Here is a 230,686-nt window from a genome sequence, read left to right as displayed (position 1 = left end):
AGTTGCTCCTTCCTGGCGCTATTTGGCTACATCTACTGGCAAACCGCGGTCTACTTGACGTCCGAAGCAGACGCGGCATTGCATCGCCAGGTGGACAACCGCAGCCGGCAAACGCCGGTGTTGCTGGAGGAAGAGATCCGCAGGCACAAGATCCAGGACGTCGAAGCACGCTTGCCTCACACCCTGTTCGATGAACAGGGCAAATTCATTGCCGGTGCAATACGTATACTGCCGCCCTTCCAGGCCTTCGACAAGCCAGAGGAGTTTCGCTGGGAGACGCCCAACGGCAGTAATCGGCCGATACGTTTCATGGTTCATCGACTCGACAACAATAGAATCCTGCTCGTCGCTCAGGACATGCACGACATTCGCGAATTCGACGAACTGTTGGTCAATGCCATGATTTCCGGCGGCAGCCTGCTGCTGTTGGTGGGGCTGGTCGGTGCAGTCCTCCTCGGCCACTCGGCGCGGCGTCGGCTGGACACGCTCAGTACTTCGATCAAAGGCATTATCGAGGGCGATCTCAGCGGTCGTCTGCCGACACGCGGCAACCACGATGACATCGACCGGATCGCACACGTGGTCAACGGCATGCTGGACGAACTTGAGCGCCTGATGAGCGAAGTCAAAGGTGTCTGTGACGATATCGCCCATGACCTGCGCACCCCGTTGACTCGACTGATTGCAGGACTTGAGCGCGCACAGCGCAGAGGCCTGCGGGAAGACGAGTACGCCGAAACCATCGACGCGGCGATTTCCGAAGCGCGCGGCCTGATGCAGACCTTTCGGGCTCTGCTGCGAATTTCGGAAATCGAGGGCAGCGCCCGACGCAGCAGTTTCTCGGAAGTAGACCTCAATCAAATAGGTGCTGACGCGGCGGAGTTTTTCGAACCGCTTGCCGAGGAACGCGGTATCACCCTCAGTTTCACACCTGCCAATACGCCAGCACTGCGCTCCGGAGACGCACAGTTATTGTTCGACGCTGCCTGCAACCTGCTGGATAACGCCGTCAAATTCGCCCCGGACAACGGATGCATTCAAGTGGCCGTCATTGTGGCGCCCGAGGGCCCCGGTCTGCGAGTCAGCGATAACGGCCCAGGCATTGAACCGGCCGAGCGCGAGGCGGTATTTCGACGGCTGTACCGCTCAGAATCGAGCCGCCACACTCCAGGCAATGGTTTGGGTCTGAGCATGGTTGCTGCAGTGGCACGCCTGCATGATATGACGCTCACCGTGTGCGACGCCGAACCGGGCTGTCGGATGGATCTGATGAGCGTTCGCACGGTCTGAGATCGCCAGTCTCGCGGCCAACTTGGCTTAATCAAGCCAAGTTGGTCAGCGGATGATTTCTTAACATTGATGGGCGTGCGCACGATCAATTCGAACGGGCGGCATCGTCAGGTGATGCTTTCTGATTGGTGGCAACGGCAGTTGCAGACCCAGACTGTTGGGACGTTGTCATAGCGGATGCTCGTGCAGCCTCCATCCTGGCCATGACGGTGTCGCCTCCGCCTTCTGCCATCGCGGCTACAGAGGCACTCATCAACGTCACGATCAAAAAAGCCTTTAGGGTGTTCATGGAAAATCTCCAGTATTGAGTTCAGCCAACACACTGTGTGCTGGCTTGAACTCATCCTGAAGCCATCGGCCTTTCACCCTGTTCCCCGCAAAATGAATTTTTTGACAGGTGTATTCTCCCGACAGTCCGGCAGAAGACAACCTTCAATTGATATCAAAACCGCATGAATTTGATGAGTAATCAGCGTTTGTCGCGCTGATTATCACGTCTTACCCTGACGCACAGAACCATGAAGGCGAGTGTCTCACGAGCCGTTCATCTGGCCCTGAATCTGGAGTTGATCATGCCTCTTACTGCCGATGCCAATGGCGTCTATCCCATCGCCCCAACGCCCTTTTTCGATAACGGCGACATCGATAAATCCTCGATAGACCGGATGGTCGATTTCTACCTGGAGTGCGGCTCGACCGGCATGACGGTATTGGGCCAATTGGGCGAAGCGCCGAAACTGGAATACTCCGAATCGCTGGATATCGCCAGCCAGGTTATCCAGCGTGCCCAGAAGCTTCCCGTAATTGTCGGTGTGTCTGCTCCAGGATTTGCTTCGATGCGCGCGCTGACGCACGAAGTGATGGATCGCGGCGCTGCCGGGGTAATGATCGCGCCGCCAAACACGCTGCGGACCGATGACCAAATCGTCAACTATTACCATCAGGCTGTGGACGCCATTGGTGGAGACGTCCCTTTCGTATTGCAGGACTATCCACTGACCTTCTCGGTGCAGATGTCACCGACCGTCATTCGACGCATTGTTACGGAGCTGCCTTCATGCGTAATGCTCAAACATGAAGATTGGCCGGGGCTCGAAAAAATTTCCACTCTGCGCAACTTCGAAGCGCAAGGCACCCTGCGTCACATATCCATCATGGTGGGTAATAACGGCTTGTTTTTAGAGTACGAACTTGCCCGCGGCGCCGACGGTGCAAATACCGGATATGCCTTCCCCGATATGCTTTGCGATGTGGTGCGAATGACTAAAGCGGGCCAGATTGAAGAAGCCCATGACTTGTTCGATGCCCACCTGCCGTTGCTTCGTTATGAGCAACAGCCAGGAGTCGGCTTGGCCGTTCGCAAGTACGTGTTGATGAAACGTGGAATCTTGACGTCCGCTGCACAACGCAAACCTGCAGCACCGATGTCGGAGAAGGCGCGTGTTGAAGTCGACAATTTGCTAAAACGCCTTGCCCGTCACGATCGTCGAGCTGACGTCTGAACATTGCCTGAGCCTGGCTGGCTAGCTCGGTGTTGGCCCGGTTTGGGCAAACCGCTTGATCAATGAGCCATCGTCAGGTCTGAGATGAGGCAAGCACAACTTGGCGGTTTCGATCAGGGCATTTATTTGCCCTGTGCGAACGGAAGCCTTGCTCGACAGCAACCCGACACGACGATTGAAGCCATCGAGAGGGAGCAAGTACTTGTTGAGGGATAACCCCTCAGGCCAGGGCCCTGTCCAATCAGGCACCAGTGAAACACCCAGGCCTTCGTTAACGAACAGGCTGATGGCGCTGAGTGACTCTAGTTCATAACGCTCAACCGGCTGGATGCCCGCCTGACGGAGGTAGCTGTCGGCGTGCTTGCCCCCCCATAGATTTCGGTCATATCGAATAAGAGGTTCAACCGCGAGCGTTTCGTGAGGATGGTTTACCTCCATTGAAGAGGGTGTCAGCAGAATCAAGGGTTCCTCTACCCAAGTATGCCACTGGCACGTTTTAGGGATCTCGAATTGCGGCTCAATCATGACAGCGGCATCAAGATCACCATCACACACGCTGCGATACAGAGCCCCGGAAAACGCGGGTTGGATGAATATTTTGGCTTGAGGGTTGGAGTGGGTAAATCGAGCCAGGATAGGGGGTAACAAACCGGTGATCGCACTGAACGTTGCCCCCAACCGTAGCTGGCCGGTCATACCAGGACTGGTGGCGAGTTCTCGCAGATCGTTGATCTCTCTAAGGACCGTATTGGCACGACTGAAAACCCTGTAGCCGGCTTCCGTCGCCACCACAGTGCGCCCCGCCCGGTGCAGTAAGGGTGTGCCGAATTCACTTTCGAGTGCGCGGATCCTGAGACCTATGGCGGCAGCGGTCAGATTCAAATGGCGGGCAGCTTCAGCGATTGAGCCGTGCTCGATCACCGCAACAAAGCTTTCGAGAAATTGAGATTCCATGATGGCCTCCTATGAGCGGCGCGCGAATTGTCGATTATTGTAAGTTGGCGCTCGGAGTATCCGTCATAGCAGCCCCTATAACGTTGAATATAACTCAACGTATCGTGCAATAAAGCTAAACGGAAGCTCATCTAGCTCGGTGTACCATTAAAACACTCCACGATTACTTGGACCGTATCGGCCGTTTTGGTCATACCCACCGCCATGCTTGCGGCCCGGCAACCAGCCGAAGCTCGCCGCTTCGATTAGGAAGTTCTCTAATGAAAATGCAAGACCTTGCGGGAAAAATTGCTGTGATTACAGGCGCTTCCAGCGGTATAGGAGCGGCCACAGTGAAACTGCTGGTGGATGAGGGCGTGCATGTGATCATGGTCGCTCGTCGAGCAGAACGTCTTGCGGCATTGGCTCAGCGCTTGGGCGACAAGGTTACCGTCATGCAAGCCGACGTGACCGATCAGGCCGAGGTCAAGGCCCTGTTTGCTGCGATTAGTGAGCGATTCGGCGGCCTCGATTTGCTTTTCAACAACGCCGGCCTCGGCGTCAGCGCGAAATTCGAACAGAGCACCGCCGCTGACTGGAAAAGCATGATCGACGTGAACATCCATGGCGTACTCAATTGCACTCAAGAAGCCATACCCCTTCTGCGAGGGCGGCCTGGGGCAATGATCTGTTCGGTTTCAAGCGTAGGGGGTCGATACGGCGTCGAGAACTGGTCGGTCTACAGCGCGACCAAATACGCCGTGATTGGGTTCCACGATGCCTTGCGTAAAGAACTGGGCCCGGATCGGATTCGGGTCACGGTCATCGAACCGGGAGCGGTGTGGACCGAGTTCGGTGAGAACGTGAGTGAGGCGTTACAAAATCGCCGCGAACAGTTGGATGCATTGAAGTCAGAAGACGTTGCCCAGGCGCTGGTCTACGCCTTTGCACAGCCAGCTAATGTGCTAATCGAGGAAATTCTGATGCGCCCGGTTTTGCAGGTGGCTCCCTGATTTCAATAAAGGGAATGGGTTGATGAGGACTGCTGGAAAACGTCGAGCATGCCCTTCGCGATGAGCATACGAATGTAGCGGTCAACTAATCCCGGACACGACGTCGATGCTGTTCACTTAAACGCAACACTGAACCTGTGGCGAGGGAGCTTGCTCCCTCGCCACAGGTTTTTTCGTTCGTCTCGAGATTTTCCTAAGTGAACAGCATTGCGGACACGAACGGCACTACCACTCGCCGAACTACTTCCCCCCTACGGATACTTCCCAGACCAGCACCGAGTCTTTTTACGATAAAAACAGGCGAAATAACGGCCCATGGTTGTGCGCAACGGACTTTTTCGCACCACAAATGGGATTCCAGAGCAGTTGTTCATAAAAGCTCAACAAGCATTGAAAAAGCATGGTTTGCGACACGTGTAACCCGATGCTGAAATGACCCTCGATTCGAATCGCGCTCGTCTGGTTACCCACCTTGACTATAGGAAGAACTTGCTATGACCGCACCCATCGTCTCCGCGAGGTTAAGTCCCGAGCTCTCTAGAAAGATCGTTTGGCGGTTGGCTCCAATGCTGATGTTGATGTACGTCATCAATCAGCTGGACAGAGCAAACGTCGGTTATGCGTCGCTGACGATGAACCAGGAAATCGGCATTACCATGGCCCAATACGGCCTCGGCACGAGCCTGTTCTTTCTGGGTTACATTCTCTTCGAAGTGCCCAGCAACCTTTGTCTCCATCGCTTTGGCGCCCGCATGTGGATGATGCGGATCATGGTGACCTGGGGATTGATCAGCGCCGCGTCTTGCCTGATTCAGAATGCAACCTGGCTCTACGTCGCACGTTTCGCTTTAGGCGCCGCAGAAGCAGGCTTTTTCCCCGGTGTCGTTTATTTCCTGACCCTGTGGTTACCCACCCGTGACCGTGTTTGGCTGATGTCACTGTTCGTCATGGCAATCCCGATTACCGGCATGCTGGGTGCACCGATATCCACTTGGGTGATGCAGGAAGTGTCGCTGTTCGGCATGAGCGGCTGGCGTAGCATGATTCTGCTCGAAGCACTGCCAGCGATCATCATGGGAATTGTGGTCTTTGTACTGTTGCCAGACAGTCCCGAGAAAAGCACCTGGTTGTCTCCCGCCGAAAAGGATGAAGTCAAGCAGGCGCTGGAGTTAGAGCGCAAAGAGGTTCCTGTGGCTGGAGGCTCAACCCTCGCCGAGGTTCTGCGTAATCCAAAAATCTGGGCTCTTGGCCTGGTCTACTTTGGCATCAATGCAACGATCATCAGCCTCCTGTACTTCCTCCCGCAAGTCGTCAAAGGGTTTGAGGCGAGCTTCAACGTCAAATACAGCATCTTTGAGGTGGGCCAGATCACGGCCATCCCCTTTACGGCGTCGATCATCGCGATGGCGTTCTATGGCCGCTACGTACGCAAACGCCCGTTCAGTGTCGCGTTCGTATCTGCCCCCATGATCATTAGCGCCTTGGCGCTTGCCAGCGCCTTGTACATGAGTTCCCCCATCCAGACGATGGTTGCCTTTTCGATTGGCGCCACCGGTTGCTTCTGCAGCATCAGTACGTTCTGGCAATTGCCGTCTCGCCTCCTGTCTGACCGGGGCGCCGCTGCTGGCATTGCTTTGGTCACGAGTGTGGGTGTTGCATCAGGGATGTTCGTGGGCTGGTTCATCGGCGCGGTGAAAGACGCTACCGGTTCCTACAACCTCGCGATGCTGGTCGTTGCAGGATTCATGACGCTCAGTGCCATCCTCGTGCTGTGCCTGGAAGCGCAGCGCCGCGTGAACCTCTCCCCCCTGAAAAGCTGATTTTCAATTAGAAACGCGGCGTGTTGCGCCGCAACTGCCCTTAGGTACCAAAATGACCAACCAAGCAGACATGTACATTCCCAAACCACTCGGGGGCGCCCTGCCAATCCCCGAAGCTTTTGCAAGTCATCAGCAGGAGCGAGAACACCGTAAGCGAACGCTTGCAGCGGCCTTCAGAGTGTTCGGGAAGCTGGGGCTTGCCGAGGGCATTGCCGGGCATATCACCGTCAGGGATCCAGAGTTTCACGATCATCTCTGGGTGAACCCCTACGCGGTTCACTTTTCTAAAGTCCGTCCGGAACATTTGATCCGCATTACGGAAGCTGGCGAGGTCGTGGAAGGCGACGGGCCAATCAACGCGGCGGCGGTGGCCATTCACTGTGGCATTCACAGTACATGCCCATCCGTCGTTGCCGCAGTACATACGCATTCGGTCTATGGCCGGGCGTTCTCGGCACTGCGTCAACCCCTGCTACCGCTAAACCAGGAGTCATGTGCGTATTTCGAGAATCAGGTGCTTTTTCAGGGCGATGTGGTCGTGCTCTCTGGAGATGAAGGTACGCGCATCGGCCGCGCGCTGGGCACCAGCAAGAGTGCGATCATGCTGAATCATGGCCTGTTAACCGTTGGAAGCTCTGTTGAAGCGGCAGCCTACCGATTCATTGCTATGGAGCGCTGCTGTCAGATCCAGCTCCTCGCCCAAGCTGCCGGAACGGTGCACGCGCTACCGGACGAAGAGGCTCGCCAGGTGAAGTCGCAACTTGGATCTGACTATGTAGCCTGGCTCGGCTTTCGAGGATTGATGGATGTGCACCTGGAGGATTAGCGGCGCAAGCGGTTCTGTGCTGCGTCCTGCTGATATTCAGCCACGGTGTCCAGTAACCAAGCCTCAAATAACAGAAAGGCTTTGTTAAGTGCAGTGTGATCCGGATAGGCGCAATAAATGAAATCGGGACTTGGAAGGGTAACCGGATGAGCTTGAATCAATCGTCCCTGCTGAAGTTCTCTCCAAATGAGCGAGCGTGGAAGCAAGGCGACACCGAGCGACTCGAGTGCGGCGTTAATGGCCATGACGTACATCTCGAATCGATGGTCGGGGACAGTAGTTTCCTCCGAGTGAGCAAGCCCTACGGTCAGGCACCAGTCATGCCACGCGTCGGGGATGTCTCGCAGGCTGATTCTGGGCAATTGGTCGATTTCATCGAGCGAGAGTTCACCCTTCCCTCCCATCAATCCTGGGGCACATACCAGCATCAAGTCATCGTCATTGAGCAAGCAACGCCCTTGCATGCCCGGCCACAGCGAGCGCCCGAAATAAAGGGCGGCATCAAAGTTGGAGTTGTTGAAAAAGTAGGGCTGATCGCGCCCCATCAGATGCAAGCGGATGTAAGGGTACAGCCGGTAGAAACCGCTAAGTTTAGGTATCAACCATTGGGCGCTGAAGCTGACCCCAATCGCAATATCAAGACTGATCTCCCGGCTTTGGCGCACCAGCTCCACGGTATCGCGCCGCAGATGCTCAAGATGAATGCGAACCCGTGCCGCATACCGTGCACCCGGGTCGGTAAGTATTACGCGCTGGCGTTCTCGTCGGAAGAGCGTTACCCCGAACAAGGTTTCCAGTTCATGGATGCTTCGGCTGATGGCGCCGCAGCTAAGCGACAATTCATCCGCCGCTTTCGCAAAACTCTGGTGCCGTGCCGCAGCCTCAAACGCCTGAAGTGCACCCAGGCTCGGAATTCCGTTACGCACGTCTGCCCCCTATTGATTCACGGTACTTGTCATCTATACAGCCCAGCCGAGAACGCCTTTGAGACACGTTTTGTCTGGGTCAATGCTAACTAATATCGACGGCCTTGAGAGGAACAACATGCCTTCATTTCGCGACCTGCCAACTTCATCGCTTATAGCCGAAGCCTCTGCCTGGAGACGCGATTTTCACGCTCATCCAGAGCTTGCATACGCGGAACACCGTACCAGCGAAAGAGTCGCCCAGCTACTGGAAAGCTTTGGCCTCAGCGTGACCCGTGGGCTTGGTGGGACGGGACTCGTAGCGACACTCCAACGAGGATCAGGGCCTGCAATTGGTTTGCGTGCCGATATGGATGCCCTGCCCATGCAGGAAAAAAGTGATCATGCCTACGCGTCTACCCATGAAGGCTGCATGCATGCTTGTGGCCACGACGGCCACACCTCCATGTTGCTCGCCACCGCCAAGCATCTCTGTGAATCCGATGATTTTACTGGCTGCGTTCACTTCATCTTCCAGCCCGCCGAGGAAACAGGTGGTGGTGCACGCAAGATGATTGAAGATGGTCTTTTCGAGCGATTCCCGATGTTGGCGGTTTATGGGTTGCACAACTGGCCAGGTATCGCCCAAGGTTCGGTTAGCGTGAACCCGGGCGCGATGATGGCATCGCAGGACACCTTCGAAATTCTCATCCAGGGTTCCGGTGCACACGCGGCAATGCCGGAAAAAGGAATCGACCCGATCACCGTTGCCAGCCAGCTTGTGTCCTCTCTGCAAACCATTGTGTCGAGACGGATATCGCCGCTGGATTCGGCCGTACTCAGCGTCACCGTGATTGAAGCCGGCAGCGCCTACAACATCATTCCTCACACCGCGACCCTCAAAGGTACAGTGCGTTGTCTTGATCAAGCGGTGCGTAACCGTATCCAGAAAATGATCACGGCCATGGTCGAAACGTTACCGGTAGCTTTCGGCGCTTCGGGCACTGTTGAGTATCGCGAAGGCTATCCGGTCACCCAAAATGATCCGGCTTGCGCCCGGCGCGTGCGGGAGGTCGCAGTGCAGGTTCTAGGTGATGAGAATGTGCTGTGGGACGCAAAAGCCTCAATGGCCTCGGAGGACTTTGCTTACATGCTCCAATCGTGCCCTGGCGCCTATTTTTGGTTGGGCGCCGATGGTGCTCAACCTTCCCGCCCCTTGCATCACCCCACCTACGACTTCAACGATGCGCTTATTCCGACAGGGGTGCGCCTCTTCACCGCAATTGTGAGGTCTTATCAGGACGCTTAAATAGGTTCGGGCCAATATCACAATTGGCCCAATAACCATTCTCTGAATGCAACCAGTGCAACATCTTGGGATTTACCAGCCGCAGCCAGCAGGTAGTAACTGGCACTGGACAGGGCAGGAACGTCCAGAGGGATTTTCAAAGACCCATTTGCCAGCTCGTCTTCAATAAGAAATCTGGGGACCAACCCAACGCCTAAGCCTGCACTGACAGCCTGCAACAGATGAGACGTAAGCTCGTACTGCGGCCCCAATTTGACCAGACCTGTGTCGGCGCCTTGAGCGCTCAGCCAGTCCAGCCACAGTTCAGGGCGGGCTGCACCTCGTAACAGACGAGCCTCCTTGAGGTTATCGATCGAGAGTATGGGTTTGTCAGATGCGACCGTACCACTGACAACCGGCACCAGAAACTCCGGAAAAAGAGGATAGGCATCTGCCTCATTCCATGGACCGTTCCCTACACAAATGGCGGCATCCATTTTCGAGTGCTGCAGATCGACTTCACCAATTCTGGCGTGAATATGGATCTGAATTGAGGGATGTCGATGGTAAAAATCAGACAACCGTGGCAGCAGCCATTTGCTGCCGAAGGTGGGTAATACTGCAAGGTGAAGTGCTGTTTCGGGTTGCCTGGATCTTACCAGGCGGGTCGTCGCGCTTTTGATAGCATTGAGAGCAACTGACAAATCCTTCGCATAAGTGCGCCCGGCATCGGTCAACTCAACATGGCGCCCCACACGGTCAAACAGCGCAACGCTGAGCAATTGCTCAAGCGTCTGGATTTGTCGACTGACTGCGCTTTGCGAAAGACTAAGCTCCTCTGCCGCCCGTGTGAAGCTACCCAGCCGGGCGCACGATTCCATAGCCAGCAGCGAGGACATCGACGGAGCAAGCGTTCTAGGGTTCATTTGCATGGTGGCAACCGATCTTCAATGGCAGGTAATGCAACCCGTTGAAAGTCGCATTACCTACTTGGGGCCTATTGCTGCGTTTTCGATTTTTCGTAACGCAGTCTGTTTTCTTCATTGGGCGGATAAAGGCCTGGCAAACTCGCCCCCTCGTTTACCTGAGACATAATCCAGGTCTCGAGACGCTCCTGCTCTGCCGCCAGTTCAATGATCTCCATTAGCATCGCCTGGGGAATGACTACCGCACCATCAGAGTCGGCGACGATGATGTCATTCGGAAATACAGCCACACCTCCGCAAGCGACCGGCTCCTGCCAATTCACAAAGGTCAGTCCGGCCACTGAGGCCGGGGCTGCAGTGCCCTTCCCCCAGACAGCGAGGCCGGTGGAGAGTACGCCGTCCACATCGCGTACGACTCCGTCTGTCACCAGCCCCGCGACCCCTCGCTTTGCCATCCGTGCGCACAGGATGTCGCCAAAAATGCCGGCATCCGTCACACCCATTGCATCCACAACCGCAATGCAACCGCTAGGCATAGCCTCGATTGCAGCCCGAGTCGAACGCGGCGAGGACCATGATTCAGGCGTCGCCAGATCTTCACGTGCGGGGACAAAACGCAATGTGAATGCCGCCCCCACCGTACGTGGCTGCCCCGGCCGAATGGGCTGCGCTCCTCGCAGCCAAACGTTGCGTAGACCCTTTTTAAACAGGACCGTGGTCAGCGTCGCAGTCGATATACCTCTCAGCACGTCGACGGTTTGTTGATCGATCATCAAGCGCCCTCCTCGTACTATTTCTCGTTAGATATTGGCGAGAAGACCGCCATCAACCCGCTGAACTGTGCCTGTGACGTACGAAGCCCTGCCGCTGGCGAGGAATGCCACAACGTCGGCGTATTCCTGTGGAAGGCCATAGCGACCGACAGGAATCGAACCCGTACTTTCAGCAGAAACCTCTTCGACAGAGCGGTTCTCGCGCTTGGCTTTCGCTTCATCAAGAAAACGGATTCGGTCAGTGGAGATACGCCCCGGAAGAATGACGTTAACAGTCACACCATCACGGGCAACTTCGCGCGACAGAGTCTTCGACCAACCTACCAGCGACAGGCGCAGAGCGTTTGAAATACCCAGGTTAGGAATCGGTGCAACAACGCCCGAAGACGTGCTGGTGATAATCCGGCCCCATTTGCCTTCGCGCATCCCAGGCAGAACACGGTCGGTGATCGCGATGACGGAAAGCACCATCAATTGGAAGTTTTTCTGCCAAAGCTCAACCGGCTGACCATAGGCAGGCGTTGGGGGTGGACCACCGGTATTGTTGACCAGGATATCGACCTGACCGAAATGAGCTTCGATGGTCGAAACGTGCTTATCGATAACACTCAGGTCGCTCAGATCCCAAAGAATCGGCAGGACATCAGCACCCAACGCCTTCAGCGATGCTTGCGCAGCATCCAGCGCTTCCTGGTTGATGTCAGCAATGACAACTTTGCTGCCTTCTTGCGCGAAGGTCTTGGCGATGGCACTGCCTAAACCGCCGCCAGCGCCCATGATCAGGGCGACCTTGTTCTGCAAATGCAAATCCATACGGATCTCTCTCTGTTGAAGTAGGCGACCGTGTGACTGTCGCCAATAGCCTCTAATAGGCGTTGCTAGGTGTCGACGCGGTCACCCGCGTCGAGCTTCAGGACACATCAGTGGTTAACAACTTTGGCGGGGACGAATTTGATCAACACAAAGGCCGTAATGATTAGCCAGCCACTGGACAAGAAGAGCCCTGCGGTCATGGAGCCTGTGGTGCTGATCAACCACCCCATGATTACAGGGCTGACAAAGTTGCCGAGGTTGCCGGTGCAGTTAATGATCGCGATACCCAATGCTGCGGCACTACCGCCCAGGAACGATGTAGGAAGGCCCCAGAAATGGGCGATCGCGGTGATGACGCCGCCAGCTGCCATGCACAGGCCCAGCATGGCGAGAATGATGTTGGCCTTGAACAGGACGCACAGCGTGAATCCAACAGCGGCAACCAGAAGAGGCGCGGCGACGTGCCACCGACGTTCTCTTCTGCGATCAGCACTGCGTCCAACAAACTGCATGGAGATCAATGCAACCATGTAGGGCAGCGATGACAGCAAGCCGATGAACAGTGGGTTATCGATGCCGTAACCTTTGATGATGGTTGGCTGCCAGAACTGGAAAGTATTGGACCCCAGGCAGATGCCGAAGTAGATCAGGCACATCAACCAAACGCGGGGGCTACGCCACACAGACGCAAAGCTTGTGAGCGTTTTATTCTTTGCGTCTGCAGCCAGGGCATCGTTGAGCAGTGTCTTTTCTTCGGTATTCAACCACTTCGCCTTCGCGATCGAGTCGTCCAGGTAGAAGAACACCACAATGCCCAGCAGGATCGCCGGTATGGCCTCAATAATGAACAGCCACTGCCAGGCGGATAGCCCCAACGCGCCGCCCGTGGTCGCCATGATGTAACCAGAAAGCGGCCCTCCGATAATCCCCGACGCGGGATTCCCTGCAACGAACAATGCCGTCGCGTGTCCACGACGTGACGATGGGAACCATTGGGTGAGGTACAGGATGATACCGGGATAAAACCCAGCTTCAGCAACACCAAGGAGAAAGCGCAGCACGTAGAAGCCAGTTGAGGATTCCACGTAAGCCATAGCTGCCGATAGAATCCCCCACGTGATCATGATGCGTGCAATCCAGCGCCTTGCACCCACCTTATGCAGGGCCATGTTGCTGGGTACTTCAAACAGGAAGTAACCAATGAAGAACACCCCTGCGCCCAGGCCGTACACCGCTTCGCTGAGGTGGAGGTCATTGAGCATTTGCAATTTGGCAAACGAGACGTTCACCCGATCCAGGTACGCGACCAAGTAGCAAAGAAACAACAAGGGTAGAAAGCGCATCGTTACCTTGCGGAAGGTAGCGCTGAGCGTCGTTGCGGGAGTCGCAGGAGCTGCGGGGTCAAGGGTGCCGTCTAGCGAATTACTAGTCATGATGATCCTCCGGAGGATTATTTTTGTGATATCCCGGGACGGCTACGCACAAGCGCAGCCGCATGATTCCTGAACCGACAATTGATCAATCGCGTTGCTTGGGTACCTTGTCGGTAAAGTGCTCCGCTCGCAGAAAGTCGAAGTCGACGCCCTGGTCTGCTTGAGTGATGGTGTCGAGAAACAGCTTTTTATAACCACGTGGCGCGGTTGGGCGAGTCATCGGCTTTTGCAGTCGACGTTCAGCCAACTCTTCGTCTGAAACCAGGAGCATCAAGCTACGCTCTGCCAGACTCAGCCGAATTCGATCCCCACTCTGGACATAGGCCAAAGGCCCGCCGATCGCAGCTTCAGGGGTGATATGCAATACGATACTTCCGAACGCTGTGCCGCTCATGCGGCCATCGGACATCCGCAAAATATCTTTCACACCCAGCTTGCCGAGCTTTTTCGGAATGGGGATGTAGCCCGCTTCCGGCATCGCAGCTGCGGTGGGGCCAATGTTTTTCAATACCAGGATGTCATCGGCGGTAACGTCGAGATCCTCTGAGTCAATGCGTTCGGCCATATCCTCAAGGCCTTCGAATACAACTGCCCGGCCCTCATGCTCCATCAACCGGGCATCGGCCGCCGACTGTTTGATGATCGCGCCACCGGGAGAGAGATTACCGCGCAGTACGGCGATACCACCTTGCGGATAAATAGGGTTGTTGATCGTGCGCACGACGTCCTGGGGGAAAGAAGGCGCAGCGTTTTCAATCTCTTCACCCAGTGTTCTGCCGGTTACCGTCATGGCATCGAGGTGAAGCAAAGGTTTGAGCTCGCGGAGCAAGGTCGCCATTCCGCCCGCGCGGTGAAAGTCTTCCATGTAATGCTGGCCCGAAGGCTTCAGGTCGAGCAATACCGGTGTGTCACGCCCCATGTCGTCGAGTCGCGCCAGATCGATATCGATGCCCATACGGCCAGCCATGGCTGTGAGGTGAACAATACCGTTGGTTGAGCCGCCAATCGCCAGGAGCACTCGCAAAGCATTTTCGAAAGATTTGCCTGTGAGGATCTTGTCAGGCGTGAGGTTTTCGTTGGCCATTCGCACGGCGCATGTACCGGTCAACTCTGCGATCCGCATGCGGTCGGAAGTCACCGCGGGTGGTGAGGCAGACCCGGGTACGGAAATGCCCAATGCTTCTGTAATGCACGCCATGGTGCTGGCCGTGCCCATCACAGCGCATGTACCCACGCTGGCTACGAGGCGGTCGTTGACTGCATCGATCTGCTCATCATTGATCTCCCCTGCGCGGTACTTGCCCCAGTAACGACGGCAGTCAGTGCAGGCCCCCACCCGCTCACCCTGGTGGGATCCGGTCAGCATGGCACCTGTGACCAGTTCGATTGCAGGGACGTTTGCCGAAGCCGCTCCCATGATCTGCGCAGGGACAGTTTTGTCACACCCGCCGATAAGAATGACAGCGTCCATCGGCTGAGCGAGGATCATTTCCTCGGTGTCCATGGACATCAGATTTCGCAGGTACATGCTCGTCGGTTGGGAGAAGCTTTCCGCCACAGAAATGGTAGGAAACTCCATCGGCAAACCACCCGCCATGAAGATCCCGCGTTTGGCTGCTTCGATCAACTGGGTCATGTTGCCGTGGCAGGGGTTATAGGAGCTACCGGTGTTTACGATACCAATCACGGGACGGGAGAGAGCGTCGCTGGAGTACCCCCCGCCCTTGATGAAAGCGCTGCGCAGGAAGCGGGAAAAGCCAGCATCGCCGTAGTTGGCAAGCCCTTTGGAGAAGCCTTTATTTTTCATCAGCGTGATCCATTGTTCTTATAGGTTTGGCTCGTTCCAGACGAGTCCTGACTGAACTATGGAGGTGATCATCCGAGAGAAAAACGGGTTGATTCTATTTTCAGAAGAAAGGTTTTCTTTCGAATCAGTACATACAGCATAAGGAGGTGATCCTGCCCAAACACCAGGTCGCGATTTTTGGTCCATAAAAATGAAGAGGGTGACTGAATTTCACCCTCGCGGTTTCCCCCCTGATTACCAGCTGACTCCAAAAGCCTTCTCAAGCTCGGCCAGTGCTGAAGCATCGAGTGCCGGCGGTTTGGGATGACTCATAAGCCACAACCGCGCTGTTTCCTCCAGCTCCTCAAGAGCGAAGCTCGCCTTCGATACCGAGCTTTCCCAGACGACTGGCCCCAACCGCTCCAGCATCACGCCCCGCACTCGATTTGCCAGCTCAGCGACACGCTCAGCCACCTCCGGTGAACCAGGTCGCCGGTATGGAATCAGAGGAATGCGTCCAACTTTCATCACTTGGTACGGCGTGATCGGGGGCAGGATACCTTCGAGGTTGAATACTCCCGCGAGCGTCAACGCTACCAAGTGAGTGGAGTGTGTATGGACGACACCGCCTACACCCGGATTTCGATCATAGACCTGACGGTGCAGCGCAAGCGTCTTGGACGGCTTATCCCCAGATACCCATTCCCCATCGCTCGCAACCTTGGAGACTGCTGCTGGATCAAGCCGTCCCAGGCACGCATCGGTAGGTGTGATCAACCACCCATCCTCCAGCCGCGCGCTGATATTGCCGGCACTGCCCACCGTATAGCCCCGCTCGTACAGGCTCTTGCCGACGGTGCAAATCTCTTCTCGCAGCTTGCTTTCTTTGCTCATGACTACCTCAGAAAAATATAATCCGTGGACAAAAAGCCTGATTCACCATCGTCAATGATTTAGCGAATCTCAATTACAGCGTTATCGACATTGCTGATAGCGGGCAAATATGCACAATCATCACAACTAAACCCTGAGATACCTCCGTGCAGACCGATCACCTTCCAAAAGTCAGTCTGATTGATGTCGCTCGCCATGCGGGCGTATCGACAGCAACCGTATCGCGAGTGCTCAATGGCACTGCCATTGTCAGCGACGCCCGGCGCGAAGCCGTTGAGCGCGCATGCGACGAATTGGGGTTTGTCATAAACGGAGCAGCGCGCACGCTCATGACCAATCGCAGCATGACGATTGGCGCTGTTGTACCCAACCTCGCAGCCGAAACGTTTTCGCGCCCGCTCGCCGCTTTTCAGCGCCGGGTGCATGAAGCCGGTTACACACTGTTGCTCGCAGACTCCCAATTCGACATGGACATAGAGCTTCGCGAAGTGACCACTCTGCTGGAGCATGGCGTCGACGCCTTGATGGTGGTGGGGCACACCCACCATCCCAAAATGTGGGGCCGCATTGAAAGTCGCGGTATTCCCTGCGTACAAGGCTGGACCCTGGACCCAAATCGCCCAAGCGTTGGATTCGACAATGCTGCGGTCGCACGCGAAATGACCAGCCACCTCGTCGAATTCGGCCATCGCAAGATTGCGCTCATCATTGGCATGCGCCCTTCGAACGACAGGTGGACGACACGCATCGAAGCCATCCACGGCAGGCTTGCAGAAGATGGATTGGAGCTGCCTGACCACTACATGATCCAGGACGCGTTTACCCTCGAGGATGGTCGCAGGGCAATGTTTGAGTTGCTCGACCTGCCAGAGCCGCCGACGGGGATCATCTGCGGTAACGATATCCTGGCCTTTGGTGCGCAAATCGCCGCTCACTCACGAGGGGTTCGCATTCCTGAGGACGTTTCGATCATCGGTTTGAACGACTTCCACTACGCCGCCTATCTCACCCCGCCATTAACGACGATGCGCATCAACCTTGAACAGATCGGTGACCGAGCCGGCGATTACCTGTTAAGCCAATTAACGAATGAGCCACTGGGAACTCAGCCGTTGATCGAAACAAAACTGATGGTTCGAGCAAGCACCGGTCCGGCACCAGAAAACCGATAACCGCTGGCGGCCGGTCAGTTCCTGGCAAATGATGCTTAGCGTAGTTCCAGCCCTTTTTCACGGTAGGCGATCGCCGAGGCGTCACTGCGCAAGTGATCAAACAGCTCGGCCACGGCATCAGCGTTCTCACAGCCCACGAATGCCGCAGCTGAAAACGAAGTCGTGCTCTGCACGGCCTCAGGCAGCGGGCCGATGACCTCGACCCCCTCGACGACCAGCAACTCACTGATCTGTTGAATCGCCACGTCGGCGTTGCCCTCGGTGATCTGCCTGGCGGTGAAACCTTGTGGGATGGTGCTGGCCTTGGCATTGATCTGGTCAGCGATACCCAGTTGGCTGATAAGCTTCTGAAAGTAGATGCCGCTGGCACCGCCAAGCGAGTACGCGACTGAGCGGGCGTTAAGCAACGTCTGCACTAACGCTTCAACAGTAGAAATATCGTGATGCTCGGCACCGGCTCGCACTGCAACTCCGATACGGGAATCCACCAACTCGACACGACTGGCAGCATCGACAATTCCGCGCAGAACCAGCTCATCCATTGCCGGCACGGTCACAATGATCGCGTCGCCGCGTGCGCCTTTTTCGATATTGTCCATCAGCACAGTTGTGGGAGCCCAATCGATGTCCACTACTCCGCCCTTCGCCTCGTAGGCCGGCAAAATTGATGCATCAAATGGCGCACGAACGACCAGCGCGCTCATCAGTCGTACACCTGGTACCGCTTCTTGCTCGTTCATTGTTTTTACCTGTTCAACGGTTGCTCGGGATAAATGGGGCAATCAAGAGACGCGGCGAAGTAAGTCGGGATGCAACTGGTGCAGGCGACGAACACCAACCAACGCCATATCACGATCAATTTCTTCTTTGAGGATGCGCATTGCGTGCAGCACACCCTGCTCTCCTCCGATCGCCGCGGCATAGAGGAAGGAGCGCCCGAGGAAAACAAAGTCCGCACCCAGCGCCAGCGCCTTGAGAACGTCAGTACCCCGGCGTATACCGCTGTCGATCATCACTTTCATGGCGCCCTTGTGTTCGGCGATCTCAGCCAATACATCCAAAGGGGCGACGGCATAATCGAGCTGGCGACCACCGTGATTCGAGACGATGATGCCGTCGACACCAAGATCACGCGCCATACGTGCATCCTCGGCACTCAAGATGCCTTTTAAAACCAGATTGCCTTTCCAGCGCTTGCGAATGGCTTCAATGTGCGTCCAGTCGAGTTGGTCACGAGCATTGGTGTTACGCACGACGTTGTTGGACATCATGGCTGGACCGCGCTGGGCTTCGGTGTTCTCGAAATGAGGCATGCCATGTTGGATGACAGTGCGCAGCACAGTGCCGAACAACCAGTTCGGCTTCAGTGCGCTTTGCCACATGACTTTGGGCGTGACCTTGATTGGCATGCTGAAACCGCTGCGTTGCACGTGCTCACGGTTGCCGAGAACCGGAAGGTCGCCGGTTATTACCAACGTTTTGTAGCCTGCGTTTTCAACCCGATCAATCAGCGGATCAATGCGTTTAGGGTCGCCTGGGAGATAAGCCTGGAACCAGCTTTGCGAGTTACGAGCAATGACGTCCTCCAGTGAAATCAGCGACGAGGCGCTGAGAATCATCGGAACATTCATCGCTTTGGCCGCACCCGTGAGTACCAGATCTCCTCGATAGGCTACGAACGCCGCCCCCCCTAAGGGTCCAACTCCAAACGGATGCGAGAAGGTATGGCCAAACAGCGTGGTGTCCTGTTTGCGTCCAGACACATCGACGAACATCCGTGGGACGAAACGGTATTTCCGGTAGGCATCACGCGTTCCACGTAAGGCGGTTTCCGTTTCTACACCACCGCAAACATGGTGGAACACCATAGTAGGCAAATGTCGTTTTGCATGACGCTCGAAATCATCCAGCGCTAACAGATCGCGGAATCGGTGGGGAATCGTAGTCACAGGCCGCGGCACATTGACGGCGATTGGGGCATCGGATTGCACGCCTACGCTTTTTGTTGTTGTGTCTGAAGTCATACGAAATCTCGTTAAACGCGCTAGTCATGGATTGGAGCGCTAGCGTGTGCCGGCCCGTGAGTCGCATCAAAACCAACTCAAAATGAAAGCGCTTACATGCTAGGGCCGTTCCTTGATGGCCGTCAATCGCAAGACCGTCATTTTTCGTTTTTCCATCGCCAACCAGTTATCTCAAAAGAACTCAGATGCTTCCTGTTGACGTTGCTGAAAAAATGGCGTGATAATTTGTAAACGCTTACATTACACGCTACCGGTTTGTTGAAAGACGTCCGACACAGGCTTGAAAGCTCTGCATTCATGCGGATGCCGTTGCGCAATCCAATAACAAAGGACCACCCGATGCCACCTCGAATTGTTTTACTTCATGCCACTTCAGTGGCCATGCAACCTATCCAGGAAGCTTTCGCTCGAGGTTGGCCAGAAGCGGAAATCGTCAACCTGCTGGATGATGGATTGACCATTGATCGCGGTAGAGAGACAGAGCTGTCTTCACAAATGATTCAGCGTTTCGTTGATTTCGGTCGGTACGGGTATGACACGGGTGCCGCAGGCGTTTTGGTAACCTGCTCCGCATTCGGTCCCGCTATTGATCGCATGGCCAAAGTGCTACCTGTGCCGGTTCTAAAACCAAACGAAGCGATGTTTCAAGCCGCGATTGCGCAAGGTAAAAGGATCGGCATGCTGGCCACCTTCGCTCCCGCGGTCAGCACAATGACCGCGGAATTCGACGAGTACGTTTCCCGCATCGGATCGGACGCGACACTGCATACCATCGTCGTTGAAAAGGCCATCGACTTGCTGCGCAAGGGCGACGTCGAAACCCATAACAGGCTGATTGCAGAGCGTGCGCCGGAATTGGCCGATTGCGACGCAATCATGCTCGCTCACTTCTCCACCTCACGCGCCGCAGAGGCGGTTCGAGCAGTGGTTAACGTCCCGGTGCTAACAGCGCCTGATGCAGCGGTTCAGCGGATGCGGGCACTGATCGAAGTCTCACAAGCGCAGGGGTAATCAGCGATGTTATTAGGCGTAATTGCAGACGACTTCACTGGCGCCAGTGACATTGCAGTCACCTTGGCAAAGGGCCTACAGGGTCAGGGTGGCCTGAAAACCGCGCAGTTTCTTGGCGTGCCAGATCAACCGGCTCCGAAAGATATCGAAGCTGGAGTGGTAGCTTTAAAAAGCCGCTCTATCCCCGCCGCACAAGCCATTGAGCAATCTCTGGCGGCCTGCCGCTGGCTGAAGGAACAAGGCTGTCAGCAGATCCTTTTCAAATACTGTTCGACCTTCGACTCTACCCCCGCTGGCAACATCGGTCCGGTCGCGGAAGCCTTGGCAGTTGAGTTGGGTGCAGAAGCTGTTGTCGTCTGCCCATCGTTCCCTTCCATGGGCCGCACTGTGTACCAGGGCCACTTGTTCGTTAATGGCAAATTGTTAAGCGAGTCGGGCATGCAAAATCATCCGGTAACGCCGATGACCGATCCGGATATTCGCAGGGTGCTTCAAGCTCAAAGCCAGGCGCCTACCGGTTTTATTGCCTGGCAGGTGGTACGCCAGGGAAGTGATGCGCTCGAAGCTGCGTTTGACGCCTCGCGCAAAAAGGGAGAACGGCTGACGGTGGTCGATGCCATCGAAGACGAGGACTTGGTGGTTATCGGCAAGGCGTGTCGTTCTACGCCCCTGCTCACCGGCGGATCAGGTATCGCCCGGGGACTCCCACGCAACTTCATCGATCAAGGCTTGGCCGCGGGCGTCGAGCTGGGTGATGTTCAGGTCAAAGGAGGCGAAGCTATTTTGGTCGGTAGTTGCTCCGGGGCGACACTCGGGCAGATCGTACAGCATGGGCTGGATCATCCAATGTTGATGATCACCGTAAAAGATGTTCTGGAGGGCAGCATCAACCCTATTCATCTGGTCAGTTTCGTCCTCGAACACCTTGGGCAATCGCCGCTGGTTTACTCCTCCGGCGAGCCCGAAGAGGTCAAGGTCATCCAGCAGAAATATGGCCAGGAAATCGTTTCTGCTGCATTGGATGAGCTATTTGGAGAAACCGCTCGGCTGCTCGTCCAGTACGGCGTGCGCCGGATTGTAGTCGGTGGCGGAGAAACGTCGGGCGCTGTCGTGAGTGCATTAAAACTAGGGGCTCTGACGATCGGGGCCGAGATCGATATCGGTGTGCCTGCCCTCCTTTCCAGCGGCAGCGATCCTGTCGCCCTGGCACTCAAATCTGGCAATTTCGGCTCGAAAGATTTCTTCGCCAAAGCGGTGAAACAGCTTGGGGGAAATGCCTGACGAACGTCAGTTTCTCGCACGTCCTATCCGTCTCGTCCCACCTGAGGTACCGACATGACCCAGAATAGTAAGACGCGGTTTTGCGCAAATCTGAAGTGGCTGTTCACGGAGCAACCGTTTCTGGAACGGTTTGCAGCCGCTTCCAAGGCTGGCTTCGAGGCAGTGGAATACGCTTCACCGTACGAATACTCGGCAACTGAGTTGCGCTCACGTCTGAATGACAATGGCCTGAAACAGGTGTTGATCAATACTCCTGTGGGTGCCCCTGCCAGCGCTACTGCTTCTGGCTCTGCCTGCCTGAAAGGATACGAAGAGCAAAGTCGTACAGACCTCAAGCGTGCCTTCGAATACGCCAGCGAATTGGATTGCCCACTGGTACACCTGATGGCCGGCATCCTGCCTAACGGAGAAGACCGGGACGATGCTTTCAAGCGGTATGTAGACCACGTCGCCTGGGCCGCTGAGCTGGCTAGTGATGCCAAGATCAAGCTGGTATTGGAAGCCCTCAATCAGCGCGATGTTCCTGGCTTCATCGTCCAGACCCAGGAGCAATCCGCATCAGTTGTGCAGACGGTGGGCAGCGAGCATGTCGGACTGTTATTCGACATCTACCACTGCCAGGTCAGCCAAGGTGACATTGCTACCCGCCTCAAAACGCTGATGCCATTGATTGTCCACGTTCAGGTCGCGGACCCGCCTCTGCGCTCCGAACCTGGCTTGGGCGAGATCAACTGGGATTACGTCTTCAAACAGTTGCTGGAACTTGGATATGACGGCTGGATCGGTTGCGAATACCGACCGCTCAATGGAACCGAAGCTGGCCTCGGCTGGCGTACGCGTTTCGTCTGACCAATACCTCCACAGAAAGGGTCGTTATCAACGTGAGGTGCAAAATGTGCGTATCAAAGTCCAACTTTTCGTCAGTGCTCCTTGTCAGACTCAGACTTGCTCTCATACAGAGGAAGAGACGATGACCCAGTATGTATTTACCCTAGGCGAAACCCCTTCACTCGCCGTCCAGGGTAACGAATCCCGCTTTCCGATCCGCCGCGTTTTTTGTGTGGGTCGCAACTACAGTGAACACGCCCGGGAAATGGGACACGACCCCGATCGTGAGCCTCCGTTTTTTTTCATGAAGCCCGCTGATGCTGTGGTTGCTGCCCAAGGAACCATCGCCTATCCGCCGTTGACTGCAGACTTGCATCATGAGGTTGAACTGGTGGTAGCCATCGGCAAGGATGGCGCAGACATTTCTCCTGAGGCTGCACTCGATTACGTCTGGGGATATGGCGTTGGTGTCGATCTGACCCGTCGGGATATTCAAGCTCAGGCGAAAAAGATGGGGCGTCCTTGGGAATGGGCCAAGGCTTTCGACCAGTCGGCACCGTGCACCGCTTTACAACCGGTGAGCACAGTTGGCCACCCTGCCAAAGGGCAGGTATGGCTCAAGGTAAATGGCGAGCAGCGACAAGTTGGCGATCTCGCGGATCAAATCTGGGCAGTCAGTGATGTGATCAGTTATGCGTCAAAATCCGTAGCGCTCAAGGCTGGCGATCTCATCTTCACCGGAACGCCGGCAGGCGTAGGAGCGTTGCAGCTGGGGGATGTTGTCAACGCCGGTATCGAAGGTATCGGTGAACTGAGTTTCACCGTCGGTAAACGTTGAACTTGGCGTGCCGGTCGTTGCTGATTAAAGTGCGGCATATGCATTGAGAGAAGCGCATATGCCTTCAAGCACACGCGTACTGACGTACGGGATGCAGCAACGCAGCGATCGGCACGACTTTTACATCCGTGACAAGCGGGGACGCGCCGCACTGACCAGCCCGCATCGGCACGAGTATTTCCAGATTCAGATCAATCTGGGTGGTGACACCGTGCAACATATCGGCGGAGCTGTACGCCCCTTTCCCAGAAAAGCGATGGCTTTCATTCTCCCGCATCGTCTCCACCTGATACCTCACCCTGACGACGGCGATTTCATTCTCATCAACTTCAGCCAGGAGTTTTTCCTGCCTCAGTTGAAGTGTGATCCATTGGATTTGAAGACATACCCATTGGGCATGCTCCCGAGCTTTCGCCGTTTCGATTTCAGGAACATATAGATTTCATACTTGAGGATAGCGCATTCGATGAGGTGAGGACCTTGTTGGATCGCATGCGAGCATTAGATCAAAACAGAGAGTTTGGAGTACGCGAAAGACTCAAAGGTTATCTATTCCAGATCGTTGGCCTGGTGTGCCAACACTTTTCCGAGCCACTAAAAGCCCTAGGTGCCAGCAATGCTACCCATCAAGGTCGAAAGGACGCTCTTGCCCGAGTGCGCACTTACATCCGTAACCATATACACGATCCATCGCTTGGTTTGAAGGAGGCGGCGGCAGCGGCCTTTCTATCTCCAAACTACCTCACACATTTATTGCGCAAGGAAACCGGGAAACCATTTTCACAACTCGTTCTCGACCGACGGATGCAGTTGGCTCGGACGCTGCTACTTAATAGCCAACTGCCTATAGGCCAAGTAGCGCACGGTTGTGGGTTCGTCGATGAAGCTTATTTTTCGCGTTGTTTCCGCAAGGAGCACGGTCTCCCACCCGGAAAATTTCGCCGCGCTCATCAGACTCCCGACTGAGGGAGAATAGATATCCAAGAAGCATGCATATTCCTGGTGCACGCTTCAGAATCGCTTTTCTGTGGCATTCGAGTATATCTTGCGTACAGCGCCCTACTCCCCTTACACACTATCAAAAAAGTACCAAAATGGTGCAAGACAGAACACATCGCACCACAAGTTCGCCTGAAGAAATCCACAGAAAATTACATTTTTTCCTATTGTCCGTTTAGCGATATATGACGACCTCCTAGCGATAGACGTCCATTATATTGTCGTGCAACTCTAAGCTCGTTAATACATTATTTTATTAATCATATAGCTCGACAACCTATTTTTTCGGACTTACTGGGAAAAGGATAAACTGTACCTGCTTATAACTAAACACCGAGATTGCTTAGCAATTTCCTTATACATCGCAACAAATCTTAATTTCTGGCACGCCGCTTGCTCTCTATCATCGTGATATTAACGTAGTTGCGAGCACCCCCTAATGAACAGAGAACAATATTTAATAGAAAGCGCCCAGGTTAAGTCATTGAGCGCACGCGGTTATCAACTCGCCATTGGCGTTATTTGTATGATGGCGATTTCCAGTCCGCAATATGTATGGACGCTTTTCACCGCCCCACTCACTGCGAAACTGGGTGTTTCGCTGGCACAGGTTCAAATAACCTTTTCATTATTGATTATCCTGCAAACCTTCTTTTCGCCTGTGCAAGGTTACTTGGTCGATCGCTTTGGCATTCGCTCGCTAGTGGGCGTTGGCTGTGCGCTGTCCGGCCTCAGTTGGGTGCTGGCCAGCCAAGCCTCGTCACTGAGTATGCTTTACCTGAGCTACGGAGTGGTCGGCGGCCTGGGTACCGGGATCGTTTATGTCGGGATCGTCGGCCTGATGGTGCGCTGGTTCCCGGATCGCCGCGGCCTTGCCGCCGGCGCAGTGGCTGCCGGGTATGGTATGGGAGCGATGATCACCACCTTCCCTATCAGCAACAGTCTGCAAAATGTCGGTATGGAAACCACCATGCTGACCTTCGGCCTGGCGCTGGGCATTGTGGGGCTCGTGGCATCGCGCTTTCTGCGCCAGCCTCCGACATCGCAGAGCATGGATTCGCTGCCCGAAATGAAACAAACCGTGGTCGATGTGCCGCCTCGTAAAGTGCTGAAGACACCCGTGTTCTGGCTGATGTTCGCCATGTTCACCATGATGTCGACGTCAGGGCTGATGGTCACTTCGCAAATGGCCAGTTTCGCCAAGGACTTCGGAATGACCACCGTGATGGTGATGGGCATGGCCGCGTTGCCACTGGCTTTGACCATCGACCGCGTCTGCAATGGCCTGACACGCCCGCTGTTCGGCTGGATCTCCGATCGCTATGGCCGCGAAAACACCATGGCTTTCGCGTTTCTTTTCGAAGGTATCGCCATGACCTTGTGGCTGCTGACCAGCGATAACCCGGTGCTGTTCGTCCTGCTCTCTGGCGTCGTATTCCTGGGTTGGGGCGAAATATTTTCACTGTTCCCTTCGACGCTGACCGACACCTTCGGCACTCGTCACGCCACCACCAACTATGGGTTCCTGTACATGGCGCAAGGGATCGGTTCGATTTTTGGTGGCCCGGTCGCGGCGCTGCTGCACCAAAGTACCGATAGCTGGTACCCGGTGTTCGCCGTCGCCATCAGTTTCGACATCATTACCGCCCTACTCGCCTTTTTCGTGCTCAAACGCATGCGCGCCAATTGGATCGCCAAGCACTCGCTGAAGTCTTGATAACAAGGAAAATCGTATGTTGAACACTACACTTGCAGCACGCGGCATTGCCGTAGCCCCCCATAGTCTGGCGGCACAATCAGCCCTGGCAGTGCTGCGCGAAGGCGGCAACGCCATCGAAGCCATGGTCGCAGCGGCTGCCACGATCGCCGTGGTGTACCCGCACATGAACAGCCTGGGCGGCGACGGTTTCTGGCTGATCGTGCCAGCGCAAGGCGCGCCACTCGCTATCGACGCCAGTGGTCCGGCGGGTAGCCTGGCGAACCTCGCCCGCTACGACGGCATGAGCAAGATCCCGACACGCGGTGCCGACGCAGCACTCACCGTCGCGGGCACCGTTGGTGGCTGGCAGGAAGCGCTGGCCATAGCGGCTGAGTTGGGTGGACAAACCCCATTGCCGCGCCTGCTGGAGGATGCCATCCACTACGCCAGCGCCGGGATCCCCACCACCCCGTCGCAGCACCTGGCCACTTCCAGCAAACAAGCCGAACTGCAAAGCATCCCGGGGTTCGCCGAAACGTTTCTTCACAATGGTGCTGCGCCTGAAGCAGGCAGCCTGTTCAAACAGCCGCGCCTGGCAGTCACCTTGCGCACACTCGCCGAAACAGGCCTGGACAGCTTCTACCGAGGTACGCTGGGCGACTCCATCGCCCGTGACCTGAACGCAGTGGGTTCACCGGTCACCCGCGAGGACCTGGCCAACTACCGAGCCAAGCGAGTGCTCCCCCTGGAGTTGGCTCACAGCGCCGGCACCGTTTACAACCTGACACCGCCCAGCCAAGGGCTGGTATCGCAATTGATCCTGGGCATTGCCGATCATGCTGGTCTGAATGACTTCTCTGCGGACGGGGCCGACCATATTCATACCCTGGTCGAAGCCACCAAATTGGCATTTGCTGTACGCGACGCTCATATCACCGACCCTGACCACATGACGATCAACCCGCAAAGCTGCCTCAGTCCAGCCTACCTGCAAGCATTCGCGGCACAAATCAACCCGCAGAAAGCCGCGCCCTGGGGCGAAGGCAAAGGCCCCGGCGATACCATCTGGATGGGTGTGATCGATAACGACGGGCTGGCAGTGTCGTTCATTCAAAGCATCTATCACGAGTTCGGCAGCGGCGTCGTGCTGCCGGAGTCGGGCCTGAACTGGCAGAACCGCGGTGCCTCGTTCAGCCTGGATCCGGACCACCTCTTGAGCCTGAAACCGGGAAAGAAACCTTTCCATACCCTCAATCCTGCAGCGGCACGCCTGAAGGATGGACGCACCCTGGTTTACGGCACCATGGGCGGTGATGGCCAACCGCAGACGCAGGCCGCCGTGTTCAGTCGCTACGCCGTATTCGGTCAGCCGTTGCAGCAAGCCGTGACGGCGCCGCGCTGGCTGCTGGGGCGCACTTGGGGTGAAAGTTCCGACACGTTGAAAATGGAGTCACGCTTCGACGACAAGGTACTGAATGTACTCAGGGCCCGAGGGCATGAAATTGAAGTATTGAGCCCGTTCTCCGAAACCATGGGCCACGCGGGTGCGGCGGTTCGGCTGGTTAACGGATCATTCGAAGGTGCATTTGACCCGAGGGGAAATGGAGCTGCTGCCGGGTACTGACGACTGGATGGCGGACTCGCTCAAGGCTGCGACTCATGCAATCACCTTCAGCCAGTCCGCCCTACCTTTTTGGGCATCGTCTTTCATCAACTCATTGATCGCCACATCGACCAGATCGCTGCGAAGCACAAAGGTACTTATTCGGAATCCAAACGTCTGGAAGCTTTCAAGCGACATCCCCTGGCGATGCCCATCGTCGTCACACCCATCTTCCGCCATGCACCATTTTCGCGCTTGCCTGCCCGTTTTTGGTCTATGACGCCCTGATCATTGACGTTATTACTGCGTGAGACAGCGCCCTGTAGCCCATGCGCATGGGCTACACACGTTGGCACGCTTCATGCCTCGATTAATAAGCAAGTATCAATAGTTGCAAGTTGCAAATAAAAAGCATCATCGGATAGCGCAAGGCTCGAATCATTTTTTCTGACATTTTTACGAGGTGGAGCATGATGAAGCGATGGTTGAAAATGTGTGTAGCGGGAGCACTGGTGGCGAGCGCTGCAACGATGGTGTACGCGCAAGATGACTCCAAGGTGTTGCGCATCGTGCCCCAAGCGGACCTGAAGATCCTTGACCCGATTTGGACCACGTCGTTCATCACGCGCAACCACGGTTATATGGTCTATGACACATTGTTCGGCGTGGACGCCGAGGGCTCGATGCAACCGGAGATGGTCGACAGTTACACGACCTCGCCGGACGCCAAAACCTGGACGTTCACGCTGCGCAAGGACCTGGCTTTCAGCGACGGCAAGCCGGTTACCTCGGCGGACGTCATCGCGTCGATCACGCGCTGGGGCAAGCGCGACGTGTTCGGGCAGAAATTGCTCGCGGCAATGGCCTCCTTCGACGCAGTCGATGCCAAGACTTTCCGCATCACTTTGAACCAAGCGTTCCCGATGATCCTCGAGGCGCTCGGCAAACCGTCCGGCAGTGCCGCATTCATCATGCCCAAGCAAGTCGCCGATACCCCGCCTGACCAGCAGATCACCGACTACACCGGCTCCGGCCCCTTCATCCTCAAGCTTGACGAGTATCGCCCGGGCGCGAAGATCGTCTACCTCAAGAACCCAAACTATGTGCCGCGCAATGAACCGGCTTCGGGCACGGCCGGCGGCAAGCATGTCTATGTCGAACGGGTCGAATGGCTCGTCCTCAAGGACGCCCAGACCCAGGCCAATGCGATTGCGAACGGCGAAGTGGACATGATCGAGTGGATGCCCGCCGAGCAGTACGCGGCGTTCAAAAACAATCCCAAGCTGGAGCTGGTAAAACCGACTCCCGCCGCGCTGGTCGACTTACACCTGAATCATCTGGTGGCGCCATTCAACAACCCGAAGATCGCCCGGGCCGCCATCATGGCGATCAACCAGGAAGCGCTGATGCGGGCTCAATTGGTCAACAAGGACCTGTACCGCGGCTGCACCTCGATTTACCCCTGCGATTCGGCGCTGGCGTCGAGCGAAACGGCCTACTTCACCGGAAAACCTCAGTTCGCGGCAGCCCAGGCGTTGCTCAAGGAAGCAGGCTATGACGGCAAGCCGGTGGTGCTGCTGTATCCGGCCGACTTCGCCGTGCTCAACAAATTCCCACCCGTCATGGCGCAACTGCTGAAGCAGGCCGGCTTCAATGTCGACATGCAGGCGATGGACTGGAACACGCTCGTAACACGCCGCACCAGCAAGGCGCCGGCCGACCAGGGTGGCTGGAATCTGTTCATGACCGGGTGGGTACCCGGCGACACGATGAACCCGATGTATTTTGCTCCGCTGACAGGCAATGGCGAGAAGGGCTGGTTCGGTTGGCCGACTGACAACGAGCTGGAACGACTGAAGGGCGAATTCATGGTCGCCACCGATGCGGCGCAGCGCAAGACAATCGCTGCGGCGATCCAGCAGGAAACGTTCGAGAGCGCACTCTTCGCGCCGCTGGGGAATTTCGATTTGTATTCGGTGATCCGCAAGGGCGTGGTCAGCGGCGTCGTGAAGGCCCCAGTCAACGTGTTCTGGAACATCCAGAAAATTTAAGCGCGACCTTGGTGGCGGCGGGCCGTCGCCACCTTGCGGGGTAAAGCCCCCGTCATTTGCCATTCGGCCTGGGAGCAAAACGAAATGCTTTTTTTTCTTCTACGGCGCGTGCTGTCGACGCTGCCGGTCCTGGTCATTGTCGGTCTCATCGTGTTCATGATTCTGCGCCTGACGCCGGGCGATCCGGCTGCGGCCCTGGTCGGCGATAACGGCACCAGCGCGGACATCGCCCTGGTCCGCGCTAACCTCGGGCTGGACCGGCCGCTGCCGGTGCAGTTCTTCAACTGGAGCAGCCAGATCCTGCAAGGCAATCTGGGCGAGTCGTATTACATGAAGCAGCCGGTGACCAGCCTGATCGCGCATCGCATCGAGCCTACCCTGGCCTTATCCGCACTGACGCTGGTGCTCACGCTGCTGCTCGCGGTACCGCTCGGCGTGATTGCAGCCTGGCGCCACGGCGGCTGGCTGGACCGGATGCTGATGGGCTTTTCGGTCATGGGGTTTTCGGTACCTTCGTTCGTGGTCGGCTACATCCTCATCTGGGCGGTCGCCTTGCATGCGCAACTGCTTCCGGTGCAGGGATATGCCTACTTGAGCGACGGCTTCGGTCCCTGGCTGGCGCACCTTATCCTGCCTGCGATCACGCTATCGATCGTCTATCTCGCACTGATTGCCCGCGTCACGCGCGCAGCCGTCGCCGAAGCGCTGACAGAAGACTACATCCGCACCGCCCGCGCCAAAGGTATATCCGAGATGCGCGTGCTGATCCGCCATGCCCTGGCCAATGCCGCCGTACCAATCGTCACAGTGATCGGCATTGGCGTCGGCTTGCTGATTGGTGGCGTGGTGGTCACTGAAACCGTGTACGCCATCCCGGGACTCGGGCAATTGACGGTTGATGCCGTTCTGGCGCGCGACTTCCCGCTGATCCAAGGCATCACGCTGCTCTTTTCCGTTGTGTACGTGCTGATCAACCTGCTGGTCGACCTGAGCTACCTGCTGCTCGACCCGCGCATCCGTTATTGAGCGGGGACCCTATGGACATGACCGAGAATCACGCCAAGCATCACAACCTGATGGCCATTGCCGCGCCGAGCACTATCCTGGCTAATCTGGAGGCAGTGCCGATCACACGCTCGCGCACACCGCTGTGGCGCCTCGTCCTGCGCAACTGGTCGGTGCGGCTGGGAGGCAGCGCGCTGCTGCTGCTTGTGCTGGCGGCGCTCGCCGCGCCGTTGCTGGGCACGATTGACCCGACCGCGATGGACCCATCGAGCGCCAACCTCCTGCCCGGCGTGCAAGCCGAATTCACCGACCTGTCCGGCGCGACATTGCAACACTTCTTCCTGATGGGTACCGACAGCCTGGGACGGGATACCTGGAGCCGGGTCGTCTATGGCGCGCGCGTGTCGCTGTCGGTCGGAATCTCGGTGGCGCTGCTGGCACTCGCCTGCGGCGGCCTGGTCGGCGTGGCGGCCGGGTATTTCCGTCGCCTCGACGACATCGTCATGCGCACGATGGACAGCGTGATGGCAATTCCCAGCATCCTGTTCGCGATCACGCTGATGGCGTTGTGGCGGCCGACCCTGATCACGGTGATCGTCGCCATTACCATTCCCGAAATTCCGCGCGTCGCGCGCCTGGTGCGCTCGATTGTGCTGACCATCCGCGAGGAGCCTTACGTCGAGGCTGCCATCTCGCTAGCCACGCCGACCCTCAAGATTCTGTGGCGCCACATCCTGCCAAATGCGATCGCGCCGCTGATCGTACAGGGCACTTATGTATGCGCATCCGCAATCTTGGTGGAAGCAATCCTGTCGTTTCTAGGCGTGGGCCTGCCACCGGACATTCCGACGTGGGGGAACGTAATGGCCGATGGGCGCATGCAATTCAACCAGTATCCGCACACCGTGCTGTTCCCAGGTATTTTCCTGGCACTGACGGTACTGGCGGTCAACATTATGGGCGACGGTTTGCGCGATACGCTCGATCCGAAATTCAACAAGCGAGGAAGCTGAGGCCATGCGCGATACGAATGTAAACACGGACATACCCTCCTCCGCTTACGCCGCGACCGTCCTCGCCGTCAAGCAGCTGACGATTGCGCTGCCGGCCGGTGCCGACCGTTCGCATGCGGTGCACAACATCTCACTAGAAGTCCGACAGGGCGAAATCGTATGCCTGCTGGGCGAGTCCGGCTCGGGCAAATCGGTGATCGCGCAGGCGGTGATGGGGCTGTTACCGGCGACGCTGAAGACGCTGAACGGCGATATCGAACTGCTGGGCGAAAGCGTGCTGACGGCAAGCCCGATGCGTATCCGCCAGATGCGCGGAGAAATGATGGCCATGGTGTTTCAGGAGCCGATGACGGCCCTGAACCCGATCATGACGTGCGGCGCCCAAGTCGACGAAATGCTGGCCCAGCACAGCCACAGTCGCGCCAGCGAGCGGCGCCGGCGCATCCTCGAAATCTTTGAACACGTTCAATTACCGGAACCGGAACGTATCTACGCGTCCTACCCGCATCAGTTGTCAGGCGGCCAGCGTCAACGCATCGTGATTGCGATGGCGCTGATCCTGAAACCGGCGTTGCTGATCTGCGACGAGCCCACCACGGCGCTCGACGTCACGACTCAGGCCGAGATCCTCAAGCTGATCCGTGAGCTGCAGACCGAAAGCGGCACCGCCGTGCTGTTCATCACCCACGATTTCGGCGTCGTCGCCGAAATCGCCGACCGGGTCGTCGTGCTGCGGCTGGGCGACATGATCGAGCAGGGCCCCAAGATGCAGGTACTGCAGCAGCCGCGCGAACCCTATACCCGCATGTTGCTGGGTGCCGTCCCCGGACTGGTGCCGCGCGCCCGACCGCCGGTGCAGAAAGCCTATCCGCTGCTCGAAGCGCGCGCGATCGGCAAGACGTATTTGACGGGTTCCTGGCCAGGCCGCAAGCGTGAGGTAAAAGCGGCCAGCGACGTGTCACTGACAGTGTTGCCGGGCGAAACGGTGGGCATCGTGGGCGAGTCCGGTTCCGGAAAGTCGACGGTCGCGCGCTGCATTGCGCGGCTGATAGAGCCGACCACCGGCGATATCTTCGCCGATGGTCGATCGGTGGCCAAAGCGCGCGGCCGTGACCTGTATCCGTTCCGGCGCAGCGTGCAAGTGGTGTTCCAGGATCCTTACCGCTCGCTCAATCCGCGCCAGACGGTGGGCGACTCGATCATCGAAGGACCGCTCAATTTCGGCGTGCCTTACGCCCAGGCGTGGCAACGCGCGGAAGAATTGATGACGCTGGTACGCCTGAAACCCGATGCGCTGCACCGCTACCCCAGCGAATTTTCGGGCGGTCAGCGGCAACGGATCTCGATCGCACGGGCGCTGGCGTGCGAGCCGCAAGTGTTGATCGCCGACGAGGCTGTGTCCGCCCTCGATGTCTCGGTCCAGGCGCAAATCCTCGAACTGCTTGACGACATCCAGCGCCGGTTGCGGATCGGCATCCTGTTCATCACGCACGATCTGCGGGTGGCCAGCCAGATCTGCGACCGGGTCATAGTGATGCGGCGCGGCGAGATCGTCGAGGAAGGCTTGATCGAGGATGTATTCCTGGCGCCGCGTCATGAATACACGCAGGCGTTGTTGGCGGCGGCACCGGGGCGCGGCTTTTCATTCGGCACGGCGTAACAAAGTGGGGGCAGCGCATGCGCTGCCCCCTACGCCGATGCGCGGCGCTAACCTGCGTCAGTCTTGAAGCAACCGGCTGATTGCCGTGGAAATAAACGCGGCGTCTTCCACATTGGCAGTCGGCAGGCCGGCGCGGTGGCCCCAGATCGATTGAATTGGCAGCAGTGTGGCATTGGGCATTTGTTCCACTTCGAGGCGATTGTCTTCCACCTGGAAATACAGGTCGGTTGTGCCCGGCATGATCAAAGCCTTTGCGGTAATCGCTTTCAGCGCCCCATGGAAATCGCCGTTATAAACGGAGTTGGCAGCAATGTTCGCGTGCTGCCAGGCCCACAGCTGCGACAGCAGGTTGTTGGCGTCGCGTCTCAGGAAATTCGCTTCCCACGACATCACCAGAAAATCCTCGAGCGAGGAGAAACCGGCCTGGCGCCACACTTCCTCGCGATAAAACGTTTGCGACATCGCCATGGCGGCATAATTGCGGCCCATGGCACGCAGACCGCGCTCGGGACGCTGGACGAAGGTACCGTTTTGAAAAGCGGGATCGGTCGTCAGGGTGGCGCGCACCCCTTCGATGAAGACTTGATTATGCGGCGAGGCTTTTGCCGCGCCGCACAGCACGACGAGCCGCTGGACCATGGCTGGATACAGCGCTGCCCAGTGATAAGCCTGCACGCCACCCATCGACCAGCCGCACGCCATGTGCAAGACCTCGATGCCAAAGTGTTGCGTCAGCATCTGGTGTTGAACCCTGACGCTGTCGGTGATCGTGAAATTCGGCCAGCGGCTTCCGTTAAAGGGCTCGCTGGCATTGCTGGGTGAGGACGACAGACCATTGCCAAACAGGTTCGGGATTATCACGAAGTACTTGTCGGTATCCAGCGCCTTGCCGGGACCGACCATCCACTCGATGTCATAGTGATGCGCGGCAAAAGAAGTCATGTAGAGAATGACATTCGATTTGGCGGCATTCAATTTTCCGTAAGTCTGATAGGCGAGCTTGGCATCCCTGAATGTGATGCCAGACTGCAAAACGACGTTCCCTGCATTGAAGACAAAATGGTCATTCATAACGGGCTCTCGGTGGAAAGTGATATGTGCGGTGTAAAGACTTGGCGCTACATTCAATTCGTGCGCGCGGTCGGCGGACGCGTCCAGGCGCCACCCTCCTCGACATGTTCGGTCAGCTTGCGGATGCAGCGAAACAGCACCTCCTTCTCGTCCGGCGACAGCACCGACATCAACTGCTGGTCGAATTCCTTGCCGATCCTGTCGCTCTTCCGGACGATGGCCTGGCCTTCTTTTGTCACGTGCAGGTGGGTGACCCGCGCATCTACGGTGCCGGTTGCGCGCGTCAACAAGCCACGCTTGGCCAGCGCGGTGACCAGCTTCGAGACCAACGTCTGTTCAAGATACGTCAGCGCGATCAGTGGACCGAGGGAGATGCCCGGCTGCATGTCGACAAAACGCAGCACGCGAAGCTCACGCAGGGTTACGCCGCATTCGGCTTCATAGAGGTCCGACGCGACGCCCTTCGCCATTTCGCTCAAGACATCAAGGTGAAAGTTTAAATGTTCCAGCCTTGGATATAGCGCCTTTGGCATGCTGCTCTCCTATTCAACCCTGTTGAGTTATCTGTAAATTTCAACAATTGAAATTCCGCCCGATCAGGCTTTTATTCTGCCTTGCCGAGCCACGTCTCGACCAGCCGAACCCAATAGGTCGCCCCTATCGGCAGCAGCTCGTCATTGAAGTCGTAACTGGGATTATGCAAATTGCAGGTCCCTAAACCATGTCCTGCATCGCGATGCGTGCCGTCGCCGTTGCCGATGAATACATAGCAACCCGGTTTAGCCTGCAGCATAAATGCGAAGTCTTCCGAGCCCATGGTGGGCTCAGCTTGCGGGTCGACGTTGTCCATGCCCACGATGGATTGCATCACTTCGACCGCCAGCGCCGTTTCTTTCGGGTGGTTCACCAGTGCTGGATAATTGCGCGTGAACCTGAATTCGATCTGCGCGTCGAACGCGGCGGCCGTATGCTCGGCGATCTCTTTCATGCGCCGTTCAATCAAGTCCAGCACCTCGACGGTGAAGGTACGCACCGTTCCAAGCAGGCTCGCCTCGTCGGGAATCACATTGGTCGCGCTACCCGCGTGGATTTGCGTGACCGACAACACGGCGGAATCGATCGGGCTCACGTTGCGCGAAACGATAGTCTGCCAGCTCTGTGCTATTTGCACGGCGACCATGACCGGGTCGATGCTTTTGTGCGGTTGCGCGGCATGCGCGCCCTTCCCTTTGACAATCACTTCAAAGTGACTACCTGATGCCATGGTCGGCCCGGTTCTCACGCCAAAGGTGCCGGCCGGATGTCCGGGCCAATTGTGCATGCCGAATACCGCTTCCATCGGGCACGTGGTAAACAGCCCGTCGTCCATCATCCGCTTGGCGCCGGCACCGACCTCTTCCGCCGGCTGGAAAATGACATACACCGTGCCGTCGAAATTGCCGTGCTGCGACAGGTAATGCGCGGCGCCCAGCAGCATCGTTGTGTGTCCGTCATGACCGCATGAGTGCATCTTGCCGTCATGCCGGGATGCGTGGGCGAACGTATTGAGCTCTTGCATCGGCAGTGCATCCATATCGGCGCGCAAGCCGATTGCACGGGGGCTGTCGCCGTTCTTGATGACACCGACCACGCCGGTTCCGCCCATGCCGCGCAATACCGGAATTCCCCATTGCGTCAGCTTCTGCGCCACCAGGTCCGAGGTGCGTTGCTCTTCATAGCCGAGTTCGGGATGGGCATGAATGTCCCGACGGATTTGCCGGAGTTCGGAATGGAACTGAGTAATCGAATCAATCAACTTCAAGATAGCTTCCTCATTGTCCGAAAACGGCCCCACATCAGTGCGAGGCCCGTTATTGCGCAAGCCTGAAAATGTTGCGACCGCTACGCGGTCCGCGCTGTCTGCGGCAGCAGCTACATCGAACGTGCAATACCAATACCTTGTAGCCACTGCCGCAGTTGCGCCGAGGTCCGCTGGACCTCCAACAACATCGGGATTTATTACAGGAAGCTGTAGGTGTAGTTGAAGATCAGACGGGTCTGGTCTTGCGCAGGAATGTTGGTGTCGCCACGGTAAGTACCGTGACGCAGCGTCGTACCGAACCCTTTAAGCGCGCCCGTTTGAATCACATAATCCACACGCAAATCGCGTTCCCACTCGGTCTGGTCTTTACCAATGCCGTTGGTAGCCTTGATGTCCTGACCACGCAAGTATGAGACCGACGCTTTCAGGCCAGGCGCGCCGAGCGAGGCGAAGTCATAGGTGTATTGACCAAAAGTTGTGTTCTCGCCTGCACGAACGAAACTGTTGACCACGCTATCTGTGAACAGATAGAAGCTAGGGCCGCCGTTGCCTTCGTTTCTACCATTGCCATCGACAACGTTGCTTTGGTTCAGGTAAACAAAACCGCCGTCGTCACTGACACGCTGATGGCCAACCAGGAAGGCGTTGGCTCCCAGGGTGTAGGTGAACATCGCGCTCCAAGTGGTGTTGTCGACTTCACCCGGAGTTTTGGCGAAGCCGCCGTTGTTATTGAACATGTAGCCCGTCGTGCCATTTTTGCCGTCGGAGCTGCTATCGAAATAACGCAGGTCAGTCTTGAGGGACTGGCTGTCAGAGATCGGCAACACATGAATCAGACCGAAGAAATTCTGTTTGTAGTAGTCCTGCAACTCGGAGTGGTAAGCCTGCAACATCAGGTCCTTGGTGACCTTCCAGTCAACGCCGCCGAAACGGAACTGGTTGCTGTCCTGGGTACCGCCGGCAACGGCCAGACCACTACTGTTGCTCGTTGCGCGACCTGCAGAGTGCTCGAGTTGACCGGCAACCAGTGTGAAGTTGTCGATATCCTTGGAAGTGATGATGCCGCCGTCATAAGTCGCTGGAAGGACGCGGCTGTCGTTCGCCAACAAAATCGGAAGTTGCGGCGCCAAGGCACTGCCCACATGCAGTTCAGTCTTGGAGATACGCGCCTTGGCGTTCGCACCAACACGGCTCCACGAATCGACTGCCGAACCATCGGTGTCGCTTGGGTAGAAGCTGTTGTTATCTGGATGGTGACCTTTGCCGCCGTCCAGGTGAATGCCGACTAACGCCTGAGCGTCGATACCAAAACCGACGAGACCCTGGGTGAAACCAGAGGTGTAATCGAATCTCAGGCCTTCGGCGGTTTCTTTTTGATCGTTTGCAGTGCCTTCGCGGGTATCAGCGTTGTAGTAAAAGGTACGTGAACTGACGGAAGCCTTGCTGTCTTCGATGAAACCGGCAGCATCGGCTTGCTGGGCCAACACCCCAACGGCCACGGCAAGCACCAAGCTGGATTTGTACATGTTCTGCTCCTCGGGCTTTCTAGTATTGTGTTCAGATGTTTTTATTTGCAATTAGCAACTATTGAAAATTACATTTTAATCAAAGCACGAAGCGTGCCAACGCATACACTCACGTACAAAGGAAGCTGCGCTGCCCTGCTCACACAGGAATAAGGTCAATAAACAGGGCGCCATAGGCCAAACCGGACTGGCGAGCTCGAAGATTACAACCGGGTATCGACGCACCAGCCGAGTGCGCACGCACTAAAATTGCACCTTAATCGCCACTCACTTCATCACTGTCGTCCCACGATTCCTGTCCTCCAAGGGCTAATTGCGCTCATGGCATCGTTGTTGCTTAGGCAGAAATACCATCATGTATACAAGATAGTATTTGCTTACCGTGCCCGACATTCGCCGGCAGGTCGTCTTAGGAGATGTCATGAGTAACAAGATCAAAGTGGTTGTGCTGCCCGCTCTCTTTTCTGCCTGCCTGCTCGCCGCGCCATTCGCGTTGGCCAAGGATGTGGTGAAAATAGCTTTTATTGGTCCCTTGACCGGCGGTACCTCGCCCATAGGCCTGGGTGGTCGTAATTCCAGCGAACTGGCGGTCAAGCAACACAACGCCAAGGCCAACAGCCCGTATGAGTACGAACTGGTATCGCTGGACGATGAGTGCAAGCCCAACGTCGGCGTGCAGATCGCAACCAAGATCGCGTCGGACAAGGAAATCATCGGTGGCATCACCCACTACTGCTCGGCCGTGGCCATGAGTGCCGTCGACGTCTATCACAAGTTCAGCCTGCCAGTGGTGGTCTGGGGTGCGGTGCTGCCGGACATCACCTACGCCAACGACTTCAAGGAAGTGCATCGGGTCAACGGCACGATGATCAACCAGAACCAGGAAGCCGCTAAGTTCATGGTCGAGCGCGGCTACAAGACTTTTGCGGTGATTCACGACACCACCGATTACGGCAAAGGCCATAACCAGTACTTCAGCCAGGCGCTGGAAAAAGCCGGCGGCAAGATTGTCGGTACGTTCGGAGTCACCGCCGATCAGCAGGACTTCACCGCCGAACTCACTCAGATCAAACAGCTCAAGCCGCAGGTCATCTACTTCGGTGGTCTGACCCCGATCGGCATCCGCATCCGTTCGCAGATGGAAAAACTCGGAATCGATGCCCAGCTCGAAGGCACTTCGGGGATCAAGTCCGACTCCTACATCGAAGGTGTCGGCGCCCCCATTGCCGAAGGGTCGCTGTCGTTCATCGAAGGCGCTCCGTGGGAGAAACTGGTGGCCGGCCCTGCATTCTTCGCCGCCTATGGCGAGCAGAAATACGCACAGCCCGCCGAAGCCTATGGACCGTTCGCCTACGTGGCGACCAACTTGTTGATGGACGCCATCGACAAGGTCGGCCCGAACCGACGCAAGGTTCGTGAGGAGCTGAACCACACCAAGGACGCCAGCACCATGATCGGGCCGGTGACCTTCGATGACCACCGGCAGAACATCGTGCCGCTGATCACTTCCTATGTGGTGCAGGACGGCAAATGGGTGCCGTGGCAGGACAGCGAATACGCCAGCGGCAAACGCACCCTCAAAGATCTGTAACCGGCGCCTTGCATGATCCGGCTCCGACCCCGTGTCGGAGCCATGACCCTTTACGATCCGGACCTTCCAATGAATCTGGAAATACTCAGTCAATACCTGATCAACGGGCTGATGCTCGGAATGATCTACGCGATGGTCGCGGTGGGCTTCACCCTGTTTTTCGGGGTGCTCGATGTGATCAAGTTTTCCCATGGCGATGTGTTGATGGTCGGCGGGTTCGCCGGACTCAGTGCGTTCGCCGCGGCACAGTCGGTCGGCATCGCCAACCCCTGGCTACAACTGTTGATCATGCTGGTCGCAGCCTTGGCAGTGACGGCTGCATTGGGCGCGTTGGTCGCACGTTTTCTGATCCTGCCGCTGCGTGATGCCCCGCCGATCAACCTGTTGCTGATCACCCTGATGCTCGGTCTGGTGCTGCGTGAGTGCATCCGTCTGTTCTATCCGGACGGCTCCAACTCCAAGCCCTTTGCGCAACTGCTACCGTCCGACACCTGGCATCTTGGCAACCTGGCCGTACGCGCCGATAGCGCGATTCTGTTGTTGGCCGCAGCCTTGACCATCGTTGGCGTCCATCAGTTGATCAACCGCAGCAAGCTGGGTCTGGCCATCAGAGCCGTGGCTCAGGATGGCGAAACGGCACGGGTCATGGGTATCAACTTCGAACGCATCGTGCTGGTGACCTTTGCTCTGGGCTCGGCCCTGGCAGCCATGGCCGGGATGATGAACGGCCTGTATTACAACGAAATCAACTTCAACGTCGGCCTGCTGTTGGGCGTGATCGGCTTCTGCGCGGCGATCCTCGGCGGTCTTGGCAACTTCTATGGCGCGATCCTCGGTGGCTTTCTGTTCGCCGCCCTGCAGACCTTCGGTGCCGTTGCCCTGCCGCACTTCATTCCTGGTTTCCAGGGTGCCTACAAGGATGTGTTCGCCTTTTTAGTGGTGATCGTCCTGTTGGCCTGGAAGCCTACCGGCCTGATTGCCGAACGCAGCAGTGAGCGAGTCTGAGCATGATCAAATTTCTGTCCAATACTTCACGACCGTTACTCATCGCGGTCTTGGCCCTGAGCTTTCTCGCAGGCTGGGCCTTGCTGCATGCCGAAAGCCAGCTTGAGATTCTTGTACTGGGAATCGTCGTAGCAGTACTGCTCGGTGTCTCCCGACGCCTGGGTATCGCCCGCCCGCTGGGCCTCAGCGCCGGACGTTATCCACGGCTGCTGGGCATGGGCTGTATCGTCGGCGTGTTGGTCTTGCTCGCGGTGTTTCATGAAGATCACTTCGCGCTGCTGCTGCTTGCCACGGTATTGATCTACAGCGTGGCCTGCCTGGGCCTTAACGTGCAGTTCGGTTATGCGGGGATTGTCAACTTCGCCGGCGCGGCGTTCTTCGGCATCGGCAGCTACACCGCCGCCATGCTGGCCCTGCACAGTGGCGTGCCCGACCTGCTGGCGATACTGATCGCCGGGCTGATGGCGGCGGTGCTGGGCTCGCTGCTGATCCTTCCGGTATTGCGCACCCGAGGTCACTACGCAGCGTTGGTGACCATCGCGTTCGGCATCCTGTTTCGCACCTTCATGGAGGTCAATGACACCTTCGGCGGCCCGCAGGGTGTGCGCATTCCCAGCATGACCCTGTTCGGCCGGGATCTGGGCGAGAGCCTGGAATGGGGTGACAGCGAGATTTCGTTCTACGCCAACTTCGTGATCCTGGCGCTGATTCTGTGCAGCCTGGCCTTCTGGCTGGTACGCCGCCTGGAGCGCTCCTGGCTGGGCGTGTCCATGGACATGGTGCGCACCGATGAAGTCTCAGCCTCGGCGTTCGGTATCCGCATCGCCCGCACCAAGGTCATGGCCTTTGTGTTCGGTAACTTCCTGATCGGTGTCGCAGGTGCCACCTACGGTCTGATGACCGGTTACGTGGCGCCCAACAACTTCACCTTCGGCGACTCGCTGATCCTGGTGTCGATTGTGATCCTCGGTGGCATCGGCAATCCGTGGGGGATCATTCCAGCAGTGGCCATCGTGATGATCCTGCCGGAGAAACTGCAGTCGATTCAGGAGTATCGCTTCCTGCTGTACGGCCTGCTGGTGATCGCCATTCTGCTATTTCGTCCTCAGGGGCTGCTGCCTCGTCAGGTACGCAAATTCTTTCCCGGACGTGAATCATGAAACCACTGTTGCAGACACGCGGCCTGACCATGCGCTTCGGCGGCCTGACCGCCCTGGACGGCCTGGACCTGGATATCGCACCACGGGAAATTCTCGCGTTGCTGGGTCCCAACGGCTCCGGCAAGACCACCTGTTTCAACGTAATCACCGGTCTGTACAAGGCCAGCGCGGGCAGCGTCAGCTTCGGCGGCGAGGACCTCAGCGGCCGCTCGCCACAGACCGTCTATGGCCATGGCATCACCCGCACCTTCCAGCGCCTGCGCCTGTCGTTGCCGCTGACAGTGTTCGACAATGTGGTCATCGGCAACACCCGCAACCTCGATGAAAGCCTCTGGTTCAACCTGTTCCATCGGCAGGCTTTCAAGCGCCAGCACGGCGAAATGGTCGAACGCGTGCATCAGCTGCTGAAGACCTTCAACGCCGAGCTGGCCGACAAGCTTTGGCAGCCTGCGGTCAACCTGAGCATGCTGGACCGGCGACGGGTAGAAATCTGTCGCGCGCTGATCAGCGAGCCGCGCCTGCTATTGCTCGACGAGCCGTCGGCGGGCATGACCCATGAGGAAACCAACGAGTTGATGGACGACATCCTCAAGGTCCGGCAGAGCGTCGCCCCGTTCGCCATCGCCCTGATCGAGCATGAAATGAATCTGATCCAGCGTATTTCCGAACGCTGCGTGGTGCTCAACTACGGCAAGAAAATCGCCGAAGGCACCTACGCCGACATCATCGCCGACCCAGAGGTCCAGGTCGCTTACCTGGGCAAGGAGTGAGTCAATGCCCCTATTGAGCGTTCAACGCATTGCCACGGCCTATGACCGCATCGACGTCATCCATGACCTGTCCCTGGAGCTGGAAGAAGGACGTATCACGTGCATCCTCGGCGCCAATGGCGCGGGCAAGAGCACGCTGATCCGATCAATTCTTGGCCTCACACCGCCCAATCGCGGCGACATCACCTTCGATGGCGCATCGCTGCTGGGCCTGCCGACACACCGCATCATCGCCAAGGGCATCTCCTGCATTCCCGAAGGGCGCAAGATTTTCCCGAAAATGAGCGTGGCGGAAAACCTGCGCGTGGGTGCCTATCAGGTGAGCGATGCGGCGGAAATCGCCAGGCGTGCCGACGAAGTGTACGAGCTGTTTCCGCGCCTGAAAGAGCGTCGCGAGCAACTGGCAGGCACCATGTCCGGTGGCGAACAGGCCATGGTTTCCATCGGTCGTGGGCTGATGGCCAAACCCCGCCTGCTGATCATCGACGAACCCTCCCTGGGTCTGTCCCCGCTGTATGTCAAAGAGAACTTCCGGATCATCGCCGACATCTGCCAATTGGGCATCAGCGTTCTGCTGGTCGAGCAGAACGTGCACCAGACCCTGGCGATTTCCCACTACGGCTTCGTGCTTTCCCAGGGACGCATGGTGGCCCAGGGCGACGCCCGCAGCCTCAGCGAAGATAAAGAAGTCCAGGCCGCCTATTTCGGCTGATCCTTATTTGGAGCATCACTCATGACCTTGCAATTTAACGCTGTTGAAATGACCCAGGCGCTGGTGCGGATGAACACCATCAACACGCCGGGCGATGAATCGAGCTGCACTCGATACCTGGCCGAATTGCTGGAACCCCATGGCTTCACCTGTACCCTGATAGAACTGTCCCCCGGTCGGGCCAGCCTGATCGCCAGCCTCGGCGACCCGAGCAAGGGTCTGCCCTTGGCGTTCACCGGCCATGTGGACGTGGTGCCCTTGGGCGATGCACCCTGGACTCAGGCCCCGTTCGGCGGCGATATCGTCAATGGCAAACTCTACGGACGCGGCAGCAGCGACATGAAGGCCGGAGTCGCCGCGTTCGTCTGCGCCGCCCTTGACTGCAGCGACCAGATCGCGGGGACTGCCGGCGTCACCCTGATCATTACCGCAGGCGAAGAGACCGGCTGCGAAGGCGCATTTCACATGGCTTCCCAGCCAGGCCTGCTCAAGCCGGCGGGTGCGTTGCTGGTGGCTGAGCCGAGCTACAACAACCCGCTGGCCGGCCACAAGGGCGCGCTGTGGTTGAAAGCCAAGGCCAAGGGCATCACCGCCCATGGTTCGATGCCTCAACACGGCGACAACGCGGTGTACAAAATCGCCCGTGCCGCGCTGTCCCTGCAAGCCTTCGATTTCCATTGCCCGGCCCATCCGGAAATGGGCAGCCCGACCCTGAACGTCGGCTTGATCAGCGGCGGGCTCAACGTCAATTCGGTGCCGGATGCCGCCGAACTGACTATTGATATCCGCAGCGTCGCCGGGCAATCCCATGCCGCCGTGCAGCAGGCAGTACAGAAAGCTGTCGGCGACGACATCGCGCTGGAGATCATGATCGACCTGTCACCGGTCTACACCCCGCCCGAATCACCCTGGGTGCAGCGAGTCATGCAACTGTGCGACAGTACCCAGACGCCGGGGACGGTCACCTACTTCACCGATGCCGCCGCCCTGCTCGCCCCGCTGGGCGATCCGCCGACGCTGATTCTCGGCCCCGGCGAAACCCATCTGGCGCACCAGACCGATGAATACTGCGAGGTCAGCCGCATCGAAGAGGCTCACGACCTGTATCGCCGGATGATCCTCGATTGGTGCCAGGCATGAACGTGAATCGTATGGATGACCCAACGCAACTGACCGCAAGTGAAGCCGCGACACTGCTGCAACAGCGCACCTTGAGTGCCGAGCACCTGATGATGGCCTTCCTCGAACGTATCGCCGAGCGCGAGCCAGAGGTGCTTGCCTGGCGCAGCTACAATGCCGACGCCGCGCTGGCGCAGGCCCGAGTCCTGGATCGTGGTCCGTTGCGCGGGCCGCTGCACGGCCTGCCACTCGGGGTCAAAGACCTGTTCGACACCCGGGATTTCCCTTCCGGCTATGGCTCGCCGATCTACCAACACCATCAGCCCATCAACGATGCCGCTGCCGTCGCTCTGTGTCGCGAAGCCGGAGCGATTGTGTTGGGCAAGACCGTCACGACGGAATTCGCCACCTTTACCCCGGGACCAACGCGCAATCCGCATAATCCGCTGCACACACCCGGCGGTTCGTCCAGCGGTTCGGCTGCCGCCGTGGCCGCGCGAATGGTGCCGCTGGCGCTGGGCACGCAAACCGCCGCCTCGATTATTCGCCCTGCTGCCTACTGCGGCGTCGTCGGTTTCAAGCCCGGTTTCGGTCTGATTCCCCGCGCCGGGGTCAAAAGCATCAGCGAGTCCCTGGACACAGTCGGTGGCTTCGGGCGCAACGTGGCGGATGTCGCGCTGCTCACTTCTGTGATGGCGGATGCTGCGCAATGGCGACAGTTACACCTGGACAGCAAACCCCGTATCGGCCTGTGCCGCACTGCGTACTGGGACGCCGCTAGCCCGGCAGCACGTCAGGCACTCGAAGACACTAGACAACGCCTGATCAAGGCCGGTGTGCAGGTCGTTGACGTGCGCCTGCCGGACACCTTCGACCAGCTCGCCAAGGTGCACGACGACATCATGTGCGCCGAGGCATTCAAGGCGCTGGCCGACGAGCGCGTGAATCATCCTGAGTTGCTCAGTGAAAGTCTGCGGCAGATGCTGGTGCGTGGCGAAGAGGTCGGCTACCTGCAAAACCGTTACAATCACGCCCTTGTCGCGTCTGCCCGCGCGCAACTTTGCCAAGTGTTCGCCGACTGTGATCTATTAATGACGCCCAGCGCCTGTGGCGAAGCCGACGTTGGCTTGCAGCGTACCGGTGACCCGCTGTTTTCACGAACCTGGAGTGTGCTCGGCCTGCCCAGCCTGCATCTGCCTACTGGCTTCGGTCCCATGGGGCTGCCCGTGGGCGTGCAGTTCATCGGGCCTGCATCCAGTGATACTCAAACCCTGGTCTTTTGCCATTGGGTGGAACACCAGTTGAATCGTCAATAGGACTGAACATGCAACTTGCTTCCCAAGCCACCGGCAAAGAACGCCGGGAAGGTCTCGCCGAACGGATCTATGCCCAGCTCAAGCAGGACATCTTCGAGTTCCGCCTGTTGCCCGGGGACCGTTTCAGCGAAGGGGAAATAGCCACACGCATGAACGCCAGCCGCACACCCGTGCGGCAGGCGTTGTTTCGTCTGGAACAGGAGAATTATCTGGAGGTGCACTTTCGGGCTGGCTGGCAGGTCCGGCCGTTCGACTTCACCTATTTCGAAGAACTCTACGACGTGCGCATCGTACTGGAGCAGACGGCGGTCAAGCGCCTGTGTGAAAACATTGCTCCCGGCCAGCAGGAGGCGCTCCAGGAGCTGTTAGCCATCTGGAACATTGAACCTGAGCAGCGTTGCTATGACGCCCATCAACTGATCCAGATGGACGAGAACTTCCACCAGCGGCTGCTGACCTTGGCAGGCAATGCACAGATGACGCGGATTCATGAAGAGATCGGCGACAAGATCCGTGTGATCCGCCGTCTGGATTTCACCCAGCCAGCGCGCATCGACACCACCTACGCGGAGCATACGCAGATCCTCAACGCGACCCTGCACCACCGCTCGGAAGAGGCGCAGCGCCTGCTCAAGGCACACATCGAGGTCAGCAAGGCCGAGGTCCGCAAAATCACTCTGCACATGGTGCATAGCGCGCGTAATTGACGATGCGCTCCTTACAGAAAACGCTAAAACCAGGCGATGGGAAAACACGCTAGAGACGGTTTGAGTAAACGCCCCGACTTGTTCGGGGCGTTTTCTTTTGTGCAGGTAACAGCTGAAAAAAGGCCTTTGAGCCCATCAACTCCATCAATCGACAGATGCACCGACTCGGCAACACGCTGCCAAGCCGGTGCGTACGCGTGGATCAACCTGGCAAAAGCCTTGCGTTACTCAACGCAGTGCCAGTGACGGAGTCGATGCCGGAAGCTTGCGGGCCTTGGCGGCTTGCTCGAAGCTATAGGCGTAGCCGATGAGTTGAGACTCGCTCCAAGGACGCCCGATCAGCTCCATGCCGACTGGGACGCCCATCGGCGCATCAGCCGTAGGCGTGGAAAATCCGGCAGGAACCGCGATTGACGGAAACCCGGTGAGCGCGGTCAGGATGCCGTTGCGGTCGGGCTGGCTGAATTCGCCGATCGGCACCGGCAAGCGTTTCTGGTGCGGGTAGACCATCGCATCGAGATGGTTTTCCGCCATCAGATTGGCAAGGCTGATCTTGAGCGCGTCTATCTTGACCATACGGTCCTTGTAATCCGGATCCGCCAGTCCGTTTTGATAACTCTGCGCCGACAGCAGGAACTTGTTCAGGGATTGATGCGGTTTGCCGGAAGCAATGATGTCGTCCAGCGAATGCGCAGGTGTGGCCGTGCCGAGTGCCTTCAGGTAAGTATTGATGACGCCTTTGTATTCATACTTCTGCACGTCCAGCTCGGCGTTCAGTTTGTCGCTGTCCATCTCCGGAGCACTCACCGGAACGATAACCGCACCCTGCTTCTTCAGGACCTCAATGGCGTTGGCCATGACGCGGTTGACTTCCTGATTCTCCGGCTTGGTGCCGAACATGGTTTGCAGCACACCGATCCGCACGCCTTTGAGCGCCGTCTTGTTGAGCGATGCGGTGTAGGTTTTCGGGGTCTTGCCGACACCGAGCGCTGTCAGCGGATCGGCCGGATCGTAACCCGCCATCGAGTCCAGCATCACGGCGGCGTCGGCCACGGATCGGGCCAGCGGGCCGGCGTCGTCCATGGTAAATGAGACCGGCAGGATGCCGTCCCGGCTGACCAGGCCATGGGTCGGCCGGATTCCGACCAGACTATTGGCGGATGCGGGCGAGCGAATCGAATTCACAGTATCCGATCCGGTTCCGACCGTAGCGAAGTTGGCCGCCAGCGCAACGGCAGTGCCGCCGGACGAGCCGCCCGGCGTCAACAGCAGGTCATAGGGGTTCTTCACCTGGCCGCCGAGCGAGCTGATCGATACCCCGCCAAGGGCGAACTCTTGCATATTGGCTTTGCCGAGAACCAAGACGCCGTCTTTGCGCAAGCGGCTCAGCGCGAAGGCATCTTTCGCGGGTTGAGCGCCGGCCAGGGAAGCCGAACCGCCCGTGGTCGGCATATCGGCGGTGTTGTAGTTGTCTTTCAGTACCGCCGGAATGCAATGCAGCGGCGCCATTTCGCCGGTCTGCTTGAATTGCTTATCCATGGCATCAGCTTGCTCCAGCGCCTTGGGATTCAGATAAAGAATTGCGTTCAGCGCGGGGCCTTGTTCGTTATAGGCCCCGATGCGGTCAAGGTACTGCTGCACCAGTCCGCGGCAGGTGAGGCTGCCCGCCCGCATCGCCTTGTGAATGTCCCCAATCGACGCGTCCATGACATTGAACTGCGCGCCTGCTGCATAGGCCGACAATGGAAGTAGTCCTGCCAGCAATACCGGCAATACCGGCAAAACCTTGGTTGTGTGATCCCGCATTTTTTGAATGACCCTATCAGTTTGTGATCTACATTGTTTTTGAATAACGCTCATTCTTGCATTTTGCATTTTGCATACAACGTGCCAGCTCGGGGCAGAATGCAGTGTTTTCCCTGTGTACCGTCAGGAGTCGCAAATAAGTACAGGCGGGTGCAGCGCGGCGTCTCTTCGAGGCCTGCGAAACGCACCAGCTTTGGGCGCGCTGCACATTTTCAGTTTCCGAAATGGTGCGGATTCGAAGGAAGTTTCAGTAAATGCAGTGAGGTAATCAGGCGCGCTCGAGAGGATCCGGCCCCAAGCGCAGTCCGCTGTCTAGCTTGGCGATCACCGCCATGTCCTCGGCATCCAGGTTGAAGTCGAAGACTTTGGAGTTATCGCGAATCCGCTCTGGGGTGACCGACTTTGGAATTGCGATCAGGCCAAGTTCCAAATGCCAGCGAATGATCACCTGCGCAGTCGTGCGACCATGCTTGGCAGCGATCTCGCCAATCACCGGATTATTGAGCGCCTGGCCTTGACCCAGTGGGCTCCAGGACTGCGTGCGAATATTGAGCTCGTCGTGACAATGGCGCAGATCACTTCGCTGGAAGAGAGGATGCAGTTCGATCTGGTTCAGGACGGGCACGACGCCTGTTTCATCGATGAGCCGCTGCAGGTGGTCGGGGTTGAAGTTCGAGACACCAATGGAGCGCACCTTGCCCTGCTCCTTGGCCCGGATGAGTGCTTTCCAGGTATCCACGAACAGGTCCCGCGAAGGAGCCGGCCAGTGGATGAGCAACAGATCCACATAATCCAGCTTCAAGCGCCCCAGGCTCTCATCGAATGCCTTGGCCGCCGCATCGAAACCCTGGGCGGCGTTCCAGATCTTGGTGGTGACGAACACATCAGCGCGGTCTACCCCGGAATCGCGGATCCCTGCGCCCACGCCTTCCTCGTTTTCGTACACGGCAGCCGTGTCAACGTGGCGGTATCCAACCTGCAGCGCATGACTCACCGCAGCGCGAGCCTCCCCCGGGCTGGCCAGCCAGACGCCCAACCCGAGCTGAGGAATCTGGTTTCCATCGGAGAGTTTGATCATCGGTTGTTCGTGACTCATAGACACCTCATGTACAGGAAACATCTTCTAGAAAGACTGAGTGGGCGAACCCGCCCGAAGAGTGAATTGGGTGATTTCCCCTGGCACACCCAGGCGAATCGGGAACCCGTTCCACAACCCAGTGCCATTGCTGGTGTAAAGCAGCATGTCCCCGACTGCGTATGCCCCGGAGACGAAGTTCTCATTGGCGTATCGAGCTACCTGATCGAGACCTCGAATCATTCCTCCATGCGTATGCCCGGAGAGTTGTAGCCCAACGCCAGCGTTAGCCGAGCGCAAGGCGCCGGAGGGGCGGTGCTTCAGGAGAATCACAGGAGCGTTTACGGGAGCATTCACCAGCGCCGCGTCCAGATCCGGGCCGGGCATGCCAAATGCCGGAGCGGCCTCATCCGTAACGCCGGCGACGACAAGCTCTTCATCGCCCGATCCGACGACTGCGTGCTCGTTCTCCAGCATGCGCATGCCCAGACTTTCGAACTCGGAGTGCCACTGAGCTTCGTTGAAGTAGTACTCATGGTTTCCGGGAATAGCGACGACGCCCAGAGCGGCCTTCAGCCCACCAAGCGCCGCCACGTCCTGGCGCCGGGCCGCGGTCGTGCCATCGATGAGGTCGCCTGTGATCAGGATCAAGTCCGGGTTCAGAGCGTTGGTTCGAGCCACCACCTGCGACACCCAGGGCGCGTTAAAAAGACGGCTGATATGCAGGTCAGTCAGTTGAACGACCCGAAGCCCTTCCAAGGAGTGCGGCAGGTTCTTGATCCTGACTTCCACGTTGCGCACATCAGGAACCTGTACGGCTTGATAAACCCCCAACGCTGACAGCAGCGAAGCGACCACCGCAATCACATACCGGCTGTGCGCACTGACCTGCTTTCTGGCAGCACGCAGTCGGAGTATCGACAGCAGGCCATTTGCAAGATCCGCGATTGCAACGAACACGAACAGAAGAACAAATGCGCAAAACGCCCAACCCGCTACCAGGACAGCCCACCGGGGTATCTCCGGTGAGAACATTGTCCCGAATATCCAGACCTGGATCAGGTGGTACTTGGAGACAACCAGAAGCACGAGGGCGAGGAAGATTCGCCAGCCTGCCGAGACAGGTAGCGGGACGATGAAGCGCCACAGGACATACAGATAGGCCAGGCCCAGGTACAGGTGGAACACAGAAAAGCTCGCTTAAGGAAACCATCAATCGTTGAATTTTTTTAATGGTACACGGCGCTACAGGAGTTTCCGTTTAGCTTTACTGCACGAAACGTTGAGCCATTTTCAACGGTCTATGTTTTTTGAGGATGAGCTTGGCCGCGGCGAACTTTGCGTCCAGCGTTCGTTGGTGGATCTAAGGAAAATGAGAAACGGATAGGCGTGCTTATGCCGATCAAGCACTCGGCAGGCCAACACGAAACGAATTGGGCACGGGCAACCGTCGATGCGAGTGCTTCAGGCTACTGCTGGAAGAAATCCCCCGGCGTCACGCCGAAGTGCTGCCGGAATGCCGCTATGAAGGCAGAGGTAGAGTCGTAGCCGCAGCCAAGGGCGACCTGGGTCACACGCTGTCCTTGTTCCAGGGCTTCCAGTGAGCCGAGCAAACGCAGGCGCTGACGCCAAGCGCGGAAGGTCAGGCCAGTTTCGCGCAGAAACAGCCGCCTCAGCGTCTTCTCCGAGGCACCCAGGTCCTGACTCCATTCCAGAAGGGTACGGGAATCATCGGGGGCTTCTTGCAAGCCCCGGCACAAGCGGAGAAGTCGCGGGTCACTGGGAAGGGGCAACGACAGGCTGACCTCACGGGCCACCTGCAACTGGTCGAACAGCACTTGGGCCAGGCGACCGTCCGCACCTTTCTCGTCATATTCCACTGGCAGCTCGCAGAAGCGCCGAATCAGCTCCCGCGTGAGGGTATCAATCTCGATGACCCGACAACCGCACAGTCCACAACTCGAGGTGACGTCATTCAGGTAAAGGCTGCGCATCTCGGTATGAGGGGAACTGAACACCTCGTGTTCCGTCCCTGCCGATATCCAGATCGCGCGCTGAGGGGGCGCCACGAAATTGCCTTCAGCGGTGTGCACATGCAACACGCCTCGGATGGCATATGAAAGCTGCACCCAGGTATGGGTGTGGCGCGGCGTTCCCACCGCGCCCACCAGCGACTCATTGCGGGCAAACAAGGGGCGGGGCAATTGTTGCAGTTGGGGAATCTGGCGCTCGCGCCATTGATTTTGACCGTTTGTAGGCATTTTTTGCCCCTATTGCGTTAGTCGGCATCCCGTAGCTAGGGTTAGGGTAGCCGGAGCCTCAATGACAACTATTGGATAAACCCATGGCCCGCTCACGCTTGCTCCCGGACAACTTCACCCTGACGCTGATCGCCGTCGTCGCTACCGCCACCTTGTTACCCGCACAGGGGCAGGTGGCTGTCGCCTTCAGTTGGATCACCAACATTGCCATCTCGCTGCTGTTTTTCCTGCACGGCGCCAAACTATCTCGCAGCGCTGTAATTGCAGGCGCCGGCCATTGGCGCCTGCACTTGCTCATATTCATCTGCACCTTTGGCCTGTTCCCGCTGCTCGGACTTGCCCTGAAACCGGTACTGTTGCCGATGGTCGGACCTGAACTCTATGCTGGCTTCCTATACGTCTGCGTCCTGCCCGCCACCGTGCAGTCGGCCATCGCCTTCGCCTCCCTGGCCCGGGGCAACATCCCTGCGGCGATATGCAGCGCCGCCGCCTCCAGCCTTGTGGGCATATTTATCACCCCAGTACTGGTCGCCCTGCTGATGGGCGTGCACAGCGACGGGAGTTCAACGATCGAGGCCATCCGCAAGATCAGCATCCAACTGCTTCTGCCCTTCATCGCTGGTCAGATTGCCCGTCGCTGGATCGGTGACTGGGTGAACCGTAACAAGGGTTGGCTGAAGAACGTCGACCAGGGAAGCATCCTTCTTGTAGTTTATACCGCGTTCAGCTCAGCCGTGATCGGTGGACTCTGGCAGCAGGTTCCACCCCTGAAACTGCTGGGCGTAATGTTCGGTTGCGGCCTGCTTCTGGCTCTAGCACTGCTGGTCGCCCATCAGTTGGGTAAATGGCTGGGCTTCAACCTGGAAGACCGTATCACCATCCTTTTTTGCGGCTCGAAGAAAAGCCTGGCCACCGGCGTTCCCATGGCACAGGTTCTATTCGCCGGCAGCAGCATCGGCGTGCTTATTCTTCCGCTGATGCTGTTTCATCAAATACAACTTATGGTCTGTGCCGTCTTGGCACAGCGCTATGCAAAGAGACCAGAGTTACCGTCCCTCTCATCTCCATGTGTGGAGTCAGCCCGCTCTTAATGACAGTCTGAACACCCCATCGGCTTTGTCCAACCCTTGGGGTGCAGTCCAAACCGCTTGAGAACCGTTCAGCGGCTCAAAGGCGAAATCGCCCAACCATATTGTTCAGATCAAGCGCCAACCGCGACAGCTCGTTGCTCGCCGCGCTCGTCTGAGTGGCCCCGGTGGCCGACTGCGCCGACAAATCACGAATGTTCACCAGATTACGGTCCACTTCGCGGGCCACTTGTGCCTGTTCTTCGGCGGCGCTGGCGATCACCAGGTTGCGCTCGTTGATTTCGACCATGGCGTTGTTGATGGTGTCCAGCGACCTTCCGGCGCCGTGGGCGATGTTCAAAGTCGATTCAGCACGCTCGGTGCTGTTGCGCATCGAATCCACCGCGTGCTCGGTGCCGGTCTGGATACTGCCGATCATGCGTTCGATCTCGCTGGTCGATTGCTGGGTGCGATGAGCCAAGGCGCGCACTTCGTCCGCGACCACCGCGAAACCACGACCGGCTTCACCGGCGCGGGCGGCTTCAATGGCGGCGTTCAACGCCAATAGATTGGTCTGGTCAGCCAAGCCACGGATTACGTCCAATACCTTGCCGATGTCGCGAGATTCGATAGCCAGGTCGCCGATCAGGGTGGCGGTGCTTTGCACATCGGCGCTCAAGCGTTCAATCGCGCTGACAGTTTCCTGTACCAGACCAAGACCATCGCCGGTGGACGCGGTGGCATTCTTCGAAGCTTCGGAGGTGCTGACGGCATTACGCGCGACTTCTTCCACGGCGCTGGTCATTTCGTTGACTGCGGTAGCTGCCTGTTCGATTTCGTTGTTCTGTTGAGTCAGGCCACGGGCGCTTTCGTCGGTGACACTGTTGAGCTCTTCAGCAGCAGACGCCAGTTGCGTGGCGGAACCGGAAATCCTTTGCAGGGTATCGCGCAACTTGTCCTGCATCTTTGACATGGCGAGCAGCAAACGGCCGGCTTCGTCTTTACCGTCGACTGTAATCGGGCGTGTCAGGTTGCCTTCGGCGATTTCTTCGGCAGCGCTCAAGGCGTTGGCGATCGGTTTGGTGATGCTGTTGGTCAGCAGCCAGGCGAATAGCAGGGTCAGGCCGGTGGCGATGACCAACAGGGTGATCACCAGGTTAAAGGCCAAAGCGTACTGGTCGGCGGCGTGTTGATTGGTGTCGACGGTCTGCTGATTGTTGATGTCCAGCAAACGCTTGAGCGCGGCGTTGATCGCATCGGCGTTGGTCACCAAATCGGTATTGAGCAGTGCACCTATCTCGTCCACCTGATTGCTATTGGACAGGGTCTTCAACTGGGATTCGATCTCGCGGTACTGCCCCAGCAACCGCACGTACTCATTGTAGGCCGCATGTTCCTCGGGGTCGGTGAGCATTTTTTCATAGATCGCCTGAATGGCAGAAATCTGTTGGTTGCGCGCCTCGTATTGCTTCATGGTCAGCTGCAGGGCATCCGGATCACGGTTCACCAACAGACGGTAGGACAGCACGCGCAGGCGCAGGGTGAGTTGGCTGAGCTCGGCGAGGCTGTTGATACTCGGCACGCTGTTCGAGGTGATGTTCTCGGCGGCGCCGCGAATCCTGCTCATTTGATTCAAGGCAAACACACCCAGGATCAGCATCAAGCCGCCAATCAGGGCAAAGCCGAGGAATGCCCGCGGGGCGATATTCATATTACGAAGGGACATGCTGTTCACCTAAGAGAGCGCATCCGCGCCAGACTTGGAATGAGTTGAAAAATGACCTATTGGACATTTCGTAAAAATCGTTAGGCCTCTCGCTCTTCATACCATCGCGTGAAGGCTTCGGCGCTTATCGGTCGGCAGAGGTGAAAGCCCTGGGCGATGTCGCAGTTGTATCTACCCAAGGCATTAAGTACGTGGGCTGTTTCTACGCCTTCGGCGATGACCTCCATACCAAGGTTATGTCCAAGGTCGACAACACTTCGTACGATCAGCTCGTTGGCCCTATTACTTTGCATGGCCAGTACAAAGGATTTATCGATCTTGAGTTCGCTGATGGGCAAATCTTTCAACTGAGCGAGACTGGTATAGCCCGCACCGAAATCATCGATGGCGATACGGATGCCCATGGTATGGAGCCGCATCAGAACCGTACGAGCAGCCTGGGAGTCGAGCATCATGGCCGACTCGGTCACTTCGAGCACGAGCATGTCCGGGGACAGTTGGTGGCATTCAAGCAGCTCGACAATTTGAAAGACCAATTTGTCATCCAGCAGGTTGCGCGCAGAAATGTTGACTGCGACCGGAATGCTTATTCCGGCGTCAGCCCAGGCCCGCACCTGGGAAAGCGCGAGGTTCAGCACGTAGTAGGTCAACGAGCCGATAATCCCAGTGAGCTCGGCGCAGGGAATGAACTCGTCCGGACGCACCAGACCACGTACCGGGTGCTGCCAGCGCACCAGCGCCTCGACACCGGTGACTTTCCCGGTGTTCAGGCTCACTTTCGGTTGGTAGTCCAGGAATAATTCACCGCGCTCCAGACCTCGGCGCAACTCTCCGAGAATGGTCAGGTGCTCTGGAGATCGACGATCCGATTCCGGGTCGTAGGTGAGTATGCCCATGCCCTGCTTCTTGGCTGCATACATGGCGATGTCAGCGCGTTGCATTAGCGTCGAAGTATCGTCACCGTGAATGCCGGAGACGACCACCCCGACACTGGCTTCGACATCGAGCTCGATGCCGTCGATCTCAACAGTCGCAGTGATCGCGGTGTGTAGCCGCAGTGCTGCCTGGAAAGCCCCGTCCAGGCCGTCCACGGAGGGAAGCAGGATGGCAAACTCGTCGCCTCCCAGCCGGGCGACCGTGTCGATTTCACGTGCCTCATTGAGCAACCGCTGGCCAATCTGGTCGAGCAAGCGATCCCCGTAATAGTGTCCCAAGGTGTCGTTGACCTCTTTGAATCGGTCAAGGTCAATCAGCAACAGGCCCGTGGTTGACCCATGGCGCCGTGCCAAACGCATTGCCTGCTCGAAACGGTCGGCCAACAGCGTCCGGTTGGCCAGCCCGGTGAGTTTGTCGTGCAGCGAAGCGTGCAGTGCGGCTTCGCGTTGACTCTCAAGCTCGTCGCGGGTGCGCTGCAACACTGTTGCAAACAGGCCCGCGAGGATCAGTCCGGCGACAAAAACGATTGGGGTGGTACTGGCGTTAAAGGATTCCCGTGTGCGAAGTTTCTCCAGCGCCACAATCGACTCATCGCGGTAATTGTCCGAGGCTTGCAGGACGGTTTTTTCAATCTTTTCGAATCTCGGGCCAACCTCTTCGTTGTCGATCCAGCGCGCCGGCATGTCATCGCCACGATCAACTGCATCGAACAGCCTATTGATGCTTTCCAGGTAGGGGGGCAGAGCCGTGCGTACCCCCTCGACGAGGGTGCGGTCCTCAGGCGATCCCGAACGGTGAACATTCTCGAGCGCAGTGGTCAGTTGCGTTACGACATTGCTGAAGTCACGACGGACTTCCGGGCTAGGAGCCAGTCGATATTTATGCCCCAGATCGTTGGCTGCTGCCACTGCAGTACCTGCCGATGTGTAGTAGTCGGACAGTCGGCTCGAGGCGATTGCTTCCTGACCCAGGCGTCCGGTGGTGATTGACGACCACACAGCAAAGCTGCTGATTGCAAGCAGTACGGCGATCAACCCATAGCTCGCCCATCGGGTAGGAAATGTTTTACACCAGTGAAGTTGCCAGGGTGACGCACTCACCTGCACAAAGACTGCAGGTTGCTTCGGACTAGCTGGTGGTAAATGGCTCATGGGTTACCAGAGAGAAAAATCGCTTTTATTAGTGCTGCGCACGACAGCCGCCAAAATCACAGAACGGTCGAAGACGTTGAGGCGCGCGAATCGGTATAAAAAGCCCGCGATCAGGCTAAAGGCCCCGCCAGGTTTGAACGCTTGAAAACCATCAAATCTGGCGGGGCCGGGGCTGTTGGAGTCGGTTTTTTTCAACGGCCTGCCAAGGCCTGTTGACAAGCTTGGGTAACATCGAGCCCGAGGTCAGGCCGCGTCAGTGGCGGGGCCATGAAGGCGGGCGAGACCGGACTCTTGATGCAGCGCGCGAGAATGGCGTCGATCTCACGCTTGCTCTCCTCGTCGATTTGCCAGCCATCGATCTCGTCGATCGGGTCGAGTTGATCCGGGCGGCGCGCGCCCCACAGCGCGATAGTCGGCCCCTGGTCGAGCACCCACCTCACGGCGAGCGCGAGCACGGATTTGCCGAAGCGCTGGCGCGCCAGGGCGGCGAGTTCATCCACGGCGGCGAGATAGTGCCCGAAGCGATCGCTCTGGAATTTCGGATCGACCTTTCGTAGATCATCGCCGCCGAACAGGGTGGATGCGGTCATACTGCCTGAAAGAAGCCCGCGGCAGAGCGCGCCATAGCTCAGGACCGTAAGGCCTGTCTTGCTGGCATACGGAAGCACGTCGGACTCCATCTCCCGCTCGAACAAATTGTACGGCGGCTGAACGGCGTCGACCCTGGCAACGGCGCGGAAAGCATCTATCTGCGCCGGCGAGAAATTGCTGACGCCTATCGCCCGAATCTTGCCCGCCAGGCGCAGCTTTTCGAGAGCGAATGCGGTTTCCTCAAACGGCGTCTCCATATCCGGCCAATGGATCTGGTAGAGGTCAATGGTATCGGTGCCAAGCCGCCGCAGCGAACCCTCGACCTCCAGGGTGAGACGCGCAGGTCGGGAATCGCGATAAACCTTGCCGTCTTTCCAGGCGAGGCCTGCCTTGGTCGCGATCTGCACCTTGTCCCGCAGCCCCCCGGCTAACGCCTTGCCCACGATCTCTTCAGAGCTGCCAAAGCCATAGACCGGCGCGGTGTCGATCAGCGTCACGCCACGCTCCACCGCCGAGCGGATGGTAGCGATGGCTTGTCGTTCGTCGGTGCCCCCCCACTTCCATCCGCCGATCGCCCATGTGCCGAGGCCAATGCGCGAAGTCTTCAGTCCGGACAAGCCGATTTCAATCTGTTCCACTGTAAAATCTCCGAGGTATTTTCAGGAATCCTGTCGAGCGCCGCTTACTTTCGGTAGAGCTAGATCATCTCGCGCCCTCGCCGGCGTCTTTCGCGGGCAGATGGCCGATCGCCGACCAATCCAGCGTTTCACCGCCATGCGCCATCAGGGTCAGGAATCGGTCGCGCAGGAGGCTAGCGAGCGGCATGGGCACACGCAGTTCTTCGGCGGCGGCGAGCGCCAATCGTATGTCCTTCTGCCCGAGTGGCGCGGCGAAGCCCGCCGGTTCGAACTGCTCCCCCGCGATCAAGCCGCCATAGATCTTGTAAACCGGGACATTGAAGATCGAGGACGTCAGCAGCTCGAGATATTGGTGCCGGTCGATACCCGCCTTCCCGACCAGCGCCATTGCTTCGCCGAGTGACTCGATCACTGAAGCGATCAGGAAATTGCCGCTGAGTTTCACCAGATTGGCGAGGCTTGGCGTGTCGGACATGATGACCGTCTGCTTGCCGATGGCATCGAACAGCGGCGTGGCGTCATGGATCGAATCATCGGTACCGCCCGCAACGACGAAGAGCTGACCAGCGGCCGCAGCTTCCGGGCGTCCGAAGACCGGCGCTGCGACATAGCGCTGCCCCTTTAATGCGTGGCTCTGAGAAAGTCGGCGCGACAAGGCGACGCTGATCGTGCTCGCGGAGATGTGGATCGCGCCTTCAGCAAGACTTGCAAGCACGCCGTCCTCTTCGAAGACCACGCTCTCGACGGCTTCGTCATTTGCGAGCATCGTCATGACCACCTCACCCTGGCAGGCCTCTGCCACAGTCGCGGCAGCCCTTGCTCCTAGTGCCACGACCTCGTCCGCCTTCGCACGGCTGCGATTGAATACCGTCACGTCATGGCCGGCCTTCACGAGATTCGCAGCCATACCGGCGCCCATGCGCCCCAACCCTATGAAACCTACCTTCATGGCTCAATCCTCTTCATTGATGCGAAACGGAGTGTTTGGGCAGCACCGACAAACATTCCCGGGCTCTTTCAGCCCTGTTGTTTGACGAACGCGTCGAATGCTGCAGCATGGTCCGGATGCCAGCGCGACAGTGCCGGGCGGTTCTCGACAACGTCGCCTGCGGCCCAAAGAATGCGCCGCTCATCCAATGAACGAGGGACGTCGTTGTCCGGGCAAAGGATGTAGAAATCTCCCGCGTCGAGACGCACCATCATGAAGTCGATGGTCTGTTCGGGCGTCCAGGCGCCAGCGGGTTTTTCGCGACGGTCATTGCGAGACAACTCTGTAAACACAAAGCCCGGGATCAACAGATGCGTGCTGATCTGTCCGTTCGCGGTGTTACGCAGCTCATGCTGTAGCGCTTCGGTAAACGCTTTGAGACCTGCTTTCGAAACGTTGTACGCAGGATCACCTGGCGGGGTGGTAATACCCTGTTTGGAACCCGTATTGATCACGAGGCCTGGACGACCGCGCTTAATCATCTCGGGTACGAACACCTGCGTGCCATGAATCACACCCCATAAGTTGACACCCAGGACACGCTGCCAATTTTGCGCGGGGCCAAAAATCCCGCTGCCGGGCTGAATACCGGCGTTGTTCATCAATACATCCGTACCGCCGAAGCGCTCCCGAACGACCGCTTGCAGGCGGAGCAGGTCTTCGACACGACTGACGTCCGTTTCAATAGCAAAAACGTCCTGAATGCCGTTCGCAGCAAAGACACAGACTTCTTCGACAGCTTTTGCCAGACGCCGGGGCCCGAGATCGGCAATGCAGATGCGCAGCCCTTGTCGAGCGAAGCGCTTGGCCGCAGCCAGGCCGATGCCGTCGGCACCGCCGGTAATCACCGCCACAGCGCCTGGAGTCAATGCAGGATGAGTCATTTGTAATCCTGGTTTAGAGCCGCTTTGCGGCGTTGGAAGAGAAAAACAATGGCGCCCTCACACGGCTACGCGATTGTCCGTATCGCTCGCCCACATCATGGAAACCGCGAATACACCCAGCCCCCCCAATGCCAGCAGTGCACCCACCCAGCCTGTCGAGGCCCAGCCAAAACCGGCGGCAATGGTCACCCCGCCCAGCCATGCACCCAGCGCGTTGGCTGCATTGAAAGCCGAGTGGTTCAAGGCTGCCGCCAGCGTCTGGGCTTCACCTGCCACATCCATCAGGCGCGTTTGCAAGCAAGGGCCCAGGGCAATCAAGGTGCCTACCAGGAACACATTCATCGGAGCCAGCCATGGGTTGCTGGCGGTGAATACAAAGAGCGTCAAAACCATAGTCGCCCAGACCAGCACGCCACCGATCGTGGGCAAGAGCGCCCGGTCGGCGAGTCTGGAGCCGACAAGGTTGCCGGCAACCATGCCTGCACCGAACAGAGTCAGCACGATCGGCACAACGTCCTCGGGCAAATGTGTCAGCTCTATCATGGTCGGCTTTACATAGCTGAAGACCGAGAACATCCCCCCGAAACCGATTGCGCCGATGAGCAGAGTCAGCCATACCTGACCGCTATTGAGCGCTGAAAGCTCACGCAAAGGGCTGGAGGATCGATTTCCAGGAGCGAATGGCACAAAACGCCAGATCAGTACCGCAGCAAGCAACGCTATCAGGCCTACGATCAGGAAGGCGGTCCGCCAGCCGAACCACTGCCCCACCGCCGCTGTTGCCGGTACGCCGAACAACGTCGCCAACGTCAGGCCCATCAGCACCATGGCTACCGCTTGCGTTCGTCGCTCACGCGCCACCAAACCAGCAGCGACCAACGCAGCCACGCCAAAATAGGTGCCGTGAGGAAAGCCTGCGAACAGACGGGCAACGAGCATCGACTGATAGGACGGTGCCAGCGCACTGGCAAAGTTGCCGAGCGCAAAGACCGCCATCAGCCCGATCAGGAAATTGCGCCGGGCCCATTGCCCTCCCGCAACGGCCAGCAAAGGAGCTCCAATGACCACGCCCAGGGCATAGAAGCTTATAAGGTGACCGGCCTCTGGAATGGAAACAGCGAGGTCTTTTGCCGCATCAGGCAACAAACCCATAATCACGAATTCGCCCGTGCCAATGGCAAATCCACCCACACCGAGGGCCAGGATAGCGAGACGTTGACTCGTGCGACTTTGCTGGGGCAACGCCACCTCATCGCCTGAAGATTCATCAAGCAGTTTGCTATCAATGTGGGACATAGACGCTCGCGGTATTGGAAAAACAGAAGGCTGGATTCAAAGATTTCGTGCAAGATGATCATATCGCAAGTATCGTTGAATGAAATTCAATGAACCGATGAGGCGCCATCCATACGCCATCATGCACCCCTCACGAGAACTCGCCTGATGCCTGCATTATCCAGAGCCGATCTAGCTGATTTGAATGTCTTCTCCGTCATCTGCCGACGCCGAAGTTTCCGTTTCGCCGCGGCGGAACTGGGCGTGTCAACCTCAGCCCTCAGCCATGCCATGCGTAATCTGGAAAATCGATTGGGCGTCAAATTGCTCAATCGCACCAGTCGCTCCGTCGTGCCGACGGCTGCTGGCAGTGCACTGGTAGAAGGTCTGGAACAAGGATTCGGGCAAATTGAAGCGGCCATGGGTGAGCTGGAGCAGTATCGCAATGCCCCCATGGGAAGGTTGCGACTCAATGTGCCGCGTGATGCATCGCGCCTGTTGCTGGGGCCGATAGTGGCCCGGTTTTGCCAAACCTATCCGGATATCAAGCTTGAAATCATCGTCGACGACAACATGGTCGACATCATCAAGGCAGGCTTCGACGCCGGCATACGTTACGGTGCGACTGTTCCTCAGGACCTGGTCGCTGTGCCACTGACCAAACCGTTGAAATGGGTTGTCGTGGGCTCGCCGCAGTACTTGGATCGACACGGACGGCCGGAAAAACCGGACGATTTACTGCAGCACGAATGCATAAGAATCCGGATTGGCGATAACTCAATCTACAAGTGGGAACTCGGCGATGGCGACGACACTTGTGAAATCGATGTGCCCGGCCCAATCATCGTGAATGAAACGGACATCGCCCTGGACGCTGCCATCGATGGCCTGGGTCTCGCGTACTGCCTGGAGCTACGCGTGGCACAGCAAATAGCTGATGGGCGCCTGGAGGTGGTTCTGCCGTCATGGGCCAGCACCAGTGAACCGATGGTCATGTATTACCCCAGTCGCCGACAGGTCCACCCTGGATTAAGACAACTGATCGAAGTCATCAGATCAGTCCATCTGTAGCACTCCTTGGACGAGCCCCTTTGACAAGGGGCCCGTTACCGCGTCTTCGCAAGCGTTCACTCCTTTCGTGACTGCCTGAAGCGGTGCAGCAAGGGTTCGGTATATCCGTTGGGTTGGCTGGTCCCTTGAAATACCAGCGCGCAGGCAGCCGTGAACGCGAGCGAACCGGCGTAATTCTTCGACATAGGCTGATACGCAGCATCGCCAGCGTTTTGGGCGTCCACGACCACCGCCATCCGTTTAAGCACCGTCATGACTTGCTCGCGGTTCACCACGCCATGCCTGAGCCAGTTGGCCATATGCTGGCTGGATATCCGCAAGGTCGCTCGGTCCTCCATCAGTCCGACGTCATGGATATCGGGTACTTTCGAGCAACCCACCCCATGATCGACCCAACGCACGACATAGCCTAAAAGGCCTTGTGCGTTGTTCTCCAGCTCCTCGGTAATCGCTTGTTGATCCCAATCACCGACGCGGCCCACGGGTACATCCAGCAACTGGTCCTGTATTTCAGTAATTTCACTGGCGGATGCATCCTGCACTATCCGGTTTTGCACAGATGTGACGTCAACCTGGTGATAATGCATCGCGTGGAGTGTGGCCGCCGTGGGCGACGGGACCCACGCCGTGCTCGCACCGGCCAAGGGGTGCGCCACTTTCTGCTCCAGCATGGCGCTCATCAGATCCGGCATGGCCCACATGCCCTTACCAATCTGCGCCCTGCCCTGCAGCTGGCAATCCAGGCCAACCAGCACGTTGTTGCGCTCATAAGCCTTGAGCCATGAACTGGATTTCATTTCACCTTTGCGCAGCATCGGGCCGGCCTCCATGGAGGTGTGCATCTCATCACCCGTTCGATCAAGAAAGCCCGTGTTGATGAACACCAATCGCTCGGTGGCCTGGGCAATGCACGCCTTGAGATTAAGGCTGGTGCGCCGCTCTTCGTCCATGATGCCCATTTTCAAGGTATTTGCCGGCAGCCCGAGCATCTGCTCGACACGACTGAACAACTGACCGGTAAAGGCTACTTCCTCGGGACCGTGCATTTTCGGTTTGACGATGTAGACGCTGCCGGTGCGGGAATTGCCTCGATGTTTGAGGTCATGCATCGCCGCGAGGCTGGTGACCACGGCGTCCAGGATCCCTTCGGGCACTTCGCGTCCTTCATTGTCCAGCAATGCCGGGGTGGTCATCAGGTGTCCGACATTGCGCACTAGCATCAGCGAGCGTCCTGGCAATGTCAGGGAAGAGCCATCGACTCGAGTCCATTTGCGATCAGGGTTGAGACGGCGAATCACGGAGCGATCATTTTTTTGCAGGGTTTCGGTGAGATCGCCCTTCATCAGCCCCAGCCAGTTGCGATACACCACGACCTTGTCAGCGGCATCGACCGCCGCCACCGAGTCTTCGCAATCCATGATGGTGGTCAGCGCTGCTTCCAATACGACGTCTTTGATCTGCGCGGTGTCGGTGCCTCCGATAGTACTGGCCCCATCAATCTGGATCTCGATGTGCAGGCCGTTGTTCAAAAGCAAAATTGCACTTGGCGAGCCTGCATCCCCCTGAAAACCCACCCACTGCTGCGGATGCTTCAGCCCGGTTGTCGTACCGCCCGCCAAAGCGATTCGCAGTTGGCCATTTTCGACGCTGTAGCGCGTGGAGTCGGCATGAGACCCCGACGCCAATGGCACGCTCCGATCGAGAAACGCGCGGGCATAGGCCACGACTTTCCGCCCGCGCGCAGCGTTGTACCCTGCGTTCTTGCGCGCGCCCTCTTCATCGGCAATGGCATCAGTACCGTACAACGCATCGTATAAAGAGCCCCAACGGGCGTTCGCCGCATTGAGTGCGTAACGCGCATTCATTACCGGAACCACCAACTGGGGGCCTGCCTGGGTGGCAATTTCGCTGTCTACATTGGCGGTGGTCACGGTAACGGCTGTCCGCACAGGTTGCAGATAACCAATCGACTGCAAAAAGCTGCGGTAGGTGGACTTGTCCTGCACAGGCCCCGGATGGTTACGGTGCCAAGCATCCAGTTGCGCCTGCAGGAGATCGCGCTTTTGCAACAGCGTACGGTTGCGAGGTGCGAGGTCTTGGACCAGTTGATCCAAGTCTTTCCAGAAAACGTTGCTGTTCAGACCCGTGTCAGGCAGCGCTTCGTCTTCGATAAAACGTAGCAATTGCGGCGCGATTGTCAGGGTGCCTCTACGCAGGAAATCGGTCATAGCGTCCTCGGTTCCGTCACAGGAATGGAATACTTATTGTTGTGAAGGCCGCTAGTGTCGCCGATATTGCATTTTGAATTCAATATACATAATCAACTGAAAGCCGTTGATATTAGGGGAAACCTCGCCAGCATCTCCCGGATTTGTTGTGAGGAGGCCCCAGTCTCCGCGGTTGGACACGCTTGCAGACGTCCGCACGGCGACACCTGCAATACTTGAGCGAGCAGCCGCGCCACTTCAGACATGTGCGTCGCTTCCAGACCTTGTCGGGTAATGAACTGAGTACCGAGTCGCAGTGCCTGATGGTCGGCGAGTGATGGGTCGACGCACGTACCGATGAGGATTCCGTGAGCCTGCAACGCGGTCATGACCCCCCGCGGATCGACGCTTTTTGCTAACGGTAACAACAGCTGATGGGTATATATTTCGCCGCTGTTGGCCGCCATGACAGGCATTCCGATGCTGCGCAGTGCCCCGTGTAATGCGGCGCTGTTGGCGATGATTTTTGCGGCGTACTCGGCGCCATGGGCCTGGGCTTCGGTCAGGGTAACCAACAATGATGGCAATCGCCCCGCGTCGTAATTGGCGAGCATCCGCGTGTCGAGCAGATCACGCAGCGGCTGCGCGTCTCGCGGGTCGCGTCCCAGCACCAGCCCTTGGGGCCGTCCGGGCAAGGTTTTGTAAGTGGAGCTGCTGATCAGATCAACGCCCGCGTCGAACGGGTTGGGGTACGTACCTCCGGCAATCAACCCCAATACATGAGAGGCATCGAACAGGGTTTTGGCGCCCACAGTGCGGGCCGCTTGCACGACGGGAGCAATGTCGTCGGCCTTGATCATGATGCTGCGTCCCAACACCACCAGCCTGGGCCTGGATTGCTCGATCAACTCGACGGCGCGTGCGGTATCAAGCCGGCAGGCGGTGCGATCGAACGGCAGATCCTCGACCACCAGGCCAGCCATTTGCGGCGTACCACCGCGACGCTGGCTCAAATGACCACCATGCTCGGCAGCCGGTGCCAGCACGCGATCGCCCGGTTGGCAGTAAGCATGAAAAATGGCCAGGTTAGCCAACGTACAACTGGCCAGCCTGACTTCTGCCCATGCCGCTTTAAACAGCGTCATGGCGGCCTGACTGGCACGAATTTCAAGCTCGCTGACCAGCCCGGTTTCCGGCTGTTCCTTGCAGTGAGTTGGCCCCATCGCCGGGTATGCACTGAGCGCCGGACTATAGGCCGCCATCGCTCGGGCGCTGGGGATATTGGCACCGGCATAGAGCATCAGGCGCTGCTGCTCCAACTGCGGCAGGCGATCGGCACAGGCCGCCAGCAAAGCGTCGAGATCAAGCGCCATGATTCGGCTCCCTAGCGGCGAATGGAGTCTGGATGTTCGGAGTCATCGCGAACCATCAGCATGATGGCGTCGCGTTTCTCCAGAAGATGGTGACGAAGGATGCTGCTCAATCGTTTGCCGTCTCGCGCTTGTAAAGCCTCGATCATTTCTTCGTGATCGTGCAACGCCCTTTCCCATTTCGGAGCCTGCTGGTTGGACAGAAAACGCAGCGCCTGGATACGACGATTCAATGACAGGTACACCTGGCGCAACGCCGAGTTGCGTGCGGCCAGATTGATCAGATCGTGGATGGCGCGGTTGCGCTGGTAATAGCCCGGCAAGTCGTTCTGATTCTTGCTGACCACCATGGCGTAGTGCAGCGCTTTGATCTCCTCGATTTCCTGAAGCGTGATGCGTTCGCAGGCCAGCTCGCCAGCGAAGGCTTCAATCCCGCTCATCAGCTCGAAGGTTTCGCGAATTTCCAGTTCCGACATGCGCGCGACACTCGCACCGCGGTTGGGGTTGATCTCGATCAGTCCTTCGACGGCCAGCACCTTCAACGCTTCGCGTAAAGGGGTGCGGGAAATGCCCAGAGTTTCGCAGAGCTCGCGCTCGTTGAGTTTCTTTCCGGGTGCCAGTACGCCTTCGGTAATAAAGCTGCGCAGGTGTTCCACGACCATGTCGTGCAAACGCTGGCGTTCGACCTTGGGCATCAATCGAGGGCTGGCGAGCGCCCCCAACTCTTCAATGTTTTGCATTCAAAATCCTCATCAGCATCGCTTGAAAGCCATGCCTTATTCAAAAATATCCCGGTTAATGCCGAATATTAGCGCAATTATTACGATTGACACAGCACGATGGCGTGTTAACGTATTTTGAATTCAAAATACAAAAACAAGGAGACACCCATGCTGAAGCTTGATTTCCACCCCGCCGGCCGTCACTTTCTGCAAATCCCTGGTCCGAGCCCGGTTCCGGATCGCATCCTGCGAGCCATGAGCTATCCCACCATAGATCACCGTGGCCCGGAATTCGGAGAGCTGGGGCTTAAAGTGCTGGATGGCATCAAAAAGATCTTCAAGACCCGTCATCCTGTCGTTATCTACCCCGCGTCAGGCACCGGCGCCTGGGAAGCGGCGCTGTGCAACACACTGAGCGCTGGCGACGAAGTATTGATGTTTGAAACCGGCCATTTCGCCACCCTCTGGCAGAAAATGGCACTGAGTCTGGGCCTCAAGCCGCAATTCATCGGCCGGCCTGGAATCGAAGGCTGGCGCGGTGGGGTTGATGCGCAAATGATCGAAGAGCATCTGCGCGCCGACAGCAGTCACCGCATCAAGGCAGTTTGCGTCGTGCATAACGAAACCAGCACGGGTGTGACCTCGGATATCGCTTCCGTTCGCAAGGCCATCGACGCCGCCGGTCATCCCGCGCTGCTGTTGGTGGATACCATTTCCGGCCTCGCATCAGCCGACTATCGGCATGATGAATGGGGTGTAGACGTCACTGTCTCCGGTTCGCAAAAAGGTCTCATGCTCCCGCCGGGCATCAGCTTCAACGCCCTGTCCCCAAAAGCCGTGGAGGCCAGCAAAACAGCAGGTCTGCCGCGCAGTTTCTGGGCCTGGGACGAAATCGTTGAAATGAACAAGACCGGCTATTGGCCGTATACCCCCAACACCAACCTGCTGTACGGATTGTCCGAGGCCCTCGACATGATTCTCGGCGAAGGGCTGGACAATGTGTTTACCCGCCACAACCGCCTGGCCCATGCCTGCCGCACAGCCGTGAATGCCTGGGGCCTGGAAATCCAGTGCGCCGATCCGAGCGTGTACAGCCCCGTGTTGACCGGCGTGATGACACCCGATGGCATCGACGCCGATGTCGTACGCAAGACTATCTACGAGCGCTTCGACATGTCCCTGGGAACAGGCCTGGGCAAGATGAAAGGCCGCATGTTCCGCATCGGCCACTTGGGTGACTGCAATGATCTGATGCTGATGGCCACGCTGACCGGCTGCGAAATGGGCTTGCAAATGGCCGGGGTGAAACTGCAGTCCAGTGGCGTACTGGCGGCCATGGATTACCTGGGAGGGCAATCCGTGCCACTGCGGCGCGAATGATGTGAAAGGATCTGCGGCATCTGCCGCAGCTCCCCTGATCCGACTAACTATCCCGAATCATCGCGTTTGTCAGCGTGAACAATAAGAAACTGGAGATAGAACATGAAGTTTTTACGTCTGCGCCCCACTACGGTGGTGCTATTCATGCTGTGCGCCATGTATTTCATTACCTACCTGGACCGCGTCAATGTCAGTACGGCAGCGGTCGGTTTCGGTAAGGAATTCAATCTGACCAAAACGGAGATTGGCATCGTCTTCTCTGCTTTTGCGTATCCCTACTTGGTATTTCAGATCATCGGCGGCTGGGTCAGCGACCGATTCGGCGCCAAGCGAACGCTGGTGGTGTGCGGGCTGATCTGGGCCAGCGCCACCGTGTTGACCGGTCTCGCGGGTGGCTTAGTCTCTCTCATCGTCGCGCGGGTGCTCCTTGGCCTTGGCGAAGGTGCCACCTTTCCTGCAGCAACGGCGGCGATGTCACGTTGGGTACCTAAGGAGAAACGCGGATTTGCACAAGGCATCACCCATGCCTTCGCGCGTCTTGGCAATGCCCTGGCCCCGGCGGCGATGATCGCGGTCATGGCGACCTATGGTTGGCGAGAATCGTTCTACGTCTGCGCGGGTATCAGCTTCGTCTGGGTGGCGGTTTGGGCGTTGGTCTTCACGGAGCTGCCAAAGGATCATCCGCGCATCTCGCAACAAGAGCTGGCTGTGTTGCCGCCACCCAAGGTCAAGAGTAAGGAGCCTCTGGCCTGGGGACGTCTGTTCAAACGCATGGCGCCGGTGACGATCGTCTACTTCTGCTACGGATGGACGCTTTGGTTGCTGCTGAGCTGGGTACCGATGTACTTCATGAACATGGGCCTTGATCTGAAGGGCACCGCGATCTTCGCCTCCACGGTGTTCTTTGGCGGTGTCGTTGGCGACACCTTGGGAGGCATCGTCAGTGACCGCATCTACGCCCGAACCAAAAATCTGAACAAGGCACGCAGCCTGATGGTCGCGATCTGCCTCGGGCTGACGCTGCTGTCCCTGGTACCGCTGATGTTCACCAAGGATATACACATCTCCCTGGCGTGCCTGGCCATCGGTTTCTTCTTCTCCGAGATGACGATCGGCCCGATGTGGGCTATCCCGATGGACATCGCGCCTGATCATTGCGGTACCGCCAGCGGCATGATGAACACGGGGTCGGCCATGGCGGCTATCGTCAGTCCAGTGGCGGCCGGATTCTTGATCGACAAATTCGGCAACTGGCAGCTGCCGTTCCTGGTCAGCATCATCCTGCTGGCTATTGGCGTGATTCTGTCCTTCCGCATGAAGCCGCAGAACAAGTTCGAGTATGTGAAAGCGCCCCTGCCGTCGACAACTGATGCGCAAACCGCATCTGTCATCAGTAAATAACTTGCAGCTACCCCCCCGCCTGCGGGCGGGGTCTTGAACAATGGAGCGAACACCTTGAACACAACATCCAACCCTTCGCGCCTGGCGCAACTGCTCGTCGACGCGCAACGAGAGCGCAGCCCGTTGGGCGAGCTCGACAACGACTTGTACCCTGCCGATATGGCCGCCGCCTACCTTACTCAGAAGGAGATTTTTCGCCTGCGCGGGGTCGAACCCGGCGGCTGGAAGATTGGCTCGAAATCCCATACCGGACCGATCCAGGGTTCACCGCTGCCACGGGACTGCCTGTTTCCATCTGCCAGCCAGTTCGATCGTGCCGCTTACGCGCCGGTTGGCCTGGAATTGGAAATCGCCTTTCGCTTCAACCGTGCCTTCAGCCCTCGTGATCAGGCGTACAGCGAAGATGAGGTCATGGCCGGCATTGGTGAAATGGCTGCAACCATCGAAATCGTTTCCAGCCGCTTTGCCGCTTGGCCGCGGATCGAACCCCTGACCCAATTGGCAGACCTGCTTAACCATGGCGCCCTGGTGGTTGGCGAGTTCGTCCCTTACGAAGCAGGTTTCGATTTCGTTCATCCCGAGCTCGAACTGACGTTGGGCGGCAACAGCATCGTGCCAGCGGCGGTCGCCAACCCGGCGGGCGATCCGCGACGACTGCTGCCGTGGCTGGTCAACCATCACACCCGTCAGGGATTGACCCTGCCCCAGGATTTTGTCATTACGACGGGTTCCTACACCGGTATGTTCTTCGCCGAAGGCCCTGGTCAGGTGGACGGGCAGATTGGCGGTTTGGCTGCACTATCGCTGACGCTGGTCTAGCGGCACCCCGGTCGGCTGTAGCCCTCCTTGAGGAAAGCACAGACGGCCGGCTTTTCCATCCGCGATTCAAAGACATGAATCTTTCAAGAATCGGCATAGGGGACGGCCTTCATAGGCCGCGCCCGTGTATCGTAAGCGTCCTACCAAGGCACGTCCGTATGCGGTTAAAGCGAAAACGTGAAAGTACGACACTCATCGATAGGAGCTAACGTGATGGTTGCGGATTGGAATGGTCAGGTAGCGCTAGTCAGTGGAGCCGGTAGTGAACAGGGAATTGGCATCGCGATTGCGAAACGTCTGGGCAGCTTGGGCGTCAAGTTGATCGTCACCGGTAGCAGCGCTCGGATCAATGATCGAGTGGCCGAACTACGTGCTGCGGGGTTTGAAGCCGAGGGCCGTTCGACAAACCTGTGTGAGGAGTCTCAAGTACTGGAGTTTACGAGTTGGGCTGAATCAGTTTGGGGGCGGATCGATATTCTCGTGAACAATGCCGGCATGGCCTCACAAGGCCACCCAGAGCCTTTTGCCGATTTAGCGAGTATGAGTTTGGAAACCTGGAATCTTTCAATCACACGCAACCTGACAACGGCTTTTCTGCTGACCCGTGCAGTTTTGCCTGGGATGCGGCGCAGGGGCTATGGCCGTATCGTCAATATCAGCTCCACTACTGGTACTCGGGCCGGCAATCCGGGAGAAGCCGCTTACGCTGCTGCTAAAGCGGGAATGATAGGTATGAACATGAGCCTGGCCCTTGAGGTTGCGGGGTACGGAATCACAGTGAATTCGGTTGCGCCCGGATGGATTGCCACAGGTTCGAGCACTCCTGATGAGTTGGAAGCAGGGCGGTATGTCCCGATCGGTCGAGCCGGTCGTCCAGAAGAGGTCGCCGCAGCTGTTACCTTTCTTGCGTCACCTGAGTCCAGTTACATCACTGGGGAGGTACTTGTCATCGACGGTGGCAATTGCTTGGTGGAGAACAAGGCCTTTAAGAAATAACCGGAAAGTCCACTGCCCTTGATGCAGGTAATCAGGACGGCGCAGCCGAGAGATTTATCGACTACTGGATGGGTGTCGGGATCTGCAACCGATCCCACAGCACAACGCAAGCAATCCATCACCGGGTCATTGCACAAGAAATTCTTTATGGATGTCGATAGCTAATCGATTGATTGGCTCTATGACAACCCCTTCTATTACTGATTGGACGTCTCCACTTCGCACGCTTAAATTCCCCAGTCGTAATAGCTCTTAGCCACCAACCAACCTCACACGCCGATCACGGACCTCCCATGGAAAAAACTGTCTCTTTAGCGATGCGTATAGGGCTGGGTTTCACTTCCGTTCTCTCGTTGTTTGTTTTAGTGACCGCCGTTGGCATCCAGCGCGTGGGATTTATTGACGGTACTTTGAAAGAAGTAGGCGAAAAATCGGCCCTGATACAGCGCTATGCAATCAACTTTCGGGGAAGCGTTCATAACCGGGCAATCGCAATTCGCGATGCGGTGCTGGTGAACAACGATCAGGATCTGATTCTCCATTCGAACGAAATCGCCAAGTTGAGCAAAGACTACGAAGAATCTGCGGGGCCAATGGATCGTCTCTTTGCCGAAAAAAACGTTACGCCTGAAGAAAAACGTTTGCTTCAGGAAATCAAAGACATCGAAGCCAAGGCCGTGCCATCAACAGCTCGAGTAATAGCCCTGCGTCGTGGCAATGATGTGCCTGATGCGCAGGCCCTGCTGCTCGCCGAAACCTCCGCTCTCTACTCCGAATGGCTAAAGCGAGTGAACGCGCTGATAGATTTCGAAGAGGCGTCAATCAAGGAAAGGCTGGACAGCGTGCAAACGGCCGCCAGCGCCTTCGCGCTGTTGATGATCCTCGCCAGCGCGGTGGCCATCTTGCTTAGCATCGGGGTGTCTGTAGTGATCATCAAGTATGTGAAATCGACTCTTGGAGCGGAACCTGAAGAGGTGGCCGACGCGATTCGCCGGCTCGCGGATGGTGAATTGAATCAGTCGATTCTCACATCTCATCCCAATAGCGTCATGGGCATACTGAGGAGCGCGTTGGCAAGGCTCGGCGACACAATAACCGAGGTTCGAATCGCCGCCCAGGAGTTGCGGCACTCCTCCGTCATTATGCTGTCAGCGTCCAGCGATAACAGGCAACAAATCAGCCTGCAAACAAATGAAGCCCAACACATCGCAACGGCAATAAAACAAATGGCCGCTTCGGTCAGCCAGGTTTCGGGATACGCATCCACAGCATCCAAAGCGACAATAATGGCCGACACAGAAGTCGAAATCGGCTACCGCATGGTGGGTGAGGTGACTGTGGCTATCGAAGAGTTGACGGCGATCCTTGAGCAAGCGACCGAGACGGTCAACCAGGTATCCAGTGACAGCGAAAACATTGAAACAGTGATTGAAGTGATTAACGCGATCGCCGCGCAAACCAATTTGCTGGCGCTCAATGCTGCCATCGAAGCAGCAAGGGCGGGTGAGCATGGACGCGGTTTTGCGGTTGTCGCGGACGAGGTCCGGTCACTTGCGACACGTACCCAGGAGTCCACTCAGGAGATCCGCGAGATGATTGGCCGGCTTCAGAGCGGCACTCAAAACGCCGCCGAAGTCATGCAGCGCAGCCGTGACTTAGCGCATACGACGGTCGAGCAGACCCGCGATTCGCAAGCGGCACTCAGCAAAATCAGTAAGGAAGTGGGTGCTATAAATGATATGAACGCACAAATCGCAACCGTCTCTGTTCAGCAAAGCGCTGTGGCCGAAGAGGTCGCGCAGAATGTCACTCGCATTCACGGTTCGACTGTTCAGTCGGCGGCCGGGTCTCAAGTGGTAGAAATATCGAACCAGGAACTGGCGGAACTGGCCGATCGGCTGACCACGAAAATGGCTTTTTTCAAAGTGGCATCACCGGCGGGCTAAAAGACGCATGTGACGCAATGGCGGGTGTGGGGCACCTGACGATCAAGGTTGTCGCGATTCCAGGGAGGAATAGGCCCGCCCAGCGTCCATGAAGCCGCTCGTGATGCGGCTCGGCGTATTGCACCTAAGCCCGCGTATCAGCGCTCTCGCCACGAACTTAAAAAGTTCGAATGCTGTCAGCCCACCTCAAGCGCACCCTGAAATTTGATCGCTTTCGACTACGTGGCATGAGTCGTTAGCTTACGGCGGGACTTTCCCCCGCAAGATTGTGCCCATGCTCGGCGCACAACAAAAGCCCCCGGCCTTTCGGCCAGGGGCTTTGTCAGCAACCTGAATCCCGCCAGATTGGCGGGATTCTTTTTGACTCAAGGTTTACTCGGGGCGTCGTACGTATTGTCGATAAACCGGCTGCCAGAAATGCTGCTCGATGGCTGCCTGCAATACCTCCTCGGACATGGGCGGGGCAACGCTGTCGCGCTGGGCTGCCATGCCAACCGCGAAGGCGATACGTTTGCTCACGGCCTGGACATCGCGCAACGCAGGCAGCATCTGCCCTGCCCCGGCGCTCTCGGCCAGCGCTTGAGCCGAGGCCATCAGCATACCGTCAGTGATGCGTGTCGCCTTGCTGGCGATCGCCCCCAAGCCAATGCCGGGGAAGATGTAGGAGTTATTGCACTGGGCAATGGGAAAGGTTTTGCCCAACAGCTCGATCGGCAAAAACGGACTGCCAGCGGCTACCAAAGCCTGCCCCTCGGTCCATTGCAGGATGTCCTTGGGATGCGCTTCGATCTGAGAGGTCGGGTTGGACAACGGCATGATAATCGGTTGCGGACAATGGGCATGCATCGTCTCGATGATCTGCTGGGTGAACAGACCGGCCTTGCCAGATACGCCGATCAACACAGTGGGTTTGGCGTTACTCACCACCTCCTGCAGCGACGGCCAGTCACCGTTGAAATCCCAGTGTGCGAGCGACTCGCTGGGGTGAGCCAGGCGTTGCTGGAAATCGTAGAGGTCGGGCTGGCGATCGGTCAGCAAACCTTTGCTGTTAAGCAGGTACACCCTGCTGCGTGCCAGGGGCTCGCTCAGTCCTTCCAACTGCATGGCAGCAATGATCTGCTCGGCAATGCCGCACCCAGCCGATCCAGCACCGACAAAGGCGACCGTCTGTTCGGACAGGCGCTGGCCCTTGACCTTGCAGGCCGCCAGCAAGGTACCGACGGTCACGGCGGCGGTGCCCTGAATGTCGTCGTTGAAGCAGCACAGCTGATCGCGATAGCGCGCCAGCAATGGCATGGCATTGGTCAGGGCAAAGTCTTCGAACTGCAAAATCGCTTCGGGCCAGCGGCGTTGTATGCCCTCTACAAAAGCCTGCAGGAACTGATCATATTCAGCCCCACGGATGCGCTCTTCCCGTAGGCCGAAGTACAAGGGGTCCGCCAGCAGCTGCGGATTGTTAGTCCCCACGTCGAGAACCACCGGTAGCGTGTAGGCCGGACTGATGCCACCGCAAGCGGTATACAGTGACAGCTTGCCGATGGGAATGCCCATGCCGCCGACACCTTGGTCGCCAAGCCCCAGGATGCGCTCGCAATCACTGACAACGATGACCTTTACATTATCCTTGGTGACATTGTTGAGAATTTCGTCTATGCGCTCGCGGTCGGCAATGCTGATGAACAATCCACGATGGCTGCGGTAGATTCGGGAGAATTCCTGACAGGCTTTACCGACGGTGGGCGTGTAGATAATCGGCAACATTTCATCGAGATGGTCATCGACCACCCGATAGAAAAGGGTTTCGTTAGAGTCCTGGATCGAACGCAACAGGATGTGTTTGTCCAGATCGGTCGCGCAACCCTGGAACTGCTGGTAAGCGCGCTGGGCCTGCTGATCGATCGTTTCGACCTGCTGCGGAAGCAACCCTCGCAAATGCAAGGCGTCACGCTCTTGCAGGTCAAACGCCGTACCTTTGTTAAGAAGCGGAGTTCCCAACAGAGTAGGACCTTGGAAAGGGATTTGTAGCGGGCGATCGATGGGACTATTCATTTCGTTCTCCTGCACTTATTGAATTTTGAATTCAATATACACTTTTGATGCCGAATTCCAAGACACGCCGTTTATTGACTAGGGGAGAGAGATATCCAGGAAATGAAGATGACCCCCGCCCCGCCTCAACTGTGCCAACATCCATACCAGCCATATTGCTCGGACACTTCCAGGTCGGTCTGATACAGATCCGAAAGGTTATCGCTGGTCAGAATCTCGCTCTTGGGGCCGTCGGCTACCACTTGCCCTTCGTTGATCAACACCACGCGATCAATCTCGGGAATTATTTCGTTGATGTGGTGAGTGGTGATAATCATCGCCCGACCTTCGCCACAAAAGCTGCGCATCAGCTTCAGCAAGCCCAGACTCGCCCCCATGTCGAGGCCACTGGTGGGCTCATCGAGGATCAACGCCTGCGGGTCGTGCACCAGCGCGCGGGCTAGTAAAAGGCGGCGTTTTTGCCCTGTGGACAGGCGCTGGAACATATGTTGCTCATCGACAGACATGCCCAGTTTTGCCATGAGATCTCGTGCCAGTGCGACCTGATCATCAGTGGGTTTTATATGATCATGTGCACCTATAGCGCCAAAAAAACCTGAGATGACAACATTCAGCGCCGAGGTATAAGGGGTGTAATCTTCCTGCAGGTCCTGCGAGACAAAGCCGATCTTGCTGCGCAGGCTCCAAAGGTTGACCCTTTCATCGCCAAACAGCTTGAGATAGCTGCCTGGCTTGTCGACGGGGTGGATCTCCCGAGTCATCAGTTTCAACAGTGTGCTTTTGCCTGCCCCGTTAGGGCCGAGGATGGCGACGCGTTCGTTGTAACCGATTTTCAGTGAGATCCGATCAAACACTTGGGTCTGTTGTTGATAGGCGGTGACTTGGTTCAACTCGATCATCGTTTTGCCTTTATGAGCGGTTGGTCTCTTGCTGCGGGCAACGACCTGTTTGTGTTGGTTGGAGGCAGGCAGAGCAAGGGGGGAACGAGGCGAGCAAGTTCCCCCTTTAGTTGTTACGAGACGCCAATGACGCAAAGCATGGGAATGATCAGTTACAGGACTTCGCGGGACGGCTGGCCATCCACCAGGCGTTGGATGCGCAGTGGATTAGCGTTCTTCAACGCATCTGGCAGCAGGCTGTCCGGATAGTTCTGGAAGCACACCGGACGCAAAAAACGGTCAATGGCCAAGGTGCCCACCGAGGTGCCGCGCGCATCCGACGTCGCCGGATACGGCCCGCCATGGACCATCGAATCGCAGACTTCCACACCGGTCGGGAAACCATTGAGCAAGATCCGCCCGACCTTCTGCTCCAGCAACGCCGTCAGCTCACCGAACTGCACGAAATCCGCCGATTCGCCAATGATCGTCGCCGTCAGCTGACCGTGCAGGCCGTTCAACGCGGCACTGAGTTGCGCCTGATCGGCCACTTCGACGACCACCGTGGTCGGGCCAAACACTTCCTCTTGCAACACTTCATCGCCGTTGATCAACAGGCTGACATCGGCCTTGAACAGTTGCGGCTGGGCCTGATTGCCTTGTTGCGCACTGCCGGCCAGGTGCTCGATGTCAGGATGCGCGAGGAGCTTCTGCAAGCCTTGGCCATAACTGCTCAAGGTCCCGGCATTGAGCATGGTTTGCGCCGGCTGATCACCCATCAACCCGGCCACTTGCTGCACGAATGCACTGAACTGCGGCGAACGAAGGCCGATCACCAGACCCGGATTGGTGCAGAACTGACCACAGCCCTGAACCACGGAAGCGGTCAGGTCCCGGGCGATGGTTTCAGCGCGAACTTCCAGCGCCTGCGGCAACACGATCACCGGGTTGATGCTCGACATCTCGGCGAACACCGGGATTGGCTGTGGCCGTGTTGCCGCCATGTCGCACAACGCTCGGCCACCCTTGAGTGAACCGGTAAAGCCTACTGCCTGAATCGCCGGGTGCTTGACCAGCGCTCCGCCAACCCCGCCGCCGTAGATCATGTTGAACACACCGGCAGGCATGCCGGTTTTGTCTGCGGCGCGGATGATGGCCTCGGCGACGAGTTCAGCCGTAGCCATGTGGCCGCTGTGGGCCTTGACCACTACAGGGCAGCCGGCGGCCAACGCCGAAGCGGTGTCGCCGCCTGCGGTGGAAAACGCCAACGGAAAGTTACTGGCGCCAAACACGGCAACCGGTCCGAGGCCGATGCGGTACTGGCGAAGATCTGGACGCGGCAGCGGTTTGCGCTCGGGCAATGCCTGATCGATGCGCGCACCATAGAAATCACCGCGACGCAGCAAGTTGGCGAACAGGCGCATCTGACCGCTGGTGCGGCCGCGCTCGCCTTGAATGCGTGCGGCGGGCAATGCGGTTTCGCGGCAGACCAACGCGACAAAGTCATCACCGAGAGCGTCCAGTTCATCGGCGATGGCGTCGAGGAATTCGGCACGTTTGGCGGCACTCAGGCTGCGGTAGACCGGATAGGCGCCAGCGGCCGCCAGTGCGGCACGGTCGACCTCTTCAAAAGTGGCCTGGTGGAAACTGTAAGGCAGGTGTTCGCCCGTGCTGGCATCAACACTTTTGACGATGATGGTGCCGGCCGCGGCGCGCTGGCCGCCGATGAAGTTGTGCCCAAGAATCTGGGTCATAAGAGTCTCCTTAAAGGGTGCCGACGGTGCCGGGCTGGAAGGCCGCTTCGACGGTTGCAATGCCGTTGATCAACGGCGCGCCAAATTCGGTCTGGCTGATCTCGAACACGTCACCCGGTTGCGTGCGGATGCCGTCGGCGAAGGACAGGGTCGCGGTGCCGAAGAAGTGAATGTGCACGTCACCGGGACGCAGGAACTGGCTGTACTTGAAATGGTGGTACTCGAGGTTCGCAAGGCTGTGGCACATGTTGGCTTCGCCACTCAGAAACTCGTTCTGCCACAGCACCTTACCGTCACGCAGAATGCGACTGCTGCCGGCCAGGTGCTGCGGCAGTTCGCCGACCCGAAGTTCCGGGCCATAACTGCAGCTGCGCAATTTCGAATGGGCCAGGTAGAGGTAGTTCGTGCGCTCCATCACGTGGTCGGAAAACTCGTTGCCCACCGCGAAACCGAGGCGATACGGTTTACCGTCCTGACCGATGACATAGAGACCGCTGATCTCGGGCTCTTCACCGGCATCTTCGGCGAATGGCGGCAGCGGGAACGGTTGGCCCGGGCGCACGACGATGCTGCCGTCGCCCTTGTAGAACCACTCCGGTTGCGCGCCAGCCTGCCCCGCTGCCGGTTGCCCACCCTCCACGCCCCACTTGAAGATGCGCATGGAGTCGGTCATCGCAGCTTCGTCGCCGGCCTGCTGATGCATTTTGTCTCGGGCCGAGGCGCTGCCCAGATGGGTCAGGCCGGTACCGCTGACCAACATGTGCGCCGGGTCCGGGTGATCCAGCGGCGGCAGGATCCGCAACTTGGCCAGCAGCTCGGCATAGTCGTGACTGATGCCCAGGCCCAGGGTTTGCACCTGTTGCTCAAGGTTGACGCCCGCCTCGATCGCCGCCAGTGCCAGGTCACGCACGGTGCGCGCGTCCTGGACTTCACGCACCAGACCGTCCTCGACCACGCCGACGCGGCGCTCGCCATTACTCAATTCGAACTGAACCAAACGCATGATTTTCTCCTGTAAACAAACTCGAAAACACCGCAAAACCAATGTGGGAGCGGGCTTGCTCGCGAAGGCGGTGTGTCAGTCACCATTGATGTTGAATGTGACGACCTCTTCGCGAGCAGGCCCGCTCCCACATTTGATTGGGGTTAACCTTCAGATTTATGTGCGGGTAGCGCCACGGGCGCTGGCAGCGAACTGATCGGCCGGCAGTACGTGCTTGCGCTCCAACAGGCGATAGACCACGCCGGTCAGCACCAAACCGAACACCATCACGCCGGACAAGAAGTACAGCCCCGACGCCAGGCTACCGGTGTACTCCTTGAGGGCGCCGATCACGAACGGGCCAATATAGCCACCGAGGTTGCCCACCGAGTTGATCAAGGCGATCCCGGCCGCCGCACTGGCGCCGGCAAAGAAACGACCCGGCAAGGTCCAGAACACCGCGGTGCAGGAAAACAGCGCGAATGCCACCAGGCACAGGGCCGCCAGTTGCAGCACCGGCACCGTCAGCCAGGCGCTGAGGAACAGGCCGATGGCACCCAACACGTACAGCACCGCCAAGTGGCCGTAGCGATCATTCAAGCGGTCGGAACTGCGCGGAATAATCAGCAAACCGATGATCCCGAAGATGTACGGCACCGACGACACAAAACCGGTTACCAGATCAGTGCCGCCAAACTGTTTGATCAGCGTCGGCAACCACAAGCCCAGGCCGTAGATGCTCAGGGTCACCGGCAGATAGAACAGCGCCAGCAGCAACACGCGTTTGTCCTTGAGGGCGTGCAACGGGTTGCCGTGGCGAGTCTGGCCGTAGGCTTCCAGGTCTTTTTTCAGCTCACCGGTCAGCCAGTCCTTTTCCGACTGGTCCATCCATTTCACTTGTTGCGGACCATCAGGCAGCCAACGCAGCACGGGCCAGGTCAGCAGGATCGCCGGGGTGCCAATGACGATGAACAGCCACTGCCAACCGTGCAGACCGAGGGTGCCGTCCATGCCGAGCAAACCGCCGGACACCGGGCCGGTGATCAACATCGCGATGGGTTGGGAAAGGATGAACAGCCCGAGGATCTTGCCGCGATGGCGAATCGGAAACCATTGGGTGATGTAGTAGAGAACGCCCGGAAAGAACCCGGCCTCGGCCGCACCGAGCAGAAAGCGCATCAGATAAAAGCTGTGCGGCCCCTGGACGAAGGCCATGCCGATGGTGATGGCGCCCCAGGTGATCATGATCCGCGCAAACCAGCGTCGCGCGCCGAAGCGATCGAGCATCAGGTTGCTGGGGATTTCCAGCAGGAAGTAGCCAATGAAAAACAGCCCGGCACCCAAACCGTAAGCCGCGTCGCCGATGCCGATGTCGGCGCCCATGTGCAGCTTGGCGAACCCCACGGCGGAGCGATCCACATAGGCGATCAGGTACAGCAGGATCAGGAAGGGAATCAGTTTCAGCGTGATGCGACGAATAAGCCGCAATTCCTGGCTCATGAGATCGGTCTCCGATTGTTTTTATAGAACCTCGGGGGACGCCTCTCGCACAAAATCGCCAGGGTCATCCCTCCGTCGAAACGACTATATAGTAATACTAATTTATCAACAACACTTCCAAACAGTCGAATTTGCGCTTATGTTACGGCTCATTATGAACAATATAGTCATACAATAAGAGGCCTATCATGTCTGATAAGAAACCCACCCTGCGCTCCGCCCAATGGTTTGGCACCGCCGACAAGAACGGTTTCATGTACCGCAGCTGGATGAAGAATCAGGGTATCGCCGACCACCAGTTCCACGGCAAACCGATCATCGGTATCTGCAACACCTGGTCGGAATTGACCCCGTGCAACGCGCATTTCCGCCAGATTGCCGAGCACGTCAAACGTGGGGTGATCGAGGCAGGTGGCTGGCCGGTGGAGTTCCCGGTGTTCTCCAACGGCGAATCCAACCTGCGTCCGACCGCCATGTTCACCCGCAACCTGACGAGCATGGACGTTGAAGAAGCGATTCGCGGTAACCCGATTGACGGTGTTGTGCTGCTGACCGGTTGTGACAAAACCACCCCGGCATTGTTGATGGGTGCAGCCAGTTGTGACGTGCCGGCGATCGTCGTCACCGGCGGGCCAATGCTCAACGGCAAGCACAAGGGCCAGGACATCGGTTCGGGCACCGTGGTCTGGCAGCTCAGTGAACAGGTGAAAGCGGGCACCATCACCCTCGACGATTTCCTCGCGGCCGAGGGCGGCATGTCCCGTTCGGCCGGCACCTGCAACACCATGGGCACCGCGTCGACCATGGCCTGCATGGCCGAAGCACTGGGCACGTCCCTGCCCCATAACGCGGCGATTCCTGCCGTCGATGCGCGTCGTTATGTGCTGGCGCACATGTCCGGCATGCGCGCGGTGGAGATGGTTCGTGAAGACTTGAAGCTGTCGAAGATCCTGACCAAGGAAGCCTTCGAAAACGCTATCCGCGTGAACGCCGCCATCGGCGGCTCGACCAACGCGGTGATCCACTTGAAAGCCATCGCCGGCCGTATCGGCGTGGAACTGGATCTGGACGACTGGACCCGCATCGGTCGCGGCATGCCGACCATCGTCGACCTGCAACCATCCGGGCGTTTCCTGATGGAAGAGTTCTACTACGCCGGTGGATTGCCCGCGGTGCTGCGCCGCCTCGGCGAAGCCAACCTGATTCCGCATCCAAACGCCTTGACCGTCAATGGCAAGACCCTCGGCGAGAACACCAAGGACGCGCCGATCTACGGCCAGGACGAAGTGATCCGTACCCTCGACAACCCGATCCGCGCCGACGGTGGCATCTGCGTGCTGCGCGGCAACCTGGCACCACTCGGTGCCGTGCTGAAACCGTCCGCCGCCACTGCCGAACTAATGCAGCACCGCGGCCGTGCCGTGGTGTTCGAGAACTTCGACATGTACAAGGCACGGATCAACGATCCGGAACTGGACGTCGATGCCAACTCGATTCTGGTGATGAAAAACTGCGGTCCGAAGGGTTATCCGGGCATGGCCGAAGTCGGCAACATGGGCTTGCCGGCCAAACTGCTGGCCCAGGGCGTGACCGATATGGTGCGGATTTCCGATGCGCGCATGAGCGGCACGGCGTACGGCACTGTCGTTCTGCACGTGGCCCCGGAAGCGGCGGCTGGCGGACCTTTGGCGGTGGTGAAGGAAGGCGACTTTATTGAGCTTGATTGCGCCAGCGGCCGTCTGCATCTGGACATTCCGGACGCGGAACTAGCGGCGCGCATGGCGGATCTGCAACCGCCGCAAAACCTGATCGTGGGCGGTTATCGTCAGCTCTACATCGACCATGTGCTGCAGGCGGACCAGGGGTGTGATTTCGATTTCCTGGTCGGTTGCCGCGGCTCCGAAGTACCCCGCCACTCCCACTAATCACACCCATCCCCTGTGGGAGCGAGCTTGCTCGCGAAAGCGGTTTATCATTCAACATCTTCGTTGTCTGACACTCCGCTTTCGCGAGCAGGCTCGCTCCCACATTGATTTTCACCCGCCTCAAGATTGCGCCACGCCTGCTATCATGCGCCCCCCTCCATCGCACAGGATCGCGCCGCTTCCCATGGATTACCGCAAACCCTCCGACCGCAAAAGCATGCACTCGCGCATCGTCCAGGAACTGGGCATGCAGATCGTCTCGGGACGTTTCAAGCCAGACGACAAACTGCCCGCCGAAGCCCTGCTGTGCGAGGAGTACGCCGTCAGCCGGCCGGTGCTGCGCGAAGCCACCCGGGTGTTGGTCGCCAAGGGGCTGGTGTATTCCCGTCCGCGGGTCGGCACCGTGGTCAAACCGCGCCGGGAATGGCACATGCTCGACCCGGACGTGCTGCACTGGCTGATGCAAAGCAGCCCGCAGAACGAGTTTTTCAATCTGCTGACTAGCGTGCGCAGCATCATCGAACCGGCTGCGGCCGCCCTCGCCGCGCAGTTCGCCACCGACGAGGACATCGCCTCCATCGGTGAAGCGTACCAACGCATGGAGGCCGCACCGACCCCCGAAGCGCTGCTGCAACCGGACCTGGACTTCCACAGCCGAATCGCCTACGCGACCCATAACGACTTGCTGGCGAATCTTTGCAACATGCTCTCGGTGGCGATTACCGAAGCGTTGAAGCATTCCAACCAGCGGCCGAATCTGCATGAGCTGGCGTTGCCACGGCATAAGGCGATTCTGACGGCTATCGAAAACCGCGATGCGTTGGGTGCGCAACATGCGACGTTGGTGCAGCTCGATGATGCGCGCAGTGCATTGAGGGTGGTGTTGGTTCCTGACGAAGCAATAGCCTCGTCGCTCTAGCTCCTGCCCCACAGAAAACCAACACTCAAAGTGGGTGTGACTTTTCCCAGTAACCAGCTGAGTTATATAAAGTTTTAAGATACTCGATAAAAAAACGTACTTTGGCTGGTAAATAGCGTTGCTGGGGGTACACCGCCTGAATGTCGTAATTGGGCAAAGCAAACTCATCTAGAACCGTTACCAGTTCACCCCGCTTGAGCTCTCCTTGAATTTCCCACGTTGAGCGCCAACCAATACCGAGCCCCTGACGTATCCAGGCGAAAAGCAATTCACCGTCATTGCAAGCAACGTTACCACTGACTTTCATCGCTACCAGTCGGCCATCGCGCAAGAACGTCCAGCCCCGTTGCTGGCCACCCTGCAGGTTGAAGGCCAAGCAATTGTGCTGTGCCAAATCCTCCAGCGTTTGCGGTGCACCATGCTTGGCGAAATAGTCTGGCGTACCGCAAACCACCCTCCAATTGGGGAAAAGCTTGATCGCCACGTAGTTGGGGTCAGTGACTTCTCCGATACGAATACTCATATCGTACCCCTCACTGACCAGGTCAATCACGCTGTCCGTAAAGTTGAAGGATAACTTGAGATCTGGAAAACGCTGCTGGAAGGCAAAGACATGAGGGGCAATATGCTGTCGTCCAAAAGCAGCCGGAGCGGACACCACCAAGTGGCCGCTGACGGTGGTGCTTCTGTTGCTGATGCTTGACTCGACCTCGTCGAATTCGCGCATCAGATGCTTGGCCCCTTCCAGTAACTGCTCTCCCGCCTCAGTCAACTTCAGGCCTCGCGTGGAGCGATGCATCAACTTGACGCCCAAGCGTTTTTCTAGCGCATCAAGTCGTCGACCAAGGATGGCTGGCGTCACCCCCTCATTTAGTGCAGCGGCGGCAAAGCTGCCCTTATGGGCGACCTGAACAAAACTGTGTAGCTCGGTATAACGACCCATCGATACCTCATGTATCGGCAGAAACCGATTTATGACTATTCAACTCAATAATAACCTCCTGCATGCTGAGATCCGTCAATAAAAATACCGACCAGCCTGAAGGAGGCAACAATGGCCAAAATGAGAGCAATCGAGGCTGCAGTGTTGGTGATGCGTCGCGAAGGTGTCGACACCGCTTTTGGCATTCCCGGTGCAGCCATCAACCCGCTGTACGCCGCACTGAAAAAAATCGGCGGTGTTGATCACATTCTGGCACGTCACGTGGAAGGTGCCTCCCACATGGCTGAAGGTTACACGCGCACCAACGCAGGCAATATCGGCGTTTGCATCGGCACCTCTGGCCCCGCGGGTACCGACATGGTCACCGGTTTGTACTCAGCCTCGGCCGACTCCATTCCCATCCTCTGCATCACTGGTCAAGCGCCCCGTGCCCGTATGCACAAGGAAGACTTCCAGGCAGTCGATATCACCAGTATCGTCAAACCTGTCACCAAGTGGGCAACCACCGTGATGGAACCTGGCCAGGTACCTTATGCCTTCCAGAAAGCCTTCTATGAGATGCGCTCCGGTCGCCCAGGTCCCGTATTGATCGATCTACCATTCGATGTACAGATGGCAGAGATCGAGTTTGATATTGATGTTTATGAACCACTGCCATTGTCCCGGCCTTCCGCTACTCGAGGTCAGGCCGAAAAGGCATTGGCAATGCTCAACGACGCTGAGCGCCCGTTAATCGTTTCTGGTGGTGGCGTAATCAATGCTGATGCCAGTGCCAAGCTTGTGGAGTTCGCGGAGCTGACCGGTGTACCTGTGGTTCCTACCCTGATGGGCTGGGGCACAATTGCGGACGACCACAAGTTGATGGTTGGCATGGTCGGCTTACAGACCTCGCATCGCTACGGCAACGCCACCTTACTCGCGTCTGACTTGGTATTCGGCATTGGTAATCGTTGGGCCAACCGCCACACTGGCTCAGTCGATGTGTACACCGAAGGTCGACGCTTCATTCACGTCGATATCGAACCCACTCAGATCGGCCGAGTATTCACCCCAGACCTGGGTATCGTTTCAGATGCCGGCGCAGCCTTGGACATGTTCTTGACTGTGGCTCGTGAATGGAAAACTGCTGGCAAACTGAAAGATCGCAACGCGTGGGTAAATGCTTGCCGTGACCGCAAGCGCACTCTTCAACGCAAGACTCATTTTGATAACGTGCCGATCAAGCCTCAGCGCGTTTACGAAGAAATGAATGAATTCTTCGGCAAAGACACCTGCTACGTCAGCACCATTGGCTTGTCGCAGATTGCTGGCGCGCAGTTCCTGCATGTCTACAAGCCGCGGCACTGGATCAACTGTGGCCAGGCTGGCCCACTCGGCTGGACTATTCCTGCGGCATTGGGTGTGGTCAAAGCCGATCCAACCCGCCAAGTTGTAGCACTGTCTGGCGACTATGATTTCCAGTTCATGATCGAGGAATTGGCCGTCGGCGCTCAGTTCAACCTGCCCTATATTCATGTCCTGGTGAACAACTCCTACCTGGGATTGATCCGCCAGGCACAGCGCAACTTTGACATCGATTTCTGTGTGCAGCTTTCGTTCGACAACATCAACGCTCCAGAGCTGAACGGCTACGGCGTCGATCATGTGGCAGTCGTTGAGGGACTGGGATGCAAGGCCATTCGCGTGCGCGATCCAAATGACTTGCAGGCCGCATTTGCTCACGCCAGGGAACTCATGCACCAGCATCGGGTGCCCGTGGTTGTGGAAATCATTCTTGAACGCGTGACCAACATCTCCATGGGTACCGAGATCAACGCCATCAACGAGTTCGAGGATCTGGCGCTGAGCGGTGCCGATGCACCGACTTCCATTTTGCCTTTGAATTAACCCTTTCCCCTCTCTGACTTTATCTAGACCTCGACACAGGAGCATTCCATGCCCCGATTTGCAGCCAACCTATCCATGATGTTCACGGAAGTGGATTTTCTGGATCGTTTCACCGCCGTCGCTGAAGCTGGTTTCACCGGTGTTGAATACTTGTTCCCTTACGATTTCAGCTCCACCGAAATTAAGGAGAGACTCGAGAGCAACGGCCTTACCCAAGTGCTTTTCAATTTGCCCGCGGGGAATTGGGCCAAGGGAGAGCGCGGTATCGCCTGCCATCCCGACCGCGTTGAAGAGTTCCGGGCTGGCGTCGATTTGGCCATCGCTTATGCGCAGGTACTGGGCAATAAGCAACTCAACTGCCTGGCCGGTATCCGCCCTCATGGTGTGGACGCCAAGACAATCGAAAAGACCTTCGTGGCTAACCTCAAATATGCCGCTGACAAGCTGGAAACCGCGGGCATCAAACTTGTGATGGAAGCCATTAACACGCTGGATATTCCAGACTTCTTTTTGAACAACACACAGCAGGGACTCGACATCAGGAAAAAGGTCGGTAGTGCCAATCTTTTGCTGCAGTACGACATCTACCACATGCAGATTATGGAAGGTGACCTGGCCCGTACTATGTCCAACTATCTGGATGAAATTAACCACATCCAGCTCGCTGACAATCCGGGCCGCAATGAGCCTGGCACCGGTGAAATCAACTATCACTTCCTGTTCCAACTCCTTGACCGAATTGGCTATCAAGGCTGGGTCGGTTGTGAATACAAGCCAGCTACCACCACCCTTGCCGGCCTCGGCTGGCTGAAAACCCATAACGTGATCTAACGGAGATTTTACAGATGGCCAACATCGGATTTATTGGCACCGGCATCATGGGCAAGCCTATGGCTCAGAACCTGCAGAAAGCCGGCCACACCTTGTTCCTTTCCCAACACCACGGCCCGGCCCCGGCAGACTTGGTGGAAGCCGGTGCCATCGCTCTGTACAGCCCAAGGGAAGTGGCCCAGGAAGCCGAGTTCATCATCGTCATGGTCCCGGACACCCCGCAGGTCGATGACGTGCTGTTGCGCAAGGACGGTGTGGTCGAAGGTGTTGGTGCTGGCAAGGTGGTGATCGACATGAGCTCCATCTCCCCCAGCGCCACCAAGGCCTTCGCCGAGAAGATCAAGGCCACCGGCGCTGACTACCTCGATGCCCCGGTATCCGGTGGTGAAGTGGGTGCCAAGGCCGCAACCCTGAGCATCATGGTCGGTGGCTGCCCGAACGCCTTCGAACGCGCCCTGCCGCTGTTTCAGGCCATGGGCAAGAACATCACCCGTGTAGGTGGTAACGGCGACGGCCAGACCGCCAAGGTGGCCAACCAGATCATCGTCGCCCTGAACATCCAGGCCGTTGCCGAGGCCCTACTGTTTGCCTCGAAGAACGGTGCCGATCCGGCCAAGGTACGTGAGGCTCTGATGGGCGGCTTCGCCGGCTCCAAGATCCTGGAAGTCCACGGTGAGCGTATGATCAAGGGCACCTTCGAACCGGGCTTCCGCATCAGCCTGCACCAGAAGGACCTCAACTTGGCACTGTCCGGTGCCCGCGAACTGGGCCTGAACCTGCCGAACACCGCCAATGCCCAGCAAGTGTTCAGCACCTGCGCGGCCCTCGGCGGCAGTAATTGGGACCACTCCGCCCTGATCAAGGGCCTGGAGCACATGGCCAACTTCTCGATTCGCGAGGAGTAAAGCGTTACCCCCTGCAAGGCCGTATCAGGCTTTTCCCGCCCTGACTGCGGGAGGCCTGGACCTTACCGGTGGGCCCCTTTCGATCTTCCCGACCTGAGGTGACACGGAGCCAAGGGCCGGAAAGGTCGAATCCAGTCCAGAGCCGCCTATCCAGGGGCGCCCCCCATGCCGATTATTTCCACCCCTCCAGTCGCATGGTAGCGCGAACCAGGCGCTGTTCTTCTTGCTCGATCTCGTGAAGGTTATCTCGCACGCTGTGGATGTGCTCGCGAGCGGCTCGCTGGGCCTGCTCCGGCAACTGCTCAATCACCGCCTGGTGGAGCCGCGTGTGCTGACGGTCGATCTGCCGTTTCTGCGCAGGCCGGCAGTAAAGATTGTTTACCGATGCGAAGACGGTACTGAGCATTAGATCGCTGAGCGACTGAAGGGTATGCACCAGGACAGGATTGTGCGAGGCCTCGCTAATTGCTCGGTGGAATGCGTGGTCGCGCCGTGCATGCTCTCGCGGATCATGTGATTGCAGGTTCTCGTGAGCGGCGACCATCTCGTCATATCGCCGTTTGATGAGCAATCGGTCGACATCGGTAGCTCGCAATGCCGCGAGGCGTGCTGACTCCCCTTCGAGTAACGCTCGCACCTCCAACAGATCGAAAAGTGTGCGCGGCTGCGAACTGAACAGGTGCATCAATGGCGTTGTGTTATCTGCTCGACTCAAGTCCGCGACGAACGAGCCGCGCCCCTGTTCGGTATCGACAATGCCGCGCCCGCGCAGCACTCGCAGTCCTTCACGCAGCGCCGAGCGAGAGCAGCCCAGTTTCTCCACTAAACGCCGCTCAGAGGGCAGCGCTTGGCCAGCCTTGAGGACGCCATCAACGATCAGCCTTTCGATGCGTTCTGCTACCTGATCGGCAATCTGCGGCTTGCCTTGCTTACTTGAGTCGGAACGCACCATCAGAGCACTCCCTCAACTGGTAGGACCAGTCGGTGATAGCTTGAAATTTTATGATCGAATTATATTTAGGGAGCCCCGTTTATTCTACGTAAATAAGCAAAAGACTAGAAAAACTGGTAGGACCAGTTCGATTACCCATCGACTCGACACCTCACAAATGAGCACTCTGGTTGTCCTCGGTTTAGTGAGCCTGACTCGGTATACGTCTTAGTCTTCAGGCACACCCGAGGGCTGGTTCCGAGAACAACAAGAACAACTCTGTGTGAGCCTTATGAACCTATTTTATGACGAGCGTGTCGATGGTGCTCTGCCCAGAGTCGACAAGGCTGCTTTGCTTTCCGAGCTGCGCAAAGCCTTGCCTGATCTGGAGATCCTGCACAGCCAGGAAGACCTGAAACCTTATGAGTGTGACGGTCTGTCTGCCTACCGTGCGGTGCCACTGCTGGTGGTCCTTCCCAAGCGCATCGAGCAGGTGCAAGAACTGCTCAAGCTTTGTCACGCCCGCCAAGTGCCAATTGTTGCCCGAGGCGCCGGCACCGGTCTGTCGGGCGGAGCCCTTCCGCTGGAACAAGGCATTCTCCTGGTGATGGCGCGCTTTAACAGGATCATCGAAGTGAACCCGCAAGGCCGCTTCGCACGGCTCCAGCCAGGCGTGCGCAACCTGGCGATTTCCCAGGCGGCGTCGCCATACAACCTGTACTACGCGCCGGACCCGTCCTCACAGATTGCTTGTTCCATTGGCGGCAACGTTGCGGAAAACGCCGGTGGCGTGCACTGCCTGAAGTACGGCCTGACCGTGCACAACCTGCTCAAGGTGGACATTCTCACTATCGAAGGTGAACACCTGACTCTTGGCAGCGATGCTTTGGACACTCCCGGGTTCGACCTGTTAGCGCTGTTTACAGGTTCGGAAGGCATGTTGGGGATTGTTACTGAAGTCACCGTCAAACTGCTTCCCAAACCGCAAGTGGCGCGCGTGCTGTTGGCTAGCTTCGACTCGGTGGACAAGGCTGGCCGAGCGGTGGGCGACATCATCGCCGCCGGCATCATCCCTGGTGGTCTGGAGATGATGGACAATCTGTCGATTCGCGCCGCCGAAGACTTCATCGGTGCGGGGTACCCGTTGGATGCTGCGGCCATCCTGCTGTGCGAACTGGACGGTGTCGAAACCGATGTGCAGGACGACTGTGAACGGGTAGAGGCGGTGCTCAAGCGCGCCGGTGCAACCGAAGTTCGCCTGGCCCGCGATGAGGCTGAGCGCATTAAGTTCTGGGCCGGGCGCAAGAATGCATTTGGGGCGGTTGGCCGTATTTCCCCGGATTACTACTGCATGGATGGCACGATCCCGCGTCGCGAGCTTCCTCGGGTACTCAACGGCATCGCGAAACTGTCCGAGGAGTACGGACTGCGCGTGGCTAACGTGTTTCATGCCGGTGACGGCAACATGCATCCGCTGATCCTCTTCGATGCAAATGTCCCAGGTGAACTGGAACAAGCTGAAGCCATTGGAGGCAAGATCCTCGAACTTTGCGTCGAAGTCGGTGGCAGCATCACCGGCGAGCACGGGGTCGGGCGCGAGAAGATCAACCAGATGTGCGCCCAGTTCAACAGCGACGAGCTGACCCTGTTCCACGCAGTGAAGGCGGCCTTCGATCCGAAAGGCCTGCTCAATCCTGGCAAGAACATCCCGACCCTACAGCGCTGCGCCGAATTCGGCTCGATGCACATACACCACGGCAAGCTGCCTTTCCCTGAACTGGAGCGTTTCTGATGCGACACGATCACGACGCCAGCTCAGCGCTGCTGGAACAGGTTAACTACGCCCTCTATAAACGTACCCCACTGCGAATCCAGGGCAGCAACAGCAAAGCCATGCTCGGCTGCCCAGTGAGCGGCGAGGTGCTTGACACCCGCAGCCATCGCGGCATCGTCAGCTACGATCCGACCGAGCTAGTGCTGACCGCCCGGGCCGGCACACCGCTCGTAGAGATTGAGGCCGCGCTGGAATGCGCCGGGCAGATGTTGCCCTGCGAACCACCGCACCTAGGCGTAGGCGCCACCGTCGGTGGCATGGTCGCCGCCGGCCTGTCCGGCCCGCGGCGTCCCTGGGCTGGGGCGGTGCGCGACTACGTGCTCGGCACCCGGGTGATCACCGGTCACGGCAAGCTCCTGCGCTTTGGCGGCGAAGTCATGAAGAACGTCGCCGGTTACGACTTGTCACGCCTGCTGACTGGCAGTTTCGGTTGCCTGGGCGTGCTCACCGAGGTGTCACTCAAAGTACTGCCAAAGCCGCGCCGGTGCGCCAGCCTGCGCCTGGAGATGAACGTCCACCAAGCCCTCGAAAAACTCGCCGAATGGGGCCAGCAACCGACCCCCATCAGCGCCGCCAGCTACGACGGCGAGGCGCTGTACCTGCGACTGGAAGGCGGCGAAGGTTCGGTGGAGTCCACTAGCCTGCACCTCGGCGGTGAGGAAATCGACAGTGACTACTGGCTGGAACTGCGCGAACAGCGTCTGAACTTTTTCACCGATCCTGCACCGCTATGGCGCCTGTCGCTGCCGAACAACACCAGGCCGCTGGCCTTGCCCGGCAAGCAATTGATCGATTGGGGCGGCGCCCAGCGTTGGCTCAAGTCCGACGCTGATGCCGCACTGATCCGCCGCAGTGTCGCTGAAGTTGGTGGCCACGCCACCTGCTATGGCGCTGACGAAAACCCATTCCCACCTCTGGCTGCGCCGTTGCGGCTTTGCCACCACAACCTCAAGAAACAGCTCGACCCCCAGAGGATTTTCAACCCCGGTCGTATGTACGCAGAAGTCTGAGATCGAGCCATGCAAACTAATTTGAGCGAACAAGCCAAGCGTCTGCCTCGCGCCGAAGAAGCCGAGAGCATCCTGCGCTCCTGCGTGCATTGCGGTTTTTGCAATGCCACTTGCCCTACTTACCAACTGCTGGGAAATGAACTGGACGGTCCGCGCGGGCGAATCTACTTGATCAAGCAAGTGCTTGAAGGGCAGGAGATCACAGCCAAGACCCAGTTGCACCTGGACCGCTGCCTGAGCTGCCGCAACTGCGAAACCACCTGCCCCTCCGGTGTGCAGTACCACAATCTGCTGGACATCGGCCGCGCCGTGGTCGAGGAGCATGTGCCACGCCCCTTGAGCGAGCGGATTCTGCGCGAAGGTCTGCGCGCCGTGGTGCCGCGATCGGCATTGTTCAAGACTTTGATCCAGGTCGGCCAGGCGTTCCGCCCGCTGCTGCCGGTGACCTTGAAATCCAAGCTGGCAAGCCAGGCACGCCCAGCTAAACCCCGTCCGACTACACGCCATGCTCGCTGTGTATTGATGCCTGAAGGTTGCGTACAGCCAACCCTGTCGCCAAACACTAACGCAGCCACGGCGCGGGTGTTGGATCGTCTGGGCATTAGCGTAGTGCCCGTGCGCGAGGCAGGTTGCTGCGGTGCGGTGGATTACCACTTGAACGCTCAGGACAAAGGTCTGGAGCGCGCTCGGCGAAACATCGACGCCTGGTGGCCCGCCATTGAAGCCGGCGTCGAGGCCATTGTGCAGACCGCCAGCGGCTGCGGAGCTTTCGTTCGGGACTATGGCCACCTGCTCAAGAGCGACGCTGCCTACGCGCAAAAGGCCGAGCGAGTCAGCGCCTTGGCCAAAGACCTTGTGGAAGTACTACGTGCAGAACCGCTGGAAGAGCTCGGCATCCACGGTAATCGACGTCTGGCCTTCCACTGCCCTTGCACACTTCAACATGCCCAAAGGCTCGGCGGTGCAGTGGAAAGCGTGCTCACCCGCCTCGGCTTCAGCTTGACCAGCGTCCCGGACAGCCATCTCTGCTGCGGCTCGGCCGGTACCTACTCGCTGACTCAGCCAGAGCTGTCACGACAACTGCGCGACAACAAGCTCAATGCGCTGGAGAGTGGCAACCCCGAAGTGATTGTCACCGCCAACATTGGCTGCCAGACCCATCTTGAAAGCGCAGGACGTACCCCGATTCGACATTGGGTCGAGTTAGTGGAAGAAGCCCTGATTTAGGAGAAAACCATGCAAAGCAAAGTGGTACTCGATAATGCCGATATCGCTCGCATCCTCGCTGGCGCGCGTGAGGAGGCCCTGCGCAACCATTGGGCGGTGACCATCGCCGTGGTCGATGACGGAGGACACCCCCTCGCTCTGGAACGCCTGGACGGTTGTGCGCCGATCGGCGCTTACATAGCCATGGAGAAAGCCCGCAGTGCGGCTTTAGGCCGGCGCGAGACCAAGGGTTATGAGGAAATGGTCAATGGTGGTCGCACCGCCTTCATCAGTGCCCCGATGCTGACCTCATTGGAAGGCGGAGTGCCGATACTGATCGAAGGTCAGGTAGTCGGCGCGGTGGGAGTGTCAGGCGTCAAGTCTGACCAGGACGCGCAAATAGCCAAAGCCGGTATCGCCGGCGTTTGAACGTAATCAGTTTCAGGCCCCAGCAATGGGGCGCAATCGAACGGGAGAGAAGAGAATGACCGAGCGAGTGCTCTGCCATCACATGCAGGTGGCCAGCATCCTTAAAAAATTCATTGACGACGAGGTGTTGCCGGGGACAGGTATCGCCGCCGAAGACTTCTGGGATGGTTTCGGTGGATTGGTGCACAAGCTTGCTCCGCGCAATCGCACCCTGCTGGGCGAACGTGATCGCCTGCAAGGAGAACTGGACGCTTGGCATCGTGCCAATCCCGGTCCGGTCACAGACATGGACGCTTATCAGGCGTTTCTCACCACCATCGGTTACCTGGTTGCGCAGCCCGAGCAGGTGCATATTGGCACCGCCAACGTCGACACCGAAATATCCGTGCAGGCCGGTCCGCAGCTGGTTGTTCCGGTGATGAACGCGCGTTATGCGTTGAATGCCGCCAACGCTCGCTGGGGCTCGCTCTATGATGCCCTCTATGGCACCGACGCTGTCAGCGAAGAAAGAGGCGCCGAGAAGGGCAAAGGCTACAACAGGGTTCGCGGTGACAATGTCATCAGCTTCGTGCGCGCTTTCCTCGACGAAGCCGCGCCGCTGGAAGGCGCTTCCCACGTCGACGCCACCGCCTACGTGGTGAAGAACAGCCAGTTGGCCGTGAGCCTGAAGAATGGCAACGAGGTCAGCCTGAAGAACGCGGCTCAGTTCATCGCTTTCCAGGGCGAGGCTGCGAAGCCCGCCGCCGTCCTGCTGAAGAACAACGGCCTGCACTTCGAAATCCAGATCGACCCGACCAGCCTCATCGGCCAGACCGACGCGGCTGGCGTGAAGGACGTGCTGATGGAGTCCGCACTGAGCACCATCATGGACTGCGAAGACTCGGTCGCCGCGGTCGATGCCGACGACAAGGTCGTGGTCTACCGCAACTGGTTGGGCCTGATGAAAGGCGACCTCGCAGAAACAGTCAGCAAGGGTGGTCAAACCTTCATCCGCACCCTGAATCCGGACCGCACCTACACCAGGGCCGGCAGTGGCGAACTGACCCTGCACGGCCGCTCGCTACTACTCATCCGCAATGTCGGCCACCTGATGAGCACCCCGGCGATCCTCGACGGCGAAGGCAACGAGATTCCCGAGGGCATCATGGATGCGGTGGTCACCAGCCTGATCGCCCTGCACGACATCCAGCGCAATGGAAACTCGCGCACCGGCAGCGTTTACATCGTCAAACCGAAGATGCATGGCCCGGCCGAAGTGGCCTTCGCCGACGAACTCTTCGACCGCGTCGAGGACCTGCTCGGCCTACCGCGCTACAGCCTGAAGATGGGCATCATGGACGAGGAGCGCCGCACCAGCGTCAACCTCAAGGCCTGCATCGCCGCGGCGGCCAATCGCGTGGCCTTCATCAACACCGGCTTTCTCGACCGCACCGGCGACGAAATGCACTCCGGCATGGAAGCCGGCGCCATGCTGCGCAAGGGCGACATGAAGGGTGCCCCGTGGATCGCCGCCTACGAGCTCAACAATGTACTGGTCGGCCTCGCCTGCGGCTTACGCGGCAAAGCTCAGATCGGCAAGGGCATGTGGGCCATGCCCGATCTGATGGCAGCCATGCTCGAACAGAAGATCAGCCATCCCAAGGCCGGCGCCAACACCGCTTGGGTGCCGTCGCCGACCGCCGCCACTCTGCATGCCCTGCACTATCACAAGGTCGATGTGCAGGCGGTACAGCGTGAGCTGGAACTGCTCAACCTGGCCAGCCAGCGCGCCAGCCTGCTGCACGATCTGCTCAGTGTACCAGTGAGCATCGCGCGCAACTGGAGCGCTGCCCAGATCCAGGCGGAACTGGACAATAACTGCCAGGGTATTCTCGGCTACGTGGTGCGCTGGATAGAACAGGGCGTCGGCTGCTCCAAGGTGCCGGACATCCACAACGTCGGCCTGATGGAAGACCGCGCCACCCTGCGCATCTCCGCCCAGCACATCGCCAACTGGCTGCAACATGGCGTGATCAGCGCGGCCCAGGTGCAAGAGACTCTCGAGCGCATGGCCCGTGTGGTCGACGAGCAGAACGCCGGTGACGCCGCCTATCGCTCCATGGCACTGGACTTCGAGCGCTCGCACGCCTTCCGCGCCGCCAGCGATCTGGTGCTCAAAGGCCGCGAGCAGCCCAGCGGCTACACCGAACCCCTGCTGCACGCCTGGCGGCTGCGCTTCAAGCAGGAATACTGAGCATCGCCTCCCCCGCTCGAGTCACCGGCTGGGGGAGGCATGCGCGGACGAACACCAGCACGCCCCAAGCAGCATCCGGTTTAACCCTCGAAGTTTTCACGCCTCAATCACTACAGAGACTACGCGCCACTGATAACCCCCATGCCAGCGCGTTGCCATGCGCAATCCGCAGCGACGCCGCAGTTGACATATTGGATACCCAAAAATAACAAGAGGCTCCTCACATGCAAACGTGGCACCAGATGTACACCCCACTCGGAACCTTGGGATTATCAGCCCTGGCTGCGCTGATCCCGATCATATTCTTCGTTTTAGCGCTCGCAGTCTTTCGCATGAAAGGCTATATCGCCGGCACCATTACCCTGGCGCTGTCGATTGCCATTGCCACCCTTGTCTTTGACATGCCACTGGACATGGCTTTCGCCTCAGCCGGTTATGGCTTCGCCTACGGTCTCTGGCCGATCGCCTGGATCATCGTCGCGGCGGTGTTCCTCTACAAACTCACGGTCAAGAGCGGCCAGTTCGAAGTGATCCGCAGTTCAGTGCTGTCCATCACTGACGACCAGCGCCTGCAGGTGCTGCTGATCGGCTTCTCCTTCGGCGCCTTCCTTGAAGGAGCAGCCGGTTTCGGCGCACCCGTGGCGATCACCGGTGCACTACTGGTCGGTCTTGGCCTCAACCCGCTCTACGCAGCGGGCCTGTGCCTGATCGCCAACACTGCGCCGGTGGCCTTCGGCGCCCTGGGCGTACCCATCATCGTCGCCGGCCAGGTGACCGGTATCGATGCCTTCAAGATTGGTGCGATGGCCGGCCGTCAGTTGCCGTTGCTGTCGGTCATTGTGCCGTTCTGGCTGGTCGCCATGATGGATGGCTGGCGGGGCATCAAGGAAACCTGGCCGGCGGCCCTGGTGGCCGGAGGTAGCTTCGCCATCACCCAGTACTTCACCTCCAACTACATCGGTCCTGAACTGCCCGACATCACCTCGGCGCTGGTGAGCATCGTGTCCCTGACCCTGTTCCTCAAGGTTTGGCAGCCCGCACGTGCCGAAGATCGCGAGGTGGTCGGCGTGTCCGGCGGTGTGGCGGTGATGGGCGGTTTCGGCGGCCGTCAGAGCGGCACCCCCTCGCCTTACAGCTTCGGCGAAATCCTCAAGGCTTGGTCGCCCTTCCTGGTACTGACTGTGCTGGTGACCATCTGGACGCTGAAGCCCTTCAAGACGATGTTCGCCCCGGGCGGCGCGCTGGAGCAATTCGTTTTCATTTTCGCCATCCCGCACCTAGACCAGTTGGTGATGAAGGTTGCCCCGATCGTCGCGACCGCCACTGCCATGCCGGCTGTGTACAAGTTCGACCTGATATCGGCAGGAGGCAGTGCGATCCTGTTCTCAGCATTGATCTCGATGTTGATCCTGCGCATCGATGTCAAGACGGGGCTCTCGACTTTCAAGGAAACCCTGATTGAATTGAAATTCCCGATTCTCTCGATCGGCATGGTGCTGGCCTTCGCGTTCGTCACCAATTATTCCGGTATGTCCACCACCCTGGCCCTGGTCCTGGCTGGTACGGGCTCGGCATTCCCCTTCTTCTCGCCGTTCCTCGGCTGGCTGGGCGTGTTCCTGACCGGCTCAGACACCTCGTCCAACGCCCTGTTCGCTTCGTTGCAGGCGACCACCGCGCACCAGATCGGCGTCCACGACACCCTACTGGTCGCCGCCAACAGCAGTGGAGGCGTGACCGGCAAGATGATCTCGCCGCAGTCCATTGCCGTGGCCTGTGCCGCAACAGGAATCGTAGGCAAGGAATCCGACCTGTTCCGCTTCACCCTCAAGCACAGCCTGATTTTCGCCACCATCATCGGCCTCATCACGCTGTCCCAGGCATACATATTCACTGGGATGCTGGTGTACTGAGCCAGCCTCGGGCGCTGGGTTATCCGGTGCCCGCTTCCATTCCTTAGTGCGACAATTGGAAGCCCGAATGACTACCGACTTCAAACAAGCCGCCCTGGATGTTCGTGCTGCTCGAATCAATGACGAGATGAAGATTACCGCCGTCGAGTCGCTGCGGCATTTGGCGAAGAAGCCAGCACCTGCTGCTGTGCTGCAGGCCTACCAGGTCGACCGGCTGGAATTCAGTCGGGATTACATCCTACCCAAACGAGTGAGGCATCTCCCGCAGCCGGGCTCCTACCATTCGATCAAGCGTTAGCGACATCCACCGTTTCCACAGTGATTTGCTTGAGCGCATGAAACGGCGCGAGTGCAGCTTCATCGGCAGTGGCGCAAGTGATCAGTCGCCACTCCCGCTCAATTGGCGTCCAGTGTTGCTGCCGCGCGCGACCTAACTTATCGGTATCGGCCAGGACGAAAATTTGCGCAGCTCGCTTGATAATGCATTCCTTGAGATACGCCTGCTGCGCGCTCGCTTCACACAAGCCGAACTCCGCGACGACGCCGTCCGCTCCGAGGAAGGCTTTGTCGACGCTCAAGCGGCTCAAGGTCAGTTCCGCCAGTGGCCCCAACGTGCTCATGCTCGATCCGCGCAGGTCACCGCCGATCAAGGTCAGGCGTACACCCGGTGCTTGGGCCAAGGTCATCACGGCGAGCAGGTTGTTGGTGACCACGTGCACATCCTGGCGCGAGCACAAGTGATGGGCTAGTGCGGCGCAGGTGGTGCCGCCGTCGAGCAGGATGGTATCGCCATCCTGCACGTGCGCCGCAGCGGCTTGGGCGATGGCGTCTTTCTGTTCCCACTGGCTGGTTTTGCGTTCTTCCAGCGAAGCTTCCGGTTCATGCACACCGACCACGGCAGTGGCGCCGCCGTAGGTGCGCACCAGGTGCCGCTGTTTGGCGAGCATGGTCAGGTCGCGTCGTACTGTCGCCTCCGAGACGCCGAGCGCCGCACTCAATTGCTCGACGTTGGCATCGCCAATGCGTACGAGGTCGAGGATGGCGCGGTGGCGTTCGGAGGCTTTCATGGCGGGTCTCTCACTGTGGACGGTGATCGATCTTACACGACAGCGCCCGTGCGACTCACCCCCGTCGCGTGGCAAGCTCCGCACCCTGGCGCAGCGCTTCGAGCAGGCTGCGCTCATCGGCGATGCCCTTTCCGGCGATGTCGAAGGCGGTGCCGTGATCAACCGACGTACGGACCACGTCCAGGCCAACGGTCACGTTCACACCCGCTTCAAGTCCCAGCACTTTGACCGGGCCGTGGCCCTGATCGTGATACATCGCCACGACCAGATCGAAGTCGCCGCGTCCAGCACGGAAGAACAGCGTGTCGGCGGGCAGCGGCCCGGTGACGTCGAGGCCGCGCTCCTGCAACAGCTTCACTGCAGGAATGATTTTTTCCTCTTCTTCGCCATAGCCGAACAGACCGTTTTCACCGGCATGGGGATTGATTCCGCACACGCCAATACGCGGCCGGGCGATGCCCGCCTTGATGAGCGTCGCGTTGCCGCGCTCGATGGTGCGCTGGACCAGACCCGGTTCGATCTTTCGGATCGCATCGATGATGCCGATGTGGGTGGTGACGTGAATCACCCGCAGTTGCGGCGCCACAAGCATCATCGAGACTTCGTCGACGTCGGTCAGCTGCGCGAGCATTTCGGTATGGCCGGGGTACTTGTGGCCACCGGCGTGCAACGCTTCCTTGTTCAGTGGTGCGGTGCAGATCGCATCAATCTGGCTGGCCTCGGCAAGTTGCACAGCACGGGCGATGTATTGATAAGCAGCGTCACCGGCGATGGGTGACAGTTCGCCGAATGGCAAGTCGTCGGGGATCAGGTCGAGGTCGATGCAGTCAATGGTGCCAGCCTCGTACTTCGCCTGGGATGCGTCCTCGATACGCCGCACTTTGGCGCTGCCGCCGACTATCACGTTGGCTTGCTCCAGGCGCCGCGCATCGCCGATCACCAGTGGCCGGCATTGTTGGTAGACGATGTCGTGAGTCAGGCTCTTGACGATTATTTCCGGACCTACACCGGAAGCGTCGCCCATAGTGATGCCGATGATGGGGAGATAGTTGCTCATAGTGTTCATTCGAGTCCTTGGGTTCGTGTGCGTTTGGGCTGGGAACGATCGTTGCTGGCGCTCAGGTGTTGCCATGCCGCATACAAGGCGTGATCGGTGCCGAACGCGCCTGCCTTGGTAACAATTTCGAGACGATGACCATCACTAGAGGCAACCGGTTGTGCGAGGGCGACCCCAGCTTCGATTTCCATTGACAGTTGCAGGCTGTCGATTCCAACGGTGGTCAACATGGCCCGCGCCGTCTCGCCGCCCGTTGCGATCAATCCGCCGACCTTGGCGAAGTGCGGCTCTACCAGCACAGCCAGCATGGTCGAGAGTTGCACGCCCTCATGGGGATCGAACGCGTTATCGCGGCCGATGCGCAGCAGCAGGTCACTGCAGCCGTCCAGTTGCTCGCCGATGCGCGCCTGCCAAGTCGCCCAATCGGCATGGGCGATGCCTTGGCGAAGGACCTCCGGTGGTACGACCAATTCGCTAACCCCACTAAGCTCCTTGAGCAATGCGCATTGCCGCTCACAAACGCCGGATAGACTACCGACGAGAATCAGGGTCGGCGCCTGGTTCCTTTCGATGGCATCGGCGTCGATGGTCGCGAACCTTGCGTCAAAGAAATCAGGAAGATTGGCTATTTCCCGCGCAAGGCCGCCAGAACCAATCCAGAACAGCGGTTGATCCATCGACGCGGTAAGCCGGGCGAGGGTGAGCAGGTCGTCTTCGGTTTTCGCATCGACAATCAACGCCTGCACACCGCTGAGGGCAACCTCGGTAATATGGTGCGCGAGTGGTTTTCCGTTACCGCGCAAAGTGTCGAGATCCAGCTTTGCGGTGGTCAGGCCTGCGGCAACTAACATCGCCTCGACATCAGCCGGGCGATCGAAGTTTTCGAGTTTCCAGGTATCGGTTGTTTCCAGCGGCATGCCGTTCACGAACACCCGACCGCCACGTAACGTGCGCCCGGTGGCGGGATACGCCGGAGCGACGATGGCCAGGCCCGCTAATGGCTGCAGGGCTGCAACTTCGGCAGCCCAGTTACCGCGCAAGGTCGAATCGATTTTCTTGTACAGCCGCTGCCCGGGCTTATGCAGTGCCTTGAACGCAGCGACGGTACGCTCGGCTGCCTGCGCCGGTGAGAGGCGTCGAGTATCCGTATCTGCGGCAAGCACCTGAGCCTCAGCCTTGTCATTCAAGGGGTCGAGCGTGACGACCGATTGCAGCCCCGCTCTCGTAAAGCCAATCGCGCAATCAGCCGCGCCTGACAGGTCGTCTGCAATAATCAAAATGTTCATCGCAAGGCCCCCCGCTTCTGAGGTTCGTGTTCCGGGGTGACGCCAGGGTTGCGCTGCTGCACGCGCTTGGCGACTGCCGCGGTGAGTAACGGTGCGAGTATCGCGGTCACCACGACACAGGCCGCTACCAGTATGGTCGCGCTCTTGGCGGCTTCTGCGTATACCGGATTGGCCGCCGCAATCAGTGCTGGCACGGCTGCCGCATTCCCGGCGGTGGTGGCTGCGGCGACACCGGCGACTCCTGTACCACCGGTCAACCGATCGGCGAAGAACAGCGGGATACCGGTCAACACGACGACCGCAACCCCCATTCCAAGACCCAGCAAACCGGCTTGCCAAACGTTATGTAAATCCAGGCTGGCGCCGAGCGCGAGGGCGAAGAACGGAATCATCACCGGGACAGCCTTGGCCAGAAAGTCGCGCATGTCACGATCAAGGTTGCCCAGCAGCATGCCCAGAGCCAGTGGCAGGATGCTGCCCACCAATGTCGGCCACGGGAATGCCGAAAGGCCCGCGATGCCCAAGGTGACCATGGTCAGAAAAGGGCCGGACTCCAGTGACATGACCGAATAGGCGCCAACATCTTCGGAGCGGCCGTATTGCCCCATCAACGCCATGTACAAGCCGCCGTTGGTATCGTTCATCGCCGCAACAACCGCCAGTGTCGATACACCCGCAAAGAGACCAGACGAAATCGGCTGCTCGCCCAGGAAGTGCCCAAGCACGATACCAATGAGCATGGCGATGCCGACTTTCGTGACGAGCAGCGTGCCGCCTTTTTTGAGCAGGTAAGGCGTGGCCTTGATATTGATGCTCGCGCCCATGCATACGTAGAACACCGCCAGGATGGGTAACGCTCCTGTGAACAAGGCATTAGTGAATGAACCGAAAAACTTTGGTGTGTCGGGCAGGAATGTTGCCACCAGCGAACCGATCAGCAGGGGCACGATCATCATGCCACCTGGTATACGTTCAATGGTGCGCTTGATAGGGATCTGGGCCACGAGGGTCTCCTTTTATAATTGTTTGGAAAGACGTGTATCACCTCGAAATTGACTGTACCGATCACCGAACGATTGATTCAGTCAAATTTATCTTAGGGCATCGTCATAGTTTGCGCAAACCAATCATTCAAATGATCGTTTTGATCATTTAGGATGGCAAACCTGGCTACACAGGTGGAATCTGTGTTTGCCAATGTCGATACCGAGAAGCGTCATCGTATTCATAAGAGATCCTCCGTCCGAAAACGAGAAAAGCCCTGCAGGCGTAACCCTGCAGGGCTTCTCGGTCAGGCTGACCATCTCATTAAGCCCCGAACCCTGTTCCTCGCGAACCATTGCCTTTGCTGAATTCATGCAGATTTGGAGGTGGGTCAGTCCTGCGTCAGCAGCGGGATCAATTCGGTGTCGGCGTCAATAACCTGTAAACACGCATTATCGGTAACGACCATCGTGAGTAAGCTCGCTCCTACAGTCGATCACATTCTCTTAACTGAACAGCATTACCACCTGGAACATATGGCCAACTTCTCAATTCGTGAGCAGTGAATTCGTAAAGGTCTAAAGCATGCACCCATCACAACCAACCCTGACGTTCCCCGGCAACTCGCTGCGATGCTCAAGTAACCAGGCATCCAACGTATGCCCGATATGCGTCAACACTGCCAACTCCGGTTGCAGGTCCTCAACGCAACGCAACGCAAGATTCAGATCGTTGTGATTACGCGGAGCCTGAGGTTGCGGCGGCATCGAACAGTCGAGTACCAGCACATCAAGGGGAGCGCTTTGCAGCCATTGCGTGGTGGCCGGCGGCAAACCCACGGTGTCGGTCAGATAAGCGATACGCCGTCCCTCTCCCTCCAACAAGTAACCAAGCGTCGGTCTTGAGTGTTGCAGCGGTAACGCCGTGATTCTGAGCGTGCCGAACTGCCGGGTTTCAAAGGCGTCGAAAGGCTGGCTGAAATCGAGTATCCCCGGATGCTTGTAGAGGTCGGCCAGGCCTTCGGGGTCCACCGGACCATGCACCGGAATCACCAGCCCCTGACCCCAACGCAAATGCAGCAAACCCTGGGCGTGATCGGCGTGGTAGTGGGTCTGGAAAATACCGTTGAAGCTGCGCGGCGGGAAGCGTTCGGTCAGGTCGGACAGGCCGCTGTCGATCAACCAGCGCTGATCGCCGCACTCGATCAACGCGCTGCACGGACGACGTCTCAGGCGCTCATCGTTGCGAGCCTGGTCGCAGGCCGCGCATTCGCAGCCGTAGACCGGCACCTGTCGGGCGTCACCGGTGCCCAGCAAGGTCAGGCGCATACGGGTTGCCCGTCGACGCAGGCCAGCAAGCGTTCGACCGTGCGCTCCAGCGGCCCGGAGTTGTCGATCACACACAACGCCGGATCGTGTTCGGCGAGCACGCGGTTGCTGAAATAGTCATTGCGCGCCAGCCGATCATTGATCTCGGCGACCGTTTCACGCCCCCGTGCCAGCAAGCGCTGGCGCAATACAGCCGGATCGACCGTCAGCAACAGCACGAGCACGTTTGGATAGCGCAAGCGGGTCTGCGGCAGATGACCGCGAGACCCATTGACCAGCACATCCTGCCCCGCCGCCAGCCAATCGTCGATCTCCCGTGGGATCCCATAGGACAAACCATTGGCATGCCAGCTCAGGGCAAACGCGCCCTGAGCCTCCCTCTCGGCGAACTGTTGCGCACTGACGCCTTGTGCCGCTTCCCCCACCGCTTCCACCGAGCGGGTGATGACCCGCCGCACGATATGACAATCGCGTTCGGCCAACCGCACGCGTGCGCCATCGAGCAGGCTGTCCTTGCCCGAACCTGAAGGTCCGATGAGATAGATCAACCTGCCCGTCATCAAAACACCCTCTTCGCTTGTCGCCAGACTTGTTGAACGACTGGCAGCCCGCCCTGGTTCCTGGCTTGCACCAGATCCGCTCGCAAACCCACAGCAATCTCGCCGCGATCACTCAGCCCTGCCGCTCTGGCCGGAGCCAGGGTGACCATGCGCACCGCCTGGGCCAGGTCGCACTTGCCCTGGGACGCCAGTAAAAACGCCGCTTGCAACAGGCTGGCCGGATAGTAATCACTGGACAGGATGTCCAGCAGCCCTTCTGCGGCCAGGCCGGCGGCGGCGACGTTACCCGAGTGGGAACCGCCGCGCACAACGTTCGGTGCGCCCATCAGCACTTTCATGCCCAACTGCTGACAGCCGCGCGCCGCCTCAAGGGTAGTGGGGAACTCGGCAATGGACATGCCATAGCCCGCTGACTCTTCGACGTGCGCCAGGGTCGCGTCGTCATGGCTGGCCACCGACAGGCCGAGGGCCAGGCAGTGCTCCACGATGGCCGCGCGATGGCGGGCACTGTATTCACGGGAGTTGGCCATCTGCAATACGACGAATTCATCCATTTGCATAGTCGTCAGATTGTATTTGCCCATGTAGTACTCGCGGTACTTGGACTCCAGGACGAATTGACGTTGACCCGGCGAGTGGTCCATCACCGACACCAGTTGCACCAGGGGATGTTCGACCAGGTCGCGGAACACACTCAACGTGTCCGGGTGGCAAAGTTCACAACGCAGGTGCAGTCGGTGTTCGGCACGGGTCAGTCCGGCATCGCAAGCGCTAGAGATCGCCTCAAGCATCCCCGGCAATTTCTTCATGCGATTGCCTTTGGGATTCACATCACCGATGGACACGGCGTCAAACACCGTGGTGATGCCGGCCGCGATGATCTGCGCATCGTGACTGAGCACCGCCGAGGTCGACGGCCAGTCCACGCCGGGGCGCGGGGTCATGTGTTTTTCCAGGTTGTCGGTGTGCAACTCCACGAGGCCCGGCAGCAGGAAATCACCGTTGAGGTCTTGGGCCTGAGGCAAGCGGCTTGGGCCTTCGACAATTTCGGCGATCAACCCGTCGCGCAGCACGAGGGTGCCGAGGAACACACGGTCAGCGGTGACCAGGCGGGCATTGCTGAGGATCTGTTCAGTGGACATCGGCGTATTCCTCGTGGTTCACAGCGGCTGGGGTCATGTCGAGATGGCGATCGGCAACCGCCTCGCGGGCAGCGCGGTCATGGAAGATGCCGATCAACGCGGCCCCCTCCGTTTTCGCTTCGTTCATCAGTTCCAGCACCACTTGGCGATTGGTGTCGTCCAGGGAAGCCGTCGGTTCGTCGAGCAGCATCACCGGCCAGGCGACCATAAAACCGCGGGCGATGTTGACCCGTTGTTGCTCGCCACCGGAGAAGGTGCCGGGTGCCAATTGCCAAAGGCGTTGTGGGATGTTCAGGCGGCTGAGCAGCAGCTCGGCACGTGATTGCGCCAGGCTTTTTGACCAGCCACGGGCCAGCGCCGGCTCCATCACCACATCCAGACACGCTACCCGCGGGATCACCCGCAAGAACTGACTGACATAACCCAGGGTTCGCTGGCGCACCTGCAGAATGTCACGGGGCTCGGCGCCGACCAGCTCCAGCCAGTGGCCGTCATGCTGTACGCGGATGCTGCCGCCGGCTGGCAGGTAATTGCCATACAGCGTGCGCAGCAAGGTGCTTTTACCGGCACCGGACTGACCATGCAGCACCAGGCATTCACCGGCCGTCACGCTGAAATCCACCCCGCGCAGCACGTTCAGGACCACGCCGTGCTGTTGATGCAGGGTGAAGGTTTTCGAGAGGTCACGGACCTCGATCAAGGTATTCATCGCTCGGATTCCACAGATAAACGGGACTTCACGGCTGCAACACCGAAGACACCAGCAGTTGTGAGTAAGGGTGTTGTGGATCGTCGAGGATCTGGTCGGTCAGGCCGGTTTCCACCACCCGCGAGCGGCGCATCACCATCAGCCGATCGGCCAGCAGACGCGCCACCGCCAGGTCGTGCGTAACGATCACCACCGCCAGGTCCAGTTCGCGCACCAACCCACGCAACAGGTCGAGCAACCGAGCTTGCACCGACACATCGAGTCCCCCCGTCGGTTCGTCCATGAACACCAGCCGCGGGCTCGACACCAGATTGCGGGCGATTTGCAGCCGTTGTTGCATGCCGCCGGAGAAGGTCCGGGGCAAGTCGTCGATGCGCAGCGGATCGATCTCCACCTGGCTCAGCCAGTCGATCCCTGCCCCGCGCAGTTGCTGGTAATTGCGTACGCCCTGGGCCATCAGGCGCTCGCCGATGTTGGCGCCGGCCGAAACGCCCATGCGCAAACCGTCGCGAGGATTCTGTTCGACGAAACCCCACTCGGTGCGTAGCAAGGTCCGGCGCTCGGCTTCGCTGGCGCTGTACAGGTCGAGCCATTGGCCCTGTTTGTCGCGGTAACCGATGCTGCCGCGCTGGGGCGGCAGGCGGCCGCTGAGCAACGAGAGCAAGGTCGATTTGCCCGAACCGGACTCGCCGACAATCCCCAGCACCTCACCGGGATACAGGTCAAAACTGACGCCCTGGCAGCCCTTCTCCAAGCCGTACAACAACGACAGGTCGCGCACTCGCAGCAAGGGCTCAGCGGTGGCGGCGGACAGTTCATTTTTCAGTGCCTGGTTCATTGGCCCTGCTCCTGCTGGCTGACGCACTGGGTGCAGTAATAAGTGTCGGAACACACAAAACTCTGGGTTCCGGCGTCGTCGATGATCAGCTCGTCGAGGAAGGACTCGTGGCTGCCGCAAATGGCGCAGGACTCGTCCCACTTCTGCACTTCGAAGGGGTGATCCTCAAAGTCGAGACTGGTGACTTTTGTGTACGGCGGCACGGCATACAAACGCTTTTCACGACCCGCGCCGAACAGCATCAGCGCCGGACTCATATCGAGTTTCGGGTTGTCGAATTTGGGAATCGGCGACGGGTCCATCACGTAGCGCTCGTCCACCATCACCGGGTAGGCGTAGGCGGTGGCGATGTGGCCGAAGGTGGCGATGTCCTCGTAGAGCTTGACGTGCATCACCCCGTAATCATTGAGGGCGTGCATGGTCCGGGTCTCGGTTTCCGAAGGTTCGATAAAGCGCAGCGGCTCGGGGATCGGCACCTGATACACCATGATCTGATCGGCGTGCAGCGGCGTTTCCGGGATGCGGTGACGGGTCTGGATCACCGTCGCGTCCGGGGTATTTTCGGTGGTTGCGACGCCAGCAGTGCGGGCGAAAAAGCGACGGATCGACACGGCATTGGTGGTGTCGTCCGCGCCCTGGTCGATGACCTTGAGCACGTCTTCAGCACCGAGAATCGCCGCGGTCAGTTGCATGCCACCAGTGCCCCAGCCATAAGGCAGCGGCATCTCGCGCCCACCGAACGGCACTTGATAACCGGGGATCGCCACGGCCTTGAGCAAGGCGCGGCGGATCATGCGTTTGGTCTGTTCGTCGAGGTAGGCGAAGTTGTACGCGGCATCGCGTTCCGGCGCCCGGCCCTTCATGGGATTGCTCAGGTCATTCATGGCTGTTGGCCTCGGCAGGCTTGCGCAGTTTGCGGATCAGTTCCAGTTCGGCCTGGAAATCCACGTAGTGAGGTAATTTGAGGTGCGAGACAAAACCGGCGGCCTCGACGTTGTCGCAATGCATCAGCACGAACTCTTCCTGCTGCGCCGGCGACTCGATCTCTTCGTTGAACTCGTCAGCCCGCAGCGCGCGGTCAACCAACGCCATGCCCATGGCCTTGCGCTCGGCGTGCCCGAAGGCCAGACCGTAACCACGCGTGAACTGCGCCAGCTCAGTGGCCGAGCCAACGAACTGGTTGACCATTTCGCACTCGGTCACTTCGATGCTGCCCAAAGCGATGGGGAAGCCCAACTCTTCGGGATCGATCCAAACCTCCACTTCACCGATGCGAATCTCCCCGGCGAACGGGTGGTTGCGGCCATAACCGCGCTGGGTGGAATAACCCAGTGCCAGCAGAAAACCTTCATCGCCACGCGCCAACGCCTGCAAGCGTTGGGCACGGCTGGCGGGCAGTTCCAGTGGGTCGCGGGTGATGTCCGCCACTGTTTCGCCGTTGTCGGACTCGTTCTTGATCAAACCTTCCTTGGCCAGCAAACCCAGGACCCGTGGGCAAGGTTCGAGGCTGGCGTTCGGGGTGGTTTGCGGTCCCGGGTATTCGCCTTCGGCGAGCAATGCAAAGTCGAGCAGACGATGGGTGTAATCGAAGGTTGGTCCCAGCAGTTGCCCGCCCGGCACATCCTTGAACGTGGCGGACAAACGCCGGCTGAGTTGCATGCTCGACGTGTCGATCGGCAGGCTCGGGCTGAAACGCGGCAACGTGGTGCGATAGGCCCGCAGCAGGAAGATCGCTTCGACCAGATCGCCCGCCGCTTGCTTGATCGCCAACGAGGCCAGTTCTTCGTCGTACAGCGAGCCTTCACTCATTACCCGCGCCACCGCCAGCGGCAGTTGCTGACGGATTTGCTCGACGTTCAGCTCCGTGACCGAGGTATCGCCCCGGCGTTTTTTCGCCAGCAGACGGTGGGCATTGTCGATGGCCTGTTCGCCACCCTTGACGGCTACGTACATCAGACAAGCTCCTGTGCTGTGCGGGCGACCCGCGTGCTGCGTGGCAGGCCGATAAAGTCGTGACCGGTGGTGAAAAACAGATCCAGCCCGCGAGGGAATTCGTTGCGCTGTTCGCGCTCGCGCCAGAAACCGTCGGTGAGAGGCAGACTGACCTGATGCTCGGTTTCGATCCCCGGTCCGCACCAGGCCAGCCCTGCCCCGCCGTCGAGGCTCGGCAGCTGAACCAGCAAGGTGCAGGACTGATCGGGGTAACGGTCATTACCATGGTCGAAGCCGCTGAGGTCGAGCAGGTCCTCGGCACCCAGCATGGCAAAACGCGCGGCTTCCCGATGCGGTGTCAGTGGGCAGCCACAGTGGAACGCCAGATTGGCGCGGATCGCCGGCGTGTCGAAAGACGGCGCCAGCCACAGCGGCGTGTCGACATCCAGCAAGGCCAGGCACAACGCGTAAGTGGCTGGCGCCAGCCCTTCAAGGCTTGGAGTGGCATGCAACGTCTGGATTAATCCGGGGCTGGCCAGCGCTTTGAGCGCGGCGCGAAAACCGCGCTGAGCATCCAGCACCGGATCGGAAAACGCCGGTTGCAATAGCGGTGCGCTCATCAGTTTTCTCCTCGCACGAGGGTAAAGAATTCGACTTTGGTGGCGGCGGTTTCCGCCTCTTTCTGCACCCGGCGTTCTGCCTGGGCGTTAGCCAACGGCGTGATCACTTCATCAAGCCAATGGCGCTGTTGCGTGCCCTGCAAATGCGCGTCGGCCAGGGCCGCCAATTCGGCGTGGGCCTTGTCGCGCCCCGCCACGTAGCTGTAGCCGGTACGGCCATCGGCCAGGCGCACCACGCAACGGGTCACGCTCATTTCGCCGACGTTGAACGGCGCACCGTTGCCGCCCATGCGGCCACGGACCAGGGTCATGCCGATTTCCGGGGCGCGGATCAATTGGTACTCGACGTCGCGCAGCGCAACTTCGTGAGGCTGCAATTCGCTGCGACGGGCGCGGGCCAGCACGCCGATCCAGTGCTGCCGCGCAGAGTAAGGAGCAGGGTTCATCGGTAAGTTCTCCATCAGGTGACGACCTGGTACTGGAAGCGATCCGAACGGCTGGTGGTCTGGGCGAGCTCCACCGGACGGCCGTCGCGGTCGCAGGAAAGGGTGAACACACTCAGCGCCGGCAAATGCCGGGGCATCATCAGCAACGCGGCTTCTTCACGGCTGGGCAAACGGGCGCCGATCAGGCTCAGCGTGCGGGTCAATGGCAGATCGCGTTCACTGAGGTACTGGCGCAACGAACCGCCGGTGTAGTCCGCCAGCATCGGCGCATGGCTGGCGCAGTAGCGATGGCGGATCAGGCTGACCGGTTGGTGATCGAGTTTGCGCAGGGTCTGCAACTCGATCATTGGCGCCATCTCGGCAAGACCGAGGTGTTGCGCCTCTTCACGGCTGGCGAAGCAGTAACGACGTTTGAGCAGTAGCGCCTCGACGTCCAACCCCTGGTCCGACAACAACTGGCTGTAGGCACTGTCGGCGGCCATCGGATAAATCAGCGGCCGCTCCAGCACCTGCGTGCCCTTGCCCTGGCGGCGCAGCAGACTGCCTTCGAACACCAACTCATCGATGGCGCGGCGCAAGGTATGGCGGTTGACACCGAAACGCTCGGCCAACTGCACTTCCGCCGGCAGGAAGTCCCCGGCCTGATAATCGGCCAGCTCACGACGCAGGATGTCGGCCAGTTCGCGGTACAACGGCTCATCTTGTCTAGACAACTGCATGCTTAAAAAAAGCGCCCACGGGCACCCCTCCGAAATTCAGATGAACTGCTTGCGCAGGCGTTGCGACAAGATGTCGATCAGGCTCACTACGACGATGATCACCAGCAAGACTGCGCACGTTTGAACAAACTGAAAGGCGCGGATGTTCTCCCAGAGAATCACCCCGATCCCACCGGCACCGACCATTCCCACCACCGTCGCCGAACGCACGTTGGCCTCGAAGCGGTACAGCGCGTACGACACCCACAGCGGCATCACTTGCGGAATCACGCCGTAGATCACTTCTTGCAGGGCGCTGGAACCGGTGGCGCGAACGCCTTCAACCGGGCCCGGGTCGATGGCCTCGACCGCTTCAGCAAACAGCTTGGCAAGCACACCGGTGGTGCTGATCCACAGCGCCAGTACACCGGCAAACGGTCCCAGTCCGACGGCCACCACAAACAACATGGCGAAGACCATTTCGTTGATCGAACGGAAAGCGTCCATCACCCGACGCAGCGGCTGATGAATCCACCAGGGTGTGATGTTTTCCGAGCACAGAATCCCCAGGGGAACCGAGCAGACAATCGCCAACACCGTGCCCCACAGGGCGATTTGTACGGTGACGATCATTTCCTTGAGGTACGAGCGCCATTCATGGAAGTCCGGCGGGAAGAAATCAGCGGCGAAGGTCGCCATGTTTCCGGAATCGCGGTACAGCGCCATCGGGTTCATCTCGGCGCCGTGCCAGGCCCAGACCAGCAGGACCAGGAGCAGGCCCCAACCGGCATACTGCGGCCAGGTACGCTTGCCGACAGCTTCAGCGTGCGGAGTGGTCATTGGTTTCTCTCAACAAAGGGGCGCGGCACCGGAGTGCCGCGCTGAGGATCAACCGGCGTTGGCCGAGCTCTTTTGGTCGCTGGCTTTCTCAAGGGAGGTAATGCGTTCCTGCAGCTTGGCCAGCTCAGCATCGATCTCGGCCAGGCGCTTGGCCTTGTCCGCGGCCTCCAGCTTGGTGTCGGCGCTGATCGTGGTGCGCAGCTTGAACAGTTCAAGCTGACGGATCGGCAGCAACTGGTCGTCGCTGGCGGTCAGGAACTTACTCAGGTGCATGCCCGTGAGCACCGCTTTCTCAGACTCGGTGTCGCCATAGCTGAAGATGAAATCGCGGATCTTATTCTTCTCGCTGTCGCTCAGAGCCTTGCTCCACACCAGCGGGTCGGCGGGGATCAGCGGCGACTTCCAGATCACCTTGAGCTGTGCAGCGCTCTCCGGTTGGGTGACTTCCAGACGTTCCATGCTTTCAGTGTTGAAGGTCGCCACGTCCAGCTGTCCCTTGGCCACGCTCAAGGCGTTGACCTCATGGCTGGAGTTGAGGGTGCGCTTGAACGCGGTGGCCGCATCGACGTGGTTTTTAGCGAACACGTAGTAGCCCGGCACCAGATAGCCCGAGGTGGAGTTCGGGTCGCCGTTTCCGAAGGTCAGGGACTTGGCGTTTTTCAGCATGTCGTCGACCGAGTTGATCGGGCTGTCCTTGCGCACGATCAGCAGGCTCCAGTACCCGGCGGCACCGTTGGAGGCAGCGGTCTTGGCGAAAATCTCACCGTTGGAACGGTCCACTGCTTCCATGGCGGCCTTGTTGCCCAGCCAGGCGACGTCGACCTTGTTGAAGCGCATGCCCTGGATCAGGCCGGCATAGTCGGAAGCAAAGGTAGCGTTGATCTTCAGGCCGGTTTTTTTCTGCATGTCATCCAGAAACGGCTGCCAGATGCTCTTCAGGTTCTGTGAAGACTCGGTGGACATAATGCCGAAGTTGATAGCTTTTTCTTCAGCCTGGGCGGTGCCCAGTACACAACTGGCGAGCAAAGCGGCGCCAGCAAAAACGCGACCGATACGGTTCAACATGGAAAGGATTCCTGAGGATGCGTAGTGGAGGAAGTGGAGGTATTCACCCGCGAGCCAGCAACAACCGGGGCGCGGGTTCGGGGTGGCGGGTCTGGTCGGAAAACATCAGGCTGGTGTCGATGTCGGCACCGTACAAATCGTTGAGGAACTGACTGCTCAGGTCGGCGGCGAGGCCGTCGAAATGAATCCGACCACTCTTGAGCGCGACGGCACGGGGGCAATAGCGTGTGGCGTAATCGACCTGATGCAGGGTCACCACAACGGTCTTGCCGTCGCGGCGATTGATGTCGGCGAGGATTTCCATGACCTTGCGCGCCGATTCCGGGTCCAGGGAGGCGATCGGTTCATCGGCCAGAATGACCTCGGCATGCTGGGTCAGGGCTCGGGCAATCGCCACGCGCTGTTGTTGGCCGCCGGATAAGGTGGATGCGCGCTGCTCCGCCAGATCGACCAGGCCGACACGGTCAAGAGACTCGAGGGCAAACTGCTTTTCCTCGGTATTGAACAGGCCCAAATTGCCACGCCAGCGTGGCATGCGTCCCAGACAACCGAGCAGCACGTTATCGAGCACGCTCAGGCGGTTGACCAGATTAAATTGCTGGAAGATGTAGCCAATGTCGGCGCGCAAGCGACGAACCTTACCGTTCAGCCGCCCGGAAGCCTGCACTTCCCGCCCCAGCACCTTGACGCTGCCGCCGTTGTTGCGATCGCAACAGGCCAGGCCCGCGAGGTGCCGCAGCAAGGTGGACTTACCGGAGCCGGAAGCGCCAATCAGCGCGACCATCTCACCCGTTGCGATGGTGAGTTCGAGGTCGACCAGTGCGGTTTTACGTGCAAAGGTCTTGTTCAGATGATCGACATGGATAGCTGCGTTCATGGGCATCTCTGTCAGGTTGAACAGCCGTCCCTGGCCGCATTGGAGTTCAACCAACTTTAGGCAGGGGCTGTGTCAGACCTATGACTTGCACATGACGCTGGAATAAACGTTTGGTTAAGGTTTGGTGAAAGGTTGGCTGGGCAAACAACGCCGTTGCCATCGAAACTCCCAGATAGGTGACAGCGAGGGTGACGGCGCGTTGATCGGTGCGCGGTGACCTCGAGTGACCTGACCGAACGTCACCCAGAGCCGGCCTTATAGGCAGTGCCCCTTTGCGAGGCATGCAGTCCATAAAAAGGCACAACCGCGAATCATAGACAAAATTGGTTCGTTGACGAGCGAACCAATAGCCTTTCATCGCCCTAACCCCCAAGCCGCGAACCTTTGCTCATTGGCTCAACCATCGGCCACGCAGGTTTTTACAGGCCTGATTCGCATTGACCCAAGGCGAACCAATTTATTTTGGCATCGCTCTTGCTCTGACCCTCTTGTCCTGTAGACCTGCCTGAAGGCGGGTCAATCGGCTTTTTTTGGTCTGGCGTGAGTGACCACAATGCAAAGGTTCGACCCTGACACAACCATAGATAGTTCTTCAAAGCTGGCGCTGGATACCTTGCGGCAGATGGTGGCGCAGCGTGCGGAGTTTCCTCAGCGGGCGTTGCCGACCGAGCGGGATCTGGCAGCGGATTTCGGGCTCAGCCGACGGGCGATTCGTCGCGCCTTGTCGGTGCTTGAAGCCGAAGGCCAAATCTGGCGGCGGCAAGGCAAGGGTACTTTCGTCGGCCCGACGCCACCCAGTGCGTCGTTGAGTTTCGCCCGCCTTTCCGGACGGACCAACTTCAGCGAGGTCATGGAAGCCCGGCTGCATCTTGAACCGGCCCTGGCGTCACTGGCGGCGGTACGGGCCAATGGCGAACAGATGGCGATTCTGCGTCGGTTGGCCGAGCGCACCACGTGCCAGCAGGGCGCCGAGCAAATAGACCCTGAAGGCCTTGAGTTGTGGGACAGCGCCTTGCATCGGGGTATCGCGGAGGCAGCGGGCAACCGGTTGATGCTGGACCTCTTCGAAATGCTCGACGCTATTCGCCTGGACCCGATGTGGCGCGACTTGCGCCAGCGAGCGCGCAATGCCGATCGTCTCGACACCTATAGCCACGATCACGACGACATTGTCAGTGCCATCGAAAACCGTGATCCGGTCAAGGCCGCCACCGCCATGCGCGGGCATTTGCGGGCACTGCAACAAGCGCTCGATCACGTCATCAATCAAGACCTGGAGGCAAGCTTATGACAGCCACAGCCCACGACACGGTACTCAGTGTCAGCGACTTGACCATTTGTTTTGCCGGTGCCCCAGCCAACGTCGTCGACGGCGTGTCGTTCAAGGTTCAGCGTGGCAAGACCCTGGCGATCGTCGGAGAATCCGGTTGCGGCAAGAGCGTGACGTCAATGGCGCTGATGGGCTTGCTACCGGACACCGCCAAGATCGCTGCCAGCGCTTCCAGTCTGCTGGACGAAACGTTATTGGGCATGCCGGAAGAACGCTTGCTCAACGTGCGCGGCAATCGCATGGCGATGATCTTTCAGGAGCCAATGACCTCGCTGAACCCGGTATTCACCATTGGCGAACAGATCGCGGAAAGCGTGATCCGCCATCAGGGCCTGCCGGTAAAGGACGCGCGACAGCGAGCGCTGGAGATGCTGGAAAAGGTCCGAGTCCCGGACGCCCGCCAGCGCCTGGACGCCTATCCCCACGAGATGTCTGGCGGCATGCGTCAACGGGCAATGATCGCCATGGCCTTGGCCAACGATCCGGCATTGATCATCGCTGACGAGCCGACAACCGCGCTGGACGTGACCATTCAGGCGCAGATCCTTTCGCTGGTCGCCAACCTCCAGGCCGAAACCGGCACGGCGATGATCCTCATCACCCATGACCTGGGTGTCGTGGCAGAAGTAGCCGATGACGTCATGGTGATGTACGCCGGTTGCGTTGTAGAACACGGTCCCGTGAAAACCCTTTTCGACGACCCGCAGCACCCGTACACCATTGGCCTGATGGGTTCGATGCCTTCCGTCGGCCCTCGGGAGGGACGTCTGGCGACCATCAATGGCCGCGTGCCGACTCCGGCGCAAATGCCTTTCGGTTGCCGCTTCGCCGGGCGCTGCCCATTCGTGGTCCAGGCCTGTCGCGATGCCCGTCCGCCGCTGGTTGAACTGTCGCCCGGTCATTACGCCGCGTGCATCCGGGCGCCTTTGGAACTGCATGTGGGAGCCAGCGCATGAACTCTTTTGAACGCTTCCAGCTGGAAAGCGCTGCTGAAAAGCCGATCCTTGAATGCATTGACCTGAGCAAGCATTTCGGTGTCGAAAGCGGCCTGTTTCAGCCCAAGAAGCCGCCGGTGCAAGCGGTCAACCAAGTGTCGTTATCAGTACGCAAAGGCGAAACCCTGGCGTTGGTGGGTGAATCCGGTTCGGGCAAATCTACCCTGGGTCGCCTGCTGTTGAATCTGCTGCAACCCACATCGGGCGATGTGATCTACAAAGGTCGCAACCTGGCTAATCTGCGGCCGGACAAACTGCGTCAGGTTCGCCGCGAATTGCAGATCATTTTTCAGGACCCGTTCGCCTCACTGAACCCGCGTATGACGGTGGAATCCATCGTCGGCGAGCCGATCTGGCTGCACAGCGACTCCAGTCGCAGCGACCGTCAGGCAAGGGTCGCCGAACTGCTGCGCACGGTGGGCCTGGCCCCGGAACATGGCAGTCGCCACCCCCACGAATTCTCCGGAGGGCAACGTCAGCGCATCGGTATCGCCCGTGCCCTGGCTTCCGAACCAAGCTTGATCCTCGGCGACGAACCGGTCTCGGCGCTTGATGTGTCGGTGCAGGCGCAGGTGGTCAACCTGCTGGAAGACCTCAAACATCAGTTCGGCCTGACGCTGGTAATTGTCGCCCATGGTCTGGCGGTCATTCGTCATATGAGTGATCGGGTCGCGGTGATGTACCTGGGTGAAATCGTCGAATTGGCGCCGGTCGACGCGCTGTTCGAAACATCCTTGCACCCCTATACCCAAGCGCTGATGGCCGCCGTGCCGGTCAGCCATCCCGATCTGCGTCATCCGCGCCCGTTGCTCGGCGGCGACATGCCGAGCCCCAGCAAACCACCTTCGGGCTGTCGCTTTCATACCCGTTGCCTCCATGCCCGCGCCCTGTGCAAAGAGGTTGCACCGGTCATGGAAAGCGTCGAACCCAACCGTCAAGTCGCCTGTCACTTCTGGCGCGAGATAGCCAATGCCGGTGCCGGCGCGCTGATTCTGCCTACACCCAACGCCACCTATACCCAACGTCTGAATTTATTCAAAAGCCATCAATCCTTATCACTGGAGAGCCAGCCATGAAAATCGCACGCGCCATACCAGCAATGTTGTTACTGCTGGCTGCCAACGCCGCCTTCGCCGAATCGACCCTGCGCATTGGCATTCAGGACGACCCCGACGTCCTCGATCCGCATCGTTCACGCACCTACTCGGGTCGCCTGGTCTACACCGCCCTGTGCGACAAGCTGGTGGACGTCACCCCTGAGTTGACTTACGTACCGCAACTGGCCACGGCGTGGAACTGGAGCGAGGACGGCAAAACCCTGACCATGAACCTGCGCGAAGGCGTGACCTTCCATGATGGCGAACCTTTCGATGCTGCCGCGGTGAAGTTCAACCTGGACCGCGCCCGCACCCTGCCCGACTCGTTGCGCAAAAGTGAAGTGGCCTCGATTGAAAGCGTAGAGGTCGTGGACAGCAAGACCGTCGCCATCAAAGTCAAGCAGCCGGACGCCACGCTGATCTCGCAGCTCTCGGACCGCGCCGGAATGATGCTCGCGCCGAAAGCGTCCCAAGGCGACGTCGGCGCCAAGCCGATCTGCTCCGGACCTTACAAATTCTTGCAACGGGTGCATCAGGATCGCATCGTGCTGGAACGCTTCGACCAGTACTGGAACAAGCAGGCGTATCACTTCGATAAGGTCGTGTTCATGCCGATTCCGGACACCTCGGTGCGTCTGGCGAATCTGCGCTCGGGTGACGTGGACATCATCGAACGTGTCGCGCCCACCGACGTGAAGACAGCCAAGGCCGACAGCAATCTGGTGATCTCTAACACGCCAGGTCTGGGTTACGTGCATCTGATGTTCAACGTGGCCGATGGCGAAAGAGCCAATACGCCGGTAGGCAAAGACAAGCGCGTACGCAAGGCCTTCGAGTTGGCTATCGACCGCGATGCGATCAACCAGGTGGTGTTCGAGGGGTTGTATGATCCGAGCGGGCAGCCCTTCCCGAAAAGCAGCCCGTACTACGACAAATCCCTACCGATGCCGACCCGGGACGTGGAAAAAAGCAAAGCGCTGCTAACTGAAGCCGGCGTGAAGATACCGCTGACAGTGGAACTGAAAGTCACCAACAACCCCATCGCCCAGCAAGTGGGGCAGATCATTCAGGCCATGGCCGCGGAAGCGGGCTTCGACGTCAAATTGGTCGCCACCGAGTACGCCACCCTGCTCGCCGAACAGCAGAGCGGCAATTTCCAGATTGGCATGAGCAACTGGTCGGGCCGTCCTGATCCGGATGGCGACATCCACCAATTCGTGGCCTGCAAGGCCGGACAAAATGACGGTCACTACTGCAACGCCGAACTCGACAAGGCGCTGAACACAGCGCGCACCGTTAACGATGTGGCCCAACGTCAGGCGCTGTACAACCAGGCCCTACGTGTGCTCGCCGATGATGTGCCGACTTCGTACCTGTACTTCGAACCGCGAATCATCGCCATGCGTAAAAACGTAACCGGTTTGGTGCCAAACCCGGACGGATTGATCCGTCTGGCCAACGTCTCGTTCAAGTTGTGAGGACTGCACGGGTGAATGACTCGCACACACGGGAGGGTTTGGCATGCTGATGTTCATTCTGCGACGCCTGCTCAGCGCGATTCCGACACTGATCCTTGTTTCGCTATTCGTCTTCACCCTGCAGAAGCTACTGCCGGGTGACCCGGTGCTGGCCATGGCCGGGGAAGAGCGTGACCCGGCGGTGATGGAATACCTGCGCGAAAAGTACCGGCTCAATGACCCGATCCCGGTGCAATACGTGAACTGGCTCGGCAACGTGCTCACCGGCGACTTTGGCATTTCGCTGAAAACTGACCAACCGGTGACCACGCTGCTGGCGTCCAAATTGCCGGTGACCCTGGAGCTGGCGGTGCTGGCCTTGTTGATCGCGCTATTGATCGGCATTCCCACCGGCATTGTTTCTGCGGTGCGCAAGGGTACGGCAGTGGATTACGGAGCGAACATCGTCGCGCTGTCGGGGATTTCCATTCCGCACTTCTGGCTCGGAATCCTGCTGATCATGGTTTTCGCCGTGAAGCTGCAATGGCTGCCGGCCTCGGGTTTCGTCACCATCGGCGAGGACCTCGGGCAAAACCTGAAAACCTTGATCCTGCCGGCGTTCGTCCTCGGTGCGGGGCTGTCGGGAATTCTCATGCGCCACACCCGCAGCGCGATGCTCGAAGTGCTGCGCACTGACTACGTGCGCACCGCCCGGGCCAAGGGCTTGTTCCCACACACGGTGATTCTCAAGCACGCGTTGCGTAACGCGCTGATGCCCATCGTTACCCTGACCACTCTGTTGTTCGGCGAGTTGCTGGGCGGCGCGGTGCTGACGGAACAAGTCTTCAGCGTTCCGGGCTTCGGCAAGATGATCGTCGATGCTGTTTTCAATCGCGATTATGCCGTGGTGCAAGGCGTCGTGCTGTGCGTGGCGATTGGCTTCCTGCTGCTGAACCTGCTCGCCGACGTGCTCTATCGCATGATTAATCCGCGTTTGAGGAATGCCTTATGAACGCCATTGCCAGCGTCACTCTTCCCGCGATCCAGCCCCGCAGCCGCTCGCCTTTCGCCCGGAAGTTCTTCGCCAACAAAGGTGCGGTACTGGGCGCGGCGGTGTTGCTGCTGTTTGTCCTTGCGGCCGCGTTCGCGCCGTGGATCGCGCCGTTTGATCCTGTGAAACCTAACTTCCTGGCAGTGCGTAAGGCGCCGTCGCTGATCTACTGGCTGGGCACCGATGAACTTGGGCGCGACCTGTTTTCGCGCCTGCTCTGGGGCGCGCGCAGTTCGTTGCTGGCCGGTGGCGTCTCGGTGGCTATCGCCATTGTCATTGGCGTGCCATTGGGCCTGGTGGCCGGTTACTTCGGCGGCAAGCTGGACGCGGTCCTCTCGCGAATCATGGAAGCGCTGCTGTCTTGTCCGTTCCTGGTCCTGGCCATTGCGCTGGGCGCCTTCCTCGGCCCAAGCCTCACCAACGCCATGATCGCCATCGGACTTTCTGCCATGCCGATCTTCGCCCGCCTGACCCGGGGCCAGGTGCTGTCGATCAAACACGAAGACTATCTGGAAGGTGCCCGCGCCATCGGCTTGCCGGATCGCTGGATCATCCTGCGTTACGTGTTGCCCAACGTGATGTCGCCGCTAGTGGTGCAAGCCACATTGACCATCGCCTCGGCGATCCTGGCCGAAGCCAGCCTGTCGTTCCTTGGCCTCGGCCAACAACCACCCTCGCCGTCCTGGGGCTCAATGCTCAATACCGCGAAAAACTTCATGGAGCAGGCGCCTTGGATGTCAATTGCTCCAGGTGTAGCGATCTACATCACCGTCCTGTGCTTCAACCTGCTGGGCGACGGCCTGCGTGATGCCCTCGACCCTAAAGGCTAACCCTTCCTTCACAAAGAGACGCTTTTATGTTTGATGATCTGGATTACAGTCAACCCTACGCCTCAGCTCGCTCGCCGGTGATGGGCAACAACATGGTCGCCTGCTCCCAGCCATTGGCCGCCCAGGCGGGTCTGGACATGTTGCGCCGTGGCGGCAATGCGGTAGACGCCGCCATCGCGGCGGCCATGGTTCTGACAGTGGTGGAACCCACCGGCAACGGGATCGGCAGCGATGCCTTCGCCATTGTCTGGGATGGCAAGAAGCTGCAAGGCCTGAATGCTTCCGGCCGTGCGCCGCAAGCCTGGACGCCGGAGCATTTCCACGGCCAAAGCACAATGCCGCAACGTGGATGGGGCGCGGTAACTGTACCTGGCGCCGTGTCGGCCTGGGTCGAGTTGTCGGCGCGTTATGGCAAGCTGCCTTTCGCCACCCTGGCCGAGCCCGCCATCGGCTATGCACGAGACGGTTACCAGGTCACGCCGATCATCGCCGAACTGTGGCAACTCGGTTCACAGCTGCTCAAGTCGCAACCGGGATTCGCCGAGTGCTTCATGCCCGAGGGCAAGGCTCCCCTGGCCGGAGAAAAAATCTGTCTCAAGGATCACGCCCGCACTCTGGAGCTGATTGCTCAAACCAAAGGTGAGGCGTTCTATCGCGGCGAACTGGCCGAGGCGATCATCGCCCATGGCAACGCCAATGGCAGCGTCATGACCCTCGACGATCTGGCCACTCACTCCGTTGACTGGATCGACACCCTGTCGGTGCCTTACGCCGGTGCCGTGGTTCATGAATTACCGCCCAACGGCCAGGGCATCGCGACGCTGGCGGGCTTGACCATGCTCGAAGCGCTGGGCGTCGGCGAGTATCCGGTGGACAGCCTGGAAACCGTGCACCCGGTGCTGGAAGCGATGAAACTGGCCCTCGCCGATCTGAACGAGCATGTTGCGGACAACGAGCACATGCGTTTGAGCAGCGAACACTTGTTGGATGTTTCTTACCTGATGGACCGCGCCGGGCTGGTGGGCGAACAGGCCGCCAACCCCGGCCACGGCTCACCAAAACCCGGTGGCACGGTGTACCTGTCGACTGCCGACGAGAGCGGCATGATGGTTTCGTTCATTCAGTCCAACTACATGGGTTTCGGCTCAGGCGTAGTCGTGCCAGGCACCGGTATCAGCCTGCAAAACCGTGGCGCCGGGTTCTCTCTGGACCCGCAGCACGTGAACGTCGTCGCACCGCGCAAACGCCCGTTCCACACCATTATTCCCGGCTTTGTGATGAACGCTGATGGCACACCGTTGATGTCGTTCGGGTTAATGGGCGGCCCAATGCAGGCCCAAGGGCATTTGCAGATGATGATGCGCATCTTGCGCTACAAACAGAACCCGCAATCCGCTGCCGATGCGCCACGCTGGAGGATCGAGTCAGGACTTAAAGTCGCAGTGGAGCGCTCGTTCGATCCTCAGGTCGTCGAAGCCCTGCGCGCCAAAGGTCATGATGTCGTCGTCGAAGCGCCCAGAGGCGTCTTCGCCTTCGGCGGTGCACAGATCATCCAGCGCACTGCCTACGGTTATGTCGGCGGCACCGACCCGCGCAAAGACGGGTTAGTGGCTGCTTTTTAATTCAATAAGCCATCCGACCCCGCTGGACGGTCAACCGTTGCGCAACGCGCGCAGATCCGGATGACCGTCCTTGGCGGGGACACCGTAGTAACCTTCGGTGATCGGCTTGCTCATGCGCTACAGACCTTCGCTGATGGCGTCCGACCCATGATTGCCTGGCGCACTCAAAGCATACACCCGAGCAAGGCAGCATTCTGCTGGAGCACCGGCAGGCATTGATCGCGTAATTCCTGAAGGGTCAAACGTGCGGTAAATGTGCTGACACTCATGGCGGCGACCACTTTACCTTGGGCATTTCTCACCGCCCCGCCTCTAGACGCCTTTACGACCACATACTCTCCTGCAGCAACCTCACGGACTGATAGACGCTTCCCAGCCATGTCCGACTAGCTTATCAAGCATATTTCTTTTCACTGCGTCCCGCAGAATATCTAAGCGCGCCTTCCATCCGCTGTCTTGCATATGCCTTCTCCATGCTCTGTCTTTCTACTAAACACTATCGCAGCTTCAGTCATAGCATTGATTGATCGAATCCAAAGCCAATAACGGCCATTCACGCTAGGTTACTGAATAATTGGTTTTCGTAAAAAGCGGGTGGCAGAAGCCGACGCGACATTGCGCTCCGGCTACTTCCATTACCGCCATTTCACTTTTTTGATGGATACAATCGTGGCTCGGCCACCCTCTAACCGAAAGGAAAACGACACGCGGTCTCCGGCTGTCAGCCCTTTCAATTGATCCTCCGTTACGGAAAAGGCCATGGTCATCGGTGGCCATTGCACAGCTGGAACAGCGCCGTGAGAGATGGTCACCGTAGGCTTCACAGTATCGATAGCCTTGATCGTTCCGTCGGCGGTGGCGACTGGAGCGAGTTTTGTTTCCTGCTTCAGCCAGCATTATCAGTGCGAAATTGAAGTGATTGACGAACTGCGTCCCGATTTATTTCTGCGCCGCTGTCTCGGACTGAGCAGGAAACGCAACGCGCATTTCATCCACCATCGATTTGAGGATTTCTCGTAATGGTTGCTCTCTGCCCAGTTGCTTCGACCACTCATGGATATGCAGCTCGAAATTGAATTTTTGGGTCATCCGCTCAGAATCAGCTTGCTTAGCCTTCTCCAGGGCTTCTACTAAACCAATTTTTTCGCTTGCTACCAGACTCATCAGCTCTTCAAATTCATGAATCGTGAGGAAGTAAATATTTTCGACGGGGATCAAATGTTGCTCAGCATATTTGGATCGAATTTTTTCGAGCACTGCATCTCCTACAACGGCTGCGAAAGTAACTCCGTTCCCGATGTACAGCTCTTTGTATGTAATAGCCAGCAGGTAGGTTGAGGAGCGCTGACGAATCACGGGATGATCACCGCCCATCGAAGCGATTCGAGCAGCAACCTCATGCCCTTGTTCGAAAGCTTTAATCAAGGACGTTTGGGTCGCTCGACGAACATCCCCCCGTTGAAACGCAACCATACCCCGCTGCGCCATTTCCACACCTTTGGCGTCGATCAGCACATTCGAATCACCATCAGCAGCAATGAAATCGACGACTTTCCCTTGACCAGGCAGGACCAGAGTCAATTCGCTCTCGTTGGCTGTCGGCAACCCTGACTTGCTCAACCAGTCGCCTACATATTTTTCAAACGACTTTCCAAAAGCGTTATTGAACCCGTCTACGTCGGCTCGCTTGAGGTAGTCGTAGATGAAATGTCCCAAGGATCGCTCAAGAACATGAGGGGACACACACAAATATTCGGAGCGAACCTTGATGAATGGGAATTTTAGGAAGGGCGTTTGCTGCAAATACTCGTTCGGGTGGCGTCCGTCCTTGTCTACCTCTTCTAAGGTGCGATGTAAATCTCCAACTTCGACAGAAATGGTACGTAGATAGGCGTCTACAGCCATCGGTGTAAAGGCTGGACAGAGACCAAAAAGAGTGGCTCGCTGAAGTACAGGACCACTTTTCTTTGTGCTAGCAAGGACCGCAAAAGAAAGACGCAGAAAGTCCTGTATGGAAACCCCAGTGCCATTCAGGAAACGAGTTTTGAAATAATGATTTTCCGGGACTTTTGCGAACAAAAGCTCCTGACGAGCAATATCAACCAAGCCGCTCTCTGTCTGATGAAAAAACTGCTGGTAGGCCACCGCCCGGAAAAAAAGCCGTACGTCTTCGTACTCATCGGGCAGGCTACCGGTTTCCGTCAGGTCAAGGACCTTTTGTAGCAACTCAAGCATTTTATTCTGAGAGATTGAGGGGCGCCTCAATGGGCTATTTACTAATGGATCTAGAAAAGTCCATTTAATAAACAACATGATCAACCATGGCTGCTTGGATGCCTGCTCAAAGCGATCTTTGGTGGGACTGTATAGATACCTCAACGCCGCTTCCAATAAGCTGAGCGGGTCGTAGCGTCGAATAATGCGTTGAATTTCCGTCAAGCCTTCGTCGAAACTCTTTGCTCTGATCGGCAGCTTCGCCATGAGAGTGGCATCCTTGTTTGAGATCAATGACATTCTCACACAGCGTTCGACTCCAAGCCGCCTTTAGGGTGATTAAAACGCTTCGGCATGCCTCGGTAACGCAATAGAGATCAGTGCTGCGAGCAGCACGAATGCGCTCGATATCCACAAGCACGCACCCAGCCCATACACCTGATAAACCCAGCCGGAGAGCACCGTGCCTATCAACCGTCCCATAGCGTTCGACATGTAATAAAAACCTACATCCAGCGACACGCCGTCTTCCTTGGCGTAAGAGACAATCAGGTAGCTGTGCAGCGACGAATTCACCGCGAACAGCGCGCCAAAGACCATTAATCCGCCGAGTAGCACCATCTGCTGCGACAGCCCAGTGTTCAGCCCGAGAGCGATTGCCGCCGGCAGACCTGCCAGTGCAAGTGCCCACAAAAATGCAGCACGACCATCCGGTACGTGCCCACGTTTCTTGCCGGTGATGTTGGGCGCGAAGGATTGCACGACGCCGTAGCAAATAACCCAGGCAGCAAGGAAGCCGCCAACCTCCCAGAAGCCCCAGCCGAACACGCTGCTCAGGTACACCGGCAAGGCCACCACAAACCAGACATCGCGGGCGCCGAACAGGAACATTCGGGCCGCTGAGAGGATATTGATCGCCCGGCTCTTGGACAGGATGTCGCGAAATTTAGGCTTGGCTTTGGCCTTGCCCAGGTCCTTCTTCAACAGGATCAAGCTGCTGATCCAGATCAGCGCCAGGACACCCGCCATGGCCAGCAAGGCGCCTTTGAAGCCGATGAGTGCCAGCAAAGCTCCACCAAGAAAGAAGCCGACACCCTTGAGCGCGTTCTTCGAGCCGGTGAGGATCGCCACCCACTTGTAGAGCTTGCCCTGCTGCCCATCCGGAACCAGAAGCTTGATGGAGCTTTTGGCACTCATCTTGTTCAGGTCTTTGGCAATCCCCGACAGCGCCTGAGCGCCCATCACCCACGGGATGGTCAGCCAAGCCACAGGAACCGTCAGCATCAACAGCGCCGCAACCTGGAGGCCCAGCCCGATGTTCATGGTTCGGTTCAGACCCAGCCGAGCGCCGAGGTAGCCACCCACCAGGTTGGTGATCACGCCAAAGAGTTCGTAAAACAGAAACAATGCCGCAATTTGCAGTGGGCTGTAGCCCAACGCGTGAAAGTGCAACACCACCAACATGCGCAAAGCACCGTCGGTGAGGGTGAAGGCCCAGTAGTTGCCCGTCACGAGCAGGTACTGCCGCACTTCCGGCGCGAGGGCTGACAACGCTTTCATGACCGCTCCTTAGACTGCCAGACCGACCATTTTGGCCAGTTCGACGGTGCGGTTGGCATAGCCCCATTCATTGTCGTACCAGGCATAGAGTTTGACCTGAGTACCATTGATGACCATGGTCGACAGCGCATCGATAATCGATGAGCGAGGGTCGGTACGGTAGTCAATGGACACCAGTGGACGCGCCTCAAAACCGAGGATGTCTTTCAGCTCGTTCTCAGAGGCTTCCTTAAGGAACTGATTCACCTCCTCGACAGTGGTGGCCCGCTCGACCTCGAAGACACAGTCGGTCAGCGAAGCGTTGGCCAGCGGCACGCGTACCGCGTGACCATTCAGGCGCCCACGCAGCTCCGGAAAGATTTCGGCAATGGCGGTGGCCGAACCGGTACTGGTTGGGATCAGGCTCATGCCGGAGGCACGCGCCCGGCGCAGATCCTTGTGTGGCTGATCGAGGATGCTTTGGGTGTTGGTCAGGTCGTGGATGGTGGTGATCGAGCCGTGGCGAATGCCCAGCTTTTCGTGGATCACTTTCACCACGGGCGCCAGACAGTTGGTGGTGCACGAAGCAGCGGTGACGATGCGGTGCTGCGCAGGGTCGAACAGGTGCTGGTTTATACCCATCACCACGTTCAACGCACCTTTTTCCTTCACCGGAGCACAGACCACCACACGCTTCACGCCCTGATCCAGGTAGGCCTGCAACACCGCCACTGTTTTCATCTTGCCGCTGGCCTCGATCACCAGATCGCAACCCGACCAGTCGGTGTCGGCAATCGCTTTGTTCGCGGTCACCTTGATGCGCTTGCCGCCAATCACCACTTGATCGCCTTCTGCACTGGCTTCGTTGTGCCAACGACCATGCACCGAGTCGAAGTTGATCAGGTGCGCATGAGTTACTGCATCACCTGCCGGATCGTTGATCTGCACAAATTCGAATTCTGGCCAGTTCCAGGCGGCTCGCAGCGCGAGGCGACCAATCCGTCCAAAACCATTGATGCCAACTTTGATAGTCATGTTGTTGTGCTCTGTATCTGTTGTCAGTGGGCGTTCGACTGGGTGTCAAACTGGCCGATGTATTCAATGTGGGCAGGATGTTGAATGGCACGCGGACGCAACGACTGAACATCGCGGAGGGCATCGCTGAAGGGCACACCGCTATCGATCAACAGTTGAGCGGCGACCAAACCGGTACGGCCCGAGCCGCCCTTGCAATGGATGGCGATGGTTTTCCCTTCGGTCAGCAATTGCTTGAGTCGCGGATGGTGCTGCTCCCATGCGGCTTTAAATGCTTCGCCAGGCGCTTGATCATCTTCTACGGGCAGGTGAAACCACTCGATGCCAAGCATCTGGCACTCTTCGGGCAGCAGGTCGATCTCGTTCTGAAGCAACTCCTCGGTCGGCATCAGCGTCAGCAACGCCGATGCCCCCGCATCCTTAAGGGTTTGCAACGCCTCGAATGGTCGGGTGCCCTTCGTGCCTGGGCACGGGGTGAAGATCAATTGGCCATTGAACTGTGCCAGAGGCAGTACGGAATAAGGGTGTTGTTGCACGGTAAAAAATCCTCAGATGGAGCGCTGATTGACACGTTTCATGAGTTCTTCCGCTGACTCTTTGCGCTCGGAATAACGATCCACCAGATAATCCTGACGGTCGCGAAGCAGCAGCGTGAATTTCACCAGCTCTTCCATCACATCAACGACGCGGTCGTAGAAGGGAGAAGGCTTCATCCGGCCGTTGTCGTCGAATTCCATATAAGCCTTCGGCACGGAGGATTGGTTGGGGATGGTAAACATGCGCATCCAACGTCCCAGCACTCGCAGCTGATTGACCACGTTGAACGACTGCGAGCCACCGCACACCTGCATGACCGCGAGGGTTTTACCCTGGGTCGGGCGTACAGCGCCCATAGCCAGCGGCACCCAGTCGATCTGAGCCTTGAAGACGGCGCTCATAGAACCGTGACGTTCCGGAGAGCACCAGACCTGCCCCTCGGACCACAGCATCAGCTCGCGCAGTTCCTTCACACGTGGATGATCGTCGGGGGCGTCATCTGGCAGAGGCAAGCCTGACGGATTGAAAATCCGCGCCTCGGCGCCGAAGTGTTCCAGCAGTCGAGCGGCCTCCTCGACCATCAGGCGACTGAAGGACCTCTCACGGGTCGATCCGTACAGCAGCAAAATACGTGGCTTATGGATAGAGGTCTTCTCGATGCCCAGCTTGTCAGTCGATGGGAGATCAACCAGTTCGGTATCGAGTTGGGGGATGTGGTCATCAAACATAGTCTTTGTCCTGCGCAATGGCGCTCTTGGATTCATCGAACCAGCGGCGTTTCAGCCAAAGGGCCACACCGACCAGGGAAATCAGTACCGGTACTTCCACCAGCGGACCAATCACCGTGGCAAAGGCGACCGGGGAAGCCAGGCCAAAGGTGGCAATGGCCACGGCAATCGCCAGTTCGAAGTTGTTGCTTGCGGCTGTGAAAGCCAATGCGGTGGTGCGCGGGTAGTCAGCCTTGAGCAGCTTGCCCATCCAGAAACTGATGAAAAACATCACCACGAAGTAGATCGTCAGAGGGATCGCGATACGCAATACATCCAGCGGCAATTGCAGCACCACATCACCCTTGAGGTTGAACATGGCCACGATGGTCAACAACAGTGCCACCAGTGTCAGCGGGCTGATCTTTGGAATGAAGCGCTCCTGGAACCAAGCTTCGCCTTTACGGGCGATGAGAATCTTGCGGGTCAGGAAGCCTGCCAGGAATGGCACACCCAGGTAGATCATCACCGACTCGGCAATGCTGACGAAGTTGGTCTCAATCACACTGCCTTCCAGCCCGAACAACGGCGGCAACAGCCCCAGAAAGACCCAGGCATACAGACTGAAAAATAGGATCTGGAAGATGCTGTTGAACGCCACCAATCCGGCGACGTACTGATTGTTGCCACCTGCGATCTGATTCCAGACCAGCACCATCGCGATGCAACGCGCCAAGCCGATCAGGATCAGGCCCGTCATGTATTCCGGCTGGTCCCGCAAAAAGATGATCGCCAGTGCGAACATCAACACCGGGCCGATGACCCAGTTCTGGACCAAAGACAAAACGAGGATGCGCTTGTCCTTGAAGACTTCCGGCAGTTCTTCGTAACGAACCTTGGCCAGAGGCGGAAACATCATCACGATCAAGCCAATCGCGATGGGGATGTTGGTGGTGCCCACAGATAGACTGTTGAGCCACTGCGGCCAGCCTTCGAACAGGCTCCCCAAACCGATGCCCAAGGCCATGGCGAGAAAAATCCACAGGGTCAGGTAACGGTCCAGGAAGGAAAGGCGGCTGTTACTCATGATCATTGCTCCTGTGGTTACAGCGTGCCAATCAGGGCCAGCTCTGCCTTGAGCTGTTCGGCACTCAGACGGGATAGCGGTAAAGCCAGGAAGGCTTCAATACGGGTTTTGATCTGCTCCAATGTGGCTTCAAAAGCTGCCTCGATCTCTTCTTCAGTTCCTTGGTATTCCGAAGGGTCAGCCAGGCCCCAGTGCGCCTTGGTGGCCGGTCCGAAAAATACCGGGCAGGCCTCACCGGCCGCCTTGTCGCACACCGTGATGACGAAATCAGGTGCCAGGTTCACATGGACATCGCTGGACTTACTCAACAGCCCGGCTGTCGAAATACCAGCTTTTTCCAACGTTTGGAGACTCAGCGGATGCACTTCACCTTTGGGCTGACTGCCCGCGCTGTAAGCTTTCATGCCTTGCGGCGCCAAGTGATTGAGGACCGCTTCACAAAGGATGCTGCGGCAGCTATTGGCCGTGCAGAGGAACAGGATTTTCATCGAGCGATCTCGTAGTCGAAGGCGCAATCAAGCGATTTTGCTTTCACAGCAGGCCAGTGCCCGTTCAGGGCGGTCGCCCATTTCATCAAGGCGTTTGGCGTCAGGGCTCAACCAGTGCTTGTTGCTTTCCAGCACGGTGGTCAGTACTTGATGAACCCAATCCGGGAGATTCGGGTGCAGTCGGTAATACACCCATTGGCCTTGCCGACGGTCCGACAGCAAACCGCAACCGCGCAGTTGCGCAAGGTGTCTGGAAACTTTTGGCTGACTCTCATTCAACGCACAGGTCAGCTCGCAAACACATAGCTCTCCTTCACGGGTGATGAGCATCATCGTGCGGACCCGAGTGTCGTCAGCCAGGCATTTGAAAACATTGGTCGGTGTCAGATGGTCAGCCATATCGTTTTCTCAGTGTTTGTTTTTGACCAAGACGAACATCTTGATGCGCTCATGAATTTCGTGAAGGGTGTGACGGAAGGCATCGGGTTTGGTGCTGGTGACCGGGTCTTCAAAACTCCAGGCCAATGCCTCACCCGCTCCAGGTAAAGACAGGCATTCCGCTGCGGCTTTATCACACAAGGTGATGACGTAATCGAAACGCTCACCACGGAACTTGTCTATCGACTTGCTACATAATCCTTCGGTGCTCACACCGATGTGTGAAAGCGCCTCGAAGGTGCGCGGATCTACCTGAGTTGGAGTTGTGCCGGCGCTGAACGCCTCGAAATGCTCCGAATCGGTATGCCTCAGCAACGCTTGGGCCAACTGGGAGCGTGCAGCGTTGGCAGTACAGACGAAAAGGACACGGGCTTTGCTGGTCATTGTGAAGTCTCAGCTCATATGCGGTTTAACGAATATATGTTTTTTCGCATACAAGGTAAAGAACCAACGACCCATTAATCCATCAAAACGATTGGACTCCGCCGAGCACCTTCAATGAAAGCTCTGTATTACGGCGCTAGCAGCCTTCCGTGTCTCTTCAAATATCTGCGGTGATGTACATATGGTTTCTGTCATGAATCTGTCACTTACGCAGAAATAGGTCGCTCCTTGGTTCAAGGACTACCTCGACGAGCAAAAGAAAATAAGAAGGTCGCCCTTAACCCGCCCCGGTCATCGAGGGCGGGCTCAGTTGCTGCGCACTAGGCTTTGCAACAACCCGGCGAGGTACGAGGCGCGGCCTCAAGGATTGTCTCTGCGGTGCCACAACAAGACGTCTGACTTGCCGAAGCCTTCAAGCGATCATCGACTTCATCGAAATCCGAGTTGCAAATGCCCGTTTCCGGGAGGATCAGCTCAACCCTTTTGGCCGCATCCCAATCACCCGCCAGCGCCGCGACGACAGAGCGAACTTGCTCATACCCAGTCATCAACAAGAACGTAGGCGCCCGGCCATAGCTCTTCATCCCAACAATGAACAAACCTTCCTCAGGATGGGCAAGTTCTATCGCGCCATGAGGTCTGACCGTACCGCAGCTGTGCTCGTTGGGATCGATCATTGGAGCGAGCAACACTGCGCTTTGAGTTGCGGGATCAAGTTCGATACGCAACTCGGCGAGCAGGCTCATGTCAGGTCGGAATCCAGTCGCCACAATGATTTGGTCCACAGGTGGAAGTATCTGGTCTCCCGCCCTCACAACCAACCCTTGGCCATTGTCTACAACCTGATCGATAGCGACGTTTTTGAACAGCTCAATCACGCCGTCATTCAGCAATTGGCGAATCTTCAGGCCGAGCTTTCCGCGCTCTTCCAATTGATCATTCGCACCACCACCCAGAATGCGCTCAAGAGAATTACCCCGGGTCGCCCAGAGCACTTTGGTTTGCGGTGCTTCCTGAATCAGACGCACCAGATCCTGTAGGGCGTTAAACGCGGAGTGACCACCACCCACCACCAGCACACTTTTGTTGGCATAGCGATTCCGCGCACGACCCAGCACCTCCGGAATGCCGTACGCAATGTGCGCTGCATGCTCGATCTCGCCCAATGCAGGGATGCCATGGGCGCCCATCCAGTTTGGTGTCAGGTAGGTGCCCGAGGCATCAATGACAGCACTGGCAAGCACATCCTGTTCACCCGCTGGCGCTGCGACACGCAGTAAAAAAGGAGCTGCCGATCTGCCCTGGGTCTTCATCACATCCTGACCGGCGCGAGTGACTGCTAGAACACGGGTATTGAGCTGCAAGCGACGCTTGATCTGTTCGAGGTCCGCGAGAGGTCGAACAAACCGGTCCAGCAGTTCACGACCCGTCGGATACTCGTTCTCCGGTGGTGGAGTCCAACCATCGGCCAGCAGAAGTTTGGCCGCCTCCTTGTCCACATTGAATTCCCACGGAGAGAACATTTTCACATGCGCCCATTCTTCAATGCTGGACCCTGCTTCCGGACCAGCTTCCAGAATCAGCGGCGTGAGACCTCGGGCCAGCAGGTGAGCGGCTGCGGCGAGGCCCACTGGACCTGCTCCAATGATGGCGACGGGAAGGTGATTGTTTTCCATGATCGATTCCTCTTCAGACTGGCTGATTGACCGGAAACAGGCGCTCGACAATCGCGCAGTCGAGCCAGCGTCCTTCCAGGCAGGCGTGTTTTTCATACACCCCCACTTGGCGGAAATCGCAGGCTTCGCACAAAGCGAGACTGGCGTGATTGAAGGTGAAAATGCGTGAAAGGACTTTCCAGAATCCGCGAGCTTCGGCTTCCGTCAGCAGTGACTGAAGCAACTGCTTGCCAAGCCCCTGGCCGCGAACACTGCGATCTAGGTAGATGGAAAAATCCGCAATACCGTCGTAACAGGCACGGCCGCGATAACTACTGAGTCCAGCCCAGCCAAAAACCTGATCCGCCTCATCGACCATGACCAACACTGGATAACGCTCCATTGCGTTGATGCGATCAAGCATGTCCGCCGGGCTTCGAGGGGCAGTTTCAAACGTAGAGCTACGTTCCTCGATCCCCTGGTTGTAGATGGCGGCAACTGAAACAGTGTCTTTGGGTTCAGCTAAACGAACTCGCATTGTTGGAGCCCCATTACGTTGGTAGTAACAACATTATTGGCAAAAAAAGGGAAATTCTTCCCTCTTCAATCCTTGTTCTTCACGGCGGGGCAGCACTCGCTCGCGAGCCCGCAGCGAATCTCTGTGGCTCGCGTAATCTGCCTGAGCAAACTCAACGCTCCCTGTCTGGCCTCGGCCGAGAGGTTCTCGATCATCGCTCGTTCTTCAGCAATCAGGTCTGCCCTGATTTTTTCGTATAACTCACGCCCGGCATCCGTTGCCTGGATTCGCACTGCGCGCCGATCTTCATCATCCTCAACGCGGGACACATACCCTTTGCGCTCCAGGGTATCGATCACTCGACTCGCCGTACTCTTGTCCAAGAACATCTCTTCCGCCAAGACCTGAAGGCGCAATGCGCCCCTTTTGACCAACGTTTCAACGGCATAGCATTGGGTTACAGACACGTCGTAACAGCAGATCCGGTCACGATCACGGAACTGATAGACGCGAACAAGCTGGTTCAAAGCCTCGTACAAGTCCTCGGAATCCTGGGTCAGTTGATCGTTTTTAAGCTTCGTCATATCCGCCACAAATTAGTTGTTAGCTGCAACAATAATCCTCGTATTTTAGAATCGTCAACACCGATCTTCAGGTTGACGGTCCCCAGAGGAAGGCGCTAGCTTGTTGTTACTGACAACTAAAAATGAGCGCGCCAGTCGTGACACATCCAGAGCAGATTCATCCCCCGATCAATCGCTCCGGGCTCGTATGGGGGATGGGATTCACTCAGATTCTTGCCTGGGGCTCGACCTATTACTTGCCCGCAGTTCTTGCAGCTCCGATAGCCAAAGAGACTGGGTGGTCCATCACCAGTGTGGTGGGCGGCCTGTCCTGGGGATTGCTGGTAGCCGGAGCCTCCTCGCCATCTGTTGGCCGCCAGATTGATCGCCATGGTGGACGCTCTGTCCTTGCCGCCAGTTCACTGCTGCTGGCTCTCGGCATACTACTGATGGGGCTGGCGGGCAACGTTGCCACCTACTATGTCGCCTGGACGCTGATCGGCGTTGCCATGGCGGCGGGTTTATATGACGCAGCTTTCTCAACCCTGGGACGTCTTTTCGGCGAAGGGGCTCGAACATCAATTACCGGGCTGACCTTGCTAGGTGGCTTCGCGAGCACCATAGGTTGGCCGGTGATTGCGGGGCTGGAGAGTTGGATCGGTTGGAGAAGCGCCTGCTTTGCCATCGCCGCAGCTCACTTGCTAATCGGATTCCCTATTCATGCCCTGTTGATTCCTGGAAGTACAAAACAACCGCCTCACCCCGTCATTACAGAAACACCCAATGCATCAGTACCTCGCCCCGACACCACCAATCATCTGTTCTTACTGATTGGCGCCATGCTGACGATTCTGGCGCTGGTGGTATCAGGTATCTCAGTGCACCTGCTCAATGTCCTCAAGCAACTGGGGATCGCGACTGCTGTGGCCTTGGCCATCGGCATGGTGATTGGTCCTTCGCAAGTCCTGGCACGGGTGGCTGAGTTTTCCATAGGCAGGAACCTCCATCCAACCTGGTCCGCACGAGCCGGCGTGTTGCTTAGTTTGATCGGGCTTGGACTGCTGATCTCAGGCCTGCCTTGGCTGGCCTTCGTAGCGATAGCACTTTACGGAGCCGGTAACGGCATCCTCACCATCGCTCGCGGTACTCTTCCATTGGCGCTGTTCGGGCCTCAAGGATATGGCGCACGAATGGGACTGCTCGCAAGGCCCGTCCTTGTCGCCCAAGCCTGCGGACCCATCGCCGCTGCTTACGTTCTGGACAGCTTCGGAGCATCGATACTTCTTAGCGTGATGTGCGGGTTTCTGTTGCTGTGCTTCATCGCCACTTGGCGCCTGCCAACTACGCAAAAAGGACAGTAATTATGATGTTCCGGTAGACGCCGTGTTGAGCAGAAAAAAGTCGATACCCGGCATCAAGCGAACAGTGGGGCCGATGCATTGTGAATGAAGCGCATCAAGCTAGGAATGATGTGAGAAGCATCCGGCCCAACGCCTCTAAGGGTTGCCGAAGCAAAGTTGCGCTGCTTCGGTAATCCCACAAAATACAAACCCGGTACGTGCTCCGCTTTCCCGTTGCGTTGGGTGAGGCTTTCATTGCCCGCCACGTGCAGACCTGCCAAAAAACGAAGGTTCGGACGAAACCCGGTCGCGAAAACCAAACTATCCACGTCAGTGTGCTGCCCATCAGCCCAGATCACGCCCGTTGACGTTACCTCCGTGAACATCGGCTTGCGCTCAAAAAGTCCCTGCTTCATGGCTCGACGATAGGTACCATCATCCAGTACAGGGGTACTTTGATCATTCAGCCAACGAGTCTTCTCCATCCCTGTCCACTTGAGCCAAGCATGAAAATCCACACCGAGGATCTTTTGCGGAAAAAACCGAATCGATTCCCTTGTCGCCAATACGACGCTGCTGACTTGAGCCAACTCATGGGCAATTTGTACAGCTGAGTTGGCAGCACCTATGACCACTACTCGTTGATCACTGAAGCCGTCGACATTTCGGTAATCAGCACTGTGTAAACGTTGCCCGCGAAAACTCCCCAGCCCCTGAATGTCAGGGATGAACGGCTGGTTGAATCCGCCAGTGCAAACGATCAACGCTCTTGAGCAGAAACGCTGACCATCAGATGCCTGAAGCAAAAAGAATCCATCCTCCCTACTCACTCTCTGGACTCGTATGTTCTGCCGAATGGGTAGCTGGAAAGCGTCCGCGTACTGCTCCAAATAACGTACGACTTCATCGCGTAGCGGATAGTGCTTAGCTTCCGCTGGAAAGGGCATCCCAGGTAAAGACGAGTAAGCAGCAGGAGAAAATAATCTCAGGTTGTCGTAGTAATTGCGCCAGTTTCCACCTGGCTGGCTCTCAGCATCCAATATGAGAAAACTGAGATTCTGCTGCCGCAGATGCCAACCGCACGCGAGCCCAGCTTGGCCCGCACCAATAACGATGACATCCGTGGGCTCATTAATTATGTTCATGTATGCGCACTCATGCATATATTGAAATGATAAAAAAACTACTTAGATACACCAGGGCAGCAAAACGGAGCCAGACTCTTCATGTGCTGAAGCATGGCTTCGAGCCGTGCCAACACCGCCGGCCCATCCACCCTCATTGATTGCATTGTCACATAGCAACGCTTTACAAAATTATCGACCATATATCTAAAGCAAGTTAGTCATTCGCAACATTATCAAACCCTAGACAGCGCAATCAGTAAAGCAAGCAATTGAAACCATTCTGCGAAACCTGCCCCCCCTCACACACTCGCAACTTAAATATTTATGTATCCTATAGTCTTATACGGTTTTGTGCGATCTGCAAGTACGAAAACTCGACTAGGAGCGATACCTACTGCATTATAGTCAGGATGGTATTCTAAATCCGCGACTACCAGGTTTTTATTATTCCGCCGAGAGCAACGCAAAATGTTTCTTTGTTGGAGAAAGTCATCTGCCACAAAGTAACAACGAATACTGCCTTGAGGAGCATCTAGAGATTGACGAGAGAAGAATGTAAAGTTTGTGGGGTTTAAAAATTTTTTTCTAATTTGGTTTTTATAAACTACAAGTATTGAACACCTTGGTAAACGTTCGACATACAGCTCCAGAGCAGCCCAAATGTCATAAAATTTAATGTACGCCATTTTTAAAATTTCGTGTTTATTCCAATGCTGTAATTCTGCATCCAATAAGTCCTCATCATCTAGTATAGGATTGGCTTTACCTGTAACTTCAGCTATCCGAAAACAGCTGTTGTAGGACATCAACCAGGAAAAGTATGCTATTACGCACCCACAACAAACTGTCAAATCCAGTTTGGAACACTGCATAACATCCAGCTGTCTCATGGCATTGAAGCATTTTTTATGGCTACGAATGTAACTTTTATAAAAATATCTTCTCAGAGATCGTAAAGCGCTTTCAAGGTCTTGTTTATCTGAGTGATCGACCTGTAAATCACACTCGCACTTTGACAAAGAATTTACTAACACGTACTTCACCTCGCAATAAGGTGCAGGAACATCAAATGTAGCAGCTCCAATTTCTTTCTCAATAAATCGAAAATACAAAAAGAAATTTTTGTTCAAGTCCAGACTTGGAAGGTGTGACATTAGATCCCAAGTGTCTTCTAAATTCAGGGCATGCGCTGCGCGCAACCATATCACAGTTGCTTCACTCCACTGAATCATGCTTTTCAAGACTTCCTCAGAAAGAGTCACCAAAGGAAACATACTAACTAGCAATTTAGCGATATGAATACAGTTCGGAACAGAGACGCCAGATTTAATTTTATCTATAGAACGTCCGTTCAAAAAAGATGAGCAGGCGCTGCACTCTTCAAGAGCGACATGGTGCCAAGGGCAGTTTACTAGCCACGTTATTTGGAAAAAAGGTGAATGGTAATTGTGCTCTATGCACATTGGACAATGCCTGACCTTTACACTACGCGCGCAATACTTAGACAATATTAAACGATCGATAAATCCTTCATCTATTGTAGTTTTCGGTAGGCCTAATATTTTAGTTAGGGCAAGCACATCAACTTGATGGCTTTCCCACCAATGAAAGATGGAGGGTGAGACTTTAAAACGAGGCTTACAGATAATCGTACAAAACTCATTGGTATTAATATCATTTAACATTAACGCTTTAACAAATATCAGCCACGAAGATTCGAAGCGGACCATTTTTTTTGGAAAGGATAGTATGTTGTTCATTGGCCATTACCCATCAGCTTGGCAAATTCGGACATCCCAGATTTAAGCATCGCATCTTTCACAAGATTAATATTGAGCACAAAGCCTTCGTCATCACTTAAGCGCGAATTTATTAATACTAACTGGACAGAATGAAACATATGCTCTACCGGTATGATACGCTTGCTGGATCCTGACACCGCCTCAACAGCACAGTCGTAAATCATCGAAGAATAAAATGAAATTCTAAAGCCGACCGAAAAGGCTTTTGGTAAAAAAAACTGAGTGTAGCTACAGTTACTATCCACTGGATAAAACAAAATTTCATCAAAGGATCGGAGTACCTCCTCCAACCACTCCTTAGAACTACATCCACGAAACTCTATTCTTTCACTCAAAAAACGCGCTACTAGAGCAGTTTGGTCTGAAGCAATAAATGACGTTCGCACACTATTAATTTCAGTTTGTGCAAAACCAATGGTAGTCATCGAAACATCCAGCAGCTTCAATCTGTTCTGAATAACTTGAAGGTGCTGATATTCTTTTTCACCAAGGGTCTGCATCTCATCCAATAGCAAAAGAAAATGACTTCCATCAATAGAGGAGAGCTCGCAGAGTATGTGAGTTATAATTCGCTCCCTTAACTTATCTATAGGCTCACGGGCTTTGCGAAATAATCCAATTGCATTTGCAATGGTAAAAACAACACTTTCTTCGTGAGTCAGATCGCAGGCTGCGAGCACAATGTATTTATTAGCGAACTCCTGAGATGCTAAGTGCCGAATAGCCTTAGCGCATTGGGATTTACCCATCCTAGGCGTTGAAAAAAAATAAACACTTGGACTGCTGAGCCAAATTCGCTCCCGTACTAATCGGTAGGAATACTCAATGGTTGGAGTTAACGCTATATATCTGTTTCTTACTACTGGATGATCTGATAATAAACTATCACGTTGCGCCGCATCATTGGGATCGAAGAACTGCATGGTTAACGACTCCTCTAAAGACCTCTTATTAATTTATTCAGATCAGGCATAGCACTAGGTATCACCGAGTGCATATCACTTGAACCTTTAGAGTTACCATTGTGAGTTTCAAGGTCATGATTACCAGCAATGCACAAACTATTTTCTGATTCGACTTGTTCCGTCGGAATTGGATCAGTAGCGATATTGCTGTCATGATAGTCGGTTTCATGCACTAAACGATTGAGTTCAGTTGCGGCACTTCGAATTGTTTTCACTACTGACACAGGCGAATCAGCTTGTGGAGCGAGCCTGCTTGTCGCAATACCGGCCAAATGCTTTAGGTAAATATCCACTGGATCATCAAATTCCGTCACAATTAATAATCGCGCCGACTTTAGACTATTTATAGCTTTCCTGGTTTTTCGACTGTGCTTTGTTAATGACCACTTCCCTCCAGCCTTCAGCATACCGAGCAGACTACCATCAGGATAATACGCACGGACTGCACGCAGATCATGCTCATCAATTTCAACAGTTATTTTTTTATTTCTTAACCAAATGGCGTCTCTTAAAATGTCGCTAGAGTATCGAACTCTATCAATTTGAACGAATGGGCGAACCCCTCGATCTGGATAGCATTTAACTGTCACTTTCACTACAGTTCGATAGTGCGTCACTTTGCTGACCTGATATTGAAGTAGTTTTCGGCCTATGAAATGACCATTACTGAGGCTTAATCTTTGCCGAATAAAATCATGTGGTGATAAATGGCATATACCCTCACTCGGTATAGCATTGTGCTGTGCGAAAAAATGGTATGCAATTTCTTCTACTACATCAGCCTCCATCTTTAGTTCTTGAGCGACTGCCCCTCCATTTTTGGCACGCCCCTTAAATGGATTGGAGCCAGTCGTACTGGGGAACCTATGGAATATTGCATGTTCCAATTTACCAAAAGTCCGCTCCACGTTTGGTCTCATCTCAAAGTGGCCAGGAGCACCCAAACATAAAGAGAAACCTAGTTTATTCCTTAATTTAACAGAAACCGCCGACGCCAAATTTGACAGCGCATTGTCTGGCATTAAAACTGAAGGTAAAGCATGTTTTATTTCTTCAAATTTTTCTGCTGGATATCCAGAGTCACCTTTTATTTCCATATTTAAAATATTGGTTTCGGGCTTTGGTAACTCAGCGCGCAGGCTTTCAGTAATCATTCTTACGACGTCAGAAGCGCTGACTTCACTGCTATAAACTATCAAGTACCATAAAATTGCAGTCGACGCTCGATCTACCATGACGAGTATGTTGAGCCTCTTTATATTAATATAAGTTTTTAAGCCCACGCTATTACTTATTCCAATAGTCCATTCAGCATCTATCTTGTGACTGTCAATTTCTACAGCGTCCAGGACCTCCTCAAATCTCATAGCTGGTTCTTTTCCAGTGCCGACAGAAAGGTGCGCTCTTGCCCCCTCTTCGCCGTAGACCATGACTGCGCGGTCAAAATTGCTTTCTATAACATTTCTCACAAAGGTTGTTATAGTACGTATTCCGAGAAGTTTCGCATTGAACGGCCAATCCGTCATAGGGTGTTTGTGATCTTTCAAGTAGTCTAAAAATAACCTATGGATCTGTGCCGGTTTAATTCGAAACTCATTAATTTCACCTTTAGTTTTCATGTTTAAAATTTTCGATATCATCTTTTCTTTTAGATCTGGGTGTTCTTCAAGTAACTGTGAAAAAAGCCCTGAGTAACCTGATTTATGCTCAGGAAGTTTATTGGTCACAATCGCTGTTCTTTCATATTTTTTTTGGCGATTATGTGGAATGAGCGCACGATTGCCCCACACCAACCCATCGGCTGCAATACTTAAGCAACGCTTGATCAAACGATGAAGTTCCGTCTGAGTAATGGCTGTTGTTTCAAAAATCGACTCCAGAGGCTCGCCTTGTACGTATAAAGAAACCGCTTCCTGACGATTGAGAAAGATACTGCGATTGTTTTCCGTCATGTCCTCCACAAACACATCTGACCACGGTAAAGTGGCTCGAATGGATGCCTCAATTTCCAAGCGTGTACGTCTTTCGCTCACGCCAACCTCCACGATGTATTTCTACCAAACGGACGCTCCGACATATCGACAATAATTTCGCCAGCAAGAGCCATCCGGGACACTACTCCTAGTATCAACATTGGATCATGCATTTCAGTCATTATTAGCAGATTGTTAACAGTTCCATGCTCTAAGCTCCGCACAACCAAACTTAATGCTTGGTACTCGACATTACATACTTCATTTCTAATTTGCGCCGAATATGAAATTAACCTTAGCCATCTTTCCGCGGCTCTTGATTTTTCAGCAAGATAATCACCAAACACACTGACGCAAGTGATTTTCCTTGTCACGCTTTCGGTCAGAATGAAAGCCTCCAAGTAAATTTTTCTTCCGTCACCCGATGAAAAACCGTGAAACTCTAATCCTCCACCTACCAGTTCCACCCTTATCATCTCTTTTTTTCTGAAGCTATCTTCACGATCAATTTTAATGTCTATGATGTAGCCAAAATCGAAACTCTCCACTTTCGGATTGGCTTCTAAGCAAGCCGCCCAATAAATACACTCACTATTGCTCGCAAGTGCAATATCTCGATTAAGCTTAGTACTATAGACGACCCACAATGTGTTTTTTGTATTCTTCCTGGCCCCATGGGAAGACATTAAATTTCCGCGCATTTTCGACTTAAGAGACCCCATAGTTTAATGCCTCTTCACTAACAGCTCCGCCATTTACCACCACCTTACGTTAGCTGGTTATTTCTTCAGCATCATAATTATTTTTATTAAAAACGATAAATCTTATAGCGTTTTTCCAGCAAACCTAGTGGTTCTCTCTGTGCCGATTCGTGCCCCCTAGTTGATATATAATTTAAATATTTATTTATTCACCCCTCCTGTTGTTCAGCTACGATTTAGAAGGAGCGAGAGCAGTCACTGCGTTTTCGAGATGGCCTCTTCTTATATATGTGATTTTTCAGGATTTATTTACTTACAGACCTTGCAGGAGATGAATTCTAATGAAAAAACCTGACTTGGAAGCAAACTTTAGCGCTAAAGCAACTCTGCCCTTACGGCCAATTGACCGCGCTCCAAGGTTCACTGTCGAATTCGCGTTGGAGGCTTTTCTAAGCCGCTTTTCCAAAAAAAATAGTAGAGCGACAGTGCTGCATGGATTACGAAAAGCGGCGGACGATTTAGGATACGAGGAGGTTCCTCTGCCCTTTGTGCCATGGGATCAAATTAGCGCGCCGGAATTGGCTCAGTTGGTGGAGAGTTGGCGCGGAATCGCGTCTAGCGCCTCGATTCGTGTCTATATCTTCGCTGTGCGTGGTGTTGTTGAGTCATGCGTGATACACCATCTGGTCCATCATGACCAATATGAGCCCATGAGAAGGGTCCGGGGGCCGAAGCGAGAGACCTTTTCGGAGATACGTCAGTACATTAGGGAACGTGATCGCCGTCGCTTACTTCTGAGCTGTGATGGAGATGAAAGGACAACATTGGGAATGCGCGACAAAGCAATGCTGAGCATTTTGTTTGGGTCCGGTGTGCGTCGAACAGAAGCCACGCAACTAAAAATTGAAGATCTGGATCTAAATGAGGGGACGTTCCAGACTCAGGTCTTAGGAGGTCATTTTACCGAAAAATACCTCGCAGCCTGGGCTATTCAACCGCTGCGAGAATGGCTTGCTGAGTTAGCGAGGTGGAACATTCGTAAGGGGGCTATCCTCTACCATATGAGCAAGGGGGGCAGACCCCTATCACCTATAAGTCCGAATGGATTGTGGAGAGCACTTGGTGAACGCTGCAAGTTTGCTGGAGTACCTATCATAAAACCAAACGATGCTCGCACTACATTAGCTTCCGACCTCATTCGTGAGCACGGCCTCAACACAGCAAAAGCCGCGTTGGGACACGCTGATATTGCAACCACGGCTACGTACGATAAATCCGACAATCAGAATATTAAAATAATTTTTAACAACAAAAACATATAAAAATTTGTCAAATGTAGACAGCCGTATAGAGGCATGCCTTTTCCGCTACTACTCCCTGACATGCTCACTTTAGAGGTATTGTGGGGTAAGAATTTACGTCGACGCCGATAAGAAACATAATTAAAAAACTTTTCTTAATCCTTTTATTTTATTTACTTCAATTAGCCCACCAATATTTTTTTTACTTCTAAAAACCAGAACTAATATTAGCCATCACACCTCAGAGAAAATTTACAAAGTATTTATAAATAATTGACAAATATGAAAATCTGCCTAACGACATCTTTTATAATATTTGCTTCGGCGCTCTGCCCCTCATTTTTCTGTCAATCGTCCAATCAGCTCCGAATGCTCCGGGAACTGATCGCTGAGCCTGTGCCGATTGCCCAGTTCCATGTCCGCATAATCAAACCCTGGTGAAACCGCTTCGCTGATCAATCCGTATCCCGCCAGACCATCTGTCAGCCGTGAAGCTTTCCAGACACCGCCTGGTACATGCAGCTGCAAGCATTGTCCGGCGATGATGTCGCTGCCCATCACCACAGTTTTCAATGTGCCGTCTGGAAAAATCAGGCTGTACTGAATCGCGTCTCCCAAATGGTAGTAATGCACGATGTCTGACTGGTTGAGATGAAAATGACCTGTCGGCGAATCCTTGGTCAGCATGTAATAAATGGAAGTCATCAGGTAACGCGGGCCGCTACCTGTTTCAACCATTGAATGGTGATCCGACTGGAAGGTCCTGCGGTAGAAACCGCCTTCCATGTGAGACTCCAGCCCCAAGGCAGTGATGACTGTTTCAGCACTAGGGACTTGAGTAGCAAACGCACGGTTAGTCATGGAAGCGGCCCTTCTTTTATTAGATAATCTATATTCTTAATCGTCGTGATAGATGATAACTATGCTAAATGACCCTTTAGTCGACTTATTTCAAATGCTCCGTTTTAACGACGGAGCCTTATCTCTCCAATGCGGCCTGGTTACTTTAGTCGTTCGTTTTCCCTGATCAGTCTCTTGTTTATCTTTCCGACACTGGTTTTAGGGATCTCATCAACGAACCGAATCTGCCGGGGAATCGCCCACCTATTAATACGGCCGCTTTGAACATACTGATGAAGGTGAGTCTCCAACACGCTGGCATCAATCCGTTCTTCCGGCTTGCATACTACCAACGCAATCGGCCGTTCTCCCCACTGTGAATCAGGAATGCCGACGACTGCAACGGACGCCACTGCCGGATGCTCACTAATGAGGCTTTCCAGTTCCAGGGAGCTGATCCACTCCCCACCCGTCTTGATGACGTCTTTGATCCGGTCCTTGATCTCCACGACACCCAAGGCGTCGATAGAGCCGATGTCACCGGTATGCATCCAACCGTCTTCCCACAGTTGAGCGCCCTGCCCCGGCTCCTTCAAGTAACCTTGAGTCAGCCACGGGGCACGTACCACGATCTCACCCAGCGCCTCACCATCCTGTGGCGCCTCGTAACCGTTGGCATCGATGATTCTCAACTCCACCATCGGCACCGCCACCCCGGTCTTGATGCGGGCGGCCACTTGCGCGTGCGCGGGTTGTTCAAGCTCGGCGTCCTGCAGGTGAGTCAGGCAAAGCAATGGGCACGTTTCGGACATGCCGTAGCCGCTATGCATGCGCATACCGCGTTCGGTGGCCCGGGTTGCGAGTCCTTGGGTCAGCGCGCTGCCGCCCAATAGCATTTTCCAGCCGTTGAAGTTAGTGCCCGACGCTTCGTCGCAATCCAGGATCATTTGCAGAATCGTCGGAACGCAATGGGAAAAGCTGACCTTTTCCTGGCGGTATAACCTGACCAGGCTGTTGGGTTCATAGCGTCCCGGGTAAACCTGCTTGATCCCCATCAACGTCGCGACATATGGCACGCCCCAGGCATGCACATGAAACATCGGCGTGATGGGCATGTACACGTCGTCGGAACGCAACAGCGGCAGGCTCTGGTACACACCGAGCGTGCCCACTGCGTTCAGCGTATGCAGAACCAATTGGCGATGGCTGAAGTAGACGCCCTTGGGATTTCCAGTGGTGCCGGTGGTGTAGAAGAGCGTCGCCACGGAGTGTTCATCGAAATCAGGAAAATCAAAAGACGGTTGCGCGTCCGCCAACAGACTTTCGTACTCGCCCAACGCGGGTAATAGAGCCGATGCGGTGTCGACGTCACTGAGTTGAATGTAGCCTTTGACGGTTTTCAGTTGGCCTTGGATCGGTTCAATCAATGGCAGGAAATCATCATGAACCAGCACCCAGTCATCCTCGGCGTGGTTCATGGTGTAGAGGATCTGCTCCCCGGAAAGACGGATATTGACGGTGTGCAACACCGCGCCAATCATTGGCACCGCGAAGAAACACTCCAGGTAACGATGGCTGTCCCAATCGAGTATCGCCACCGTATCCCCAGCCTTGACGCCGATGTTCGTCAGCGCATTGGCCAATTGTTTTATCCGCTCATTCAGCGTTCGGTAGCTGTAGCGCAGCTTGTCCGCATAGACGATTTCCTGATCGGGCGAATACCGTGCGCCCGAAAGCAACAGGCTCTTGATTAACAGCGGATAGGCGTACGCGCCCTGCGCGGGATCGATTATTTTTGTGGTTACCACGGTGAAGTCTTCCTGAGGCTGTTGATTGGAGGTCATCTCCGGTTCACTGGGTCAGAACTGCGTCTCGTCGAGCAGGTAAAGCGAGTCGCTGCCCGCCCTGACCGACGCTGCCAGGGAATGGACGCGTGGCAACAGGCGCGCGAAATAGAAACGCGCGGTGCCCATCTTGCTGGCGTAAAAGTCGTCCTGCGCTTCCTTGCCGAAAGCCGCTTTTGCCATCCGTGCCCACATGTAGGCGTAAGCGATGTAACCGAAAGCGTGCAGATACTCGACCGACGCCGCGCCGATTTCATTGGGGTTGGATTTGCAGCGGTCCAGTACCCAGGCGGTCAGCTCGTCGAGGGTGGCCAAAGCCGCGTTGAGCGGCTGAGTGAAGGGTGCGAGGTCCGCACAGGCGGTTGCGGTGAAATGCCGGATCTCGTCCGCAAACAGGCTGTAGAGCGCCCCGCCGCTGCCGACGATCTTGCGCCCGACAAGGTCCAGCGCCTGAATGCCGTTGGTGCCTTCATAGATCTGCGTGATACGCACATCGCGCACCAGTTGCTCCTGGCCCCATTCGCGAATGTAGCCGTGACCGCCAAACACTTGCTGGCCGTGCACGGTCGACTCCAGTCCCAGATCAGTCAGGAATGCCTTGGCCACCGGCGTCAGCAGCGCAACCAGGTCTTCCGCGCGTTTGCGCGTGGTCGCGTCTTCGCTGAACTTGGCGGTGTCGAGTTGCATCGCCACGTAAGTGGAGAATGCGCGGCCGCCTTCGTTCGAGGCTTTCATGGTCAGCAACATGCGGCGCACGTCGGGGTGCACGATGATTGGATCGGCCACCTTGTCGCTGGCTTGCGCGCCGCTCGGCGAACGACTTTGCAAACGGTCGCGAGCGTATGCCCGCGCATTTTGATAAGAGCGTTCAGCCGTCGCCAGGCCTTGAATGCCTACGCCCAGGCGCTCGTAATTCATCATGGTAAACATCGCCGCCAGGCCCTTGTTGGGCGCATCGACGATCCAGCCCGTGGCGCCGTCGAAGTTCATCACGCAGGTGGCCGACGCCTTGATCCCCATCTTGTGTTCGATCGAGCCACAGGACAGCGCGTTTCTCTGACCAAGGCTGCCATCGGCGTTGACCAGCACCTTGGGCACCAGGAACAACGAAATACCTTTGGGGCCCGCGGGCGCGTCCGGCAACCTGGCCAGCACCAGGTGAATGATGTTCTCGGTCAGGTCGTGCTCGCCGCCGGTGATGAAAATCTTGGTGCCGCTGACTGTGTAGGAACCGTCAGCCTGAGGCTCTGCACGGGTGCGAATGAGGCCCAGATCGGTACCGGCATGCGGCTCGGTCAGGCACATGGATCCGTTCCAGACCCCGGCATACAAGTTGGGCAGGTACGCGGCTTTCAGCTTGTCGCTGGCATGAGCGTTGATTGCCAGGCAGGCACCGGCAGTCAGCATCGGATACAGGCCAAACGACAGGTTGGCCCCATTGACCATTTCTTCCACCTGGGCGCCGATCACCTTGGGCATGCCCATGCCGCCAAACGCGGGGTCACCGCCCACGCCAACCCAGCCACCTTCGGCAAAGGCTTTGTAAGCGCCAGCGAAACCCGCCGGCGTAGTGACCTCCCCGTCGTTCCAGGAACAACCCTGTTCGTCGCCGCTGCGATTGAGCGGTGCGATCAGCTCACCGGTGATCTTGCCGGCCTCTTCAAGGACGGCATTGGCGGTGTCTTCATCCACCACGTCCGCCAGTGCCGGCAGGCTGGCCCACAATCTGGAGACCTTGAACACTTCGTTCAGTACGAACCGCATATCACGCAGGGGGGCTTTGTAATCAGACATGATTGAAATCCTCAGGCAAACATCAGGGCATTGAAGGTGCCCTGCTCAATGGAAGTGCCCCCTTGCTAGGGGGTGCCAATCAGTTCCGCCGTACGTTCGGTGGACTTCGTTGGAATGGGTTGAATATTGCGCAGCAGGAAATGCGACAGCGCTGGAATAAGGATCAACGCACCGAGCATGTTCCAGAGGAACATGAAGGTCAGCAGGATGCCCATGTCGGCCTGGAATTTGATGGGCGACCAGGCCCAGCACACCACACCCGCTGCCAGCGTGATGCCGACCAGCCCCACCACTCGCCCAGTGAAAGACACCGCATTGCGGTAAGCCTGCGCCAATGACATGCCCTGGCGCTGGTAGTGCAACTGCACACTGAGCAAATACAGCGCGTAATCCACGCCAATCCCGACGCCCAATGCGATCACTGGCAACGTCGCCACCTTTACCCCAATCCCCATCGCGACCATCAACGCCTCGCACAGGATCGACGTCAGCACCAGTGGCAGCAGCGCCACCAACGTGGCGCGCCAACTGCGGAAGGTGATCAGGCAGAACAACGTCACCGCAGCGTAAACGTAAAGCAGCATCGTGTGGTTGGCCTCGCGCACCACGATGTTGGTCGCTGCTTCAATGCCCGCGGTGCCGGCCGCCAGTAGAAACTGCCGATTTTCGCTGCTGTTTTCCTTGGCGAATTTGTCGGCGATGGCGACCACGGCATCCAGCGTTTCGGCTTTGTGATCCTTGAGGAAAGCGATCACGGGCATCACCGAGCAGTCCGTATTGAACAACTCCGGCGCATTGACGGAAGCCTGCTGGGCCGCGTAATTCAGCACGTTCTGATTGCGCTGGATGCTGTTCAGTTTCGGGTTGCCCTCGAACGAACCGGCGGTGATCTGACGCACGGCATTGACCAGTGATGATGTCGCTTGAACACCCGGGTATTGCTGCAGTTCCCAGGCCAGGCGATCAGCCAGAACCAGTGTCTGATAATTCAGGCAGCCTTCCGGCGGGGTCTTGATCATCACCGCAAACAGGTCGCTGGACAGCGCGTAGTGGCTGGTGATGTAGGCGTTATCGCGGTTGTAACGCGAGTCTGCGCGCAACTCTGGCGCGCCGCTGTCGAGATCACCGATCTGCAAATGCAAGCTGATCGCGAAGCCTGCGATACCCAGCAGCACGGCACCGAGTACGATGCCCGAGGCCCATTTGCGCGTGGTGAAACGGTCAAGGAAATCCCACAGTTTGCCGAAGCCCCGACTCTGCGCTGCGCGGGTGTCGATCTTCAGCGCACGTTCGGCGGCCTTGGCGCCAACGCCGACGTAGGACAGCGCCACCGGCATCAGCAACAGCGATGTGAAGATCAGCACGGCGACACCGATACTGGCGGTAATTGCCAGGTCCTGGATCACCGGAATGTCGATCAGCATCAGCACGGCGAAACCCACCGCATCAGCCAAAAGCGCGGTGACCCCGGCAATGAACAGCCGGCGGAAGGTGTAGCGCGCCGCTACCAGTTTATGGGTGCCACGGGCAATGTCCTGCATGATGCCGTTCATCTTCTGCGCAGCATGGGACACACCGATGGCGAAGATCAGAAACGGCACCAGCACCGAATACGGATCGATGGCATACCCCAGCCAGGCCACAATGCCCAGTTGCCAGACCACCGCGGTCAGTGAACAGAAAATCACCAACAAGGTGCTGCGCAGGCAACGCGTATAGAGGTAGATGATGACGAACGAGGTCACGACGGCCAGGCCGAAAAACATCATGACCTGGATCAGGCCGTCGATCAGGTCGCCGATCAGCTTGGCAAATCCGATCACGCGGACCTTGTACTTGCCCTTCCCCTCCTCCCCCGCCTTGCTTGCCTGGCTGTCACCGGCGAACTCGATCTTGTCACGAAGCTGCGCTTCGAGCATTTGCGCGAACGCGTGATAGTCGATGCTGCGCCCGGTCGCCGAAGTCTTGTCCATCAGCGGCACGATCAACATGGTCGATTTGAAATCACTGGCCACCAGGCTGCCGACAATGCCGGCGCGGTTGATGTTCTGGCGCAGCTGTTCGATGTCTGCGGGCGAGCCGTGATAGGCATCAGGCATCACCGGGCCGCCCTGGAAGCCCTCCTCGGTGACTTCAGTCCAGCGCACCGCCGGGCTCCACAATGATTTCATCCAGGCGCGATCGACGCCTTCGGTGAGGAACAAGTCGTCGTTGACTTGCTTGAGCACGGTCAGGTACTCGGGGTCGAAAATATCGCCCTGGGTGTTCTCCACCACCACCCGCACTGAACTGCCCAGGCCGCGCAACGATTTGCGGTTCTCCAGGAAGTTTTTAATGTAGGGCTGGCTCTGCGGGATCATCTTTTCGAAACTGGGACGCAGCTCCAGGCGGGTAGCCGCCATATAGCCCAGCACCAACGTGATCAACGCCATGAGCAGCATAAACAGCGGACGGTAATTGAATACCCAACGCTCCAGCCGGTTGCCGGAGCATCGATCGAAGTCACGCACGTGGCGGATCACCGGCATGGTGTCTTGCTTGATGTTGCCCATGTCTGGGTACTCGCTCTTAATTATCCGGTTCTTATTTGATGTTCAGTGCGCGTGCACCATGGCTGCCGACCAACACCAGGCCACCGTCAGGAGCGCTGACGGCGCCGGCGGACGGGGCCAGGTCAGGTTGGTTTTGCAACTTGAGTCGGGCGTCATCGCCACTGCTGAGCAGCATGTGTCCAGCCTGGCTGAACAATCGGTAACGACCGTCGGCACCCCGTGTGGCGGCTGTGATGCTGACCTGCAAGCCGGTGTCGAGCGGGGTCCAGCTGGAACCGCCGTCAATGCTTCGAAACACATGCCCTCGCAGGCCGTAGACCAGCACCTCTCCCGGTTTGCCAATCACTCCGAAAAAACTGCCCTGATAAGGCGTATCGAGCGCAACGAAACGCTGCGCCGATTCATTCCACTTGCGCAGCAGCCCCTGTTCGCCAACGATGTACAGCGCATCCCCGGTGTAGGCGATGGCATTGAGGTGCAACCCTTGCGGGTTATCGGTGCGGTCCTGGAACGGTGTCCAATGCTGACCGCCATCGTCGGTTCGCAGAATCAGGTTGAACGCACCGACCACATAACCGGTTTTTTCATTGGCGAACCAAACGTCGAGCAGTGGCTTGTCGGCGCCCTCCTCGATCATCCGATGCCCGTCCTCGACGAACTTCAGCCATTGTTCATTGCCCGGTTCGACCCGGGACAATGCCCCGTAATGCTCAACCAGCAAGGCGCCGATCTGGCGGCCGTCCAATTGCTTTTTCCAGGTCAGGCCGGCATCGCTGCTGTGCAGTACCACGCCGTCGTTACCCACCGCCCAACCCTGGGTAGAAGAAGGAAAACTGACGGCATTCAGGTCGGCGCTGACCGGTACGGTGGCCTGCTGCCAGGCGTCGCCGCCCTCATCGCAATAGAGAATGTGCCCACGCTGGCCGACCGCAACCAGACGCTCACCCGCCCGGGTCACGCCCAACAACGGGCTGCGGATTGCCAGGGCGCTGGACTTGGCCGGCAGGTCCAGCACGTCGACGTAACTGTCTGCCTGAGTGAAGCCGTGCACCAAAACCAGCGCCATTGCCAGCGCGGACTGCCGGTACTTTTTATACGAACACATACTGCGTCCTCATCAAAAAGCTGCGCCGGGTGCACAGTGTGTGCACCCGGCGTTGAAACACGGCGCTTTAGCGAATACCGGCCCCCGCCAGGGACTCCGGCGACCACTGCGCCTTGGACAGCGAGTCGATGTAACGGATGCCACCGTAAGGGCCCACCACACCGTTGATGTTGTAGGAGCCGCCGACCAGGTCGTAGATCATGAAAGGCGTGGAGTCCGGCACCTGCTTGTCATAGCTCTGGCTGAGAAAGGCAAAGGAGCCGCGATAGAGCTGGCCACGGGCGTCATATTGGTCGGACGCGAGTGCGGCCCAGCTGTCTTCATCCAGGTAGAAACGGCGCTTCTGGTACACGTGGCGTGCACCCGGCTTGAGGTTGCCCTCCACCACCCACACGCGGTGTTTTTCCCAACGTACGAAGTCGGGCGCCAAGTGATTGGGGGTGGTCAGGCTTTTCGGATCCTGGGCGTAGGTCAGCTTGTAGGTGTTATACGGCACGATCATTTCCTGCTTGCCGACCAGCTTCCAGTCGTAGCGATCCAGGGCACCGTTGAACACGAACACATCGTCATAAGTACCGGCGCCGGCAGTGCCCGGGTTCGGCGTGTCATACGCAAGGTTCGGTGCCAATTTCACGCGACGCTGGCCAGGCAGGTATTGCCAGGCACGGCGAGGTTGCTCCAGCGGGTTGGCGGCATCCTTGAGCATGATTGATTCACCGGCACGGCGCGCTGGCCCGGTGTAATACAGCTTCATCTGGTAGTACACGTCGGCACTGCTGATGGGCTGTGCCATGTTTTCGTAGATCGGGTAAGTGATGAACGCCTGCCCCGTGGTGGCCAGGCTCGGTACGCCGGCCGAGTCGACGTTCCAGGAATCGTATTTGGAGTTGATGTTGACGCCCTGGTAACGCAACAGGAAGTTCCACATCGCCTCGCTGCCCGATTGCGGGATCGGAAACGGCACACCGGGCAAGACGTTGTCGATGGCCAGTCCGCCTTCAAGGGACTTGGCGCCATTGGCGTTCTTCAGGCTGTTGTCCAGCACCGCTTGCGGCAATGCAACGGTGCGATGGGTCGGATAGACATCGACGCGGTAGCTGGGAAACCGCTTGGCCAGTTCGACGGTGGTAGCGCTGAGCATGGCCTTGTATTGATCAACGTTTTTGCCATCGATCACCAGCAGCGGTTTTTCGCTGGCAAACGGGTCCGGGCGCATGCTGTCGCCTGCCTTGAAACTGGCCGGAGCCGTAGTCAGCCCGCCGGCGTAAGCGGGAATGGAACCGTCGGCATTGGCGGCCTTCTCGGCGCCGATCAGGGTCAGGCTGCTACCCAGTCGGGCCGCATCCTGCGCCGATACGGCGGCCTGAACATGAGCGGCAACGGTCATGGCCAATGAAGCGGCCAGCAGAGTTTGCACGAATTTCATGGGATCGATCTCCTGCCTAGTGTCTAAGCATTGGGTGAATCAAAAGGTGGTTTTCAGCGTCAGGTACAGTGCGCCACGGTCTTCGGTGGTCGCACCGCCGCCCGAGAAGGCTGAATAGCCACCGGCGTAGCACGCATAGTTTTCGTTACCGCTGAAGGCGTTCGGCGTGGAGCCGTCGCCACTTCCGGCGTTGGCCGCACCGGTGCTGTTGCCGCTGACATTGCATTTGTCAGCTTTGCCAAAGGAGTCGACATACTTGAGGTCGACGAAGTACTTGTTGTAGATCGCTGCACCGACGCCAAACGCATAGTTGCCGGTGTCTTTTGCGCCACCACCCGAGACCGGTGAAACGCCATCGAGACCGACGTTGACGGACATCGGCAAACTCATGTCGACGCCGGGAAATACCTGGTACCAGGTCGGCGTGAAGTTGACCGCCAGGCCCCAGTTGTCACGAGTCGGCGCGTCGATGCCGCGGTAGGTGCTCTTGCCCTTGTAGAGCGCTTCGTTCTTGTCATCGAGCTTGAGCAGGTTGCTGTAATACAGCTCGGCGAGCAGGACCGCCGAATCGAACACCGGTGTCTTTGGCAAGGTCATCAAGCCGTTGATCGTCCAGTGCAACGTGTCGCCGGTGGCACTCATGCTGTCGCCGTCGTGCGGGGTGTCGTAGATGACGCCGGTGGCTGCGGTCCGTGGCGGCAACAGGCCGAGACCTTGACCCAGACCCAGGGGGCTGTTGGTGCTGACGATTGCCGGGATACTGGCCAACGGCATGTTGTGACGGATGTTCAGGTCGCTGCCGACGCTGATGCCGCCAACGTCCTTCGACAGGCTCAAGCCGAAGATTTCAACCTTGTCGGAGTACGCCAATTGATAGGTGGCGGTGCTCAACGAGTTCAGCGTGTTGACGACCGCCGGCACCTGACCCGCTGGCCGCGTGCCGTTGGGGTTGGCCGAGGACAATCCCCGGGCGTCGAGCCAGGCTTGGGGCAAAATGTCCGAGGTCTGGCGGTAGTAAACGCCGAGGGTGCCGTCCAGCCACGCGGGCGACCATTTCGCCATGACGCCCCAGTCGCCAGCATTGCGCGGATTCAGGTCATCGCCACGGCGCACGTTGGTCAGAGCGTTGCACGGTGCCAGGCCACAACCCAACGGGCTGCCAGGGACCACGGAATTGGTGTTGCCCAGCAGGAACGACTGCGCGCCGAACCCCACCAGATCGGAACCGCCATAGTAGGTACCCGCCTCAGGCAGGCGCGCGGCATCCCAATCGAGGAAATACTGCGCGCCCACAGTCAACTCGGGATTGACCGTGAAGGACATCGACACCTGGTTGCGCGGGACAAACAGTTCCTTGGCCTCGGTGCCGGGCGACGCCGCCAGTTTGGCCAGATCGAGGCCGGACTGGCCGTAGCTGATCGAATGCACCGGGTTGAGGATGGTTTCACCCCAGAACACGTTGTGCTGCCCCGCCTTGACGCTGAACAGCGACTCCTCCCCCACTTCGGTGCTGTAGAACACAAAGGCGTCGAGGATTTCCCCGGACGGTCCGGTGTAGTAGCGCTGGGCGTAGTTGCTCAGATGGGGGCTGCCAAAGCCGACATTGTCATTGGTGACGGGCGCCAGGCGTGGGTCATTGGCGACCAGCCCCGAGGTTTCCTTATTGCCGTTGACGAACGGATTCGAGTTGGAGCCGGTGTTTTCATAGGCCTTGTCGTACCAACTCGCGGCACTGACACGAAAACCCATGTGGTCCTTGTAGACCACATCCATCTCGGTCAACAGATCGACACGGTTGGTGATATTGGTCCCGGCCTTGCGAAAGTTGTAGTCGCCGTCGTTGTTGTTCGGCGTACCCAGCATGCGTTTGTCCGCGCTTTCGGTGCGCACGCCGTAGTTGTACTTCACGGTGTTGTCAAAACGCACGGCCCAATCAGGATTGCCGGTATCCAGCTCGACGGCGTTGGCCGCCGGCATGGATGCAGCGAAGATGGCCAGGGCCAACAGACTGTGGCGCGAAGGGTGTGTGTGGCCGTGACTCTTGTTGTTATGCATTACGGTGTCTCCGCCATGTTGTACTTGTTTTTAAGCGCAGCTTTCCTTGCACAGGCCCGGTGAATGACCTGCGTTTTTTCCCGCGGTTGAGCAAATCCCGGACGGTTGCGGCCAGCCAGGTGCCTGACTAGCGATCCAGTTCCAGAATGAGTGCTTCGGCTTGTGGGCAATGGCCAAAGCCCGAAGCCGGGTTGAGATGGCCGACTGCGCCGAGGTTGACCAGTTCGCTGCCCCATTCACGTGCCATATGGCTGGCGGCCTCGAGGCTGGCCAGGTGATCGTTGGTGCTGCCGGCGACGATGCTGCGAAAAGGCAGCGCGCCGGCAGGCAGAGGGTCCCAGCCATGGGTGCGAAGGGTTTCAGGCGACGGATAGCCTTGGGGCCAGGTGGCATCGAGGTCAGGCGGTGCGGCCAGCAGCGCGCCCTTGATCGGGGCGCGATGTCGGGCAGCCCAGTGCGCGACCATCAGCACCCCGGCGCTGTGGGCAACCAGAATCACCGGGCCGTCGATCTGCTCCAGTTCATACTGGATCGCCCGGACCCGGGCCGCGCAGTCGAGCTTGTCGGTTTCAAGTGGCGGGACGCTGCGCACGTTGCTCAACCGAGCCTCCAGCAGCGTTTGCCAATGCTCGGCAACATGGTCGCGCAGACCCGGTACGATCAGAACGGTTGCGGCAGTTTGCAGTTTGTCCACTTCAGCACCTTCACCTTCACGATGACTCGACTGGCTGTTTCGCCAGAATCTTTTTGTAGGTCCGACATTAAAGAGCGCCTACCTTCAGCGCTTTTCATTTGACGACAACGAGTTTTCTTTTGATGACAGAAAAATCGCCGCTGATTGGCAGTCGAGTAACAGTCGGAAACGTACCTGCAAAAACTTTTCATTTGATGAGGCGCTGGCTATAGTCGGGCACGATCGACACCTCAGGGACCACTCCAGGAAAGACTTCTGCAATGACCAAGCTCGTTCGCGCCGCCGTCTTGACCAACTACCTGGACGTGGCCCATTACCTGGGGCTCAACCCACATGATTTGCTGGCGAACGTCGGCCTCAGCAAGGCCCGCCTGCAAGCCCCGGAACACCGTATTCCGATCGATTCGGCGGTGCGCCTGCTGGAAGACTCGGCGGCGGCCAGCGGCTGCCAGACCTTCGGCCTGAGCATGGCCGAGTCTCGTCAGCTCTCGGATTTCGGGGTGGTCAGCCTGCTGCTCAGCCATCAGCGAACCCTGCGTGATGCGTTGCAGGTGCTGGTGCATTACCGGCACCTGATGAACGACTCGCTGGCGATATTCGTGGAAGAAGCAGGCAGGATGGTGATCATCCGCGAGGAAGTGGTGACCGAGTCACCTATGCCCTGTCGACAAGCCAATGAACTGGCAATCGGCGTGATGTTCCGGCTCTGCGCCGCCCTGCTCGGGGCGCATTGGCACCCCTACAGTGTTAACTTCACTCACCAGGCTCCGGACAACCTGCAGCTGCATCGGCGCCTGTTCGGCTGCAATCTGGAGTTCGGCAGCGAGTTCAATGGCATCGTCTGCCCCGATGCCAGTCTCGACATGACCAACCCTCAGGCCGACCCGGCCATGGCCCGTTACGCCCAGCGTTACCTGGATTCACTGCAGAGCCCCGATGGGCCGTCGACCCTGTTCGAAGTGCGCAAGGCCATCTACCTGTTGCTGCCTATGGGGCGCGCCACTATCGAGCAAATCGCCCAAACCCAGGGCATGAACGTGCGCACGCTGCAGCGTCGCCTCAAAGACGATGGCTGCGCTTTCAACGACCTGATCAACGACGTGCGCCGCGACCTGGTGCTGCGTTATCTGGAGAACCCGAATTACTCACTGGGCCGGATCGCCGACATGCTGGGCTATTCCATGGCGAGTTCTTTCACCCGCTGGTTCATCACCCAGTTCGGCATGCCGCCAGCCACCTGGCGCAGCACGCAAAAGCCCGATCCGACTAAACGCTGAGCCCCTGCAGGAGCTGTGTGGGATCTGTGTAGCGTCGCCACCTAAAAAAAACGGCGGCTGCTGGTGCAGTCGCCGTAAAAAACCGGTGCTTGTGACGCCGGTCAAGTGCCGCACGACGCTGGAGTTAACGCAATGCGGCGGCTGTGGAACAGGGTGCGGTTACATCCCCCAGCGCAGCATCAGCAGCACCAGAACAACAAGAAACACGGTTTCTCCCACCATCAGCAGGATCGGCTTGATACCGACGGAGGCCAGTTCCTTGAGCTGGGTTTTCATGCCCAAGGCGCTGATCGAAACCACCAGGCACCAGCGCGACAACTCATTGACTGAACCCTGCACCACCGGGGCGATCCAGCCGGTGCTGTTGAGACAAGCCAGCAGCAGAAACCCGACAGCGAACCATGGCAACAGCGGCGGCCGCTTGCCTGTGGGGTCGGCGCCTTGGATTCGCGTAATCATTGCGGCGCAGACGATCACCGGCAGCAACATGGCGACGCGCATCAGCTTGACGACCGTGGCCGTATCGCCGGTCTCGGTCGACAGGCTGTAACCGGCGCCGACCACCTGGGCGACATCGTGGATAGTCGCCCCCAAAAACACCCCGGCCACCTGCGGCGACAACGACAGCCAGTTGGCAATCATCGGATAGACGATCATCGCCATGGTTGACAGTGCCGAGACGCCAATCACCGTGAACAACGTGGCGCGCTCTTTCTGCGGATGGTTTGGCAGCGCCGCCGCCAGCGCCAAGGCCGCCGAGGCCCCGCAGATGGCGGTCGCCCCGCCAGTGAGCATGCCAAACAAGCGCTGAAAACCCAGGGCTTTGGCCGCGATCACCGAGACGCTGATGGTCACGACCACCAGAATCACCACCAGGGCCACCGGCTTCCAACCCAGCGCCGCCATCTGCTCAAGGGTGATGCGCATGCCCAGCAACGCCACGCCGATGCGCAATACAGTGCGCGCCGTGAACTCGATACCGGCTTTGCATGCACCGTCACCTGCCAGGAAATTGAGGGCCATGCCCAACAACAATGCGAACAACATCACCGGCGCACCGTAATGCTCGGACAAGAAGGAAGCGGCCGCAGCAACGATCAGGCTGACGATGAAACCGGGCACCAACTCGCGCGTTCGGCTGTGGATACGGGTCAGAGCAAGAGCGCTCATGGCGCGGACTCCTCGGAAACGATGACGATAAAGGCCTGGCCATCGACGACCTCGACCGGGTAGTTGGCGACCTTGAGTGTGTTGGAATTGAGCAAGTAACCGCTGGCCAGATCGAAACGCAGCCCATGGGCGCAGCATTGAATCATTCGCCCGTCGAGGCGCCCGCCACACAGCGACGCGCCCTGGTGCGGGCAGCTGTCGTCGATGGCGAACAAATGCCCGTCGACGTTGAACAGCGCCAGGCTTTTATCGTCGAACTCGAACAGCGCGCGGCCACCGGCCTGCGGGTGTTTGCCGGCCGGTACGGGAATACGTTTGCTCATGCCGGTTGCCGCTCGCGATCACGTTCCCTGAGTGTTTCATTCATGGCCCCCAGCAGCGCCTGAGCGGGTTGTGCACCGATCACTGTCATGCGGCGGTCGAACTGAAAGCTCGGTACACCACCGGGCGCACCGCGGGCTCCGTCAAAGGGGGTGGCGTCGCCTTTCAGGCAATCGAGCACTCTGTCCGTATCGACGCCGCAAGAGCGGGCAATGGCGAGCAACGTCTCGCGGCAACCAAGGTTTTCACCTTTGCGGAAATACGCAGCGAACAGTCGTTCGAGCAACATTTCACGCTGAACAGCATTGCCCAATGCGCTGACACGCTCGAACAAACGGTGGGCGTCAGCGGTGTTGGGCATCGTCTCGATACGGCCGAGATCGAGGACCAGTCCAACCGCCGCGGCAGCCTGCTGTACCTGGGCCTGGCGCAGGGCCACAGCGTCGGCATTGCCCAGGCGCTTGCGATAGAAATCGGCGAAGGGTTCACCTTCTAACGGCAACTGAGGCAGCAACTGCACCCCATGCCACGCTGTGGTGATCTGCACCTGTGGATGGCGACTGCGAAACTGTACCTGCGCATGCTCCAATTGCCGCTTGCCGATCAGGCACCAGGGGCAGATGAAATCGAAAAACACATCAATCCGTAAACGAACGCTCACAACTTCACCTCGCACGCTACGGTATCGGGCACGTCATGGACGCGCTCATCCCTCAACCGAGCGATGTCTTTCTGGTAATGACACAGGGCATAAAAGAACACCGCCGCCGCCAGGACACTGACGAGGGGCACCAGTTGGAAGGCGCCGTGCAAGCCGATTACATCGGACACTCGGCCGGTGATGAACGGTCCCGGAGCCAGGCCCAGAATGTTGTTGGCCAGGGTCAGGGTGGCGAAAGCCGTGCCGTGGACCGAGTAATGGGTCAGGTTGGCAACCATTGCCCCGGCAGGGCCGGTGGTGCCAGCGGCAATCAGCATGCCCAGGCAGATCAGTCCCAGTTGCGCGGGCCCTGCCGGCAACGCGAAGGCCAGCGATAACAGCACGCAACTGCCCAGGCAGTACGCGATGGCCAGGGACACCTTGCGTTCCGGTGAATGGCGGCACAGGCGGTCGCTGAGCATGCCGCACAGGATCATCCCGACGCCGCTGCACAGCACAATGATCGCCGCCATGCCCCCGGCTTTGTCCGTCCCCATGTCGTAGTAGCGATTGAGGTAACTGGGCATCCACACGATGACCGTACCACCGACGAACAGTTGCAAACCGCTGCCGACATACGTCGCGATCACTGAACGACTGGAAAACAGCGTGCGCAACGGGTGTTTGATTTTGGCGGCAGCCTTGCTCGCCGCATTCACCGCACGTTGCGGGGTGATGCGTGCTTCCTTGACGATGATCGGATACAGCAATGCCAGAACCAGGCCGAACAGCGCCATGCAGGCAAACGACCAGCGCCAGCCAAGCTTGGCCGCGATGGCGCCGCCCAGGGCCATGCCCAACACCGACCCAAACATGCCGCCCGCCATGAAGGCACTGGCCAGCGTGGCCCGCATGTGTTTAGGGAACACGGAAATCACCACTGCGATGCCGACGCTGCCATAAGCCGCCTCGCCCACACCGACCATGAAACGGGCAATGAACATCTGCTGGTAATCCTGCGCCAATGCGCAGCCCAGGGTTGCAAGGCTCCACAGCAGGGCCATCAGGGCCAGGCTTTTGACCCGTCCGAAGCGGTCAGCCATCAGCGACAAGGGAAAAGTCAGCAGGCCGACCATCAGGGCAACGATGCCACTGAGCAGGCCGAGCTGGCCGTCGCTCAGGGCCCATTCGCCCTTGAGTATCGGGAACACGGCGTTAAGCACCTGGCGCGACATGTAATCGGAAATCAACAGGCCGAACGTCAGGGCGAAGACTATCCAGGCATATTTGCGCGCGACCGCGACGGTACCGTCGTCATCGTCTGCGGCAATCGGGTGAAAGGCCATATAGCCTCCTCGAAACTTTATTTTTGTTGTTATCGAGCGTTTTGCAGAGCAGCGAGCGAGAGGCTTCGGCCTCCCGCCCGCGCTGACGGTCAGCCGCGTTGCGGAACACCTTTCTGCCCAGCCTTGCGGTTGGGGGCCATGCCGTTGGCCAACAGGGTTTCTTCGATGCTCTGGTACTGCACACCGATGCGATAAATCTCACGGGCTTCTTTGCCGGTGGCGATCTCGCGACCCAGTTCATGGGCAACGCGCACGGTTTGCTCGATCTGTTGCACCGAGCTGAAACGCTTGCCCTTCTGATCAATGATAGTGTCTTCAATGCCCACGCGCGGGTGCAGCCCCATGGCCAGGGCCATGGTGTTGAAGGGCAGCACGTTTTTGAGCAGCGATTCCGCGGTCAGGGTGCAGCCATCCGGCGCGCGATGAATGAAGTTGAAGAAGTTGAACGGATTCGGGCCATCGAAACCGCCGCCGATGCCGATCCAGGTCAGGTTCAACGGGCCCTTGTACACGCCTTTGCGCACCAGGCGCTCGAGGGTTTCCATGGCGTGCATGCCGGTCAACTGGAAGTGCGGCTGAATACCGTTGTCCATCAGGCGCTTGAGGTGCTCGGCAACCCAGGCCGGGCCGGCCGGCACGGTCATCTCGCTGTACGCTGCCTGAAAAAGGGGGTTGGCCAGGGACGTGCCTTCCAGGTATTCCGGATAAAGCAGTTCCATGATGTTCATCTGGGTGGTGTTGATCGCCACCGTGACCTGATCCGGTTTGGGGGTCAGCTCGGCCAGCATGTGACGGGTATCATCAGACAGCCACTTGGCCGCTTCGCCATCGCTCTCGGGGGCGAAGGAAATCGAGCCGCCCACCTGGATGATCATGTCCGGCACGGCTTCACGCACACCGGCGATCAGCTCGTTGAACTTGGACAGGCGCTTGGAGCCCTTGCCGTCCAGTTCACGCACGTGCAGGTGCAAAACTGTTGCACCGGCGTCATAACAATCCACCGCTTTTTGCACCTGCTCATCCATGGTCAACGGGATGTCTTCGGGGAAGTCTTCCGGCATCCATTCCGGGCCGTAGGGGGCCACGGTGATGACCACTTTTTCCATGTTTTCCGGGTGCAGGGAATCGTCGAAGAATTGCATGGGTTACTCCTGTTCTTATTGGTTGTCCGCCCAGCCGGGATCGAGCCCGATGGGCGCAGTTGCGAGTGCGATTGCAGAGGCGGTCGATCAGTAAGTCGTGTCGCCGATGATTCCGGCACGCTCCATCTTGCGATGGCACGGCGGGTAATCCATGACCGCGTAGTGCTGGGTGCTGCGGTTGTCCCAGATGGCGATGCTGTTGGGCTTCCAGCGCCAGCGCACCTGGTACTCGGGGATGTACGCCTGGCTGATCAGGTAGCGCAGCAACTCGCTGGCACCCGGGTTGGCGTCCTGGCCAAAGCGCACCCGCTCGGGGGTGTGGTAGTTGCTGAAGTGGGTGGTGAACGCATTGACGAACAGCACCTTTTCTCCGGTTTCCGGGTGGGTGCGCACCACCGGGTGTTCGGCATCCGGGTACATGGCCTTGAGCGCCAGACGCTTGTCCTTTGGCATGGCTGCGCCAAAACTGGCCTCAATGCTGTGTCGGGCGCGCAGGTCAGCGATCTTCGATTTCACGTCATCGGGCAGGTTTTCGTAGGCTTCGACCATATTTGCCCACATCGTGTCACCGCCCACCGGAGGACATTCCACGCAGCGCAACACACAGCCCATCGGCGGCGCCTCGCGCCAGGTCGCGTCGGTGTGCCAGGCGTTTTCATAGCGGTCCATCGGCTGGTCCGGCTTCTTGTAGATGCGCACCAGGCCAGGGTAGTCCGGGTCGCTGCCGGCCACCGGGTGGTCCTCCAGCTCGCCGAAACGACGGGCGAAAGCCACGTGCTCGGCCCGGCTGATGTCCTGGTCACGCAGGAACACCACCCGATGCGTGAGCAACTGGGCACGAATCTCGGCAAAAAGACCGTCGTCGTGGACCGCGTCGGCGAGGTTGACGCCGATCAGTTCCGCGCCGATGTTGCAGGTCAATTGTTCGACTTTCATGGCAGGCCGCTCCCTTAAATGACGAAAATCGACGAGCCGGTAGTCTTGCGCGATTCCAGGTCACGATGGGCCTGCACGGCATCCTGTAGAGCATAGTGCTGGTTGATTTCGATCTTGATGCGACCGCTGCCGACGAGGTCGAACAACTCGCCTGCCAGGGCGGCTTTTTCCGCAGGGTCGGCGATGTAGTCGGCCAGGGCCGGACGGGTCAGGAACAGCGAGCCCTTCATGGCCAGCATCACCGGGTCGAAGGCCGGGATCGGGCCGGACGCCGTGCCGACGCACACCATCAGGCCGCGACGCTTGAGCGAATCCAGCGACCCCATGAAGGTATTCTTTCCAACGCTGTCGAACACCACGTTGACGCCAACGCCATCAGTCAATTCGCGTACGCTTTGGGCGACGTCTTCGTGGCTGTAATTGATGACATGGTCGCAGCCGTGGGCACGGGCGATTTCGCCTTTGGCCTCAGTGGATACGGTGCCAATCACCGTCAGGCCGAGCAGCTTGGCCCACTGCGATACGATCAGGCCGACGCCACCCGCGGCGGCGTGCAGCAAAATGCTGTCGCCCGCCTTGAAGTTGTAGATGCGCCGCATCAGGTACGACGAGGTCAATCCGCGCATGGTCATGGCCGCGGCGGTCTCGAAACCGATGGTTTCGGGCAATTTGATCAGCGGTGCGGCCGCGATCAGGCGCTCGGTGCTGTACGCGCCCAGCGTATTGAGAAAACCGGTGTACGTAACGCGATCGCCGACTTCGACATTGGTAACCCCCTCGCCGACTGCCTGCACGACGCCAGAGGCTTCAACGCCCATGCCGTTGGCCAACGGGATCGGGTAGGTGCCATTGCGAAAATAGGTATCGGCATAGTTCAGGCCGACAGCCACATGCCGAAGACGAACCTGACCCGGGCCAGGCTCGCCGACATCGACCTCTTCATAGCGAAGTACGTCGGGACCACCGGTTTCGTAGAAGCGGACGGCTTTGGCCATGTTTTCTTATTCTCCAGTCTGCAATGCGTCGATTTACGCTGACTGGACTGTAGGTCGCAGCCTGACGAGACGCTTCTCATCAGACGACAACGGCTTTTCATTTCATGACAATTGTCAGAACTTTTCGGCGATTCGTTTAAGCGGGTAATTCGGCTCACGATAGCCGCCGGGGGCCTGCCGCTTGGGCAGCTTGACCTTCTCGCGCGGCACTTCCTCATAAGAAATGCGACTGAGCAAATCGGTAATGATGTTCAGGCGAGCCCGTCGTTTGTCGTTCGAGTCGGCCACCAGCCACGGGGCATGCCCGGTATCGGTTGCCTTGAACATGTCATCCCGAGCGCGAGAGTAGTCATACCAGCGGCTGTAGGATTTCAGGTCCATTGCGGTCAGCTTCCAGATTTTGCGCCCATCCTTGATGCGCGCTTCAAGCCGGCGGGTCTGTTCCTGCGGGCTGACTTCCAGCCAGTACTTGAGCAGGATGACGCCCGATTCGACGATCGCGCGCTCCACCAAGGGGATTGCCTTCAGGAAACCGACAACTTGCTCCTGGGTGCAAAAGCCCATTACCCGCTCGACGCCCGCACGGTTGTACCAACTGCGATCGAAGATCACCACCTCGCCCGCCGCTGGCAAATGTGGCAGGTAGCGCTGCACATACATCTGGCTTTTTTCACGGTCGGTCGGCGCCGGCAACGCCACCACCCGAAAGATACGCGGGCTCACCCGTTCGGTCAGCGCCTTGATCGTCCCGCCCTTGCCTGCCCCGTCGCGGCCCTCGAAGACAATGCAGATCTTGATGCCCTTGTTCTTTACCCACTCCTGCAACTTCACGATTTCGACATGCAGCCGGCGCAGTTCTCTCAGGTAGTCCTTGTTGGACATCCTGGCGCTTGCGGAGGAATCAGCTTTCTTGGTGCCTTTCTTGTCCTTTGCCATGGTCAGAGCCTCACATTCGCTGTGATCGCTGAGTTTAGTCCATGGTTAAACATTTACAGGACGCCGAGGCAGCCGGTGAGCAACACAAAACAAATGTGGGAGCTAGTCTGCTGGCGATGGCGGCTGAACATTCAACATCACTGTTGATTGACAGTCCGCCATCGCCAGCAGGCTAGCTCCCACAGGAATTGCTGTTAACCCGACAACCGGGTCAACAGCACTTCGGCCCGGCCTTGCTCCCGTAACGCGCTTCCTGGCGTTCCCGAAAGAACACCTCATAGCTCATCACCGGTTTGTCCGGATGTTTGCTCTGCATATGTTCGACGTAGGTGTCGTAGTCCGGCATGCCCACCATCAGGCGTGCGGCCTGACCGAGGTATTTGCCGAGACGACTCAGGTCATTGAACATTAGCGCCCTCCTCCATCACGCATCCGGCAGCGCCTGGAACGGTGCTTCTTTATCCGTACGTTCCTTGGTGCCCCAGGCGGCAATGCCGACCTTGAGCGCAAAGAACAGGATGCTGAAGACCACCAGCAGGAACAGCGCTGTCAGCGTTGCGTTGGTGTAGGCGTTGTAGATCACGTGGTGCATCTGGTCGATGCTCTTCGCCGGGGCGAGGATCTGACCGTTGGCCAGCGCGTCGCTGTACTTCTTGGCCAGGGCCAGGAAACCGATCGCCGGGTTGGCGTCGAACAGCTTGATGAAGCCCGCGGTGGTGGTGCAGATCAGCAGCCATACCGCTGGCAGCATGGTCACCCAGACATAACGCTGGCGTTTCATTTTGATCAGCACAACAGTCGCCAACATCAGCGCGATACCGGCCAGCATCTGGTTGGAGATGCCGAACAGCGGCCACAAGGTGTTGATGCCGCCCAGTGGATCGATCACGCCCTGGTACAGCAGATAACCCCACATTGCCACGCAACCGGCGGTTGCGATCAGGTTGGCAGTCCAGGATTCGGTTCGTTTCAGGGATGGCACGAACGAGCCAAGCAAGTCCTGCAGCATGAACCGTCCGGCACGGGTACCGGCGTCGACGGCGGTCAGGATGAACAATGCTTCGAACAGAATCGCGAAGTGGTACCAGAACGCCATGGTGTTTTCACCCGGCAGAACGTGGTGCAGGATCTGCGCGATACCGACCGCCAGGGTCGGCGCACCGCCGGCACGGGCCAGGATGGTGGTTTCACCGATGTCCTTGGCCACGGCTTGCAGCGCTTCCGGAGTAATTGCAAAACCCCAGCTGCTGACTGTCTGAGCAACCGAAACAGCATCGGAGCCAACCAGCGCCGCCGGGCTGTTCATGGCGAAATACACGCCTGGCTCGATCACCGAAGCGGCGACCATCGCCATGATGGCGACGAAGGATTCCATCAGCATGCCGCCGTAACCGATGTAACGGGCATGGCCTTCGCTGGCCAATAGCTTCGGCGTGGTGCCGGAAGCAATCAGCGCATGGAAACCCGAGACCGCGCCACAAGCGATGGTGATGAACAGGAACGGGAATAACCCACCCTTCCACACCGGTCCGGTGCCATCGATGAACTGGGTCAGTGCCGGCATTTTCAGGTCGGGCATGGTGATCAGGATGCCGATCGCCAGGGCCACGATGGTGCCGATTTTCAGGAACGTGGAGAGGTAATCACGCGGCGCCAGAATCAGCCACACCGGCAACACCGCTGCGACAAAACCGTAGCCGATCAACATCCAGGTGATCTGAATGCCGGTGAACGTAAAGGCCTTGGCCCAGACCGGATCGGCGGCAATCTGCCCACCGAGCCAGATCGAACCCAGCAGCAGCAACACGCCAATCACCGAGATTTCACCGATGCGGCCCGGGCGGATGTAGCGCATGTAAATGCCCATGAACATCGCGATCGGGATGGTCGCCATCACCGTGAAAATGCCCCACGGGCTTTCGGCCAGGGCTTTCACGACGATCAGTGCCAGCACCGCGAGGATGATGATCATGATCAGGAAGCAGCCAAACAGCGCGATGGTGCCGGGGATGCGGCCCATTTCTTCACGGACCATGTCGCCCAGCGAGCGGCCGTTGCGGCGGGTAGACATGAACAGGACCATGAAGTCCTGAACCGCACCAGCCAGCACTACGCCGGCAATCAGCCACAGTGTGCCGGGCAGATAGCCCATCTGTGCGGCCAAAACCGGACCGACCAGCGGCCCCGCGCCAGCGATGGCGGCGAAGTGGTGGCCGAAAAGTACGTGTTTGTTGGTCGGCACGTAGTCCAGGCCATCATTGTTGATGACGGCGGGCGTGGCACGATTGGGGTCGAGTTGCATCACCTTGGTGGCGATGAACAGGCTGTAGTAGCGGTATGCGACGAGGTAGATAGCGACGGCTGCGACTACGATCCAGAGGGCGTTGATCGCTTCGCCGCGGCGCAGGGCCACGACACTTAGCGCAAACGCTCCCAGGACAGCCACGGCAAACCAGGCGAGGTGTTTAGCCAGACGGGGCATAGCGTGTCTCCTGCCGACAGCCAGTGACTGCGGCGGTAATTTTTATAATTGTGTCCGCGGTGCGGAGCTGGCCCAATATCCCCGCATGCCGTCTACAAATAAATCCGCGTTACTACGTACGTGGCATCTACGTAGTTCTACGTAGACACCCCCGATCTGTCAGCTGAAATGCAATCCCCCTGTGGGAGCCAGCCTGCTGGCGATGGCGGACTGACATTCACCATTGATGTTGACTGTGCCACCGCTATCGCCAGCAGGCTGGCTCCCACAGGGGCTATGCGTTTCAACTGAGCCGCAGGTCATTCCGTCCAGCGCCGCTACTGGACGCGCGTATCTTTGGCATATGATGCCGGGCCTTCGCCTTTCCTCGGTCCGGTCAGGAGCCAAGATGCAGCTCAAACACAAAATCGTCGCGCTCGGGATTCTGCCGCTGGTGTTGGCCATTGCTGTGATCTGCGCGCTGGTGATCTCCCTGAATCGCCAACTCGGCGATCAACAGGCGCAGCTGATCGAAGACAGCATTCTGGCCAGCAAGCGTGCCGAACTGAAAAACTACGTGGAAATGGCGCAAAGCCTGATTGCGCCGCTGTACGACGACGGCCACGGTGACGAGCGCGCCCAGCAACAAGTGCTGGAGGAACTGCGCAAACTCAGCTTTGGCATCAATGGCTACTTTTTCGTCTACGACCGCGAAGGTCGCAGCCTGATGCATGCGCGCCAGACGGAGCTGGTGGGCAAATACCTGTGGGACATGAAGGATCCGCACGGGTTGCCGGTGATTCAGGCGCTGCTCAAAAGTGCGCAATCCGGCGAAGGTTTTCAGCGTTACGCCTGGAACAAGCCCTCCTCCGGCCAGGTGACCGACAAGCTCGCCTACGTAGTGATGCTCGATCGTTGGGGCTGGATGCTCGGCACCGGCATCTACCTGGAAGACGTCGAGCGCGCCACCCAGCAGGCGCGCGATGAAGTGGCCCAAGGCATCCGCAAGACCATGCTGGCGATTGCCGCGGTGGCCCTCGTGGCCGTGCTGTTTGTCTTCGCCAGCGGCATGACACTCAATGTCAGCGAGCATCGTCTGGCCGACAAAAAGCTTCAGCGCCTGACCCAGCGGATCGTCAGCTTGCAGGAAGAAGAACGCTCACGGGTTTCCCGCGAGCTGCACGACGGCATCAGCCAGGTGCTCGTCTCCATCAAGTTTCAGTTCGAACTGGCCAGTCTGTTGCTGGAGAATGACCCGGCACAAGACAAGGGCTTGAGCACGCTAAAAGACGCCACCGCACGCCTCGGCGACGCAATTGGTGAGGTTCGCAGCCTCTCTCACGACCTGCGTTCGTCGCTGCTCGACACCCTGGGCCTGCCGGCGGCGATCGGCCAGCTGGCCGCCGAATTCGAGCAACGCAGCGGCCTTGCCGTGACTTACGACGATAATGAATTCGACTGTGACCTGGTCGATGGCGCAGCGGTCTCGCTGTTCCGGATTGTGCAGGAAGGCCTGACCAACATCGAACGCCACGCACAGGCAAAAAACGTTTCGATTTCCCTGCACGGGTCGGAAGAATCCGTACGCCTGACCGTAGTCGACGACGGCATCGGTTTCAATGTCGCCCAGGTCGAACGTCGCCACGCGGGCATTGGCCTGCGTAACATCCGTGAGCGGGTCGAACATTTCGGCGGACGCTTCGACCTGATATCGATGCCCGGAAGAAGTGAACTGGACGTGCTGCTGCCGATGAAAATGCCCGGCACAAAACGCTGACGCAACCCATTACAACAAGAGTGAACTCCCGCGATGAACCTGCCCTACCCGATCCGCGTCGCCCTGGTCGACGATCACTCCCTGGTCCGCGACGGGATCAAAGCGCTGCTCGCGGTCATGGCGCCCCTGGAAGTGGTGGGCGAAGCCGAGAGCGGCGCGCAGGCCATCGAGATGGTCGGACGCTGCCAGCCAGACTTGTTGCTGGTCGACATCAGCCTGCGCGATATGAACGGGCTTGAGCTGACCCGTGTATTGCGCAACCAGTATCCGTCGCTGAAGGTGCTGGTGCTGAGCATGTATGACAATTACGAATACGTGAGTGAGTCGGTTCGCGCCGGCGCCAGCGGCTATGTGCTGAAGAACTCACCGTCGCGGGAAATCATTGCAGCCATCGAGGCCATCGCCAGTGGCGGCACGTTCTACAGCGCCGAAATCGCCCAGCGGCTGATTGCTGACAAAAGCACCGACAACGAGCTGACGCCCCGTGAAAGTCAGGTGTTGTACAAAATGGCCCAGGGACTCAACAACAAGGAAATGGCCCGCGAGCTGGACATCAGCGTGCGCACGGTCGAAACCCATCGCCTGAGCATCCGCCGCAAACTCAACATCGACAAACCTGCGGCGCTGGTCAAATACGCAATCGATCACGGGATCATCACGCGCTAGTGAACAGCCTCACACTGTCTCTGGATTGACGACCTTTGCCGTGCGGATAAACAACGCCCGCACCTTGTCCCAGAAGTTGCCCCCCAGCACGAAAAAGCTGCCAATCAGCATGGCGTCCCCCAGCACCTGCAACTGCCACAGGTTTGGTCTGAGCCCAGGCCAGAACGTGTCGATGTAGGGTTCAAGAAAAGCCGAGATCAGGGGCAAACAAAACATCACGATACCGAGCCGATGACGAATCGGCCCCACTTCGGCATCTATCGACGGCGCAAGGCCGGACACGTAACCGAATAGCTTGTTTTTCAACTGCTGGAACCCGGCCTTGCCCATGACGGCAATGACCACGATCAGCAGGACTTTGTTACTGATGAACAAAACGCCGGTCAGCGCAGCGATTCTTGAGCCTGGAATGTCGAGTGCGGCGGCGATCGGCACCATCAGCCACGAGCCCAACATCAAGCAGATAATGGCGATGCCCACTTTGAAGCGCCAACCAGCGGAATGAGGTTCAGCCTGACCTTGGGGGTTACTCATGAGTGTCCTGCCTATAAGTGATCGCAGAAGGTTTGAGGGTGCTTGAGAAGCTTAGCAGCCGGTTGCTCATTTGGACGGCTATGCTCCAGTGACCTTCCCTGGTTGGACGTTACCCAATGCATCGAGGCCGTTCCCTGCTGAGGCTGCCAGGCCACCTCCTCTTGCTCGGCGCACTTGGCCTGAGTGGCTGCGTGCGGCTGGGACCGGACTTCCAGCCGCCGGGCGAACCCTGGGTCGAACACTGGAACACCGCCGCTCTCGAAAACGCCAGCCAACGCGGGACTCACCCGGATATCCGCCAGTGGTGGCAGGTCTTCGACGATCCGCTGCTCAATCAACTGATCGCCGAGTCGGATGCTCATAACTCCAGCTTGAAAATCGCCGGTCTGCGTGTGATGGAAGCCCGTGCCCAATTGGGCATTGCGCAAAGCGGGCTGTACCCGCAACTGCAGCAAGCCAGCGCCGACAGTCTGTACTTCAACCGCCGGCAATCCGGTGGCGCCAATCCGCAGGACAGCCACTTCTGGCAATACAGCGCCGGCTTTGACATTGGCTGGGAGCTGGACTTCTGGGGGCGTTTCGCCCGCGCCATCGAATCGTCCGACGCCAATTATTTTGCGGCCCAGGCCAACTATGAAGATGTGCTGGTGTTGCTGCGCGCCCAGGTGGCGGACACCTACTTTTCATTGCGCACCACCGAAGCGCGATTGCGCGTCGCCCGGGAGAACGCCAAGCAGCAAAAACGTAACTTCGAGATCACCGAAAAGCTGTTCAACAGCGGCCAGCAAGCCGAACTCGATCTGCAACAGGCCAAAACCCAATACCTCGGCACGCTGAGCACCATCCCCACCCTGGAGGACCAGCTGCAACGAACCCGCAACGCCTTGGCCGTGCTGATCGGACAACCGCCCGGCACGTTGCCGCTGCTGGTGCAAAACGAAGGGCTGATCCCGCTGATTGATCGCGCCGTGCTTCAGGACGTACCGGCCGGTTTGCTGATGCGTCGGCCCGATGTGCGCGCCGCCGAGTTGAATGTCGCCGCACAGTCGGCATTGATTGGCGTGGCCGAAAGTGATTTCTATCCATCGCTGACCCTGCTGGGCAGCATCGTCTGGTCGGCCGACACGCTCAACGGGACGTCCAGGAGCCTGGACCTGATCGGCGGACCCAGCCTGCGCTGGAATCTGTTCGACCATGGCCAGATCAGCAATAACGTGCGCATCCAGGATGCACGGTTACAGCAGCTGATCGAGGCGTATCGCGACAAAGTCCACCAGGCCGCGCGCGAGGCTGACGATGCCGCCACTGGCCTGATCAAATCGCTGGAGCGCGAACGCATCCTCAGCGAAGCCGAAGTGGCCGCCAAACGCTCGCTGGTGCTGGCCAGCGCGCAGTACCGCGAAGGTTACTCTGACTTTCAGCGTGTGCTGGACGCCCAGCGCGCCCTGCTCGAGCAGCAAGACAACTACCTGGTCGCCCGCAGCAACGCCGTGAGCAATCTGATTGCCCTGTACAAATCCCTGGGTGGCGGTTGGTACAGCGCCCAACCCAAAGTCGATGAAACCACCCGCCGGCAGATGGAACAGCGCACCGACTGGGGCGACCTGCTGACCGAGCCCGCCGCCCCACAGTTCCCACAAGGTAAACAGCCATGAGTGAAGCCGCGCAGCCTGTCCCAGAGGCGCCCGCCCCCACACCTCCAGCGCCTCCCCCGCCTGCCGCCGACCCGGCGAAAAAAGGCATCAAATGGGTGCTGCTCCTGATTCTCCTGAGCCTGGCGTGGTACCTGTTGGCCGACCGCTTCACGCCCTATACGCAACAAGCGCGCGTCGGAGCCTTTGTCATTCCGGTGGCGTCGGAAGTCGCCGGCCGGGTGATCCGCGTCAACGTGCGCAACAATCAGGACGTCAAGGCCGGGGATGTGCTGTTCGAGGTGGACCCGCAACCGTACCAGATTGCCGTCGACCGGGCGCGGGCAGACCTTGAATCGACCCGTCGACAGATCGGCGCCAGCACCGCCGGGATCGCCTCGGCGCAAGCCAACTTGCGCGCCGCGCAGGCCAACGAACTCAAGGCGAGACAGGACAATCAGCGTCTCGAAGGCTTGTACCGCGAGGACCCTGGGACCATTTCCGTACGCTTGCTCGAAGTGTCTCGCGCCAACCGTGAACACGCTGTCAGTCAGGTCGCTGCCGCCCGCGCCGAAGTGCAACGTGCGCGCGAGCAAGAAGGGGGCAGCGAGGAAGACAACGCCCTGCTGCGCAGCGCTGCCACGGCGCTGTCGAAAGCTGAGCTGGATCTGTCCAACACGCAGATTCGTGCGCGTTCAGCGGGGCTGATCACCGACCTGCGCACCGACGCCGGGCAATTCGCCGCTGCCGGTGGCGCGGTCATGACCCTGATTGCCATCCACGATGTGTGGATCAGCGCCGACATGACCGAAAACAACCTCGGTCTGGTGACGGTTGATACGCCGGTTGCGATCGTCCTGGATGCACTGCCGGGCGAAGTGTTCGAGGGCCGCGTACGCAGTGTCGGTTACGGGGTCAGTGTCGGCCAGACACCCGCGCCTGGCACCTTGCCCGGCGTGCAAAACAGCCGCGACTGGCTGCGCCCGGCCCAGCGTTTTCCGGTGATTATCGAGTTCTCCGAGGATGCCCGAAAAACCTTGCGTGACAGCCGCGCCATCCGTGCCGGCGGGCAGGCCGAAGTCATGGCCTTCCCTACCCAGGGCAACCCGTTGAACCCGTTGGGCCGCGTGTTTGTCGGGTTCATGAGCTGGCTTTCGTATGCCTACTAAACGCACGCCCCGGGAACAGCGCGCATTGCGTCTCGCCACTGGCACGGCATTGTGCCTGGCCGCCAGTTTCGGCTTCGGGTTGCCCATTCCCTTTCTGGCGCCGGTGCTGTGCCTGATCCTGCTGGCGTCGATCAATCGCCCGTTGCCCTTCAAGGCCGCGGTAGTGCTCGCACTGGCCGCAATGTTGACCACAGGTCTCGGCCTGTTGCTGATCCCGATCCTGCGTTACTACCCCGTCACTGGCGTGCTGCTGATCGGCTTGAGTCTGTTCCTGGTGTTCCGTTTTGGCCTGCGCGGCGGCAATGCCCTGATCGTGACCTTCCTGGTGATTGGCCTGACCATGATTTCCTCGGCCGGCGTCGCAGAATTTGATCTGGCGGCGATGGTTATCGGCGCGTTGGTCAAGGGATTGCTGCTCGCCGTTGCAGTCGTGGCGCTCAGTCATGGCGTGTTCCCGGACCCTCCCAACGCCCCTTCCCCACCGCCCGCCCCGACTTTGCCCGCCGAAGAAGTCAGTCGAGTGGCGCTGCGTGCAACCCTGATCGTGTTGCCGGCGTTCCTGCTGGCGTTGATCGACCCGGCCGGTTACCTGCCGATCATCCTCAAGGCTGTCAGCCTGGGTCAGCAAAGCTCCGCAACCAATGCGAACAACGCCGGTCGTGAACTCGTCGGATCAACCTTGCTCGCCGGCCTGTTGGCGATCCTGTTCTGGAGCGCTCTGAGCCTGTTTGTGCACCTGTGGATGTTCTACTTGTGGATGCTGCTGTTTGGCCTGGTGCTGGCGCGAAAGCTCTACGCCCTGAGCCCGACCCGGTACAGCCCGGGGTTCTGGGTCAACACATTGATCACGCTGATTATCCTGTTGGGCCAGTCGGTTCAGGACAGCATCGCCGGCAAGGACGTGTACACCGCGTTTGCAGTGCGCATGGGGTTGTTCCTCGCCGTCACGTTGTATGCCTGCCTGATGATGCATCTGCTCGAACAGCGGCCACGACGTGCTCAGGGATTAACCTGATAGCCCTTGCCTTGCAGGCAACTGGTGTAGGCCGTCGAGGTGTTCGCGGCATTGGTTTTCTCTTGTGCCCGGCGCTCCTGGCGCTGACGCGAACCGCCCACCACCGCCCCCGCCGCAGCGGTCTCTTTGGCGCGATTCTGCCGATAGTCCTGTTTCACGTCGTCATCGACGCGATCATAAACCTCGTCACGCTGATTCCCACGCACCTGGGCCCCGGCCGCTCCGGCAGCGGCCCCCACGGCCGCACCTTTCAGGCGCCCTCCGGAGGGAGACGCCGTCGACGCAGTCTGGCTGGCCGCGATGCTGTTGCATTCATTGATGTCCAACTGAGTCTGTTGCGAACTCTGCCCTTTCATCGGAACGACCGTTGCAGCCCAACCCTGGGTGTATGAAACCGACAAGAGAACGCACAGGCCAAGGGACGATACCTTGCTCATGATGACCTCCAACGCAGCTCGTCACTCTGCAAGAACGCAGGCTGGGTAAACCGCTGACGGCTGATGACGGGCTCGATTCAGCAACAAGAAGTGTAGATCACCCGGCACTCGAGCACTTTTGGAGGCTGCCAATTGAGGGCCTGAATTAAGGCGTCACCTGGTATCCCTTCGCCAGCAGGCAGTTTGTGTACGCCTGCTTCGTGGCGTCATCGCCTCCTTCATAAAACTCGTCATGCTGACGCCCGGGCTGTTCCGCCACGGTTGTACCTGCGGCAGGCGCCGCCGCAGTGCCTTGGCTGAGCGCTACGTCATGGCAGTCATCAATATCGAGTCGGGTTTGTTGCGAGGTCTGTCCCTGCATCGGCGCGACCGTTTCGGCCCAGGCCTGGGTGCAAGAAACCGACAATAGAGCGCACAGGCCAATAGACGAAAGCTTGTTCATGTTGACCTCCCCGGGACCTTGTTGAGCAACCAAGAGTGTAGATCACTCTGCGCCGCCTTTCTTTGACCGAAGGGAGGTAAGCGCGTGGTCACCTGACTCTTGTGTTTCAAGCCCGTCCGGCTCATGCGGTGGTGCCTTTTTATTAATGCGATTGCGACTAATGCTTAGTGCATATCGTGATTAGCTCCGGTGGAAAGTTCCGGGTCAGCAGCAATACTCCATTGCGCATTGAAGACATTCGATTAAAACGTGGAGCAATAAGTCATGAACTTGACCTTCTCCAAAACAACAGCATCCCGTTTTTCTCCTATCAAGCGTTACCTTCGCGAACCGCTACTGCACTTTCTAATCGCAGGTTTTGCACTCTTTGCGCTGTATGGTGGTTTGCACCGTTCAACCGTCAATCAAGATCCTCAACGAATAGAAATAACCCCCGACGACATCCAGCGCATCGAAATTTCCTGGCGGGCGCGATGGCAACGCCCGCCTTCAGATCAGCAACTTCACGGCATGCTCGATGAGTATGTGAAGGAAGAAATCCTCTACCGCGAAGCACTGAAACTCGGTCTGGATAAGGACGACACGATCATTCGCCGTCGACTGGCGCAAAAAATGGACTTCCTGGCAGAAGATGTCGCGTCACTCCGCGAGCCGGCCGCCGGCGTACTGGAAGCCTGGTACAGCCAGCACCAGGCGCAATATGCCCCCCCGCCATTAGCGACTTTTCACCATCTGTTCTTCGCTTCGGACAAACGCGGTGCGCAGGCGCAAGCACAGGCTCAAGCAGTGCTGGTCACCCTGAAAGACAAGCACAGCGGCGAAGGCGACGACTTCATGTTCAAGAGCGCCTATGCGCAGCAATCGCAGGATCAAGTAGCGCGGGACTTCGGTTCAAAGTTCGCCATTGCGTTGTTTAAACAAACTCCGGGAAATTGGCTGGGCCCTGTGGAGTCGGGTTTTGGCTGGCATCTGGTGTGGATCGATGCGCTGACTTCACCCGCGGCACCACCCTTTGAAACCGTGGCCCAGCAGGTCAAATCCGATTGGCTGTCCGAACAACGCACTGAGTCGAAACGCTCGAATTTCGAGGCGTTGAAGGCACGCTATGAAGTGGTGGTGATGATGCCGGCGTCCACCAGCGGGATTGCAGCCACTCAAACGGAGCCACAGTAATGGGACGTACTGTCTGGCTTTTTTTACTGATGTTGTGCATAGGCCAGGCAATCGCCCATGAATCCCGTCCGGCGTACCTGCAAATCAACGAAACTGCTGCCGGGCGGTACGACTTGCTGTGGCGCACGCCGGTACTTTCGGGGATGCGTCTGCCTATCGCGCTGAGATTTCCTGAAAGCGTACGAACAGTCATTGAACCGGTGGTAAGCGAACTCAACGACTCCCTGATCGAACGCCGAGTGATTGACGCCGGTCCTGCGGGACTGGTGGGGAAACGAATCGAATTTATCGGCCTGCAAGCTTCCATTACCGACGTGCTGGTGCGGGTCTCTCGGTTGGACGGCAGCCTGTCCACCACGCTTGTGCAACCCGCCCAACCCTGGATAGAGGTCGCCGCTACGCCGGGGCCTTTCTCAGTGGCCGGGGCGTTTCTGGTGCATGGCATCGAGCACATAGTGGGCGGTTTCGACCACCTCATGTTTGTCCTCGGCCTCCTGCTGCTGGTGCGCAACGGCTGGATGCTGGTGAAGACCATCACCGCGTTCACCCTCGCCCACTCCATTACCCTGGCGCTCGCGGCACTCGGCGCCGTGCACCTTCCCGGCCCGCCCGTGGAGGCGACGATTGCGCTGAGCATTCTGCTGCTGGCAGTGGAAATCGCCCGCAAGAATCGCGGCGAAGCCAGTTTCACCGCCAAATGGCCGTGGGTCGTGGCCTTCTGTTTTGGCTTGTTGCATGGCTTTGGTTTCGCCGGTGCGCTGGCGCAAATCGGCCTGCCACAACGGGACCTGCCGTTGGCGCTGTTTACCTTCAATATCGGCGTCGAGATCGGCCAATTGATGTTCGTTGCCGTGGTGTTGATCCTTCGTGAGTTGCTGTTGCGCTGTCGACTGCCAACGTCTGCACGTCTGTATGCCCCGCCCATTGCGTCCTACGGGCTGGGTACGTTGGCCGCGTTCTGGTTTTTCGAACGGGTTTCGGGTTTTTGGTCCTGACCTGCACCGTTCTGTCACTGCTGTGTACCGGAGTCGTGAAAAATGACAAATAAGCATCATTTCACCGCTTGCGCAGCGCTATCCCTGGCCGTCAGCACGCTGGCCACGGCGGATGGCAATCCGGACCGCGAGGTTTACTTCGGCCAGACGCACTCGCACACGTCGTGGTCGATAGATGCCTATCTGATTGGCAACCATGTGGTCGATCCCGAGCAAGCCTACAAATACTCAATGGGCATGCCGGTCATGCACCCGATGGGCTTTGAAGTGCAGCTCAAGGGCCGTCCGCTGGATTTCCACGGGGTCACCGATCACTCGGAATACGTGGGCGTCATTGCGCTGGCCAACGATCCGAAGTCGGACTTCAGCAAACTGCCCATCGCGCAAAAGCTGATCGTCAAAACCCCGGCCGACTTCAACCGGGTCTTCAAGTGGATTGCCGGCAGCATGAACCACCCGATCAAGGAGCTGATTGATCCGAAGATTGCCGGCAACATCTGGCAGCAAAACATCGCCATCGCTGACAAGTATTACAAGCCCGGCAAGTTCACCACCTTCGTCGCGTATGAATGGACCTCGGCGCCGAACAGTCAAAACATGCACCGCAATGTGTTCTTCCGGGATTCTGAAAAAGTGCCCGACCTGCCCTTTACGGCACTCGACTCGGGCAAGCCGGAGGATTTATGGAGCTGGATGGACGACCAGCGCAAAAAGGGCAACGAGGTGCTGGCGATCTCGCACAACGCCAACCTCAGCAACGGCATGATGTTTCCGGTAGACGTTGATGATCGGGGGCGCCCGATCGATGCCGCGTGGGCCGAAACGCGGATGCGTAACGAATCCCTCACCGAAATCCACCAGGTAAAGGGCACCTCGGAAACCCATCCCGAGCTGTCACCTACAGACGAGTTTGCCAACTACGAAATCATGAGTTTCCTGCTTGGCGTCGACAACAGCACCGCCAGACTCAATGGCAGTTACGTCCGCCAGGCCTGGCAAAACGGTATGGCGTTGCAGGAAGCCCGTGGCTTCAACCCGTACAAAATGGGTGTGGTGGCCGCCAGTGACTCGCACAATGGCGTGATTCCTTATTCCCAGGCCAACAACTTCGGCACCCACGGCTTTACCGACAACACCCCCGAGGCGCGTCTTTCCGGTAAAAAGAACTCGGGCATGATGGCCCTGCAAACCAGCACCTCCGGCCTGGCCGGCGTGTGGGCTGAAGAGAACAACCGCGAGTCGCTCTTCGACGCGATGAAACGCAAGGAAGTCTATGGCACCAGCGGCGTGCGGATTGCCGTGCGCTTGTTCGGCGGCTGGGATTTCGACAGCACCTTGTGGAACGAAAAAGACTGGGTGCACGCCGCCTACGCCAAGGGCGTTCCAATGGGCGGTGACTTGCCGGCCAAACCGGGCCAAGAGGCGCCAACGTTCGTGTTATGGGCGGTCAAGGATGCCGATGACGGCAACCTCGACCGGATCCAGATCATCAAGGGCTGGACCAGAAACGGCCAGATTTTCGAGAAGATCTACGACGTCGTCTGGTCCGGTGATCGCACGCCGGACCCTGCCACTGGAAAAGTCCCACCGGTCGGCTCTACGGTCGATGTTTCCAAAGCCACGTACACCAACACCATTGGTGCCACCGAGCTGAAAAAAGTCTGGGTCGACCCGGATTTCGATCCGGCCCAGCACGCGTTCTACTACGCCCGCGTGTTGCAGATCCCGACACCGCGCTGGAGCACCTACGACGCCGCCAAGCTGCAAGTGCCGCCACCGGCCGACGTTTCGGCCACCGTGCAGGAACGCGCCTGGACTTCACCGATCTGGTACTCGCCAAACGCCGAGGACGGGAAACAGGTGGCTCGCGGCAAAACCATTGATCAGCTGAAAACCGAAGGTGACAAGGCGCTCACGAACGAGCAGTTGCACGCCTTCGTGGTGGGTAAAACCGTCAAGGTGCGCAACACGGTCACCGGGCAGACCTTTGAAGTTGTCTACGGCACCGACGGCCAGCGCTCGGTCAGCAGTGTCGACGGCAAACCGCCTGTGGAAGGCGAATACCTCAACATGTTGCATGGCGGGCAGTTCGGTGTGCCGGCCAAATATGAAATCAAGGACGGGCATCTGGTGACGACCCTCGGCGGCTCGCCGTTCGCGGTCACGGTCTTTGAGCGAAACGGCAAATACGTGGCGGCGAGCAGCAGCGAGTTTGGCTACGTCAACTATGAGGTCCAAGAGGTGAAGTAAACCTCGGCTCGCCGCCCAATCACGGGGGGCGCCAAATCGTCCACTCAGTGGCCCGTTGTTCAATAACGCCACGTCATATTGGCCGACAGGGCCTGAAGCCAGGCGTTGTCGAACTCGCCGGACACGCGACTGCCGGACAGGGATTTGGTCTGGTCGATGGACATGTCGCCCATCCAGACCGTCACCCAGCTGAAGTTGAGGTCAGTCTCCTTGTTCAGCGAATACGTCAGGCCGGCGGCGAAGCGCCAGGCAGCCCCCATGGGCACGGTCAACGTGCGATTGCTGTCGGACACTGCAGACGAGTCATAGGCGACGCCAAAGTCCCATAACAAATCAGGGTTCATCTGGTATTGCGCGCCCAGCGCCAACTGATAAGTGTCTTTGTAATTCGCATCGATGGTGGTCGCCCGCGCCCCGCCGGCATTGGTATCGACGTCGATCTCGACTTCACCGAATGTCGACCAGTCCTGCCAATTGACCGAGGCCAGAATCGCCCATTGCGCGTCCAGTTGCCGGTACAGGCTGAGGGTGGCGGTTTGCGGGACTTTCAGATCGATCCCGAGCTTGGTGCCGTCCAGTCGACTGACCAGCGGACCGCTGTTATTGATGTCCAGGCCATCCTCGAAGTCCAGGTCGACCTGGCTGGTGTAGGCCAGACCGATACGGGTGCCCGGTTGCGGGGCGTAGATCACACCGACGTTGGCGCCGTAACCCCAGTCGCTGTCCTTGTACTTGTATTGACCGTCCGCACGGTCCGTCAGTCCGAGGGGCGACTGATTGATCGCCGCTTCGGATTTCAGCATGCCGTACATGGCTTTCACGCCAAGGCCAACCGACCATTGCTCGTTGAAGCGATACGCCACACTGGGCACCAGTGACAAACCGGCGATGCTCGCGTTCTGCACGAAATAGCGCCCGGACCAGTCGTTGTCGTAGTTTTCCGCAAGGCCGAAATCGCCATAGGAGCCGAACCCGACGGACCACTGGTCATCCAGTTGATGGCTTATAAAGAAACTGACGCCGGGTATGGGGTCGAGCACATTGCCGCTGCCGGTGCCCGGGGTATTGGTATCACCGTCCCGATCAAAAGACAGATTGCCGAACAGAATCTGCGCACCGGCCGTCATCTGCGTACCGCTCAGGTAACTCAAGCCTGCCGGGTTGCTGGCGATGGTCGAAGGGCCTTGTGCCCGGGCCGCGGCGCCGGCATTGGCCAAACCGGCGTTGTCCGTGGCGATTTCGTACAACATCAGCCCACCGGCAACCCCTCGTTCGCTGTTCATTAGCGAGAGCAAACCCAGTACTGAAATGGACAATGCGCTTTTATTCGCTTGCATGATGCCCCTCTCAAAATGATGTTAATCATTCTCGAACAGATAACAGCGCAACCGGTTTCTCAAGGCGAAGTGAAGTATTACTCAGGATTCGACGTTGTCCATTTGCGCACTCTCTTAACTGCAATCAACCGACCCGTTCGGGTTTTACCGCACAAATGGCGGCATCAGAGGACGTCGAAGCACTTCGCCCCCCCATTTACGGGAGGATGGTTCGGGAGCTGGCAACAAAACTAATCTTCTCGATCATTGGCGTGATGGCCTAACCTCATAGGTTGAGCGACCCACCACAGAGTCGAGCACTCCCATGCGTAATGCATTGAAGTCAATGATGTTCGTCGTGTTCACGCTGCTTGGAACCAGTGGCGGAGCCCTGTCGGCCGCCGACCTGCCGGCAACGCCAACCCCGATGTCAGGCACCGCGTCCGTTGCCATCTCCCAGAGTGATTTGCTGGAACTGCAAATCCGCCTCGACCGAATCAAGCAGCAGATTTCGCTGGCCAATAACCTGACCCAGATGACCGGCCTGCAAGATTCCGTGCAGTTGTTTATCAATGATGTGGACCGCCTGCAGTCAGCCCTGCTGCCCGAACAGAAGCAACTGCAAGCCCAACTTGATGTATTGGGCCCGGTCTCTCTCGACGATGTCGCGTCTGAGAAGTCGGATATTGCGACGCAACGCGCCTTTTTGTCCGAGCAAAAGAGCAAAGTCGATTCCCACCTGAAAACCCTGACGGCGCTTAGAAACAATGCGGCCGGCCTCATCATTCAAATTGCCGGGATTCGCCGCAGTCTGCTGGAAACCGAAGTCACGCTGCGCAGCGGCAGTATTCTGGGCCCCGGGTTCTGGGCGCCGCTGTTTAATCCGCTGAAGGAAGACCGTCAGCGGCTGAGCGATTTCATCCAGCAGGCCTCCAGCGCAATCAAAGCCGCCTGGCAACCCGGCGAGCGTTTGTTTGCCGTGTTGCTGATCGTACTGGCCGTGGCCATCTGGTCCTGGGGAAGAAGAGTCGCGGAGCGCGGCCTGACCTGGGTTTGCATCCATCGAATGCCCGAGGGCCGTTTGCGTCGAAGTACGCTCGCGATGGCTTCAGTCCTGGCCACGGTATTCACCACCGCAATGGCGATGCAACTGCTGTTTTATGCGCTGACTCGCCAATTGCCATTGACGCCGACGATTCAGAACTTTGCCGATGAATTCGAAAAAGTCATCTATGTCTGCGTCCTGATTACCGGTCTGAGCCGGGCACTGCTGTCGACCAAACATCCCTCCTGGCGACTGCCGGCCATCGCCGATCCCGTGGCACAGGCGATCCAGCCCTTCCCCAGGATTCTGGCGGTCACACTGCTGATTCTGGTAGGTCTGGCACAAGTGACCAACGTCACCGGCATGAGCCCGCCAGCCATCCTTTTCGGCCGGGGTTTGATTGCGCTGGTGGTCACGCTGATTATCGGTACGTTGTTCCGGCGTGCCAGCACCGTCCGCAGAGCCGTCGCCGCCAGCGGCGAAGCACCCGAATCAAGTACCACCGTCGCGGGCCTGATTTATTCATTCGCCGGTATTGCCGTTGTTGTGGCGATGCTTGCGCTGCTGATCGGCTACATCTCTCTGGCACGATTCATCACCTACCAACTGGTATGGGGTTTTATCATCCTGTCGGGCTTCTACTTGCTGACCCAGTTGTTCAGAGACGGCTGCGAATACCTGTTTTCAGCCAAGAGCCCCAGCGGCAAGGCGCTCAAACAGTTACTCGGGATCGGCGACGTGCGCCTCGAACAAGCGTCGATAATCCTGTCCGGGGTCGGTCGTGCCGGTTTAATCCTGCTCGCCGTCATTTCACTGTTTGTCGGTGGCGTGGGCACCACACTCGGGCAATTGTTCACCCAGACGTTCGCCATCCTCGGCGGCGATGGCCTGCGCAAACTCAATATCATTCCGGGCCACTTATTGAATGCGCTGCTGGCCCTGTTCATCGGTATCTACCTGATTCGCACACTGCGCCGGTGGCTGGACAACGAGTTCCTGCCCAAGACCGACATGGACCCCGGCATGTGTGCCTCCCTCAGCACGCTGTTCGCCAATATCGGTTACGCACTGGTAATTCTGCTGACGTTGTCGTCGCTGGGTATCCAGTGGACCAACCTGGCGTGGATTGTCAGCGCCTTGTCGGTGGGGATCGGTTTCGGCCTGCAGGAAATCGTCAAGAATTTCGTCTCCGGGCTGATTCTCCTGACCGAACGCCCGGTCAAGGTCGGCGACTTGATCAGCATCAGCGGCGTCGAAGGCGACATCCGCCGCATCAACGTCAGGGCCACGGAAATACAACTCAGTGACCGCTCGATCGTCATCGTGCCCAACTCCCAACTGATTTCGCAAAACCTGCGCAACGTCACCCTCGGCGGCAGTGCACAAGGGGTGGCGACGCTTGAACTGGTGTTCCCGCTGGACATCGATCCCGAGCAGGTCCAAAACTTGCTGTACAACACCTACGCCGAGCACGAAACCATCCTCGACAAACCCGCGCCGTTCGTTCGATTCAGCAAGCTCACCCCCGACGGCATCACGTTGACGGTCACCGGTTACGTCAGCAGCCCGAGGATTGTCGGCACCACCAAAAGCGATTTGCTGTTTGAAATTTTAAAGCGGTTGGGGGCGGCGGGTATTGAACTGGCGAAACCTGCGCCTGCGGTTTGATTGATGAACCCACCTCATCACTCCATGTGGCTTATAGGTCTTAATCGATTGGTTAAACCTTTCTAGTATGGGACGCGCGCATTCTTTCCACTGGACGCAGGCATCGACGCCCGTCCGGTCTGCAACGGCGTGTTCGCGTTGCCTGACGATTCATGAGCAGGACACATAATTCTATAGACGAATTACGCAAAAACATTCGGCGATCAGGCAGGTCACTCTTTCTGATGAGGATTGGCGACGCCAAAAAGACAGAGGGTTTGAATCAATGGACGACCGTGACCTGTTATCGATATCCAGACGCAAGTTTCTGATCGTCGGCGCCGTCACTGCGACGGCGCTGGCGCTTCCCCCTTTCATCTCGGCGAAAGCCTCTGCGGCGAATCTCGCGCGTCCGATCCAGTCGAAGGTGTCCATTACAGTCAACGGCGAACTGCGGGCACTGGACCTCGACACTCGCACGACACTGCTGGATGCATTGCGCGAGAACCTGCAGCTCACCGGCACCAAAAAGGGTTGCGACCACGGCCAGTGCGGGGCCTGCACGGTGATTGCCGACGGCCGGCGGATCAACTCGTGCCTTACGCTGGCGGTGATGCACGAGGGTTCGAAAATCACCACCATCGAGGGACTGGGCACGCCTGACAAGCTGCACCCGATGCAAGCCGCCTTCATCAAGCACGATGGCTATCAATGCGGTTACTGCACGCCGGGGCAGATTTGTTCGGCGGTGGCGGTGCTCGGTGAAATCCGCGACGGCATTCCGAGTCATGCCAGTGCCAGCCTCACCGATCAGCCGCAACTGATCGCCAGTGAATTCCAGGAACGCATGAGCGGCAATATCTGCCGCTGCGGTGCCTACTCCAACATCATCGAGGCGATTTCCGAAGTCGCGGAGGCCAACGCATGAGGCCCTTCACTTATTTACGCGCCAAGTCCCCCGCCGAAGCCGCTGCGCTGGCGGCCCAGGTCAACGGTTCACGCTTCATCGCCGGCGGCACCAATCTGCTCGACCTGATGAAGCTGGACATCGAGACGCCCACGCACCTGATCGACGTCAACGGCCTTGCCTTGGACCGGATCGAAGCGACGCCCGAAGGCGGATTGCGCATCGGCGCCCTGGTGCGCAACACGGACTTGGCCGCCGACATACGCATTCGCAAAGACTACGCGTTGCTGTCGCGCGCCTTGCTCGCCGGCGCCTCCGGGCAACTGCGCAACAAGGCCACCACGGCGGGCAACCTGCTGCAACGCACCCGTTGCCCGTATTTCTACGACACCCATCAAGCGTGCAACAAGCGCCAACCCGGCAGTGGCTGCGCGGCCATCGGTGGCTTCAGCCGCTCGCTGGGCATCATCGGCGTGAGCGATGCCTGTATCGCCACGCACCCCAGTGACATGGCCGTGGCCATGCGGGCCCTGGATGCGCAAGTCGAAACTGTTCGCCCCGACGGCACCACGCGGGTGATTCCGATTGCCGACTTCCATCGACTTCCAGGTAACACGCCGAATATCGAAACGGCCCTGGCTGCGCACGAGCTGATCACGGCCGTGACCCTGCCCACCCCGCTCGGTGGCACGCACCTCTACCAAAAGGTCCGTGATCGCGCCTCGTATGCATTCGCCCTTATCTCTGTAGCGGCAGTGATTCAACAGGATGGCAGCGGTCGCGTGGCTTTGGGCGGTGTCGCCCACAAGCCCTGGCGTGTGGAAACCGCCGAATCGGTCATGGCCCAAGGCGCAAAAGCGCTGACTGAGCAATTGCTCGCCGGCGCGACACCGACCCACGAAAATGCATTCAAGCTGACCCTGGTCGAGCGCACGCTCGCTTCCGTGATGGCGCAAGCGAGGACACCCGCATGAAATTCGACACCCCCGCCACCACCAACCCCATCGACCAGATGAAAGTGGTCGGCAAGCCGACCACCCGTATCGAAGGTCCGTTGAAGACCACAGGGCTGGCGCCTTATGCCTACGAACACCATGACGCCGTGCCGAACCAGGCCTACGGGGTAATTGTCGGTTCAGCCATCGCCAAGGGGCGCATTGCTTCGATGGGCCTTGAGGACGCGCAGTCCGCGCCTGGGGTGATCACGATTGTCACGGCGGCGAATGCCGGCAAACTGGGACTGGGTAAATACAACACCGCGAAGCTGCTCGCCGGCCCGGAGATTCAGCATTACCACCAGGCGGTCGCGTTGGTCGTGGCAGAGACCTTCGAACAGGCCCGGACTGCTGCGCAACTGCTGGATATCCGCTACGTCAGCAGCGACGGCTCTTTCGATCTGGCCGCCGTGCGTTCTTCCGGCGTGGAGGCCAAGGACCAGATGGCCGACACCCACCACGGCGACTTTGCCGGGGCATTTGCGGCGGCACCGGTGCAGCTGGATGCGACCTACACCACCCCCGATCAGGCTCACGCGATGATGGAGCCGTTCGCGTCGATGGCGTCGTGGAAAGGCGATCAGCTGACGCTGTGGACATCGAATCAGATGATCGACTGGTCGGTGACCGACCTGGCGACCACCCTCGGCGTACCGAAGCAAAACGTACGCCTGATATCGCCCTACATTGGCGGTGGTTTCGGCGGCAAGTTGTTCATTCGCTCTGACGCAGTGCTCGCGGCCCTCGGCGCACGCATGGCCGGTCGTCCGGTAAAAGTCGCGCTGACACGTCCCATGATGTTCAACAACTCCACCCACCGCCCGGCAACGATTCAACGCATTCGTATCGGCGCCAACAGCGACGGCAGGATCACCGCCATGGGCCATGAAGGCTGGTCCGGCGACTTGCCCGGCGGCAAAGTGGAGCGCGCCGCGCAACCGAGCAAATTGCTGTATGCCGGGGAAAACCGACTGGTGTCGATGCGGCTTTCCACGCTTGATCTACCAGAAGGCAACGCAATGCGTGCTCCGGGTGAAACACCCGGGATGATGGCGCTGGAGATCGCCATGGACGAGATGGCGGAGAAGCTCAAACTCGACCCCGTTGAATTTCGCATCCTCAACGACACCCAGGTTGATCCGGTTAACCCCAAGCGACCCTTTTCCAAGCGGCAAATGGTCGAATGCCTGCGCACCGGAGCCGAGCGATTCGGCTGGGACAAGCGCCACCCACAACCGGGCACTCAGCGCGAAGGCCGTTGGCTGATCGGCATGGGCATCGGTGTCGCCTTCCGTAATAACAACCTGGTGAAATCCGGGGCGCGGGTGCGGCTGGATGCTCAGGGGACGGTGACCGTGGAAACCGACATGACCGATATCGGCACCGGCAGCTACACGATCATTGCCCAGACCGCGGCCGAAATGATGGGCGTCGGCCTCGATGACGTGGTGGTTCGTCTTGGTGATTCCAGCTTTCCGGTGTCCGCCGGTTCGGGTGGCCAGTTCGGCGCCAACTGCTCGACGGCAGGCGTGTATGCCGCCTGCGTGAAACTTCGCGAGGCTGTCGCGCAAAGCCTCGGGCTGAACGCGGCGGATGCCGTTTTCACCGACGGTGAAGTGCGTTCGGGCGGCAAGGCCTTGCCCTTGCGCGATGCCGCGAAAGCCGGCGAGCTTGTCGCTGAGGATTCGATCGAGTTCGCCGAGCTGAGCAAGCAATACCAGCAATCGACCTTCGGCGCGCACTTCGTCGAAGTCGCCGTCGACAGCGCGACCGGGGAAACCCGTGTGCGACGGATGTTGGCGGTGTGCGCCGCCGGGCGAATCCTCAATCCGACGTCAGCACGCAGTCAGGTGATCGGCGCGATGACCATGGGCGTCGGTGCGGCATTGATGGAAGAACTGGCGGTCGACAAGCGCCTGGGCTTTTTCGTCAATCACGACCTGGCCGGCTATGAAGTGCCGGTGCATGCGGACATCCCGCATCAGGAGGTGATTTTCCTCGACGAAACCGATCCGGTGTCGTCGCCGATGAAAGCCAAGGGTGTCGGCGAACTAGGGTTGTGCGGTGTCAGCGCGGCGATTGCCAATGCCATTTACAACGCGACCGGTGCGCGAGTGCGGGAATACCCGATCACGCTGGACAAGATCCTCGACAAGTTGCCGCCGATGATCTGATCGGATGTGGCGAGGAGATCCCTCGCCAGATAAATCCCTCACCACAGGGTTAATCGCTAATATCGGGTTAGACCTATGAGGGAGACTCATGAATGCTCCGGGAAAACGCCAACGATCTGCTCGCGTTCCTCGCAGTGGCGCGCGAACGCAGCTTTACCAAGGCCGCCGCTAAGCTGGGGGTTTCGCAGTCAGCGCTGAGCCATACGATTCGTGGGCTGGAAGCCCGATTGGGGCTGCGCCTGCTGACGCGCACGACCCGCAGCGTATCGCCGACCGAGGCTGGCCAGCGCCTGCTGGAGACGGTGGGCCCGCATTTCGAAGAGATCGAAATCGAACTGGCAGCGCTGAGCGACCTGCGTGACACCCCGGCGGGCAAGATCCGCATCAATGCGATGGACCATGCGCTGGAATTCATTCTGTGGCCGGTGTTGAAGCCGTTCCTGGCGCAGTACCCGGACATCTCCGTGGAAGTTTGCTGCGACTACAGCTTCGTCGATATCGCCGCCCAGGGTTTTGATGCCGGTGTGCGCTTGGGCGAGGACGTGGCCCAGGGCATGATCGCCACCCGCATCGGGCCGGACATGCGGATGTTGGTGGTGGGTTCGCCGACCTATTTTGCCGATCGCACCCTGCCGCAAACGCCCCGCGATTTGACTGAACACCTATGCAACAACTTGCGGCTGCCCACCAACGGCGGCCTGTATACCTGGGAGTTCAAGAAGGATCAGGAAAGCCTGAACGTCCGTGTCTCGGGGCAAGTAACCTTTAACGGCGTCTACCAATTGCTGCAGGCGGCACTGGATGGATTTGGCTTGAGTTACATTCCTGAAGACCTTGTTGCACCGCACATTGCCGAAGGCCGGTTAGTGGCGGTGCTGGATGACTGGTGCGCGCCGTTTTCCGGTTTTCACCTGTATTACCCCAGTCGACGCCAGGCCTCCCCCGCGTTTGCGTTGCTGCTGGAGGCGTTGCGTTACCGGGGCTGATTCGATTGATCGCAGCCTCGTTTCACTCGACAGCTGCTACAGAGTGGGAGCGTGCACCTGTAGCGGCTGTCGAGTGAAACGAGGCTGCGTTTGACGGCCTAGTTGATCAGCGTGCTGTTGTAGTCCCCCGCCAATCCTTCCAGATGATTCTTGTACCGTGTCAGGAACCTGGACAGCCCGGCCTGGTTGTACTCCAGGTTTTTCAGCGTCTCCAGGTGCATTGAAAAGCTGCGCCACACCCCCGCCACGACGAGGATCTCTTCACCCGCTGTCCTGCGTCGGCGGTCTATTTCCGCGATGGCGCTGATGTCCGACAAGACATTTTCGGCGCCCTGCAGCTCATTATTGAGCCCCTCGACCAAGCGGTTTATCGACTCGATCGCCAGGTCCAGATTGTTTCGCGAAGTCGCAAGCTGAGTGTATTTGATACCGTCAGAGACAACCCCCAATACCTTCCTGACCAGTTCAATGCCTTGTTTGACCGCTTCCTTTTTCGGGTTTTCCATGTCCAGGCCGTCCAGTGCCTTGGCGTCCGGGATGTAATTTTTATACATGTCGGCCAGGTTGAACTCGCGAATCACCTCCTGCGCCTTGATCAGCGTGTCGCGCTGTTCTTCGCACGTCGCTTTATTGAGGTGGTGATCATTGAGCTGGGCCAGAATCCTGGCTTTGCGGTCGCGCGCGACTTTCAGCGGTTCCTCCGCGCGCTCACCGATTTCGATTTTGTAGAGGCTCTGGACTTCGCTCTCAAGCAACCGCGAGCGAGCGATGAATTTCGCTTCGACGCTCTCCAGCAACGTATTGATGTTGCCTTTGACGTTCGCCAGTTCGTCGGCCACCAGCGCCCGATCGTCCGGTGACAGGTCATGCCTGTCCAGGGCGCCATTCAATTCATCAAGGACCTCAAACCAGTGTTGCCCGGAGGCGGTGTTCAGAGCGGTCAACAACAGCGGAAATGATTCACGCATGGCGGTATCGATATTGTTCAAATACGCGACCACCCGCTGTGCTCTTTCCTGCAGCACGTCCGGACGTTCATTTCTGAAGTTCGCCAGCCGGGAGATATCCCGAATGGTTTGAATGATGTTTTTTACGTCAATCACCGGAATAACCGGCGCGTCGATCGGCGTCACACTGCTCATGGCAATAATCCTTTTGTCCGCTGGGCAAATCAGTTGAAGGTTTTTTTGTATTCGTCGAGGGCTTCGTTAAACACCGTCACCAAGTCACCGGCGGTGTCCTTGACGTCGCGCCACGGATCGATCACCTGAGAAAACTCGGCGACAAATGAAGTCAGGCGCAAGGCATTGTTAATACGGCCGAATTGCTCCGCCGACGAATCAACCTTGCTCAGAATGGTTTGCCACATCGTGTTCAAGATGTTCAGTGCCGCTTCAGCGCCGGCCATGCGGATGCCGATATCACCAAAGTTGGACATGGAACCTTCGATGGCGCTTTGCAGGTTTTCCTTGCCGCTGACGGCCAGCTCCAACCCGTCGATTTCGGTTTTCAGGGCATTTCGTTCCTTGCGGGCGGCCTCGGCTTTCGGGCCGAAGATCGAACCGGAAATCGGCCAGAAAATCGGCAGACCACCGGAGAACGACATGCCCACGTAATAGTCGTAGTCCTTGTCGAGCTGAATGACCCGGTCCTTCTTCTCCTTGATCGTCTGTTTGGTACTGGCGATGGATTCGAGCAAGTTGTTGCGTTCCATCAAGTCGTATTTGCCCTTCACTTCGGACTGCAAGCCAAAGACGCGCTTACCCGTGGACAGCTCGCCGCCCGACAACTCGATCTTGAAATTGGACAGGCGATCTTTCAGCTCCTGGGTCGCGCTTTGCTGGCGTTTGATGTCGACCTTCATCAGCTCGATGATTTCCGTCACGGCCGACGCCACTTCACCGTCGTCAGACGTATAGCGGATGCCCTCCAGATCGTTTTTGCTCATCTCGCCCAATGTCGTTCTGACGCGTTCCATGATCGGCATTTCCTTGATCACGGAAATGATTTCGCTACCACTGCTGACGATGTTTTTAGCCGCGGAACTCAAATCGATACTTTGCTGAAGGATTTTGTTTTCTACCGCGTCCCAGCTCGAGGCATGAATTCTGATTTTCTTGAACAACACCTGGATATCGCTGGGCTCCAGCCCGGCGATGTCCACTTTGGTGTACTTCAGGTACGACTCGACCTCCGGCAACTCGCTGGGCAGCGCCAGGCCTTTTTTTACATACTGCTTTATCTTGATCACGTCTTCTTTGGTAAAGATCCCGGCACTGCGGGCCACCCCGGGAAATTCTCCCGAGATCAGTTTAAGTACCGCTTTTGGAAGGTCATGGCTACTTTCTGATTCATTCAACAGCACAGTCATTGTGTTTGCCTCGGTTCGTTCAAATCGATACACGACTTGTATCGACGAGCAGAAACCTAGATGACCTTTGCGCCTGACTCAAATCAGCTTAAATACAATACAGATCACGTAATCAATTGATTTAAAACAAATAAATCTTGGAATTGAATAATCCTGAAACATCGAGCGACACTTGCAGGAAATGGACTACAGATGAGGATTATAGAAAACAGCTGGGCACGTACAAGAATTTCAAGTTTGCAATAACCCTATCTTTTATTAGTTCGATCAACACTGACTATTGCGTTTGAGCGTTTCGCTCGGCAGTTCCTTGAACAACGCCCGATAACTGCTGGAAAACCGCCCCAAATGCCAGAACGACCAATTCATCGCCACTTCGGCAACGGTGGTGTCATGCGGCGTTCGAGCGAGCAATTCACGGCGTGCACTGTTGAGTCGGCGCAGGCGCAGCCAATGGGTCGGTGTCATCCCGGTGAAGGCCTTGAACGCGTGCTGCAACTGACGCAGTGAAACCCCGGCCACCTGGGAAAGCTCCAGCAGGTTGAGAGTTTCTTCCGGTGAATCGGCGGCCCATTCACCGATGCGTTTCATCACCGAGCGTTCTTCGGTGCGGCGCTGCAGACCGCCACGGTCGAGGCACACGCAGGCGTTATCGAGGATGTACAGGCAGTCTTCGAGCAGTTGCTGGGTCAGCGCTTCCTTGCTCGGCGGGTCGAGCGTTTCGGCAAGCCGGGTCAAGGTGCCGCTCAACCAGCGGCTGAATAAGGCGTTCTGCCCCGAGTTCAGCGGCGACATGAACAAGCCTTCCAGCCGCGCGACATTCAGACCGTGACGCTGCACGAACTCCGGCCCGAACACCACGGCGATTTCCTGGTAGTTCTCCGGGGTGATCCAGATGTTGCGGCTTTCACCGTTCAACACGTACAGCGCGTTGTCGCTGCGATCAAAGCAGAACGCCAGCGAACCCTGGGGCGCGCTGAAATTCTGTTCGACCCGTGTGTTCATCTGCTCTTCGTAAATCTCCACGCCTTGCAGGTCCAGGTAGCGCACGCGCCCGGCGAAATGCCCCGGAGACATCTGCTGATAATGCTGGACCCAACCCGGCGTGGCGCGGATTTGCGCGGCAACATCATCGGTGTTGAACGCTTGAACCTGAATCGGATTGGACGTTGACATGAAAGACCTTACGCACTCGTTTGGTGCGTTTTGGTGCTGCTTAAAGTGGATAGATGGAACCGCGAGGCTCGCCCAAGATAGTCGTCAACGCGTCTCAGGGGAAGTGTGTGGTGGATGAAACCACCCTCCCCGGCGTTAATAAAACCAATAACGAGGTCTTTATGAATGTCCCTTTCGATCAGCTGTTCACGTGGCTGAAAGATCACAAGATTACCGAAGTCGAGTGTGTGGTCAGCGACTTGACCGGCATTGCACGCGGCAAAATCGCACCCACCAACAAGTTCCTGCATGAGCGAGGCATGCGCCTGCCGGAAAGTGTGCTTTTGCAAACGGTAACCGGGGACTTTGTCGACGACGACATCTACTACGACCTGCTCGACCCGGCCGACATCGACATGGTCTGCAAGCCCGTTGCGGACGCGGTCTACGTGATTCCATGGGCCATCGAGCCAACCGCCATCGTCATCCACGACACCTTTGACAAGTTCGGCAACCCTATCGAGCTGTCGCCGCGCAACGTGCTGAAGAAAGTCCTGCAGCTGTACACCGACAAAGGCTGGCGGCCGATTGTCGCGCCGGAGATGGAGTTCTACCTGACCCAGCGCTGCGAAGACCCGGACTTGCCGCTCAAAGCGCCGCTGGGTCGTTCGGGTCGGGCGGAAAGCGGTCGCCAATCGTTTTCCATCGACGCCGCCAACGAATTCGATCCGCTGTTCGAAGATGTCTACGACTGGTGCGAACTGCAAGGCCTGGACCTCGATACGCTGATCCACGAAGACGGCCCGGCGCAGATGGAAATCAACTTCCGTCATGGCGATGCACTGGACCTGGCGGACCAGATCACTGTGTTCAAGCGCACCATGCGCGAGGCGGCGCTCAAGCACAACGTCGCGGCGACCTTCATGGCCAAGCCGATCGGCGATGAGCCCGGCAGCGCCATGCACATTCACCAGAGCGTGGTCGACATCGCCACCGGGCAGCCGATCTTCGCCAATGCCGACGGCACGATGAGCGAGCTGTTCCTGCACCACATCGGCGGCCTGCAAAAGTACATCCCGAAAGTGCTGCCGATGTTCGCGCCCAACGTCAACTCGTTCCGCCGTTTCCTGCCGGACACCTCGGCGCCGGTCAATGTCGAATGGGGCGAAGAAAACCGCACCGTCGGCCTGCGTGTACCGACTTCCACTCCGGACTCGATGCGCGTGGAAAACCGCTTGCCGGGGGCTGACGCCAACCCGTACCTGGCGATCGCCGCCAGTTTGTTATGCGGTTACCTGGGCATGATCGAACGCATCGAGCCGAGTGCAGCGGTGCAAGGTCGAGCCTACGAGCGCCGCAACCTGCGCCTGCCGATCACCATCGAAGACGCGCTGACGCAGATGGAAGAGTGCGAAACCATCGGGCGGTATCTGGGCGACAAATTTGTTCGGGGTTACGTCGCGGTGAAGCGTGCTGAACACGAGAACTTCAAGCGGGTGATCAGCTCCTGGGAGCGTGAGTTCTTGATGCTTAGCGTCTGAGATTTGCGTTGTCTGTGAAGGCCCCATCGCGAGCAGGTCGAATCGTCGCACCGTCGCTCCCACATTTGGAATGCATTCCCCTGTGGGAGCGAGCCGGCTCCGGGCGGCGTTCCGACGATAGCGGCCACAAGAACACCAAAGAAACACCTGAAAAATCCAAAAATCCGAAGAGGTGTCGAATGCGTCTATTGAAATCCATGGTGCCGGCCGCGCTGGCCGTGCTGTTCAGTGCCGTTGCCCAGGCTCAGCCCACCGTCAGCGTCTACAACTGGACTGATTACATCGGCGAAACCACTCTCGCCGACTTCCAGGCCAAATCCGGGATCAAGGTGATCTACGACGTCTTCGATTCCAACGAAACCCTTGAAGGCAAACTGCTTGCCGGTCGCACCGGGTATGACGTGGTCGTGCCGTCCAACCACTTCCTCGCCCGTCAGGTGAAGGCCGGCGCGTTCCTCAAACTGGACCGCGCGCAGTTGCCCAACTTCAAGAACCTCGACCCGAAACTGTTGGCGCTGCTGGAGAAAAACGATCCGGGTAACGAGCATTCGGTGCCGTACCTGTGGGGCACTAACGGCATCGGCTACAACGTCGACAAGGTCAAGCAAGTGCTCGGCATCGACCACATCGATTCCTGGGCGGTGCTGTTCGAGCCGGAAAACATCAAGAAACTCAGCCAGTGCGGCGTGTCGATGATGGACTCGGCCGATGAAGTGTTCCCGGCAATTCTCAATTACATGGGCATGGACCCGCGCAGCGAGAACCCCGAGGATTACAAAAAAGCCGAAGCCAAGCTGTTGAGCATCCGGCCTTACATCACCTATTTCCACTCCTCCAAATACGTGTCGGACCTGGCCAACGGTGACATCTGCGTGGCTTTCGGCTACTCGGGTGACGTGTTCCAGGCCGCGAACCGGGCCAAGGAAGCCAAGAACGGCGTGAACATCGCCTACGCCATTCCGAAGGAAGGCAGTAACTTGTGGTTCGACCTGCTGGCCATTCCTGCCGATGCCGGCAACCCGAAAGAAGCCCACGCCTTCATCAACTACCTGCTGGACCCGCAAGTGATCGCCAAGGTCAGCGCCTCGGTCGGTTACGCCAATCCGAACCCGGCCGCCAAGCCGTATATGGACGCTGAACTGGTGAACAATCCTGAGGTTTATCCGCCCCAGGAAGTGCTCGACAAACTCTACATTTCGACCACCCCGCCCCAGGCGATCATGCGACTGATGACCCGTTCCTGGAGCAAAGTGAAGTCCAACAAATGAATAACGAACACGCACATTCCTATTACGCGGCGACAGCCAATAGCCTGACGCCCTGCCCCACGCTGGCCTCGGACCTTGTGGCCGATGTCTGTGTGATCGGCGGCGGTTTCACCGGAGTCAACACCGCAATCGAACTGGCTCAACGCGGCCTCTCGGTCATTCTCCTGGAGGCCCGGCGGATCGGCTGGGGCGCCAGCGGGCGCAATGGCGGGCAGTTGATCCGCGGCATCGGGCATGACGTCAGCGGTTTCACCCGTTACATCGGTGAGGACGGCGTGCGCTATCTGGAGCGAGCGGGTATCGAATCGGTGGAACTGGTGGGCAATCGCATCCGTGAACACGGGATTGAGTGCGACCTGCGCTGGGGATTCTGCGAGCTGGCCAACACCCAGGCGCAGTTCACGGCGTTCAAGGCGGAGCAGGAAAGTCTGGCCGAATCGGGTTACGCCCATCAAACCCGACTGGTCGGGCCGGAGCAGATTCGTGAGCAAGTGGTGGATTCAGGTGTGTATGCCGGTGGCCTGATCGACATGGGCTCAGGCCATCTGCACCCGCTTAACCTGGTGCTGGGCGAAGCCAAACTGGCGCGATCCCTCGGGGTGCAGGTCTTCGAACAGAGCCCGGTGCTGGAGTTGATTCACGGCAGCACGGTGCAGGTCCGCTGTGCCGGCGGTACGGTGCGCGCCGGCAGTCTGGTGCTGGCCTGCAACGCCCACCTGGAAGAGCTCGAACCGAAACTCAGCGGCAAGGTGCTCCCGGCCGGCAGCTACATCATCGCCACCGAACCATTAGCGCCAGAGGTTGCCGCGCAATTGATCCCGCAGAACCTGGCGTTGTGCGACCAGAAAGTCGGCCTCGATTACTACCGGCTCTCGGCGGACCGGCGCTTGCTGTTCGGCGGCGCCTGCCACTATTCCGGGCGCGATCCGGCCGACATCACGGCGTACATGCGCCCGCAGATGCTCAAAGTCTTCCCCCAATTGCGCGATGTGCGCGTCGACTATCAGTGGGGCGGCCGGATCGGCATCTCCGCCAATCGTTTTCCGCAAGTCGGGCGCTTGAGCCAGCACCCGAACGTGTTTTACGCCCAGGGGTATTCCGGCCATGGGCTGAACGTAACGCATTGGTGCGCGAAGCTGTTGGGCGAAGCGATTCATGCCGGGCACAGTCGAGGGTTCGATGTGTTCAGCGCGGTGCCACACATGACCTTCCCGGGTGGGCCGATGCTGCGCTCGCCACTGCTGGCGCTTGGGATGTTGTGGTATCGCTTGCGCGAAATGGTTGGCTGACAGGCCGCTATCGCGAGCAGGCTCGCTCCCACAGGGGATTTTCGGCGAACACAGTATTTGTGAACGACGACGATCCTGTGGGAGCGAGCCGGCTCCGGGCGGCGTTCCGACGATGAACGATGACACGGTCTATCAGGCATTTGGCCTTTCGATTTGCTCAATCGCGAGGCACTTCTATATTGAGGAGGTGCTCTGACTTTCCTGTGTCCTGGCGAGTGCGGCCTATGGCTACGACTGACCAACTGATCATCTGCGAGCACTGCGACTGCGTGTATGAAAAAGTCACGCTCGCCAAACATCAAAAAACCCTGTGCACACGCTGCGGCGGCGTGCTCCAGCGCTATAACGGCCTGACGGTGGAACAACGCCTGGCGTTGACCTGGACCGCGTTGATGCTGTGGATCTTCGCCAATTTCTACCCGGTCATGAGCATCAGCCTCAAAGGCCTGAAAAACAGCGCAACGCTCTGGGATTCGGTGCTGGCCCTGAGCCTGGGGCCAATCACCTTCATCGCCATGGTGGCGGCAATCGCGATGATCATCGCGCCGATTTTCCAGCTGTTGCTGCTGATCTGGGTGCTGAGCTACGCCCTCGCCTCGCGGCGCTCGCCCGGTTTCAGATTCTGCATGCGCTGGCTGGAAACCCTGCGGCCCTGGAGCATGCTCGAAGTCTGTCTGCTGGGGGCGATGGTCGCGGTGATCAAACTCGCCGGGCTGCTGGATGTGCTGCCCGGTATCGGTCTGTTTGCCCTGGCCGTGCTCAGCCTGATGATGATCCGCATCGCCGGACGCGACGTCCGTGATCTGTGGGACACCTTATGACAACGCCTCCGGTCGCCAGCGAGCTCAACCTGTGTCTGTGCCACAGCTGCGGGCTGGCCTGTGACATCACACACAATCCTCATGAATGCGAACGCTGCGGCGCGCCGTTGCACCGGCGCAAAACCAACTCGCTGGCACGGACCTGGGCCTACCTGTTGGCCTCTCTGGTGTTTTACATCCCGGCCAATTTGTTGCCGGTGATGAACACCAAGATGGTCGGCAGCGGTGCTGACAGCACGATCATGAGTGGTGTTCTGGAGTTCTGGCAGCACGGGGCCTGGGACATCGCCCTGATCATTTTTATCGCCAGCATCGCGGTGCCGGGCGTCAAGTTCGTCGCCCTGATACTGCTGCTGGTCACGGTGCACCGCGACAGCCTGTGGGCGCGCAAGGAACGGTCGAAGCTTTACCGGTTCGTCGAGGTCATCGGTTACTGGTCCATGCTCGATGTGATCGTGGTGGCGCTGGTGGCCTCACTTGTGAAGTTCCAGGCCCTGGCCGATATCGAACCGCGCCCGGGCATTCTGTTTTTTGGTCTGGTGGTGGTGTTCACCATGCTGTCAGCGATGAGTTTTGACCCGCGAATGATCTGGGATCAGCAGCGAGATCAGCACTCACAAACCGAGGAGGACATGGATGAAGTCGCAAGCCACTGACGGGCCGCAAGCACCGGGCCAGGCCCCCATAAAGACCCGTCGATTCAGCATTTCGCTGGTCTGGATCGTGCCCATCGTTGCCGTACTGGTGGGCATTTCCCTCGTCGTCCACAGCATGCTGCAGGAAGGCCCGACCATCACCGTCACGTTCAAGACCGGCAGCGGCCTTACCGCCAACAAAACCGAGGTCAAATACCGCAATGTGGTGATCGGGCACGTCTCGGACGTGGAACTGAGCGACGACCAGAAGAGTGTCAACGCTACGATCAAACTGGCCAAACAGGCGGAAAGCTTCACCCGCGAAGACTCGCAGTTCTGGGTGGTGCGTCCGCGTATCGGCGCGGGCGGTGTGTCGGGCATCGATACCCTGCTGTCCGGCGACTACATCGGCGCCGATATCGGCCAGGCCAACACCCGCTCAAAAAACTTCAAAGGCCTGGAAAACCCGCCGCCCATTACCTATGGCGAACCGGGCAAGCGCTTCACCCTGCACACCCAGGACCTCGGGTCGCTGGACATCGGCTCGCCGGTTTACTACCGGAAAATCCCGGTTGGCCAAGTGGTGGCCTACGCCCTTGACCCTGACGGCAAAGGCGTGAACATCGACCTGTTCATTCACTCGCCGAATGACGCCTATGTCACCGAAAACACCCGCTTCTGGAACGCCAGCGGCATTGATGTCAGCGTCGGCGCCAATGGTTTCGCGGTGAAAACCGAGTCGTTGTCAACGCTGTTAGTGGGCGGCATCGCCTTCCGCGCGCCGGAGTACAGCCCCAACGATAAACCGGCGGCTGAGGAATACGCCTACGAACTGTTCCCCGACCAGCAAACCGCCCTCGCCCCGCCCAGTGGCAAGGGTCAATACCTGAGCCTGCGTTTTGACCAGGCCTTGCGCGGTCTCAAGGTCGATGCGCCGGTGGAATTCCTCGGCGTGGAGTTCGGCAAAGTGGTGTCGATCAATCTGGATTTCGATGCGAAAAAGCGCAGCTTCCCGGTCAACGTTGGCATCGTGATCTATCCGCAGCGCCTGGGCATGGCCCACACCAAAATGCTCAAGGCGCTGAATCATGATCCCAATGACGAGGCCGCGGGCGTGCGGTTGATGGGCTCGTTCATCGAGAACGGTCTCCGCGCCCAGGCCCGCAGCGGCAATCTGCTGACCGGCCAGCTGTACATCTCGCTGGATTTCTACCCCAAGGCCGAGAAAGTCGCGTTTGATCCGAGCGCCCGTCCGGTCAGTATTCCCACCGTTCCCGGCAGCCTCGAACAGTTGCAGGAAAAACTCGAAGGCATGGTCAACAAGATCAACCAACTGCCGATCGAGCGGATTGCAGGTAACCTGGACAGCAACCTCGTCGAGCTGCGCAAGGGCCTCGCCCAGTTCAACGCCAAGACCCTGCCGGGCGTGCAAACCACCCTGGCCGACGTCAGCAAGACGCTGCAATCGGCCAGTTCGACCCTGGCCGAAGACTCACCCCAGCGGGAACAGTTGACCCAGACCCTGGACGAACTCGGGCGCATGTCGCGCTCCTTGCGTGAACTCTCGGATTACCTGGGGCGGCATCCGGAATCGCTGATTCGCGGCCGACCCAACAACGCCGCACCGATGGATCTGCAGGCGCCACCGCGCAACTGACCACAGGAGCAACACCCATGGCTTTTTCGCTGAAGATCACCTTGGTCACCGCGCTGTTGCTGCTCACCGCCTGCCGCAGTGATCCGATCCAGTTTCACACCCTGATGCCGACGCAGTTGGGTAATCAATCCCGCGCCGGTGCCGCTGAGATTCAGATCGAAGGCATCAGCGTTCCGCCCCAGGTCGATCGTCCGCAGATCGTCATCCGTCAGGGCAACAGCGGCCTGGCAATACTCGAAACCGAATGGTGGGCTGCCAGCCTGGTGGATGAATTGCGCAGCGCGATGGTCGATCAACTGCTCAACAACAACCCTCAACGCAAACTGTCCGTGCGCCTGGATGTGCAGCGCTTCGACTCGATCCCAGGGCAATACGCCTTGATCGATGTCAAATGGCGCCTGCGCAATCTCGGCGACGGCGATTCCGCGCTGGTGACCTGTCGCAGCACGTTGCAGACCCCTTCTGGCCCCAGCATCGATGATTTGGTGGTGGCGCATCAGAACAACGTCAAGCGTCTGGCCGCTGCGATCAGTCAGGCGGGTGGTGGAACGTTAAGGGGTTGCCCATCGAGCCAGTGACGAAATTGTTTGATTCATGTCCAGCGGGCAAGGGGCCGAGGTGCTGCTAATCTGAATGAAAATGACATGTATTAACGGTTTCCTTGACGTTGATTTCTCATTTGACGCTCTACATTTCCTGCGACTCACACCATGCAGACGGTTCGCATCGATTTGCCAGCGAATAGACGTGCATGCTTTCCAAAAAGAACAGGAGCTGCCGACAGAATGATCACCCCCATCCCTTCATTCCTTAAAACGGCCTTGCTGGCCACGGCGCTGCTCGGCGCCGGACACGTGTCTGCAGCGGAGACCGACGGCATCGTGGTCTACAACGCGCAACACGAAAGCCTGACCAAAGCCTGGGTCGAAGGCTTCACCAAGGAAACCGGAATTAAGGTCACCGTGCGCAATGGTGACGATACCGAAATGGGAAACCAGATCGTGCAGGAAGGTGCTGCGTCCCCGGCCGATTTGTTCCTGACCGAAAACTCCCCGGCCATGGTGCTGGTGGACAACGCGGGGCTGTTTGCACCGGTTGCGCCGGGCACTCTGGAGCAAGTCGATGCTGCTTACCGTCCGGCCCACGGCAAATGGGTCGGGATCGCCGCGCGCTCCACGGTGTTTGTCTATAACCCGAGCAAACTGCCCGAAGCCGACTTGCCAAAATCGCTGATGGACCTCGCCGATCCCGCGTGGAAGGGCCGCTGGGGTGCGTCGCCGGCCGGTGCCGATTTCCAGGCCATCGTCGCTGCCGTGCTCGAACTCAAGGGTGAAGCGGCCACACTGGAGTGGCTCAAAGGGATGAAAAGCAACTTCACCGCCTATCGTGGCAACAGCTCGGTGCTCAAAGCGGTGAATGCCGGGCAAATCGACAGTGGCGTGATCTATCACTATTACAGCTTCGGCGATCAGGCCAAGACTGGCGAAAACAGCAAGAACACCGCCCTGCACTACTTCAGGCACAAGGATCCCGGCGCGTTTGTCAGTGTCTCGGGGGGCGGCGTCCTGGCGTCCAGTCAGCACAAGGAGCAAGCCCAGGCGTTACTGAAATGGATCACCGGAAAGGACGGCCAGGAGATTCTCAAGACCGGCAAATCGTTCGAATACGCCGTGGGCAAAAATGCCCAATCCAATCCAAAACTGGTGCCTTTGCAGCAACTCGACGCCCCAGCGGTCGATGCCTCAAAACTCGACAGCAAAAAAGCCGTGGAGCTGATGACTCAGGCGGGACTGCTTTAATTGATGCCTGAAACCCTGCCAACGGGTATCCCCGAGGCGATACCCGACAACCTGCGACGCCGCGCCCGTGGCGTCTTCGCCGGTCACGGTGGCGCGTGGGTACTCGGTTTGTCGGTGCTGGTTTCATTACTGGCGCTGATGCCGATTGCCTTCGTCATCGGCGTGTCGATTGAAACCGGCTGGGCGACGCTGGTGCCGCTGGTATTTCGCCCACGGGTCGGCGAGCTGCTGCTCAACACCGTGTTGCTGGTGGTGATCACGATTCCCTTGTGCATCACGCTTGGCCTGACCCTGGCCTGGCTGACAGAGCGCACCAACCTGCCGGGTCGACGCGGGTGGTCGTTGTTGGCCACTGCGCCGCTGGCGGTGCCGGCGTTCGTTCACAGCTATGCGTGGGTCAGCCTGATTCCACCGATTCATGGCCTGTTTGCCGGGGTGCTGGTCTCGGTGATCGCCTACTTCCCGTTCCTGTACCTGCCCATTGCCGCCACCCTGCGCCGGCTCGATCCGGCGATCGAGGACGTGGCCGAATCTCTGGGGCTCAAGCCCTGGAAGATCTTTTTCCGCGTGGTGTTGCCGCAACTGCGCCTGGCCATTTGCGGTGGTGCCTTGCTGGTGGGGCTGCACTTGCTGGCCGAATATGGCTTGTACGCGATGATCCGTTTCGACACCTTTACTACGGCGATCTTCGATCAGTTCAAGTCCACCTTCAACGGCCCCGCTGCCCAGATGCTGGCCAGCGTGCTTGCCCTGTGTTGCCTGGTGATGTTGACGGTCGAATCGGCCGCTCGCGGCACGGCGCGCTACGCCCGGGTCGGCTCCGGCAGCGCCCGTGAGCAGCGGGTTGTGCGTCTGGGCGCTCAAGCCAGCGTGCTCGGACTGATGCTGCAAATCACCACCTGCGCACTGGCACTGGGTGTGCCGCTGATCACCCTGGGCAAATGGCTGATAGCGGGCGGCACGCAAGTCTGGGACCTGGCGGAGTTGATGCCGGCGCTGGAACAAACCCTGTTGTTAGGGATGGCAGGCGCAGTCCTCACCACCTGCGCCGCGATCCCGATTGCCTGGCTGTCGATCCGCTCACCTGGCCCCCTGCAACGATTGCTGGAAAGCTGCAATTACATCACCAGCTCGTTACCCGGAATCGTCGTTGCCCTGGCCCTGGTGACCCTTACCATCCATTTCGCCCGGCCGATTTACCAGACCACTGTCACGGTATTGCTGGCGTACCTGCTGATGTTTTTACCGCGTGCTCTGGTGAGTTTGCGTGCAGGCATCGCGCAGGCACCGATAGAACTGGAAAACATGGCGCGCAGCCTCGGCCGTTCGCCTGCGCGGGCCTTGTGGCTGATTACCCTGCGCCTCGCCGCGCCCGGGGCCGCCGCTGGCGCTGCTCTGGTGTTTCTGGCGATCACCAATGAGCTGACCGCGACCCTGCTGCTCGCCCCCAACGGCACACGCACCCTGGCCACCGGTTTCTGGGCCATGACCAGCGAAATCGACTATGCCGCTGCCGCGCCCTACGCCTTGCTGATGATTGTGCTGTCGCTTCCGTTGACCGGTCTTCTTTATCACCAATCCAAACGAACGGCTGGCCGATGAACACCCTTGAACTCGATTCAATCTACAAATCCTACGGCGCCCATCAAGCCCTGGAGAACATCAGCCTGTCGGTGCCCACCGGTAGCCGGACAGTGATCGTCGGCCCCTCCGGCTCTGGCAAAACCACGTTATTGCGGATGATCGCCGGCTTCGAATTCCCGGACACCGGCAAGCTGTCGCTCAATGGTCAGACGCTGGTCGACGACACCCACGAAGTCCCGGCGCATCAGCGCTTGATTGGCTATGTTCCCCAGGACGGCGCCCTGTTCCCGCACATGACCGTGGCCGCCAATATCGGGTTCGGGCTGTCGACCAAGGGTGACGCCAGACACCAGCGAGTCGCCGAATTGATGGACAGCGTCGCCCTGGACTCGAACATGGCCAAACGTTGGCCCCATGAGCTTTCCGGCGGCCAGCAACAGCGTGTGGCGCTGGCGCGGGCCTTGGCGCAGCAGCCGCGCCTGATGTTGCTGGACGAGCCGTTCTCGGCACTCGACACCGGCCTTCGCGGCGCCATGCGCAAAATGGTCGCGCGCTTGCTGACCGACGCTGGCGTGACCACCATTCTGGTCACCCATGACCAGAGCGAAGCGCTGTCGTTCGCCGATCAGTTGGCGGTAATGCGCGACGGTCGGCTCGTGCAGTCGGGCCCTCCGCTGGACCTTTACCGTTATCCCGACGACGAACAAACCGCGCTGTTCCTCGGCGACGCCGTGGTCATGCCCGCCCGGATCGAGGCCGGCTGGGCCCATTGCGACCTGGGGCGGATACCGGTCAACAACCACCGCAACAACAAATCGGCGCAGATCATGCTGCGCCCCGAGCAACTGCAACTGGTCAGCATCCAGCCCGGCCCGGGCGAAGTCGCCGGGTGTCGCGCCGTCGTGACCGAACGGGATTTCAGCGGCAACACGTGCACCTTGACCGTGGAGTTGCAGCCGACCGCCGCAGGCGACCCGCACGGTCGAGCATTGATGGTGCGCAGCTCGGGCATGTACGCACCACCCGCCGGCAGTGCCGTTCATGTGTCGACCATCGGCCATGCCCATGTGCTGAGCGAACCGTGAACATCAAAGATCGAAGCGGTCCACCGCACGACGCCGTTCGTTGTCGTCGCGCACATCGTAGTTGGCCGTGGTCTGGATGTTGCTGTGATGGGCGAGTTTTTGCGCAATCGACAGGTCGTGCTCTTCGATCACCCGGGTAATGAACGAGCGCCGGAAATCATGCGGCATGATTTTCACCCCGACCTGTGCGCCGCGCTGGCGGGCGATGTAATAGATCGCGTGTTTGGTGATGCGCTCGCGGGTGATGTGGCTGCCTCGACGGATACGGTTGAACAGGAACGGGTCGTCCACCTCGCCTTCCTTGAGGTGCGAACGGCGCAGTTCCAGCCAGGCCTGCAGTTTTTCAAAGGCCCAGGCCGGCGCGTATTTGATCAACTGCTTGTTGCCCTTGGCGCTGACTCGCAAACTGCGCTCGCTGAAATCCACCTGTGACAGGTCCAGGTTCACCGATTCGGATTTGCGCATGCCCGAGCCATACAAAATCCCGATGATCGCTGCGTCTCTCAACCCTTGAGGACGCGGGTCAGCGGCACACACCGCCATCATTTCCTGAATCAGCGAGCGCCGCAGGTTACGGCCCTGGGACAACCGCGTGCCGGCAATGCCCTTGACCGAGCGCATTTTCAGCAGATGCTCCTGGCTGATCAGGCTCATGCGCCACGCTTCGTTCATCACCCCGCGCACCGCGTTGACGTACAGCGAAGAGGTGTTTGGCGCGTATCCGTCTTCGCGCAGTGCCGCGACCAGCGCAATGACATTCTCGGGCTGGAGTTGGTGCCAGGGAATCTCTTCGACGTTCATGTCTTCGAACCCCAGACGGTCGGCCGCATCCTGCAAAACGTAACGCATGGTCAACTGACTGGAGGGTGCCAGTCGGGCCAGGTAAACAGTCATCGGGTTGGTTTTCGAAACAACAGGATCGGTATCAGGTAAGTCAATCAAACGAAACGGCCTTGAGTGGAAACACTTCAGTAAAAACAACTAAGGATTGAAACATCGTTCATATAAAGGGGAACACTTCGAGAGGACTTTTCTTCTGAAAATCTCGATGAACGGCAGAAGTCTGAACAGTGGCTGTATGAGGTTCAGATAAACGATTCGAAGACCGGTTTTTCATGTTCCTTTCACAAAATCGGGCATAACCTTCAATCAACCCGACGAGCCCTTGTGGGCCGTTACGCTGCCGGTCGCGGCCGGGAATGTCAATTGATGGCTTCCTGCTCCGGCAGTCAAACCCTTGAAAACACGCTTGTTTCGGCGATTTCGCTGAAGGGCGTCGTTCGCCCGGTGATTCTAATGAAAGAGCTTATGAATGAAGTGTTTCTGCCCTTCTCCCGCCCCACCATCGGCGATGAAGAAGTCGCCGCTGTAGAGCAAGTACTGCGTTCCGGCTGGATCACTACCGGGCCGAAAAACCAGCAACTGGAAGAGCAATTTGCCCACTATGTCGGCTGCCGCCATGCCGTTGCACTTTCGTCGGCCACCGGCGGTATGCACATCGCATTACTGGCATTGGGCATCGGTCCGGGCGATGAAGTCATCACACCGTCCCAGACCTGGGTGTCCACCGCCAACATGATTTGCCTGCTGGGGGCCAGACCGGTCTTCGTCGACGTTGACCGCGACACGCTGATGAGCGACCTGGCGAGCATTGAAGCGGCGATCACCCCGCGCACCCGGGCAATCATTCCGGTGCATTACGCCGGTGCCGCTTTCGACCTCGATCCGCTCTACGCCTTGGCCGACAAACACGGCATCCCCATCATCGAAGACGCCGCCCACGCAGCCGGCACCTTTTACAAAGGTCGGCCTGTCGGCGCGAAAGGCACGGCGATCTTCTCGTTCCACGCGATCAAGAACATGACCTGTGCCGAGGGCGCTATGTTCGTCAGCGACGACACGGCGCTGGCCAACCGGGTGCGCATGCTCAAGTTTCATGGCCTGGGCGTTGATGCCTACGACCGCCTGACCCACGGCCGCAAGCCTCAGGCGCAGGTGATGGAACCGGGCTTCAAATACAACCTGGCCGACATCAATGCCGCCATCGCCCTGGTGCAGCTGGAGCGTCTTGACGAGATCAACGCCAGGCGCACCGAGCTGGCGCGTACCTATCTGCAACGCCTCGAAGGGTTACCCGTGCAACCGCTGGCCGTTCCGACGTATCCGCAGCGGCACGCCTGGCACCTGTTCATTCTGCGCATCGACGCCGAGCGCTGCGGCCTGGACCGCGAAGCGTTCATGAAAGCGTTGCAGGAACAGAACATCGGCACCGGCATTCATTTCATCGCCACGCACCTGCACACGTATTACCGCCGCCGTTTTCCCAACCTTTACCTGCCCAATACCGAATGGAACTCGGCGCGCCTGTGCTCGATTCCGTTGTTCCCGGACATGACCACCGATGACGTGAATCGCGTTGTCGACGCCATTGAACACACTCTGGACAGACGCCTGTGAAACCCTATCCGATCCGTTGCGTGTCGATCGTTATCCCGGTCTACAACGAGCAAGACAGCCTGCCCGAGTTGCTGCGGCGCACCGAAGCGGCGTGCCAGCAGTTGCACCACGACTACGAAATCGTAATGGTCGACGACGGCAGCCGCGACAATTCCGCGCAAATTCTCGAGGACGCCGCCAATCGCGAGTGCAGCCCGGTGGTGGCGGTCATTCTCAACCGCAATTACGGCCAGCACGCGGCAATCATGGCCGGTTTCGAACAGTGCAAAGGCGATGTGGTGATCACCCTCGACGCCGACCTGCAAAACCCGCCGGAAGAAATCCCACGTCTGGTGGCGCAGGCCGAACTTGGCTATGACGTGGTCGCCACGGTACGCAACAACCGCCAGGACTCATCCCTGCGGCGCTGGCCCTCGAAGCTGATCAACCTCGCCGTGCAGCGCTCCACCGGCGTGGCCATGAGCGATTACGGCTGCATGCTCCGCGCCTACCGCCGCAGCATTGTCGACGCGATGCTCGCCTGCCGCGAACGCAGCACCTTCATCCCGATCCTGGCCAACAGCTTTGCCCGGCACACCACGGAAATCCTGGTGATGCACGCCGAGCGTGAACACGGCGAATCCAGGTACAGCCCCATGCGCCTGATCAACCTGATGTTCGACCTGATCACCTGCATGACCACCACGCCGCTGCGCCTGTTGAGCATCGTCGGTTTCGCCATGGCCGGCCTGGGTGTGGCGTTCGCCATTGCGCTGATCGTCCTGCGGCTGGTGTTCGGCGCCGAATGGGCCGGCGACGGCACGTTCGTGTTGTTCGCCGTGCTGTTCGTGTTCACCGGCGGGCAATTCATCGGCATGGGCCTGTTGGGCGAATACCTGGGCCGCATGTACAGCGACGTCCGCGCCCGTCCCCGCTTCTTCGTCGAGAAGGTCCTGCGTAGCCAGCCCGCCACGCCGGCTCCCGCTGTGACCGTCGACGGCCTCACTTCCACTTCTTCCGATCAGGTTCTCTCATGAACGCAAAAGCTGTTGTCTTCGCCTATCACGACATCGGCTGTGCCGGCATCGAAACCCTGCTCGCCTCGGGTTTCGAGATCGCTGCGGTGTTTACCCACGCCGATGATCCGACAGAAAACGCCTTTTTCGGCTCCGTGGCGCAGCTGTGCGCGAACAAGGGCATCCCGGTTCACGCCCCGGAAGATGCCAACCATCCGCTGTGGATCGAGCGAATCCGCCAGCTCAAGCCTGATTACCTGTTCTCGTTCTACTATCGCCATCTGCTGAGTGAACCGCTGCTGGCTACGGCCCGCAAAGGTGCGTTCAACCTGCACGGTTCGCTTCTGCCGCGTTACCGGGGTCGCGCGCCGGCCAACTGGGTGCTGGTCAACGGCGAAAGCGAAACCGGCGTGACCCTGCACCGCATGGTCAAACGTGCCGACGCTGGCGCCATCCTTGCCCAGCAACGGGTTGCCATTGAGCGCAGCGACACGGCGCTGACCCTGCATGGCAAATTGCGCGTGGCCGCTACCGACCTGCTGCGCGATGCCTTGCCGGCGTTGCTTGCCGGTCGAATCAGCGAAACGGATCAGGATGATTCCCAAGCAACAGTGTTCGGCCGTCGCACACCTGCCGACGGCAAACTGGTCTGGAAAAAACCGGCCGAAGAACTGTTCAATCTGGTCCGCGCCGTCACCCAACCCTACCCCGGCGCGTTTTGCGCCGTGGGTGAGCACAAGCTGATTGTCTGGAGTGCAGACGTTGCCAAGGGCAATGAAGGCCTGGCACCGGGCCGGGTGATCAGTGTCGATCCGCTGCGCATCGCCTGCGGCGAAGACTCTTTGGTCATCACCGCCGGCCAGCGTAGCGATAACGGCTTGTACCTGAGCGGACCGCAACTCGCCAGCGAACTGGGGCTGGTCGAAGGTTCGGTAATGCGTGGCGCCGAGTCCGGTCGCGGGCCGCGTCGCACGCGCGTGCTGATCCTGGGCGTCAACGGCTTCATCGGCAATCACTTGTCCGAGCGCCTGTTGCGTGATGACAAATACGAGGTTTACGGCCTCGACATCGGTTCCGACGCCATCGACCGCTTGCGCAGCCATCCGCGCTTCCACTTCGTTGAAGGCGACATCAGCATTCACTCCGAGTGGATCGAATACCACATCAAGAAATGCGACGTAATCCTGCCGCTGGTGGCGATTGCCACGCCGATCGAATACACCCGTAACCCGCTGCGGGTGTTCGAGCTGGACTTCGAAGAGAACCTGAAACTGGTGCGTTACTGCGTCAAATTCAACAAGCGCGTGATCTTCCCGTCGACCTCCGAAGTGTATGGCATGTGCCAGGACCAGAACTTCGACGAAGACACCTCCAACCTCGTCGTCGGCCCGATCAACAAGCAGCGCTGGATTTATTCGATCTCCAAGCAATTGCTCGACCGGGTGATCTGGGCCTACGGCCAGAAAGGCCTCAACTTCACCCTGTTCCGGCCTTTCAATTGGATGGGCCCGCGCCTGGACCGCCTGGACTCGGCGCGGATCGGCAGCTCCCGGGCGATCACTCAATTGATCCTGAACCTGGTGGAAGGCTCGCCGATCCGGCTGTTCGATGGCGGCGAGCAGAAACGCTGCTTTACTGACATCGCCGATGGCGTCGAAGCGCTGGCACGGATCATCGACAACGAAAACGATGCCTGCAATGGCCAGATCATCAACATCGGCAACCCGGACAACGAGGCCAGCATTCGTCAGCTGGGCGAAGAGCTGTTGCGTCAGTTCGAAGCGCATCCGCTGCGCGACAACTTCCCGCCATTCGCCGGTTTTCGCGATGTGGAAAGCAAGGCGTTCTACGGCACCGGGTATCAGGACGTGTCCCACCGCAAACCGAGCATCGCCAACGCCAGGCGTCTGCTTGACTGGACGCCCACGGTTGAGATGAGCGAGACCATTGCTAATACGCTGGATTTCTTCCTGCGCGAAGCCATGCTCGAACAAACGGACAGCCACTGATGCAGGCAGGCTTACGAATCGATGTCGACACCTACCGAGGTACCCGTGAGGGGGTGCCTCGACTGCTGGAAAGCCTCGATGAAGCGCAGGTCAAGGCGACGTTTTTCTTCAGCGTCGGGCCGGACAACATGGGGCGCCATCTGTGGCGCCTGATCCGCCCGCAATTTTTCTGGAAAATGCTCCGTTCCAACGCGGCCGGTTTGTATGGCTGGGACATTCTGCTGGCCGGCACTGCCTGGCCGGGCAAACCCATTGGTCGCGACCTCGGGCACTTGATGCGTCAGGCCCGGGATGCCGGCCATGAGGTCGGCCTGCACGCCTGGGATCATCATGGCTGGCAGGCCAATGCCGGGCGCTGGAGCGACGCGCAGCTGATCGAACAGATCCGCCAGGGCGTGGACACCCTCAGCGACATCCTCGGGCAAAAAGTCGAGTGCTCGGCGTCTGCCGGTTGGCGTGCGGACGAGCGTGTGATCGAGGCCAAGCAAGCGTTCGGCTTTCGCTACAACAGCGACTGTCGCGGCCAGAGCCTGTTCCGGCCGGCACTGGCCGGGGGCGGGTTGGGGGCGCCGCAAATTCCGGTGGACCTGCCGACCTACGATGAAGTGGTCGGTCCATCGGTCGCGGCCAAGGACTTCAACGGCTTCATTCTCGATCGATTCACTCCTGAAACACTCAACGTCTACACGATCCACGCCGAAGTGGAAGGGATTCTGATGGCCAACGATTTCCGTCAATTGCTGGCCGATGCGCGCCAGCGTGGCATCTGCTTCACACCCTTGGGCGAGCTGCTGCCCGAAGCTCTCGGCACCTTGCCATCCGGCCGTGTCGTGCGCGGCACTCTCATCGGCCGGGAAGGCTGGCTGGGAGTGCAAGGCGCATGAGTAAACGCTGGGCACTGCCGCTGCTGCTGGGGATTGTGTTGTTGGCGTACCTGTTGCCACTGGGCAGTCACGGCTTGTGGATCCCCGACGAAACCCGCTACGCCCAAATCAGTCAAGGCATGTTGCTCAGTGGTGACTGGGTGTCGCCGCATTTCATGAGCCTGCGCTACTTCGAAAAACCGGTCGCGGGCTACTGGATGATTGCCGCCGGCCAGGCGCTGTTTGGCCAGAATCTGTTTGGCGTGCGCGTTGCCTCGGCCCTGTGCACCGGGCTGAGCGTGATGCTGTGCTTCCTGATCGCCCGTCGACTGTGGAACGAACCGCGCAAGAGCTTTGCCTGTGCGCTGCTGTACATGAGTTTCACCGTCATCGCTGGCGCTGCGGGCTACGCCAACCTTGATCCGCAATTCACCTTCTGGGTCAATCTGAGCCTGGTCGGTCTGTGGTTTGCGCTGGACAGTGTGCGCCGTGGCCCACGCCTGATCGGTTGGGCAGTGCTTGGGCTGGCTTGCGGCATGGGGTTCCTGACCAAGGGTTTCCTGGCCTGGTTGCTGCCGGTGTTGATTGCCGTGCCTTTCATGGCGTGGCAAAAACGCTGGCGTGAGCTGCTGATCTACGGCCCAGTGGCGATTGTCGTGGCCATCGTGGTGAGTCTGCCGTGGGCGCTGGCGGTACACGCCGAGGAGCCCGATTACTGGCGGTTCTTCTTCTGGCACGAACACATCCGTCGCTTTGCCGGTGACGATGCGCAACACGACGCACCGTGGTGGTTCTATTTGCCGTTGCTGGTGGCGTTCAGTCTGCCGTGGGCGGCGTTATTGCCATCGGCGCTGCGCCAGGCATGGAAAACACGCGGCCAGGCCAGCATTGGTTTTCTTCTGTTGTGGCTGTTGATGCCGCTGCTGTTCTTCAGCCTGAGCAACGGCAAGTTGCCGAGCTACATCCTGCCCTGCCTGCTGCCATTGGCCTTGCTGCTGGGGCACTTCCTGGCCGACCGGCTCAAGCTGGAACAAGGCCGGGTCCTGGGCATCAACGGCTTGCTGAACCTGATACTGGGCCTGACCACCCTGCTCGCCCTCGTCTACCTGCAACTGCAGAAGCCGGTCTACAACCATGAACTGCACAACCTGGTGCTGGTGTTCATCGGCCTGATCGGCTGGATCATGGCCAACCTGCTGCAAGCCTTCAGACCCCTGCAATGCTGGGCGGCACCGGCGTTTGGCAGCCTGCTGCTGATCGGTCTGCTGCCCGCCGGGCTGCCCGATTCGGTGGTGGCCAACAAGATGCCCGACCAATTCATCCTCGAGCATGCCCGGGAACTCGGCCAGACCGACCGACTGCTGAGCAACGACCTCGGTGCCGCAGCCGCCCTGTCCTGGCGCCTGAAACGTCCAGACGTGGCGTTGTACAACACGATAGGCGAACTGAAATATGGCCTTGCTTATCCTGACTCGGTGCAGCAGCGCGTCGACCCCGATCAGGTTCAACAGTGGATCCGCAACGCCCGGCAGAATGGCTCGGTCGGTGTGGTGATGCGGGTCAAGGGTGAGGACGAGCTGCAAGAAATCGAACGCCTGCCCAAGGATGGCAAACGCTATGAACAAGGCAATCTGGTGATTCTGATCTTTCCTCAGGGTGCGTCATGAGCCTGCTCCTGCTGTTGGCCGCGTGCCTGCTGACCTGCCTGGGCCAGATCGCCCAGAAGTACGCCGTCGAGAGCTGGCGCGACAAGCCGTCGACGTGGGGCGCGAAAATGCGCTCGCCGTGGCTATGGCTGGCGCTCGCTGCGCTGGGCTTGGGCTTGCTGGTCTGGCTGCTGGTGTTGCAGCGCCTTGAAGTCGGCATCGCCTACCCGATGCTGAGCCTGAATTTCGTACTGATCACGCTGATCGCCCGTTTTGTTTTCCACGAACCCATCGACCGCCAGCACTGGATGGGCGTGGCGCTGGTGATCGGCGGTGTGATTCTGCTGGGGCAACACGCATGAGCCTGCGCCGCGGAATCTCCTTCGCCATGGGCAGCGTACTGCTCGGCAGCGCGGCGCAATTGGGCATGCGCTGGAGCATGACGCGCCTGCCGTCACCCGAACACTTGCTGACGTCCAGCATCGATCCGACGGCGGTCACCGTGGTTGCGGCCGCGATCCTAGCCTACGTCCTTTCAATGATTTGCTGGCTCGCCGCGCTGCGGGATGTGCCGCTGGGTCGGGCCTATTCGCTGCTGAGCATCAGCTACGCGCTGGTGTACCTGCTGGCCGCCAGCCTGCCGCTGTTCAACGAAACGTTCAGCTTTCCAAAAACCCTCGGGGTGGCCCTGGTCATGCTCGGGGTCATCACCATCAACAGCCGTCCAGCTCGCGCGCCCGAACTCAGGAGTGCCTCATGAAAATCAGTGTATTTGGTAGCGGTTACGTTGGCCTGGTGCAAGCCGCCGTCCTGGCGGAAGTCGGCCACGACGTGGTCTGCATGGACATTGACGAGAAGAAAGTCGAGTTGTTGCAACAGGGCCACGTGAGCATTTTCGAACCGGGGCTGGCCAGCCTGGTGCGTGAAAGCCTGGAAGCCAGACGACTGCAATTCACCACCGATGAAAAACTCGCGGTGCAGCATGGTCAGGTGCTGTTTATCGCAGTCGGTACGCCGTCCCGGGACGATGGCTCGGCGGACCTGCGTTACGTGCTGTCCGTGGGCGAAGCGGTGGCGCGGCATCGTGAGCAACCGGTGATTCTGGTGGAGAAATCCACGGTGCCGGTGGGCACGGGCGATACCTTGCGTGCGCACATCGACAAGTGCCTGATCAAGGTCGGCCGGTTGCTGCAGTTCGATATCGTCTCCAACCCCGAATTTCTGAAAGAAGGCTCTGCCGTGGCGGACTGCCGGCGCCCGGACCGCATCGTGATCGGCTGCGAGAGCGATGACGTGCGCGACGTGATGCGCGACCTCTACGCACCGTTCAACCGTAACCACGACCGCATCATGTTCATGGACCTGCGCAGTGCTGAACTGACCAAGTACGCCGCCAACTGCATGCTGGCGACCAAGATCAGCTTCATCAACCAGATCGCCGAACTGGCGGAGCACCTGGGTGCCGACATTGAGTCGGTGCGCCTGGGCATCGGCGCCGACTCGCGCATTGGTTACCACTTCATCTATCCCGGTTGCGGTTATGGCGGTTCGTGTTTCCCCAAGGACATGCGCGCGCTGATCCACAGCGCCGAAGAAGCGCACTGCTCCAGCGACCTGCTGCAAGCGGTGGAAGCGATCAATCAGCGGCAGAAGCACAAGCTGTTCGAGCGCATCAACGCGTTCTACAAGGGCGACTTGCGCGGCAAGACCTTCGCGGTGTGGGGGCTTGCCTTCAAGCCCAACACCGATGACATGCGTGATGCGCCGAGCCGGGTGCTGCTGGAATCGCTGTGGGCTGCCGGCGCCAGCGTGCGCGCGTTCGATCCGGAAGCCATGCAGGAAACCCAGCATTTGTATCCCGACGAATCGAAATTGATGCTGATGGGCACGCCGGAATCGGTATTGGCCGGTGCCGATGCGTTGATCATCTGCACCGAATGGCAGCAGTTCAAGGCCCCGGATTTCAATTTGATCCAGCAACGGTTGAAGGCGCCGGTGATTTTCGACGGACGCAACCTGTACGACGCCGAACGCCTGGCCCGCAACGGTTTCCTGTACTTCCCGATGGGGCGTGGGGAATCGCGCAAGTTGCCGATTCCGCACCAGCAATGGCCGGCGGCGCAGGTTGTCGCTTGATTGCGCTGGCACAACCCGTGGTAGCAGCTGCCGTTGTGGCGAGGGGATTTATCCCCGTTGGGCTGCGAAGCGGCCCCCAGCATTCCTTCATTCACACCGCACTTGCAGGATTCACGGCTGCTGCGCCCCCGAACGGGGCGGTGCGACGTTTCGCTAAATCCCCTCGCCACAAAGCAAGCTCGGCAGCTGCTACAGTGCCGCGCATGAATTTTATTGTTCGTCGTGCCCAATATTCCGACGCCGCCGCCCTCCCCGACATCGAGCGTTCGGCGGCGGAACTGTTTCGTTGTGACCCTTCACTGGCCTGGCTGGCAGATGCTGCGGTGCCTGATGCCAAACACCATCAACAGGTGATCAAGACGGACGATGTTTGGGTGGCACAATCGGCCGATGGCGCACTTATGGGATTTGTCAGCGCGGTCCAGGTCGACAACGAACTGCATATCCAGGAACTGTCCGTCAGCCAACACTTTCAGGGCCACGGCGCTGGACGAAAGTTGCTGTTAGCGGCGATTGAATGTTCCCGGGATCGAGAACTCCATGGTCTGACCCTGACCACATTTCGCGATGTGCCGTGGAATGAAGCGTTTTATCAGCGCATGGGCTTTGAAACATTGAGCCCCGCACAACTGAGCCCGCGTTTAACGACCGTTTTGAACAACGAAGTGGCACACGGCTTACCCGGCGGGCGCCGTTGTGCAATGCGTTTGAACCTTAGACCGGCGCCTTCAGATCCACACCCAACGCCCGCGCAAATGCCTTGACCAGCGGACTGCGCACGGTGTTGTGCCGCAGGATCAGATTGAACGGCGTGACGATATGGATCAGGTCCGGACGCACCGCGCGAAATTGCCCCTGAGCCACCATCGATGCGGCGTAATGTTGCGGCAGAAAGCCCACGAAGCGCCCGGTCTTGATCAGCAACGCCACCGCTTCCACCTGGGTTGCCGACGCCGAAAAGCTGTCGTAGTGGGCAAAATTCAGTTTGTCGCGATGAATCGCGTAACGGTGGTTGATGCACTCGTAATCCTTGAGCACATGGCTACCGATTTCAGCCTCCGGTACCGAGAACAACGGATGTCCGACGGCGCAGTAAACCTCCGAGCGTTCTTCATAAAGCGCGTAGTAATCAAACTCTTCGCGTTTCTGATAAACCGGGACAATGCCAGCCACTAACCGGCCTTCCACTACCCCGCGCTCCACCTCATCCAGCTGTGACGCCTGAAGTTGAAACCTTACTTTCGGTGACTCTTCATTGATTCGTCTAAGGGCGGCAACTAACGGTGAATTAGCATCGGAGAATGTGTTGTCAATCACCCCAACGCCAAGATCGCCTACAAGTTCATTCTGCGCTGAACTAAGCCGGTCTCGAAAGTTGTCGACCGAGGCAAACAAATCGATGGACGCCTGATACACCAGGCTGCCTTCTTCGGTCAGGTGAAAGCCTTCCCGCCCTCGGGTACACAGGCGCATGCCAATGCGGATTTCAAGGTCGGAGATCTGTTTGCTGATGGCTGCCAGCCCCACATTCAGCTCGTTCTGGGCGGCACTGAAACCGCCGGCCTCGACCACGGCCTTGAACACTTTGAGCAGTTTGAAATCCAGACCGCTGAGGGTCAGCGGCGCGCGATGCGACGTTTTCAGCGGCGGGTTTCCGGAATTGGAAAGTGGGGTTTCCATAATGCTTATTTACCTCTGGCGCCCTATTCAACACTCTGTGTCCAACAACAAAAATAGTGCTGGTAAATAATAATGAACACAGAAAACCAGGCTTGGCAACCGCTAATAATCCCCGTACTTCAGTGCCAACTCACTGATTTCGAACTATTAAAAGCTGACACTTCGATCAGCTCTCGCTCCTTCGCAACTGCCCCTATTGAAAACTGCTTTGGCCTGACCACGCCCGGTTGATTGTTTAACGATCCCGGCAAGGGTTTCAGGCCCGGCATACCGATTTCAGTTCGCTTTACCGACGAGGAAAATAACAATGTCTCAAACCACCGACCGTCTCTGGGGTGCGCGCTTCAAAAGCGGCCCATCCGAAGCCCTGGCGGCCTTGTCCCGTTGCCCTGAGCGCTACTTTCGCCTCACCCCGTATGACCTCGCCGGTTCCAAGGCGCATGCCCGTGAACTGCAACGCGCCGGGCTGTTGAGCGAGCAGGAAACCCAGACCATGCTCGACGCTTTGGCGCGCATCGGTGATGACTTCCGCGCCGGCAGCATCGCGCCGACCCTGGACGACGAAGACGTCCACACCTTCATCGAACGCCTGCTGACCGAACGCCTCGGCGCCCTCGGTGGCAAGCTGCGCGCCGGTCGCTCCCGTAATGACCAGACCGCCAACGACCTGCGTCTGTTCCTGCGCGATCATGTACGCACCCTGGCCGTCGAAGTGCTGGCCTTGCAGCAAGCGCTGGTGGATCAGGCCGAGCAACACATCGAAAGCATCTGCCCGGGCTTCACTCACCTGCAACAAGCCCAGCCCATCGTCTTCGCCCACCACTTGCTGGCCCACGCGCAATCGATGCTGCGTGACGTACAACGCCTGGTCGACTGGGATAATCGCACTTCCCTGTCGCCACTCGGTGCCGCGGCCATGGCTGGTTCTGCGATTGCTCGCCTGCCGCAGCAGTCAGCCAAGGAAATGGGCTACAGCGGCGTCTGCGAAAACTCCATCGACGCCGTGGCCAGCCGCGACCACGTCGCCGAGTTCCTGTTTATCGCCAGCATGCTCGGGATCAACATCTCCCGCCTTGCCGAAGAATTCTGCCTGTGGTCGTCGCGGCAATTTCGCTGGGTCGCACTGGACGACGCCTACGCCACCGGCAGCTCGATCATGCCGCAGAAGAAGAACCCGGACATCGCCGAACTGGCCCGGGGCAAGGCCGGCCGGCTAATCGGCAACCTCACCGGTTTGTTGTCGACGCTGAAATCCCTGCCGCTGTCGTACAACCGTGATCTGAGCGAAGACAAGAACGGCGTGCTCGACAGCGTCGACACCTTGCTGCTGGTGCTGCCGGCCATAGCCGGGATGGTGGCGACCATGAAGGTCAACGTTGAAGAGCTGCGGCGTCAGGCCCCGCTGGGCTTCACCCTCGCCACCGAAGTCGCCGACTGGCTGGCCATGCGTGGCGTGCCGTTCAAGGAAGCACACGAAATCACCGGTGCGCTGGTCCAGGCCTGCGAGAAACACGACATTGAATTGTGGGAAGCGTCCCCGGCGTTGTTGGCCCAGATCGATCCGCGCCTGACCGCGGAAGTGCGCGACAGCCTGACCCTTGAAGCCGCCATTGCTGCGCGCAGTGGCTGGGGCGGCACCGCGCCGCAACAAGTGCGCGAGCAGATCGGCCGCCTGAAAACCGCCCTCGCGGCGCAGCAAGAGTGGACCGAGAACTATCAGGGCTTCCGCCTCTAACGGCCGCCGCGCATAACCCTGTGGGAGCTAGCCTGCTAGCGATTTGGCTCTGTCTGACAACCATTCGCTGATTGACACACCGCAATCGCTAGCAGGCTAGCTCCCACAAGGATCTGTGTTGGATTTGAAAGAACAGTTCGGAGAAACAACATGAGCCAGACTCAGGCAGAACGACTCCAGTCGGAGCGAAAACTGGCGGAAAACCAGTTCGATATCACCCAGTACCACCACGTGCCCCGGCGTTATTACGGGCGGATTTTCTTTGCCACCGTGATCGTCATCGCGATTCTCGGGCTGGTGCGGGCCTTCGCCGAAGGCAAGATCGAATGGTCGTACATCGGCCAGTTCCTCACGTCGCAAGCGATCATGTGGGGTTTGCTCAACACCATCGTCATGGCGGTGCTGGCGATGGCGCTGGGCATCGTCTTCGGGGTGATCACCGCGATCATGCGCATGTCAGCCAACCCGATCCTGCGCTACGTGGCGGTAACTTACACCTGGCTGTTTCGCGGTACGCCGCTGATTCTGCAACTGCTGCTGTGGTTCAACCTGGCGCTGATCTTCCCCACCATCGGCATCCCCGGCGTGTTCGAAATGGACACCGTAAGCCTGATGACGCCGTTCGTGGCGGCGCTGCTCGGCTTGAGCATCAACCAGGGCGCCTACACCGCCGAAGTGGTGCGTGCCGGCCTGCTGTCGGTCGACACCGGTCAATACGAAGCAGCCAAGTCAATCGGCATGCCGCGCCTGCAAGCGCTGCGCCGGATCATCTTGCCGCAAGCCATGCGGGTGATCATTCCGCCCGTCGGCAACGAATTCATCGGCATGGTGAAAATGACCTCCCTGGCGAGCGTTATCCAATACTCGGAACTGCTCTACAACGCCCAGAACATCTACTACGCCAACGCCCGGGTAATGGAGCTGCTGATCGTCGCGGGTATCTGGTACCTGGCCACCGTCACCGTGCTGTCCTTCGGTCAAAGCCGTCTGGAGCGTCGATTCGCTCGCGGCGCCGGCAAGCGTTCTTGAGGAGATGAACATGAGAAACATCGTCAAGGCCGTGAGCCTGAACAAGTATTACGACCAGTTCCACGCCCTCAAGGACGTCAACATCGAAGTCGAGCAAGGCGAAGTGCTGTGCATCATCGGCCCGTCCGGCTCCGGCAAAAGTACCTTGCTGCGTTGCGTCAATCAGCTGGAAAAGATCGACAAGGGCGGCCTCTGGGTCGACGGCGAACTGGTGGGCTACCGCGTCGTCGGCAACAAACTGCACGAACTCAACGAGTCGCAGATCGCCCGTCAACGCCTGTCCACCGGCATGGTGTTCCAGCGTTTCAACCTGTTCCCGCACATGACCGTGCTGCAAAACATCACCGAGGGGCCGTGCCAGGTGCTCAAGCGTTCGCCCAAAGAGGCGCACGAAGAAGCCCTGGAACTGCTCGCCCGCGTCGGCCTGGCCGACAAGCGCGACAGCTACCCGATAGAACTCTCGGGTGGTCAGCAACAACGCGTCGCCATTGCCCGTGCCCTGGCCATGCGTCCCAAGCTGATGCTGTTCGATGAACCCACTTCGGCACTCGACCCGGAACTGGTCGGTGAGGTGCTGTCGGTGATGCGCGACCTCGCGCAAACCGGCATGACCATGATCGTCGTCACCCATGAACTGGGCTTCGCTCGCGAGGTTTCCAACCGCATGGTGTTCATGGACGGCGGGCAGATCGTGGAGGCTGGAAGCCCCGAAGAAATACTAATAAGTCCGCAAAACCCGCGCACCCAAAGCTTCATTTCTGCCGTTCGAACCTAGGTGCCGTTTGGCGCTCACAACACTCATAAGAGAACGACCATGAAGAACATCGTTATCCCAGCAGTACTCGCAGGCGTTATGGCTTCCGGCTTCACTTGGGCCGCCGAGCTTCCGGCCAGCATCAAGGAAAAAGGCGAGGTCGTGGTAGCGATCATGCCGAACTACCCGCCGATGGATTTCAAGGATCCGGCCACCAACACCCTCACCGGCCTTGACGTTGACCTGGGCAACGCCCTGGCCGAACGTCTGGGCGTGAAGATCAAATGGCAGGAAACCGGCTTCGAGCAGATGATCAACGCGTTGACCACCGACCGCGTGGACATGGTGATGTCGGGCATGACCGACACCGCCGAGCGTCAGGCCAGCGTGACCTTCGTCGACTACTTCACCAGCGGCCCGCAGTTCTACACCTTGCAGAAGAACAAGGACTTCAACGAGATCACCGACCTGTGCGGCAAGAAAGTCGGCACCAGCCGTCGCACCACCTTCCCGGCGGAAATCGCTGAATACAGCAAGGCCCACTGCGAAGCCGCCGGCAAACCGGCCATCGTGGTGGTCGGCACCGAAGGTTCGGCCGATGCCCGTGCACAACTTCGTCAGAGCCGGATCGATGCGGCGATGCAAGGCAGCGAGACCCTGCCTTACCTCAAGACCCAGGAAAAGGACATGTACAAGACCGTGGGTCTGCCGATCTCTTCGCAGTTCACCGGGCTGGGTGTTAGCAAGAAAAAACCTGAGCTGAGTGAAGCGCTGAAAGTCGCGTTGCAGAGCATGGTCGATGACGGCAGCTACCAGACGATCCTGAAGAAATGGGATCTGGAGCTGGGTGCGATCAAGACTGTGACCATTAACGCCGGCAAATAAGTGGTTGGGATGGGTTTTGGTGATGCTGAATGTTTTGTTCGGCTCAAGATCCACCCCTCACCCCAACCCTCTCCCCAAGGGGTAGAGGGGGCTGACCGAGTTGTTTTGTAGAAGTACTGCGACCTGAGATATCGAGTTGAACTCAGGTTTGAAAACGCTGGAGATCGGCTCCCTTTCCCCCTCTCCCCCCTGGGAGAGGGCGGGGGTGAGGGGTCGATTTAACCAGCGCTGAAGATTCAACTGACAAGCATTAAATTCAACCGGAGCGCCACACCCATGTCCTCCCCACCCCAACCCTCCTGGCCCGACCAGCACAAAGCCTGCCTCGCCCTGGCCTTCGACCTCGATGGCCCGACCGGCGATGCCATGCTCAACGGCTCGATCTGGCGCAAGCCCGAGTACTTCGGTTTCGGCGGTTACGGTCCTTACCGGGCCTTGCCGCGCATCCTCGATCTGCTCGACGACTACCGGATCCCGACGACATTTTTCGTCCCGGCCTGGGTCGTGGAGAACTGGCCAAAACAGTGCCAGGCCATTGTCGAGCGCGGGCATGAGGTGGCGTACCACGGCTACAAACACGAATCCTTTTACGCCCTGACGCTGGAACAGCAAAAGGACGTCATGAAGAAATCCCGCGAGGTGTTCTGGAACCACCTGAACATCCGCGCCGAAGGGTTTCGCACCCCGTCCGGCGACTGGCGCGCCGAAACGCCGGCGATGCTGGTGGAAGCCGGCGTGACTTACTCCAGCAGCATGCGCGGCGATGACCGCCCGTACCTGGTGAAAGTGCCGGGCCATGAAACCCCGCTGGTGGAAATCCCCGGTCGCTGGGAAATGGACGACTACGCCTCCCTCGCCTACACCCGTGCACCGGACTTCCCTTCCGGGCTGGACCGCACCGCCAGCTACGCACTGACCCTCGACAACTGGCGCCGCGAGTACGACGGCGCGATGAACGAAGGCCTGTGCCTGACCACCCTGTTCCACCCCAAGATCACCGGCAAGCCAGGTCGAATACTGCTGCTGGAAAAACTTTTCGAACACATGCGCCAGCGCGACGACGTGTGGTTTGCCACTTGCCGCGATGTCGCCCGGTGGTGGCTCAAGGAGCATCACCATGGCTGATTCCACTGTGTGGCCCAAAGGCTATCGCTGCGCCGTGATCCTGACTGTCGATTACAACGACATCCACGGCATCCTGACTCAAGCGCCTGAGGTCGCCGGGCGCGACAAGACATTATCGGTCTGGCGTTATGGCACCCAACGCGGCGTCGACCGTTTGCTCGATCTGTTCGCCGAACTCGGCGTAAAAAGCAGCTGGTGCATCCCCGGCCTCGTCGCCGAGGAAAACCCGGAGCACATTCGTGCGATTCAGGCCGGCGAGCATGAGATCGCCTGCGCAGGTTATCGCCATCAGAACTACGACCTGCTCGATCTCGCTGAACAAAGCGCGGAGATCGCCAAGGGTTGCGCGGCGTTGACAGCGCTGACCGGCCAGCGTCCGACCGGGTTTCGCCTCCCGGCCGGTAACGGTGCGCCAGGCTTCATCGAAGCGTTGAGGGATCAAGGCATTCGCTGGTCTTCGTCGTGGCGCGGCGACGACTTGCCCTTCGCTCACCCCACAGCACCCGAAGTGATCGAGTTGCCATTGCACTACGAACTGGAAGACGAACCCTACTTCGCCTTCAACCTCAGCCCGGCGGTGCCGCCGGCGCAATCGCGAATCGCCTCTTACAGCCATACCCTGAGCAACCTGCAAATGGACTTCGCCGGGTTTCACCGCTTTGGCCTGTGTTACGTGCTGCGCCTGCACCCGGAAATCATTGCCACGCCGGGACGGATTGGCGTGTTGCGCGAATTGCTTGAAGGCATCCAGCAGCACGATGACGTGTGGATCGCCACGGCCGGCGAAGTCGCGCAATGGTGGGCGGATTCGGTAGCACCCGTGACCGAGGATCACCCGGCATCGGTGTATGAGCGGCACTATCGGGATTACCTCCTATGACTGAACGCATGCAGCGACTGGCGCAGTTTTGCGTCGACACACGGTTTGAAGACTTGCCACCGGCCCTGGTGGCGCAAGCCAAGCGACACATCCTCGACACCTTCGGCGCAACCTTGGCCGGGGCAGACAGCGAGGTGGCGAAGCAGGCGCGCCAGGTATTTGCAGGTGAAGCCGGCTACACCTTGGTCTGGGGCGCCGACCTGCGCGTAGGTGCTGCCCAAGCGGCAATCCTCAACGGCATCGCCGCCCATGCCCTGGAACTGGACGATACCGGTGGCTGCGATCATTCCGGCGCGGTGGTGCTGCCGGCGGTCATGGCCGCGTTGTCGATGCAGACGGAACCGGTCAACGGTCGCGAGTTGATTACCGCCGTGGTGATTGGCTACGAAGTCAGCCGTCGCGTGCTCGAAGCCTGCGGCGGTTACTCGGCACACAACGGCGCTGGCTGGCATTCGACCGCGACCTGCGGGGTGTTCGGCGCTGCGGCGGCCAGTGCGCGGATTCTGGGTTTGAATACAGAACAGACGGTATCGGCGCTGGGCATAGCCGGCAGTTTCAGCGGCGGGTTGTGGGCCTTCATCCACGACGGCTCGCAGAGTAAAAAGCTGCACAGCGGTCGCGCAGCCGAAGGCGGATTGCTGGCAGCGCGGTTTGCTCAACAAGGCATCAGCGGGCCGAAGCAGTTGTTCGAGGATGTCTGGGGCGGTTTTCTCAGAACCCTGGCCGGCGTGTCTTCAGACCCGAGCGCGCTCGATGCCGATCTGGGCGTCGTGTGGAAGCTTGCCCGCTGTTCAATCAAGCCATACGCCGCGTGCAGGGGGACTCATTCGGCAATCGATGCGTTGGGGTTGCTGCTGGATGAACTGCAGATCGATACCGATCACATTGAAGACATCGAGGTTTCGTTGTGCGGGTTTCTTCATGACATGTGCGGCGGTCAGGATGTCGGCACACTGGCAGGCGCGCAGATGAGCCTGCCGTATGCCCTCGCCGCCCGGCTGGTGCATGGGCATTGCCGGCTGGAGGCTTATGACAAGGCAGAACGGGGTGATCCGCGGATTGCCCACTGGATGTCGCGCATTCGTCTTGAAGTGGATCCGCAACTGTCAGAGGATGGCGAGCCCGTTGTCAGCGTGCGGACCGTGGACGGTCGGCAGGCGAGCCTGTGTGTTGACCCACCACTGGGCGCGCCGGGGAATCCGTTGAGTGACGAGGCGCTGGAGGAGAAGTTTTTCAGTCTGGCGACGCGGGTGATGCCGCGGTCGCAAGCGCATGAACTGCTTGAGCAATTGTGGCGGCTGGATGCGCTTGATTCGGTTCGTTCGCTGGATCGGTGGCTGACTTGAAACCTGTATTTCCATTGACGCCCCTATCGCGAGCAGGCTCGCTCCCACAGTTGATATGTAGTGATCACACATTTTATGGCCACTGAAGATCCAATGTGGGAGCGAGCCTGCTCGCGATGGCAGCGACTCGGTCCCGCGTCGAACACTACAAAATCTGAATAAGGACATTTGCCCCACCGTGGCCACTTACTCACTCGTTATCCGCCGGTTGATGATCGTTTCACTGACCATCGTCGTCAGCCGCGCCATCACCAGCCCGCTGCTCACGTTGTTCCTGAGCAACAAACTCGGTCTCAACCAACAGGATGTCGGTTTGTTGCTGGGCATCGCGGTGTTCATCGCCACCCTGCTCGCGCTTTACGGCGGTTACATCATTGACCGCCTCGAGAAGCGTCGGCTGTTGATCCTGGCCATGCTCTCCAGCGCCATCGGCTTTGTGCTGCTAACCTTCGCCGAAAACCTCTACCTGACCACCGCCACCCTGGTGATCACCGAAACCGCCTCGGCGCTGTTCCTGATCGGCTCCAAGGCGATCCTCAGCGAAAACCTGCCCATGGGTCAGCGCGCCAAAGCCTTTTCGCTGCGCTATACCCTGACCAACATCGGCTACGCCACCGGCCCGATGCTCGGCGTGGTGATTGCCGGCGTATACCCGATTGCGCCGTTCCTGATTGCTGGCGGCATCGCGTTCTTCAGTATTTTCCTGATGATCGGAATACCAAAGGACTCGGCCCCGACACCCGCCATCGGCCAGCCCCAAAGTTTTCTCAAGACGCTGATCACCCTCAAGAACGACCGCACGCTGATCATGTTCACCTGCGGCTGCCTGCTCAGCACCGTGGTCCACGGCCGTTTCACCCTGTACCTGTCGCAATACCTGCTGGTGACCCACGACTCCAAGCGCGCGCTGGAAACCATGGCCGCCCTGCTCGCCTGCAACGCCATCAGCGTGATCCTGCTGCAGTACCAGATCGGCCGTTTCCTCAAGCGCGAACAACTGCGTTACTGGATCGCCGGCGGCACCAGCCTGTTTATCGTCGGGCTGATCGGCTTCAGCCTGGCCGACAGCCTGGTGAGCTGGTGCGTGGCGATGTTCATCTTCACCCTCGGTGAAATGATCATTTACCCCGCCGAATTTCTCTTCGTCGACACCCTGGCCCCGGAAGAACTGCGCGGCAGTTACTACGGCGCACAGAACCTGGCAGCCCTCGGCGGTGCGCTAAGCCCGGTGATTTGCGGATTCCTGCTGATGCACACCCCGGCGCAGACAATGTTTTACGCCCTGAGCGCGTTGACGGCCATGGGCGGCTTCCTGTGTTTCATGAGTGGCCGCCGAGTCGCCTTACAGCAAAAATAATGCACTCAAGCTGCATTAATATGAATTTGTCAGCATCGGCAATGAACGGCACACTGTGCCCTGTTCCTCCCCCAATTGTTGGAACACCTTCAAGGGCTTTCTGGGTTTCCCAGCTAAGCCTTTTTTTTGCATAGCTTTTTGTCAACGGATCGTTTGCCTCATGCTCGCTCGCTGGTTACCCGCCGCCATCAACACCCGTCCTTCCGAATGGAGTCGCGCTGCCATCGGCATGTCCCTGGGCACGATGTTCAGCGTCTGGCTGTGCGCTCAGGTGTTCGGCATGGAAGTGGCCCAGCATTTGATCGGTCCGTTGGGTGCCTCGGCGGTGTTGCTCTTCGCCGTGTCCTCCGGCGCCCTCGCACAGCCGTGGTCGATACTCGGCGGATACTTGAGCGCCGGCGTCGTGTCGCTGCTGGTAGCCCACGTACTTGGGCGAACCCTCGGCAGCGCATGCCTGGCGGCGGGTATGGCGCTGATTCTGATGTGCTGGCTGCGTTGCCTGCACCCACCGGCCGGGGCGTTGGCGCTGCTGTTGGTGCTAGCCGACCCGGCGACAATCGCGCTGGACTGGAAAGCCCTCGGCGCGGTGATGCTCGCCGCAATGACCATGCTGCTCAGCGCCCTGGCGTACAACAACCTGACGCGCATCCGCTACCCCAAACGCGCCAGCGAACCGGTGGCCGTCATTCCCGCCGATCACCCGCCCGTCGACAGCCAGGCCATTAATGTCCAAGACCTGAAACTGGCCCTGGCGGAGATGGAAGCGTTCTTCGATGTCACGCCGGAAGACCTGGAGCAACTGATTCATATCAGTGAGTTACACGCTAAACGTCGCAGTATTGGTGAAGTGTTGGCCCGTAGCTGATAACGTCATAGAAGCCGACAAACGGTCGGTGCATGTCGACAAACTGCGGCTAAATTCAAATCTGTACCGCATAGAGTTGTCTGCCTTTCACTACGAAGTCTGGCCCGCCGTAACGTCCAGTAGCGATGACATGGAAGAAGTCTGGCTATGGAGAAACACTCGACATCGTTGAGTGGCGACGCTGCCTTCGCGCTTTGACAGAACCGCACCTCCCAGAAGCAACAACACGCAATCCTTCGCGTATTTTGCTGTTCGTGAATGCTCCGGGTACGTGATTCGTACTTGAAGGGCTCTGTTGTTCTTTGCTCTGCCAGCTCTCTGCTCTGGTGGTTTCGAAACCTTTTTTTCGAAAACTGCGAGAGGGAAGTCTCATGAGCGATTCACTTCTGAAAATACTGCAAGGACCTGAGTTCGATCCGCGAATCCGCCATCAGCTGCCATTGCGCGAGTACATGGGCCTGACCATCAGACGCATGCGCGAAATCGTCCAGTCCGGCCTGATCACCAATGACATGTGGCGCGGTCAGCCCCGGCAGTCGGACTTTCGACAGATGTGCGATTTCCTGGGCCACGTCGGTGCGTTTGACTACGCGCTGTTCTCCTCGATCGTCGACCACATGATCGCCGGTAACGCGTTGTTTGCTCAGGCGGATGCGCTGCAAGTCACGCATTACCGGCAAGAAGTCATCGAAATGAGCGCGGTTTACGCATTCGGCTGCACCGAAATCAACAGCGGCTCTGACGTGCGTAACCTGCAAACCACGGTCACCTTTGATCCCTTGAGTCAGTGCCTGACGCTGCATACCCCATCACCCGGTGCCTGTAAATTCTGGATCGGCAATGCGCTGCACGCGGCACAGGTTGTCATGGTGCTGGCGCGTTTGATCGTGAATGACGAGGACGAGGGACTGCACTGGTTCCGGGTGGTGATCCGCGAGCAGGAAAATGGCCCGCTGTCAGCTGGCGTCAAGGTCATGGCCTGCGACCCAAAAGGCGGGATCCACGCCAATCAAGTGGCCGGCATCCGCTTCTGTGAGATGAGATTGCCGCTGGACGCGATGATGCAACGGCACGCCCGGTTCACAGGTGACGGTCAATTTATCAGCGACATTCCCAGAGACCAGCGTGCGACCCGCGCCATGGAGACGTTCATTCAGGAGCGTGTGTTCCTTTTGGCTGCGGCGCGTGGCGGCGCAGGTCTGTGCGCGCATCTGGCATACCGCTTCGTCTGCCATCGAATGGTGAAAAACGCCGACTCCAGTGAGCCGTTGCTGGCCAAACCCCTGATTCGGCAACGGCTGTACGTCGAACAGCTCAAGGCACTCGCGCTGAAACTTCTGGAGCAAGCCATCCTGTCGCGCTTCGAAGACCTGTGGGATCAGCCGGACAAACGCAAAGAGCTGCATATTCTTGCGGCCGTCGCCAAAAGTGTCGGCACCTGGATGGGGCTGGACGTGATGCGCATGTGCCGCGAACTGTGTGGCTCCCAGGGTTTTCACCATTACAACCAGATCGTCACGCTGTGCATGGACTGCGAGATCAGCATCACCTTCGCCGGTGACAACAGTGTCATGGCCTATCAAGTGGCCAGGGATGCGGTGACCCGACCGCGGTTTGCCTCGCACCCCACGGGCAACATTGCCCAGCGCATTGAAAAAAAGATTGTCGAGCAGTGTCGCGGTCCGGGCGAAGTGTCGCACCGTCAGGCGTTGGCGTTGACCTATGCCAGAGCCCTTGACCTGATCATCGACGAAGTACAGCGCAATCAACTCGTGTCGCCAGAAATGAGCCACGACCTTGTCCATGTCTTTGCTGCGCACTTGAGCGAAGGTGGGTTGACCGTTGACAGCGCCAATTTGAACGTTCAAGCGACTGAAGCTCAGCTAGCGCTGCTGGCGACGTTGTTGGCGCCGGAGCCGGAACTGATCAGTGCGCCGATCAATAATTCGGACTATCTCCGGCGATTCACCGATGCCTTGTACGAGGAGCAATGAAATGGACATTCAATCGCTGCTCGACTTCACCCGTCGCGAGACTGTTCGTGATCCTTATGAAGCCTACGCCTGGTTGCGAGAGCATCACCCGGTTTATTGGTGTTCGCACTTTCAAGCCTGGTTTCTGACTCGGTACAGCGACGTGTTCGCCGCGCAGGCCGACACTCAACGCTACTCCTCGAACCGTATGCAACAACTGGTGGATGCCCAGGTGCCGCCGGAAAAACGCGCGCAACTGGCAACGTTCGTCAAACTCGCGTCCGAATGGATGTACTCGCAGGATGGCACAGCGCACAAGGACAGTCGTCACCTGCTGGGTAAAGCGTTCACGCCCCGCACCATTGAATCCTTGCGTCAAACTGTTCAGGAGATCACTGATGCCGAACTGTCCCGGCTCGAACCGCAGACGGATCTGATGGAGAACCTGTTCAACCGCGTTCCGGCCCTGATCCTGGCCCATCTCTATGGCATCCCTCGCGAAGACGCGCTGAAGCTCAGGCGCTGGACGGATTGCATTCTGATCTTTCTGGTTGGGAGCCTGGACCCGGACGTTGGGCCTGCTCAGGCGCTGAAAGGCGTTGAAGAGATGTACGCCTATTTCGCTGAGGTCATCGAGCAGCGTCGAAAACAGCCTGAGGATGACTTGGTCAGCCGGGTACTGGAGGCCAGTGTGGAAAGCGATTCGAGCACTGATCAGGTGCTGGCGCAGATTGTCTTCATCCTGGTCGCGGGCTACACCACCAGTGCGGATCAGCTGTGCATCGGTTTGTTGCACCTGCTTGAGCATCCCGATCAGTTTGAAACACTGAAGGCGGATCTGCACCTGATCAAACCGGCCATCGAAGAGATGCTGCGCTTCGATTCTGCCGGTTCATTCAGCCATCGGGTGCTCAACGAAGACGTCTCGATCCATGGCGTCACGATGAAACAAGGCGATCTGGTCTACCTGATGCGCGCCTCTGCCAATCGTGACCCCGAGAAATTCCCCGACCCCGACCGATTCGATATACGCCGAAAACACAACGATCACCTGGCGTTTGGTCGGGGTGAGCATTTCTGCATGGGGACCGCATTGTTCCGCCTTGAAGCTGAAGTGGTTTTTACCTCGCTGTTCAAGCGCTTTCCCGAGTTGAGCCTGATTGCTGACAAACCTGCGATCTGGCGCGACAACAATCTGCAATTTCGTGGACTGAAATCACTGCCCATTGATCTGGGCAAGGGAGATGGGCAATGAAAATTCAACGGGTTTTTTCGCAGGCACCGTGGGAGAAAATGGCTGGCTATTGCAGGGCAATACGGGTTGGCGAACGCATTCTGATGGGGGGCACGGTAGCGTTCGATGACAAGGGCAAGCCTTACAAACCGGGGAATGCGTACAAGCAAACCCTGCGTTGCCTGGAGATTATTGAAACCTCTATCAAACAGCTCGGCGTAGATCGACGAAGCATTATCGGCATCCGCATCTACACCACCAGCATGAAGTTCTGGCCGAAGATCGCCAGGGCTCACAAAGAGTTCTTCGAAGGCCATCCGCCGACATTGATGTGTCTGGCGGTCTCCGAGTTGATCAGCAAGGAGTATGTGGTTGAAATCACAACCGAGGCAACGGCTTGCGAGATTGAACTATGACGTCCCATCAGCAGGACTCGGAACCTGGCGTCGAAAGCACCAGAACAGCGCTTCGCGACTTGATGGTGGTCAACGTTCGCGACCTTTCGATCAAGCGTCATGGGCGAGCGCTGCCATTGCGAATCTACACCCCCGCCGGCTCGGGGCCGTTTGCGGTGCTGATGTTTGTCCATGGCGGCGGCTGGGTCACCGGCGACCTGGACACCCACGACGGCTTTTGCCGACACATGTGTGAATGGGCAGGTTGTGCCGTGGTCGCCGTGGACTATGCACGCCCTCCGGAATACGTGTTTCCCGCGGCGGTAGAAGATTGCTGTGCAGCGACCGAGTGGGTTGCCGAACACGGCCCGTCCCTGGGGCTGGATCCTTCCCGAATGGCAGTGGCCGGTGGCGGTTCCGGCGGTGGGCTGGCGGCGGTCATCTGCCAATGGGCCCGTGACCAAGGCAAGCCGCCGATCATGTTTCAACTGTTGCTTTACCCCTTGCTCGACTGTCTGGCTGAAAATCCTTCCCACAGAGAATTCGCCGAAGGGTTCGGGCTGACCGGCAAAATGCTTGAGTGGTATATCGATCACTATGTGCCAAAAGGCGTTTCCCGCAGCGATCCACGTCTGTCTCCCGTGCGGCATGGAAACCTGAGTGGCTTGCCGCCAGCGCTGATCATCACCTCTGAACTGGATGTATTGCGGGACGAAGGCCGGGAGTACGTGCGCCGACTCACGGAGGCTGACGTGCCGGTTCAACACAAAGAGTATCCGGGCATGCATCACGGCTTTATCAACTACCCGGCGAGTTTTGATGATGCCAGGCAGGCACTGCTGCTCTGCGCTCAGGTTCTGCAAAAGCACCTTCGCCATTGAATGTAGAAAGGGCCAGAGTTGATACCCTGGCCCGAATCACGCTGGAAACCATACTTGCAGACGCTGAAAACCCTGTGGCGAGGTAATGCTGTTCACTTAAGACAATCATCAGTCGAGCGAGAACCTGTGGCGAGGGGATTTATCCCCGCTGGGCTGCGAAGCGGCCCCCTGCGCTCGTTCAGACAGACCGAGCTGTGTGGATTTACGACTGCTTCGCAGCCGAACGGGGCGGTGCGACGTTTCGCTAAATCCCCTCGCCACAAGTATGTGCCCCCTTCGAAATCCGCTTTAGCCCTGCGGGCCGACGTTATCCAGCACCCGGTTCGCGGTGATCTCCGCCATCATGATGCTGTTCGAAATACCCAGCAGCGCATAGCGCGACTCACCCTCCAGGTGATCCACCAACTGTTGCACCATCACATCAACCGAGGCCAACGTCTCGACCAGATAAACCGCCAGGGTTTCGGTCGTGGCCTCAGGGTCTACGGAAAACAGGGTGCTGCGTGTTCGCGGGGTGGATTTGATGTCGGCGTTCGACGGGAAGTGGAAGTCGAGCGCCCGCTCGGCGGCCTCGTTGAGTTTTTTGGAATCGGTGGATTCGTAGGGGGAAACGTCGTCTGTTTCGGGTGGATTGGGTGTTGGTTTGAACATAGGTGCAGACCTCTTACGTCTTTAAAAGGAAGCCATCACTCTCGCTACCAAACGAAGGGTGGCGGCCATGCGCAGGTTGGTAGACCGGGACGTAAGGAGACCGGCGCGCCCGAAAGCGCCCTGTGCATGACCACCATAAAGCAGAGTCGAACAAACGCTGCGAATCATGATGCTTATGCACCTTACGTCACCCGGGGCTACCAAACCCCATCGCTGCTCTTCAGCGACGGGGAAACGATAAAACCCAGGCCCAAGGCGCACAAGCCGGCGGATTCTGGCGCAGTCGTAGGCAACGACGCAAGGATGTGTAGCCTGAGAGAGTGTCTGGAGATGTCTATTAAACATCGCTGTTTAATTCTGCCCCGGGCTGAGGTCGCAAGGTTGCCCTGCAACATGGAATCTTCCACATTGAGAGTCATGCAAATATGCAGGAAGCACCTGCACATATCCCGGTTGTACATCACAAATTTGCACTGGTACGATCCAGCATCGCTCGCGCGCGAGCTTCTCTATAAAGAACAATAAAAGCAGGGAGTTAGTGATGACTGCTCAGGTTTCATCGAAGGGGACTTCGTCCATGAATGCCATGCAAAACGAAGTGCTGGCCGAGGTTCGCAACCACATCGGTCACCTGACCCTCAATCGCCCCGCCGGCCTCAACGCCATTACCCTCGAAATGGTTCGCGACCTGCAGCGTCAGCTGGATGCCTGGGCGGTGGATTCCAACGTGCACGCGGTGGTCTTGCGCGGTGCCGGCGAGAAAGCGTTCTGTGCCGGTGGCGACATTCGTTCGCTGTATGACAGTTACAAGAACGGCGAAACGCTGCACGAAGATTTCTTCGTCGAGGAATACGCCCTCGACCTCGCGATTCACCATTACCGTAAGCCGGTGCTGGCCCTGATGGACGGCTTTGTTCTCGGCGGTGGTATGGGGCTGGTGCAAGGCACTGATCTGCGTGTGGTCACCGAGAAGAGCCGTCTGGCGATGCCGGAAGTGGCCATCGGTTATTTCCCGGACGTCGGTGGCAGTCACTTCCTGCCACGGGTGCCCGGTGAACTGGGAATTTATCTGGGCGTCAGCGGCGTGCAGATCCGTGCGGCGGATGCGCTCTATTGCGGTTTGGCCGACTGGTTTCTGGAAAGCGAAAAACTTGCCACCCTCGACGAACAACTCGATCAGCTTGAATGGCACGACACGCCGCTCAAGGACCTGCAAGGCCTGCTGGCCAAACTCGCCGTGCAGCAGCTCCCCGACGCGCCATTGAAAGCGCTGCGCCCGGCCATCGATCACTTCTTCGCCCTGCCCGATGTGCCGAGTATTGTTGAGCAACTGCGTGAAGTCACAGTCGCCGACAGCCATGAATGGGCCCTGAGCACCGCTGACCTGCTGGAAAGCCGTTCGCCGCTGGCGATGGGCGTGACCCTGGAAATGCTGCGTCGCGGTCGACAATTGAGCCTGGAAGACTGCTTCGCCCTTGAGCTGCACCTGGACCGTCAGTGGTTCGAGCGCGGCGACCTGATCGAAGGCGTGCGCGCCTTGCTGATCGATAAAGACAAGCAACCGCGCTGGAACCCGCCGACCTTGCAAGCGCTGGACGCCGAGCACGTCGCGAGTTTCTTCAGCGGTTTTGACCAGAGCGGGAGCTGAGCCATGCACGATATCGAATTGAGCGAAGAGCAAGTCATGATCCGCGACATGGCCCGGGACTTTGCCCGCGGCGAAATCGCGCCCCACGCGCAAGCCTGGGAAAAGGCCGGCTGGATCGATGACGGTCTGGTGGCGAAGATGGGCGAACTGGGCCTGTTGGGCATGGTGGTGCCGGAAGAATGGGGCGGCACTTATGTCGACTACGTTGCCTATGCCTTGGCCGTGGAAGAGATTTCCGCCGGCGATGGCGCCACCGGCGCGTTGATGAGCATCCACAACTCGGTCGGCTGCGGCCCCGTGCTCAACTACGGCACCGAAGAACAGAAACAAACGTGGCTGCCGGACCTGGCCAGCGGCCAGGCGATCGGCTGCTTCTGCCTGACCGAGCCGCAAGCCGGCTCCGAAGCGCATAACCTGCGCACCCGCGCTGAACTGCGCGACGGCCAATGGGTGATCAACGGCGCCAAGCAATTCGTCAGCAACGGCAAACGGGCGAAACTGGCGATTGTGTTTGCCGTGACCGATCCGGACCTGGGCAAGCGCGGCATCTCGGCGTTCCTGGTGCCGACCGATACCGCCGGTTTCATCGTCGACCGCACCGAACACAAGATGGGCATCCGCGCCTCGGATACTTGCGCGGTGACGTTGAACAACTGCACGATTCCCGAAGCCAACCTGCTGGGTGATCGCGGCAAAGGGCTGGCGATTGCCCTGTCCAATCTTGAAGGCGGCCGCATCGGCATCGCCGCGCAAGCATTGGGCATTGCCCGGGCGGCATTCGAAGCCGCACTGGATTACGCCCGAGGCCGCGTGCAATTCGACAAGCCGATCATCGAGCACCAGAGCATCGCCAACCTGCTGGCCGACATGCACACCCGGCTGAACGCGGCGCGCTTGTTGATTCTGCATGCTGCGCGGCTGCGCAGTGCCGGCAAGCCGTGCCTGTCCGAGGCTTCGCAGGCGAAATTGTTTGCGTCGGAAATGGCCGAGAAGGTCTGCTCGTCGGCGATGCAGATTCATGGCGGGTATGGGTATCTGGAGGATTACCCGGTGGAGCGCTATTACAGGGATGCGCGAATTACGCAAATTTATGAAGGGTCGAGCGAGATACAGCGGATGGTGATTGCTCGGGAGCTTAAGAACTACCTTGTGTGAGGTCTGGGATCGGGGGTGGTCTTTGAATCCACCCCTCACCCTAACCCTCTCCCCAGAGGGGCGAGGGGACTGACCGAGTTGTTTTTCGAGTTACATCGACCTGAAAGTTCCGAGTCGAACTCAGGTTGGAAGAGCATGAAGATCGGCTCCCTTTCCCCCTCTCCCCCGTGGGGAGAGGGCTGGGGTGGGTAAAAACCGGGTACATCCTTTACGTTTGAGACCGGGGACATGGTTTACAGGTATCAATCATGGTCAGGAGGTACTGACCATGCCCTGGAATCGAGA

General features: G+C 58.3%; 198 protein-coding genes and 5 pseudogenes (1 of these 203 cut by a window edge). 103 read left to right on the top strand and 100 right to left on the bottom strand.

Going from position 1 to position 230,686, the window contains the following annotated elements; all coding sequences use genetic code 11:
* Positions 1-1,290 carry the 3' portion of a sensor histidine kinase gene (locus ACRC4F_RS15045; RefSeq protein ID WP_438660023.1) on the top strand. Its footprint begins 75 nt before the window's first position, so only the last 1,290 of its 1,365 coding nucleotides appear in the window; the start codon falls outside the window, past its left edge; the stop codon is at positions 1,288-1,290.
* 85 nt (positions 1,291-1,375) lie between these two features.
* Here ACRC4F_RS15045 and ACRC4F_RS15040 read toward each other — a convergent pair whose 3' ends face one another.
* The gene (locus tag ACRC4F_RS15040; RefSeq protein ID WP_438660022.1) at positions 1,376-1,579 is read right to left on the bottom strand and encodes a co-regulatory protein PtrA N-terminal domain-containing protein; all 204 of its coding nucleotides are present in this window, start codon (positions 1,577-1,579) and stop codon (positions 1,376-1,378) included.
* 283 nt (positions 1,580-1,862) lie between these two features.
* Between ACRC4F_RS15040 and ACRC4F_RS15035 the strand changes: the two genes are divergently transcribed.
* A complete protein-coding gene (locus ACRC4F_RS15035; protein WP_438660021.1) occupies positions 1,863-2,792 on the top strand; it encodes a dihydrodipicolinate synthase family protein in 930 nt (309 codons plus the stop codon).
* 21 nt (positions 2,793-2,813) lie between these two features.
* Here ACRC4F_RS15035 and ACRC4F_RS15030 read toward each other — a convergent pair whose 3' ends face one another.
* Positions 2,814-3,746 (bottom strand): LysR substrate-binding domain-containing protein, encoded by a 933-nt coding sequence (locus ACRC4F_RS15030; protein WP_438660020.1) that lies wholly within the window; start codon positions 3,744-3,746, stop codon positions 2,814-2,816.
* A 260-nt stretch (positions 3,747-4,006) separates the two neighbouring features.
* Between ACRC4F_RS15030 and ACRC4F_RS15025 the strand changes: the two genes are divergently transcribed.
* The 3 genes from ACRC4F_RS15025 to ACRC4F_RS15015 all read left to right on the top strand — a co-directional run bounded on the left by ACRC4F_RS15025 (position 4,007) and on the right by ACRC4F_RS15015 (position 7,384).
* The gene (locus ACRC4F_RS15025; RefSeq protein WP_438660019.1) at positions 4,007-4,738 is read left to right on the top strand and encodes an SDR family oxidoreductase; all 732 of its coding nucleotides are present in this window, start codon (positions 4,007-4,009) and stop codon (positions 4,736-4,738) included.
* A 494-nt stretch (positions 4,739-5,232) separates the two neighbouring features.
* On the top strand, positions 5,233-6,558 hold the full coding sequence (locus ACRC4F_RS15020; protein WP_438660018.1) for an MFS transporter: 1,326 nt from the start codon (positions 5,233-5,235) through the stop codon (positions 6,556-6,558).
* 52 nt (positions 6,559-6,610) lie between these two features.
* Positions 6,611-7,384, top strand: a complete 774-nt coding sequence (locus ACRC4F_RS15015; RefSeq protein WP_438660017.1) for a class II aldolase/adducin family protein — start codon at positions 6,611-6,613, stop codon at positions 7,382-7,384.
* On the opposite strand, the gene ACRC4F_RS15010 is transcribed toward ACRC4F_RS15015, so the two are convergent.
* The gene (locus ACRC4F_RS15010) at positions 7,381-8,310 is read right to left on the bottom strand and encodes a LysR substrate-binding domain-containing protein (RefSeq protein WP_438660016.1); all 930 of its coding nucleotides are present in this window, start codon (positions 8,308-8,310) and stop codon (positions 7,381-7,383) included. The two genes, ACRC4F_RS15015 and ACRC4F_RS15010, sit on opposite strands and share 4 nt — an antisense overlap.
* A gap of 118 nt (positions 8,311-8,428) precedes the next feature.
* Here ACRC4F_RS15010 and ACRC4F_RS15005 point away from each other — a divergent pair, with 118 nt between their 5' ends.
* Positions 8,429-9,598: a M20 aminoacylase family protein gene (locus ACRC4F_RS15005; RefSeq protein WP_438660015.1), complete on the top strand. Its 1,170-nt coding sequence runs from the start codon at positions 8,429-8,431 to the stop codon at positions 9,596-9,598.
* Positions 9,599-9,615: 17 nt separating this feature from the next.
* Here the strand turns inward: ACRC4F_RS15005 and ACRC4F_RS15000 are convergent, their stop codons facing one another.
* The 6 genes from ACRC4F_RS15000 to otnC form a co-directional block, all read right to left on the bottom strand.
* Complete coding sequence (locus ACRC4F_RS15000) at positions 9,616-10,509, bottom strand: LysR substrate-binding domain-containing protein (protein WP_438660014.1); 894 nt, start codon at positions 10,507-10,509, stop codon at positions 9,616-9,618.
* Positions 10,510-10,574: 65 nt separating this feature from the next.
* On the bottom strand, positions 10,575-11,276 hold the full coding sequence (locus ACRC4F_RS14995; protein ID WP_438660013.1) for a ribonuclease activity regulator RraA: 702 nt from the start codon (positions 11,274-11,276) through the stop codon (positions 10,575-10,577).
* A 27-nt stretch (positions 11,277-11,303) separates the two neighbouring features.
* Positions 11,304-12,089: an SDR family oxidoreductase gene (locus ACRC4F_RS14990; RefSeq protein WP_201119943.1), complete on the bottom strand. Its 786-nt coding sequence runs from the start codon at positions 12,087-12,089 to the stop codon at positions 11,304-11,306.
* A 107-nt stretch (positions 12,090-12,196) separates the two neighbouring features.
* Positions 12,197-13,525: an MFS transporter gene (locus tag ACRC4F_RS14985; RefSeq protein WP_438660135.1), complete on the bottom strand. Its 1,329-nt coding sequence runs from the start codon at positions 13,523-13,525 to the stop codon at positions 12,197-12,199.
* Between the two features lie 82 nt (positions 13,526-13,607).
* Positions 13,608-15,329, bottom strand: coding sequence for an IlvD/Edd family dehydratase (locus ACRC4F_RS14980; RefSeq protein ID WP_438660012.1), 1,722 nt, complete (start codon positions 15,327-15,329; stop codon positions 13,608-13,610).
* Between the two features lie 234 nt (positions 15,330-15,563).
* On the bottom strand, positions 15,564-16,202 hold the full coding sequence (gene otnC / locus ACRC4F_RS14975; protein ID WP_438660011.1) for a 3-oxo-tetronate 4-phosphate decarboxylase: 639 nt from the start codon (positions 16,200-16,202) through the stop codon (positions 15,564-15,566).
* A gap of 146 nt (positions 16,203-16,348) precedes the next feature.
* Between otnC and ACRC4F_RS14970 the strand changes: the two genes are divergently transcribed.
* Positions 16,349-17,374, top strand: a complete 1,026-nt coding sequence (locus tag ACRC4F_RS14970) for a LacI family DNA-binding transcriptional regulator (protein ID WP_438660010.1) — start codon at positions 16,349-16,351, stop codon at positions 17,372-17,374.
* 35 nt (positions 17,375-17,409) lie between these two features.
* Here the strand turns inward: ACRC4F_RS14970 and ACRC4F_RS14965 are convergent, their stop codons facing one another.
* Both ACRC4F_RS14965 and ACRC4F_RS14960 read right to left on the bottom strand, forming a co-directional pair.
* Entirely contained in the window at positions 17,410-18,114 is a 705-nt protein-coding gene (locus ACRC4F_RS14965; protein WP_438660009.1) for a molybdate ABC transporter substrate-binding protein, read from the bottom strand.
* A 42-nt stretch (positions 18,115-18,156) separates the two neighbouring features.
* Positions 18,157-19,398: an alpha-hydroxy acid oxidase gene (locus ACRC4F_RS14960; protein WP_438660008.1), complete on the bottom strand. Its 1,242-nt coding sequence runs from the start codon at positions 19,396-19,398 to the stop codon at positions 18,157-18,159.
* Between the two features lie 339 nt (positions 19,399-19,737).
* Between ACRC4F_RS14960 and ACRC4F_RS14955 the strand changes: the two genes are divergently transcribed.
* The 7 genes and pseudogenes from ACRC4F_RS14955 (at position 19,738) to ACRC4F_RS14925 (ending at position 27,678) form a co-directional block, all read left to right on the top strand.
* Positions 19,738-20,409, top strand: coding sequence for an aspartate/glutamate racemase family protein (locus tag ACRC4F_RS14955; protein ID WP_438660007.1), 672 nt, complete (start codon positions 19,738-19,740; stop codon positions 20,407-20,409).
* 6 nt (positions 20,410-20,415) lie between these two features.
* Positions 20,416-21,690, top strand: coding sequence for a 3-oxo-tetronate kinase (gene otnK / locus ACRC4F_RS14950; protein WP_438660006.1), 1,275 nt, complete (start codon positions 20,416-20,418; stop codon positions 21,688-21,690).
* Positions 21,691-21,744: 54 nt separating this feature from the next.
* Complete coding sequence (locus ACRC4F_RS14945; RefSeq protein WP_438660005.1) at positions 21,745-22,539, top strand: hydroxypyruvate isomerase family protein; 795 nt, start codon at positions 21,745-21,747, stop codon at positions 22,537-22,539.
* Between the two features lie 121 nt (positions 22,540-22,660).
* On the top strand, positions 22,661-23,356 hold the full coding sequence (locus ACRC4F_RS14940; protein WP_438660004.1) for a fumarylacetoacetate hydrolase family protein: 696 nt from the start codon (positions 22,661-22,663) through the stop codon (positions 23,354-23,356).
* Positions 23,357-23,414: 58 nt separating this feature from the next.
* A pseudogene (locus ACRC4F_RS14935) lies at positions 23,415-24,322 on the top strand (helix-turn-helix transcriptional regulator).
* A gap of 472 nt (positions 24,323-24,794) precedes the next feature.
* On the top strand, positions 24,795-26,072 hold the full coding sequence (oxlT, locus tag ACRC4F_RS14930; RefSeq protein WP_438660003.1) for an oxalate/formate MFS antiporter: 1,278 nt from the start codon (positions 24,795-24,797) through the stop codon (positions 26,070-26,072).
* Between the two features lie 16 nt (positions 26,073-26,088).
* Complete coding sequence (locus tag ACRC4F_RS14925) at positions 26,089-27,678, top strand: gamma-glutamyltransferase family protein (RefSeq protein ID WP_438660002.1); 1,590 nt, start codon at positions 26,089-26,091, stop codon at positions 27,676-27,678.
* A 33-nt stretch (positions 27,679-27,711) separates the two neighbouring features.
* Here ACRC4F_RS14925 and ACRC4F_RS14920 read toward each other — a convergent pair whose 3' ends face one another.
* Positions 27,712-27,897, bottom strand: coding sequence for a hypothetical protein (locus tag ACRC4F_RS14920; protein WP_438660001.1), 186 nt, complete (start codon positions 27,895-27,897; stop codon positions 27,712-27,714).
* Positions 27,898-28,130: 233 nt separating this feature from the next.
* Here ACRC4F_RS14920 and ACRC4F_RS14915 point away from each other — a divergent pair, with 233 nt between their 5' ends.
* From ACRC4F_RS14915 to ACRC4F_RS14900, 4 genes are all read left to right on the top strand, one after another.
* Entirely contained in the window at positions 28,131-29,708 is a 1,578-nt protein-coding gene (locus ACRC4F_RS14915; RefSeq protein WP_438660000.1) for an ABC transporter substrate-binding protein, read from the top strand.
* A gap of 84 nt (positions 29,709-29,792) precedes the next feature.
* Positions 29,793-30,734, top strand: coding sequence for an ABC transporter permease (locus ACRC4F_RS14910; protein ID WP_438659999.1), 942 nt, complete (start codon positions 29,793-29,795; stop codon positions 30,732-30,734).
* A gap of 17 nt (positions 30,735-30,751) precedes the next feature.
* Entirely contained in the window at positions 30,752-31,726 is a 975-nt protein-coding gene (locus ACRC4F_RS14905; RefSeq protein ID WP_438659998.1) for an ABC transporter permease, read from the top strand.
* Between the two features lie 4 nt (positions 31,727-31,730).
* Positions 31,731-33,386, top strand: a complete 1,656-nt coding sequence (locus ACRC4F_RS14900) for a dipeptide ABC transporter ATP-binding protein (protein ID WP_438659997.1) — start codon at positions 31,731-31,733, stop codon at positions 33,384-33,386.
* Between the two features lie 57 nt (positions 33,387-33,443).
* Here the strand turns inward: ACRC4F_RS14900 and ACRC4F_RS14895 are convergent, their stop codons facing one another.
* From ACRC4F_RS14895 to ACRC4F_RS14880, 4 genes are all read right to left on the bottom strand, one after another.
* Entirely contained in the window at positions 33,444-34,457 is a 1,014-nt protein-coding gene (locus ACRC4F_RS14895; RefSeq protein WP_438659996.1) for an alpha/beta fold hydrolase, read from the bottom strand.
* 53 nt (positions 34,458-34,510) lie between these two features.
* Positions 34,511-34,990 (bottom strand): MarR family winged helix-turn-helix transcriptional regulator, encoded by a 480-nt coding sequence (locus tag ACRC4F_RS14890; RefSeq protein ID WP_438659995.1) that lies wholly within the window; start codon positions 34,988-34,990, stop codon positions 34,511-34,513.
* 71 nt (positions 34,991-35,061) lie between these two features.
* A complete protein-coding gene (locus ACRC4F_RS14885) occupies positions 35,062-36,258 on the bottom strand; it encodes a M20 aminoacylase family protein (RefSeq protein WP_438659994.1) in 1,197 nt (398 codons plus the stop codon).
* Between the two features lie 197 nt (positions 36,259-36,455).
* Entirely contained in the window at positions 36,456-37,784 is a 1,329-nt protein-coding gene (locus tag ACRC4F_RS14880) for an OprD family outer membrane porin (RefSeq protein WP_438659993.1), read from the bottom strand.
* A gap of 421 nt (positions 37,785-38,205) precedes the next feature.
* On the opposite strand from ACRC4F_RS14880, the gene ACRC4F_RS14875 reads away from it, so the two are divergent.
* The 8 genes from ACRC4F_RS14875 to ACRC4F_RS14840 are packed head-to-tail and all read left to right on the top strand — an operon-like array spanning position 38,206 to position 46,164.
* Positions 38,206-39,375: a branched-chain amino acid ABC transporter substrate-binding protein gene (locus tag ACRC4F_RS14875; RefSeq protein WP_438659992.1), complete on the top strand. Its 1,170-nt coding sequence runs from the start codon at positions 38,206-38,208 to the stop codon at positions 39,373-39,375.
* A gap of 42 nt (positions 39,376-39,417) precedes the next feature.
* The gene (locus tag ACRC4F_RS14870; protein WP_438659991.1) at positions 39,418-40,380 is read left to right on the top strand and encodes a branched-chain amino acid ABC transporter permease; all 963 of its coding nucleotides are present in this window, start codon (positions 39,418-39,420) and stop codon (positions 40,378-40,380) included.
* A gap of 2 nt (positions 40,381-40,382) precedes the next feature.
* Positions 40,383-41,540, top strand: a complete 1,158-nt coding sequence (locus tag ACRC4F_RS14865) for a branched-chain amino acid ABC transporter permease (RefSeq protein WP_438659990.1) — start codon at positions 40,383-40,385, stop codon at positions 41,538-41,540.
* Complete coding sequence (locus ACRC4F_RS14860) at positions 41,537-42,310, top strand: ABC transporter ATP-binding protein (RefSeq protein WP_438659989.1); 774 nt, start codon at positions 41,537-41,539, stop codon at positions 42,308-42,310. Before ACRC4F_RS14865 ends, ACRC4F_RS14860 begins: the two co-directional genes overlap by 4 nt.
* A gap of 4 nt (positions 42,311-42,314) precedes the next feature.
* Positions 42,315-43,022 (top strand): ABC transporter ATP-binding protein, encoded by a 708-nt coding sequence (locus tag ACRC4F_RS14855; protein WP_438659988.1) that lies wholly within the window; start codon positions 42,315-42,317, stop codon positions 43,020-43,022.
* Positions 43,023-43,043: 21 nt separating this feature from the next.
* Positions 43,044-44,162 carry a M20 family metallopeptidase gene (locus ACRC4F_RS14850; RefSeq protein WP_438659987.1) on the top strand — a complete coding sequence of 373 codons (1,119 nt, stop codon included), beginning with the start codon at positions 43,044-43,046 and terminating at the stop codon, positions 44,160-44,162.
* Complete coding sequence (locus ACRC4F_RS14845; RefSeq protein ID WP_438659986.1) at positions 44,159-45,457, top strand: amidase; 1,299 nt, start codon at positions 44,159-44,161, stop codon at positions 45,455-45,457. The genes ACRC4F_RS14850 and ACRC4F_RS14845 overlap by 4 nt, the downstream gene beginning before the upstream one ends.
* Before the next feature lie 8 nt (positions 45,458-45,465).
* Positions 45,466-46,164 carry a GntR family transcriptional regulator gene (locus ACRC4F_RS14840; protein ID WP_438659985.1) on the top strand — a complete coding sequence of 233 codons (699 nt, stop codon included), beginning with the start codon at positions 45,466-45,468 and terminating at the stop codon, positions 46,162-46,164.
* A gap of 228 nt (positions 46,165-46,392) precedes the next feature.
* Here ACRC4F_RS14840 and ACRC4F_RS14835 read toward each other — a convergent pair whose 3' ends face one another.
* The 4 genes from ACRC4F_RS14835 to ACRC4F_RS14820 form a co-directional block, all read right to left on the bottom strand.
* Positions 46,393-48,024 (bottom strand): amidase family protein, encoded by a 1,632-nt coding sequence (locus ACRC4F_RS14835; protein ID WP_438659984.1) that lies wholly within the window; start codon positions 48,022-48,024, stop codon positions 46,393-46,395.
* A 214-nt stretch (positions 48,025-48,238) separates the two neighbouring features.
* A complete protein-coding gene (locus ACRC4F_RS14830; protein ID WP_438659983.1) occupies positions 48,239-49,066 on the bottom strand; it encodes an aldo/keto reductase in 828 nt (275 codons plus the stop codon).
* 27 nt (positions 49,067-49,093) lie between these two features.
* Positions 49,094-50,233: a metallophosphoesterase gene (locus ACRC4F_RS14825; protein WP_438659982.1), complete on the bottom strand. Its 1,140-nt coding sequence runs from the start codon at positions 50,231-50,233 to the stop codon at positions 49,094-49,096.
* Positions 50,234-50,514: 281 nt separating this feature from the next.
* A complete protein-coding gene (locus ACRC4F_RS14820) occupies positions 50,515-51,306 on the bottom strand; it encodes an AraC family transcriptional regulator (RefSeq protein ID WP_438659981.1) in 792 nt (263 codons plus the stop codon).
* A gap of 83 nt (positions 51,307-51,389) precedes the next feature.
* Here ACRC4F_RS14820 and ACRC4F_RS14815 point away from each other — a divergent pair, with 83 nt between their 5' ends.
* On the top strand, positions 51,390-52,397 hold the full coding sequence (locus ACRC4F_RS14815) for a bile acid:sodium symporter family protein (protein WP_438659980.1): 1,008 nt from the start codon (positions 51,390-51,392) through the stop codon (positions 52,395-52,397).
* 76 nt (positions 52,398-52,473) lie between these two features.
* On the opposite strand, the gene ACRC4F_RS14810 is transcribed toward ACRC4F_RS14815, so the two are convergent.
* The 7 genes and pseudogenes from ACRC4F_RS14810 to ACRC4F_RS14780 all read right to left on the bottom strand — a co-directional run bounded on the left by ACRC4F_RS14810 (position 52,474) and on the right by ACRC4F_RS14780 (position 60,583).
* Positions 52,474-53,337 carry a methyl-accepting chemotaxis protein gene (locus ACRC4F_RS14810; protein ID WP_438660134.1) on the bottom strand — a complete coding sequence of 288 codons (864 nt, stop codon included), beginning with the start codon at positions 53,335-53,337 and terminating at the stop codon, positions 52,474-52,476.
* Positions 53,329-54,084 (bottom strand): annotated as a pseudogene (locus ACRC4F_RS14805) (MCP four helix bundle domain-containing protein); the annotation flags it as partial. The pseudogene ACRC4F_RS14805 and the gene ACRC4F_RS14810, both read right to left, overlap by 9 nt.
* A gap of 95 nt (positions 54,085-54,179) precedes the next feature.
* Positions 54,180-56,069 carry a putative bifunctional diguanylate cyclase/phosphodiesterase gene (locus ACRC4F_RS14800; RefSeq protein ID WP_438659979.1) on the bottom strand — a complete coding sequence of 630 codons (1,890 nt, stop codon included), beginning with the start codon at positions 56,067-56,069 and terminating at the stop codon, positions 54,180-54,182.
* 308 nt (positions 56,070-56,377) lie between these two features.
* On the bottom strand, positions 56,378-57,415 hold the full coding sequence (locus ACRC4F_RS14795; RefSeq protein ID WP_438659978.1) for an aldo/keto reductase: 1,038 nt from the start codon (positions 57,413-57,415) through the stop codon (positions 56,378-56,380).
* A 64-nt stretch (positions 57,416-57,479) separates the two neighbouring features.
* Positions 57,480-58,364 (bottom strand): NAD(P)-dependent oxidoreductase, encoded by an 885-nt coding sequence (locus ACRC4F_RS14790; RefSeq protein ID WP_438659977.1) that lies wholly within the window; start codon positions 58,362-58,364, stop codon positions 57,480-57,482.
* Between the two features lie 68 nt (positions 58,365-58,432).
* The gene (locus tag ACRC4F_RS14785) at positions 58,433-59,287 is read right to left on the bottom strand and encodes an SDR family NAD(P)-dependent oxidoreductase (RefSeq protein WP_438659976.1); all 855 of its coding nucleotides are present in this window, start codon (positions 59,285-59,287) and stop codon (positions 58,433-58,435) included.
* 57 nt (positions 59,288-59,344) lie between these two features.
* Positions 59,345-60,583 (bottom strand): MFS transporter, encoded by a 1,239-nt coding sequence (locus ACRC4F_RS14780; RefSeq protein ID WP_438659975.1) that lies wholly within the window; start codon positions 60,581-60,583, stop codon positions 59,345-59,347.
* A gap of 147 nt (positions 60,584-60,730) precedes the next feature.
* Between ACRC4F_RS14780 and ACRC4F_RS14775 the strand changes: the two genes are divergently transcribed.
* On the top strand, positions 60,731-61,633 hold the full coding sequence (locus tag ACRC4F_RS14775) for a LysR family transcriptional regulator (RefSeq protein ID WP_438659974.1): 903 nt from the start codon (positions 60,731-60,733) through the stop codon (positions 61,631-61,633).
* A 56-nt stretch (positions 61,634-61,689) separates the two neighbouring features.
* On the opposite strand, the gene ACRC4F_RS14770 is transcribed toward ACRC4F_RS14775, so the two are convergent.
* The 3 genes from ACRC4F_RS14770 to ACRC4F_RS14760 all read right to left on the bottom strand — a co-directional run bounded on the left by ACRC4F_RS14770 (position 61,690) and on the right by ACRC4F_RS14760 (position 65,950).
* Positions 61,690-63,861 carry a malate synthase G gene (locus ACRC4F_RS14770; RefSeq protein ID WP_438659973.1) on the bottom strand — a complete coding sequence of 724 codons (2,172 nt, stop codon included), beginning with the start codon at positions 63,859-63,861 and terminating at the stop codon, positions 61,690-61,692.
* Between the two features lie 92 nt (positions 63,862-63,953).
* Positions 63,954-65,213 carry a glycine hydroxymethyltransferase gene (locus tag ACRC4F_RS14765; RefSeq protein WP_438659972.1) on the bottom strand — a complete coding sequence of 420 codons (1,260 nt, stop codon included), beginning with the start codon at positions 65,211-65,213 and terminating at the stop codon, positions 63,954-63,956.
* 11 nt (positions 65,214-65,224) lie between these two features.
* Positions 65,225-65,950, bottom strand: coding sequence for a GntR family transcriptional regulator (locus tag ACRC4F_RS14760; RefSeq protein ID WP_438659971.1), 726 nt, complete (start codon positions 65,948-65,950; stop codon positions 65,225-65,227).
* 150 nt (positions 65,951-66,100) lie between these two features.
* Here ACRC4F_RS14760 and ACRC4F_RS14755 point away from each other — a divergent pair, with 150 nt between their 5' ends.
* The 6 genes and pseudogenes from ACRC4F_RS14755 to ACRC4F_RS14730 form a co-directional block, all read left to right on the top strand.
* Positions 66,101-67,312, top strand: coding sequence for a pyridoxal-phosphate-dependent aminotransferase family protein (locus tag ACRC4F_RS14755; RefSeq protein ID WP_438659970.1), 1,212 nt, complete (start codon positions 66,101-66,103; stop codon positions 67,310-67,312).
* Between the two features lie 102 nt (positions 67,313-67,414).
* The gene (locus tag ACRC4F_RS14750; protein WP_438659969.1) at positions 67,415-68,713 is read left to right on the top strand and encodes an MFS transporter; all 1,299 of its coding nucleotides are present in this window, start codon (positions 67,415-67,417) and stop codon (positions 68,711-68,713) included.
* Between the two features lie 54 nt (positions 68,714-68,767).
* Positions 68,768-69,532, top strand: coding sequence for a 2-keto-4-pentenoate hydratase (locus tag ACRC4F_RS14745; protein WP_438659968.1), 765 nt, complete (start codon positions 68,768-68,770; stop codon positions 69,530-69,532).
* A 213-nt stretch (positions 69,533-69,745) separates the two neighbouring features.
* Positions 69,746-70,528, top strand: coding sequence for an SDR family NAD(P)-dependent oxidoreductase (locus ACRC4F_RS14740; RefSeq protein WP_438659967.1), 783 nt, complete (start codon positions 69,746-69,748; stop codon positions 70,526-70,528).
* Positions 70,529-71,952: 1,424 nt separating this feature from the next.
* Positions 71,953-72,474: pseudogene (locus tag ACRC4F_RS14735) on the top strand (methyl-accepting chemotaxis protein); the annotation flags it as partial.
* A gap of 81 nt (positions 72,475-72,555) precedes the next feature.
* Positions 72,556-72,707, top strand: a pseudogene (locus ACRC4F_RS14730) (IS5/IS1182 family transposase); the annotation flags it as partial.
* A 139-nt stretch (positions 72,708-72,846) separates the two neighbouring features.
* Here ACRC4F_RS14730 and ACRC4F_RS14725 read toward each other — a convergent pair.
* The 5 genes from ACRC4F_RS14725 to ACRC4F_RS14705 form a co-directional block, all read right to left on the bottom strand.
* Positions 72,847-74,523 carry an NAD-dependent malic enzyme gene (locus tag ACRC4F_RS14725; protein ID WP_438659966.1) on the bottom strand — a complete coding sequence of 559 codons (1,677 nt, stop codon included), beginning with the start codon at positions 74,521-74,523 and terminating at the stop codon, positions 72,847-72,849.
* Positions 74,524-74,648: 125 nt separating this feature from the next.
* Positions 74,649-75,422: an ABC transporter ATP-binding protein gene (locus ACRC4F_RS14720; protein ID WP_201188514.1), complete on the bottom strand. Its 774-nt coding sequence runs from the start codon at positions 75,420-75,422 to the stop codon at positions 74,649-74,651.
* A gap of 152 nt (positions 75,423-75,574) precedes the next feature.
* The gene (locus ACRC4F_RS14715) at positions 75,575-77,155 is read right to left on the bottom strand and encodes an aldehyde dehydrogenase (NADP(+)) (RefSeq protein WP_438659965.1); all 1,581 of its coding nucleotides are present in this window, start codon (positions 77,153-77,155) and stop codon (positions 75,575-75,577) included.
* Between the two features lie 10 nt (positions 77,156-77,165).
* Positions 77,166-78,158: an AraD1 family protein gene (gene araD1, locus ACRC4F_RS14710; protein ID WP_438659964.1), complete on the bottom strand. Its 993-nt coding sequence runs from the start codon at positions 78,156-78,158 to the stop codon at positions 77,166-77,168.
* Positions 78,159-78,314: 156 nt separating this feature from the next.
* Entirely contained in the window at positions 78,315-79,637 is a 1,323-nt protein-coding gene (locus ACRC4F_RS14705; RefSeq protein ID WP_438659963.1) for an MFS transporter, read from the bottom strand.
* A 188-nt stretch (positions 79,638-79,825) separates the two neighbouring features.
* Here ACRC4F_RS14705 and ACRC4F_RS14700 point away from each other — a divergent pair, with 188 nt between their 5' ends.
* Together ACRC4F_RS14700 and ACRC4F_RS14695 are read left to right on the top strand one after the other, a co-directional pair.
* Positions 79,826-81,562 carry an IlvD/Edd family dehydratase gene (locus tag ACRC4F_RS14700; protein ID WP_438659962.1) on the top strand — a complete coding sequence of 579 codons (1,737 nt, stop codon included), beginning with the start codon at positions 79,826-79,828 and terminating at the stop codon, positions 81,560-81,562.
* A 184-nt stretch (positions 81,563-81,746) separates the two neighbouring features.
* Positions 81,747-82,481 (top strand): FadR/GntR family transcriptional regulator, encoded by a 735-nt coding sequence (locus ACRC4F_RS14695; protein WP_438659961.1) that lies wholly within the window; start codon positions 81,747-81,749, stop codon positions 82,479-82,481.
* A 25-nt stretch (positions 82,482-82,506) separates the two neighbouring features.
* Here the strand turns inward: ACRC4F_RS14695 and ACRC4F_RS14690 are convergent, their stop codons facing one another.
* Positions 82,507-83,424 (bottom strand): LysR family transcriptional regulator, encoded by a 918-nt coding sequence (locus tag ACRC4F_RS14690; RefSeq protein ID WP_438659960.1) that lies wholly within the window; start codon positions 83,422-83,424, stop codon positions 82,507-82,509.
* A gap of 111 nt (positions 83,425-83,535) precedes the next feature.
* On the opposite strand from ACRC4F_RS14690, the gene gcl reads away from it, so the two are divergent.
* From gcl to ACRC4F_RS14675, 3 genes are read left to right on the top strand one after another with little or no spacing between them, the layout of a single operon-like run.
* Positions 83,536-85,311 (top strand): glyoxylate carboligase, encoded by a 1,776-nt coding sequence (gene gcl, locus ACRC4F_RS14685; protein WP_438659959.1) that lies wholly within the window; start codon positions 83,536-83,538, stop codon positions 85,309-85,311.
* A 48-nt stretch (positions 85,312-85,359) separates the two neighbouring features.
* Positions 85,360-86,142 (top strand): hydroxypyruvate isomerase, encoded by a 783-nt coding sequence (gene hyi / locus ACRC4F_RS14680; protein ID WP_438659958.1) that lies wholly within the window; start codon positions 85,360-85,362, stop codon positions 86,140-86,142.
* 14 nt (positions 86,143-86,156) lie between these two features.
* Positions 86,157-87,047 (top strand): 2-hydroxy-3-oxopropionate reductase, encoded by an 891-nt coding sequence (locus ACRC4F_RS14675; RefSeq protein WP_438659957.1) that lies wholly within the window; start codon positions 86,157-86,159, stop codon positions 87,045-87,047.
* Between the two features lie 172 nt (positions 87,048-87,219).
* Here the strand turns inward: ACRC4F_RS14675 and glcC are convergent, their stop codons facing one another.
* Complete coding sequence (gene glcC, locus ACRC4F_RS14670; protein WP_438659956.1) at positions 87,220-87,999, bottom strand: transcriptional regulator GlcC; 780 nt, start codon at positions 87,997-87,999, stop codon at positions 87,220-87,222.
* 271 nt (positions 88,000-88,270) lie between these two features.
* Here glcC and glcD point away from each other — a divergent pair, with 271 nt between their 5' ends.
* The 7 genes from glcD (at position 88,271) to ACRC4F_RS14635 (ending at position 96,898) form a co-directional block, all read left to right on the top strand.
* Entirely contained in the window at positions 88,271-89,770 is a 1,500-nt protein-coding gene (gene glcD / locus ACRC4F_RS14665) for a glycolate oxidase subunit GlcD (protein ID WP_438659955.1), read from the top strand.
* Positions 89,770-90,822 (top strand): glycolate oxidase subunit GlcE, encoded by a 1,053-nt coding sequence (gene glcE, locus ACRC4F_RS14660; protein WP_438659954.1) that lies wholly within the window; start codon positions 89,770-89,772, stop codon positions 90,820-90,822. Before glcD ends, glcE begins: the two co-directional genes overlap by 1 nt.
* 9 nt (positions 90,823-90,831) lie before the next feature.
* The gene (gene glcF / locus ACRC4F_RS14655) at positions 90,832-92,049 is read left to right on the top strand and encodes a glycolate oxidase subunit GlcF (protein ID WP_438659953.1); all 1,218 of its coding nucleotides are present in this window, start codon (positions 90,832-90,834) and stop codon (positions 92,047-92,049) included.
* A gap of 9 nt (positions 92,050-92,058) precedes the next feature.
* The gene (locus tag ACRC4F_RS14650) at positions 92,059-92,457 is read left to right on the top strand and encodes a heme-binding protein (RefSeq protein ID WP_438659952.1); all 399 of its coding nucleotides are present in this window, start codon (positions 92,059-92,061) and stop codon (positions 92,455-92,457) included.
* A gap of 55 nt (positions 92,458-92,512) precedes the next feature.
* The gene (locus tag ACRC4F_RS14645) at positions 92,513-94,690 is read left to right on the top strand and encodes a malate synthase G (RefSeq protein ID WP_438659951.1); all 2,178 of its coding nucleotides are present in this window, start codon (positions 92,513-92,515) and stop codon (positions 94,688-94,690) included.
* A gap of 224 nt (positions 94,691-94,914) precedes the next feature.
* The gene (locus tag ACRC4F_RS14640; RefSeq protein ID WP_438659950.1) at positions 94,915-96,600 is read left to right on the top strand and encodes a lactate permease LctP family transporter; all 1,686 of its coding nucleotides are present in this window, start codon (positions 94,915-94,917) and stop codon (positions 96,598-96,600) included.
* Positions 96,601-96,667: 67 nt separating this feature from the next.
* Positions 96,668-96,898: a hypothetical protein gene (locus tag ACRC4F_RS14635; protein ID WP_438659949.1), complete on the top strand. Its 231-nt coding sequence runs from the start codon at positions 96,668-96,670 to the stop codon at positions 96,896-96,898.
* On the opposite strand, the gene ACRC4F_RS14630 is transcribed toward ACRC4F_RS14635, so the two are convergent.
* From ACRC4F_RS14630 to phnC, 17 genes are all read right to left on the bottom strand, one after another.
* A complete protein-coding gene (locus ACRC4F_RS14630; RefSeq protein WP_438659948.1) occupies positions 96,888-97,667 on the bottom strand; it encodes a DeoR/GlpR family DNA-binding transcription regulator in 780 nt (259 codons plus the stop codon). The genes ACRC4F_RS14635 and ACRC4F_RS14630 overlap by 11 nt on opposite strands.
* Positions 97,668-97,722: 55 nt before the next feature.
* On the bottom strand, positions 97,723-98,724 hold the full coding sequence (pdxA, locus tag ACRC4F_RS14625) for a 4-hydroxythreonine-4-phosphate dehydrogenase PdxA (RefSeq protein WP_438659947.1): 1,002 nt from the start codon (positions 98,722-98,724) through the stop codon (positions 97,723-97,725).
* A gap of 5 nt (positions 98,725-98,729) precedes the next feature.
* Positions 98,730-100,010, bottom strand: coding sequence for a four-carbon acid sugar kinase family protein (locus ACRC4F_RS14620; RefSeq protein WP_438659946.1), 1,281 nt, complete (start codon positions 100,008-100,010; stop codon positions 98,730-98,732).
* Positions 100,007-101,014 (bottom strand): 2-keto-3-deoxygluconate permease, encoded by a 1,008-nt coding sequence (locus ACRC4F_RS14615; RefSeq protein ID WP_438659945.1) that lies wholly within the window; start codon positions 101,012-101,014, stop codon positions 100,007-100,009. Before ACRC4F_RS14615 ends, ACRC4F_RS14620 begins: the two co-directional genes overlap by 4 nt.
* A gap of 558 nt (positions 101,015-101,572) precedes the next feature.
* The gene (phnP, locus tag ACRC4F_RS14610) at positions 101,573-102,322 is read right to left on the bottom strand and encodes a phosphonate metabolism protein PhnP (RefSeq protein WP_438659944.1); all 750 of its coding nucleotides are present in this window, start codon (positions 102,320-102,322) and stop codon (positions 101,573-101,575) included.
* Entirely contained in the window at positions 102,313-102,882 is a 570-nt protein-coding gene (gene phnN / locus ACRC4F_RS14605; RefSeq protein WP_438659943.1) for a phosphonate metabolism protein/1,5-bisphosphokinase (PRPP-forming) PhnN, read from the bottom strand. Before phnN ends, phnP begins: the two co-directional genes overlap by 10 nt.
* On the bottom strand, positions 102,882-104,024 hold the full coding sequence (locus tag ACRC4F_RS14600) for an alpha-D-ribose 1-methylphosphonate 5-triphosphate diphosphatase (RefSeq protein ID WP_438659942.1): 1,143 nt from the start codon (positions 104,022-104,024) through the stop codon (positions 102,882-102,884). Before ACRC4F_RS14600 ends, phnN begins: the two co-directional genes overlap by 1 nt.
* Positions 104,014-104,733: a phosphonate C-P lyase system protein PhnL gene (gene phnL, locus ACRC4F_RS14595; RefSeq protein WP_438659941.1), complete on the bottom strand. Its 720-nt coding sequence runs from the start codon at positions 104,731-104,733 to the stop codon at positions 104,014-104,016. Before phnL ends, ACRC4F_RS14600 begins: the two co-directional genes overlap by 11 nt.
* A 28-nt stretch (positions 104,734-104,761) precedes the next feature.
* On the bottom strand, positions 104,762-105,571 hold the full coding sequence (gene phnK, locus ACRC4F_RS14590; protein WP_438659940.1) for a phosphonate C-P lyase system protein PhnK: 810 nt from the start codon (positions 105,569-105,571) through the stop codon (positions 104,762-104,764).
* Positions 105,568-106,434, bottom strand: a complete 867-nt coding sequence (locus ACRC4F_RS14585) for an alpha-D-ribose 1-methylphosphonate 5-phosphate C-P-lyase PhnJ (RefSeq protein ID WP_438660133.1) — start codon at positions 106,432-106,434, stop codon at positions 105,568-105,570. Before ACRC4F_RS14585 ends, phnK begins: the two co-directional genes overlap by 4 nt.
* Positions 106,435-106,447: 13 nt before the next feature.
* Positions 106,448-107,524, bottom strand: coding sequence for a carbon-phosphorus lyase complex subunit PhnI (locus tag ACRC4F_RS14580; protein WP_438659939.1), 1,077 nt, complete (start codon positions 107,522-107,524; stop codon positions 106,448-106,450).
* Complete coding sequence (gene phnH / locus ACRC4F_RS14575; RefSeq protein ID WP_438659938.1) at positions 107,524-108,123, bottom strand: phosphonate C-P lyase system protein PhnH; 600 nt, start codon at positions 108,121-108,123, stop codon at positions 107,524-107,526. Before phnH ends, ACRC4F_RS14580 begins: the two co-directional genes overlap by 1 nt.
* On the bottom strand, positions 108,123-108,569 hold the full coding sequence (phnG, locus tag ACRC4F_RS14570; RefSeq protein ID WP_438659937.1) for a phosphonate C-P lyase system protein PhnG: 447 nt from the start codon (positions 108,567-108,569) through the stop codon (positions 108,123-108,125). The genes phnH and phnG overlap by 1 nt, the downstream gene beginning before the upstream one ends.
* 14 nt (positions 108,570-108,583) lie before the next feature.
* A complete protein-coding gene (gene phnF / locus ACRC4F_RS14565; RefSeq protein ID WP_438659936.1) occupies positions 108,584-109,288 on the bottom strand; it encodes a phosphonate metabolism transcriptional regulator PhnF in 705 nt (234 codons plus the stop codon).
* Between the two features lie 36 nt (positions 109,289-109,324).
* A complete protein-coding gene (gene phnE / locus ACRC4F_RS14560) occupies positions 109,325-110,107 on the bottom strand; it encodes a phosphonate ABC transporter, permease protein PhnE (RefSeq protein ID WP_438659935.1) in 783 nt (260 codons plus the stop codon).
* A 48-nt stretch (positions 110,108-110,155) separates the two neighbouring features.
* Positions 110,156-111,172, bottom strand: coding sequence for a phosphonate ABC transporter substrate-binding protein (phnD, locus tag ACRC4F_RS14555; RefSeq protein ID WP_438659934.1), 1,017 nt, complete (start codon positions 111,170-111,172; stop codon positions 110,156-110,158).
* A 43-nt stretch (positions 111,173-111,215) separates the two neighbouring features.
* Complete coding sequence (phnC, locus tag ACRC4F_RS14550; RefSeq protein WP_438659933.1) at positions 111,216-112,049, bottom strand: phosphonate ABC transporter ATP-binding protein; 834 nt, start codon at positions 112,047-112,049, stop codon at positions 111,216-111,218.
* A gap of 553 nt (positions 112,050-112,602) precedes the next feature.
* Here phnC and ACRC4F_RS14545 point away from each other — a divergent pair.
* From ACRC4F_RS14545 to ACRC4F_RS14515, 7 genes are read left to right on the top strand one after another with little or no spacing between them, the layout of a single operon-like run.
* Positions 112,603-113,340, top strand: coding sequence for a FadR/GntR family transcriptional regulator (locus tag ACRC4F_RS14545; RefSeq protein WP_438659932.1), 738 nt, complete (start codon positions 112,603-112,605; stop codon positions 113,338-113,340).
* A complete protein-coding gene (locus ACRC4F_RS14540; RefSeq protein ID WP_438659931.1) occupies positions 113,337-114,335 on the top strand; it encodes an ABC transporter ATP-binding protein in 999 nt (332 codons plus the stop codon). Before ACRC4F_RS14545 ends, ACRC4F_RS14540 begins: the two co-directional genes overlap by 4 nt.
* Positions 114,332-115,450 (top strand): ABC transporter ATP-binding protein, encoded by a 1,119-nt coding sequence (locus ACRC4F_RS14535; RefSeq protein ID WP_438659930.1) that lies wholly within the window; start codon positions 114,332-114,334, stop codon positions 115,448-115,450. The genes ACRC4F_RS14540 and ACRC4F_RS14535 overlap by 4 nt, the downstream gene beginning before the upstream one ends.
* Positions 115,447-116,949 carry an ABC transporter substrate-binding protein gene (locus ACRC4F_RS14530; RefSeq protein ID WP_438659929.1) on the top strand — a complete coding sequence of 501 codons (1,503 nt, stop codon included), beginning with the start codon at positions 115,447-115,449 and terminating at the stop codon, positions 116,947-116,949. The genes ACRC4F_RS14535 and ACRC4F_RS14530 overlap by 4 nt, the downstream gene beginning before the upstream one ends.
* A 43-nt stretch (positions 116,950-116,992) precedes the next feature.
* Positions 116,993-117,940, top strand: coding sequence for an ABC transporter permease (locus ACRC4F_RS14525; RefSeq protein WP_438659928.1), 948 nt, complete (start codon positions 116,993-116,995; stop codon positions 117,938-117,940).
* Positions 117,937-118,809 carry an ABC transporter permease gene (locus tag ACRC4F_RS14520; protein WP_438659927.1) on the top strand — a complete coding sequence of 291 codons (873 nt, stop codon included), beginning with the start codon at positions 117,937-117,939 and terminating at the stop codon, positions 118,807-118,809. The genes ACRC4F_RS14525 and ACRC4F_RS14520 overlap by 4 nt, the downstream gene beginning before the upstream one ends.
* 26 nt (positions 118,810-118,835) lie before the next feature.
* Positions 118,836-120,431 (top strand): gamma-glutamyltransferase family protein, encoded by a 1,596-nt coding sequence (locus tag ACRC4F_RS14515; RefSeq protein WP_438659926.1) that lies wholly within the window; start codon positions 118,836-118,838, stop codon positions 120,429-120,431.
* 635 nt (positions 120,432-121,066) lie between these two features.
* Here ACRC4F_RS14515 and ACRC4F_RS14510 read toward each other — a convergent pair.
* The 13 genes and pseudogenes from ACRC4F_RS14510 to ACRC4F_RS14450 all read right to left on the bottom strand — a co-directional run.
* Positions 121,067-121,321 (bottom strand): annotated as a pseudogene (locus ACRC4F_RS14510) (copper-binding protein); the annotation flags it as partial.
* A gap of 49 nt (positions 121,322-121,370) precedes the next feature.
* A complete protein-coding gene (gene gapS1 / locus ACRC4F_RS14505; RefSeq protein WP_438659925.1) occupies positions 121,371-122,912 on the bottom strand; it encodes a GapS1 family protein in 1,542 nt (513 codons plus the stop codon).
* Positions 122,913-122,984: 72 nt separating this feature from the next.
* Positions 122,985-124,205: an organoarsenical effux MFS transporter ArsJ gene (gene arsJ, locus ACRC4F_RS14500; protein WP_438659924.1), complete on the bottom strand. Its 1,221-nt coding sequence runs from the start codon at positions 124,203-124,205 to the stop codon at positions 122,985-122,987.
* 9 nt (positions 124,206-124,214) lie between these two features.
* On the bottom strand, positions 124,215-125,219 hold the full coding sequence (locus tag ACRC4F_RS14495) for an ArsJ-associated glyceraldehyde-3-phosphate dehydrogenase (protein ID WP_438659923.1): 1,005 nt from the start codon (positions 125,217-125,219) through the stop codon (positions 124,215-124,217).
* Positions 125,220-125,242: 23 nt separating this feature from the next.
* Positions 125,243-125,755 carry a phosphatase domain-containing putative toxin gene (locus ACRC4F_RS14490; RefSeq protein ID WP_438659922.1) on the bottom strand — a complete coding sequence of 171 codons (513 nt, stop codon included), beginning with the start codon at positions 125,753-125,755 and terminating at the stop codon, positions 125,243-125,245.
* Positions 125,756-125,767: 12 nt separating this feature from the next.
* The gene (arsH, locus tag ACRC4F_RS14485; RefSeq protein ID WP_438659921.1) at positions 125,768-126,484 is read right to left on the bottom strand and encodes an arsenical resistance protein ArsH; all 717 of its coding nucleotides are present in this window, start codon (positions 126,482-126,484) and stop codon (positions 125,768-125,770) included.
* Positions 126,477-127,550, bottom strand: a complete 1,074-nt coding sequence (arsB, locus tag ACRC4F_RS14480) for an ACR3 family arsenite efflux transporter (protein ID WP_438659920.1) — start codon at positions 127,548-127,550, stop codon at positions 126,477-126,479. The genes arsH and arsB overlap by 8 nt, the downstream gene beginning before the upstream one ends.
* A 17-nt stretch (positions 127,551-127,567) precedes the next feature.
* The gene (locus tag ACRC4F_RS14475; RefSeq protein WP_438659919.1) at positions 127,568-128,038 is read right to left on the bottom strand and encodes an arsenate reductase ArsC; all 471 of its coding nucleotides are present in this window, start codon (positions 128,036-128,038) and stop codon (positions 127,568-127,570) included.
* Positions 128,039-128,065: 27 nt separating this feature from the next.
* Positions 128,066-128,437, bottom strand: coding sequence for a metalloregulator ArsR/SmtB family transcription factor (locus tag ACRC4F_RS14470; RefSeq protein ID WP_438659918.1), 372 nt, complete (start codon positions 128,435-128,437; stop codon positions 128,066-128,068).
* 9 nt (positions 128,438-128,446) lie between these two features.
* A complete protein-coding gene (locus tag ACRC4F_RS14465; RefSeq protein WP_438659917.1) occupies positions 128,447-128,860 on the bottom strand; it encodes an arsenate reductase ArsC in 414 nt (137 codons plus the stop codon).
* 320 nt (positions 128,861-129,180) lie between these two features.
* On the bottom strand, positions 129,181-130,536 hold the full coding sequence (locus tag ACRC4F_RS14460; protein ID WP_438659916.1) for an FAD-dependent oxidoreductase: 1,356 nt from the start codon (positions 130,534-130,536) through the stop codon (positions 129,181-129,183).
* Positions 130,537-130,549: 13 nt separating this feature from the next.
* Positions 130,550-131,053: an arsinothricin resistance N-acetyltransferase ArsN1 family A gene (locus ACRC4F_RS14455; RefSeq protein WP_438659915.1), complete on the bottom strand. Its 504-nt coding sequence runs from the start codon at positions 131,051-131,053 to the stop codon at positions 130,550-130,552.
* Between the two features lie 65 nt (positions 131,054-131,118).
* Positions 131,119-131,616 (bottom strand): MarR family winged helix-turn-helix transcriptional regulator, encoded by a 498-nt coding sequence (locus ACRC4F_RS14450; RefSeq protein ID WP_407801365.1) that lies wholly within the window; start codon positions 131,614-131,616, stop codon positions 131,119-131,121.
* Positions 131,617-131,738: 122 nt separating this feature from the next.
* Between ACRC4F_RS14450 and ACRC4F_RS14445 the strand changes: the two genes are divergently transcribed.
* Positions 131,739-132,956, top strand: a complete 1,218-nt coding sequence (locus ACRC4F_RS14445) for an MFS transporter (RefSeq protein ID WP_438659914.1) — start codon at positions 131,739-131,741, stop codon at positions 132,954-132,956.
* 53 nt (positions 132,957-133,009) lie between these two features.
* On the opposite strand, the gene ACRC4F_RS14440 is transcribed toward ACRC4F_RS14445, so the two are convergent.
* The 5 genes from ACRC4F_RS14440 to ACRC4F_RS14420 form a co-directional block, all read right to left on the bottom strand.
* Positions 133,010-134,080 (bottom strand): flavin-containing monooxygenase, encoded by a 1,071-nt coding sequence (locus ACRC4F_RS14440; protein ID WP_438659913.1) that lies wholly within the window; start codon positions 134,078-134,080, stop codon positions 133,010-133,012.
* A gap of 296 nt (positions 134,081-134,376) precedes the next feature.
* Complete coding sequence (locus ACRC4F_RS14435) at positions 134,377-135,822, bottom strand: hypothetical protein (RefSeq protein ID WP_438659912.1); 1,446 nt, start codon at positions 135,820-135,822, stop codon at positions 134,377-134,379.
* A complete protein-coding gene (locus tag ACRC4F_RS14430; RefSeq protein WP_438659911.1) occupies positions 135,819-136,787 on the bottom strand; it encodes a hypothetical protein in 969 nt (322 codons plus the stop codon). Before ACRC4F_RS14430 ends, ACRC4F_RS14435 begins: the two co-directional genes overlap by 4 nt.
* A 14-nt stretch (positions 136,788-136,801) precedes the next feature.
* Entirely contained in the window at positions 136,802-138,862 is a 2,061-nt protein-coding gene (locus ACRC4F_RS14425) for a hypothetical protein (RefSeq protein ID WP_438659910.1), read from the bottom strand.
* Positions 138,859-139,488: a hypothetical protein gene (locus tag ACRC4F_RS14420; protein ID WP_438659909.1), complete on the bottom strand. Its 630-nt coding sequence runs from the start codon at positions 139,486-139,488 to the stop codon at positions 138,859-138,861. Before ACRC4F_RS14420 ends, ACRC4F_RS14425 begins: the two co-directional genes overlap by 4 nt.
* Before the next feature lie 356 nt (positions 139,489-139,844).
* Between ACRC4F_RS14420 and ACRC4F_RS14415 the strand changes: the two genes are divergently transcribed.
* Positions 139,845-140,825, top strand: coding sequence for a tyrosine-type recombinase/integrase (locus ACRC4F_RS14415; protein WP_438659908.1), 981 nt, complete (start codon positions 139,845-139,847; stop codon positions 140,823-140,825).
* A 315-nt stretch (positions 140,826-141,140) separates the two neighbouring features.
* Here ACRC4F_RS14415 and ACRC4F_RS14410 read toward each other — a convergent pair whose 3' ends face one another.
* The 8 genes from ACRC4F_RS14410 to ACRC4F_RS14375 all read right to left on the bottom strand — a co-directional run bounded on the left by ACRC4F_RS14410 (position 141,141) and on the right by ACRC4F_RS14375 (position 153,114).
* Positions 141,141-141,665, bottom strand: a complete 525-nt coding sequence (locus tag ACRC4F_RS14410; protein ID WP_438659907.1) for a cupin domain-containing protein — start codon at positions 141,663-141,665, stop codon at positions 141,141-141,143.
* Positions 141,666-141,805: 140 nt separating this feature from the next.
* A complete protein-coding gene (locus tag ACRC4F_RS14405; protein ID WP_438660132.1) occupies positions 141,806-143,452 on the bottom strand; it encodes a fatty acid--CoA ligase in 1,647 nt (548 codons plus the stop codon).
* Positions 143,453-143,503: 51 nt separating this feature from the next.
* Complete coding sequence (locus ACRC4F_RS14400; RefSeq protein ID WP_438659906.1) at positions 143,504-145,282, bottom strand: acyl-CoA dehydrogenase C-terminal domain-containing protein; 1,779 nt, start codon at positions 145,280-145,282, stop codon at positions 143,504-143,506.
* 65 nt (positions 145,283-145,347) lie between these two features.
* Positions 145,348-147,834 (bottom strand): efflux RND transporter permease subunit, encoded by a 2,487-nt coding sequence (locus tag ACRC4F_RS14395; protein ID WP_438659905.1) that lies wholly within the window; start codon positions 147,832-147,834, stop codon positions 145,348-145,350.
* 31 nt (positions 147,835-147,865) lie between these two features.
* Positions 147,866-148,939, bottom strand: a complete 1,074-nt coding sequence (locus ACRC4F_RS14390; RefSeq protein ID WP_438659904.1) for a WD40/YVTN/BNR-like repeat-containing protein — start codon at positions 148,937-148,939, stop codon at positions 147,866-147,868.
* A gap of 67 nt (positions 148,940-149,006) precedes the next feature.
* Positions 149,007-150,365, bottom strand: a complete 1,359-nt coding sequence (locus ACRC4F_RS14385; RefSeq protein WP_438659903.1) for a DUF1329 domain-containing protein — start codon at positions 150,363-150,365, stop codon at positions 149,007-149,009.
* A gap of 39 nt (positions 150,366-150,404) precedes the next feature.
* Complete coding sequence (locus ACRC4F_RS14380) at positions 150,405-152,420, bottom strand: DUF1302 domain-containing protein (protein ID WP_438659902.1); 2,016 nt, start codon at positions 152,418-152,420, stop codon at positions 150,405-150,407.
* 127 nt (positions 152,421-152,547) lie between these two features.
* Positions 152,548-153,114 (bottom strand): RBBP9/YdeN family alpha/beta hydrolase, encoded by a 567-nt coding sequence (locus ACRC4F_RS14375; RefSeq protein WP_438659901.1) that lies wholly within the window; start codon positions 153,112-153,114, stop codon positions 152,548-152,550.
* A 260-nt stretch (positions 153,115-153,374) separates the two neighbouring features.
* Here ACRC4F_RS14375 and ACRC4F_RS14370 point away from each other — a divergent pair, with 260 nt between their 5' ends.
* On the top strand, positions 153,375-154,391 hold the full coding sequence (locus ACRC4F_RS14370) for an AraC family transcriptional regulator (RefSeq protein ID WP_438659900.1): 1,017 nt from the start codon (positions 153,375-153,377) through the stop codon (positions 154,389-154,391).
* 159 nt (positions 154,392-154,550) lie between these two features.
* Here the strand turns inward: ACRC4F_RS14370 and ACRC4F_RS14365 are convergent, their stop codons facing one another.
* The 10 genes from ACRC4F_RS14365 to ACRC4F_RS14320 form a co-directional block, all read right to left on the bottom strand.
* Complete coding sequence (locus tag ACRC4F_RS14365; RefSeq protein WP_438659899.1) at positions 154,551-155,561, bottom strand: YeiH family protein; 1,011 nt, start codon at positions 155,559-155,561, stop codon at positions 154,551-154,553.
* Positions 155,558-155,884 (bottom strand): Rieske (2Fe-2S) protein, encoded by a 327-nt coding sequence (locus ACRC4F_RS14360; protein ID WP_438659898.1) that lies wholly within the window; start codon positions 155,882-155,884, stop codon positions 155,558-155,560. Before ACRC4F_RS14360 ends, ACRC4F_RS14365 begins: the two co-directional genes overlap by 4 nt.
* Positions 155,881-156,543, bottom strand: a complete 663-nt coding sequence (locus tag ACRC4F_RS14355) for a DsbA family oxidoreductase (protein ID WP_438659897.1) — start codon at positions 156,541-156,543, stop codon at positions 155,881-155,883. The genes ACRC4F_RS14360 and ACRC4F_RS14355 overlap by 4 nt, the downstream gene beginning before the upstream one ends.
* Positions 156,540-157,868: an MFS transporter gene (locus ACRC4F_RS14350; RefSeq protein WP_438659896.1), complete on the bottom strand. Its 1,329-nt coding sequence runs from the start codon at positions 157,866-157,868 to the stop codon at positions 156,540-156,542. Before ACRC4F_RS14350 ends, ACRC4F_RS14355 begins: the two co-directional genes overlap by 4 nt.
* A gap of 89 nt (positions 157,869-157,957) precedes the next feature.
* Positions 157,958-159,010, bottom strand: coding sequence for a 3-keto-5-aminohexanoate cleavage protein (locus ACRC4F_RS14345; protein ID WP_438659895.1), 1,053 nt, complete (start codon positions 159,008-159,010; stop codon positions 157,958-157,960).
* Between the two features lie 87 nt (positions 159,011-159,097).
* Positions 159,098-159,946, bottom strand: a complete 849-nt coding sequence (locus ACRC4F_RS14340) for a TauD/TfdA dioxygenase family protein (RefSeq protein ID WP_438659894.1) — start codon at positions 159,944-159,946, stop codon at positions 159,098-159,100.
* A 14-nt stretch (positions 159,947-159,960) separates the two neighbouring features.
* Positions 159,961-160,941 carry a quinone oxidoreductase family protein gene (locus ACRC4F_RS14335; RefSeq protein ID WP_438659893.1) on the bottom strand — a complete coding sequence of 327 codons (981 nt, stop codon included), beginning with the start codon at positions 160,939-160,941 and terminating at the stop codon, positions 159,961-159,963.
* A 114-nt stretch (positions 160,942-161,055) separates the two neighbouring features.
* Positions 161,056-161,877 carry a polyphosphate kinase 2 gene (ppk2, locus tag ACRC4F_RS14330; RefSeq protein ID WP_438659892.1) on the bottom strand — a complete coding sequence of 274 codons (822 nt, stop codon included), beginning with the start codon at positions 161,875-161,877 and terminating at the stop codon, positions 161,056-161,058.
* A gap of 211 nt (positions 161,878-162,088) precedes the next feature.
* Positions 162,089-162,286 (bottom strand): YbdD/YjiX family protein, encoded by a 198-nt coding sequence (locus ACRC4F_RS14325; protein ID WP_109631600.1) that lies wholly within the window; start codon positions 162,284-162,286, stop codon positions 162,089-162,091.
* A gap of 15 nt (positions 162,287-162,301) precedes the next feature.
* Complete coding sequence (locus tag ACRC4F_RS14320) at positions 162,302-164,359, bottom strand: carbon starvation CstA family protein (protein ID WP_438659891.1); 2,058 nt, start codon at positions 164,357-164,359, stop codon at positions 162,302-162,304.
* A gap of 388 nt (positions 164,360-164,747) precedes the next feature.
* On the opposite strand from ACRC4F_RS14320, the gene ACRC4F_RS14315 reads away from it, so the two are divergent.
* Complete coding sequence (locus ACRC4F_RS14315; protein WP_438659890.1) at positions 164,748-166,115, top strand: cache domain-containing protein; 1,368 nt, start codon at positions 164,748-164,750, stop codon at positions 166,113-166,115.
* 33 nt (positions 166,116-166,148) lie between these two features.
* A complete protein-coding gene (locus tag ACRC4F_RS14310; RefSeq protein ID WP_438659889.1) occupies positions 166,149-166,781 on the top strand; it encodes a response regulator in 633 nt (210 codons plus the stop codon).
* A 9-nt stretch (positions 166,782-166,790) separates the two neighbouring features.
* Here the strand turns inward: ACRC4F_RS14310 and ACRC4F_RS14305 are convergent, their stop codons facing one another.
* Positions 166,791-167,315, bottom strand: coding sequence for a transporter suffix domain-containing protein (locus ACRC4F_RS14305; protein WP_438659888.1), 525 nt, complete (start codon positions 167,313-167,315; stop codon positions 166,791-166,793).
* Between the two features lie 116 nt (positions 167,316-167,431).
* On the opposite strand from ACRC4F_RS14305, the gene ACRC4F_RS14300 reads away from it, so the two are divergent.
* Genes ACRC4F_RS14300 through ACRC4F_RS14290 form a run of 3 tightly spaced genes read left to right on the top strand, consistent with a single transcriptional unit; the run spans position 167,432 to position 171,130 of the window.
* A complete protein-coding gene (locus tag ACRC4F_RS14300; protein ID WP_438659887.1) occupies positions 167,432-168,970 on the top strand; it encodes an efflux transporter outer membrane subunit in 1,539 nt (512 codons plus the stop codon).
* The gene (locus ACRC4F_RS14295) at positions 168,967-170,115 is read left to right on the top strand and encodes an HlyD family secretion protein (RefSeq protein ID WP_438659886.1); all 1,149 of its coding nucleotides are present in this window, start codon (positions 168,967-168,969) and stop codon (positions 170,113-170,115) included. Before ACRC4F_RS14300 ends, ACRC4F_RS14295 begins: the two co-directional genes overlap by 4 nt.
* On the top strand, positions 170,105-171,130 hold the full coding sequence (locus ACRC4F_RS14290; RefSeq protein WP_438659885.1) for a DUF2955 domain-containing protein: 1,026 nt from the start codon (positions 170,105-170,107) through the stop codon (positions 171,128-171,130). Before ACRC4F_RS14295 ends, ACRC4F_RS14290 begins: the two co-directional genes overlap by 11 nt.
* Here ACRC4F_RS14290 and ACRC4F_RS14285 read toward each other — a convergent pair.
* The gene (locus ACRC4F_RS14285) at positions 171,115-171,567 is read right to left on the bottom strand and encodes a hypothetical protein (protein ID WP_438659884.1); all 453 of its coding nucleotides are present in this window, start codon (positions 171,565-171,567) and stop codon (positions 171,115-171,117) included. The genes ACRC4F_RS14290 and ACRC4F_RS14285 overlap by 16 nt on opposite strands.
* A gap of 145 nt (positions 171,568-171,712) precedes the next feature.
* Positions 171,713-172,009, bottom strand: a complete 297-nt coding sequence (locus tag ACRC4F_RS14280; RefSeq protein ID WP_438659883.1) for a hypothetical protein — start codon at positions 172,007-172,009, stop codon at positions 171,713-171,715.
* A 264-nt stretch (positions 172,010-172,273) separates the two neighbouring features.
* Here ACRC4F_RS14280 and ACRC4F_RS14275 point away from each other — a divergent pair, with 264 nt between their 5' ends.
* The 3 genes from ACRC4F_RS14275 to ACRC4F_RS14265 are packed head-to-tail and all read left to right on the top strand — an operon-like array spanning position 172,274 to position 176,427.
* Positions 172,274-173,182: a peptidyl-prolyl cis-trans isomerase gene (locus ACRC4F_RS14275; protein ID WP_438659882.1), complete on the top strand. Its 909-nt coding sequence runs from the start codon at positions 172,274-172,276 to the stop codon at positions 173,180-173,182.
* Positions 173,182-174,177 (top strand): HupE/UreJ family protein, encoded by a 996-nt coding sequence (locus ACRC4F_RS14270; protein WP_438659881.1) that lies wholly within the window; start codon positions 173,182-173,184, stop codon positions 174,175-174,177. Before ACRC4F_RS14275 ends, ACRC4F_RS14270 begins: the two co-directional genes overlap by 1 nt.
* A 42-nt stretch (positions 174,178-174,219) precedes the next feature.
* Positions 174,220-176,427 carry a DUF3604 domain-containing protein gene (locus ACRC4F_RS14265; RefSeq protein WP_438659880.1) on the top strand — a complete coding sequence of 736 codons (2,208 nt, stop codon included), beginning with the start codon at positions 174,220-174,222 and terminating at the stop codon, positions 176,425-176,427.
* 59 nt (positions 176,428-176,486) lie between these two features.
* On the opposite strand, the gene ACRC4F_RS14260 is transcribed toward ACRC4F_RS14265, so the two are convergent.
* Positions 176,487-177,764 carry an OmpP1/FadL family transporter gene (locus tag ACRC4F_RS14260; RefSeq protein WP_438659879.1) on the bottom strand — a complete coding sequence of 426 codons (1,278 nt, stop codon included), beginning with the start codon at positions 177,762-177,764 and terminating at the stop codon, positions 176,487-176,489.
* Between the two features lie 304 nt (positions 177,765-178,068).
* On the opposite strand from ACRC4F_RS14260, the gene ACRC4F_RS14255 reads away from it, so the two are divergent.
* From ACRC4F_RS14255 to ACRC4F_RS14235, 5 genes are all read left to right on the top strand, one after another.
* The gene (locus ACRC4F_RS14255; protein ID WP_438659878.1) at positions 178,069-180,456 is read left to right on the top strand and encodes a DUF3772 domain-containing protein; all 2,388 of its coding nucleotides are present in this window, start codon (positions 178,069-178,071) and stop codon (positions 180,454-180,456) included.
* Between the two features lie 265 nt (positions 180,457-180,721).
* Entirely contained in the window at positions 180,722-181,363 is a 642-nt protein-coding gene (paoA, locus tag ACRC4F_RS14250; protein ID WP_438659877.1) for an aldehyde dehydrogenase iron-sulfur subunit PaoA, read from the top strand.
* Complete coding sequence (locus tag ACRC4F_RS14245) at positions 181,360-182,316, top strand: FAD binding domain-containing protein (RefSeq protein WP_438659876.1); 957 nt, start codon at positions 181,360-181,362, stop codon at positions 182,314-182,316. The genes paoA and ACRC4F_RS14245 overlap by 4 nt, the downstream gene beginning before the upstream one ends.
* Positions 182,313-184,511, top strand: a complete 2,199-nt coding sequence (gene paoC, locus ACRC4F_RS14240; RefSeq protein ID WP_438659875.1) for an aldehyde oxidoreductase molybdenum-binding subunit PaoC — start codon at positions 182,313-182,315, stop codon at positions 184,509-184,511. Before ACRC4F_RS14245 ends, paoC begins: the two co-directional genes overlap by 4 nt.
* Positions 184,512-184,603: 92 nt before the next feature.
* Positions 184,604-185,497 carry a LysR family transcriptional regulator gene (locus ACRC4F_RS14235; RefSeq protein WP_438659874.1) on the top strand — a complete coding sequence of 298 codons (894 nt, stop codon included), beginning with the start codon at positions 184,604-184,606 and terminating at the stop codon, positions 185,495-185,497.
* Between the two features lie 98 nt (positions 185,498-185,595).
* Here ACRC4F_RS14235 and ACRC4F_RS14230 read toward each other — a convergent pair whose 3' ends face one another.
* From ACRC4F_RS14230 to ACRC4F_RS14220, 3 genes are all read right to left on the bottom strand, one after another.
* Positions 185,596-186,639, bottom strand: a complete 1,044-nt coding sequence (locus ACRC4F_RS14230; protein WP_438659873.1) for an alpha-xenorhabdolysin family binary toxin subunit B — start codon at positions 186,637-186,639, stop codon at positions 185,596-185,598.
* A 29-nt stretch (positions 186,640-186,668) separates the two neighbouring features.
* The gene (locus tag ACRC4F_RS14225) at positions 186,669-187,868 is read right to left on the bottom strand and encodes an alpha-xenorhabdolysin family binary toxin subunit A (protein WP_438659872.1); all 1,200 of its coding nucleotides are present in this window, start codon (positions 187,866-187,868) and stop codon (positions 186,669-186,671) included.
* 267 nt (positions 187,869-188,135) lie between these two features.
* Positions 188,136-189,044 carry a helix-turn-helix domain-containing protein gene (locus tag ACRC4F_RS14220; RefSeq protein ID WP_438659871.1) on the bottom strand — a complete coding sequence of 303 codons (909 nt, stop codon included), beginning with the start codon at positions 189,042-189,044 and terminating at the stop codon, positions 188,136-188,138.
* Between the two features lie 161 nt (positions 189,045-189,205).
* Between ACRC4F_RS14220 and ACRC4F_RS14215 the strand changes: the two genes are divergently transcribed.
* The 10 genes from ACRC4F_RS14215 to ACRC4F_RS14170 all read left to right on the top strand — a co-directional run bounded on the left by ACRC4F_RS14215 (position 189,206) and on the right by ACRC4F_RS14170 (position 200,702).
* The gene (locus ACRC4F_RS14215) at positions 189,206-190,564 is read left to right on the top strand and encodes a glutamine synthetase family protein (protein ID WP_438659870.1); all 1,359 of its coding nucleotides are present in this window, start codon (positions 189,206-189,208) and stop codon (positions 190,562-190,564) included.
* A 179-nt stretch (positions 190,565-190,743) separates the two neighbouring features.
* Positions 190,744-191,832 carry a polyamine ABC transporter substrate-binding protein gene (locus tag ACRC4F_RS14210; RefSeq protein ID WP_438659869.1) on the top strand — a complete coding sequence of 363 codons (1,089 nt, stop codon included), beginning with the start codon at positions 190,744-190,746 and terminating at the stop codon, positions 191,830-191,832.
* The gene (locus tag ACRC4F_RS14205) at positions 191,829-193,121 is read left to right on the top strand and encodes an NAD(P)/FAD-dependent oxidoreductase (RefSeq protein ID WP_438659868.1); all 1,293 of its coding nucleotides are present in this window, start codon (positions 191,829-191,831) and stop codon (positions 193,119-193,121) included. The genes ACRC4F_RS14210 and ACRC4F_RS14205 overlap by 4 nt, the downstream gene beginning before the upstream one ends.
* A gap of 224 nt (positions 193,122-193,345) precedes the next feature.
* Entirely contained in the window at positions 193,346-193,942 is a 597-nt protein-coding gene (locus ACRC4F_RS14200) for a paraquat-inducible protein A (protein WP_219097404.1), read from the top strand.
* Positions 193,939-194,598 carry a paraquat-inducible protein A gene (locus ACRC4F_RS14195; protein WP_438659867.1) on the top strand — a complete coding sequence of 220 codons (660 nt, stop codon included), beginning with the start codon at positions 193,939-193,941 and terminating at the stop codon, positions 194,596-194,598. Before ACRC4F_RS14200 ends, ACRC4F_RS14195 begins: the two co-directional genes overlap by 4 nt.
* Positions 194,579-196,234 (top strand): intermembrane transport protein PqiB, encoded by a 1,656-nt coding sequence (locus ACRC4F_RS14190; protein ID WP_438659866.1) that lies wholly within the window; start codon positions 194,579-194,581, stop codon positions 196,232-196,234. Before ACRC4F_RS14195 ends, ACRC4F_RS14190 begins: the two co-directional genes overlap by 20 nt.
* A 17-nt stretch (positions 196,235-196,251) precedes the next feature.
* Positions 196,252-196,812: a PqiC family protein gene (locus tag ACRC4F_RS14185; RefSeq protein WP_438659865.1), complete on the top strand. Its 561-nt coding sequence runs from the start codon at positions 196,252-196,254 to the stop codon at positions 196,810-196,812.
* 207 nt (positions 196,813-197,019) lie between these two features.
* Positions 197,020-198,033 carry an iron ABC transporter substrate-binding protein gene (locus ACRC4F_RS14180; protein ID WP_438659864.1) on the top strand — a complete coding sequence of 338 codons (1,014 nt, stop codon included), beginning with the start codon at positions 197,020-197,022 and terminating at the stop codon, positions 198,031-198,033.
* 3 nt (positions 198,034-198,036) lie between these two features.
* The gene (locus ACRC4F_RS14175; protein WP_438659863.1) at positions 198,037-199,635 is read left to right on the top strand and encodes an ABC transporter permease; all 1,599 of its coding nucleotides are present in this window, start codon (positions 198,037-198,039) and stop codon (positions 199,633-199,635) included.
* The gene (locus ACRC4F_RS14170) at positions 199,632-200,702 is read left to right on the top strand and encodes an ABC transporter ATP-binding protein (RefSeq protein WP_438659862.1); all 1,071 of its coding nucleotides are present in this window, start codon (positions 199,632-199,634) and stop codon (positions 200,700-200,702) included. The genes ACRC4F_RS14175 and ACRC4F_RS14170 overlap by 4 nt, the downstream gene beginning before the upstream one ends.
* Positions 200,703-200,705: 3 nt before the next feature.
* Here the strand turns inward: ACRC4F_RS14170 and ACRC4F_RS14165 are convergent, their stop codons facing one another.
* Positions 200,706-201,596, bottom strand: coding sequence for a site-specific integrase (locus ACRC4F_RS14165; RefSeq protein WP_438660131.1), 891 nt, complete (start codon positions 201,594-201,596; stop codon positions 200,706-200,708).
* 414 nt (positions 201,597-202,010) lie between these two features.
* Here ACRC4F_RS14165 and arnB point away from each other — a divergent pair, with 414 nt between their 5' ends.
* The 9 genes from arnB (at position 202,011) to ACRC4F_RS14120 (ending at position 211,572) form a co-directional block, all read left to right on the top strand.
* Positions 202,011-203,159 carry a UDP-4-amino-4-deoxy-L-arabinose aminotransferase gene (gene arnB, locus ACRC4F_RS14160; protein WP_438659861.1) on the top strand — a complete coding sequence of 383 codons (1,149 nt, stop codon included), beginning with the start codon at positions 202,011-202,013 and terminating at the stop codon, positions 203,157-203,159.
* Positions 203,156-204,175 (top strand): undecaprenyl-phosphate 4-deoxy-4-formamido-L-arabinose transferase, encoded by a 1,020-nt coding sequence (gene arnC / locus ACRC4F_RS14155; RefSeq protein WP_438659860.1) that lies wholly within the window; start codon positions 203,156-203,158, stop codon positions 204,173-204,175. The genes arnB and arnC overlap by 4 nt, the downstream gene beginning before the upstream one ends.
* A complete protein-coding gene (gene arnA / locus ACRC4F_RS14150; protein WP_438659859.1) occupies positions 204,172-206,163 on the top strand; it encodes a bifunctional UDP-4-amino-4-deoxy-L-arabinose formyltransferase/UDP-glucuronic acid oxidase ArnA in 1,992 nt (663 codons plus the stop codon). Before arnC ends, arnA begins: the two co-directional genes overlap by 4 nt.
* Positions 206,163-207,047, top strand: coding sequence for a 4-deoxy-4-formamido-L-arabinose-phosphoundecaprenol deformylase (gene arnD, locus ACRC4F_RS14145; protein ID WP_438659858.1), 885 nt, complete (start codon positions 206,163-206,165; stop codon positions 207,045-207,047). The genes arnA and arnD overlap by 1 nt, the downstream gene beginning before the upstream one ends.
* Positions 207,044-208,693 (top strand): lipid IV(A) 4-amino-4-deoxy-L-arabinosyltransferase, encoded by a 1,650-nt coding sequence (gene arnT, locus ACRC4F_RS14140; protein WP_438659857.1) that lies wholly within the window; start codon positions 207,044-207,046, stop codon positions 208,691-208,693. The genes arnD and arnT overlap by 4 nt, the downstream gene beginning before the upstream one ends.
* A complete protein-coding gene (arnE, locus tag ACRC4F_RS14135; RefSeq protein ID WP_438659856.1) occupies positions 208,690-209,034 on the top strand; it encodes a 4-amino-4-deoxy-L-arabinose-phosphoundecaprenol flippase subunit ArnE in 345 nt (114 codons plus the stop codon). Before arnT ends, arnE begins: the two co-directional genes overlap by 4 nt.
* Positions 209,031-209,432 (top strand): 4-amino-4-deoxy-L-arabinose-phosphoundecaprenol flippase subunit ArnF, encoded by a 402-nt coding sequence (arnF, locus tag ACRC4F_RS14130; protein WP_438659855.1) that lies wholly within the window; start codon positions 209,031-209,033, stop codon positions 209,430-209,432. Before arnE ends, arnF begins: the two co-directional genes overlap by 4 nt.
* Entirely contained in the window at positions 209,429-210,808 is a 1,380-nt protein-coding gene (locus tag ACRC4F_RS14125) for a UDP-glucose dehydrogenase family protein (RefSeq protein WP_438659854.1), read from the top strand. Before arnF ends, ACRC4F_RS14125 begins: the two co-directional genes overlap by 4 nt.
* Before the next feature lie 203 nt (positions 210,809-211,011).
* Entirely contained in the window at positions 211,012-211,572 is a 561-nt protein-coding gene (locus ACRC4F_RS14120; RefSeq protein WP_438659853.1) for a GNAT family N-acetyltransferase, read from the top strand.
* Here the strand turns inward: ACRC4F_RS14120 and ACRC4F_RS14115 are convergent.
* On the bottom strand, positions 211,523-212,488 hold the full coding sequence (locus ACRC4F_RS14115) for a LysR family transcriptional regulator (protein WP_438659852.1): 966 nt from the start codon (positions 212,486-212,488) through the stop codon (positions 211,523-211,525). The genes ACRC4F_RS14120 and ACRC4F_RS14115 overlap by 50 nt on opposite strands.
* Before the next feature lie 307 nt (positions 212,489-212,795).
* Between ACRC4F_RS14115 and argH the strand changes: the two genes are divergently transcribed.
* From argH to ACRC4F_RS14050, 13 genes are all read left to right on the top strand, one after another.
* Positions 212,796-214,223, top strand: a complete 1,428-nt coding sequence (argH, locus tag ACRC4F_RS14110; protein ID WP_438659851.1) for an argininosuccinate lyase — start codon at positions 212,796-212,798, stop codon at positions 214,221-214,223.
* Between the two features lie 150 nt (positions 214,224-214,373).
* The gene (locus ACRC4F_RS14105) at positions 214,374-215,252 is read left to right on the top strand and encodes an amino acid ABC transporter permease (RefSeq protein WP_438659850.1); all 879 of its coding nucleotides are present in this window, start codon (positions 214,374-214,376) and stop codon (positions 215,250-215,252) included.
* A 10-nt stretch (positions 215,253-215,262) separates the two neighbouring features.
* Entirely contained in the window at positions 215,263-216,027 is a 765-nt protein-coding gene (locus ACRC4F_RS14100) for an amino acid ABC transporter ATP-binding protein (RefSeq protein ID WP_438659849.1), read from the top strand.
* Between the two features lie 39 nt (positions 216,028-216,066).
* Positions 216,067-216,891, top strand: a complete 825-nt coding sequence (locus ACRC4F_RS14095; protein WP_438659848.1) for an ABC transporter substrate-binding protein — start codon at positions 216,067-216,069, stop codon at positions 216,889-216,891.
* 276 nt (positions 216,892-217,167) lie between these two features.
* Positions 217,168-218,016, top strand: a complete 849-nt coding sequence (locus ACRC4F_RS14090; protein ID WP_438659847.1) for a polysaccharide deacetylase family protein — start codon at positions 217,168-217,170, stop codon at positions 218,014-218,016.
* Positions 218,009-218,896, top strand: coding sequence for a polysaccharide deacetylase family protein (locus ACRC4F_RS14085; RefSeq protein ID WP_438659846.1), 888 nt, complete (start codon positions 218,009-218,011; stop codon positions 218,894-218,896). The genes ACRC4F_RS14090 and ACRC4F_RS14085 overlap by 8 nt, the downstream gene beginning before the upstream one ends.
* Positions 218,893-220,242: an MmgE/PrpD family protein gene (locus ACRC4F_RS14080; RefSeq protein ID WP_438659845.1), complete on the top strand. Its 1,350-nt coding sequence runs from the start codon at positions 218,893-218,895 to the stop codon at positions 220,240-220,242. The genes ACRC4F_RS14085 and ACRC4F_RS14080 overlap by 4 nt, the downstream gene beginning before the upstream one ends.
* A 178-nt stretch (positions 220,243-220,420) precedes the next feature.
* Positions 220,421-221,599 carry an MFS transporter gene (locus tag ACRC4F_RS14075; protein WP_438659844.1) on the top strand — a complete coding sequence of 393 codons (1,179 nt, stop codon included), beginning with the start codon at positions 220,421-220,423 and terminating at the stop codon, positions 221,597-221,599.
* Between the two features lie 160 nt (positions 221,600-221,759).
* Positions 221,760-222,464, top strand: coding sequence for an HPP family protein (locus ACRC4F_RS14070; protein WP_438659843.1), 705 nt, complete (start codon positions 221,760-221,762; stop codon positions 222,462-222,464).
* A 371-nt stretch (positions 222,465-222,835) separates the two neighbouring features.
* On the top strand, positions 222,836-224,458 hold the full coding sequence (locus ACRC4F_RS14065) for an acyl-CoA dehydrogenase family protein (protein ID WP_438659842.1): 1,623 nt from the start codon (positions 222,836-222,838) through the stop codon (positions 224,456-224,458).
* Position 224,459: 1 nt separating this feature from the next.
* Positions 224,460-225,692 carry a cytochrome P450 gene (locus ACRC4F_RS14060; RefSeq protein WP_438659841.1) on the top strand — a complete coding sequence of 411 codons (1,233 nt, stop codon included), beginning with the start codon at positions 224,460-224,462 and terminating at the stop codon, positions 225,690-225,692.
* The gene (locus ACRC4F_RS14055; protein WP_438659840.1) at positions 225,689-226,087 is read left to right on the top strand and encodes a Rid family hydrolase; all 399 of its coding nucleotides are present in this window, start codon (positions 225,689-225,691) and stop codon (positions 226,085-226,087) included. The genes ACRC4F_RS14060 and ACRC4F_RS14055 overlap by 4 nt, the downstream gene beginning before the upstream one ends.
* Entirely contained in the window at positions 226,084-226,947 is an 864-nt protein-coding gene (locus tag ACRC4F_RS14050; protein ID WP_438659839.1) for an alpha/beta hydrolase, read from the top strand. The genes ACRC4F_RS14055 and ACRC4F_RS14050 overlap by 4 nt, the downstream gene beginning before the upstream one ends.
* 288 nt (positions 226,948-227,235) lie before the next feature.
* Here the strand turns inward: ACRC4F_RS14050 and ACRC4F_RS14045 are convergent, their stop codons facing one another.
* Positions 227,236-227,598, bottom strand: a complete 363-nt coding sequence (locus tag ACRC4F_RS14045; protein ID WP_438659838.1) for a DUF6124 family protein — start codon at positions 227,596-227,598, stop codon at positions 227,236-227,238.
* 541 nt (positions 227,599-228,139) lie between these two features.
* Between ACRC4F_RS14045 and ACRC4F_RS14040 the strand changes: the two genes are divergently transcribed.
* Together ACRC4F_RS14040 and ACRC4F_RS14035 are read left to right on the top strand one after the other, a co-directional pair.
* Positions 228,140-229,246, top strand: a complete 1,107-nt coding sequence (locus ACRC4F_RS14040) for an enoyl-CoA hydratase/isomerase family protein (RefSeq protein ID WP_438659837.1) — start codon at positions 228,140-228,142, stop codon at positions 229,244-229,246.
* Positions 229,247-229,249: 3 nt separating this feature from the next.
* The gene (locus ACRC4F_RS14035; protein ID WP_438659836.1) at positions 229,250-230,401 is read left to right on the top strand and encodes an acyl-CoA dehydrogenase family protein; all 1,152 of its coding nucleotides are present in this window, start codon (positions 229,250-229,252) and stop codon (positions 230,399-230,401) included.
* Positions 230,402-230,686 lie beyond the last annotated feature (285 nt).

The sequence above is a fragment of the Pseudomonas sp. genome, from assembly GCF_051660785.1.
GTDB lineage: Bacteria > Pseudomonadota > Gammaproteobacteria > Pseudomonadales > Pseudomonadaceae > Aquipseudomonas.
The sequence above is the reverse complement of the archived record's forward strand: the minus strand, read 5'-3'. Positions and strand labels throughout refer to the sequence as shown.

Excerpts from the sequence above, each read along its gene's own strand:
- ACRC4F_RS15040 (WP_438660022.1), bottom strand. The coding sequence starts at position 1,579 with ATGAACACCCTAAAGGCTTTTTTGATCGTGACGTTGATGAGTGCCTCT.
- ACRC4F_RS15035 (WP_438660021.1), top strand. The coding sequence starts at position 1,863 with ATGCCTCTTACTGCCGATGCCAATGGCGTCTATCCCATCGCCCCAACG.
- ACRC4F_RS15030 (WP_438660020.1), bottom strand. The coding sequence starts at position 3,746 with ATGGAATCTCAATTTCTCGAAAGCTTTGTTGCGGTGATCGAGCACGGC.
- ACRC4F_RS15025 (WP_438660019.1), top strand. The coding sequence starts at position 4,007 with ATGAAAATGCAAGACCTTGCGGGAAAAATTGCTGTGATTACAGGCGCT.
- ACRC4F_RS15020 (WP_438660018.1), top strand. The coding sequence starts at position 5,233 with ATGACCGCACCCATCGTCTCCGCGAGGTTAAGTCCCGAGCTCTCTAGA.
- ACRC4F_RS15015 (WP_438660017.1), top strand. The coding sequence starts at position 6,611 with ATGACCAACCAAGCAGACATGTACATTCCCAAACCACTCGGGGGCGCC.
- ACRC4F_RS15005 (WP_438660015.1), top strand. The coding sequence starts at position 8,429 with ATGCCTTCATTTCGCGACCTGCCAACTTCATCGCTTATAGCCGAAGCC.
- ACRC4F_RS15000 (WP_438660014.1), bottom strand. The coding sequence starts at position 10,509 with ATGCAAATGAACCCTAGAACGCTTGCTCCGTCGATGTCCTCGCTGCTG.
- ACRC4F_RS14995 (WP_438660013.1), bottom strand. The coding sequence starts at position 11,276 with ATGATCGATCAACAAACCGTCGACGTGCTGAGAGGTATATCGACTGCG.
- ACRC4F_RS14990 (WP_201119943.1), bottom strand. The coding sequence starts at position 12,089 with ATGGATTTGCATTTGCAGAACAAGGTCGCCCTGATCATGGGCGCTGGC.
- ACRC4F_RS14980 (WP_438660012.1), bottom strand. The coding sequence starts at position 15,329 with ATGAAAAATAAAGGCTTCTCCAAAGGGCTTGCCAACTACGGCGATGCT.
- otnC (WP_438660011.1), bottom strand. The coding sequence starts at position 16,202 with ATGAGCAAAGAAAGCAAGCTGCGAGAAGAGATTTGCACCGTCGGCAAG.
- ACRC4F_RS14965 (WP_438660009.1), bottom strand. The coding sequence starts at position 18,114 with ATGAACGAGCAAGAAGCGGTACCAGGTGTACGACTGATGAGCGCGCTG.
- ACRC4F_RS14960 (WP_438660008.1), bottom strand. The coding sequence starts at position 19,398 with ATGACTTCAGACACAACAACAAAAAGCGTAGGCGTGCAATCCGATGCC.
- ACRC4F_RS14955 (WP_438660007.1), top strand. The coding sequence starts at position 19,738 with ATGCCACCTCGAATTGTTTTACTTCATGCCACTTCAGTGGCCATGCAA.
- otnK (WP_438660006.1), top strand. The coding sequence starts at position 20,416 with ATGTTATTAGGCGTAATTGCAGACGACTTCACTGGCGCCAGTGACATT.
- ACRC4F_RS14945 (WP_438660005.1), top strand. The coding sequence starts at position 21,745 with ATGACCCAGAATAGTAAGACGCGGTTTTGCGCAAATCTGAAGTGGCTG.
- ACRC4F_RS14940 (WP_438660004.1), top strand. The coding sequence starts at position 22,661 with ATGACCCAGTATGTATTTACCCTAGGCGAAACCCCTTCACTCGCCGTC.
- oxlT (WP_438660003.1), top strand. The coding sequence starts at position 24,795 with ATGAACAGAGAACAATATTTAATAGAAAGCGCCCAGGTTAAGTCATTG.
- ACRC4F_RS14925 (WP_438660002.1), top strand. The coding sequence starts at position 26,089 with ATGTTGAACACTACACTTGCAGCACGCGGCATTGCCGTAGCCCCCCAT.
- ACRC4F_RS14920 (WP_438660001.1), bottom strand. The coding sequence starts at position 27,897 with ATGGCGGAAGATGGGTGTGACGACGATGGGCATCGCCAGGGGATGTCG.
- ACRC4F_RS14915 (WP_438660000.1), top strand. The coding sequence starts at position 28,131 with ATGAAGCGATGGTTGAAAATGTGTGTAGCGGGAGCACTGGTGGCGAGC.
- ACRC4F_RS14910 (WP_438659999.1), top strand. The coding sequence starts at position 29,793 with ATGCTTTTTTTTCTTCTACGGCGCGTGCTGTCGACGCTGCCGGTCCTG.
- ACRC4F_RS14905 (WP_438659998.1), top strand. The coding sequence starts at position 30,752 with ATGACCGAGAATCACGCCAAGCATCACAACCTGATGGCCATTGCCGCG.
- ACRC4F_RS14900 (WP_438659997.1), top strand. The coding sequence starts at position 31,731 with ATGCGCGATACGAATGTAAACACGGACATACCCTCCTCCGCTTACGCC.
- ACRC4F_RS14895 (WP_438659996.1), bottom strand. The coding sequence starts at position 34,457 with ATGAATGACCATTTTGTCTTCAATGCAGGGAACGTCGTTTTGCAGTCT.
- ACRC4F_RS14890 (WP_438659995.1), bottom strand. The coding sequence starts at position 34,990 with ATGCCAAAGGCGCTATATCCAAGGCTGGAACATTTAAACTTTCACCTT.
- ACRC4F_RS14880 (WP_438659993.1), bottom strand. The coding sequence starts at position 37,784 with ATGTACAAATCCAGCTTGGTGCTTGCCGTGGCCGTTGGGGTGTTGGCC.
- ACRC4F_RS14875 (WP_438659992.1), top strand. The coding sequence starts at position 38,206 with ATGAGTAACAAGATCAAAGTGGTTGTGCTGCCCGCTCTCTTTTCTGCC.
- ACRC4F_RS14870 (WP_438659991.1), top strand. The coding sequence starts at position 39,418 with ATGACCCTTTACGATCCGGACCTTCCAATGAATCTGGAAATACTCAGT.
- ACRC4F_RS14865 (WP_438659990.1), top strand. The coding sequence starts at position 40,383 with ATGATCAAATTTCTGTCCAATACTTCACGACCGTTACTCATCGCGGTC.
- ACRC4F_RS14860 (WP_438659989.1), top strand. The coding sequence starts at position 41,537 with ATGAAACCACTGTTGCAGACACGCGGCCTGACCATGCGCTTCGGCGGC.
- ACRC4F_RS14855 (WP_438659988.1), top strand. The coding sequence starts at position 42,315 with ATGCCCCTATTGAGCGTTCAACGCATTGCCACGGCCTATGACCGCATC.
- ACRC4F_RS14850 (WP_438659987.1), top strand. The coding sequence starts at position 43,044 with ATGACCTTGCAATTTAACGCTGTTGAAATGACCCAGGCGCTGGTGCGG.
- ACRC4F_RS14845 (WP_438659986.1), top strand. The coding sequence starts at position 44,159 with ATGAACGTGAATCGTATGGATGACCCAACGCAACTGACCGCAAGTGAA.
- ACRC4F_RS14840 (WP_438659985.1), top strand. The coding sequence starts at position 45,466 with ATGCAACTTGCTTCCCAAGCCACCGGCAAAGAACGCCGGGAAGGTCTC.
- ACRC4F_RS14835 (WP_438659984.1), bottom strand. The coding sequence starts at position 48,024 with ATGAGCGTTATTCAAAAACAATGTAGATCACAAACTGATAGGGTCATT.
- ACRC4F_RS14830 (WP_438659983.1), bottom strand. The coding sequence starts at position 49,066 with ATGAGTCACGAACAACCGATGATCAAACTCTCCGATGGAAACCAGATT.
- ACRC4F_RS14820 (WP_438659981.1), bottom strand. The coding sequence starts at position 51,306 with ATGCCTACAAACGGTCAAAATCAATGGCGCGAGCGCCAGATTCCCCAA.
- ACRC4F_RS14815 (WP_438659980.1), top strand. The coding sequence starts at position 51,390 with ATGGCCCGCTCACGCTTGCTCCCGGACAACTTCACCCTGACGCTGATC.
- ACRC4F_RS14810 (WP_438660134.1), bottom strand. The coding sequence starts at position 53,337 with ATGCAGGACAAGTTGCGCGATACCCTGCAAAGGATTTCCGGTTCCGCC.
- ACRC4F_RS14790 (WP_438659977.1), bottom strand. The coding sequence starts at position 58,364 with ATGAAGGTAGGTTTCATAGGGTTGGGGCGCATGGGCGCCGGTATGGCT.
- ACRC4F_RS14785 (WP_438659976.1), bottom strand. The coding sequence starts at position 59,287 with ATGACTCATCCTGCATTGACTCCAGGCGCTGTGGCGGTGATTACCGGC.
- ACRC4F_RS14780 (WP_438659975.1), bottom strand. The coding sequence starts at position 60,583 with ATGTCCCACATTGATAGCAAACTGCTTGATGAATCTTCAGGCGATGAG.
- ACRC4F_RS14775 (WP_438659974.1), top strand. The coding sequence starts at position 60,731 with ATGCCTGCATTATCCAGAGCCGATCTAGCTGATTTGAATGTCTTCTCC.
- ACRC4F_RS14770 (WP_438659973.1), bottom strand. The coding sequence starts at position 63,861 with ATGACCGATTTCCTGCGTAGAGGCACCCTGACAATCGCGCCGCAATTG.
- ACRC4F_RS14765 (WP_438659972.1), bottom strand. The coding sequence starts at position 65,213 with ATGGCGCTTGATCTCGACGCTTTGCTGGCGGCCTGTGCCGATCGCCTG.
- ACRC4F_RS14760 (WP_438659971.1), bottom strand. The coding sequence starts at position 65,950 with ATGCAAAACATTGAAGAGTTGGGGGCGCTCGCCAGCCCTCGATTGATG.
- ACRC4F_RS14755 (WP_438659970.1), top strand. The coding sequence starts at position 66,101 with ATGCTGAAGCTTGATTTCCACCCCGCCGGCCGTCACTTTCTGCAAATC.
- ACRC4F_RS14750 (WP_438659969.1), top strand. The coding sequence starts at position 67,415 with ATGAAGTTTTTACGTCTGCGCCCCACTACGGTGGTGCTATTCATGCTG.
- ACRC4F_RS14740 (WP_438659967.1), top strand. The coding sequence starts at position 69,746 with ATGGTTGCGGATTGGAATGGTCAGGTAGCGCTAGTCAGTGGAGCCGGT.
- ACRC4F_RS14725 (WP_438659966.1), bottom strand. The coding sequence starts at position 74,523 with ATGAATAGTCCCATCGATCGCCCGCTACAAATCCCTTTCCAAGGTCCT.
- ACRC4F_RS14720 (WP_201188514.1), bottom strand. The coding sequence starts at position 75,422 with ATGATCGAGTTGAACCAAGTCACCGCCTATCAACAACAGACCCAAGTG.
- ACRC4F_RS14715 (WP_438659965.1), bottom strand. The coding sequence starts at position 77,155 with ATGACCCAGATTCTTGGGCACAACTTCATCGGCGGCCAGCGCGCCGCG.
- araD1 (WP_438659964.1), bottom strand. The coding sequence starts at position 78,158 with ATGCGTTTGGTTCAGTTCGAATTGAGTAATGGCGAGCGCCGCGTCGGC.
- ACRC4F_RS14705 (WP_438659963.1), bottom strand. The coding sequence starts at position 79,637 with ATGAGCCAGGAATTGCGGCTTATTCGTCGCATCACGCTGAAACTGATT.
- ACRC4F_RS14700 (WP_438659962.1), top strand. The coding sequence starts at position 79,826 with ATGTCTGATAAGAAACCCACCCTGCGCTCCGCCCAATGGTTTGGCACC.
- ACRC4F_RS14695 (WP_438659961.1), top strand. The coding sequence starts at position 81,747 with ATGGATTACCGCAAACCCTCCGACCGCAAAAGCATGCACTCGCGCATC.
- ACRC4F_RS14690 (WP_438659960.1), bottom strand. The coding sequence starts at position 83,424 with ATGGGTCGTTATACCGAGCTACACAGTTTTGTTCAGGTCGCCCATAAG.
- gcl (WP_438659959.1), top strand. The coding sequence starts at position 83,536 with ATGGCCAAAATGAGAGCAATCGAGGCTGCAGTGTTGGTGATGCGTCGC.
- hyi (WP_438659958.1), top strand. The coding sequence starts at position 85,360 with ATGCCCCGATTTGCAGCCAACCTATCCATGATGTTCACGGAAGTGGAT.
- ACRC4F_RS14675 (WP_438659957.1), top strand. The coding sequence starts at position 86,157 with ATGGCCAACATCGGATTTATTGGCACCGGCATCATGGGCAAGCCTATG.
- glcC (WP_438659956.1), bottom strand. The coding sequence starts at position 87,999 with ATGGTGCGTTCCGACTCAAGTAAGCAAGGCAAGCCGCAGATTGCCGAT.
- glcD (WP_438659955.1), top strand. The coding sequence starts at position 88,271 with ATGAACCTATTTTATGACGAGCGTGTCGATGGTGCTCTGCCCAGAGTC.
- glcE (WP_438659954.1), top strand. The coding sequence starts at position 89,770 with ATGCGACACGATCACGACGCCAGCTCAGCGCTGCTGGAACAGGTTAAC.
- glcF (WP_438659953.1), top strand. The coding sequence starts at position 90,832 with ATGCAAACTAATTTGAGCGAACAAGCCAAGCGTCTGCCTCGCGCCGAA.
- ACRC4F_RS14650 (WP_438659952.1), top strand. The coding sequence starts at position 92,059 with ATGCAAAGCAAAGTGGTACTCGATAATGCCGATATCGCTCGCATCCTC.
- ACRC4F_RS14645 (WP_438659951.1), top strand. The coding sequence starts at position 92,513 with ATGACCGAGCGAGTGCTCTGCCATCACATGCAGGTGGCCAGCATCCTT.
- ACRC4F_RS14640 (WP_438659950.1), top strand. The coding sequence starts at position 94,915 with ATGCAAACGTGGCACCAGATGTACACCCCACTCGGAACCTTGGGATTA.
- ACRC4F_RS14635 (WP_438659949.1), top strand. The coding sequence starts at position 96,668 with ATGACTACCGACTTCAAACAAGCCGCCCTGGATGTTCGTGCTGCTCGA.
- ACRC4F_RS14630 (WP_438659948.1), bottom strand. The coding sequence starts at position 97,667 with ATGAAAGCCTCCGAACGCCACCGCGCCATCCTCGACCTCGTACGCATT.
- pdxA (WP_438659947.1), bottom strand. The coding sequence starts at position 98,724 with ATGAGCAACTATCTCCCCATCATCGGCATCACTATGGGCGACGCTTCC.
- ACRC4F_RS14620 (WP_438659946.1), bottom strand. The coding sequence starts at position 100,010 with ATGAACATTTTGATTATTGCAGACGACCTGTCAGGCGCGGCTGATTGC.
- phnP (WP_438659944.1), bottom strand. The coding sequence starts at position 102,322 with ATGCGCCTGACCTTGCTGGGCACCGGTGACGCCCGACAGGTGCCGGTC.
- phnN (WP_438659943.1), bottom strand. The coding sequence starts at position 102,882 with ATGACGGGCAGGTTGATCTATCTCATCGGACCTTCAGGTTCGGGCAAG.
- ACRC4F_RS14600 (WP_438659942.1), bottom strand. The coding sequence starts at position 104,024 with ATGTCCACTGAACAGATCCTCAGCAATGCCCGCCTGGTCACCGCTGAC.
- phnL (WP_438659941.1), bottom strand. The coding sequence starts at position 104,733 with ATGAATACCTTGATCGAGGTCCGTGACCTCTCGAAAACCTTCACCCTG.
- phnK (WP_438659940.1), bottom strand. The coding sequence starts at position 105,571 with ATGAACCAGGCACTGAAAAATGAACTGTCCGCCGCCACCGCTGAGCCC.
- ACRC4F_RS14585 (WP_438660133.1), bottom strand. The coding sequence starts at position 106,434 with ATGAAGGGCCGGGCGCCGGAACGCGATGCCGCGTACAACTTCGCCTAC.
- ACRC4F_RS14580 (WP_438659939.1), bottom strand. The coding sequence starts at position 107,524 with ATGTACGTAGCCGTCAAGGGTGGCGAACAGGCCATCGACAATGCCCAC.
- phnH (WP_438659938.1), bottom strand. The coding sequence starts at position 108,123 with ATGAGCGCACCGCTATTGCAACCGGCGTTTTCCGATCCGGTGCTGGAT.
- phnG (WP_438659937.1), bottom strand. The coding sequence starts at position 108,569 with ATGAACCCTGCTCCTTACTCTGCGCGGCAGCACTGGATCGGCGTGCTG.
- phnF (WP_438659936.1), bottom strand. The coding sequence starts at position 109,288 with ATGCAGTTGTCTAGACAAGATGAGCCGTTGTACCGCGAACTGGCCGAC.
- phnE (WP_438659935.1), bottom strand. The coding sequence starts at position 110,107 with ATGACCACTCCGCACGCTGAAGCTGTCGGCAAGCGTACCTGGCCGCAG.
- phnD (WP_438659934.1), bottom strand. The coding sequence starts at position 111,172 with ATGTTGAACCGTATCGGTCGCGTTTTTGCTGGCGCCGCTTTGCTCGCC.
- phnC (WP_438659933.1), bottom strand. The coding sequence starts at position 112,049 with ATGAACGCAGCTATCCATGTCGATCATCTGAACAAGACCTTTGCACGT.
- ACRC4F_RS14545 (WP_438659932.1), top strand. The coding sequence starts at position 112,603 with ATGCAAAGGTTCGACCCTGACACAACCATAGATAGTTCTTCAAAGCTG.
- ACRC4F_RS14540 (WP_438659931.1), top strand. The coding sequence starts at position 113,337 with ATGACAGCCACAGCCCACGACACGGTACTCAGTGTCAGCGACTTGACC.
- ACRC4F_RS14535 (WP_438659930.1), top strand. The coding sequence starts at position 114,332 with ATGAACTCTTTTGAACGCTTCCAGCTGGAAAGCGCTGCTGAAAAGCCG.
- ACRC4F_RS14530 (WP_438659929.1), top strand. The coding sequence starts at position 115,447 with ATGAAAATCGCACGCGCCATACCAGCAATGTTGTTACTGCTGGCTGCC.
- ACRC4F_RS14525 (WP_438659928.1), top strand. The coding sequence starts at position 116,993 with ATGCTGATGTTCATTCTGCGACGCCTGCTCAGCGCGATTCCGACACTG.
- ACRC4F_RS14520 (WP_438659927.1), top strand. The coding sequence starts at position 117,937 with ATGAACGCCATTGCCAGCGTCACTCTTCCCGCGATCCAGCCCCGCAGC.
- ACRC4F_RS14515 (WP_438659926.1), top strand. The coding sequence starts at position 118,836 with ATGTTTGATGATCTGGATTACAGTCAACCCTACGCCTCAGCTCGCTCG.
- gapS1 (WP_438659925.1), bottom strand. The coding sequence starts at position 122,912 with ATGGCGAAGCTGCCGATCAGAGCAAAGAGTTTCGACGAAGGCTTGACG.
- arsJ (WP_438659924.1), bottom strand. The coding sequence starts at position 124,205 with ATGAAAGCGTTGTCAGCCCTCGCGCCGGAAGTGCGGCAGTACCTGCTC.
- ACRC4F_RS14495 (WP_438659923.1), bottom strand. The coding sequence starts at position 125,219 with ATGACTATCAAAGTTGGCATCAATGGTTTTGGACGGATTGGTCGCCTC.
- arsH (WP_438659921.1), bottom strand. The coding sequence starts at position 126,484 with ATGTTTGATGACCACATCCCCCAACTCGATACCGAACTGGTTGATCTC.
- arsB (WP_438659920.1), bottom strand. The coding sequence starts at position 127,550 with ATGAGTAACAGCCGCCTTTCCTTCCTGGACCGTTACCTGACCCTGTGG.
- ACRC4F_RS14475 (WP_438659919.1), bottom strand. The coding sequence starts at position 128,038 with ATGAAAATCCTGTTCCTCTGCACGGCCAATAGCTGCCGCAGCATCCTT.
- ACRC4F_RS14470 (WP_438659918.1), bottom strand. The coding sequence starts at position 128,437 with ATGGCTGACCATCTGACACCGACCAATGTTTTCAAATGCCTGGCTGAC.
- ACRC4F_RS14465 (WP_438659917.1), bottom strand. The coding sequence starts at position 128,860 with ATGACCAGCAAAGCCCGTGTCCTTTTCGTCTGTACTGCCAACGCTGCA.
- ACRC4F_RS14460 (WP_438659916.1), bottom strand. The coding sequence starts at position 130,536 with ATGGAAAACAATCACCTTCCCGTCGCCATCATTGGAGCAGGTCCAGTG.
- ACRC4F_RS14455 (WP_438659915.1), bottom strand. The coding sequence starts at position 131,053 with ATGCGAGTTCGTTTAGCTGAACCCAAAGACACTGTTTCAGTTGCCGCC.
- ACRC4F_RS14450 (WP_407801365.1), bottom strand. The coding sequence starts at position 131,616 with ATGACGAAGCTTAAAAACGATCAACTGACCCAGGATTCCGAGGACTTG.
- ACRC4F_RS14445 (WP_438659914.1), top strand. The coding sequence starts at position 131,739 with ATGAGCGCGCCAGTCGTGACACATCCAGAGCAGATTCATCCCCCGATC.
- ACRC4F_RS14440 (WP_438659913.1), bottom strand. The coding sequence starts at position 134,080 with ATGAACATAATTAATGAGCCCACGGATGTCATCGTTATTGGTGCGGGC.
- ACRC4F_RS14435 (WP_438659912.1), bottom strand. The coding sequence starts at position 135,822 with ATGAACAACATACTATCCTTTCCAAAAAAAATGGTCCGCTTCGAATCT.
- ACRC4F_RS14430 (WP_438659911.1), bottom strand. The coding sequence starts at position 136,787 with ATGCAGTTCTTCGATCCCAATGATGCGGCGCAACGTGATAGTTTATTA.
- ACRC4F_RS14420 (WP_438659909.1), bottom strand. The coding sequence starts at position 139,488 with ATGTCTTCCCATGGGGCCAGGAAGAATACAAAAAACACATTGTGGGTC.
- ACRC4F_RS14415 (WP_438659908.1), top strand. The coding sequence starts at position 139,845 with ATGAAAAAACCTGACTTGGAAGCAAACTTTAGCGCTAAAGCAACTCTG.
- ACRC4F_RS14410 (WP_438659907.1), bottom strand. The coding sequence starts at position 141,665 with ATGACTAACCGTGCGTTTGCTACTCAAGTCCCTAGTGCTGAAACAGTC.
- ACRC4F_RS14400 (WP_438659906.1), bottom strand. The coding sequence starts at position 145,282 with ATGTCTGATTACAAAGCCCCCCTGCGTGATATGCGGTTCGTACTGAAC.
- ACRC4F_RS14395 (WP_438659905.1), bottom strand. The coding sequence starts at position 147,834 with ATGGGCAACATCAAGCAAGACACCATGCCGGTGATCCGCCACGTGCGT.
- ACRC4F_RS14390 (WP_438659904.1), bottom strand. The coding sequence starts at position 148,939 with ATGTGTTCGTATAAAAAGTACCGGCAGTCCGCGCTGGCAATGGCGCTG.
- ACRC4F_RS14385 (WP_438659903.1), bottom strand. The coding sequence starts at position 150,365 with ATGAAATTCGTGCAAACTCTGCTGGCCGCTTCATTGGCCATGACCGTT.
- ACRC4F_RS14380 (WP_438659902.1), bottom strand. The coding sequence starts at position 152,420 with ATGCATAACAACAAGAGTCACGGCCACACACACCCTTCGCGCCACAGT.
- ACRC4F_RS14370 (WP_438659900.1), top strand. The coding sequence starts at position 153,375 with ATGACCAAGCTCGTTCGCGCCGCCGTCTTGACCAACTACCTGGACGTG.
- ACRC4F_RS14365 (WP_438659899.1), bottom strand. The coding sequence starts at position 155,561 with ATGAGCGCTCTTGCTCTGACCCGTATCCACAGCCGAACGCGCGAGTTG.
- ACRC4F_RS14360 (WP_438659898.1), bottom strand. The coding sequence starts at position 155,884 with ATGAGCAAACGTATTCCCGTACCGGCCGGCAAACACCCGCAGGCCGGT.
- ACRC4F_RS14350 (WP_438659896.1), bottom strand. The coding sequence starts at position 157,868 with ATGGCCTTTCACCCGATTGCCGCAGACGATGACGACGGTACCGTCGCG.
- ACRC4F_RS14345 (WP_438659895.1), bottom strand. The coding sequence starts at position 159,010 with ATGCAATTCTTCGACGATTCCCTGCACCCGGAAAACATGGAAAAAGTG.
- ACRC4F_RS14340 (WP_438659894.1), bottom strand. The coding sequence starts at position 159,946 with ATGAAAGTCGAACAATTGACCTGCAACATCGGCGCGGAACTGATCGGC.
- ACRC4F_RS14335 (WP_438659893.1), bottom strand. The coding sequence starts at position 160,941 with ATGGCCAAAGCCGTCCGCTTCTACGAAACCGGTGGTCCCGACGTACTT.
- ppk2 (WP_438659892.1), bottom strand. The coding sequence starts at position 161,877 with ATGGCAAAGGACAAGAAAGGCACCAAGAAAGCTGATTCCTCCGCAAGC.
- ACRC4F_RS14325 (WP_109631600.1), bottom strand. The coding sequence starts at position 162,286 with ATGTTCAATGACCTGAGTCGTCTCGGCAAATACCTCGGTCAGGCCGCA.
- ACRC4F_RS14320 (WP_438659891.1), bottom strand. The coding sequence starts at position 164,359 with ATGCCCCGTCTGGCTAAACACCTCGCCTGGTTTGCCGTGGCTGTCCTG.
- ACRC4F_RS14315 (WP_438659890.1), top strand. The coding sequence starts at position 164,748 with ATGCAGCTCAAACACAAAATCGTCGCGCTCGGGATTCTGCCGCTGGTG.
- ACRC4F_RS14310 (WP_438659889.1), top strand. The coding sequence starts at position 166,149 with ATGAACCTGCCCTACCCGATCCGCGTCGCCCTGGTCGACGATCACTCC.
- ACRC4F_RS14305 (WP_438659888.1), bottom strand. The coding sequence starts at position 167,315 with ATGAGTAACCCCCAAGGTCAGGCTGAACCTCATTCCGCTGGTTGGCGC.
- ACRC4F_RS14300 (WP_438659887.1), top strand. The coding sequence starts at position 167,432 with ATGCATCGAGGCCGTTCCCTGCTGAGGCTGCCAGGCCACCTCCTCTTG.
- ACRC4F_RS14295 (WP_438659886.1), top strand. The coding sequence starts at position 168,967 with ATGAGTGAAGCCGCGCAGCCTGTCCCAGAGGCGCCCGCCCCCACACCT.
- ACRC4F_RS14290 (WP_438659885.1), top strand. The coding sequence starts at position 170,105 with ATGCCTACTAAACGCACGCCCCGGGAACAGCGCGCATTGCGTCTCGCC.
- ACRC4F_RS14285 (WP_438659884.1), bottom strand. The coding sequence starts at position 171,567 with ATGAGCAAGGTATCGTCCCTTGGCCTGTGCGTTCTCTTGTCGGTTTCA.
- ACRC4F_RS14280 (WP_438659883.1), bottom strand. The coding sequence starts at position 172,009 with ATGAACAAGCTTTCGTCTATTGGCCTGTGCGCTCTATTGTCGGTTTCT.
- ACRC4F_RS14275 (WP_438659882.1), top strand. The coding sequence starts at position 172,274 with ATGAACTTGACCTTCTCCAAAACAACAGCATCCCGTTTTTCTCCTATC.
- ACRC4F_RS14270 (WP_438659881.1), top strand. The coding sequence starts at position 173,182 with ATGGGACGTACTGTCTGGCTTTTTTTACTGATGTTGTGCATAGGCCAG.
- ACRC4F_RS14265 (WP_438659880.1), top strand. The coding sequence starts at position 174,220 with ATGACAAATAAGCATCATTTCACCGCTTGCGCAGCGCTATCCCTGGCC.
- ACRC4F_RS14260 (WP_438659879.1), bottom strand. The coding sequence starts at position 177,764 with ATGCAAGCGAATAAAAGCGCATTGTCCATTTCAGTACTGGGTTTGCTC.
- ACRC4F_RS14255 (WP_438659878.1), top strand. The coding sequence starts at position 178,069 with ATGCGTAATGCATTGAAGTCAATGATGTTCGTCGTGTTCACGCTGCTT.
- paoA (WP_438659877.1), top strand. The coding sequence starts at position 180,722 with ATGGACGACCGTGACCTGTTATCGATATCCAGACGCAAGTTTCTGATC.
- ACRC4F_RS14245 (WP_438659876.1), top strand. The coding sequence starts at position 181,360 with ATGAGGCCCTTCACTTATTTACGCGCCAAGTCCCCCGCCGAAGCCGCT.
- paoC (WP_438659875.1), top strand. The coding sequence starts at position 182,313 with ATGAAATTCGACACCCCCGCCACCACCAACCCCATCGACCAGATGAAA.
- ACRC4F_RS14235 (WP_438659874.1), top strand. The coding sequence starts at position 184,604 with ATGCTCCGGGAAAACGCCAACGATCTGCTCGCGTTCCTCGCAGTGGCG.
- ACRC4F_RS14230 (WP_438659873.1), bottom strand. The coding sequence starts at position 186,639 with ATGAGCAGTGTGACGCCGATCGACGCGCCGGTTATTCCGGTGATTGAC.
- ACRC4F_RS14225 (WP_438659872.1), bottom strand. The coding sequence starts at position 187,868 with ATGACTGTGCTGTTGAATGAATCAGAAAGTAGCCATGACCTTCCAAAA.
- ACRC4F_RS14220 (WP_438659871.1), bottom strand. The coding sequence starts at position 189,044 with ATGTCAACGTCCAATCCGATTCAGGTTCAAGCGTTCAACACCGATGAT.
- ACRC4F_RS14215 (WP_438659870.1), top strand. The coding sequence starts at position 189,206 with ATGAATGTCCCTTTCGATCAGCTGTTCACGTGGCTGAAAGATCACAAG.
- ACRC4F_RS14210 (WP_438659869.1), top strand. The coding sequence starts at position 190,744 with ATGCGTCTATTGAAATCCATGGTGCCGGCCGCGCTGGCCGTGCTGTTC.
- ACRC4F_RS14205 (WP_438659868.1), top strand. The coding sequence starts at position 191,829 with ATGAATAACGAACACGCACATTCCTATTACGCGGCGACAGCCAATAGC.
- ACRC4F_RS14200 (WP_219097404.1), top strand. The coding sequence starts at position 193,346 with ATGGCTACGACTGACCAACTGATCATCTGCGAGCACTGCGACTGCGTG.
- ACRC4F_RS14195 (WP_438659867.1), top strand. The coding sequence starts at position 193,939 with ATGACAACGCCTCCGGTCGCCAGCGAGCTCAACCTGTGTCTGTGCCAC.
- ACRC4F_RS14190 (WP_438659866.1), top strand. The coding sequence starts at position 194,579 with ATGAAGTCGCAAGCCACTGACGGGCCGCAAGCACCGGGCCAGGCCCCC.
- ACRC4F_RS14185 (WP_438659865.1), top strand. The coding sequence starts at position 196,252 with ATGGCTTTTTCGCTGAAGATCACCTTGGTCACCGCGCTGTTGCTGCTC.
- ACRC4F_RS14180 (WP_438659864.1), top strand. The coding sequence starts at position 197,020 with ATGATCACCCCCATCCCTTCATTCCTTAAAACGGCCTTGCTGGCCACG.
- ACRC4F_RS14175 (WP_438659863.1), top strand. The coding sequence starts at position 198,037 with ATGCCTGAAACCCTGCCAACGGGTATCCCCGAGGCGATACCCGACAAC.
- ACRC4F_RS14170 (WP_438659862.1), top strand. The coding sequence starts at position 199,632 with ATGAACACCCTTGAACTCGATTCAATCTACAAATCCTACGGCGCCCAT.
- ACRC4F_RS14165 (WP_438660131.1), bottom strand. The coding sequence starts at position 201,596 with ATGACTGTTTACCTGGCCCGACTGGCACCCTCCAGTCAGTTGACCATG.
- arnB (WP_438659861.1), top strand. The coding sequence starts at position 202,011 with ATGAATGAAGTGTTTCTGCCCTTCTCCCGCCCCACCATCGGCGATGAA.
- arnA (WP_438659859.1), top strand. The coding sequence starts at position 204,172 with ATGAACGCAAAAGCTGTTGTCTTCGCCTATCACGACATCGGCTGTGCC.
- arnD (WP_438659858.1), top strand. The coding sequence starts at position 206,163 with ATGCAGGCAGGCTTACGAATCGATGTCGACACCTACCGAGGTACCCGT.
- arnT (WP_438659857.1), top strand. The coding sequence starts at position 207,044 with ATGAGTAAACGCTGGGCACTGCCGCTGCTGCTGGGGATTGTGTTGTTG.
- arnE (WP_438659856.1), top strand. The coding sequence starts at position 208,690 with ATGAGCCTGCTCCTGCTGTTGGCCGCGTGCCTGCTGACCTGCCTGGGC.
- arnF (WP_438659855.1), top strand. The coding sequence starts at position 209,031 with ATGAGCCTGCGCCGCGGAATCTCCTTCGCCATGGGCAGCGTACTGCTC.
- ACRC4F_RS14125 (WP_438659854.1), top strand. The coding sequence starts at position 209,429 with ATGAAAATCAGTGTATTTGGTAGCGGTTACGTTGGCCTGGTGCAAGCC.
- ACRC4F_RS14120 (WP_438659853.1), top strand. The coding sequence starts at position 211,012 with ATGAATTTTATTGTTCGTCGTGCCCAATATTCCGACGCCGCCGCCCTC.
- ACRC4F_RS14115 (WP_438659852.1), bottom strand. The coding sequence starts at position 212,488 with ATGGAAACCCCACTTTCCAATTCCGGAAACCCGCCGCTGAAAACGTCG.
- argH (WP_438659851.1), top strand. The coding sequence starts at position 212,796 with ATGTCTCAAACCACCGACCGTCTCTGGGGTGCGCGCTTCAAAAGCGGC.
- ACRC4F_RS14105 (WP_438659850.1), top strand. The coding sequence starts at position 214,374 with ATGAGCCAGACTCAGGCAGAACGACTCCAGTCGGAGCGAAAACTGGCG.
- ACRC4F_RS14100 (WP_438659849.1), top strand. The coding sequence starts at position 215,263 with ATGAGAAACATCGTCAAGGCCGTGAGCCTGAACAAGTATTACGACCAG.
- ACRC4F_RS14095 (WP_438659848.1), top strand. The coding sequence starts at position 216,067 with ATGAAGAACATCGTTATCCCAGCAGTACTCGCAGGCGTTATGGCTTCC.
- ACRC4F_RS14090 (WP_438659847.1), top strand. The coding sequence starts at position 217,168 with ATGTCCTCCCCACCCCAACCCTCCTGGCCCGACCAGCACAAAGCCTGC.
- ACRC4F_RS14085 (WP_438659846.1), top strand. The coding sequence starts at position 218,009 with ATGGCTGATTCCACTGTGTGGCCCAAAGGCTATCGCTGCGCCGTGATC.
- ACRC4F_RS14080 (WP_438659845.1), top strand. The coding sequence starts at position 218,893 with ATGACTGAACGCATGCAGCGACTGGCGCAGTTTTGCGTCGACACACGG.
- ACRC4F_RS14070 (WP_438659843.1), top strand. The coding sequence starts at position 221,760 with ATGCTCGCTCGCTGGTTACCCGCCGCCATCAACACCCGTCCTTCCGAA.
- ACRC4F_RS14065 (WP_438659842.1), top strand. The coding sequence starts at position 222,836 with ATGAGCGATTCACTTCTGAAAATACTGCAAGGACCTGAGTTCGATCCG.
- ACRC4F_RS14060 (WP_438659841.1), top strand. The coding sequence starts at position 224,460 with ATGGACATTCAATCGCTGCTCGACTTCACCCGTCGCGAGACTGTTCGT.
- ACRC4F_RS14055 (WP_438659840.1), top strand. The coding sequence starts at position 225,689 with ATGAAAATTCAACGGGTTTTTTCGCAGGCACCGTGGGAGAAAATGGCT.
- ACRC4F_RS14050 (WP_438659839.1), top strand. The coding sequence starts at position 226,084 with ATGACGTCCCATCAGCAGGACTCGGAACCTGGCGTCGAAAGCACCAGA.
- ACRC4F_RS14045 (WP_438659838.1), bottom strand. The coding sequence starts at position 227,598 with ATGTTCAAACCAACACCCAATCCACCCGAAACAGACGACGTTTCCCCC.
- ACRC4F_RS14040 (WP_438659837.1), top strand. The coding sequence starts at position 228,140 with ATGACTGCTCAGGTTTCATCGAAGGGGACTTCGTCCATGAATGCCATG.
- ACRC4F_RS14035 (WP_438659836.1), top strand. The coding sequence starts at position 229,250 with ATGCACGATATCGAATTGAGCGAAGAGCAAGTCATGATCCGCGACATG.